We start from the raw sequence: 230,686 nt of genomic DNA, 5'->3' as shown, positions 1-230,686 counted from the left end.
TGCGCGTACAACGAAGTGAAAGCCAGATTATCCGCCACCAAACTCGGCGAATGCCGGCCGGCATTAAATCTCATCAAGTTCTTAAACCAACCCAAGCCAGACCTCAAACGGCTTATCTCTATCAAGACAAAACCGGGTCGACGATCAATCGATGCATCGGGGCTTTTGCTGCGACCTTACGCCACCCTAACCGGGCGGCCGCAGACCCCACTCCGTCCGTCAGCACGTAACGCCCTGTCTTCATTACGTTTTCCAGCTTCCCCGGCCGCACTCCAGACAGACGTTTTCAAATTATTTGTTGCTGTGCGAGCAATTATTTCGGCCCATCCCGCCATTTCGATCGACTAAAATTAATTCCGGCTGGTTGGGTTCGTTAAAATTAATCGACTATTTTAATTTACATAAATGAAGCCCGTACCGCACATTTTTATATTTTCTTGAATTTGCCATTAATAGCTTTGTTTTACTATCAAAAGGAGTTTAGCGTGAGCTCGAAATCATTCGCCGCGGAACCGTTTGCCCTGCCCTTCGATCCGCAGCGCACCGCGCTCGTCATGATCGACATGCAGCGCGACTTCGTCGAGCCGGGCGGCTTCGGCGAGGCGCTGGGCAACGACGTCTCGCTCGTGCGCGGCGCGATCGAGCCATGCAAGCGCGTGCTGGCCGCCGCGCGCGCCGCGGGGCTGCTTGTCGTGCATACCCGCGAAGGCCACCGTCCCGACCTCACGGACTGCCCGCCCGCCAAGCTGACCCGCGGCGGCGAGACCTTCATCGGCACACAAGGCCCGATGGGCCGCATCCTCGTGCGCGGCGAGCAAGGTCACGACATCATTCCCGAGCTTTACCCCGTCGCTGGCGAGCCCATCGTGGACAAGCCCGGCAAAGGCGCGTTCTATCAGACCGATCTTCATCTGATCCTGCAGAACCGCGATATCCGCACGCTGATCGTCTGCGGCGTCACGACCGAAGTCTGTGTGACCACGACCGTGCGCGAGGCGAACGACCGCGGCTTCGAATGCATCGTGCCGCAAGACTGCGTTGGGTCGTACTTCCCGGCGTTCCAGAAGGCCGCGCTCGAGATGGTCAAGGCGCAGGGCGCGATTTTCGGCTGGGTCAGCGACTCCGCCGCCATCGTCGAAGCCCTGCGGGCCTGAGCGCGGCGCCGAACGGGAGCCGACCATGCCAGCCACCACGACCTTGCAGGCAATTTCGGCCGGCTATCTGGTCGAGCGCGTCAACCCGGACACGGGCGACGCGCGGGTGCCTGTGACGATGCACGTGCACAGCCGGTTCCGGCGCGCGCTGAATCTGCACGCGCCCGACGGCGCTCTGCTCACGTTGCTCGGCGCTAACGCCGGCGACTTCCCGACCGGAGTCCGGACCGTGTTGCCGGCGCACTGGGACTGGCGCAGCCAGGCGTTCGACGGCATGCCCGTGGTCCTGCATGGCGGGTCGCTACGCTCACCCGGCTGGGAAATCGATCTGCACAACGCAACGATCTGGCAGCCGCGCGCACTGAGTGGGGTGCTCGACCTGGCCGCGCAATGGCGGCTAAGCGTCCTCCACGTGGGCGCGGCGCGCCGCCTGCGTGCGCATGCCGCGTCGCGGGCATGGTGCGGCCACCAGTTGGAATGGCTGCCGCAATGGCCGTGCGGCTCGCGCGCAGTGGCACTCGGGCCGCAACACGATGGCCCTGCGCTCGCGCACGAGGTCGGTGCGTTGATCGGCTATGGCGCCGGTCTCACGCCCGAGGGCGACGACTACCTGCTCGGCTATCTCGCGGCGCTGTGGCCCTGGCGCGGCGAGCGCGCCGTGCAGGCACATCGGCAAGCCGTCGCCGAGGCCGTGCAGCGCCGTCTGCACACGACTACGGACATCAGCCGGCATTACCTGCAACTCGCCGTTGCAGGCCATTTCTCCGAGCCCGTGGTCGCGCTGCTGAGCGCGTTTGCGGCAAACGCAGCGCACGTGTCCATACTCCCGCACGTGGACGCCGTGCTGCGCTTTGGCGCCACGTCGGGCGCCGACACGCTGGCCGGCATGCTGCACGGTATCCGCACGCTACGGGCCATCGCGCGCGACGCGAGCCCGGTGCTTGCCAGGGCAATCAACAGGAGCGCAGGCATCGGCGAGGTCTGCACGCCGCATCCAATGCGGCAGCCATAACCAGGGCAGGAAGGAATCATGACAGTCAAATTTGAAGTTTTTCGGAGCTTATATCAGGACTCCGTATCGTTAATGCAGATCGCCGCCTCCATCCGGAAGCAGGCGAACATCGAACAAGCCTCGGTCGTGATGGGCACCGCCACGAATCTTCAGCAGCTTGCGGACGCCAACCTCTCCGAGGGCGTCGAAGCCGGGCCGAACGATCTCGTCGTCGCGGTGCGCGGGAGCGACGAAGCCTGCGACGCCGCGCTCGCACTCGCGCGCGAGCGACTCACGGCCCGCCCCGCCGAGATGCCCGGCGAAGCAGTCCGCGAAGCGCCGCTCACGAGCCTTGCGATGGCGCGCGAGCGCACGCCGCAGGCGAACATGGCGCTGATCTCGGTGCCCGGCGAATACGCCGCCGCTGAGGCGCTCAAGGCGCTCGAACTCGGCATGCACGTCATGCTGTTCAGCGACAACGTAAGCCTCGCGCAAGAAAAGGCCGTCAAGACGCTCGCGCGCGAACGCGGCCTGATCGTGATGGGGCCCGATTGCGGGACGGCAATCGTCAACGGCATGCCGCTCGGCTTCGCCAACGTCGTGCGGCGCGGCGGCATCGGTATCGTGGCGGCGTCGGGCACCGGCTTGCAGGAAGTCAGCTGCCGGATCGACCAGTTGGGCTTCGGCATCTCCCAGGCGCTCGGCACGGGCGGCCACGATCTGCACGAGGAAATCGGGGGCATTTCGATGCTGTACGGCATCGACGCGCTTGCGCAAGACCCGGCCACGCGCGTGATTGTCCTCGTCTCCAAGCCGCCCGCGGCGGATGTGGCGCAGCGCGTGCTGGAGCGGGCCCAGGCCGCGCGCAAGCCGGTGGTCGTGAACTTTCTCGGCGCGGCGCCCGACTCGCTGCAAGCGCCCGGAATCCAGGTGGCCACGACACTCGCCGACGCGGCCGAATGCGCCGTGGCCCTGCTCGCCGGCACGCCCCTGCCGGACTCCGCCGCGCAGCTCGACGAGCACCACGCGGCCACGCTCGGCGCAATGGCGCGCGCGTTGCCGCCGGGCCGCCGCTTTCTGCGCGGCGTATTCGCCGGCGGCACGTTTTGCTACGAGACCCAGTTGCTGTGCCGCGACGGGGGGCTAACGGCGTCATCCAACACGCCGGTGGCAGGGAACGCGCGGCTCGCCGACATCTGGCACAGCGTCGGCCACACCGTGGTCGACATGGGCGACGACGATTTCACGCGCGGCCGCCCGCATCCGATGATCGACCCCACGCTGCGCGACGAGCGCATGCTCGCCGAGCTGCTCGACCCCGAAGTCGCGGTCGTGGTGTTCGATCTCGTGCTCGGCTATGGCGCCGCGGCCGATCCGGTGGCCGGCATCGTCGCCGCCATCGCCACTGCTCGCGCCGGCGAAAGCGCGTTACCCGTCATGATCGCCCACGTATGCGGGACCGAAAACGACCCGCAAGTGCGCAGCCGGCAGATTGAAGCGCTGCGCGAAGCCGGTGTGCTGGTGGCCGGCTGCAACGCCCAAGCCGCGCGCTCGGCGGCCCACGTCGCCAGCCTTCAGGCCACCCGGTAATGGAGCAGGACAATGACCCAACTCTTTGAACAAACGCTTTCTGTCTTGAACTGCGGTCTCGCCAGTTTCGCGGATAACCTCGAGCTCGCCAACGCGGAAGTGACACGCCTCGCCTGGCAGCCGCCGGCGCTCGGCGAGGTCGCGGCCGGCCTCGACCTCGCGTCGCTGATCGCCCACCCGCTCGTCGAACAGGCGAACCAGCGGGCCTTCGCGCAATATCTCGCGGCGCAGCCCATGCTCGTGGACGTGAAGCCCGCCTCCGAGGCCATCGCCGCGATGGCCGCGCGCAAGCTGATCCTGCACTCCGGCCCGCCCATCGCATGGGCGCAGATGTGCGGGCCCGTCAAGGGCGCGATCGTCGGCGCGATCCTGCTGGAGGGCTGGGCGGACAATCATGAGGATGCCGAACGTCTTGCGCGCGAAGGCGGCGTGAGCCTCGAACCCTGCCATCATCATGACGCCGTCGGCCCAATGGCCGGCGTCATCAGCCCGTCCATGCCGCTCTTCGTGGTACAGAACAGCGCGAACGGCCGCCATGCGTACAGCAATTTCAACGAAGGGCTTGGCAAGGTGCTGCGCTTCGGCGCAAACGGCCCGGACGTGCTCGCGCGCCTGCGCTGGATGAAACAGACGCTGGCACCGGCACTGAAGGCCGCGCTTGCGGCAAGCGGCCCGATCGAACTCAGGCCCTTGATGGCCCAGGCGCTGCAGATGGGCGACGAGGTCCACAACCGCAATGCGGCCGCCACGGGGCTCTTCATCAAGCGCATCGTGCCGGCGCTGCTCGATACCGGCTTGCCGCTCGAGCAGATACGCGCGGTGACCCAGGCGCTCGTCGAAAACGACCACTTCTTCCTGAACCTCTCGATGGCCGCCTGCAAATCCATGATGGACGCAGCAGCAGCCGTGCCGTTCAGTTCGATGGTGACCGTCATGGCGCGCAACGGCGTGAACTTCGGCATACGCCTCTCGGGCACCGGCGACACATGGTTCCAGGCGCCAGCCAATCCCGTGGAAGGGCTGTTCTTCCCCGGCTACGGCGTCGCGGACGCGGCGGCCGATCTCGGTGACAGTGCGATCACCGAGACCGCGGGCGTGGGCGGATTCGCCATGGCGTCCTCGCCCGCCATCGTGAAGTTCGTGGGCGGCACGCCCGCGGACGCCGTGAACCACAGCCGCCGCATGCAATCGATCACGCTCGGCAGCAATCCGGCTTTCACGCTGCCGGCGCTGAACTTCGCCCCCACGGCCGCCGGCATCGACGCACGCAAGGTCGCCGACCGCGGCATTCTCCCCGTGATCAACACGGGCATCGCGCACCGCCTCGCCGGGGTCGGGCAGATCGGCGCCGGTATCACGACGGCGCCCATGCCGTGTTTCGTCGATGCCATCCGCGCGCTCGCCGAGCAAGTCCGCGCGCATCTGCATGCGCATCCGCATGAACAGGAAACCAGAACATCATGAACGCAAAACCTCTCGCAGTCGTCGCAGTCGGCGGCAATGCACTGATACGCGACGATCACCACGTCAGCATTCCTGATCAATATGAAGCGGTCGTGGAGACATCGGGCCACCTCGCCGACATGATCGAAGCCGGCTGGAACCTCGTGCTCACGCACGGCAACGGTCCCCAGGTGGGCTTCATTCTGCGCCGCTCGGAACTCGCCGCGCAGGAAGTCTGCGGCGTGCCCATCGATTACGCCGTTGGCGACACCCAAGGCGCCATCGGCTACATGTTCCAGAAGGCGCTCAGCAACGAGCTCAAGCGCCGGGGCACGCCGCGCCGCGTGGCGTCGCTGGTCACGCAGACCTGCGTGAGTCCCGGCGACCCCGCGTTCGACCATCCGACCAAGCCCGTTGGCGCGTTCCTCGACGAAGCCACGGCGCGCCGCCGCGAAGCGGAACTGCGCTGGACGCTGATGGAAGACGCCGGCCGCGGCTGGCGCCGCACCGTGCCCTCGCCCAGGCCGCTCGAAATCGTGGAGAGCGACGTGATCGCGACCCTGCTTGCCCAGGGCGTCGTGGTCGTGGCATGCGGCGGCGGCGGTATTCCGGTCGTGCGCGATGAAGCCGGCCTGCTGCGCGGGGTCGAAGCCGTCATCGACAAGGATCTCGCTTCGGCGCTGCTGGCGAGTCAACTCGGCGCGGACCTGCTGATGATTCCCACGGGCGTCGAGCAGGTCGCCGTGAACTTCGGCACACCACAGCAGCGCTGGCTCGACCGGCTTACGCGCGCCGAGGCGCGGGCGCTGATTCGCGAAGGTCAGTTCGGCGCGGGCAGCATGCTGCCGAAGGTCGAGGCAATCCTGCAATTCGTGGACGCGAGCGGCCTGGACGGCCACGCGGGCAAAGGCCTCATCACGAGCCCCGCCGCGATCGGCCGCGCGCTCGAGCACCACACCGGCACGTGGATCACGCAGTAAGCGAACCACCTCAACACACCCTGAAGGGGAGTCACTCATGACGACCAACACCACGCTCATCGCCGTCAACGGCACATTGATGCGGGACCTCGAACTCAACCCGAACATGGTCGCGGTCAACGCGCAATTCGTGTGCGAAGGCCACACCGACGCCTGCTACCGCCTGTGGAGCATCGGCGAGCGCCATCCCGCGATGATTCGCGTAAAGACGGGCGGCGCGCAGGTGGCGCTCGAGCTGTGGCGTGTGCCGATGGAAGGGCTCGGCACGCTGCTGCTCGGCGAACCGGCCGGCCTGTCGATCGGCAAGGTGCGCCTCGCGGACGGCAGCGAAGTGCTCGGCGTGATCGGCGAGCCCTGGCTCGTCGAAGGACAGCCGGAAATCACCCGCTTCGGCGGCTGGCGCGCCTATATCGCGCAGCGTCAAGCGTCATAGGGCTTTACTCAGGAAGGACAAAGTCATGCGTAAAACCAACGAATCCGGGGATACCGCGCCCGCGCCCCGCGTAGCGCTCATTCTGCTCGGCATTGCCGTCACCCCGGTCCTGCTCTCTTCGTCGAGCCTCGGCAACCAGCTCTCGGGGCCGGCGCTCTACAAGGTAATCGCGATCGGCAGCCTGATCCTTGCGATACTGGCTTCCATCACCATCAGCATCGGCAATATCGCCCGCATGCCGACTTACGGCATCGTCAAGTTTGCATTCGGCGAGAAAGGTGCGCATGCGATCAACGTCCTGCTCGCGGTCAGCCTGTTCGGATGGATCGCCGTGACCGCGAACATGTTCGGGCATTCGGTGCACGATCTGCTCGCACAGCACGGCGTGCAGGTGCCCGCGCCGGTCCTCGTCGCGCTCGGCTGCGTGATCTTCGTCGCGTCCACGGCGTTCGGCTTCGCCGTGCTCGGCAAGATCGCGCAGTTCGCCGTGCCGGTGATCGCGCTCGTGCTCTGCTACGTGCTCAGCGTCGCGCTGAAGTCGAACGCACCCGTCGCGAGTGCGCTCGGCTCGATGAGCCCGGGAACCGCGGTATCAACGGTCGTCGGCACGATCATCGTGCTGGTCGCCACGCTGCCCGATTTCGGCAGCTTCACACACAACCGCAGGCACGCCATCGCCGCGGCGCTGCTCACGTTCCTCATCGCCTATCCTCTGTTGTACTGGGCCGGCGCCACGCCGAGCGCGCTCACCGGGCAGTCGTCGCTGCTCGGCGCCGCGGCCGTGTTCGGCGCCGCGCTGCCCGCGGCCCTGCTGCTGATCTTCGCAACGGTCACGGGCAACGCGGGCAATATGTTCCAGGGCACCCTCGTGGTGCACACGTTGTACAGCCGCCAGCCCAAGTGGCGCATCACGCTCGCATTGGGCGTTCTGGCGGCTGTCGTCGGCAGCATGGACATCATGTCGTGGTTCATTCCGTTCCTGCTGTTTCTCGGCATCGCCACGCCGCCGGTGGCCGGCATCTACATCGCCGACTACTTCCTGTACCGCCGCCAGGGCTACGACCACGCCGTGCTCCAGCGCGAGGCCAGGTTCAAGCTCTCGACCTTCGCGGCATGGCTTGCCGGGTCGCTGGTCGGGTTTGCGACAGTCAAAGGCGTTTTTAGTCTGACTTCTATTCCGTCGCTGGATTCGATTGCTGTAGCATGCCTGTGCTACATGCTCTTGAGCCGCCTCGCCACCGCGAAGCAGTCGGCGAGCGCGGCCTGACGCGCCCCGCACGGGCGGCGCCGATGGCCACCGCCCCGGGAGGCGCACGCCCGTACGAGACCGACGACGAATGTTTACCTCAGATGAAAATCTCCGCGTGGTGCAGATGGTCGCCCGCTACCAGAGCATCACCGCCGCAGCCGAGCGGCTCAACAAGGTGCCCTCGGCGATCAGCTATACCGTCAGGAAGCTGGAGGAAACGCTGGGCGTACAGCTATTCAAACGCAAGGGCTCCTATATCGAGCTCACGCATGCCGGCGAGTATTTCATCAACCAGAGCAAGACGATTCTCGAAGATCTGGAAGCGCTCAAGCGCAACGTTGCGCTGGTCGACAGCGGCGTAGAGCCCGAGTTCACGATTGCCGTGAACAACATCGTGCCGCAGGACACGCTCGTCGAGTTCATCTGCGATTTCGAGCAGGCCTTTCCTTCCTGTCAATTGACGATACACCGGGAGGTCTATAACGGCTGCTGGGATGCGCTGTATGCCAACCGCGCCTCGCTCGTAATCGGCGCGCCACACTCGGTCCCCCAGGCGGACGGCGTGGTGGGCGTGCCGCTCGGCACGCTCGCGTGGGTCTTCGTGGTCGGCGCCGGCCATCCGCTTGCGCGTATCGAGCGTCCGCTGCTCAATCGCGAGCTGCGCCGCTACAGCGCCGTGTGTATCCGCGATACCGCGGTGGATTTCCAGTCGATGCATGCCTGGCTGCTCGAAGGACAAAAGGCCATCTTCGTGCCGGACTTCGCCACCGCCATGGCGCTCATCCAGCGCAACGCCGCGATTGGCTGCGTGCCAGCCCATGTGGCGCAATCGCTGGCCGGCGCAGGAGTCGTCACACGCACCGTGCGCGACGAGAAGCACTCCACGCGCCTGTTTCTCGCCTACCGGCCCGAAGCCGCGGGCGACGTGTGCCGATGGTGCGTCGACTACCTGTCGCGCCCCGCGTTCAAGGCCAGGCTCTGCGGCGAGTCGCCGAATGCGCCGGCCGATCATTCGGTGAGCTGATTAAAGCGGAAACCGAAACCGGGGCAGTCCGTCGTCGAGCACAGGTTTGAACGCGGCGCGGCGATGGCCACCTGTGCCGTCACGGCTGGTTGCGCGGCCCCGGCATCGAGCCAGCACCGCGTCGCTTCGGCGACGAGCCCGCGCAGCCAGCGCACGCCCTCGATGCACGTCCCCGATTCATTCCATGTCATCCGGTACACGATGTCGGGCGGCTCGGCCGGCAGCGCGACGACGCCGAGCGGCAGCAGCTTCGCGTAATGCCTCGCAAGCCGGTACGTGGTGGTCAGGATCAGGTCGGAGCGCACGAGCGTATGCGCGGCGAGTTCGAAGTGCGGCAGCGTCACGACAATGCGCCGTTGCAGGCCGACGCGTTCGAGCTGCCGGTCGATCGCGCCCGACGCTTCGAGCCACGACGGCGTCGGGCAGAGCTGCGGCGCCTGCGCGAACTCGTCGGCCGTGATCGTGCCGCGCCGCGCGAGCGGATGCGTCGCGCGCATCAGGCACACCACGCGGTCGTCAAACAGGTCGTCCTGGCGGAACCGCGAGAGACGCGTGCCGCGGTTGTCGATCACGAGATCGAGCTCGCCGTCGGCGAGCGCGCGCTCGTCGTCGAAACCATCGCCGAGCGGATGGAACACGAGTTGCGCGTTCGGCGCGCGCTCGCGGAACAGCGCGACGAGCTTCGGCACGAACAGCACGTTCAGATAATCGGGGCAGCCGATCCGGTAAGTACGCACCGAGGTGCGCGCATCGAAGCTCGGCTGCTGGATGCGGATGAAGTCGATCACGCGCAGCGCGTTGCGTAGCGGACCGATGAGCCGCGCGCCGAATTCGGTCGGCACCATCCCGTAGCGGCTGCGCACGAGCAGCGGATCGCCGAGCAGCGTGCGCAGACGTTTGAGCGCGGCGCTCATCGCCGGCTGCGACATGTTCAGGCGCACGGCCGCGCGCGAGACGGTCCGCTCGCTGAGCAACACGAGCAGGATGCTCATGAGCCGCGCATCGAGCACGTCGAGCGCCGCCGTGGCGTCGAGCGCCGCGTCGGCCGGAAACGCGCGCGAGTTCAACGCGTCGCGCATGCCGACGCGCCTCCCGGCGAGGCGATGGCCGTGCACGCCATGTGCGTCTTGTGCACCCTGTGCGCGGCAGCAGCCGGCCGGCGGCGCATCATTGCGCGAACGCGCCCGGCCAGCCGACGATGCGCTTGGCGCGCGGCGGCGCGTAGGTACGCACCTTCGACGTTTTCAGCTTCAGGCGCACGAGCGATTCGGCCAGCGCGACCGCGGCCGACACGCCATCGACGACGGGCACGCCCGTGCATTCCTCGATCTGCCGGTCGAGGCCGGCCATCCCGCCGCAGCCGAGGCAGATCACCTCGGCGTGATCGTCCTTCACCGCGCGCTGCGCCTCGCCGACGATCGACTCGATCGCGCGGGCCGGATTGTGTTCGAGCTCGAGCACCGCGAGGCCGCTCGCGCGCACCGAGGCGCAGCGCGCGTCGAGCCCGGCGAGCTTCAGGCGGTCCTCGATCAGCGGCACCGTGCGGTCGAGCGTCGTGACGACCGAGTAGCGATGCCCGAGCAGCATCGCCACGCTCGCGGCCGCTTCGGTGATGTCGACGACGGGCACCGTGAGCAGCTCCTGCAGGCCTTCGCGGCCATGCTCGCCGTAGCCGGCCTGGATCACCGCATCATACGGTTCGTCGTAGCTCAACACGCGCTCCATCACGGCGACCGCCGCGAGGTAGCTCTCGAAGTTGCCTTCGATCGACTCGGCGCCAAAGCGCGGCGTCAGGCCGACGATCTCCGTGCCGGGCGACGCGGCGGCCTGCGCCTGCGCGGCGATCGCGTCGGTGATCGACTCGGTCGTGTTGACGTTGACTACCAGTATCCTCATCGGTGACTCCCTTTCCTTGCTTTCAGTGTTGAGCGCAGGCGAGCGCAATGTGCTCGCCCGAGCGCTCCTCGTATTGCCGTTTGCGATCGGCCAGCAGCCAGTAGACGCCGCCCGCGATGCCCGCGCCGAGCAGCCACGAGAACGGCGTCAGCGCGCTGAAGGCGGGCACGACGGCGAGCGTGATCGAGATCAGCGCGGACGGCACGAGCGCCGCGAGCGCCTTGCGGTTCACGCCGCGCGTGTAGAAGTAGGCGCCGGTGGGCGCTTCGGTATAGAGATCGGGCACGTTCACGCGGGCCTTGCGCACGAGCCAGTAGTCGACCGTGATGATCCCGTACAGCGGCCCGAGCAGCGCGCCGAGGCCGGACAGGAAATAGACGATCACGATCGGGCTGTTATAGAGGTTCCACGGCAGGATCAGCACGGCGAGCGTCGCGCTGATCAGGCCCGCGCGGCGGAACGTCAGGCGCTGCGGCGCGATGCTCGTGAGCACGAACGCGGGCGCGACGAAGTTTGCCATGATGTTCACGGCCACCGTCACGATCAGGAATGCCAGGCAACCGAGCACGAGAAAGAGCTTGTTCGGCACGGTGGCGATGATTTCCGTCGGGCTGTGGATGATGTGGCCGTTCAGCTTGAACTGCGCGCCGGCGAGCACGAAGCTGATGGTCGCGAACACGAGGATGTTCACGGGCAGGCCCCAGAAGTTGCCGACGCGCACCGTCTTCGCGCTGGGCGAGGAACGCGCGAAGTCGCAGAAGTTGAGCACCAGCGTGCCGTAGATCGCGAGCCAGAGCGCGCCGCCCGCGAAGATCTGGGTCCACATTTTCAGGCCCGTGAGCGGCGTGCCGATCGACATCGCGAGATGGCCGCCCGTGCGGCTGAACATCCAGGCCGCGAGCGAGAGCGTCGTCACGAGAATCATCGGGCCGGCCAGCGCCTCGTACTTGCGAACCATTTCCATGCCATAAGCCAGAATGCCGATCTGCACGAACCAGATCGCGCCGAACGTGATCCAGCCGAGCGACGAGAGGCCGAAAATCGCATTCTGGTCGAACGCGGCGAGGCCGGGCCAGATCGCGGTGAGCAGCACGCGCAGCACGATCGAGGCCAGATAGGTCTGGATGCCGAACCAGGCGATGGCGATCACGGCGCGGATCATCGCGGGCAGCAGCGCGCCGTAAATGCCGAAGCTCATCCGGCTGATCACCGGGAACGGCACGCCCGTTTTCTGGCCCATATAGCCCGTGAGATTCATGAAGCTGTACACCAGCACCGCGCCGATCGCGAGCGAGGCCAGCATCTGCCAGCCCGAGAGGCCCAGCGCGAAAAGTCCGATCGAGAACGAATAGTTCGCGATGTTGTGCACGTCGTTGGTCCACAACGCAAAGATGCTGTAGCGGCCCCACGTCCGGCCCTCGGCCCTGGTCGGCGCGAGGTCGGGATTGTGCAGCCTCGGGCTGAGCGCGGGATCGCGCGTAGCTGTATCGGTGCGATGCAATGCGTCGTCCGCGCCGAGCGCAATGCCCGGGCGGTAGGTGGATTCCAGTTGCACTCCGGTGTCTCCTTCCATGTGCAGGGGGCGTGAACCGGCCTCGTGCGCACGCAGCACCGGGCCGGCCACTGTGGACGTTATGTCCGCGATTTGTTCGCGAGTATGGAGGGACGCCGCGGCAACGGGAAATTAAATATTTGGCTAGGCGTTATTCGAAAATTGAATGGCTGTGGCCGGGCCGACCCGGCAGCGATGCGCGCTGCGGGGCGGAGATTCGGGGCAAATTCGGAACAGATCCGGGCGCGTGCGAGGCGCGCCCGGATTCGGGAGTCAGGCGGGACGCAGCGTATCGCCGAGCGGCAACGTGCGGATGGTCGTGCCCGTGGCCGCGGCGAGCGCATTCACGACGGCGGGCACGGCCGGCGGCACGCCGGGCTCGCCGATGCCGGTGGGCGGTTCGCTCGACGGCACGATATGCACGCTGACCACGGGCATGCCGCTCATGCGCAGCACGGGGTAGTCGTTGAAATTGCCCTGCGTGACGCGCCCCTTGTCGAACGTGATGCCCGTATGCAGGAACGCGAGCCCGAAGCCGATCCCGCCTTCCACCTGCGCGGCGACGATATCCGGATTGATCACCGTGCCGCAATCGACCGCGCAGACGATGCGATCGACCGTGAACGAGCCGTCCTGCTGCACCGTCACTTCGGCCACCTGCGCGACATAGGTGCCAAATGCGAGCTGCAGCGCGATGCCCCTGCCGCGCCGCGCGCCCTGCGGCCCCGCCGCCAGCGGCTGCGACCAGCCCGCCTGTTGCGCGGCCAGATCGAGCACGGCGCGATGCCGTGGCTGGCTCGCGAGCAATGCGCGGCGAAATACATAGGGATCCTTACCGGCTGCACGCGCCGCTTCGTCCATCATGGTTTCGCCGACGAATGCGGCATGGGTGTGCCCGACCGAGCGCAGCCACTGGGTCTGCACCGCGAGCACCGGCGCGTGCTGCGTGACCTTGAAGTTCGGAATGGCGTAGGGCATGTCGGCCGTGCCCTCGACGAGCACGGGATCGACCGAATCGGGCTTCGGCAACTGCATGAAGCTCTGCCCGACCACATCGTGATTCCACGATACGAGGTTGCCGCCCTGGTCGATGGCCACGCGGACCTTGTGCACCGTGAGCGGCCGGTAGTAGCCCGCGCGCATGTCGTCTTCGCGCATCCAGACGAGCTTGATGGGCGCGTCGACGCCTTGCGCGTGGGCCGCGCGCACGATGCGGCACGCTTCGCGCACATAGTCCGAATGAGGATTCGCGCGGCGGCCGAAGCTGCCGCCCGCATAGAGCTGATGAATGGTCACCTGCTCGGGCTTGAGCCCGAGTTCCTTCGCGGCCATGGCCTGGTCGCCCGTATGCCACTGCTCGCCGTTCCAGATCTCGCAGCGGCCGCCTTGCAAATGCACGAGGCAGTTGAGCGGCTCCATGGGCGCGTGCGATAGATAGGGCTGCTCATAAACGGCTTCGAGGTATTTGCCTCCAGCGGGCGCGGCGCCCAGCACCGTGCCGCGCTGCGCGGCGGTCACGCCGGGCTGGTCGGCGAGCGTGCGGAACTGCTTGTAGATGTCGTCGGAGCTCAGCGCGAACGCGTGGCTGTCGTCCCATGTGATCTGCAGCGCGTCGCGGCCCTGGCGCGCCACCCAGGTGTTGTGCGCGAGCACGGCCACGCCGCCCTGCACTTCTCCGTCGCCGGGCACCTCGACCACGGCGACCACGCCCTTGATCGCCTTCGCCTTGCTCGTATCCACGTGCTGGACCTTGCCGCCGATCCACGGCGGATGCGCGATCACGGCCACCAGCATGCCCGGCACCTTGATGTCCTGCGTATAGACCGCCGAGCCGTTGACCTTGGCCGGAACATCGACGCGGCGCGTGTTAGCACTGCCGATCAATCTGAAATCGGCGGGCTGCTTGAGCACCACCGTCGTCGGCACGCTCTCGCGCGCGGCCACGCTCACGAACTGGCCATAGCCCGCGCGGCGGCCCGATGCCGCGTGCACGATCGTGCCGTCTTCCACGTGCAGCGTGGCCGCGTCCACCTTCCAGGCCTTCGCGGCGGCGGCGACCAGCATCATCCTCGCGGCCGCGGCGGCCTCGCGCATCTGCTTCCAGGCGCCGGCCATCGCCGTGCTGCCGCCGGTGGCCTGCAGCGTCCAGCCAAACGACGCGAACATGGGGTTCGCGTACTTCTTGACGTCGGCCTGCGCGGCCACGACCTTGACCTGGGCGAGCGGCACGTCGAGCTCCTCGGCGGCCAGCGTGGCGAGCCCCGTGAAGGTGCCCTGGCCCATCTCCAGATACTCGGAGACCACGGTGACCGTGCCGTCCGCCTCTACGCGGATGAACGCATTGGGCTCGAACGGCAGCTTCGCGGCATCGAGCGACGCCGCGACCGCGAGCCCGCCGCGAAAGCCGACCGCGAGCGTCAACGCCGACATGCCGGCCAGAAACTGGCGCCGCGTGAGCGTCGCGCGCGTGCCGGCATCGGCGGCTTGTGCGAGCGATTGCGCGGGCGACTGAGCGGCGCTGCCGCCCTGTGCCGTGTCTTCGCGAAAGATCGGATCACGCATGCTTGAGCGCCTCCGATGCGTGATGGATCGCGGTGCGAATCCGCTGATAGGTCGCACAGCGGCAGATGTTGCCGCTCATTGCGTCGGTGATATCGGCGTCGGTGGGGCTAGGCTTGGTCGCGAGCAATGCCACCGCCGACATCACCTGCCCCGACTGGCAGTAGCCGCATTGCGGCGCCTGCGCCTCGACCCACGCGGCCTGCACGGCGGCCCCCACCTTCTGCTCGTGGATCGCCTCGATCGTGGTCACGCTGCGGCCTTCGAGCGAGGCCGCCGGCGTCACGCACGCGCGCGCGGGCTGGCCGTCGATATGCACCGTGCATGCGCCGCACAGTGCCATGCCGCAACCGAACTTCGTGCCCGTGAGCCCGAGTTCGTCGCGCAGATACCAGAGCAAAGGCATTTCCGGATCGCCATCGAATGAATGACGCTGACCGTTCACCACAATCTGTACCATGTTGTTCGACCTTTTCTGTGCTGTGGGGGTGGCGGCGTCCGTCCAGGGCGGACGGACGGATGATCCGGCGAGTGTAGACAGGATGCCCGCAACCGGCCATGCCGGATAATCTGCTTCTTTTGCCTGATCGTCTTGAATCTGCGCACGAATAAGTGCGCGAATCGGCGCGCCGGGAAAAATACGCCGTGGAAAATAGATAGCAGAATTGCTTCGTTGGCTGCCGCAAACGGGCTGACTACACTGCGATCCATCTTGTCATAACAAGTGGATCATGGCCGCAACGAATCTCATCGCGCTCGCACCGCAGCCGCTCTACGCGCAAATCAAGGACACGCTGCGTGCGCGTATTCTCGACGGCACCTATGCGCCGCACAGCCAGATGCCCTCCGAGCATGCGCTGTGCGCGATGTTCGAGGTGAGCCGCATCACCGTGCGCCAGGCGCTCGGCGACCTGCAGAAGGAAGGGCTCGTGTTCCGGCTGCACGGCAAAGGCACCTTCGTTGCCAAACCCAAGGCGTTTCAGAACGTGACCTCGCTACAGGGCTTTGCGGAAGCCATGTCGTCGATGGGCTATGAGATCGTCAACCGGCTGCTGGCTTTTCGCATCGTCAAGGCGAGCCGGCACGTCGCGCAGAAGCTCGGCCTTCCCGAAGGCGCGAACGTGGCCGAGATCCACCGCGTGCGCCTGCTCAATCGCGAGCCCGTCTCGCTCGAACTGACCTGGGTGCCCGAGCGGCTCGGCAAGCGCCTCGCCGGCGCCGATCTGGCCTCGCGCGACATCTTCCTGATTCTGGAGAACGACTGCGGCGTGCCGCTCGGCCACGCCGACGTGTCGATCGACGCCATGCTCGCCGACGACGAGATCGCGCACGCGCTGCGCGTGCAGGAAGGCAGCCCGGTGCTGCGCATCGAGCGCACCACGCACGACACGCACGGCGCGCCGATCGACTACGAATACCTCTATTTTCGCGGCGACGCGTTCCAGTACCGCCTGCGCGTCGATCGCGAGAAAGCCTCGAAGGCAGACGAAAAAACCGTGAGGAAAACGAAATGAACACCGAAATACTCGAATACGATGTCGTGGTGGTGGGCGGCGGCACGGCCGGGCCCATGGCGGCCATCAAGGCCAAGGAGCGCAATCCCGCTCTGAAGGTGCTGCTGCTCGAAAAGGCCCATGTCAAGCGCAGCGGCGCGATTTCGATGGGCATGGACGGCCTGAACAACGCCGTGATTCCGGGCCACGCCACGCCCGAGCAATACACGCGCGAAATCACCATCGCGAACGACGGCATCGTCGATCAGGAGGCCGTGTACGCCTATGCGCGGCACAGCTTCACGACCATCGAGCAGCTCGACCGCTGGGGCGTGAAGTTCGAAAAGGACGGCAACGGCGACTACGCGGTCAAGAAGGTCCATCACATGGGCGCCTATGTGCTGCCCATGCCCGAAGGCCACGACATCAAGAAAGTGCTCTACCGCCAGCTCAAGCGCGCGCGCATCGAGATCACCAACCGCGTCGTGACCACGCGCGTGCTCACCGATGCACAGGGCGCAGCGTGCGGCGTCATGGGCTTCGACTGCCGCACCGCGCAATGCGTGGTCGTGCGCGCGAAGGCCGTGATTCTGTGCTGCGGCGCGGCCGGGCGCCTGGGCCTGCCCGCCTCGGGCTATCTGATGGGCACCTACGAAAACCCCACCAACGCGGGCGATGGCTACGCGATGGCTTATCACGCGGGCGCCGCGCTCACGAATCTGGAGTGCTTCCAGATCAACCCGCTCATCAAGGACTATAACGGTCCCGCATGCGCCTACGTGACCGGCCCGCTCGGCGGCTTCACCGCGAACGGCAAAGGCGAGCGCTTCATCGAATGCGATTACTGGAGCGGCCAGATGATGTGGGAGTTCTATCGGGAGCTGCAAAGCGGCAACGGCCCCGTGTTCCTGAAGCTCGACCACCTGGCCGAGGAAACCATCCAGACCATCGAGCAGATTCTGCACACCAACGAGCGCCCGAGCCGCGGACGCTTCCACGCGGGACGCGGCACCGACTACCGCACGCAGATGGTCGAGATGCACATTTCCGAAATCGGCTTTTGCAGCGGGCACAGCGCGTCGGGCGTCCATGTGGATGCGCGCGCGCAAACCACGGTGCGCGGTCTCTATGCCGCGGGCGACATGGCCGCCGTGCCGCATAACTACATGCTCGGCGCGTTCACCTATGGGTGGTTCGCGGGGCACGAGGCCGCCGACTATGTGGCGGGCCGCGAACACGCGCCGCTCGACCCCGCGCAGATCGATGCCGAGCGCACGCGCATTCATGCGCCGCTCGAACGCGAGCACGGCCTCGCGCCCGCGCAGGTCGAATACAAGCTGCGGCGCATGGTGAACGATTACCTCCAGCCGCCCAAGGTCACGCGCAAGATGGAGATCGGCCTGCAGCGCTTCGACGAAATCGCTGAGGATATCGATGCAATCAAGGCCAACAATCCGCACGAACTCATGCGCGCGGCCGAAGTGCGCGCGATTCGCGATTGCGCGGAAATGGCCGCGCGCGCCTCGCTGTTTCGCACCGAGAGCCGCTGGGGGCTTTACCACCATCGCGTCGACTATCCGCAGCGCGACGACGCCAACTGGTTCTGCCACACGGATCTGCGCAAGGACGCCAGCGGCCGCATGGTCAGCGAGAAGCGCGCCGTCGCGCCTTACGTCGTGCCGGTGAGCGCGGCGGAACTGGGCGCCTACGACCGCATGCGCATCCCGCGCGAGCGCGCGCCTGAAAAGACCGAAGCGGCCGAAGCGCTGTGAGCCAAGCCCTGAGCGAGCCCCTTCTGAACGAACGCAACGAGGAAAACATCATGTCCATCCCGTCCTATACGCCCCACGACATCTTCCAGCGCAGCAGCGCCCCGGTCACCATCGACGAAGCGCGCTGCATCGCCGACAAGGGCTGCACGGTATGCGTCGACGTCTGCCCGCTGGACCTGCTCGCGATCGACGTGACGAAGGGCAAGGCCTATATGCAATTCGATGAATGCTGGTACTGCATGCCCTGCGAGCGCGACTGCCCTACGGGCGCGGTGAAGGTCGAGATTCCGTATCTGCTGCGCTAGCCGCCGCATGACGCGATCCTCGCGCCATCGCATTCCATCATTTCGGATTCCCTATCGATATCGAACCATGACCGATTCCGCTCATCTGAACGCGGCGCCCCCCGAAGCGGCACACGCGCTCGCCCGACTCGCCGACGCCGACGCCGCCGTGCGCCGCATTGCCGTGCTCGATCTCGCCGATCTCGAAGACGGCGCGCTCGTTGCCCCACTCGTCGCGGCGCTGCGCGACGACCGCGCGCCCGAGGTGCGCCGCGAGGCGGCGCTCGTGCTGGCAGCGTGGGAGCAGGAAGACGTGGTGGAAGCGCTGTGCGCGGCGCTGCTCGATGCCGACACCGGCGTGCGCGAAGCGGCGCAGCAGGCGCTTTCCGAACTCAAGGAGCCGGGCTCGGCAAGCGTGCTGCGGCGCTGGGCGGCGCGGCCCGAGCCGTTCGCGCGGCGCGCGGCGTTGCGCGGCCTGCGCGAATTGCGCGACGCGGCGGCCTTCGAGCCCGCACAGGCCGCGCTCGCCGACGCCGATGCCGAGGTGCGCCTCGAAGCCGTGGCCGTGCTCGGCTGGCTCAAGGACGGGCGCGCCGTGGCGCCATTGGCGGCGCTCGTCGCCGCGGACGCGCGTGGCGCGGTACGGCGCGCCGCCGCGGGCGCGCTCGGCTTTGCCGCCGCCGACGACGCGCATGCGGGCGCCGCGCTGCTCCACGCGCTCGCCGACGCCGACTGGCAAGTGCGCGAAGAAGCCGCGACCACGCTGGGCAAGTTGCGCGCGAGCGCCGCGCGCGACGCGCTCATCCACGCGCTCATCCACGCGCTCTCTGACGACTACTGGCAAGTGCGCCTGCGCGCGGCGCGCGCGCTAGGCCGGCTCGGCGACGCGCATGCCGCGGCGGCCGTGAGCACGCTGCTCGCGCATCCGATCAGCAATCTGCGCAAGGAAGCGGCGCTCGCGCTGGGCGAGCTCCCCTCGGCGGCGAGCCTCGCGCCGTTGCGCGCGGCGCTGGACGACCGCGACCCGGAAGTGCGCAAGGCCGTGCGCATCGCCTTGCAGCAACTCGGCGAGCGGCTCGCGGAAAGGATTGAAGACGCGCCATGAACGTGCCCACCGAAATTCACAGCGAGCCGGGCGCCCTCACGCTCGTATGGCCCGGCGGCCTGCGCCAGCGCCTCCCGCTCGCGAGCCTGCGGCGCGCGTGCCCGTGCGCGGGCTGCCGCCGCGCGCGTCTTGCGCGTCCCGATGGGCAAGTCAATGAGCACCTGAACGATTTGCCGGGCGACCCCGCCCAAGACGACCTCACGCTGACCACCGTGGTCCCGATGGGCTATGGCGTGCAGCTTGTCTTCAGCGACGGCCACGACCGCGGCATCTTCCCGTGGACATGGCTCGAACGCTTCGCGCCGCCCTCGGCACCCTGAACAAACGAAACGATTACGACGCCTTTACAGCGCGTCGACACACAACGACATCATGCGTTGAACCATGGTCGACGCCTCGTTGAGCTCCATCTCGTTCGTGAACAGGACCGAGACGCTGGAGAGCCGCACGGCAATGCCCGCACCAAGCAGGTCGCGGCTCGCGATCTTGAGCGCAAGCTGGCCGAGCCGGACGCGGTCGAGCCAATGCATCGTCAAGCCGCCCTTTTGCAGCCATTCGCGGCAGCACGAGACGACGTGATCGACGCGCCATTCCTGCGTCAGCGCGTACGACGACGCGGCAATGGCCACTAGATAGCAAAGCAGTTCCGGGCGGGCGCTGCTCGCTTCGACGAATTCCGTTTTCACTGGCTTGCTGTCCCTGTTTGCAGACATAGGTCCCGTAGTTATGGCCGGACCCGCTAAAAGCAAGCATTCTGCATCGAAACGGCTCGCACCGCCGCATCAATCTGCGCGCTTTTCACCACGCGAAAAAATGGCCTGGCGCCAGCGCCACAGACGGGCGAGCACGCGCAGGCAATCGGGCGTGCGCCCGGTGCTCCGATCAAAATAAAAAAGCAATAAAAAATCCCTCGCATGCGCAATGAATTAAATCCAGTTAATGAGCGTGGAAAATATAAAAGACTCGGCGCGAACGCTTGTCTGGTGGCAATGCCGGGCACGGCACGTTAATTGCTCAAGCGCTGCCGCACAGCTTAATGGAATGGAAAGCGAGACTCCAAACGACGATTTAAAACGAACCGCACAAAACTCAGGCAACTGACCCGCAACCGCTGATTTAGCGCTGATTTCAACGAGCACCATGCATCACGCATTACCCGACGTCCCGCGTCCCCTGCCTCGGCCCTCGACGCTACCCGGCCTCACCGCACCAGGAGTTTTTTCCATGAACAAGAAGCGCCTATGCGCCCTGCTGTCGACCGCGATTTTCGCCACGGCCTGCGCGGCGCTCTCGCCCGCCGCGCAGGCGCAGCAATACACCACCGACTGGCTCGCCAACACCTACGGCACGCTGGCGGCCCACGTAGGCAACGGCGCACGCTCGATGTGGGTCTCGCCCGAAGGCGTCATCTACACGGCCTCGTTCTGGGACGAAAACGAAGGCGGCATGGCCATCTATCAGAACGGCCAGAGCCTCGGCTCGATCGGCCTGCACAACGAATTCCAGGGTGGCGCCATCACCGGCAACCTCACCTCGGTCTTCGCGGCCATGCAGGCGGGCACCTCCTATGGCAGCGGCACGGTCGGGCGCTACAACCGCGCGAGCGGCCAGCGCGACCTCACCATCAACGTGAGCACATGGAACGCGATCAGCAAAGCCGATGCGATCACGGGCCTCGCCACGCAAAACTCGCTGCTCTATGCGAGCGACTTCTACGGCAACCGCGTGCGCGTGTTCACGACCGATGGCGCATGGCAGCGCGACATCGCCATCGCGACCCCTGGCGCGCTCGCGCTCGATAGCACCGGCAACGTCTGGGTCGCGCAAAAGAGCGCGGGCACGATCACGGGATTCAGCCCCACGGGCACGCAGTTGCAGACGATCCAGATGCCCGCGGGCTCGCAGCCCTCCGCGCTCTACTTCGATACATCGACAGGACTGCTGATGGTCGGCGACGAAGGCCCCGACATGAACATCAAGCTCTACAGCCTCGCGGGCACGCCCACGCTAACCGGCACCTTCGGCGTGCAAGGCGGCTATCTGGACAGCACGACCGGCACCAAAGGCCAGGTGGGCGCGAAGCGCTTCACGCGCATCACGGGCATCGGCAAGGACACGTCGGGCAATCTCTACGTGCTCAACAATCCGTGGGGCGGCGCCTGGGACCTGGGCCGCAACGGCGGCACCGACATTCACGCCTACGATCCCAACGGCAATCTGCTCTGGAAGCTCCAGGCGCTGAATTTCGAGGGCGTGGCCGCGCCCGACCCGGCCACCGACGCCTCGCTGTTCTATAGCGGCACCGACATCTTCACGGGCACGGCGGGCGGCACCTTCGTGGCCAACACGGTGGACCCGTTCACCTACCCGAACGACCCGCGCCTGAACATGAACGACACGCAGCGCGACGAGCACTTCGGCCAGCTCGTCTCCGTGGGCGGCAACCGCATCCTCGTGGCGTCGGGCCAGAATCCCGCCATCTTCTACTTCTTCCACTTCAATCCGGCGAGCGGCTATATCGCCATTCCCGACGGCGCGCTGCCCGGCCCGCTGTTCAACACCTCGACCTCGGTCACGGGCGGCTTCTGCATCGACAGCAAGGGCGACGTGTGGGCCGGCCTCGACCGCACCAACCACATCTATCACTATCCGCTCACCGGCTTCGACGGCAACGGCAAACCCTCGTGGGGCCCCGCCATCGCCATTTCGACGCCCGTTAGCGCGCGCCCGATCACGCGCATCGTCTACCAGCCGGAAAGCGACACGATGATCCTCGCGCAGGGGCTCGCCGGCAACTGGGACTGGACTGCCATGAACGGCCATATCGAGGTCTATCACGGCTGGGGGTCGGGCAACCGCACGCCGAATCCCGTCATCAACCTCACCAGCGCGAATCCGAAATCGATCACGGCAGCCGGCAATTATCTGTTCGTCGGCTACGTGCATACCGTGCCGAATATCGACGTATTCGATCTCACGACGGGCCAGCAGGTCACCACGCTGATCAATGCGAACCCGGGCAACGTGGACGTGGGCAACGACGTGGACTCGATGTATGGTCTGCGCGCGTATCAAACCTCGACCGGGCAGTACGTGATCACGAAAGACAACTACAACGGCACCAGCGTGATCGTGCAACGCTGGACGCCCTGAAAACAAGGGCGTTGAATTTTCGAGACGATCGGTCTAATATCGCGTTCATGGACGATCCGACCGTCAAGCCGCGCCGCGGCAGGCCCCCGAAAGACCCGCGCGCGCACGCCGATACGCGTGCCCTGCTGCTGCGCGCGGGCCTCGAAATGCTCACCGGGCAGAGCTTCGCCGCCACCGGGCTCGACGCCTTGCTCAAACGCGTGAGCATTCCGAAGGGCTCGTTCTATCACTACTTCGAGAGCAAGGAAGCCTTCGGCCGCGAGCTCATGACCGCGTATGACGCCTACTTCTGCGCGAAGCTCGACCGCTGGCTGCTCGACGAAACGCGTCCCCCGCTGGAGCGGCTAGGCGCATTCGTTGCGGACGCGAAGTCGGGCATGGCGCGCCACGGCTACACGCGCGGCTGTCTCGTGGGCAACCTGGGCGTGGAGGTCGACGTGCTGCCCGAAGACTTCCGCGAGCGCCTCGAAACCGTGCTGCAAGGCTGGCAGGCGCGCGTACTCGCCTGCCTGCGCGATGCGCAGCGCGAAGGCGCCGTCTCGAAGCAGGCCGATCTGAACGCGCTGGCCGCGTTCTTCTGGATCGGCTGGGAAGGCGCCGTGCTGCGCGCGCGGCTGGTGCGCGACGGCGAACCGCTCGACACGTTCTTCCGAGGTTTCATGGCCGGGCTGAATTCCATGCCGTAGCAAAAGCCCTCCGCCCGGCGCCCCTTTCCCTTTCGTTTCATCAACGAGGCATTCATGTTCAAAGCCATACTGGTTGATAAGGAATCCGGATCATATTCGGCGCGGCTTGCCGACCTCGACGAAGCGCGTCTGCCCGATGCGGACGTGCTCGTCGACGTCCAGTACAGCACGCTCAACTACAAGGACGGTCTCGCGATCACGGGCAAAGGGCCGGTCGTGCGCAGCTTTCCCATGGTGCCGGGCATCGATTTCGCCGGCACGGTCGCGCAAAGTGCGGACCCGCGCTATGCCGTGGGCGATGCGGTCGTGCTCAACGGCTGGGGCGTGGGCGAGCAGCATTGGGGCGGCCTCGCGCAAAAGGCCCGCGTAAAAGGCGACTGGCTGATTCCGCTGCCCAAGGGCTTGAACGCGCGACAGACCATGGCCGTCGGCACCGCGGGCTATACCGCGATGCTGTGCATACTCGCGCTCGAACGCTACGGCATCGGCCCCGGCCACGGCGACGTGCTCGTGACCGGCGCGAGCGGCGGCGTGGGCAGCTTCGCGATCACGCTGCTGGCGCGGCGCGGCTATCGCGTCGTGGCCTCGACAGGCAGGCGTGAGGAAGCGGCGTACCTGGAGCAGCTCGGCGCCGCCGAGGTCATCGACCGTGCAACGCTCAGCGAACCGGGCAAGCCGCTGCAAAAAGAGCGCTGGGCGGCGGCCATCGACTCGGTCGGCGGCCACACGCTCGCGAACGTCTGCGCGAGCCTGCGCGCCGATGGCGCCGTGGCGGCCTGCGGCCTCGCGCAAGGCATGGACTTGCCCGCCACGGTGGCGCCGTTCATCCTGCGCGGCGTGAGCCTCATCGGCGTCAACAGCGTCACGCGGCCCTTCGCCGAACGCCAGCAGGCGTGGCAAGCGCTCGCCGACACGCTCGATCTGAACGCGCTCGAAACGATCACGCGCGAGATCCCGCTTGCCGAAGCCATTGCGGCCGCGAGCGACCTGCTCGAAGGACGCGTGCGCGGCAGGCTCGTCGTGGATGTGAATGGCTAGACGTTCATCGCCCGTGGTTCATCGCCTGTTCGGCGATGGGACATCTATGGAGAAGCGGGGACCTCGTACACGCTCGCCTGTCCATTCTCCATCTTGTAATGAGTTTGCGTTCCGTCTTTCGCCGACCTGGGATTGGTCAACGCCCCCTTTTCGACCCAGACACGAACCACGACGTTCCCGTTCCGGTCCTTGCTAATGACCGCCTCCGCCGTGCCGACGGCCATTTTGCGCGGATCGGGCTCGTAGTAGTTGAAGCTTGTCATCTTGCTGCCAGCCGGTCCCGTCGCCCCCGCTGGCAGCACTTGTGCCTTACCGTTGTAGACGATGACCGAAAATGGATATTGCTCGGCAACCGAGACCAGATCGCTGCTTTGCCCGCCTGCCGTGCCGACGACCTGCTGCCCTGCGCCCATTACGTTATGCGCGCCGACAATTGCCGAAGCGCCATTGTTCGCCGTCGTCCATTGGGTGCCCGGCCGATCCGTGCCCGCGTGGTAGGCGTAAAAGCCCTGCTTGTTGGCGGTCATCATGAACGTGCATCCGCTTAGCGCCCCGCCCGTGACGACAACGCTCCCTCCGCGCGGAATATTCTCGAAAGGCACGGCTATCGCGCCGACGCCTTCGCGGCCGTTGTCGATCTTGATGATCTCCGTGTCCCCGTCAAGACCGCCCCCCTTCTTATCCCACTTGTTGCCGAAATAGGTCCGCGCTTTGCCATCGTACGAAGTTGCCTCTTTGGCGGCGCCGACCGTTAGCACCTCACGCCGCTGCGAGAAAGGCGTTTCGCTGGCCGGCAGTGCGGCGTTCATCTGAACGTCACGGTCGTTGCGGTAGTAATTGAACGGCACAGCGACCTTGCCGAGCGGCTGGTCAGGCGGCGTGCCACCGCCGGAAGCGCGCAGATTGAGCGGCCCCTTGCCTTTCAGCTTGCTGGCTTGCGCACGCCCCAGCCCGGCGAACTGTGAAGCGGGCGCGCCGACGCCGCTCGGCCCTGGCTGCGGTCCCTGCCCGTACCCGCCGGGCAGCTTTGGCGGATTCGTGGGCCCAAGCACATAGCCGAAGCGATTATCGGGCTGTCTCGTGGGTGGCTTGAAGTTCGCAGAACTACCCAATCCACTTTGGGGCGGCACATTCGGGTTGCCCGGAACAACCGTCTGCGTTGTCCTCATGTCGACTCTCATATTCAACAGGTCGAGCATTTCCCTCGACGTTTCACGGGTTAGAGGCTTGCCTTGCCACGAGTCATAAAGTCCGCCAAGCATGACGCCGGCACCACGCATGGCCCGGCCTGCCGGCGACAGCAGCTGGAACTGATCGGCTATACCGGCGTACCGCTCGATCGTATCGGCTTCTTCGGGCGTAAGCCCCTCTCCGCGATTGAGCTTGTTCGCCATATCCTGCGCGCTTTTCACGAACGCCGAAAATGGATTGCGCAACGCCTGCGAGGTCATTTCGGCAACCTCGGCCGGCGTATAGTCGGTCCTGACCTTGACACTGCCGAGGTAGCGAATTTCCGGCCCGTCGAGGGTGGAATCCTGTAATTCGACTTGCTTGCGCAATGTGGGATCGAAGCGCATGAGCGCGTGCATCACGACACCGTAGCGCACGAGCGCAGTCACGTCGTCCGTCGTCATGCTGCCGCCCGCATGCAACTTGTCCTGAATGGCGAGGACGCTATTGGCGAACTGGCCGAATCGCGATATGACCTGCCCGGAAATGACAACCGGATCCAGGCTGAGCCACGATCCGCCTTGAACGGACACGTACTGGGCGCCCGACACCTGCCTGGTAAAAACGTTCCGCCCCTGGTAGACAGGCGGTGTGGTGCGCGGCAGTTGTCCTCCGCCGTCCGGGGGAGTCGCCCCGTTTGCGCCCGTGGCGCCGCCAGCGCCTGGTGCCTGCGACTCCGAACCGCCGGTGCCCCGCGGCGGCGCCGGCGCCGGCGCCCATTGAACTCCCGACATCGTCGCCTGAGGCGTCAACGTTCCCCGCGATGCGGAACTCCCATGGTCGGCGCCAGTAGTGCTTCGCATGGGATCGGGCTGTTTTGCGTCATCCGTCGACATGGCGTCGCCGTGCGCATCGGAACCGGATATGCCGGGTTCGACGGTGACCGCCGAATCGCCACCGCTCCCGGCGCTGCGGCTATCGCCGTTTGACTCACGCACACGCTGATTCAATGGCGAACCCGCATTGGCCGGGCCCTCTTCGGGCAATTGACGATCGTCTCCCGTTTGGCTCGATGCCGCAGCCGAACCGCTTTCTCCCTCCGTGCTGCTATCGCCCGTTGCCCCGGATGCCAGCGAGTCTGGTGCCGAACTCGCATCGGCCGAACGCGGCTCGGCCTCCTGATTACCGTCCCTATCCGAAGTCAATGACGCGTACGAATTCAGACCGTCGATCCGCATGACACCTCCCTTTATCGTGAACCCGGCAATTGGCCATCCATTCACGGTCAACATAAGGGGGGAGCCACCGCGATGGGTCATATTGCAGTAGCACGCGAGGCTCGCGCTTTCAGTCTGGTTCTTCGATTCATGCGCCGCGTTCACGATGCCCGCCGTTGCGGCGAACGAGCGGCTGGAACGCACGCCGGACGCCGGTCGATTACATTGGCAATGCAACCCAACGTCTTCGATCCCTCTTAGATCCCATTACTGACGTGTACATCAGACTCATAAACGCGAAGCTGAACGCGAGCGATGGCCACCGGTCCGCTTTCCAGGACGTGGGACAATCGCGAATGCTCTTCGCACTCGGCAAGCCGCAAACGGCCCCCTTCACCCCACCGGAAAAGCCATGAAACAAGCGCTTCAAATCGATTTTGTCTCCGATATCGCGTGCCCCTGGTGCGCGATCGGCCTTTCCTCGCTGCTGCAGGCGCTAAAGAACCAGGGCGACGCCATCGACGCCACGATCGCCATTCACCCGTTCGAACTGAACCCCGACATGGGGCCGGGCGGCGAGACCATCGTCGATTATCTCGGCAAGAAATACGACCGCACGCCGGAACAGATCGCGCAGACGCAGGAAGCGATCCGCGAGCGCGGCGCAAGCGTGGGCTTCACGTTCGGGCCGCGCACGCGCATCTACAACACCTTCGACGCCCATCGCCTGCTCCATTGGGCGAGCCTCGAAGGCAAGCAACTGGCGCTCAAGCTCGCGCTGCTGCGCGCCTATCACGGCGAAGGCAAGGACACGAGCGACCACGAGATGCTGGTGCAAGCCGCGCAATCGGTGGGACTGGACGCCGATCAGGCGCGCACCGTGCTGCAAAGCGGCGCCTGGGCCGACGAAGTGCGCGCCGAAGAACAGCACGCGCAAGCGATGGGCATCCAGTCGGTGCCGGCCATCATCTTCAACCAGAAGTACCTCGTGAGCGGCGGCCAGCCCGTCGAGACGTTCGAGAACGCCATCAAGCAGATTCTCGCCGAGGGCTGAAGGCGCGCGCTTGTGTCGTTCGCTTGTGTCGTTCGCCTGCGCGCCTGACCGGGCCCTGACCCATACAGCGCAGGCGCCACGCGCGCGGCGAGGCCGGCCATTATGTTGGCCGCCCCCGCCGCTGCATCGCATCGATCCGGCCTCTCCCTGGAGCCACCATGACGGCAGTGTCGGCGTTCAAGCTCGTTCTGCTTTCGCTCATCGCCATCATCGCGCTGGAGCTGCTCGCCAAACGCCTGCGCCTGCCGCCCGCCGCCGCGCTGCTGGTGGGCGGCGCGGCCATGGCGTTCGCGCCGGGCCTGCCGCCCGTCGTCATCGACCCCGATCTCGTCCTGATCGTGTTCCTGCCGCCGCTCCTGATGGACGGCGCCTACTTCTTCGTCTGGGCCGACTTCAAGCGCCACATCACACCCATCCTGCTGTACGCGATTGGCGCGGTGGCGTTCACCACCTGGGCCGTGGGCCTCGTCGCGCACTGGGTGGCGCCCTCGCTGCCCTGGGCCGTGTGCTTCGCGCTGGGCGCCGTGGTCTCGCCACCCGACGCCGTGGCCGCGCGCGCCGTGCTCGAACGCCTCGCATTGCCGCGCCGCCTCATGGTGCTGCTCGAAGGAGAAAGCCTGCTCAACGACGCAGCGGGCCTCGTGCTGTTCCGCCTCGCCGTGGCCGCCGCGCTCACGGGCGCGTTCAGCAAGTCGGGCGCCTTGCTGAGCTTCTCGGGACTCGCGCTCGGCGGCATTGCCGTGGGCGGGTTCGTGGGCTACCTCACCGTCAACCTGCTACGCCTGCTCGACGACGATTACCTCATCATCACCACCGCTGTGAGCGCCGCGTGGTTCAGCTACATCGCCGGCGAAATGGCCGGCGTGTCGAGCGTGATCGCCACCGTCACCTGCGGCATGTATCTGGGCTGGCATCAGCACGAAGTCTTCTCCGCACGCGTGCGCATGCGCGGCACGGCGTTCTGGCAGGTGCTCGTATTCGTGCTCGAAGCGCTGGTGTTCGTGCTGATCGGACTTTCGCTGCGCGGCGTGATCCACCGGCTCGGCGGCGCGGGCGAAGCCATGGCGCAGCTCGGCCCCGCCGCGCTCGCCGTGGTGGCGGCGGTCGTGCTCTCGCGCTGCGTGTGGGCCTTCGGGCTCGAAACGATCCGCCTGATCGCGCATCGCTTCGCGCCGCGCAGCGTGCAGGCCGCCGACTTCCGCTCGGCGACCGTGGTGAGCTGGGCGGGCATGCGCGGCGTGGTCACGCTGGCGATCGCGCTCACGCTGCCCGCCGAGCTGCCCGGCCGTGACCTCATCCTGTTCGCGGCGTTCGCCGTGATCCTCTTCACGGTGCTGCTGCAAGGTCTCACGATCGGGCCGCTGATTCGACTCGTGAGGCCGCTGCAGGACGCCGAGGCGACAGCGGGCTACCTCAACGAGCCGCAGGTATGGACGCGCATTTTCGCGGTGCAGCTAGAAGCGATCCAGCCGCTCGTGCATGGGCAGGACGGCAGCGTGATCCACCCGCGCCTGCTGGAGCAGTACACCTATCGGGTCAATCTTTCGCGTTCGTTCGCGAATGCCGAGAGCCTGCCCAGCGACGTGCGTACGGCGCATTACGATGTGGTGCTCGCCGCCGTGCGCGCGGGCCGTGCGGAAATCTTGCGGCTGCATCGCGCGGGGTTGGTGAACGATGAGATGCTGCATGTGATCGAGCGGGATCTGGATCTTGAGGAGGTGGGGGCGCAGCATTCGCGGGGTTAGTGGCTTGGAGGACACTAGTATGTCCATTCAACGTCTATGTAATTGTAATTGGGGTCACCCAGACGTTCCCTGTAAACCGATTCGTAGTCCGTTCTGTTCTCCGTATAGATGCGCTTGACCCAACCGGATTGATGCTGGCGCCTTTTGATGTATTGCTCTACATACCTGGCGCGCTCGGCGTCGATATGCTTCTGCGCGGAGACATCGGTAGATTCGGCGACTATCGTATTGACCGAAATAACAATCACATAATTTCTGATATCGTCGTGCCCGCATGGAGACGTGCCATCTATTAACTCGTCAAGTACGCTCAACGAATATTCGGTCGGGGTTACGGACAGGGGAGGGAAAATCAGCCCTATCGGTCTCATGAAACATTCGCCCGGTGGTAGAGGTGGTGGCATGACCGGCCTCGCAGCGCTGCTCATGGGTCGACCGCCACAGGCTACGGCAACCGCTGTCACGACGAGTAAAAGCATATATGCCACGTATTTTCTTGATAGTTTCATGATGTGTAATTGGCGAATACCTGTCGGACGCACCTAGCCGCCTTTGTGGTAATCGTGATCACGAAAGCCCCCCGTCCGGCGCAGTTCAGCACATGAGTGGCCAGTCAAATTCCTGCAGGTAAGCCCAGTTATAAACTCCCCGCCATACCGTTCTTTATGCACCAGGCGAAGCCCGTTGCTCGCTTCGAGAACATAGTAAAAATCGGGGAAATCGCACACCTGGAATATTGACATGCCGTCAGGACCGGGTGGCAATGGTGACGAATAGGTGTAGTTCCACGTTTTGATCGTGGAGCCGACCGGAAAGTCGGCCTCTGGAACGCCGCGATAATATAACTTTCCGCGTAATCGAAAGTAGCCGTTCCCAAGGTAACGAAACGACCCATCAATGAATTCCGTCGCTCTTCCTTTTACATAAAGCATCCCGTAACGCAAGAAAAATACGTGATGCTCTTCGATGGGCTCCATTGCTTCGAATGTAATGGTCTTCGTTCGCTTGATATCGGCGTCAACCGCCACTTCAAATTCCCAATCACTTTGAAACAGTTTTTCATAGCCGAAATAGTAGGATACCGGTGAGAATGGCTTGCACGCCCATGCGCTGTGCAAACCTGCAAAGATCGTCGTGCATATGAGTGCGTGGAGGAAGCGCAGTGCAACCGAACCAAGGAAACGCACCACGCAATCACATCTTTCGCTCATGCCGCAAGTCTCTCTGAGCAAGGGATTGCCGTGGTTCTCTTTCCGGAGACAACACGGCGCACACAGCGCGATCCGCTCTTGGCACCTTTGGTTTGTGATGACGCAATCCCGAGGCGGCGCCGCAGGTTATTCGCAGACTTGATACAGACGCCAACCCGTTGCGCGACATTTGCATCGGACATGGTGCCGAGCAATGCAATTTCATCGTCGGTCCATGTGTGGTGCGCTCGTGCAATGCCAAGTTCATTGCGCTTCTTATGGACAGCGGTGTTCGACACCCCCAGGCGCCTCGCAATTTCGGCGTCGGGCATCGAGCCGAGCCAGGCGATCTGCTCATCCGTCCACGCGTGCCGCGCGCGCGTCGAGGGAATGCCAAGCACATGACGCTTGCGAGTAACGACATGCGGCTTCACGCCAAGGCGCTCCGCCACATCGGCATCGGGCATGGAGCCAAGCAGCGCGATATCTTCGTTCCGCCAGCCATCGTGCGGCTTTGCGGCCGGGATACGCAGGCTGCGGCGCTTCATGCAAACGGTGTGAGCGCTCAAGCCGATCCGCGCGCCCACTTCCTTGTCGGGCAAAGTACCAAGCAGGGCGATGTGTTCCGGCGTCCACCGATGACAACCCGCATTGCCCTGTTCACGCGCCGAAGGAACGCCGAGCTTGGTACGCTTCTGGTTGACGGCCCTCGTCGTGCGGCCGGTAAGCGCTGCGAGTTCGGCATCGGATACCACGCCAAGCATGGCGATCTGATCGAGTGTCCATGATGGGTGCGCAGGCGCCGCAGGGGCAATGCCCAGTCCCTGCCGTTTCTTCTGCACGGTGACGGGCGAAATGCCGCCGATTCGCCGCGCGACCTGTCCGTCCGTCATCGTCCCGAGTAGCGCAATTTCTCCTTCGGTCCATTGGCGGTTCTTGGTCAATTCGCGAATGCTCGGACCGTATCGTCTGGAACATAAGTTTGAATTCCTAACGATTGTTCCCGTTACTGGTTCTGCGATTTGTGCGACAACTTGAGCAAACGGGTTCGCTGGCGTCTCTCTCCCTACCTGCCCCGCTTTCCTTTGGCGCTTCCATGAAGGAATACCAAATCGATGCCGCCATTGCCATACCGTCCATGCCGTCACGCCAATTCGCCTTGCGAGCTCGCCGTCGGGCATCGTGCCGAGCAATCCGCGTTGTTCGTCCGTGCAGACACGTTGCAGATAGCCTTGCTTGAGCGCGGCACGGATACCATGCTTCTTGCGCGCATTGAATACAGTAATCAGGCAGACACCAAGACGCCTCGCGACTTCGGCGTCGGGCATCGTCCCGAGCAGCGCGATATGCTCCGGCGTCCAGTCGGGGCGATGGTGGGTGTCGCCGCGCATTGACGGTATCTGGAGACTGCGCCGCTTGGCGCTGACAATCGCCGAAATTACGCCAATACGTTGCGCGATTTCGCTATCGAAAGACTTGCCGAGCATGGCGATTTCTTCGTCGCGCCATTCGTGTATCGGGAGTTTACGCACTGATGGAATGCCAAGCTCGAGACGCTTGCGGTTGACGGTGGATGCGTTCGTCCCGATATGCCGCGCGAGTGCGGTGTCGGGCATCGTGCCGAGAAGAGCAATCTCCTGCGAGGTCCATGTATGGGCCGGGCGCCTCTCGTGTTGGTTGGCACTATCCGAGGTGCCGCGCCGTGAGCCCGCGCCTGACCTCGTGTCTGCGGCGCGCTGCGCCAGCTTCTCGCGGCTTGCAACCGACGAGGCGTGGTCGATCTGCGCGACCGTGTGTTCGAAGCGGTTCGTCATTTCGTTGCCCCCGGAGTGCTGTACAGTTCGCGCACGCGGTGCTCCTTTTCCTCACGTTTTTTCTTGCGCTGCTCAGGGGTGACATACGGATAGGCTCGCTCAATGCTGATTGAGTCTAGCTTTGAGATTCCTGAAGGATCGCTTTTAACCGGATCGAAGTAGATGAATTCAACGTTAACCGGGAATCGACCTTCTGCTACCGAGTTAGCGCGGTATCTGTATACGTGCATACGTTCGTGCGGAGGCATCGGATACAGACTATTTCCATCATATTTTTTACCGTCTTCGCCAACCCAATAATTAGCCAGATTTAGCCTCTCTTCCAATAAGATACGGTCCAATCCAGAAATAGATGGATCAAAGGTAATGCTGAAATATTTTGGGACGACCTTTACCTTTATTCGATCGTCTGAATAATTCATTGGATCGGATACCGTTGAGAATTGGACGTCAGCCGATGGAAGCGTAGCAAGCTTGAACGTGTATTGCACTCCAGGCGAACCGGGTTCACTATGTGTGTCCGCAACCTGCCCAAAGGCTGAACGTGAGGGATCGAATGGCACGTCATCCCGCAGAATCCTCATGGCTTCATCCAGGATTCGGAGTATTTCGCCATTTCTCGTATCGAAAATATCTTGACCAGTGGTTTCCTCGACTCGCATTTCTTGAATCCGATTGGTCATTTCCTTCGACTCAGATTTGTTTAATCCTGGCGGTGTATTCGGTTGCACACTCGCCAAGATCGCGCAAGAGCAAAGCGTCAGAACCACTCCTGCGTGAATCAGACATCGCTGCGTTTGCATATAACTCCTCACGTATCAGGCTGTAGCACGGTGAGTCAAATTTTCACCCTCTGCTTCGCAATTTTCGATGAAACATAGAAAATTTCACAATCTTCATTTTGACGGTTGATAAAATCCGAAACCGATGAGACATAATCGATCTACGCAACCGCATATTCGAAGCGGTTCGTCATTTCGTTGCCCCCGAATTTCTGTACAGGTCGTGCATGCGTTGCTCGTTCTCTTCGCGTTTCTGCTTGCGCATTTCAGGCGTAAGGTACGGGTAGGCACGACTCAGCGTGACGTGCAAAATAACCCGGGTATCGGTCGAGTCGGTCGGATCAGCGTCGCCGTAGAGCAATTCGACATCGACAGGAAACCTGCTATCAAGATGCTCCTTCGCACGATATCGGTATCTGTGTAAAAGCGGCGATAGTGGTGCACCTGAACCCAGGTCGTTCCCCTCGTACTTCTTCCCATCACCCGCGACCCAGTAGTCTGCAAGATCGAGCCGTTCCTTTATCAATGAAGGGAGAATGTCGATCCTCACTGGCGAAGATGCGAATTGCAAATCGAACCCACCAGGCACTATGGGAGTCTTGCCCCGATGATCCGAATAGTCGAGGGGATCAGCACCCGTTATAAATACGATATCGACACCCTTCAAAATTGAACTTCTGAAAATGTATCGCTCATCCATCGAATCGGTCGTTTTTTCGACGGACTGAACTACTCCAAATTCGGAGTCAACCGGATTAAATGGCTTGTTGTCGCGAAGTATCGACATAGCCTTTTCCATCATCGCCAGTATGGCTTCACGTTGATTTTTCACGACTTTGTCAGCCATTTCCCCTGACTCCAAACCTGTTGATTTTATCTGCGTATTTGTCTGTGCACGCATTAGGCTCGCGCAAGAACAGAGCATTAGAATCACTCCCGCATGAATCAGCCGTCTCTGCGGTTGCATAAACTTCCTCTTGTAGCTAGCTGTAGAATCACGAATCAAAATTCGTTCCCCCTCGGATTGCCATAGGTCGCGCACGCGTCGCTCTTTTTCTTCGCGTTTCTGCTTGCGCATCTCGGGCGTCAGATAGGGATAGGCACGACTCAGCGTGACTTGCAAGATGACTCGGGTATCGGTCGGGTCGGTGGGGCCGTCGTCACCATAGAGCAGATCGACATCGACGGAGAACCGACTGTCAGGACGCGCATTCGCACGATACCGATAGGTGTGCAGGCGTGGAGTTGGGGGCGAGCCCGCACCCAAGTCATTTCCCTCGTGTCTTGTCCCATCGCCCGCGACCCAGTAGTCTGCGAGATCGAGTCGTTTCTTTAACACTGCAGGGCTAATATCCAGCAACGACGACGAGGAGATAAATCGCAGATCGAACGTACGAGGCACTATGGAAACCTTGGTCCGGTCTTCCGAGTAATCGAGGGGGTCAGTTACCATTGAAAAATTGATGATGACGCCTGGTATAGTCGAATTCTTGAATATATATTGCGTATCCGTCAGGTCCGGGAATTTTTCCTTGGATCGGATTACTCCAAACACTGAATCGGCTGTATCAAAGGGCCTGTTGTCGCGGAGAATTGACATGGCCTTATCAATAACTTCAAGTATGGCCTCACGCCGATGATTCCTCTCACCCTCAAGCATTTCCTTGGGCTCCGAGTTTGGTAATGGTTTTGGTGTATTTGTCTGTGCATGCACCAGGCTCGCGCAAGAACAGAGCATCAGGATTACTCCAATACGAATCCACGGCTTCCTGTGTTGCATAAGCATCTTCTTCGTGTAACTGGCTGTAGTAGCCTGCATCAAAGTCTGCCATCTGCTTCGCGATTTCCGGCGTAACGTGACAGATATCGCAAACTGCCTGCTGAACATCCGCAAAGTCGGAGCGCAGATAACTATAGAATGGTTTGCTCTGCATCTCAGTAATCTGCCAGTAATAATGAAACATCAACATGGCATGAACGCCAAAGCGAACGCGTTCGTCATTGGGAAATTTGGTTTGAGCAGCCAGATCGTAGACGGCACGACTCAGTACGTCCCTGTAGTATTTCCCGATATTCTGATACCTCGCATAATCCTCAGGATAGGTATTAAATAAGGAAATCATCCAGAATGTCTGTTGACAATGCCGAGCTTCGTGATAGATCGTTTTGGCGAAATTCCCTTGGGTGACGGAAAGAAATGGCGCATCCTTTGCGATCGCGTATTGACAAATTGTAATGATCGATTGTTCGTATATTGCCATTAACCAGTCACCCGATATAAACGATGCTGTTACGTCGGGTCGCATATTGTATTTCTTTGCATCACCTTTATAGATAACCTTAGTGCTTGGCATTGCTCCTTTCTTTTGAAGGCTATCTGGTAAGCCGGTCGGCAAGCCAAACGGTCCTGACTGAAGTGCAGTCCACAACGGCTCTTGGACAGCGGGGGTGATAACTGCATTCAATTCATCCACGGGTTTTCCCGCCAATCCCATCCAATCTATCGCTGCTAATTTTTCCTTAATTGCAAGTGTGTACGCTCTGGTTACAGGATATTCAACGCTTGTGGAATACCCGATCGCTGCGCTTATAGTCGTTCGCTTCTTGCTCGCATAACGACTGCTACGCAGACCAAAATTCATCGGATCACATTTCAGGAATGCGGGTGGTTTGCCCTGTGTAGTCGCGCCTTCTGCGGGCGTGCTGGCCGTGTTTCCGCCTACCTGGGTAGTCCGCTTCACTGGATCCGCAACCTGTGCGGGAACGGGTGCGACTGCGTCCCGATAGACAGCCGTCCTGGCAACCGCGATCACATCCTCAGGCGCACTCTGCGACATCAACTCAACCACCCCAAACGACACCGCATTACTCGTCACTATCTGCAATTCACCAAGCTCGTTCGTCACCCCCTCAATAACCTGCCCATCGTCCAACGTGAGGCGATACGGCTGATTAGCGATAGCAAACCCGCCCCCCTCCTCAACCAGCACGTGATGAGCCGCCAGCCTGCCAGGGTTCTCCGCCGTAACAGGAAAATCGACCGGCTTGCTCACCGGGTCATCCGTCGCATGATCTGCTGCATGAACGAGAAAGCGTCCGCCCGTATAGCCAATAATTCCCTCGGACGAGATCCGCAACACCGAATCGCCGCCATGCAACTCGATACCCTTCGGCGACGCCAGCTTGATCCAGTCACCACGGCTGATGATCTCGACAACTTCCTGTGCGAGCAGTCGCATATCGGCCGTGCGCGATTCGACGCAAATCCGGCCCGGCGTGACAAGCGTGATCGCTTTCTGTGCGTAGAACGCGACCTTCTCACGCACCGAAGCAAAGAACGATTTCCCCGTCGCGATGGAGACATGTCCGCCCGATGTAATAGCGGTGTGCACCTGACTGGCGAAGTGCGCGTTGCGCCTTGCGTCGGTGACAATGTCGGCTTCGCTCGACAGTACGAGATGCGCCGCCTCAAACTCAGGAAACTCACCGCGCCCCGCCTCCGGCTTCCCACGCAATTCAGCATTAACGCGCCTCATATCCGCAGTCACATCCGACTGATCGCCAACCGCGTTCTGCGCCCCATGTCGCTGCGCCTGCTGCGCGAGCCCTTCGTGGATATCGCGCGCTGCCGTAAGCCGCGCAACCGTCTCCCCCATCTCCTTGACCTTGCCGCGCGCGCCAGGCCGCGCAACCGTCGTAATCAGCAAGCCGAGCGCCGCACGCAGCGCACCGTGCGCGTCGGTGCGAAGCTCGAACCCTTCGCCGCGCGCATCCTGCCGCCCCGCATTGCCCTCGATACGCGTGATATAGCCGAGGCTCAAACTGCTTTTCGCGTGATCGCTTGCAAGCTGCGCCTGCTGCCGGTTTTCCGTGTCGTCGAGCGCGAGATGATTGGTCGTGCTGCCCCGGCCGAGACTGCGCGTGACCATGCCTGATAGCGCCTGATTCTCGGGCAGCTTCCAGGGCGGCATGTTGTCCCGGTCCGGCACGAACGCCATCACGACCGGCCGGTCAGGATCGCTGTCGATATAGCCAACAAGCACCTGCTGCCCGCAGCGCCCATGCACGACCGTCCCCATCTGGTTGCCTTGCCACAGCAGCGCGACGCGCACCCATATCGACGACCTGCCGTCGAACTTGCCGTCCCGGTCCCACGCGTACTGAATCAGCACGCGGTTGTGCGCTTCGAGCCAGATTTCGGCGTCGTTCGGCCCGACGATTACGGCGTATTCGTAACCATCGATACGCGGGCGCGGTGTGACCTGGGGCATGCGGTAAGGCTCGCTCGCCGGATGCAGATCGAACGACGCATCGACCGAGTATTCCCGCAGCATGCTCGACATCACGCCGGCCTCGCGGATATCGAGCGTGCAGGCGAGCACGAGATAGTCGCGGTTGGCCTCCTCGTGCGGATGGTGGGTCAGCGTGAAGGTCTTGCCTGCCTCGATCCCGCGCAGATGGCCGCTGCCGTTCGCGCGCACCCGCATGCACGACACCGCTTCGAGTTTCACGCGCGCGAGGTGCTGCGCATCCTCCTGCCACGACTTGTCGTCCTGCAGGACGTCCGGGCGGGTCCGGGGCTGGGCGTATTCGGCGCGCGTATATGTCTCGTACTCCTGATGTTCGCTGTCGTACGGGACGGCCCATTCCTCGCGATAAGGCAGGCTGCTCCGGTTGAGGCGCGGCGACATATAGCTGTGGTCATGGACCGTCACCTTGCCGAGCGTGACGGCATTCCGGTACGCGAGTTGCGTAATGTGCTCTTCGTTTATGTGGCCGCCGCCCGCGTGATAGCGCAGCGTCTCATAGGCCGGGCTATGCCTGTGCCACGTGTGGGAGTTGTCGGCAATCACGAGCACATGCGTGCCATTGCGATGCTCCCACCATGCCAGGTAGCCGAACTCCTCGCACAAACGCATGCAGAAGTCCCAATCCGACTCCCACGCCTGGCGGATGAAATCGCGCCGGGGATCGGCCACGCCGTCGAGCCGCCATTCGATCTCGCCGCGATACGGGCTCAGGACCTCGTGCAGGATGTCGACGATCGCGCCGCTGAAGTGCCGCGAATTCGTGCCAAGCGAGGCAAACCAGCCCCACGGGCGCAGCACGAATTCGTAGACCGGCGTGTCGTCCTCGGTATCCACGATGGACACCTCGGTCACGTATCCGCTGATTTCGCGCGCGCCCGCACCTGTTGCAACCGTCGTGATGCTGCCGAAGCGCCCCGGCTGCGTCTGTCGAACGCTTTCCAGGTCGATCGTGACCGTGACTTCGGTCTCGCGAATGCGGGAGAGGTCGACTCGTTCGGCGTCCCACGTCATCGAGAGCGCCGCGGGGTTCATCACCGCTTCGACTCGATACTCGAACAGCCGCCCGATCCCCTCGTGGCCCGAGACACGCCGCGGGATCAACGTCGGCTCGCGCAACCGCAGGCCGCCCGGCCCGATGCGTACCCGCTCGGGAATGGCGCGGCCGCCGATCGCCAGCGTGGAGAACCGCAGGTTGCCTGCGGTCACGCCGACGCCTTTTGCAGCGTCGCGCCACACGTCGTCCTGTCACCGATGAACGCCACGCGCACGCCGCCGTGCGTGCGCGTGCCCGTCGCGACGATGGCGAAGTCGCCGCCGCATTTCGGGCAGCGCACCAGGTGGCCTTCGAGCGCGACGCGCACGCCCTTGTGCGTGAGATTCGGCGCGGCCTCGATGACCTCGCCGCCATGATCTGTCGTGTCGCCCAGACGGGCGACCTCGCGCCCCGTCACTGCGTCTTTCATATGCCGTTTCCTTTCGAAGAGAGACCTGCGGTGCCGCGGCGACGCATTCCGCCGTCCGCAGATTTATCCTGAAAGAGATAGACTTAGCTTGAAACACGAAAATTCTTAAATTTGGTCGGTTCGCGGCTTCGTGGCGCGCGAGATGGCCAAAAAAATCCATCTGGTTGACATTCCACAAACCAGGCGCCCTCCCGCGCGCATCGGCTAGAATTGCGCCACGCGCGATGCTCCCATCGCCGCCCGATCCATCCTCGCCGCGCCACGCCCCCGGGCGAAAGCCGCGCGGCACCCGCCCCCGGGGCGCGAGACCACGTATGACGAACACACCCACCGCCACGCCCTTCAGCGCGCTTGCGCTCGCGCCCGCCGCGCTCGAAAACCTCGCCCGTCTGGGCTATGTCGAGATGACGCCCATTCAGGCCGCGAGCCTGCCGATCGCGCTCGCGGGCCACGACCTCATCGCCCAGGCCAAGACGGGCAGCGGCAAGACCGCCGCCTTCTCGCTCGCGCTGCTCGCGAAGCTCGATGCGCGCCGCCTCGACGTGCAGGCGATGATCCTCTGCCCCACGCGCGAGCTGGCCGATCAGGTCGCGCAGGAGATCCGCCGCCTCGCGCGCGCCGAGGAGAACGTCAAGGTGCTCACGCTGTGCGGCGGCACGCCGATGAAGCCGCAGACGGCGAGTCTCGAGCACGGCGCGCATATCATCGTCGGCACGCCGGGCCGCATCATGGATCACCTCGAGCGCGGCAGTCTTTCGCTCGACGCGCTCAATACGCTCGTGCTGGACGAAGCGGACCGCATGCTCGACATGGGTTTCTTCGACGATATCGCCAAGGTCGCGCGTCAATGCCCCAAGGAGCGCCAGACACTGCTGTTCTCCGCCACCTACCCCGAGGGCATCGCGAAGCTGAGCCAGCAATTCCTGCGCAATCCTAAGGAAGTGAAGTTCGAAGAGCATCACGACGACAGCAAGATCCGCCAGCGCTTTTACGAGGTCGCCGACGACGAGCGCCTGCACGCGGTGGGCATGTTGCTGAACCATTACCGGCCCGTGAGCACGATCGCGTTCTGCAATACCAGGCAGCAATGCCGCGACTTGCTCGACGTGCTGCGCGCGCAGGGCTTTCATGCGCTCGCGCTCCATGGCGAGCTCGATCAGCGCGAGCGCGACCAGGTGCTGATCCAGTTCGCGAACCGCAGTTGCTCCGTGCTCGTGGCGACCGACGTGGCGGCGCGCGGTCTCGACATCGCGCAGCTCGAAGCCGTGATCAACGTGGACGTCACGCCCGATCCCGAGGTCTACGTGCACCGCATCGGCCGCACGGGGCGCGCGGATCAGGACGGCTGGGCGCTGAGTCTCGCGAGCATGGACGAGATGGGCCGCGTGGGCGGCATCGAGCAGGCGCTCAAGCGCGAGGTCGAATGGCAACCGCTCGCGGAGCTCAAGCCCGCCAGCGATGCGCCTTTGCTGCCGCCTATGGAAACCGTGCAGATTCTTGGCGGGCGCAAGGAAAAGATCCGTCCCGGCGACGTGCTGGGCGCGCTCACGGGCGAGGCGGGCTTCAGCGGCGCGCAGATCGGCAAGATCAACGTCACCGATTTTTCGACCTATGTGGCCGTGGAGCGCAGCGTCGCGCGCAAGGCGGTGAACAAGCTCAACGCCGGCAAGGTGAAGGGCAAGAAGGTACGCGCGCGCCTGATGGAAGAATAAGCGCGGAAATAAGCGCGCGGCGCCCGCGCAATGGTAGCGATGGGCGCCGCGGCTTCATGGCAAGGCGCGTAGCGGGCTCAGGCCGCGTTCGCGCCGTGATAGTCGTCCGGCCCCCAGTAAGCGCGCATGCTCGCGATCTTGCCTTGCGCGTCGAATTCCATCACGTCGGTCACGTCGATATGCGCGGGGCCGTCCGGACCCGCGATGTGCACCTTGAACGTGATGGTGGCCGCGTTCGCGTGCGAGCCGCGCGGCGGCGCGACGAGCTCGAGCCGCGCGCCCACCGTGGTGGCGTGGCCATAGAACGCGTCGATCTCGTCGCGTCCGCGCTTGAGCGGCGTGCCCACGGGATCTTCCACCGTGGCGTTGTCGGCGAACAGCGCGGCCACGCGCGCCGCGTCGTTCGCGTTGAACGCTTCGACATACTCGCGCAAGCGCGCCTTCATGTGTTCGGTGTTGTTTGTCATTCGGGCTCCTAGCGCGCGGTATAGCCGCCGTCGATAATGAGTTCGGTGCCCGTAACATAGCGGCCCGCAGGCGAGACCAGATAGAGGATGCCCGCCGCGATGTCCTGCGGATCGCCGATTTTCGCGAGCGGCACCATCTGCGCCATCTGCCCGAAGATCGGCTCGGGGTCGCCGTGCTTGCTGAGCGCCTCTTCGAGCATCGGCGTGCGGATGAAACCCGGGTGCACCGAGTTCGCACGAATGCCCTGCGCCGCGTAGAGCATCGCATCGGTCTTCGCCATCAGGCGCACGGCGCCCTTCGAAGCGTGATACGCGGGCACGTCCGGCCCGCCCACGATCCCGTACATCGACGAGACATTCACGATCGCGCCGCCGCCCGCCTGCTGCAGGGCGGGAATCGCGTACTTGGTGCAGAGGAACACGCCCGTCACGTTCACGTCCATCACCTGGCGCCACTGTTCGAGCGTGATCTCGTGCGTGGGCACGTTCGCGCCTTCGATGCCCGCATTGTTCACGAGCGCGTCGAGACGCCCGAAGCGCGCCACGATCTCGCCGAACACGCGCTGCACATCGGCTTCCTGCGTAACGTCGAGGCGCCAGAAATGCGCTTTGCCACCCGCCGCGACGATCTCGGCCGCGAGCGCCTCGCCCTGCGGCAGGACATCGAGCACCGCGACGGCGGCGCCGGCTGCCGCGAGCGTACGCGCTGTCTGCGCGCCGATGCCGCGCGCGGCGCCCGTGATCGCGGCCACCTTGCCGCTCATGCCGAACAGTTGTTGTGCGAGCGCTTGCGTCTGAACCTGCGTGCCGGTCATGCCGTCTCCTTGTCTTGTGTCTTGCTTGTGCGATCCGCATGGTCCGCTGCCTTATCCAGGTCGGCGAGAAAATCCACGCATTCGCGGTTGAAATATTCGCGGTGCTCCACCATCACCCAATGCCCGCAGCGGTTCATCAGCACGAAGCGCGCGTCCTCGCATTGCTCGAGAAAGTGCATCGCGCCGCTCACCGGGTTGAAGCGGTCCTGCGTGCCCCAGAAGCCCAGCACCGGGCAGCGCAGCTCCACGAGGCGCGCCGTGAGGTTGGGCACGCGCATGGTCGAAAGCACTTCGGGCGGCTGCGTTTCGCACACCTTCAGGCGCTCTTCCACGAGCGCATCGGTCACGAGCGCGCGATCGTGCACCAGCAACTCCAGCAGATACCGCATGGTCTGCCGGTTCATCTGCCGATTGGTGAAGAGCGAGACCATCTTCTGGATGCCTTCCATGCGGAAGTAGGTCTCGCGCTCCTCCACGCCACCGGGCGCCATCATGATAAGCGCCTTGACGTCCTGCGGATAATCCAGCGCGTACTTCAGCGCGATCGCGCCGCCCAGCGAATTGCCGAGCAGCGTGGCGCGGCCCACGCCCAGCGCGAGAAGCTGCGCGCGCAGGGCCTGAACGAAGAAGTCGAGCGTGTATTCGGCGTCGGCGGGCTTGGACGACGCGCCGTAGCCCGGCAGGTCGACCACGATCACGCGGTGCCCGGCCGCCGCGATGGGCGCGTAGTTATGGCGGAAATTGCTGATGCCGCTCGCGCCGGGGCCGCTGCCGTGGATGAACACCACGGGCTCGCCGCTGCCGGCTTCGAAATGATGCAGTCTCAGGCCGCCCGGCACATCGGTGAAAGATCCGATAGTGCCGGCGGGTAAAGCCGTGTTCGGTGCTGTCGTCATGGGCTTGTCTCCTGTCTTTACGCCGATGATCGGGGGCGCGAACGTGCGCCGCATCGTCTTTTCAGACTAAGAAACCACCCCGCATTTCCCCTACCATCGGCCTCGCCAGCGCGCGGTGCGCCGGGACCGGCATGTACCGGCGCGTTCACGCACACAGCCGCGCAAATCAGCGCGTATCAACGCACATCGGCGCATTCAGGAAGGAGACGAGACTCATGACACCCTTTGATTTCAGCGGCAAAACCGTGCTGGTGACGGGCGGCACGCGCGGCATCGGCGCGGCGATCGCCGGGGCGTTCCGGCTCGCGGGCGCAACCGTCTACGTCTGCGGGCGCAGCGTGACGCAGGACCCGCCCGACGCCGACGCCGCCCCCCACGCCAACGAGCCGCCTGCGCTGCGCCCGGTCGCCGCCGACGTGCGCGACATCGACGCCATCGACGCCCTCATCGCGCGCATCGAGGCCGAGACGGGCCGGCTCGACGTGGTCGTGAGCAACGCGGGTGGCGCGCCGTTCGCGCTCGCCGCACAGGCGTCGCCACGCTTTACCGAGTCGGTGATCCGGCTGAACCTGATCGCGCCGCTCTGGCTCGCCCAGCGCGCCAACGCGGTGATGCAGCGCCAGGCCGAAGGCGGCGTGCTGCTGTTCGTGGGCAGCGTGAGCGGCCTGCGGCCCTCGCCCGGCACCGCGGCCTATGGCGCCGCCAAAGCGGGCGTGATCAACGCGGTGCGCTCGCTCGCCGTCGAATGGGCGCCGAAGGTGCGCGTGGCCGCCGTGAGCCCGAGCCTCGTGCAGACCGATGCCGCCACGGCCGGCCACGTGGGCGAAGAGGCCTTGAGCGCGGCGGCGGCCACCGTGCCCGCGCGGCGTCTCGCCACGCCGGCGGACGTGGCCAACGCCTGCCTCTTTCTCGCTTCCTCGCATGCGTCGTATGCGTCCGGGGCGAATCTCGTGCTCGAAGGCGGCGGCGAAGTGCCCGCATTTCTCGCGGCCACCGAGGCGGGCCAGGCATTCGGGAGTGCATAGGCACAGATCGCCGATAAATGCGCGCGCGTATGCACACACCCAAAGCACACACCCACGCCGATTTGCAACGCCGCGCAAAAGATCGATCGCGACACTGAGGGGAACCAACTAGTCCGTATTGACGATTCTCGCTGCGCACAAGCGCCCTAACCTCTGTCCACAACAAAGCCCTGGTCCACGAGCCGAAACGGGCCGGGCCATCGAAGCGCCACGGCCAGGACACACGCAGAGCCATAGAAAGAGCCACCGCAAGAGCCAACAGAAAGCCATCAGAGGAGACACAATGAGAATCGAAACATCGCGTGCGTTACGACCGATCACCGCCGCCTGCCGGCTCGCGCTCGCAGCGGCGTGCGTAAGCGCCGCGACGAACGCGTGGGCCGGCGACGAAATCGACTTCGGCAACAACACCACGCTCGACTACAACTTCACGATCGGCTATGGGCTCGGCATGCGCACGCACGCGCCGAGCGGCAATCTGCTCAGTCCGGGCAACATCAACGGCGACGACGGGGACCGCAACTTCAAGGCCGGCAAGCTGATGCAGAACCAGGCCAACATCCTGGGCGAGGTCAACCTCAAGCACGACGACTGGGGTGTCTTCGTGCGCGCGGACGCGTTCTACGACCAGGTCTATCACCGCCCGAACTACAACGACGCGCCGGACACCGTGAACCATTCGGGCGTCTACAACCAGTTCACGGGCGACACGAGCTACTGGGCCGGCGCACGGCCCCAGCTGCTCGCGGCCTATGCGTACAACACGTTCCACATCGGCCAGACCAACCTCAACGTGAAGGTGGGCGACCAGGTGGTGGCCTGGGGCGAAAGCGTGTTCTTCCCGAACATCGCGGGCGCGCAAGGCCCTGCCGACGCCACCAAGTCCTATGTGGCCGGCGCCGAGGTCAAGGACATCCTGCTGCCGGTGCCGCAAATCTCGACGCAATGGCAGATCACGCCGCGCTTCAGCATGATGGCGTACTGGCAGTTCGCGTACGAAGCCAATCAGCTCACGGCGCCGGGCAGCTACTTCAGCTACTCCGACATCACGGGTCCGGGTTCGCAATTCCTGATCGGGCCGGGCGGCACGATCATCCCGCGCGGCAACGACATCCGGCCGAACAACGTCGACCAGTGGGGTGTGGGCGCGCGCTGGCGCGTATTCGGCGACACCGAGATCGGTGCGTACTACCTGCACTACAACGACATGAACCCAAGTGTCGTGTTCAGCTACTACCCGACGCTCCAGTATCAAGAGAAGTATTTCGATCACATCAAGCTGACCGGCCTGAGCTTTTCGACGGACATGGGCGGCGTGAACGTCGCCGGCGAAACCTCGTACCGCCAGGGCGCCGCCGTGCTCGTGAACGCCCCCACCGGTGCAACGGCCACGCGCGGCGACGTCTGGCAGTCGAATCTTTCGGCCATCTACACGATCGGGCCGACGTTCCTCGCGGCGTCGCAAACGCTCGTGGCCGAAGTCTCGTATGTGCACACCGGCAACGTCACGCCCGTCTATGGCTCGACCACGCTCGCGAACACGCGCAACGCGGCGGCCTTCGAAGTGGCCTGGACGCTCAGCTACAAGAACGTCTTCACCGGCTGGGACCTCGACGTGCCGCTCACCTACTCCGACGACTTCACGGGCACCTCGGCGCTTTCGGGCGGACTCGGCTCGCTCACCGGCGTGGGCGATCACCGCGTGACCGTGGGCGTGGACTTCACGCGCCTCTCGAACCTGAAGCTCTCGCTCGTCTACGCGAAGTTCCTGGGCACGCCGAACCCCACGTTGCGGCCGCTCGCCGACCGCGACTACGTGCTCGCCACTGCTACGTACTCCTTCTGAAGCCGCAGCGCCACGGCGATTGCTTTCGCCTGGCGCCGGCTTTCGAAGGCTTTGATCTGGCCGTATCTTTACCGCAAGAGGAATGGACATGAGTCGAACCTTTCACCACGCCATGCAAGTCTGCGCACTCGCGGCAGGCGTTGCGCTCGCCGCGGGCACATTCGCGAAGACGAGCGCCGCCGACATTGCGAAGCTCGACAGCACGCTCACGCCGATGGGCGCCGAGCGCGCCGGCAACGCGGACGGCACCATCCCGGCCTGGACCGGCAAGTGGGTGGGCGCGCCGTCGAACGTCAACTACAAGCCCGGCGAGCGCTACCCCGACCCGTACGCGAGCGACAAGCCGCTGTTCACGATCACCGCGCAAAACATGGATCAATACGCGGCGCGGCTGACCGACGGCGAGAAGGCGCTCTTCAAGAAGTACCCGGACACCTTCAAGATCACGGTCTATCCGAGCCATCGCGACTTCGCCTACCCCGACTCCGTGTACAAGGCGATCAAGGAGTACGCGCCCAATACCACGATGACGAAGGACCAGAACGGCCTGAAGGACTTCCCGCCCGTCGCGCCCTTCCCGGTCCCGAAGACCGGCGTGGAAGCGATGTGGGACTTGCGCTTCGCCTCGGCGGTCGAGTCGGAGAACGCGACCTACGACCAGGGCGTGGTCTACCCGGACGGCAACATCGCGTGGGGCAAGGTGCAGTATTCGATCTACGGCCCGCGCTCGGCGCTGCCCTTCGATCCGAACAGCAAGCTCAATGCGCGCAGCTTCTTCCGCCAGACCGTGGTGCTGCCGCTCTCGGACCGAGGCACGATTATTACGGGCTACGAAATGTGGGACCAGGACGGCTCGGACACGCGCCGCACGTGGACCTATAACCCCGGCACGCGGCGCGTGCGCCAGTCGCCGGAGTTCGGCTTCGACCAGCCCGAAGGCCCGGGCGGCTTTCGCACCGTGGACGACGACCGCCTCTTCAACGGCTCGGGCGAGCGCTACGACTGGAAGATCATCGGCAAGCGCGAAGTGTACGTGCCGTACGACAACTACAAGCTGATGGACCCGTCGATCAAGTACACGACACTGCTCACGAAGGGCCATGAGGACATGCAGTACATGCGCTTCGAGCTGCACCGCGTATGGGTGCTCCAGGCCACGCTGAAAGCGGGCTACCGGCACCAGTACGCCAAGCGCGTGCTCTATCTCGACGAGGACAGCTGGAACGCCGTGGCCGCCGACAACTACGACGCGCGCGGCACGCTGTGGCGCACCAACTTCGCGCCCACGCTCTATGCGTTCGACGCGAAGACGTTCTACTCGACCTCGGTGTTCTATCACGACCTGATCTCGGGCGCGTACTACGCGGACCGCCTGACCAACCAGGAGCCGATGCCCGTGCTCACGCCCACCACGCAGACGAACGAGGCCTACTACTCGCCCGACGCGATCCGCGGCGACGGCGTCTGAACCGTTCCTTTCGCGAGCTTGCCCGCAGGTCTCAAGCCCTTGCCTGAGCGCCTGCGGGCTTTTTTTCCTCTCCTGACGATGAACGCCCCCGACATGACCTCAGCCCAACACGCCGCGCTCGGCGACGCGCTCTATGCGGCCTGGCGCGAACGCGTGCCCATCGCGCCGCTCACCGCGCGCCTGCCCGAGCTGCCGCTCGCCGACGCCTACCGCATCCAGCAGCACTACATCGCGCGCCGCGTAGCAGCGGGCGAAACCGTGATCGGCAAGAAGATCGGCGTCACGAGCCAGGCCGTGCAGGACATGCTCGACGTGCGCCAGCCCGACTTCGGCATGCTGCTCTCGGACATGCAGTACGCAAGCGGCGCGGCCATTCCCGCCGACACATTGATCCAGCCGCGCGCCGAAGGCGAGATCGCGTTCTACCTGCGCCGCGACCTGCGTGGGCCCGGCGTGGACCGCGCCGCCGTGCTCGAGGCGACCGAAGCCGTGGGCGCATGCTTCGAGATCGTCGACTCGCGCATTCGCGACTGGGCGATCCGCATCGGCGACACCGTGGCCGACAACGCCTCCAGCGGCGTCTACGTGCTCGGCCCCGAACGCGTCGCGCCGCACGCCGTCGATCTTGCGGCGTGCCGCATGCGCATAGAGAAAAACGGCGTCAACGCGGGCGAAGGCGTGGGCGCAGCAGCGCTCGGCCACCCCGCCGATGCCGTGGCATGGCTCGCCAACACGCTCGGCGAGCTGGGCATGCCGCTGCTCGCGGGCGAAGTGGTGCTCTCGGGCGCGCTCGCCGCGCTGATTCCCGTGAGTGCCGGCGACCGGCTCTCGATGCGCATCGAAGGCATTGGGGGCTGCGAAGTCAGCTTCGTCTGAACGGTCTGCCAATCCTATGCATTCCGAACTAATCGCAGGCCAAGATCCCATCAACAAGGAAAGATCCATGAGCAAGATTCAATGCGCACTGATCGGCCCCGGCAACATCGGCACCGATCTGCTCTACAAGCTGCGCCGCAGCCCCGTGCTCGAACCCGTCTGGATGGTCGGCGTCGATCCGACCTCCGAAGGGCTTGCGCGCGCCCAGGCGCTGGGCCTGAAGACGACGGCCGAAGGCATCGACGGCCTGCTGCCGCATCTGGAAGCCGACCAGATCCGCATCGCCTTCGACGCGACCTCGGCCTATGTGCACCGCGAGCACTCCGACAAACTGACCGCGCGCGGCGTGCGCGTGATCGACCTCACGCCCGCCGCGATCGGGCCGTTCTGCGTGCCGCCCGTGAACCTGGGCGAGCATCTGGGCGAGACGCTCAACGTCAACATGGTCACCTGCGGCGGCCAGGCGACCATCCCCATCGTGCACGCCGTCGCACGCGTGCAGCCCGTGGCCTATGGCGAGATCGTCGCGACGGTGTCCTCGCGCTCGGTCGGCCCCGGCACGCGCAAGAACATCGACGAATTCACGCGCACCACGGCGCGCGCCATCGAAAGCGTGGGCGGCGCGAAACGCGGCAAGGCCATCATCGTGATCAACCCGGCGGAGCCGCCGCTCATCATGCGCGACACGATTCACTGCCTCACCGAGGACGAACCGGACGTCGCGGCCATCACGGCCTCGGTCCACCAGATGGTGGAGGAAGTGCGCCGCTATGTGCCCGGCTACACGCTCAAGAACGGGCCGGTGTTCGACGGCAAGCGCGTCTCCGTGTTCATGGAAGTGGCGGGTCTGGGCGACTACCTGCCGCGCTACGCGGGCAACCTCGACATCATGACGGCCGCCGCCGCCCGCACCGGCGAAGTGTTCGCCGAGCAGATGCTGGCCGCCACGGCCGCCTGAAACCGACACGACGGGAGTCACGATGCAAACCACTATTCCAGAAACGAACGCAGCCTCCACGCATCCGCTCGCGGGCACCCGCATCACCGTGCACGACATGACGCTGCGCGACGGCATGCACCCCAAGCGCCACCAGATCTCGCTGGACCAGATGCGCAGCATCGCGCGCGGACTCGACGCCGCCGGCGTGCCGCTCATCGAAGTCACGCACGGCGACGGCCTGGGCGGCGCCTCGGTCAACTACGGCTTTCCCGCGCATAGCGACGAAGCCTACCTCGAAGCCGTGATCGGCGAGCTCAAGCAGGCCAAGGTCTCGGCACTGCTGCTGCCCGGCATCGGCACCGTCGACCATCTGCGCATGGCGCATGCGCTCGGCGTGAACACGATCCGCGTGGCGACGCATTGCACGGAAGCCGACGTCTCGGGCCAGCACATCGGCCTCGCGCGCGAGCTTGGCATGGATACCGTAGGATTCCTGATGATGGCGCACATGGCGCCGCCCGAGCTGCTGGTCGAGCAAGCGTTGCTCATGGAGTCGTATGGCGCGAACTGCATCTATATCACCGATTCGGCGGGCTACATGCTGCCCCACGACGTGACCGCGCGCCTGACGCCCGTGCGCGAGGCGCTGCGCCCCGAGACCGAGCTGGGCTTTCACGGCCACCACAACCTGGCCATGGGCATTGCGAACTCGCTCGCGGCCATCGAGGCGGGTGCGCGCCGCATCGACGCCGCGGCGGCCGGGCTCGGCGCGGGCGCGGGCAACACGCCCATGGAAGTGTTCGTGGCCGTGTGCGAGCGCATGGGCATCGAGACGGGCGTGGACGTGTTCGCGATCTCGGACGTGGCCGAAGACCGCGTGCTGCCGATTATGGACGCGCCCATCCGCATCGACCGCGACGCGCTCACGCTCGGCTATGCGGGCGTCTACTCGTCGTTCCTGCTGTTCGCGAAGCGCGCCGAAGCGAAATACGGCGTGCCCGCGCGCGACATCCTCGTGGAACTGGGCCGCCAGCGCCTCGTGGGCGGCCAGGAAGACATGATCGAAGACACGGCGATCAACTTCGCACGCGCACGCGGGCTGAGCGTGGCGGCGTGAGCGCTGCCGGTTGAGCGGCGCGTTGCTTTCGCCGGGCGCGCAGGGTGGCTGGCGCGCGCCTGTTTGCGCTTTTCCGTGCTGGTTCGCGTTTGCTCGCGTTTGCTCGCGTTTGCTCGACAACGCGCGCCGTCTGACGATGGCGCCTGTTTCGCATTTGCTGCTACGCTCTCGTCTTTTCCGCTACTGCACCTTGACCATGCAACAACCTCCCCGCCTTCCCCGCCACCGCGTCGCGCTACGCTGCGCGGCGCGCATCGCCGCCGCATCGTTCGCCACGAGCGTGATCGCTCATGCCGCGAGCGCCCAAACCTCGACACCCGTGCAAAGCGAATCCGCACCCATCATCGACGCCCCCGCCGCGCCCCAGCCCGACGCCGACCGCCTGATCCCCATGGACCACGTGCAGAACCTGCGCGACCTGGGCGGCATCATGGGCGCCGATGACCGGCGCATAGCACCGCATCGGCTCTATCGCAGCGGCAATCCCGCGCTGGGCACGCCGGCCGACTTCACGCGGCTCGCGGCCCTGCATCTGGACGACGTCGTGGACTTTCGCGCCGCCAGCGAAAAAACGCCCGCCGAAGCCGCGTTCGGCGCGCAATTCCCCTGGTTGGCCGATCCGGTGCTCGCGGGCGACCTCTCGCCCGCGGCCATCGTGCCGATGCTCAAGCGCTCGACACCCGAGCAGATGCATCGCTTCATGGTCGACCTCTACCGGCAGTTTCCTCAGGATTACCAGGCACAGTTCGCCCGCTTCCTGAAGCTCGCCGAAGCGGACAAGACGCTGCTCTACCACTGCACCGCTGGCAAGGACCGCACCGGCTTTGCGACGGTGCTGCTGCTTTCGGCGCTGGGCGTGGACCGCGCGACGGTCATCGCGAACTATCTGGAATCGAATCGCTATAACGCGGCGGGCAATGCGCGGGCGCTGGTGCAGTTACAGAGGATTGGTGTGGCGCCTGAGGTCGCACAGCCGCTGCTCGATGTCGATCCCGACTATATCGGCGCGGCGATGGCGGTGATCGATGAAAGATATGGCGGGATGCAGCACTATCTGGTCGACGTTCTGCATGTAGATGTGGAGAAGATTCGGCGCAATTATCTTGTGGGTGGTGTGGGATAAGGGAGAGTGCGACGAGCCGGTTGCGGAAGACGCAACCGGCCGCCGGCCCGGGCCCCACCTCACCCAAACCGGCGCGCTGACACTCACTCCCGCGCCATCCCCACAATGTCACGCTCGCTAATCGTGCGGATGACCTTCTCCTCAGCAGCCAGATCGAGCGACCGGCTCAACACATAATAAGTCGCGCCCGAGACGATCAAGCCCACGAGCCACGCCAGGTCGATGCCACTCATCAGGTGAGCAAAGTAACCAACGAAGATCTCCTTGCCCGACTCGTTGTCCACGATGGAGAAGAACGGGATCATCGCCGCGAAGCCGATCAGATACGCAGCAATCCCGCGTGCCTGCCACGCGCCGTAGATCCCATCCGGCGTGAAGAAGTGCGTGATCGCATAACGCCCCTTGCGCACGAAGAAATAATCGACCAGGTTCACAGCGGTCCAGGGAACCAGGAAGTACAGCATCAGCACGAGGAACGTGTTGAGCAGCGCCACGCCATTACCCGGGATCGAGAGCGTGCATCCGAGCACGATCGCGCTGATCGCCAGCACCGCGCCAATCCGCGCGCGGCGCGTCGGCTGGATCTTGTGGAACGAGTCCACGCCGGTCAGCAGCGTGAGCATCGCGCTATAGGTATTCAGCGCGATGATCGGCAGGAACCCAGCCACCGACACCACCACGAGAATGGCGCCGCAGCCCGGGAACAGTTTCGCGCCCACCTGGTTGAGCGCAACGAGCGCGTCCGTGGCCTGCAGTTGCTGCGCGAGCCATGCGCCCAGGCCGATCATCCACGCGCCCGAAAGCGACGCGCCAAGGAAAATCGCCGAGATCAGTTTCGCGCGGCTCGTGTGCCTCGGCAGATAGCGCGAGTAGTCGGACACATAGGGTGCATAGGAGATGTTGTAGCTCGCGCCGATGGCGAACTGCGTGATGAACGCGACCCAGTTGAAGCCGGGATGCGTGCTCGCAGCGCTCACGGCACTCGCCGCGCCAGCCACGCTCGCGCCGCCCTTGCCCGCGCCGAAGATCAGCGCGAGCGTGACGAGCGCATAGAGCGGCAGCGTTGCGATCAGCGCCCACTTGAACGCCTTGTGCATGAGATCGTGTCCGAAGACTGCCAGCAGGCCGCCCGCGACCGCCGCCACGACCGCCACCAGCGCCGGGCTCAGGCCGAACACGTTTTTCAGGCCGCTCATGATGAGCGAGACGTTCACGACGTTGAAGCCCACGAACACGAACAGCGTCGCGAGCAGCGCGAGCGCCACGCCGCGATAGCCGAACTGCGCGCGCGACTGGATCATCTGCGGCAGGCCCATTTCCGGCCCTTGCGAGCCGTGGAATGCCATGAAGATCGTGCCGAACATGATGCCGAGCGCGCCGCCGAGCGTCGTCCATCCGGCCGACAAACCCATGCTCGGGCCCACGAAGCCAATCGAGATCGTGAAGAAATGAAAATTACCGAGGAACCAGAACGGGCCCTGGCTGCTGAGCTTCGCGTGACGCTCGCTTTCGGGAATGTAGTCGATCGAATGGTTTTCGATCTCGAGGCCCGCGTCCCCGGCCGTCGCGAGGCCGGCATGCTCTTGTGCTGTCATACGACAAGTCTCCTGATGGTCCTTCTTTTATGGCTCTCTTGCTGCTTTGCGCTGCTTGTACTGCTTTGCGCTGCTTTGGCGTCACTCGGCGCAGGCAGCGGCACGGGTCATGATGCCCGGGCGCGCCGCCTGCGCGTGTCCTGCGCCGCCTTCGCGTTTCGCTCAGTCGCGGCGCTTCACGCCCGGCAGCACGCAAAGCATCTCGAACGCGAGGTTCGCGCCCAGCAGCGCCGTGGTGCCGAACGGGTCGTACGGCGGCGCCACTTCCACGAGATCGGCGCCGACGATATCGACGCCCCAGGTGCCGCGGATGATTTCGAGCGCCTGCGGCACGGTCAGGCCCGCAATTTCGGGCGTGCCGGTGCCGGGTGCGTAGGCCGGGTCGATCCCGTCGATGTCGAAGCTCAGATACACCGGGCCGCCCTGCACGCGCGCGCGCACTTCTTCCATCAGCGGTTCGAGCGAGCGGTTCCAGCATTCCTCGGCCTGCACGACCTTGAAGCCCTGCTGGCGGCACCAGTCGAAGTCCTCGGCCTCGTAGCCCGTGCCGCGCAGACCGATCTGCACGACGCGGTTGCAATCGAGCAGCCCTTCTTCAACGGCGCGGCGAAACGGCGTGCCATGAGCGATTTTCTCGCCGAACATCGTGTCGTTGACGTCGGCGTGCGCGTCCACGTGGATCAGGCCCACGGGGCCGTGCTTGCGGTGGATCGCGCGCAGGATCGGCAGCGTGACCGTATGGTCGCCGCCCAGCGAAATGGGGCGGCAACCGTGTTCGAGGATCGCGTCGTAGGCGTGCTCGATGCGCGTGATCGAGTCGGCGAGATTGTAGGGGTTGGTCGCCACGTCGCCGATATCGGCCACGCGCAGCGAGTCGAACGGCGCTGCGCGCGTCGCCATGTTATAGGGACGCAGCAGCACGGATTCGCTGCGGATCTGGCGCGGGCCGAAGCGCGCGCCGGTGCGGTTCGAGGTGCCCAGATCGAACGGCACGCCCACGAAGCAGGCGTCGAGGCCCTGCGTGGTCTCGACCTGCGGCAGGCGCATCATCGTCGCGATACCGCCGCAGCGCGGCATGACGTTGCCGCCCAGCGGCTGGAAATTCGGTTGAAAATTCGGCTGAAAATCACTGTCTGACATAACGCTTCCTACGTTCTCATTCACTCTGCCGTATCATGCGAATCGGCTACAGGCGCAGTTTTATGCATCCGTCAAGCAAAGGTAAATAACGATTCCGCACTGTTTACATTGATATAGTGCTATGTATCGATGAATCCCCCGGGAGAACCCCATGCTTGGCAGCCTGACCGACCTCGACCTGCGCCTGTTGCGCGTCTTCGTGGCCGTGGTGGAGGCCGGCGGCGTGAGCGTCGCGCAAACGACGCTGAACGTGAGCCAGCCCACCATCAGCGCGCAGCTTTCGACGCTGGAGACGCGGCTCGGCTACCGGCTATGCGAGCGCGGCCGCAGCGGTTTTCGTCTGACCGAAAAGGGCGAGCGCATGTACGAGCTCGCCACGACGCTGCTCGCGGCCGCCGAGGAGTTCGCGCTCAAGGCGCGGCACCTGGACCGCAAGCTTGTGGGCACATTGGGAATCGGCCTGATCGGCCACGCGCCGGTCGGCCAGAACGCGCGCATCAGCGAGGCCATCGCGTCGTTCAAGAAGCGCGACGAGGCGGTGCGCTTCTCGATTTCGGTGAAGTCGCCCGGCGAGCTGGAGGAGCAATTGCTCAACGGCGACATTCAGATCGCCGTGGGCTATTTCTGGCATCGCGTGCCGACGCTCGAATACACGCCGCTCTTTGTCGAGCGGCAGATCGCCTATTGCGGGCGCGGGCATCCGCTATTCGAGCGCGCGGGCAAGCTCGCCCCGGCCGAAGTCGCTGATCACGAGTGGGTGTGGCGCACGTACCCGACGCCCGAGGCACAGCATTCGACCACGGCGAACAAGGTGAGCGCGCAGGCCGACAACATGGAGGCCGTCTCGCTGCTGATCCTCTCGGGCCATCATCTGGGCTACTTGCCGCAGCAGTTCGCGGCGCCACACGTGCGGCGGGGGATGCTGGCCGCGCTCAATCCCAAGGCGCTGACCTACGAGGTGACGTTTCACATGGTCACGCAAAAGCGCAGCAGCCACGATCCGATCGTGCAGGCGTTTCTGGAAGATTTGCGCAACGCGCATCCGCAGGAAGCGGCCGACGAATGATTCAAACTCGTTGCGCCAGCAACTTTATCGTCAGACGAAAACGATCGCCTTCAAAGGCCCGCGCGGGAAGCACGGCTCGCACCGCGCCTCCCGGCAACTTCCCATTATCGCTCAGCCTTCGAACACGTGATGCAGCGGCGGCACCGTGCCGCCCTCTTCCACCGTGATCTCGAACACCTTGCGCGAGCGGCTCGAAGGCCGCACGTCGGCGGCATCCACGTAGAACTGGCCGTACCAGTCGCGCATCTGATAGAGCGGGCCATCGCCTTCGCAGAGCAGCGGGTTGTCGATGCGCGTCTTGCTGTCCCAGATCACCACGTCCTCGTAGAACGCCGCCTGCGCCTGGGCCACATAGGCGCGCGCGATCTCCATGTTCTGCTCCTCGGAGACGCCCGGAATCTTCTTCACCATCACGCCGTAGCGCAACTCGAAGCTGTTCATGTCGATGGGCACATGGCAGTTCAGCAGGATCGAGTGAATCGGATGGCCGCCGCTTTGCCCCGTCATCTCCGTGATGTGATACGCCGGGCCGAAATAGGTGGAGAGCGCGATCAGCTCGTCGCCGCCGAGCCGCGCGCTGCGGCCCACGAGCAGTTGCGTGGCCTTGTGGTCCTCGAAGAGATTCGCGAAATAGTCCACAGGCGCGCCGTGCACGGTCGCAAAGTGCGCCATGTCCGAGATGTTGTCCACGAGCTCGCGGCAGTTCGTGCCGATCACCATCTTGTCGACGACCCAGTCCGACCACTCGTCCGACTCGCAGGCCGCGATGGGCGGAATCGCCACGCTCTCGGGCGGCTCGCCGCCTTCGGGGTCGTGCCAGACGAACAGCAGCTTGTTCTGCACGCAGGTGCGCCACGCGCCGATCTTCGCCTTGGGCGGAATGCGCTTGCAATAGGGAATGGACTGGCAATGGCCTTCGCCGTCCCATTGCCAGCCGTGGAAGGGGCACACGAGCCGGTCGCCTTCCACGCGGCCCGTCGAGAGGTCGGCGCCCATGTGCGGGCAATAGCCGTCCACCACGTGAATCTGCCCCGCCGAATCGGCGAACGCGGCGAGACGCCGGCCGAACACGTTGAGCGTATGCGGCTTGCCGTCCTGATAGTCGCTCGCGAGTCCGAGGCAATGCCAGCCCCGGGCATAGCGCTGCACGAGCGGCTGCGCTTCGATCTTGTACGGACGTGCGGACATAGGTTCTCTCCTTCGTGATTTGGACGCCGCACGGGCATGCCGTGCGGCGCGTGCTTTATCTAGTCAGGTTTGCTGATTAACCGGCGTGGCGACTCATTCAGCTCAGGGCCGCGCATGCGCGGGCTCCTCCACGCTCGCGTGGCGCACGCCGCTTGCCGCGCCCTGCGCGCCCTCCACGCTGCGGCTGCGCTCGCCCACGCGCCGCTCCGCGCGCTCCACGCCGAGCCAGGCGGCCAGCGCGGGCAGCAGGAACACCGCGCCAAACAGGTTCACGAGGAACATGAACGCGAGCAGCACGCCCATGTCCACCTGGAACTTCAGTGCGGAACCGGCCCACGTGCCCACGCCGATGAACATCGTTGCCGCCGTGAAGAGCGCCGCCGTGCCGCGCTGGCGCATCGCCTCGCCGAATGCTTCGGGCAGGCTCGCGCCCGCGCGCACTTCGTGTTGCAGGCGCTCGTAGAGGTAGATGCCGTAATCCACGCCCACGCCCACGCCGAGCGTGATGACCGGCAGCGTCGCCACCTTCAGGCCGATGCCGAGCTTCGCCATCACCGCGTTGCAGAGGATCGAGACGATCGTGAGCGGCACGATCACGCACAGCACCGCGCGCCACGAGCGGAACGTCACGAGGCACAGCAGCGCGATGGCGCCGAAGATGGAGAGCAGCATGGCGATCTCGGCGTCGGCCACGGCTTCGTTGGTGGCTGCCATCACGCCCACGTTGCCGCCCGCGAGGCGGAAGGCCACGCCCTGGGTCTCGTCCTCGGCCGAGAAGCGCTTGATCTCGTCGACGATGTGCGCGATCGTGCGGCCCTCGTGGTTATCCGTGTAGATCAGCACCTGGATGGCCTGACAGTTCTCGGTGTTCATGCCGTTGTCGGGATCGAACGCGCTCGCGCCCTGCGTGAGGCCATCGGCGGAGCGCGGCAGCGCGGCCCAGCGCGGATTGCCCTCGTTGAACGCGGCAATCGAGACCTTCGCGAGCGAAGGCACGCTCACCACCGACTGCACGCCGGAGACGCCGCGCATCTGCATCTCGAAGCGCTCGATCGCGCTCATCACCGGGTAGTGGAGGCAGGCGTCGTCGTAGCCCTGCGTTTCCACGATCACGGCGAGCGCGTCCACGCCGATGTTGTACTGGCTCGTGATGCGCGCGTTATCCACGTTGTAGCGCGAGTTCGCGCGCAGCTCGGGCGCACCCGTGCCGATGTCGCCGATCTGGAGGCCGCGCGAGGCCTCGGCGCCGAACGCGAGCAGCGCGAGCGCCACGGCGAACACCCCGAGTGCGGGCAGCGGCTGCGCGAACACGCCGAAGCGCGCCCAGCCGCCCTGCTTCCGGCGCACAGCGCTGCGCTGGGCACGCGCGAGCGCGCCGCGTTCGAGCCGCGTATAGGAGAGCAGGATCGGCAGGAACACCTTGTTCGTGACGATCATCAGCAGCACGCCCAGGCACGCGGTCACGCCCAGTTCACGCACGATGTCGATGCGGATGCGCATGATGACCATGAAGCCCAGCGCATTCGTCAGGAGTGCCACCGTTCCCGGCACGAAGAGCTTGCGGAACGCATCGCGCGCGGCGTCCACCGAGGAAAGGCCCGTGGCCAGCGCCTGCTTCCACGCGTTGGTCATCTGCACCGCGTGCGAGACGCCAATCGAGAAGATAAGGAACGGCACGAGAATCGACATCGGATCGATGCCGAGGCCGAGCATGGGCAGCGCGCCCAGCAGCCACACCACGGGCAGCAGCGCGACGGCGAGCGCAAGCGCCGTGGTCTTCAGCGAGCGCGTATAGGCGAGCAGCAGCGCGGCCGTGATGGCGAACGCAATGCCGAAGAACACCATCACGCCCGCGATGCCGGCCTCCACGTCGCCCACGAGTTTAGCGAAGCCGATGATGTCCACTTCCACGTTCTGGTTCGCGTAGCGCGCGCGAATCTGTTCGAGCTGCCTGGCCACCGCGCCGTAGTCGAGGTGCTTGCCCGTGGTGGGGTCGGTCTCGCGCAGCTCCGCGCGGATCAGCGCGGCCTTCAGGTCGTTGCTCACGAGCCGGCCGATCTGCCCCGAGCGCGCCACGTTGCGGCTCACCTTCGCGAGATCGGCGGGATTGGCGCTGCTGAACTGGCCCGGCACGACCACATCGCCGCGAAAGCCCGCTTCGGTCACTTCCGTGTAGCGCACGTTCGGCGTGAAGAGCGAGAACACGCGCGAGCGGTTCACGCCAGGGATGAAGAAGACGTCGTCGGTGGCGTGGCGCAGTTCGTCCATGAACTGCTCGTTGTAGATGTCGCCCTGGCCTTTCCAGCGCAGGCTCACGAGGACCGTGTTCGCACCGGGGAACGCGCTGGCGTAGCGGTTGAACACCTGCATATAGGGGTGTTCCATCGGGATCATCTTGTTGAAGCCCGGGTCGAGCCGCAGCCGCGTGGCCGAGTAGCCGAACGCGGCGGTTAGCGCCACGCAGATGGCGAGCAGCACGAGGCGGTGGCGCATGATGGCGCCGGCGCAGCGGTCGACGAAGCGCGCGAGCGCGGTGGAGCGGGTAGAGGCGGTCATGGTGCGTCTCACAACGGATTGGCGCAACGGGTTGGCGCAATGGTTTGCACTGCGATCTAACGCGGCGAGGAGGACTCGGGGTTCCTTGGCCTCAGGACGGTGCGTTCGATGGTGCGTTCGACGAAGCGTTTGCGTTGGCATTGGAACCCGCGAGCTTCGCGGCATTCGCGAGGTCGCGCGGCGCGGGCACGGTCTGCGCGGGCATGGTCCAGCGCGCCACGCCTGCCTCGCCGGCCACCAGCAAGCGGCCTTGCCCTTCGTCGAGCACGGCGGCCAGGCTCTGCACGCCGCCCGCCTTGCGCACGGCATAGTGCTCGCCCGCGTCGTCGGAGGTGACGATGGCGCCGCCCTGCCCGACCAGCACGAGGCGCCCGCCCTTCAACTGCGTCGCGCCGAAGTACGAGACGCCCACGCCGCTGTCGACGTGGGTCCACGTCTGCCCGCCGTCCGCCGAGCGCAGCACGTTGCCGCGCATGCCGTAGGCGAGCCATTCGCCGTCGGCGAGCGGCAGCACGCCGAAGAGCGACCCCGCATACGGCGACGCACGCTTGTCCCAGGTCGCGCCGTCGTCGTTGGAGACGAGCAGCGTGCCCGTCTCGCCCGCGATCACGATGCGCCCCTTGCCGTCGCCCGCAATCGCGTTGAGATGGCGGTCGCCCGTCGGGGTCTTTTCGGCGCTCCACGTCGCGCCCTCGTCGTGCGAAACGAAGAGTTGTCCGAAGCTGCCGGCTACGAAGATCGGCCCGTTCGCCTGCCCCCAGATCGCGAGCAGCGGGTCGGAGTGGCGGCGGTCGAAGTGGGTTTCCTGCCAGTGCTCGCCGCCGTCCACGGTGCGCAGGATCCAGCCGTCGTGCCCCACGGCAATGCCGATGCGCGGCGAAACGAAGAACACCTGCGTGAGCGTGGAGGCCTCGTCGGGCGCGACCGTGGCGCGGCGCCAGCTTGCGCCCGCGTCGTCGCTGAGCAGGATCACGCCGCGCTCGCCCACGGCAACCGTGCGCGAGCCCGCTTGCGCGAGGCCGTTGATCTGCAGATGATTGGCCGCGATGGTACTGGCGGGAAAGGCGGGCAACGGACGCGGCGAGAACGCGAACAGCGCCGCGCCCAGCACCGCCGCCGACATCAGCAGGCCGGGAAGCGTATTTTTCACGGAGTGTCTCCTCCAGGTGGTACGTATTGCTGTTGTGCTTTTTTTGCTGCGGCCGCCGCTGCATCGCTGCCATGCGTGCGCGGCGGGTACTGCGTGTACGGCTTGGGTATGACTTGTCTCGCGGTCTACGCCGCGACTTCGAACAGCGCGGCCGCGCCCATGCCGCCGCCGATGCACATCGTCACCACGGCGAGCCGCACGCCGCGCCGCTTTGCCTCGATGAGCGCGTGCATCGTCATGCGCGCACCGGACATGCCGAACGGATGGCCCAGCGCAATCGCGCCGCCGTTCACGTTCAGGCGCTCCATCGGAATGCCGAGCTGGTCGCGGCAGTAGATCGCCTGGCACGCAAACGCCTCGTTGAGCTCCCAGAGGCCGATGTCGTTGACCGTGAGCTTGTGGCGCTCGAGCAAACGCGGCACCGCGAAGACGGGCCCGATACCCATCTCGTCGGCTTCGCAGCCCGCCACCGCGAGGCCGCGGAACGTGCCCAGCGGCGCGAGGCCGCGCGCGCGGGCGCTTTGCGCGCTCATCACCACGACGGCGGCCGCGCCGTCCGAAAGCTGCGAGGCATTGCCCGCCGTGATGAATTCGCCCTGTGCGACGGCTTCGCCGCCGCTCCAGACGGGCTTGAGCGCGGCGAGGCTCGCGGCGCTCGTCTCGGCGCGGTTGCATTCGTCGCGTTCGGCGCGCACCGCTTCATGGCCCGTGACGTTGCCTTCTTTGTCGAACAGCGCGCGGCGCACGTCGAGCGGCACGATCTCGGCGTCGAAGCGCCCCGCGGCCTGCGCCGCGGCCGTGCGCTGCTGGCTCACAAGTGAATAGGCATCCTGATCGATCCGGCTGATGCCATAGCGGCGCGACACCACTTCGGCCGTCTCGATCATCCCCATATAGGCGGCGCTCTGCTGCGCGAGCACGCTCTCGGCACGCGCGCGATAGCTGTTCTTGTGGCGGTTCTGTGTGAGCGTGATCGACTCCACGCCGCCCGCCACGACGATGTCCGCGTCGCCACAGGCGATGCTGCGCGCGGCCACCGCGATCGACATGAGCCCCGACGAGCACATGCGGTCGAGTGCCATGCCGGGCACGCTCGCGGGCAGCCCAGCGGCAATCGCCGAAAGACGCCCGATGTTGTAGCCCTGGGTGCCCTGCTGCGCGGCGCAGCCCATGATGACGTCGTCGACCTCGCGGCCTTCGAGACCCGCGCGCGCCACGGCCTCGCGCACCACGTGGCCGCCCAGCGCGGGCGCCTCCGTATCGTTGAAAGCACCCCGGTAGGCCTTGCCGATGGGCGTACGCGCCACCGAGACAATCACGGCTTCGTTCATCGAATGTATTCCCGTTTTTTCCGTATCACGGATGAAATCAATCTGGACTCAGAAGTAGTAGCGGCTGATGGTGTCGGCCACGCAGCCCGGCTTGGGCTCGCCCTCTATCTCGACGCTCACGCGTATCCACGCCTGCACGCCGCCTTCGAGCGCCTCGGCGCGCAGCAGCTCGGCCACGCCGCGCACGCGTGCGCCCACGCGCACCGGCGCCGGAAAACGCACGCGCTCGCAGCCGTAGTTCACGCCCATGCGCGCGCCGTCGATGCGCACGATCTGCGGCAGGAAGTAGTTGACGAGCGAAAGCGAGAGATAGCCGTGCGCGATGCAGCCGCCGAACGGGCCGCTGCGCGCGAGCTCGGGGTCCACATGGACCCATTGATGATCGAGCGTGGCGTCGGCAAACAGGTCGATGCGCGCCTGGTCGATGGCGAACCACGGGCTCGCGCCAAGGCGCTCGCCCACCGCTTCGAGCAGTTCGGCCGGTTGCGCGAACACGCGCACGGGCGTGGCCTCGGGAGTCGCGTCGAGCGTGCTCATCATGCGTGCTGGCTGCTCACGGAGAGCACTTCGCCGGTGAGATACGACGCGTAGTCGCTTGCGAGGAACACCATCACGTTTGCCACCTCCCAGACTTCGGCGGCGCGCCCAAAAGCTTCGCGCGCGGCCAGTTGTTCGAGCAGTTCGGCCGGAGCCGACTTCTTCAGAAAATCGTGCAGCGCAATGCTGGGCGCCACCGCGTTGATGCGCACGCCATGCGGCGCGGCCTCCAGCGCCGTGCAGCGCGTGAGCGCCATGACGCCGGCCTTGGCGGCCGCGTAGTGCGCCTGCTCCGCCTGCGCGCGCCAGCCCAGCACAGAAGCGTTGTTGACGATCGTCCCGCGCCCGCGCGCCTGCATGTGGGGCAGCATCGCGCGCATCATGCGGAACGTGCCGGTAAGGCTAATGTCGATCACGCGCGACCATTGCGCATCGTCCATATCGACTAGGCGGCACGATCCGCCCAGGCCCGCGTTGTTGACGAGCACGTCCACGCCGCCGGTTTTTTCCTCCGCCTCGGCCACCAGCGCCCGCACCTGTTCTTCGTTGGAGACGTCGCACAGGCGGCCGTGGATGGCGTCCAGGCCGGTTTCGTCGCGCAGCCTCGCGACGGCTTCGGTCAGGCGCTTCTCGTGGATATCGGAGATGAACAGCGCGCGACAGCCCTCCTCCGCGCTGCGCCGCGCCGCCGCGAAGCCGATGCCCGCGCCCGCAGCGGCGGTGATGAGCACCGACTTGCCCGCGAGCAGTTGATGACCGGCCACATAGGGCGGCGCAATGGCGAGACCTTGGGATGCATTCATGCTTGACCTCTGGGTTCTTTCGGCATGCCGAGCCCGCGCTCGGCCATGATGTTGAGCTGGATTTCGTTGGTGCCGGCGTAGAGGGTGTCGGCGCGCGAGAACAGGAACACGCCCTGCAGGCGGCTGCGCTTCTGGTCGTTCGCATCGACGAGATTCGCGCGCTCGCCGAGCACGTCCATCGCGAGCTGGCCCAGATCGCGGTGCCAGTTCGACCAGTAGTACTTATAAATAAGCGATGATTTATCGGGCGCTGCCGATGCGTTATTACCCGCGCCCGCAAGCATGCGCAGCGCGTTGTAGCGCATCGTGCGCAGCCCGGCCCATGCCTTCGCGATACGCGCGCGGATGGCGGGATCGTCGGCCACGCCCGCCTCCCGCGCCGCCTCGATCACCCAGTCGAGCTCGCGGATGAACTGCATCTGCTGGCCGAGCGTGGAGATGCCGCGCTCGAAGCCGAGCAGCGTCATCGCGATGCGCCAGCCGTTGCCGGGCTCGCCCACGAGATCGGCGGCTTCGGCGCGCGCGCCGTCGAAGAAGACTTCGTTGAACTCCGCGCCGCCGTTCATCTGGCGGATCGGGCGGATCTCCACGCCGGGCTGGTCGAGCGGCACGAGCAGGAACGAGAGGCCCTTGTTGCCGCGCGATTGCGGGTCGCTGCGCGCGAGCACGAAGATCCATTCGGAGTCGTGCGCGAGCGAGGTCCAGACCTTCTGGCCGTCTATGCGCCATGCGCCGTCGGGCTGGCGTTCAGCGCGCGTGCGCACGTTCGCGAGGTCCGAGCCCGCGCCGGGCTCCGAATAGCCCTGGCACCAGAACTGCGTGCCTGCGAGGATGCCGGGCAGAAAGCGCGCGCGCTGGTCCGCGTTGCCGCAGGCGATCAGCGTGGGGCCGAGCAGGCCCTCGCCGATGTGGCCCATGCGGCCGGGGCCGCCCGCGCGCGCATATTCCTCGTGGAAGATCACCTGGTCGGCGATGCTCCAGCCGCGCCCGCCCGCCTCCACGGGCCAGCCGAGGCCAGTCCAGCCGCCCGCCGCCAGCTCGCGCTCCCACGCCTTGCGCAGCGCGGGAAACGCGTCCTCGTCGCCGGGGCCGCCGCGGTAGCGCAGGCAGGCGAATTCGCCGGTAAGGTGCGCGGCCATCCACGCGGCCACCTCGGCGCGCAGCCGTGCTTCGTGGCTGGCGCTTTTATCGCTGAAATCAGGATCGATGCGTGCGTTCATGCGTGGGCTCCTGCAAGTACCCCTGTGGAGACGGGGTCGACGGCATCGCAGCGCGCGCCGTCGATCACATGTCGCGCGAGCCAGCCCAACAGCCGCGAGGTCGAGCCGAACAGCGCGCCCGACGCCTGCGCACGCTTGAAATAAAGCTGTGGATCGTACTCCCAGGTAAATCCCACTCCGCCGTGCAACTGAATGGCTTCCTGCGCGCAGAAGCGGAACGTGTCGTTCGCGCTGGCCTTGGCCACGGCGATATCGGCGTATTGCGCAGCGGTGGGCGCGCCCTGCGCCGCGTCCCACGCTGCTGCCGCGCCCATCACTGCCGAGCGCGCCGCCTCCACCGCCACGAGCATTTCCGCGCAGCGATGCTTGACCGCCTGGAACGAGGCGATGGCGCGCCCGAACTGCACGCGCTCCGCCGTGTAGGCGAGCGTGAGGTCGAGGCATTGCTGCGCGCCGCCCAGTTGCTCGGCCGCGAGCGCGAGCGCCGCGAGCCATGCCGTTTCCGCAAGCGCCTGCTGCACCGCCGCGCCGCGCGCGAGGCATGCGGCTCGCGCCACACGGACGTCGTTCAGCGCGATGGCCGCGCATGGGCGCGTGGCGTCGAGCGTCGCGAGCGGCGTGCGCGTCACACCCGCGTGCGCCGTTTCGACGGCGAAGAGCGCGATCTCGTCAGGGCCGCCATCGGCGAGGCGCGCGGGCACGAGCAGCAGGTCGGCCATCACGCCGTCCAGCACGGCGGCGAGTGCGCCGGTCAGGCGGAAGCCGTCCAGTGTTTCACTGGCTTCGACGGTCAATGCCAGCGCCGCCAGACTCGATAATTCGTTGGCCTCAAACGGCGCCGCATGATCGATCGACAGCGCGGCGCGCGTCTCGCCCGCCGCGATGCGCGCGAGCCAGCGCACGGCTTCCTCGCTGCCCGCGTCCGCTTCGCTCGCGTGAGTTTCGTCCTCCGTGCAGCGGGCCAGCGCCTGCGCGGCCAGCACCGCCGTGCCGAAGTACGGCACGCACGCGAGCCGCTGCCCAAGCTGCTCCATCAGCAGAACTAATTCGGTGGCGCCCAGCCCCGCGCCACCCGCGCGCTCCGGCACGCTCAAGCCGCACCAGCCCAGCTCCGCCGCCACGGTCTGCCAGAGCGCCGCGTCGTAGCCCGCGTGGCCCTCGATCGCGCGGCGCACGTCGGCCGATGCGCTCTGCTGCGCGAGCACTTCGGCCGCGCTCTCGCGGATCATGACCTGCTCTTCGCTCAGTACGAGGTCCATGGCGTCAGCTTCCATAGACGCGCTGCGCCGGGCGCGCCTGCGCGACGAGCGCCGTCACCGCCGCGCCCACTTCGCTCGCGGGCCAGCGCGCGCCCCGGTCCACGCTCGGCCCCGTGCGCCAGCCTTCGGCCACCGCGATCACGCCACCCGAGACTTCGAACACCTGCCCCGTCACCGCGCCCGATGCCTCGCTCGCGAGCCACACGACGAGCGGCGCGACGTTGGCCGGATCGAACGCGTCGAAGCCGCCGTCCTCGGGCTTCTTCATCACCTCGGCGAACACGGTCTCGGTCATCGCCGTGCGCGCCGCGGGCGCGAGCGCGTTCACGCATACGCCATAGCGCTGGAGTTCGGCGGCCTGCATCAGCGTGAGCGCCGCGATGCCGGCCTTGGCCGCGCCATAGTTCGATTGCCCAATCGAGCCTTGCAGCCCCGCGCCCGAGCTCGTGTTGACGATGCGCCCCGCCACCGGCGCGCCGGCCTTCGCGGCGTCGCGCCAGCCGCGCGCAAGGATGTGCGCGAGACAGAAGTGGCCGCGCAGATGCACGCGCATCACGGCGTCCCAGTCGTCTTCGGTCATGCTCGTGAACATGCGGTCGCGGCAGATGCCCGCGTTGTTCACGAGCGCATGAACGGTGCCGAACGCGTCCTGCGCGGCATCGACGATGCGCTGCGCCGTGTCCATGCGCGTGATGTCGTCGGCGTTCGCGATCGCGCGGCCGCCCGCCAGCGCGATCTCCTCGCTCACGGCGCGCGCCGCGTCTTCGCGCACATCGTTGACCACGACCGCCGCGCCCTGCTCCGCCAGCGCAAGCGCATAGGCGCGCCCCAGCCCGCCGCCCGCGCCCGTGACGATCACCGTCCGTTCCTTGCAGATTCCCATGCCTGACCTCTCGTTGTATTGCTCTTGCCGTGGCTCGTGCGGATCGAGCCGCACGAGCCATGTGCGCGCTATTTGCACGCCATTGCCGATGCGGGCTTCAAAGCCGCTCGACGATCGTCACGTTCGCGAGGCCGCCGCCTTCGCACATCGTCTGGAGTCCGTAACGACCGCCGGTGCGTTCGAGCTCGTGCAGCAGCGTCGTCATGAGACGCGCGCCCGTTGCGCCCAGCGGATGCCCCAGCGCGATCGCGCCGCCGTTCGGATTCGTGCGCGCCGGGTCGTAGCCGGTCTCCGCGAGCCACGCGAGCGCGACCGACGCGAACGCCTCGTTGATCTCCACCGCGTCGATGTCGTTCATCGCGAGCCCCGCCTTCTTCAGCGCGTGGCGCGTGGCGGGAATCGGCGCGGTCAGCATCCAGAGCGGGTCGTCGCCGAGCACGCTCAGGTGATGGATGCGCGCGCGCGGCGTGAGGTTGTAGCGGCGCAGCGCCTCCTCCGAGACGATCAGCAGCGCCGCCGCCGCGTCGCAGGTCTGACTCGACACGGCCGCCGTGAGCGAGCCGCCCGGCATCAGCGCTTCGAGCGACGCCATCTTTTCGAGCGAGGTGTCGGGGCGCGGAGTCTCGTCGCGCGCGAGGCCGAAGCACGGCACGATCTCGCGCTCGAAACGCTTTTCCTCGATGGCGGCCACCGCTCGCTGGTGGCTCTGCAGCGCATAGCGCTCCATCGCTTCGCGCGAAAGGCTCCAGTGGTCGGCGATGCGCTGCGCCGCGCCGAATTGCGAAACCGGCGCGTCGCCAAAGCGCGCGCGCCAGCCCGCGCTGCCCGAGAACGGGTCGGAAAAGCCGAGCGGCAGCGCGGCCGTCATCGCCGACGAGATGGGGATTTGCGTCATCGTCTGCACGCCGCCCGCGATCACCACGTCCTGCGTGCCGCTCATCACCGCCTGCGCCGCGAAGTGCACGGCCTGCTGCGAGGAGCCGCACTGGCGGTCCACGGTCACGCCCGGCACCGTGAGCGGCAGGCCGCCCGCGAGCCAGCAGGTGCGCGCGATATTGCCCGCGAGCGGGCCGATGGTGTCCACGCAGCCGAACACGACGTCGTCGTAATCCTCGGCGGGAATCGCGTTGCGCTTGACGATCTCCTGCAGCACGAAGCCGCCCAGGTCGGCGGCGTGCACCGGCGCGAGCGTGCCCTTGCGGCGGCCCGTGGGCGTGCGCAGCGCATCGACGATATAGGCTTGTTTCATGGTCACTCCCGTCACTCCAGTTCGAAGGTGCGCGCGGGGCCGATGGGCATCCGTGCGTCGATGAGCGTGCTGGCCACGCGCTCGCGATGAAACGTGGCGTCGCCCCAACTGCCCGCGAGCGCCCAGATGCGCTTGACGAAGATCTGCAGGTCGAGCTCCCACGTGTAGCCCATCGCGCCGTGCACCTGAATCGCATTGCGCGCGGCCAGTTGCGCGGCCGAGAGCGCGGCGAGCTTCGCGTGCGAGACGTAGAGCGCGCGCTGCGGGTCGTCGGTGGCGAGCGCGCAGGCCGCGCGATAGACCACGGGGCGCGCGAACTCGTAGCGGATCGCGACGTCGGCGAGCAGATGCTTCACGGCCTGATACGCGCCGATGGGCTTGCCGAACTGCTTGCGCTCCGAGGTATAGTCGATGGCCGCGTCGAGCACGCGCTGCGTGAGGCCGAGCAACTGCGCGGCCACCGCGAAGGCGCCGTGATCGAGCATCGCGGCGATGAGCGGCGTGGCTTCGTCCGCATCGGCGATACGCGTGGAGGCATTGGGCGTCCATTGCAGCTCGAAGAGACGCCGCGACGGGTCCACGCTTTCGACTGCCTTGCGCGTGCATGCGGTGGGCGCCACGCGATGCAGCTCGCCGTCGCGCTCGCAGAGCAATACGTGCGCGACATGTGCATCGGCGACATAGGGATTCACGGAATGCCCGAGCGCCACGCGCGCGTTGCCGGCCGCGATCTGCGCGAGCAGCGTGTCGCGCCAGTCGCTCGCGGGCAGCCGTGCGAGCAGTGCCACGGTCACGAGCGAAGTGTCCATCAGCGTATCGGGTCCGCCGAAATAGCCCCACGTTTGCGCGAGCAGCGCCCATTCGGCCGCCGACATGCCCAGGCCGCCCAGCGCCTCGGGCACCGAAACCGCGGTCATGCCCTGCGCCGCCAGTTGCGCCCAGCCCGCTTCCGAGCGCCCGGTCCCGGTCTCCCAGAGCTCGCGGATCAGCTCCGGCGTGAGCTCGGTCATCAGGTAGCGCCGTACGGTATCGGCCAGCGCTTCCTGGTCTTCGTTGAATGAAAAGTCCATATGTCTCCCTGTTGCCGCGCCGCGCCCATTCGATATCGTCAGCATTCCGAATCGAATGGCCGGCGGCGGCGAGCCGCTTGTTCGATGTCTGCCCTACCCGCGCGGCATGCCCAGCATGCGTTCGGCGACGATGTTGCGCTGGATCTCGTTGGTGCCCGCATAGATCGGCCCGGCCTGCGCGAACAGGAAGCCGTCGAGCCAGTTGCCGAGGCGCGCATGCGCCGCGCTGCCGTGCGGCACCACCTCCGCCTGTGCGCCCAGAATGTCGAGCGCCGTCTGATGGAGCCGCAAATCCAGCTCCGACCAGAACACCTTGTTGGTGCTCGATTCCGCGCCGATATGCCCGCCCTTCTGCAAGCGGCTCGCCGTCATGTAGGTGGAGAGCGCATAGGCCTGCGCATCCATCCACGCGGCGGCCACGCGCTCGCGCAGCGACGGGTCGCGCCGCGCCGCCTCGGGATGCGCGAGCAGCAACTCGCGCAGCGCCTCGGCCGTGCGCTGGAAACGCGCGGGAGAACGCAGCATCAGGCCGCGCTCGAAGCCCGCCGTCGCCATCGCCACGTGCCAGCCCATGCCTTCGCCCGCGATGCGGTTGGCGGCCGGCACGCGCACGTCGTCGAAGAAGATCTCGGCGAAGCCCGTCTGCCCGTTCAACTGGCGGATGGGCCGCACCGTCACGCCCGGCGCGTTCAACGGCACCATCAGGAATGTGAGGCCGTGGTGGCGCGTGGACTGCGGGTCGCTGCGAAAGAGGCCGAACAGCCAGTCGGCCCAGACCGCGCGCGTCGACCAGATCTTCTGCCCGTTGATCACGTAGTCGTCGCCGTCACGAAACGCGCTCGTGCGGATCGCGGCCATGTCCGAGCCCGCGTTCGGCTCGGACCAGCCCTGCGCCCACACGTGCTCGCCCGAGGCCATCGCGGGCAGGAAGCACGCCTTCTGCTCGTCGGTGCCGAAGTCCATCAGCGTGGGGCCGAGCAGGAAGATGCCGTTCTGGTTCACGCGCATGGGGGCGTCGGCGCGCCAGTATTCCTCCTCGAAGATCAGCCACTCGATCAGATCGCAGCCGCGCCCGCCCAGCTCGCGCGGCCACGTGACCATGCTCCAGCGGCCCGAGTGCAGCGTGCGCTCCCATTCTCGATGCGCGGCAAAGCCCGCTTCGGTATCAAAGCTCGGCAACGGCGCGCGCGGCACGTGCTCTCCAAGCCACGCGCGGATTTCCTCGCGAAACGCGCGTTGTTGCGGTGTGTAGTCGAGCTTCATGCGCGGCCCTCGCCCGATTGCGTCGCGTCGAAGCGCGCCTCGCGCTTTTCCACGAACGCGCTGCGCGCTTCGGTCGAATCGTTCGACATATAGGCCTGCAGCGTGAAGCCCTGTTCCCAGCGGTATTTGTCTTCGAGGTCGCCGTCTTCCACGCCGTTGAGCGCTTCCTTCGCGAGCGCGAGCATCGTGCCGCTCTTTTCGGCGATGCGCTGCGCGAGTTCGAGCGCCGCGTCGCGCAACTGCTCGCGCGGCACGACGCGCTCCACGGCGCCCAGCCGCCATGCTTCATCGGCGTGCACCATATCGCCCGTGAAGTACATCGCGCGAACCTTCTGCACACCGAACATTCTTTGCAGATGCGCGCCGCCGCCCATCGCGCCGCGGTCGATCTCGGGCACGCCAAAGCGCGCGCACTGTGAGGCGATCACGATATCGGCCGCGCCGCAAATGCCGATGCCGCCGCCCAGCACGAAGCCGTGCACCGCGACGATCACGGGCTTCGGGCTGCGGTGCACGGCGCGAAACGTCGCGTAGTTGCCCGCGTTCACCGCCACGATGCGCTCGGGATGCGCCGAGAGCTCCTTGATGTCGACGCCCGCGCAAAAGCCGCGCCCCACGCCGCGCAGCACGATCACGCGCACGCCGTCGTCGCGGCCGAGCGCGTCGATGGCCGCCGCGAGCGCGTACCAGTCCTCGCTGTCGAGCGCGTTGACGGGCGGGCGATCGAGCGTGAGCTCGGCCACCGCGCCATCGTTACCCACGCGCGCGATCGAGAAGGCCGTCTGCCTTCCGGCCCGTGCGGCGTCGGCCACGTTCGTCCCATTCGTTGTTCCGTTATGACTTGCTTGTGTCATGTTCCCCGTCCCTCGTCTCGTGAATGGGTCAATGCCTGAATGCTTCGCTTCATGTTGCCGTTCATCTCGTCAGCGCATCTTGCTCACTACGCACGCGCCGTATCGGCTTGCGCGTGCAGGCTCTCGCCGCGCAGCGCGGCCAGCGCGTCGAGCCGCTCGCAGGCCTCGCGCACGATGCTCAGAATCACCGTCTCGCACGGCTCGATCGCGCCGATCATCGCCGCCGCCTGGCCGCCCGGCAGCACGCCCTCGTCCGGCTGCCCTTCGACGATTGCGCGCTGGATCAGGTACGGCGCGTTAGCGGCCATGAGCGTCTGACTCGCGGTATAGCCGTGCTCGCGCAGCGCCTTCATGCCGATGGCCGCCATCTGCGCGAGCGAGAGGCCGTTCTGGCGGCGCCATGCCTGCGCGGTGCGCAGCGCAAAGAGCGTGCGGCGCAGCGGCCCGAGCGATTCCAGATGCAGCAGATACGGGTTGTCGATCATGCGTTGCGGCAGGCCGTCGAGCGCCGCCGAAACGCGGATCTGCGCCGGGTCCTTCACGGCCACGTAGCGCGAGAGCGTCTCGCGCGGCACGGGCGACTCCTCGGTCATGAGAAAGCGCGTGCCCATCGCGATGCCCGCCGCGCCGTAGCCGAGCGCGGCGGCAAGACCGCGTCCGTCAAAGAAGCCGCCCGCCGCGATCACGGGCACCTGCACGGCGTCGAGCACGCGCGGCAGCAGCAGCGTAGTGGGCACCGAGCCAGTGTGGCCGCCGCCTTCGGCGCCCTGCACGGTCACCGCATCGGCGCCGAGCTCGACGGCCTTGGCCGCATGCTTGGGCGCGCCCACCGTGGGAATGCAGAGCACGCCCGCGTCCTTGAAGCGGCGGATCGTCTTCGCGTCGGGGCCGCGTCCGTAGCTCACCGCGCGCAGCCGGTGGCGGATCGCGAGATCGACGACCTGCGCCGCGTTGGGCTGGAACATATGGAAGTTGATGCCGAAGGGCCGGTCCGTGAGCGATTTCACGCGCAGGATCTCGGCCTCCACGCGCTCGGGCTCGAGCGTCGCGCCCGCGAGAAAACCGAAGCCGCCTGCGTTGCAGGTGGCCGCGACGAGGCGCGCGTCGGCCACCCAGCCCATGGCCGTCTGCACGACCGGATAGCGGCAGCCGAGCAGGTCCGTGAGCGGCGTGCGCAATCCGGCGGGCACTTCAACGGCGCTCGCGTTCATGACCTGCCCTCCGGCGCGGCTTCCTTCGCGCTCGCGCCCGGCGTGCGCTGCGATTGCGCCATCTTGCGCGCGTCGTAGCCGCCCAGGCGGTCGCCGCTCACGAGCTCGTTGTGCGCGTGCGCGAAGTGATGCCACGCGAACGCGGCGTCCATCGCCGCGCGCTTGCCCTGCAGCTCTTCCACGTGGTTGATCGCCTGCTTGGTGAGCGTAAGGCCGAGGCGCGGCATCGCCGCGATCTTCGTGGCCATCTCGTAGACGCTCTCGCGCAACGCCTCGCGCGGCACGACGCGGTTGAGCATGCCCATCTGCTGGGCGCGCTGTGCGTTCATGCGCTCGCCAAGAAATAAGAACTCCTTGGCAATGCGCGGATTCAGCTCATAGGCATGCGCGAAATACTCCACGCCGGGAATGCCCATCCGCACGACCGGGTCCGCAAAAAAAGCGTCCTCCGATGCGACGATCAGATCGCAGACCCACGCGAGCATCAAGCCGCCCGCCACGCAGGCGCCCTGCACCATCGCGATGGTCGGCTTGGGCAGATCGCGCCAGCGGCGGCACATGCCCAGATAGACTTCCTGCTCGCGCGCGTATAGGAATTCGCCGCCCTCCTTGTTCACATGGTCGTACCAGAGCGACTGGCGCTCGAACGAAGTGTCGATGTCACGGCCCGGCGTGCCGATGTCGTGGCCCGCCGAAAAATGCTTGCCCGCGCCGGCGAGCACGATGACCTTCACGGCGTCGTCGTGGGCCGCGCGCTGGAACGCCGCGTCGAGCGCATAAGTCATCTTCGAGTTCTGCGCGTTGTGGTACTCGGGGCGGTTCATCGTGATGGTGGCGATGCCGTCCGCCACCTCGTAAAGCACCACTTCTTCGTTATGCGAAAGACTTTCCTGCATGATGGCCTCGCTCGCTTTACACGCGCCGCGGCGCGGGATTGTCGCGCAGGATCGCTGCGCGCAGATTGTGCGGATCGAGCGCGCGCACGATGCGCAAGTCCTCGGCACCGGGCGGCGCCGTCGTGCCGATATCGTCGGCGGCGGCGAGCGCGAAGCCGGTGGCCGCCTGCACTTCGTCGAAGCTCACGCCCGGATGCAGCGAGCGCACGCGCACCGCGTGATCGGGGCCACCGAAGTCCATCACGCAGAGGTCGGTGACGATGGCGCGCAGATCCGTGAACGCGCGCATGCCCTCGATCTCGCGCGCCGGGTTGTAGCCCACGCTGCACACCATGTCGACTTCGCCGGCCACGAAGGTGCGCGTGCCATGGCCCGCCACGAAGAACGAATTCGCATGATTGATGCTGTTGCCGGGGAAGCCGCGCGCGCCCAGCAGTTGCGTCTTCGGCTTCGCGTAGTCGCTGCCGAGGCACGAGATGTTGGCCTGGCCGAAGCGGTCGATCTGCGTGGGCATCACGAGTGCGTGGCGGCGGCCGTGCCACACGCAGTCGAACACGCGCTCATAGGTCATCCAGCCGCTCGCCGCCACGCGATAGGCGGCGTCGCGCGGACCCAGCGGCACCGGTGTTTCGACGAGATACGCCTCGCCGTCGGTGAGCATGAGGCCGGGGTTGTACGCGAGGCGCGCGAGGCCCGCCGCGAGGCGCGGCCCCGTGCCGATGCCGGTGGCCAGCACCTCGCCGTCGTCGCGCCAGAGTCTCGCGGAGGCGACGATCATCAGCTCGGCGAGGGAATAGTCGATTGCGTCGTTCACGCTCGCTCCTTTCACAGAATCGGCAGCGGCAGCGCCGCGATATGGGAGGGGCCGCCCGCGCCCGCGAGCCAGGCGGATTCGTCGGGGCCCACGACGTCGCGCAGATACGCGGCGGTTTGCTCCGGGCTCGCCGCAGCGGCGCTGTACGCCTTCAGATGCGGCAGATCCCAGCCGTAGGCCGGCGCGCACGAGGTGGGATGCGCGCCGCACGGCGCGTGCACCACGCCCGTCACGAGCGAGCGCTCGAACGGGTTGCGGCGCGCCGCTTCGAGATCGGCGCTCGCGAGCGATTCCGCGAGCGTCTCGCAGCTCACGAAGGTGCGCTTCGCGGCGCGCGCGAACCATGCGTCGAAGAACGGATCGGGGCCGTCGATGCGGGTGTTGCCCATCGCGTCGGCGGCGTTCACGTGCAGCAGCGCGGCGTCGAGATCGATCGCCGGCATCGCGAGCAATGTTTCGTCATCCTCATAAGGCGAGCGAACCGTGCGCAGATGCGGCGCGTGGCGCAGCAAGTCGGTGCCGAGGCCCACGCGCGTGGGCAGGAACGGCAGGCGTGCCGCCGCGGCGCGCAGGCCCAGTTGCAGCAGGCCCTCGTCGAGTTCCCAGACGTCGATCGCGCCCGTTTCGCGCGCGCGGCGGAAATGCGCCTCCAGCGCAATCACGTCGAGCGAGACGAAGCCGAACACCACCTTCCTGACCTTGCCCGCGGCGCACAGCAGGCCCACGTCCGGGCCGCCGTAGGCGACCACGGTGAGATCGCGCAGCGGCGAGCGCACAATCTCGCGCACCAGCGCCATGGGCTTGCGGCGCGGGCCCCAGCCGCCAATGCCGATGGTCATGCCGTCTTCGAGCTGCGCGACCGCATCGCGCGCGCTCAGGCGTTTATCGAGCGTTTTCATCAGGGTTCCTCAAAATCCGATGCTGAAGTCGTGGCCCCAGAGGCTCACGCGCGTGGCTTCGTAGACGCTGTGTTCGCGCCAGTCCACCTGCAGGCCGCCATGGCCGTATTCGAGGTCGAAGCCGCCCGGCGTCTTCATGTAGAACGACGTCATCTGGTCGTTGCAATGGCGCCCGAGCGTGGCCGAGAGCTTCACGCCATGCGCGTTCATGCGGTCGAGCCCGCGGCCCACTTCGTCCATCGAGGAGACTTCGGCCATCACGTGGATGCAGCCCGAGGGCACGGCGAGGTCCATGATCGCGAGGCTGTGGTGCCGCGCGTTGCCGCAGTGCAGGAAGTGGATGCGCTTTTCGGGCTCTGCGGGGTCGGCGGAGAAGCGCACGCGGTAGATGTCGGAGAGGGCGAAGCCCAGCACATCGCGCAGGAAAGCGTCGGTGGCGTCGAAGGCCGGTGCGGGAAGCACCGTGTGGCCCAGACCCATGGCGCCGGTCACGAAGCCGGGCACGCCCACGGGCGAGACGAAGCGGCGGAAGTCCGAGCGCACGCCCCAGAAGAACTCATGGCGGTTGCCCGAAGGGTCGAGGCACCAGACCATCGCCTGGACGCGGCGCAGCGCCGTTTCTTCGGCGCTCGCGCGGCGCGGCTCGACACCCGCTTGTTCGAGCCGCGCGACGAGCGAGGCGAGCGCCGCTTCGTCGGCCAGTTCCCAGCCCGAGGCGAAGTAGCGGTCTTCGTCGCCGGGCACGATCAGGTAGCGGAAATCGCGCTCGTCCATCTTGAGGTACAGCGCGCCGTTCGTACCCTGCTTTGCCTCACACGCCTCCATGCCGAGCACGTTCTGCGCATAGTCGCGCCACTGCTCCACCTGTGCCGACTGCACGACGACGTAGCCCAACGCTCGCACATCGCTCATCTTCGCCCCTCCAGAAAACCCGTTGTAGTGAGGTCTATTCTGGCCGCCGGGGGCGGTCCCAACATCGTCTGTTGGGACTATGGGTCAAGGCCCGTCCATCAAGCGGGAGCGCCCTCCCTGGCCCCTTCGCGCAGGCGGTACTTGAGCACCTTGCCCGCCGCGCTCACGGGCAGCGCCTCGACGATCTCGATGCGGCGCGGCACCTTGTAGTTCGCCATGTTGCGGCGCGCCCACTCGGTGAGCGAGGCGGCATCGGCCTGGGCGCCCGCGCGCAGCACCACGTAGGCGTGCCCCACCTCGCCCAGGCGCGCGTCGGGCATGCCCACCACCGCGACCTGCGCGACGGCCTCGTGGGCCGCGAACAGGCGCTCGATTTCGGCCGGATAGCAGTTGAAGCCGCCCACGATGAACATGTCCTTGATGCGGTCCGTCACGCGCAGGTAGCCGCGCTCGTCCAGCGTGCCGAGGTCGCCGGTATGGAGCCAGCCATCGGCATCCACGGCCTGCGCCGTGGCCGCCGCGTCGTTCAGATAGCCGCGCATGACGTTGTAGCCGCGCACCCAGACTTCGCCGGTCTCGCCCGGCGCGACCGGCGCGCCGTCCGGCCCGGCGATGCGAACCTCCATGCCCGGCATCGCGCGGCCCGAGGTCTGCGCGACGGTGACGGCATCGTCGCCGTGGCGGCACAGCGTGGCGAATCCGCAGGACTCCGTAAGACCGTAGCCCGTGAGCACGATCTCGAAGTTCAGCTCCGCGCGCATGCGCTCGACGAGACTCGGCGCGATGGCGGCCGCGCCCGTGACCGCCACGCGCAGCGACGACAGATCGAGGCCCGCGAGCCCTGGCGTTTCGAGCAACGCGTGATAGAGCGTGGGCGGCCCCGGCAGCACGGAAACGCGCTCGCGCACCACGCGCTCGAGCACCGCTCGCGGGTCGAACACGAGATGCGGCAGCACCGTCGCGCCGCTCGTGAGCGCGGCGAGCCAGCCTGCCTTGTAGCCGAATGCGTGAAAGAACGGGCTGACGATCAGGTAGCGGTCGCCCTCGCGCAGCATCGCGATCCCGGCCCAGCCATGCGCCGCGCGCACGTTCTGGCCGTGCGCGGTCATCACGCCCTTCGGGCGGCCTGTGGTGCCCGAGGTGAACATCACGTCCATCAGCGTGTCCGGGCCCACTTGCGCTTCGCGCGCGCGAAATGCTTCGAGCGGCGTTTCCGAGGCGCGCGCGAGGAACTGCTGCCAGCTTTCGTCGTGGCCATTGTGACCATCGACATGGTCTGCGCCGAACACGATCACACGCTCCAGCGTGGCGGGCCGATGCGGCGCGAGCATCGCCGGATAATCCTCGCCAAGGAACGCGCCGCAACTGAACAGCACGCGCGCGCCGCTATCCGCGAGGATCGCGCCCGCTTCGAGTCCTTTCATGCGCGTGTTCACCGGAACGAGCGCCGCGCCCACACTCTGGATCGCGAGCGCGGCGACGATCCATTCGGCCAGATTGGGCGCCCAGATGGCGACGCGCTCGCCGGCGGCAACGCCGCAGGCCATCAGCGCGCGCGCCGCTTCGATGCGCGCGGCGTCGAGCTCGGCGTAGCTCAGGCTGCCCTCGGGCGTTTCGATCGCAATGCGCGCGCCGTAGCGCGCCGCGCCGCGTGCGATCAGCGCGGGCGTCGTCAGGGTTTCGTGGATGGACTCGTTGGGCGTCTGGTTGGGCGTCATCTTGGGACTCCGGAAATACATGCGCCGCCGCCGCGCGCGTCCGGGACGGCGCGCGAAGCGGCGGCGCTCAGGGCGAGGAACAACGCACGCACGATGTGCATGCGCCGCCCCTAATCGGGAAAGACGATACGCAGCTCGGCGCTCGCCGGCGTTGCGCTGCAGGCGAGCGTCCAGCCGGCGGCGCGCTCTTCTTCGTCGAGCACGCCGTTCCCGGCCAGCGTCACGCTGCCCGCCTCCACGCGGCACATGCATGCGCCGCACAGGCCGCTGCGGCACGAACTGGGCGGCGAGAGCCCTGCGCGTTCCATCGCGTCGAGCAGCGTCTCATTGGGCTCGCAGATGAATTGCGCGCTCGCGCCGTCGAGCTGTGTTTCGACATGCGCGGCTTGCGGCGCAGTTTGCTGGGCGGGTTGCGAGGCCGATTCGGCCGCGTCCCTGGCGGGCTCGCGCTCAGCGGGCGGCGCGGCCGCCGTCTGCGCCGGGGACTTAGCCTGGGCAGGCCGGTCGGGCAGCGAAGCGAAGCGCTCGACATGAATCTTCGCGCGCGGCAGCCCGAGCGCGAGCATCGCGGCCAGCGCGCTCTCCATGAAGAGCGCCGGGCCGCAAATGAAGCACTCCTGACGGCTCCACGGGCGCGCGAGCTCTTCGAGGTGACGCTGCTTCGGCACGCCCTGCACGCTGTCGAGCCAGTGAATCACGCGCAGCCTGCCCGGGTGCCGCTGGGCGAGATCGCGCAGCGCCGCGCCGAAGATCACTGACGACTCGTCGCGGTTCGCGTAGATCAGCGTGAGCATGCCGCGCCCGCCCACCAGCGCGGCCTTCAGGATCGAGAGCACCGGCGTGATGCCGCTGCCGCCCGCGAACAGCAGCAGGTCGTCGTCGAGCGAGCGCGGCGTGAAGACGCCCGCGGGCGCCATCACGTCGAGCTCGTCGCCGGGGCGCACGCTATCGCAGAGCCAGTTGGACGCGCGGCCCTCGCGCACGCGCTTGACCGTGATCTTCGGGGCCGCGTCCACGCCGGGCGCGCTCGAAAGCGAGTAGCAGCGCTGCAGCGCTGCGCCAATACCAGACGCGCCTGGTGCTTCTGGCGCGCCCGGCAGGCGTAGCGTGAGAAACTGCCCCGGCCGGTAGGAGAACGAATCAGCGAGCGCCGCGGGCAGCTCGAACACGAACGAGCGCGCATCGGCGCTTTCGGCTATCACGTCGGCCACTCGCAGCCGATGAAAACGCGCTTCGGTCATGGCGAGTCTCAGGCAACGCCCATGATCATCTGCGCGTTGTCGATGCGGTACTCGCTGCCGTTGATGAAGCGCGCTTCATCGGAGGCGAGGAACAGCACGAGCTGGGCGATGTCTTCGGGCAGGCACATGCGCGCGCGTGGATCGACCGATTCCGTGAGCTGCGCGCGGCCCGCTTCGGCCGAGCCGAAGAACGGCTCGGTCATGGGCGTGAGGATGCCGTCGGGGTGAATGGTGTTGGCGCGGATCTTGTAGCCCTGTTGCTTGCAGTAAGCGGCGATCGAGCGCGTCAGGGCCGTCACCGCGCCCTTGCTCGCCGAGTACGCGCAGAACATGCCGAGGCCGCCCAGCGCCGCCACCGACGACATGTTGACGATCGAGCCGCCCTTCTCCTTCATCGCGCGCACGGCCGCCTGGCAGCCGAGAAAGTAGCCTTCGGCGTTGATGCGCAGCACGCGCTGCCAGAGCTCCGGGGACGTGTCCTCGATGCTGCCGAGCTGCAGGATGGCCGCGTTGTTGACCAGCACGTCGGGCGTGCCGAACTGCTTTTGCGCCGCGCCGAACACGTCGTTCCAGCCCGCTTCCGAGGCGATGTCATGGCGCACGAACAGCGCCGCGTCGCCGATCTGCGCGGCCACGGCGCGGCCCGCTTCCTCATTCACGTCGGTGAGCACGACGCGCGCGCCCTCGGTGGCGAACAGCAGCGCGTCGGCTTTGCCCACACCGCTCGCGGCGCCCGTGATGATGGCGATCTTGCCCTTGAGTCTGTCTCCCATCTTCGTTCTCTCTCTTCGTCAGTGTGTCAGTGGATAAAGCGGTATGACCCTCGCGCCGGTTCGTCCCGGCGCACCGGCTGTGCCATGCACAGGTGCAGTAATTTCGGCATCCTGATCGTTGTGCGAACGCTCGCGCGCGGCCAGCACGTCGCGCGCCGCCGCACGGCCCGCCTGGCGGCCCGACCAGATGCAGTCCGCGAGCGAAAGACCGCTCACGTAGTGATTCGAGGCGAGGCCGCGCGCGGCGCGCCCCACCGCATAGAGGCCCGCGACGGCGCCGCCTTCGGCGCGCAGCACCGCGTTGCTGGACTCGTCCACGCGCAGGCCGCCCAGCGTGATCGCGGGGCACGGAAAGGTGCGGCTCGCCGCCGAGATATCGAGCGCGTAGAACGGCGCCTGCGCGAGCGGCGCGAGCATCGCGGCGGACTTGCCGAAGATCTCGTCGCGCCCCGTGCGCGCGGCGGTCCGGTACGCGGCCAGCGAGCGTTCGAGCGTGACGGCATCGGCGCCTATACGCGCTGCGAGTTCCGCGACGGTGGCCGCGCGCTTGCGCCCCGCCAGCATGAGCATCAGAGCGGGCACGCTCTGGAACGCCCAGAGGCGGCCCCGCACGCATTCGCGCAAGGCTTCGCGCACGAGCGCGGCATCGAGGATCAGCCACGCGCGTCCGTCGTGCGTCTCGCACATCGCATGGCCCAGCGTGGCGCCGTAGACCTCTTCGTTGCAGAAGCGCTCGCCGCGTGCATCCACCACGCAGCCGCGCGCCCATGCGAACGGCGGATTGATGAAGCGCCATGCGGAAACGCGCTCCATGCCGTCCGCAACGCCGCCCGCCGAGAGGCCGAGGCGGATGCCCGAGCCGTCGCAGCCCGTCGTGCCGAGGCGCCAGTTCGCGAGGTAGCGCGGCGCGTGCTGCGCGAGCATCTCGCGGTTGAAGATGAAGCCGCCGGTGGCGAGCACGACCGCATCGGCGCGAATGTCGAGCGGACGGCTCGCGCGCAGCTCCAGGCGAAGGAGCGCCGCACGCAGGCGGTCGGCGAGCGCGGGCAGACCGTTGTGGAGCTTGTCGGCCCAGCGCGCGAGGCGTGCATGATGGCGCTGCGCGCGGCCCGGCTCGACGCGCCAGATCTGCGCGCCGATCACGCGTCCGGTCGCGTCGACGATGAGCCGGCGCACGCCCGCGTGGCGCACGATTTCGACATTGGGCTCGGCCTGAACGGCGCGGCGCAGCGTGTCGAACAGCACGCGCCCCGACATGCCGCGCCCTTTCGTGCGATGACCGCGCGGCGCGGGCGGCACGGCGGGCGCATCGCCCACGGCCTCGTTGCCCGAGTAGTAGAGAAAGGCTCGCTCGGGCGGATAGGACGTCTTGCGCACGGGCATCGTCGCGCCGAAACGCACGCCATGGCGTTCGAGCCACGCGAGCTGCGCGACGCTGCCGCTGCAAAAGCGTTCGAGCGCGGCCTGCGAGACCGCATCGCCGACTTCGCCTTGCAAATAGGCCGCCATTGCCTCGGGCGTGTCCGCGTAGCCCGCTTCGCGCTGGTACGGCGTGCCGCCGCCCGCGTAGACCACGCCACCGCTTTTCGCGCTCGCGCCGCCGCCCTCGAAGCGCTCGACGATGCGCACGCGCGCGCCCGCCTGCGCCGCTTCGAGCGCGGCGCACGCGCCCGCCGCGCCGAAGCCCGCGATCAGCACGCCGCAGACGTCGTCCCAGCGGTGCGCCCCGGCGTCGGCCACGACGAGCGGCGGCTCGACGGGCGTCGCGCTCGCGTGTTCCCGTGTGCGTGCATATGCACCCATGCTTGCCTCTGCGTTCGCGGCGTTCAGGGTCCGGGCGGCGCGCGAGTTCATGCGGCTGCGCAGCGCGAGAGCGCGGCGGAAGCCGCCGCCGTAGCCGATCCGGTGGCCGTCGTATAGACGCCATCGACATAGACGAGCGGATCGATTTCGCCGCTCAGCTTCACTTCGAGCAGCCGGCCGATGAACACCGCATGCGTGCCGTAATCGAAGCGCCCGTCCTGGCGGCACACGAGATTGGCCTGCGCGCCGTGCAGATAGGGCACGCCATCTTCCGAGCGCTGCCAGTCGCCGGTGGAGAAGCGGTCTTCGCCCTTCAGGCGCCCGCTGCAATCGATGGCGATGTCCTGCTGCTGCGCCGCGAGCAGGTTCACGCAGAAGTCCGCGCCCGCCGCGAGCGGCGGATAGATCGACGAAGACCGGTTGATGCAGATGAGCAGCGAGGGCGGCTCGGTCGACAGCGAATCCACGGCGGTGGCCGACATCGAATAGCGGCGCTCGCCGTCGCAGCAGCTGATGACCGTGACCGAGCGCGCGAGGCGGCGCATCGCTTGCAGCATGTCGGCGCGCAGCGGTTCGGGGGAAAGTTCGCTCATTGTGTGACTCCACGAAGCTCGCGGGCCGGGTCCTGGTCTTCGCGAGCATTTGATACGGATGCCGAATCTTCTGCCTCGGCGGAAACGGCAAGGGCGAGCGCATTGGCGGCGCGATAGCCGAACGTCATCGCGGGCCCGAGCGTCGAGCCCGCGCCGGGATAGCTCGCGCCCATCATCGAGGCGCTCGTGTTGCCGATGGCGTAGAGGCCCGCGATGGCGCTGCCGTCGGCGCGCAGCACGCGCGCGTTCTCGTCGGTGAGAAGGCCGCCCTTCGTGCCGATGTCGCCCGCGTCGATACGCACCGCGTAGAACGGCGCCTCGCCGATGGGCGCGAGGCACGGATTGGGCTGCACCGAAGGGTCGCCATAGTAGGTGTCGAACACGTTGCCGCCCTTGCCGAATTCCTCGTCCACGCCGCTCGCCGCGTAGCGGTTCATGCGCTCGACGGTCTCGCGCAGGCCCGCTGCGTTCACGCCGATCTGCGCCGCGAGCGCGTCGAGCGAATCGGCGCGATGCAGCAGCGCGCGGAACGCCGCGGGAATGCGCGAGTCGGGCATCATCGAAGCGGGCATGATCGGGCCGCACGGGTAGCGCTTGCGAAAGCGCGCGTCGAAGATCATCCACGCGGGCACGCTCGCGCCCGTTGCCGCGTGGTCGCGGTACATCGCGGGCACGAACTCCGAGTACGGCGCGGCCTCGTTGACGAAGCGCCGCCCGAGCCCGTTGACGATCGCGCAGCCGGGCAGGTTGCGCTCCACGAACAACGCGCGCTGCTTTTCCTCGCCCTCCACGCGCACCGTAGGCGCGCCCCAGACGTGCTCCATGAGCGCGAGCGCGCCGCCCGCCTCTTCGCCGGCCACGATGGCGTCGCCGGTGTTGTTGGGCGGCGTCGCGCTCCATTGCGCGGCGGTGGGCTGCGGCAGATAGCGCTCACGCAGCGCCTGATTGCGCTCGAAGCCGCCCGCCGCGAGAATCACGCCGCGCCGCGCGAGCACGCGGATCCGCTTGCCCTCGCGCTCGGCCACGACACCCGCAATGCGGCTGTTCTCTTCGATCAATTCGCGCATCGGCGTAGCAAGCCAGAGCGGCACCTTGCGTTCGAGCAGCGCGTAACGCAGACCGCCCACGAGCGCATTGCCGAGCGTGAGCCTTCTGTCGCGCCGCGAACGCAGCCGCGCGCCGATATCGAACCAGTAGCGCCCGAATTCGCGCAGCGCGAGCGCGATGAAGCCGCGCTCTTTCGCGAGCAGCGTATGCGCCTCCTTCGAGGTGACGGCCACGCGGCCGCCGATCAGCGTGCCCGGCGAAGGATCGCGCAGCCGCGCGAACTCGGCGCCCAGACGCGCGCCGTCGAACGGCAGCGGATCGAGCGCGCGGTAACCGGGCATCGCGCCGGGCTGCTCCTGGAAGTAGTCGGCATAGCGCGGCAGCGACTGGTAGCGCACCGGCGTGCGCGCCTCCAGATAGCGCAGCATCTCGGGCGCGCTGTCGAGATAGGCGTCGAGCCGCGCCGGCGTGGCCGCGCCTTGCGTGCAGGCTTCGATATAGGTGCGCGCGGCCTCGCGCGTGTCGGCGCCGCCCGCTTCGGCGATATGGTGATTGCACGGCACCCAGATGCCGCCGCCCGAGACCGCCGAGGTGCCACCATACTGCGCACTCTTTTCGATCACGAGCACCGAGAGGCCGAGATCGGCGGCGCGGCACGCGGCGAGCAGACCGCCCGCGCCCGATCCGACGATCAGTACATCGAACGTTTCTGTTTCCATGGCCCGATCGTTCATGAATCCCGCCTCAGATGAAGAAGTCGGTGTTGGCGCGACCGAGCATCACGGCGCCGAGATTCTGGCCGAAGCGGTCGACGTTGTTCGCGTAGTGCGCGCGCGCCGCGTGCAGATCGAGAAAACGCCGCACGAGCGGATTGCGCCGGTAGATGCCGTTGCCGCCCGCGTAGCGCAGCAGCGCGTTGGCCGCCTGGGCACAGCGCTCGGCCACCTGCGCGGACTGGTAGCGGAAATGCACGCGCCGCTCGATCGACACCTCGGGGCCGCCTTGCGCCGCCGCGAGCAGCTCCGCGAAGTTGCGGCGCAACAGCACCTGCATTTCGTCGATGGCGACCGCGGCGTTCGCACAGGCGCTCTGCGCGCCGGTATCGTCGCTGGTCTTCGCGCCGCTGTTGGCGCTCACGCGGTTCTTCGCGTAGCCCTGGAAGTCGTCCACGGCCCCTTGCAGCGCGCCGATGCATGCCGTGCAAACCGCGCGCACGAAGATCTGCGCGAACGGCAGGCGAAACAGCGGCGCATCGTTCACGGCGAGGCCGGGACTCGTGCCCATCATGCCGTCCACGGCCTTGTGCGTGCGGTACTCGGGCACGAACACGTCGTTCACGACGATGTCGTGGCTGCCCGTCGCGCGCAGGCCGAGCACGTCCCAGTCTTGCTCGATCGCGTAGTCGGATTTCGGCAGCAGGAAGGTGCGGTACTCGGGCGGCTCGCCCGCGCGCGCCGGCGGCACGAGTGCGCCGAGGAACACCCACTCGCAAAGCTCGCTGCCGCTCGAAAATTTCCAGTGGCCCGAGAGCCGGAAGCCGCCTTCCACGGGAGTGACCTTGCCCACCGGCATATAGGTGGAGGCGATGAGCGTGGCCGGGTCCTTGCCCCAGACCTCCTGCTGCGCGCGCTCGTCGAAGAGTGCGAGCTGCCAGTTGTGCACGCCGATCACGCCGTACACCCACGCCGTGGACATGCAGCCGCGCGCGAGCGCCATCTGGATCTCGAAGAACGCTTGCGGCTCCAGTTCATAGCCGCCGTAGCGCCTCGGCTGGAGCACCTTGAAGAAGCCGGCCGCCTGCATGTCGGCGATGGTCTCGGCCGGGATGCGCCCGGCGGCTTCGGCCGCGTCCCCGCGCTCGGCCAGCACGGGCGCGAGCGCCTGCGCGCGTGCGATCAGTTCGGCTGCAAGGGCATTCGATTCGTGGTCTCGGTGCACCGCTGTCTCCTATGTCGTCTTCTTCGGTGGCGCCGCGCGCCACGGTGGTTCGTCGTCGGTTCGATCTGCTGGCGCGCCCGCACCCGGCTCACGGTCCTCGCGACCGGCGCCGGGCGCGGCGCACGAACGGCCTGGCGCCGCTCAGGCCACAGCGCGCGCCTTGACGCGGTTGAAGTACGGAATCACGTGCTCGCCGATATTGCGGATCGATTCGAGCGCCGCCTCGTGCGGCACCGTGCCCATCTGGACGAGGAACAGCACTTCGTCCACGCCCGCTTCCATCAGGCGTCCTACGTAACCGATGCAGTCGTCCACCGTGCCGTAGGCGTGGTTGGGGTTCATCATCGAGAGTGCCGGATCGCTGAAGTCCACCACCACCTCTTCCGAAGCGAAGCGCGAGCGGATCACCATCTGGCCGCTATCGGCCTGCACGAGGTCGTCGCCCCAGCTCGACGGATCGGGGCGCTCGCCGCCCGTGTACCAGTACGCGAGCGACTCCATGAAGTAGCGCTGACCGCGAATGCCGATCTTGCGGGCTTGCTGGCCGTCGCCCATCACGATGGCCGGGCACAGCGCGGCAAGATGCTCGGTCGGGCGGAAGCCCACCTGGTCCTCGGCCTTGCGCGTGCGCCATGCCTCGCGGTAGAGCGCGTTCTTCTTCGCGACTTCGTCCGGGCCGCCAAAGCCGAGCACGAGCGCGCCAAGACCGCGCTGGCCCGCGCGCGTGAGCGCGTCGCTGTTGGTGCAGGCCATGTACATCGGCGGATGCGGGTCCTGATACGGCTTCGGGTGAATCGGACGCTTAGGAATCTTGATGTATTTGCCGTCGTGCTCGATCTCGTCCTGAACGAACATTTTCGGCACCAGATACATCGACTCGTCGATCATCGGCTGCAGTTCGTTGAGGTCGTAACCGAAGGCGCCTGCCTCCTGCTGGCTGCCGCCCTTGCCCACGCCGAAATGCACACGGCCTTCCGAGAGGATGTCGAGCAGCGCGACGCGCTCGGCCACCTTGATCGGGTGATTCATGGCGGGCGGCAGGCAGACGACGCCATGACCGAGACCGATGCGCGTGGTGCGGCCCGCGAGGTACGCGAGGAACGTTTCCGGCGCGCTCATGTGCGCGTAGTTGGTGAGCGAGGTGTGCTCGACGCACCAGACGGTGTCGAAGCCCATCTGCTCGGCGAGCAGCGCCTGCTCGACGGTCTCCTTGAAGACACGGTGGTCGCCTTCGCGGGAGGCATCGGTCGTCTGTGCTTCGTAGATCAAAGAAAACTTCATCGCGGGTGTCTCCTTGTTTGTCGGACGGGGGCGGCGGGTGCCGCGCGGCCACTGCCGGTTTGATTCGTGACGGTCCACTAGATGAAGTTTCTGTTCGGTGGGCAAGTGGTGCATCGTCTGTTTGGATTAACGGTTTGGGCTTTTGGTGGTTTTTGCGGTTTCTTGTTTTCGCGTTTCTCTTTTCGCGTTTCCTTGTGTTCGTGGCGGTCTGCCAGGGTTGCCCCTGTGCGGGGCGGCACCTACTTTCTTTGCGGCGGCAAAGAAAGTAGGCAAAGAAAGCCGCTCACACCGCCAGTGTGACGCAGTCCACAACCAGCCGTTTAAGGGGAACGGTATAGGCGCGTCCGCCATCTCGCACCATTCCACCCAGTGACAAAGGACTCATTCATCCCGCCGGTTTTCGGTTATGCCCCACGGCGCGCGCAGCGCCGCCGGATGTGCGGGTGCCTTGTCACTTCGTCTGGTGGTGCGAAGCGACAGACGCTCCTATACCTTTCCCCCTGAACGGCTGTTTGCGGACTTCGTCACACTGGCGGTGTGAGCGGCTTTCTTTGCCTACTTTCTTTGCCGCCGCAAAGAAAGTAGGTGCCGCCCCGCACAGGGGCAACGCTGGCAGACCGACACGAACACAAGGAAACGCACGAGCCCTAGTCCAATCGGACATGGCGCGTGGCCACGCGCGCGCTAGCATCGGTCATGTGGAATAACCACACAAGACAACTCAAAAGGAAGATGCAATGAAGGCTTCGATGATGCTGTACCCGGTGGAGACGATCGACACGTCGCTGCCGTTCTTCGTAGACGGGCTGGGGCTCACGGTGAAAATGCGCGACGGCGAGCGCTACTGCGCGCTGGAGGGCGGTCCGCTCACGATCGCGCTGGTAGCCGGCGACGAGCGGATCGTCGAGCGTCCCGCGCTAACGTTTCGCATTGCTGAGGATGACGACCTCTATGCGGCCATGGAGCGCGTAGTGGCCACGGGCGCCAGCGTGCGCGTGCCGGTTCAGCAGGGGCCGCACGAGCTACGCGCGGTGCTCGAGGACCGCAACGGCGCACTGCTCGTGCTCACGCAAAAACGGCCGATATGAAACACGAAAGGCGGCCACATGGGGCCGCCTTTCTCCAAACATAACGAACGATGACCAACATCCGCAAACGCGCAGAAGTAACGCGCTAAAGCGCCCCGCGCCTCAACCCAACGGCACAACGCTACCAAGCAGGATCCGCACAAGCGTAGCCTGACGCGTCACACCCGTCTTCGAGAAGATCGAGCGCAGATGCGCACGCGCCGTATTCTTGCTGATGCCCAGCTCCTCGGCAGCCTCTTCGAGCGTAAGGCCGTTAGTGAGCAGCAGAGCAAGCGAAGTCTCGGCAGGCGTGAGATCAAACAGCTTCCTCACAATCTCCTGCGAGCGCTGCGATTTGCGGTCCGGATCGCGCAGGAACAGCACCGTCGCCGGGCGTCGGCGATTATCCTCCGACCAGTCCGAGAGCGGCACGGTGCGCACGAGCACGCCGAGCTTCGGCCGGTCGCCGCTGCGCGTCACGGGCATGGCCTCCACGAGCGGGCCAGCCGTGCCGAAGTGGCCCATCATCGCGTGGCGGATGAGCCGTTGCAGCGTGCGGTTCTCCTGGTTGTCCATGGCCTCGACGGCGCCGTGCGCGATGCGCAGACCGTCGCTCTCCGCGAGGATTTCGTCGGCCACGCTATTGGTGCTCATGATCGCGCCGCTCTCGTCGAGCGTGACCATGCCCACCAGCATGCGGTCGATGGCGCTCGCGTAGAGCGTGCGCTCCGACTCCACCACGTCGAGGCGCGAATGCAGTTCCACCGCGCGGCGCAAATGCGGCAGCAGGAGCGCGCAAAACGCCTTGTCGCGCGCATTGAAATGCACGGCGCCGTGCTTGCGGCACACCCGGAAGCGGCACTCCACGCCCGACTCGGTGCGCAGGTCGGCGCCCATGATGTAGCGCACGTCGGCGGGCTGCAGGAACTGCTTGTAGAGCTCGCTCGAGAGCCAGCCGGTCTCGCCGAACACCTCGTCCACGGTCACCACGCGGTCCGCCGGCAGGCCGACGAACGGGTCGAGCGAGTAGTAATAGTCGTTATACGAAGCCTCATCGGGCTTGTCGCCGCCCGATGCGCTCACCATCAGCCCGCGCCGGTCGCTCGCCGGCGAGCGCAGGATCAGCGTCGCGTAGTTTGCGTCCAGGTGCTGCCGCACCAGTTCGAGCGCCCCCGACCATGGCACTTCTTCCAGCGGCCCCTGGTACACGCGCGCCAGCAGCGCGCTGAACTGCGCAATATCGACGCCAGCCATGACACCGGCGTCCTGGCCCTCTTCCGGGGCCCATCTTGTCTCCATCAACACGGTCTCCGTCCTCCATGCCGCCCAAAGCGACGGCCAACTTTACGGGGCTGTCTCGCCGCCGGCATCGGGACATTCCCCTGGCCGGCGCGTGCGCCCTTGCTTTCGTGTCAGAGCTTTCGTGACAGACATTACGCCGTTCGCGGCCCGCGCCCCTCGTCTGATCGGACGATGCAGACGGCCCGCGCAAGCGCTCCAATGCGCTGAACGGCGCCGGCTAAGGCGCTTCGACGATGTTTTCCAACTTTGCATGGGACCGGGGTACGGGCTGCGCGCCCGCTCCGGCCGACAAGGAGACCCCCGCATGGCGCTAGACCCACAGGCCGCCGCATTGCTCGCCGCGCTCGCCGGCATGCCCGCCCCCGATTACAGCCGGCTCGACGCCGCCAGCTACCGCGCGGCGCTCGCGGCGGGCGGCGGCGTGGCCAGCGCGATCGGCCCCGGCGACGCCGTGGGCGCCGAGGAAGACCTGACGCTGCCCGGTGCGGCCGGCCCGCTCGCCGCGCGTCTCTATCGTCCGATCAATTCAGCCGGTGCGGGCGACGCCAAGGGCCAGGCGCTGCCGCTGCTCGTGTTCTTCCACGGCGGCGGCTTCGTCGCCTGCGGACTCGACACGCACGCCAACCTCTGCCGCACGCTCGCGGCGCGCGCGCGAACGCTCGTGCTTTCCGTGGACTATCGGCTCGCGCCCGAGGCGCGCTTCCCGGCCGCCGCGCACGATGCGCTCGCGGCCGTGCGCTGGGCCGCGGCCCACGCCGCCGAGTTGGGCGCCGTGCCGGGCGCGCTCGCCGTGGCCGGCGACAGCGCGGGCGGCAATCTCGCCGCCGTCTGCGCGCAGCAGTTGCGCGGCGAAGTGGCGATCGCGCATCAATTGCTGCTCTACCCGGTCCTCGACAACGCGCACGAGCATCCCTCATACGAAACGTATGGAAGCGGCCATCTGCTCGACGCCGATCTCATGCGCTGGTTCCGCGACCAGTACTTCGAGCCGCAAGCCGACCGCGCATCGCCGCTCGCGAGCCCGCTCGGCATGGAGCGTCTCGAACAGGTTGCGCCCGCAACCATCGTGAGCGCCGAATGCGACCCCCTGCGCGACGAAGCCGAGCACTACGCGGCGCGTCTCGCGCAGGCGGGCGTACCCGTGACGCTGGTGCGCTGGCCGGGCCAGATGCACGGCTTCGCCAGCATGCTCGGCGTGCTCGACGCCGCGAGCGCCGCGCTCGACCTGGGCGCCCGCGCGCTGCGCGCGGCACTGCACCCCTGACCGCCCTGCGCCATCCAGGCACCACGCACGCACCACGCACGCCAACGTCCCATGACCGACACGATACTCGCCACGCACGCCAACGGCGTCGTCACGCTCACCTTCAACCGGCCCGACGCGCTCAATGCGCTCAATGAAGCCATGGCCGTCGAATTGTGCGCGCGGCTCGAGCGCCTCACGCAGGAAAGCGCCGTGCGCGCCATCGTGCTGACCGGCGCGGGCCGCGCCTTCATGGCCGGCGGCGACGTGCGCGCGATGCGCGCCGCGCTCGATCTCTCCGCCGCACGACGCGAGCGCAGCATCGGCAAGCTCGTGCGCCACGCGCAGCGCGCGGTCGAACTGATCGCGCGCTCGCCCAAGCCCGTGATGGCGAGCGTGAACGGCGCGGCGGCGGGCTTCGGCCTCGCGCTCGTGGCCGCCTGCGACGTGGCCATCGCCGCCGACGACGCCACCTTCACCTCGGCGTACAACCGCCTCGGCACCTCGCCGGACGGCGGCGCGACCTTCACGCTGCCGCGCCTGATGGGTGTGCGCACGGCCACCGAGTGGCTCTATTTCGACGAGCGCTATAGCGCCGCCGACGCGCTGCGCGCCGGCCTCGTGAACTGGGTCGTGCCCGCCGCCGAGCTGGCCGTGGCCACCGGCGAGCGCGCCGCGCGCCTCGCCGCGCTCTCGCCCGTCGCGTTCTCGCACACCAAACATTTGATCGCCGATGCGCCGCGCCACACGCTCGGCGCGCAACTCGTGGCCGAGCAGCGCGCCTTTCTCGCCTGCACGGCGCGCGACGACTTCCGCGAGGGCGCCAATGCGTTCGCGGAGCGCCGCGCGCCCGTCTTCGGCGTCGATACTGTCCGCACCCATTGCACCGCTAGCGCCACCCCTGAGGAGCACACCGCATGAAACTGGCCGATACCCCGACCATTGTCGAAGAACTGCGCGCGGGCCGCATGGTGATCCTCGTCGACGAGGAGGACCGAGAGAACGAAGGCGATCTCGTGATTGCCGCCGACTGCGTCACGCCCGAGGCGATCAATTTCATGGCGCGCCACGCGCGCGGCCTCGTCTGCCTCACGCTCACGGCCGGTCACGCCGCGCACCTGCAACTGAGCCCGATGAGCGCGCACAACGGCACGCAGTACGGCACGGCCTTCACGGTGAGCATCGAGGCCGCGCACGGCGTGACCACGGGCATCAGCGCGGCCGACCGCGCCCACACGATCCGCACCGCCATCGCGCCGGGCGCGGCCGCCGGGCATCTCGTGCAGCCGGGCCACGTCTTTCCGATCGTCGCGCGCGAGGGCGGCGTGCTGGTGCGCGCGGGCCATACCGAGGCTGGTTGTGATCTCACGGCGCTCGCGGGCATGACGCCCGCCGCCGTGATCTGCGAAGTCATGAACGACGACGGCACCATGGCGCGCCTGCCCGAGCTCATGGTCTTCGCACGCGAGCACGGCCTGAAGATCGGCACCATTGCCGACCTGATCCGCTACCGCAGCGAGCGCGAGACGCTGGTCGAGCGCGTGGCCTCGCGCACGCTCGCGACCGCGTGGGGGCCGTTCGAGGCGATCGAGTATCGCGACCGCGTGCGCGGCGCAAGCCATCTCGCGCTCGTGCGCGGCCAGCCCAGCGCCGACGTGCCCACGCTCGTACGCGTGCAGGAGCGCGCCTCGCTGCTCGACCTGTTCGACGAGCAACCCGACGCGCACGGTCTCGCGCTGCACGGCGCGCTCGCGCGCATCGGTCAGGCCGGCTGCGGCGTGGCCGTGCTGCTCGACTGCGCGCTGCGCACCGGCAGACGCGCAGCGGCCCATTCGCACGATGGCCACGGCGAGCAGCCCGGCAACCGCCATTACGGCATTGGCTCGCAGATCTTGCGCGATCTGGGTCTTTCGAGGCTCAACGTGCTCGCCACCCCGCTCAAGCTGCCCGCGCTCTCGGGGCACGGGCTCGAGATCAGCGCGTTCATTCCGCTCGGCGACTGGCTCGATACGCCGCCTGCGGCCGACCCCGTCGACGCGATCCGCGCCGCGGCATTCGCGGCCTGCGATGCGCGCAAGCTGATCGAGGCATAACCGCTTAAATAGTTGCTAACGCAACATCATCCCGCCACGTTGCGTGGCGGCCATCGAGTTGACCGTATGGAGCATTCACGCATGGGCCCATCGCCCCATCCCTATGTTGCACTCGTTACCGGCGCCTCGCGCGGCGCGGGCAAAGGCATTGCGCTCGCGCTGGGCGCGGCCGGTGCCACCGTCTACGTGACGGGCCGCTCGCAGAAGGAAGGCGACGCGCCCCTGCCCGGCACCATCCACGCGACCGCCGCCGAAATCACGCGCCTCGGCGGCCGCGGCATCGCGCTCGCCTGCGACCATGCCGACGATGCCCAGGTCGCCGCCGCCTTCGCGCGCATCGGCGAGGAGCAAGGACGGCTCGACGTGCTCGTGAACAACGCAACGGTCCTGCACGACGAATTGATCCGCCCCGCGCCGTTCTGGGAAAAACCGCTGGAGATGGTGGACATCCTCAACGTGGGTCTGCGCTCGGCCTACGTCGCGAGCTGGCACGCGGCACGCATGATGGCCGCGCAACGCGACGGCCTGATCGCGTTCACCTCGTCGTTCGGCGCGAGCTGCTATATGCACGGCGCGGCCTACGGCGCGCAGAAAGCGGGCGTGGACAAGTTCGCGAAGGACATGGCCGTGGACCTGCGCCCGGTCGGCGTTGCGGCGGTGTCGATCTGGATGGGCATGCTCCAGACCGAGCGCACCGCGCGCGTGATCGCCGCGCATCCCGAGCAGTATGCGGGATTCAGCGAACTCGCGGAAAGCCCGCAATTCACGGGGCGGCTCGTCGACGCGCTCTATCGCGATCCGCAACGCGCGCAGAAGTCAGGGCTCGTGCTCGTGGGCGCCGAGCTCGCGCGCGAATACGGCATTACCGATATCGACGGACGCCAGCCGCCCTCGCATCGCGAGCAACTGGGCGGGCCGGTGCAGGCGCATCCGGCCATTGTGGCTTGAGGCGGGCGGGCCTCGCCTCTCTTGACTATCGCAACAGGGGTGCCCGCTTCGCGTCCGCACACCAGGTTTCCCAGATCTGCCGATAAGCCGCTTCGACGTTGCGCGCGAAGCGTGCGCCGTCCATGAGCGGCGAAGCCTCCATGCGCGCGCGCAGGCCCGCGCGCAGCGCGGCAAGCCGCGACAAGTCGCGCGCGAGCGCCATCACGATGGCGACGTAGTCCGCATCGTTGTCGGCCGCCAGATCCTGCAGGCCCAGATTCGCAAGCAGGCAAAGCCCGGCGCGGCTCACCGCGGAGCGGCCAAAGCGCGTGGGCACCGGCACGCCCATCCAGAAGGCGTCGAGGCTCGTGGTGTGGCCGTTGGCCGGAAACGTTTCGAGCGCGATATCGATCCGGTGATAGGTCCGAAGATAGTCGGCGCGCGACTGAAAGCCCACGAAGCTCACGCGGTCCCGATCGACGCCGTGCGCGGCCAGACGCGCTGCAATCTGCTGGCGGGCGCCGCCGGGCGGCGTCATGAGGACGAGCCGCGCATCGGGCAACTCCGCGAATACGCCGGACCAGAGCGACAGCGTGGTGTCGGTGAGCTTGCAAGGATTATTCAGGCATCCGAACGTAATATGCCCGGCAGAATGCACCGGCAACACGTTCGCATCCACACCCTGCGTAAGCGGGTCATAGCACCAGAACGCATCGGGCAAACGCAGCGACCGTTCGGTGTACTGGTCATCTACATGCGGCACATCGGGCGGGTCGATCCACGGGTCGGTCAAACGCCAGCCGATCGACGGGCTGCCCGTCGTGCCCGGATACGCAAGCCACGCCACCTGAACCGGCGCGGGCCGCCGCGCGAACAACAGGCGCCGCGCGCCGTCCATGTGCATCGTGAGATCGACCAGGATGTCGATGCCGTCGTCGTGAATCTGCTGGGCAAGGCGTCCATCGTCGAATTCGGACACGTCGCGCCAAAGATCCGCGCATTTCTGGAGGCGCACGGTTGCATCGTCGCGCTGCGCGCTCAGCGCATAGCAGACGATCTCGAAAGCGGCGTGATCGTGATGGCTGAAAAGCGGCGTCGTGAACAGCGACTGGCAATGATTGCGAAAATCCGGCGAAACATAGCCGATGCGCAGCCGCCGCGCGGCTTCCGGCGTATTTGCATAACGCGCTCCCGCGCTCGCGGCAAGGAACGCCGCCTCGTGCCGCGCGGCGAACCGCTCGGCCTCGGCACGGATCGCATGAGCGTCGTCGAGAGCGAACATCAGCGAGAACAGCAGGTTGCTGTGCGCGCCGGAATGGGCGGGATCGCAGGCCATCGCGCGGCGATAACACGCGATGGCCTCGTCGATACGGCCGGCCTTGCTGCATGCGTTGCCGAGATTGATATGCGCATCGGCAAAGTCCGGCTTCAGTTCGACGGCGCGGGCCAGCGCGGCGCGCGCCTCGTCGTGCCGCGCGAGCTTGAGCAGCACGCTGCCGAGATTGCTCCACGCGGAGGCCCGGTGCGCATCGAGCTCGAGCGCGCGTTCGAGCACCGTTCGGGCTTCCTCGATGCGCGCGCCGCCGCTCAGGATCGCGCCGATATTCGTAAGGATTTCTACCGAATCCGGCGCGAGCGCGCGCGCGTGCTCGAGCACGGCCAGCGCCTGCGTGACACGTTTTTCGGCGAGCATCACCTTGGCGAGATTGTTCCAGGCGTCCGCGTGATTCGGTGCGATGGCGACCGTGCGACGCAACACGGCTTCCGCGCGTGCCAGCTCGTTGGCCTTCAACAGCATGGTCCCGTAGTTGAAATGGATGGCCGCGTGATTCGGCGCCAGCGCAAGCGCCCGTTCGAACAGCGCCGAGGCCCGCGCGGCATCGCCCGCCTCGCCGTACAGGTGGCCCAGGTTGTTGAGCGCGATGGGCGAGTTCGGCCGCAACTCGATTGCGCGATTCAACGCGTGGATGGCCATGTCCCGCTCGGCCGGGCCAACGCAGGTCATGGCGAAGTTCACGAGAAACATGGGGTCCTCGCGCACCGAGAGCGCGCGGCCGATCAGCGCCCTCGCGGCCTCGCGGTCGCGCCCGATTTCGAGGAGGCCGGCTAGATGCAGCGCATCGGCGTCTTGCGGATCGGCGTCAACGAGGCGCCCGCACATGGCGCGCGCGGCTTCGGCCTCGCCGCGTTGCCAGGCGGCTTCGGCAGCGGCAAACGTATCGCCTGCGCGCAATGCGCCGGCTTCGGGAGATCGGGGCTGGGACATGGTGGGGGTGCCTTCCATCGGGGCCGTGAAAAGCCGTCGCGCGTCGTCGTCGTACTCAGCGGCGATGGCTTGCGGTTGCGACTGCGGGTCGCCGATGTTAAGCAAACTGCGATCTCAAAGAGGCTGGAATGGGTTTGATCGGTGAGGGGCGGCTCGAAATTTGGGCTGTGTTTGCGGGGGGGCAAATTTTGTGAGGGTGTGGAAGGGACGATGTGCGCGCTGCGTTGCTGCGACCGCCAGGCAGCCCCTCCACCCAGCAACCACCCCACCAATGTTACGATCAGCGCCACCTCCCCGCATTCGATCCCCTCATGGCGCGCGACAATCTCAGCGATCTTCAGGCCTTTCTCGCCGTCGCCCGCGAGCGCAGCTTCACGCGCGCCGCGGCCCAGCTCGGCGTTTCCCAATCCGCGCTGAGCCACACCCTGCGCGCGCTCGAAGCGCGCCTCGGGCTGCGCCTGCTCACGCGCACCACGCGCAGCGTCTCCACTACCGAAGCGGGCGAGCGCCTGTTTCAGGCCGTCTCGCCGCGCTTCGAGCAGATCGACGCCGAACTCGCCGCGCTCGCGGACCTGCGCGACAAGCCCGCGGGCACGATCCGCATCACCGCGATCGACCATACCGTCAATACCGTGATCTGGCCGAGACTCAAAACGCTGCTGCCCGCGTATCCGGACATCAAGGTCGAAATCACCGTGGATTACGGGCTGCGCGATATCGTGGCCGACCGCTACGACATCGGCGTGCGTCTCGGCGACCAGGTGGCGAAGGACATGATCGCGGTGCGCATCAGCCCCGATCTGAAGATGGCCATCGTGGCCTCTCCCGCTTACCTTGCGAAGCACAAGGCGCCTAAGGCGCCGCAGGATCTGCTGGCGCACAACTGCATCACGCTGCGCCTCACGGGCTCGGGCGGGCTCTACGCGTGGGAGCTCAAGAAAGACGATCACGCGTTGCAGGTGCGCGTGGATGGCCAGCTCACGTTCAACGCGGTCCCGCAAATGCTCGATGCCGCGCTCGACGGCTTCGGCCTCGCCTTCCTGCCCGAAGACGTGGCGCTGCCTCATCTGCGCGCGGGCCGGTTGAAGAGCGTGCTCAAGGACTGGTGCCCGGTCTTCCCCGGCTATCACGCGTTCTACCCGAGCCGGCGACAGTCGTCGCGCGCGCTCGGGCTCGTGATCGATGCATTGCGCTATCGCGACCCGCGCGCCGGGACGACGCGCGGCAAGCGCCCATAGTTAGTTATCCTTGAGTTGTTTTCCGCAGGCTCGCTCAGCGGGCCTTGCGTCCCTCGACCGGATAGCCTGGGTCGGTATAGCCCGGCGTCGATGCGTGGCCCGGCGGCACGAGGCTGTCGATGAACGCCTCGTCTTCGGGACCCAGACGAAGCTCCAGCGCTTCGACGTAGCTGTCCCAATGCGCTTCCGTGCGCGGCCCCGCGATCGTCGAGCTCACGAGACGATTGTTGAGCACCCACGCGAGCGCGAACGCAATCGAGGTCGTGCCGCGCTCGGCCGCGTGCGCCGCAATCCGCTGCGCGATACGCAGCGATTCCGGGCGCCATTCCGTCTGCTGGATGCGCCGGTCGCCGCGCCCCGCGCGGCTGTCCGCGGGCGGCGGCGCGTCCACCGCATACTTGCCGGTCAGCACGCCGCGCGCGAGCGGGCTGTACGGGACCACGCCCAGGCCGTAATGCGCGGCGGCCGGCAGTTGCTCGACTTCGGCGCTGCGGTCCACGATGTTGTAAAGCGGCTCGCTCGCGACGGGCCGCTCGATGCCTAGCTGGTCCGCGAGACGCACCACTTCGGCAATGCGCCAGCCGCGAAAATTGGAAAGCCCGAAATAGCGCACCTTGCCCTGGCGGATCAGATCGCCCACCGCGCGCACGCCCTCTTCGAGCGGCAGATCGGGCAACGCGCGATGGAAATAGAGCACGTCGATATAGTCGGTGTTCAAACGCTTGAGGCTCGCCTCGACCGACTGGAAGATCCATTTGCGCGACTGCCCCTGCTGGTTCGGGCCCTGCGTGGGGCCCGCAGGGTAGCCGAACTTCGTCGCCACGACCCAGTCGTCGCGACGCGCTGCGATGGCGCGGCCCACGATCTCCTCGGAGCGGCCCGCATGGTAAACATCAGCGGTATCGACGAAATTCACGCCCTGATCGAAGGCCTTGTCGATGATGCGCTTCGACGTCGATTCATCGGTTTCCCCGCCGAACATCATGGCGCCGAGGCACAAAGGTGAAACTTTGAGGCCGCTGCCGCCCAGATAGCGATAATCCATAACCCAAACTCCGAAGTGGCTGCGCGTCGGATCGACGGCAAGAGCCGTCTATTAGAAACGAGTTCGCCTACCGGATAAAGGTGGATAAACCGCATGATTTCATGAATGCTACTCATCAATCTCCGGCCCGAGCCGCACGCGGTTTCACGCCCGACACCGGCCTCAGCGCGCCACGCCCACCGCCCCTTCGGCTTCGAGCGCGCGAATCTGCGCATCGTCGTAGCCATATTCGCGCAGCACTTCAACAGTGTGCTCGCCGTACAGCGGCGCAGGGCGCTCACACGTCGCTGTACTTTCCGAAAAATGAACCGGCAGGCCGATGCCCGTGACGCGCCCGCTCACCGGATGCTCGGTCTGCATGATCATCCCGCGCGCGATGGCCTGCTCGTGCGAGGCCGCCTCGGGCACGCCGAGCACAGGGCCGCACGGCAAGCCGATCTCGTCGAAGGCCGCAAGCCACTGCGCCGTGGTGCGCTCGCGCAGGCGCGCGCCCAGAATTTCCACGAGCGCCGCGCGATGCTCGAGGCGCCCCGCGTTGGTCGCGAAGCGCGCGTCGTCCGCGAGCCCCGGAATCGCGAGCACGGCAACGAGCCGCTCGTAATTGCTCTGATTCGCCGCGCCCACGTTGATCCAGCCGTCGCGCGTTTCGAACGCCTGATAGGGCGCACTCGTGGGATTGGCCGAACCGGCTTTTTCGAGCACGGTGCCATCGGCGAAATAGTTGGCGAAGGCCCAATACATCTGCTGCAAACCTGCTTCGAACAACGAAGTATCGACCATCTGCCCGCGGCCCGTGCGTTGCCGGCCCGCATAGGCCGCACAAATGCCGAGCGCCGCCAGAATGCCCGCGTTGATGTCCGTGACCGGCGAGCCCGCCTTGATCGGCGCCTGCCCGGGCTCGCCGGTCATGCTCATCAGGCCGCTCATGCCTTGCGCGATGAGGTCGAAGCCGCCTTTGTCCGCATAGGGCCCGCTGCGTCCATAGCCCGAGATCGCACAGTAGATCAGGCCCGGGTTCCCGGCCTTGAGCGTCTCGTAGCCCATGCCGAGCTTCTCCATCGTGCCGCGCCGGTAGTTCTCGGTCACGACGTCGGCGCTCGCGAGCAGGCGGCGCAGCACCGCGCGGCCGCCCTCGGTCTTCAGGTCGAGCGCCATGCCGCGCTTGCCGCGATTGACCATCATGAACGAGGCGGATTCGCCGCTCGCGAGGATCGGCGCGAACCGGCGGCAGTCGTCGCCGCCCGGCATCTTCTCCACCTTGATGACCTCCGCGCCCATGTCGGCGAGCATCATGCCGCAGACCGGTCCCGACATGATGTGCGCAAGCTCGATCACCGTCATGCCCGCGAGCGGGCCCGTGCGCGATGCGCCGTGTCGCGTGTCTTCCATCTCAACGTCCCTTGAATTGCGGCGTTTCCTTCGCGAGAAACGCCTGATAGCCGATGCGGAAATCCTCGGTGCCGAAGCACGTGAAGCCCTCGTCGCGCTCGGCCTGCGTGAGCGGCGCGGGGTTGCGCGCGCGGCGCACGAACTGCTTGTGCCAGCGCGCGACGAGCGGCGCGCCCGCGGCAATGCGCTGCGCGGCGGCCAGCGCCTCCGCACTCACCTCGGAGTCGGGCACCACGCGCGTGACGAGCCCTTTGGCCAGCGCCTCGCGCGCGTCGAAAATGCGGCCTTCGAGCAGGATCTCCAGCGCCACGGCCTCGCCCGCGAGGCGCAGCAGCGCCTCGAGTTCGGCATGCGCCATCACGAGCCCGAGATTCTTGATGGGCGCACCGAAGCGGCTCGACTCGCCGCAGATGCGCAGATCGCAGAGCGCCGCCAGTTCCAGCCCGCCGCCCACGCAGATGCCGTGAATCATCGCGACCACGGGAACCGGGCACGCATCGATCAATCCGAGCGTGCGGTGCATGAGCGCGCCATACTCGCGCGCCTGCTCGACGTTCGAGCGGTCCGTGGCGAATTCGCCGATGTCGTTGCCGGGCGAGAACGCTTTTTCGGCCGCGCCGCGCAGCACGATGCAGCGCAGGCGCTCATCGGCGGACAGCGTCTCGAAGGTGTCGCCGAGCGCGCGCCAGAGCGTGCGCGTGAGCGCATTGAGCTTCGCGGGACGGTCTATCGTCACGATGGTGATCGCACCGTCGTGCCCCGCGCGCTCGGTGCGAATGGCGCCGTGGATGGCGGTATCGTCGTTCATACGTATTCCTCATAATCCGGTCGTTTCGTGGAGCGGTGTGCCCGCCTTTGCGCACCGCGTTGCACTATCGCCCCTACCTGCTCAGGCCGTTGTATGTGCATGTGCACCGTCGACCGAGCCCGCTGCGCTGTCGAGTGTGCGGTCCGGGCGCATCGCGAACGAGAGCACGATGCCCAGCGCCATGATGGCCATCGACACCGTGAACGGCAGGTTCCAGTTGCCCGTGCGGTCGATCAGCCAGCCGCCCACCACGGGGCTCACGATGGCCGCCGCGGCCGAGCCCGTGTTCATGATCCCGCTCGCGGTGCCCGCATGCCTCGGCGCGATGTCCATGGGCACGGCCCACATCGGCCCGATGGTCATTTCGTTGAAGAAGAAGCCCGCGCTCAGGCACAGCGCGGCGAGCGTCACCGTCACGTTCTGCGCGAGCAGGATCGGTGCGAGCGAGAGCAGCGTCAGCAGCATGCACACGCCCACCATCACGTTGCGCGCGAGGCGCAGGTTGCGGCTCCTCTTGAGGATGCGGTCGGTGACCGAACCGCCGAGCCAGTCGCCCAGCACGCCCGCGAAGAACACGCCGGAGGCGAACAGCGCCGACTTGGCCAGATGCATGTGATAGTTGTGCAGGAAGTACTGCGGAATCCAGCCGAGGAATAGCCACAGTACCCAGCCATAGCAGAAGTACACGGCCGTGACCGGCGACATGCGCGCGACGAGCCGCCGCCACGGCACCGGCGCGCGCTCCTTCGCGCCGGAAAAGCGCTCGAGCCCTTCGCATTCGGCTTCGGTGATGCGCGGATGCGCGCGCGGATCGTCGCGGAAGTACCAGATCCACAGCACGGCCCAGATGAAGCTCGCGATACCGGTGACGATGAACGCGCCGCGCCAGCCCGACATCAGCATGAGCCAGACGATGAGCGGCGGCGCGATGGCATTGCCGATGCGCGAGGCGGCGTGCGTCGTGCCCTGCGCGAAGCCGCGGCGGCTCGCGGGCATCCAGTTCGACATCGCGCGCGTGGCGGTGGGGAAGGTCGCGCCTTCGCCCAGGCCGAGCAGCAGACGCGCCACGATCAGCGAGGCAAAGCCGCTCGCGAGACCGGTGAGCACGGTGGCGCCGGCCCAGATCACGGCGCATACGGCGAGCGTGCGGCGCGGGCCGAAGCGGTCGCCGACCCATCCGCCGATGATCTGGAACAGCAGATACGGATAGGCGAAGGCGGAAAACACGATGCCTACTTCGGTATGCGAAAGATGGAGCTCGGCCGCGAACTGGCTGGCGGCCGTGCTCACGTTGACGCGATCGACGTAGGTGATGAGGTACATCGCGCACAGCAGTAGCAGCACGCGTGTGGTGGCTCGGCGCAACATCATCGTCTCCTTGTTGGAAGTGTACGGCGCGAGAGACGTGCGCTCGCGACTCGTTTCGCCTCTCGGCGGATACTTCAGGACTCCGGATGTTCAGACTGCTTTATAACGGCCATGCAATGCTGCTCCCATGAATTCAGCGCGGTGGACTGAGCGCGCGCTCCAGGACCTGGGCGACGTGCAACGCGTGCACGCTCGCGCCGTCCGCGATCTGGTGGCGGCAACTCGTGCCGTCGGCGACCACGAGTGCGTCACCCGCGGCCTGCGCGGCACGCACGGCGGGCAGGAGCGCGAGTTCCGCCATCGCGAGCGAGGTGGCGTAATGCTCGCTCTCGTAGCCGAAGCTGCCCGCCATGCCGCAGCAAGACGATTCGACGGGCGCGATCGCGAGCCCCGGGACCCAGCCAAGCACCGTCTGCACCGGCGTGAAAGCGCCGAATGCCTTCTGGTGACAGTGTCCGTGCACGACGGCGCGCGCCTCGGGCAGCGCTTGAAGCTTCAGTTCGAGACGCCCCGCCGTGCGCTCGCGCACGAGAAATTCCTCGAAGAGCAGCGCGTGGCGCGCCAGCTTCGCGGCGGCCTCGCCGAAGCCGTAAGCCGTCCATTCGTCACGCAGTGTGAGCAGGCACGAAGGCTCCAGACCCACGATGGGCACACCGCGCTCGACATAGGGCATCAGCGCATCGAGCGAGCGGCGCGCCTCCGCCTTCGCCTGATCGACGAGACCCGCCGCGAGGAACGTGCGTCCGCAGCACAGCGGGCGCTCGCCTGTCCTCGTGTTCAGGCGCACCGTGTAACCCGCCGCCTCCAGCACGTGCCTGGCGGCGCGCGCCACGTCGGGCTCGATATAGTTGCTGAACGTATCGACGAACAGCAGCACCTCGCGCGCCGCCGAAGCCGGCGCAGCGTCGTTCGCGCTTGCCCCGGCGGTCGCGGTGAACGGGCGCACGATGCGCGGGAACGCACGCGTCTGCGCGAAGCCGATGCGCCGCTTGAGCCACGCCGCCACGCGCGGCAAGCGCTCGATCGCAGGCAGCGCGCCGGGCACGCGGCTCGCGAGCGGCGCGTAGCGCGGCAGCCAGGCAACGAGCCGCTCGCGCAGAGTCACACCGTGCGCGTGCTGCCATGCCGCGCGCGCTTCGATCTTCAGGCGCGCCATATCCACGCCGGTCGGGCAATCGCGCTTGCAGCCCTTGCACGATACGCACAGGTCGAGCACATCCTTCACGGCGCGGCTCGCGAGACCGCCCTCCGTCGCGGAGCCATCAGCACTCCCGATGGATTCCAGCTGCCCCGACAAGGCGAGCCGCAGCGTATTCGCGCGCCCACGCGTGACATGCTGCTCGTCGCGCGTGACGCGATAGCTCGGACACATGGTGCCCGCGTCGAACTTGCGGCAATGGCCATTGTTGTTGCACATCTCGACCGCTTTCGCGAGGCCCGCGCTCGCGTCGCTGCCCGAACCCGGCGCGCCCTCGGCGCCCGTGAGCGGATCGCGCGTGACGTTCCATGCCGACCAGTCGAGCGCGGGCTTCCAGGCGCGCTCGCGGTAGCCCGGCGCAAAGCGGAAGTTCGCGGCATCGTCCATTTTCGGCGGATTGACGATGCGGTCCGGGCTCATGCGGTTCGCGGGATCGAACAGCGCCTTGATTTCCGCAAATGCCGCATTGATTTTTGGTCCGTACTGCCAGGCAACCCATTCTCCGCGGCACAGGCCGTCGCCGTGCTCGCCCGAGAACGCGCCCTTGTACTCGCGCACCATCGCGGCGGCCTCCTCGGCAATCGCGCGCATCTTCTGTGCGCCGTCGCGGCGCATGTCGAGAATCGGCCGCACGTGCAGCGTCCCCACGCTCGCATGCGCGTACCACGTGCCTTCCGTGCCGTGGCGATGAAACACCTCGGTCAGGCGGCTCGTGTAGTCGGCGAGATGTTCGAGCGGCACCGCGCAGTCCTCTATGAACGAGACCGGCTTGCCGTCGCCCTTCATGCTCATCATGATGTTCAGGCCCGCTTTGCGCACCTCCCAGAGCGCCTTCTGCTCCGCCGCATCGGGCATCTCGACCACGCTGCCCGGCAAGCCCAGATCGCCCATCAGCTCCACGAGCTGCGCGAGGCGCGCAAGCTGGACGTCGCGTTCGTCGCCGGCGAATTCCACCAGCAGCACCGCCTGCGGCGCGCCCACGAGCGCGCGCTCGATCACGGGCCGGTAGGCCGGATTGTCGAGCGCAAGATCGATCATCGTGCGATCGACCAGCTCGACCGCGCTCGGCCCGAGCTTGACGATGTGCCGCGTGAGATCCATCGCGCCGTAGAAGGTAGGGAAGTTCACCACGCCCAGCACCTTGTGGCGCGGCAACGGCGCGAGGCGCAGCGTCAACTGGCGGCTGAACGCCAGCGTGCCTTCGGAGCCCACCAGCAGGTTCGCGAGATTCGGCTCGCCGTCGCGCTCGAAAGCGAGCGGGTTCTGGCAATCGAACAAGTCGAGGTTGTAGCCGGCCACGCGGCGCAGTACCTTCGGCACGCGCTCGCGCAATGCATCGCGCTCGCGTTCGGCAATCGCGCGCACGCCCTCGACGAGCGCCTGCGTGTGCCCATCGCGTGACATTTCGGATAGCTTGGCAAAGCAGGTTTCGTGGCCGTCGGCGAGCACTGCGTCGATGGAGGCCACGTTGTGCACCATGATGCCGTACTCGATCGAGCGCGAGCCGCACGAGTTGTTGCCGGCCATGCCGCCTATCGTGCATTGCGCGCCCGTGGAGACGTCCACCGGAAACCACAAACCGTGCGGCTTGAGCCACGCGTTGAGGTGGTCGAGCACGATACCGGGCTCGACCGTCACGATGCGCGCCTGCGCGTCGAAGGACACGACACGGTTGAGCCACTTGCTCGTGTCGATCACGAGCGCCTCGCCCACGGTCTGCCCGCACTGGCTCGTGCCCGCGCCGCGCGCCAGCACCGGCGCGCCCGTATCGCGCGCAATGTCGAGCGCGACGCGCAAATCGTCCTCGTCGCGCGGCACCGCCACGCCGATCGGCATGATCTGATAGATCGATGCGTCTGTGGCGTAGCGGCCGCGCGAGGCGCGGTCGAACAATACGTCGCCGCGTAATTCGCGCGCGAGCCGCGCGGCGAGCGGCGTGAGCGCCGCGCGCGCGGAGGCCGGCATGAGCCGGATGGGTTGAACGAGCGGTTTGGGTGTGGACGTGAGCATCGGGCAGTCAGTCGAAACGTCGGGCGTTCAAACGTTGGGCATCGGGTGCATCGGAAATCGCGTGCATGGGCACATTCGCGAGGCAGGCGCTCACGCCACCGCCTTCAGGCGAGGCGCGCTCTCATGCTGCGCCAGATACTCCATCGCCGCGCCCACGCCCGTCGCGCGCAACGGTACGCCGGAAAGCTTGAGCCCCATCTCGCAGCCCGCGAGCGCCGCCATCAGCGCGAGGTCGTTGCAGTCGCCGAGGTGCCCGATGCGGAACATGCGCCCTTTCACCTTGCCCAACCCCGTGCCCAGCGAAAGATCGAAGCGTTCGTAGATGAGCTTGCGCACCGCGTCGGCGTCCACGCCCTCGGGCATCACCACGCCGGTGAGCACAGGCGAATACACGGCGGGATCCACGCATTGAATCTCAAGCCCCCACGCTTCGACCGCGGCACGGCACGCGGCCGCCAGCCGCCTGTGACGCGCGAACACCTGGTCGAGCCCCTCGCCCAGAATCATGTCGAGCGCTTCGGAAAGGCCATAAAGCAGGTTCGTATTGGGCGTATAGGGCCAGTAGCCCTGCTGGTTCATTTCGACGATTTCGGTCCAGCTCCAGAATGCGCGCGGCAGCTTCGCTGTGCGGCTCGCCTCGAGCGCCTTCTGCGAGACCGCGTTGAAGCTGATGCCGGGCGGCAGCATCAGGCCTTTCTGCGAGCCCGAGACCGTCACGTCCACGCCCCATTCGTCGTGGCGATAGTCGGCGCATGCGAGACCCGAGATCGTGTCGACCATGAAGAGCGCCGGGTGCCCCGCCGCGTCGATGGCTCGGCGCACGGCGGCGATATCGGAGGTCACGCCCGTCGATGTTTCGTTGTGCACAACACAAACGGCCTTGATCGCATGGCCCGTATCCGCGCGCAGACGCGCCTCGATCATGTCCGCCTGCACGCCGCGCCGCCAGCCCTCAACGCCTGGTAGTCCCAGGAATTCGGGCTTCAGGCCCAGGCTCTCGGCCATCTTCTTCCATAGCGTCGCGAAGTGGCCGGTCTCGTACATCAGCACCGTGTCGCCGGGCGAGAGCGTGTTGGTGAGCGCCGCCTCCCATGCGCCGGTGCCCGAAGCGGGATAGATCACCACGGGCTGCGTGGTCTTGAAGATCTTCTTGATGCCATCGAGCAGCGCAAGCCCCAGCGCGCCGAACTCGGGCCCGCGATGGTCGATGGTCGGATAGCTCATCGCGCGCAGGATGCGATCGGGCACGGGGCTCGGGCCGGGAATCTGCAGGAAATGGCGGCCGGCGGGATGGAAGTCGAGTTTCAGCATGAAGAGGTCCCATGTTCGATGAAAGTCGGAAGAGCTTCAGTCGATGCCACCCGATCCAGCAGAAATGGCATTTTGCATGCAAAATACTCTAGTGCACGCTCAAGCAGATGCAAGGTGAAATTGACGGAAAGCCGCCCAGGGGAAACCCGGCAGCACGCCATAACGGGCTCTGGAGGCGGCCAGGCTAGAATGGGGGCAAGTCGGACGAGAGAGGTCTCGTATGCAAAATGCAGACATTCCGGACGCGCAGCTCGCGTCCGCCCAACCAGACGCGTCGGCGCTCGCGCTGCCGAAGCTTGCTCGCCAGCGCCTGCACGACACGGTGGTCGACCATCTGCGCGAATTTATCGTCGAGGGACAGCTCGCGCCCGGCGTGAAGCTCAACGAGCGCAAGCTCTGCGAAGTGCTCGGCATTTCGCGCACGCCGCTGCGCGAAGCGCTCAAGGTGCTGGCCGCCGAGGGGCTCATCGAGATCTCGCCGAACCGCGGCGCCACGGTCGCGCAACTGAGCGAAGCCGAGATACGCGACATGTTCGAGCTCATGAGCGGCCTGGAGGCATTCGCGGGCGAGCTCGCCTGCGAGCGCATCAGCGAAACGGAGCTTGCGCAAATCAAGGCGCTGCACGCCGCCATGTTGCTGTGCCGCGCGCAGAACGACCTGTCCGGCTATTACGCGCGCAATCACGCGATTCACGACCTCATCAACATCGCGGCACGCAACGCGGCGCTGCGTCAGACTTACGTGACCCTGAACCGGCGCCTGCAGGCGCTGCGCTTTCGCTCCAACTTCCAGACCGCGAAGTGGGACAGCGCGATACGCGACCACGAAGGCATGATCAGCGCGCTCGAAGCGCGCAACGGGCCCGCGCTCGCGAAGATCCTGCGCGGCCACCTGCTCGCCAAACGCGACGCCGTGCTAGCCGAGCGCACGCTCACCGTTGCGGGAATGGGGCGCGAAAAGTAGCGCGGTCGCGCAGGACCGCGCTTGCCTTGCCGCGCACGTGTCAATCACGCGTCCACAAATAAAGCGCTAAAAAAAGGGGTTAAAAGCTATCGGGAAATGATACCTGCAAGATTTATTTCGGCATCCAGATTATTTTCCCGATATGACACGTTGACCTCCGTTTGCAGCGATCGCTCGATCGGACCTGAATCATATCGATCGCTCCCCATGGTAGACGCGATCAATCGATTGGCCTATACTGGCCTTTCCATCATCACAAAAAGCATGATCTTGTGCGGAACGTGACGTAAAGTCGGTGATGCCAGCGCCCATTTCGTTGCGCGCGCATCTGTTTCGCCACATCAAGGGGGCCACCGGCCCCAGCGGTTTGGGCCCGTGCCCACCGCATCCATGCCGTCCTCGCAGGACGGTGCCCTGCCTCAGCGCGCTCGATGTCATTGCGTCGCTGGGCTGAACATGACAATCAGACGAACGCACGAGTGCGTTCATTCGACTGCCCGCCGCCTGTCGTTGCGGCCGGCAAGGACTGTTTCCGTCAGTTCAAATCGCGGCCATGCCGGGATCACGAACTTCCATCGCGGCGCCATCTGGCGTCCTCGCGGCGTGCGCCATCGTGCGCAATTCTGTGCCATGGCGCGCGCCGCACCGAGATTGAGGAGGCGTATCTTCATGAATCGACGCACTGTCCAACTGCTGGGCAGCCTGATAGCGATAGCCGTCATCGCATGGGCGCTCGCCCGCGGAATCGGCGCAGAAACGTTCCGCAGCCATGCGGACGATCTCGCCTATTACGCGGGGCGGCACATGCTGCTGGTGGTCTACTCCATGGCGCTCGCCATCCTCGTGGGCGTGCCCGCGGGCGTGATGCTCAGCCGGCCGCGTTTTCAGCGCCAGGCCGAGCGCTTCATGCAGGTCTTCAACATCGGCAACACGATTCCGTCGCTCGCCGTGCTCGCCATCGCGCTCGGTATTTTCGGCATCGGCGACCTGCCCGCCATCGTCGCGCTGTTCCTCGCCTCGCTGCTGCCCATCACGCGCAACACCTACGAGGGCGTGAAGAACGTGCCCGCCGCGCTGCGCGAGGCCGCCAAGGGCATCGGCATGACTGGCTGGCAATCGCTCATCCGCGTGGAGCTGCCCAACGCGCTGCCCATCATCGTGGGCGGCGTGCGCACGGCGCTCGCGATCAACGTGGGCACGGCGCCGCTCGCCTATCTGATCGGCGCCGACAGTCTGGGCTCGCTGATCTTCCCCGGCATCTATCTCGACAACCAGCCGCTGTTGCTGCTGGGCGCCTCGCTCACCGCGATACTCGCGCTCGTGCTGGACGGCATCGTCGCAGCCAGCAGCCGTCAATGGCTCGTGCGCCGCGGAGGTGCAGCATGAGCGTCGCTCTTATGTTTCGCAGTACGATTCGATCGATCGCGCGCCTGTGCGTCGTGGGGACGCTGTGCGTGGCCGCCAGCTCCTCGGCATTCGCCGCCAGGCTCGTACTGGGCGCGAAGAACTTCACCGAGCAATACGTGCTCGCGGAAGTGACGGCGCAGTATCTGCGTTCGCGCGGCTACGACGTGGAAGTCCGCTCCGGCCTCGGCAGCACGCTCATGCGCAGCGCGTTGGAAAACGGGCAGTTCGACCTCGTGTGGGATTACACGGGCACGGCGGCGCTCGTCTACGACAAGCTCACGGACAAGCTCTCGCCCGAAGCCATGTACCAGCGCGTGAAGGCGCTCGACGAGCCGCGCGGGCTCGTCTGGCTCGATGCCTCGCCGCTCAACGACACCTATGCGATCGGGCTGCCGAGCCAGTTCGCCCAGGCCTCCGGCATCAAGACGGTCTCGCAGCTCGCCGGCTATCTGAAGACGAACCCCGACGCGAAGCACATCGTGTTCGGCATGGACGCGGAATTCGCGAATCGCCCCGACGGCCTGAAGCCGCTGCTCGAAACCTACGACATGCATTTCAGGCGCTCGCAGATGAAGCAGATGGACCCGGGGCTCGTCTACACGGCGCTGCACAACAACCAGTTGAAGATCGGCCTCGTCTACACGACCGATGGCCGCGTGAAAGGCTTCGGCATCGTGCCGCTCGAAGACGACAAGCACTTCTTCCCGCCTTACAACGCCACGCCCGTGGTGCGCAAGGAAGCGCTCGAGCACAATCCGAAGCTCGCGGCGCAGCTCAACGCGCTTTCGGCGGCGCTCAACAACGACGTGATGCAGGACATGAACAAGGCAGTGGACCTCGACGGCAAGTCGCCGCGCGAGGTGGCCAATGCCTTCCTGCGCACGCATCAGTTGCCCTGAAGGAGGCTGCATGAGCGTATTCGACTATCTCGCTTCGAGCTGGCCCGAGCTGCTGCAGCTCACCTTGCAGCACATCTGGCTCGTCGGCATCGCCGTGGGCTGCGCGATCGTGACCGGCGTTCCACTAGGAATCCTGATCAATCGCCAGCAATGGCTCGCGGGTCCGCTGCTCGGCCTTGCCACCATCGTGCTCACGCTGCCCTCCATCGCGCTGTTCGGCCTCATGATCCCGTTCTTCTCGCGCTTCGGCCAGGGCATCGGCGCCGTGCCCGCGATCACGGCGGTGTTTCTCTACTCGCTGCTGCCGATCATGCGCAATACCTGGCTCGCGCTCTCCAGCGTGGACGCCGGCATCCAGGAGGCCGGCACCGGCATCGGCATGACCTCGTGGCAGCGCCTGCGCCTCGTGGACTTGCCGCTTGCAGTGCCCGTGATTCTCGCAGGCGTGCGCACCGCGGTCGTCATGAACATTGGCGTGATGACGATTGCCGCCGTGATCGGCGCGGGTGGCCTCGGCTCGCTGATCATCCGCGCCATCGGCCAGAGCAGCATGATGAAGCTGCTGGTGGGCGCGGTGCTCGTGAGCGTGCTCGCGATCGTCGCCGACCTGCTGCTGCAGATGCTGCAGCGCGCATTGACACCGAAAGGAGTACAGAAGACATGATCGAACTCGACAAACTGACCAAGACCTTCACGCAGAAGGACGGCCAGCCGGTGCGCGCCGTCGACTCCGTGAGCCTTTCAGTGGCCGAAGGCGAAATCTGCGTGTTCCTCGGCCCCTCGGGCTGCGGCAAGACCACCACGCTCAAGATGATCAACCGGCTCATCGAGCCCACCTCGGGCCGCGTGCTCATCAACGGCGAGGATACGTCCGGGCTCAACGAGGTCGACTTGCGCCGCCATATCGGCTACGTGATCCAGCAGATCGGCCTGTTCCCGAACATGACCATCGAAGAGAACATCACGGTGGTGCCGCGCCTGCTCGGCTGGGACAAGAAGCGCTGTGCGGAGCGCGCGCAAGAGCTCATGTCGATGGTCGCGCTGGATCCGAAGCAGTATCTGAAGCGCTATCCGCGCGAGCTCTCGGGCGGCCAGCAACAGCGTGTGGGCGTGATTCGCGCGCTCGCCGCCGACCCGCCCGTGCTGCTGATGGACGAGCCGTTCGGCGCGGTCGATCCGATCAATCGCGAGTCCATTCAGAACGAGTTCTTCCAGATGCAGCGGCAACTGAAGAAGACCGTGATCATGGTGAGCCACGACATCGACGAGGCCATCAAGCTCGGCGACCGCATCGCCGTGTTCCGGCGCGGGCAGCTTGTGCAATACGATCACCCCGACACCCTGCTCGCCCGCCCGCGCGACGAATTCGTCGCGCAGTTCGTGGGCCAGGACAGCACGCTCAAGCGTCTGTTGCTCGTGAAGGCCGGCGACGCCGCCACGCAGCCCGAAACGGCGCGCGTGAATACGCCGCTCGCGCATGCCTTCGCGGTAATGGACGAAGCGGACTGCCGCTATCTGACCGTGCTCGACGAAGCGGGCCACGCGCTCGGCTATGTGACGCGTCGTGCGGCGCGCGCCGGTGACGGTGTGTGCGGCGAGCGCGTGACGCCGTTCGCCGCCAGTGTCTCGGTGGACGACAACCTGCGCATCGTGCTCTCGAAGATGTATCAGTTCAGCGCGTCGTGGATGCCGGTGCTCGATGGCGACGGCGCCTGGATCGGCGAGATCACGCAGGACTCGATCGCGGCCTATCTGAGCTCGGGCCGTTCGCGCCAGCAGACGGGCCAGCCGCCCGGCGGCCCGATCACCATCGCACAGGCCACGGCGGCCTGATCGCCGCGTTCCCGCAAAAACACGGCGCGCGCATCGTGCGCGCGCCGCTTTCTTAAGTGTTTCCTAACGCTGATGGGCGGCTACAGCGTGGGCAGCAGCATCGTCGACAAACTCGTCGACGGCGGCGAATTGATTGCCGGCGAGATCGTGAGCGGCACGATTTGATTTTGCATTCGCGAATTGATTCGGATACCTGATCGAATCGCGATTCACCATGGCGAATGCGTCTTGATGGCATCGAGCGCGGCGCGCCGTTCGATCCAGCGCACCACGAGCACCGTTGCCGATACGATCCCGATCACGCCCAGGCGAAAGCCCAGCGTCGTGAACGCGTGTTCGGGCACACGCAACACCGCAATCGCAATGAAAACGACAGCTTGAATAAACATCGTCGTAAGGGCGATGACAAGCAGGTCTGCACGCAACTGAGTAAAAAGCGGTGCAAAGAGCGGCGGCTTCATGGCGGAGCTCACTCCAGGGCGCGAAGACGATCGATGCGCATTCGCCGTCGCGGCCCGGGGCCGATGCTGCGGCGATACGAAACGATGCGGGGAATGAACCGGGGCGAGCATGGCTCGCCACCGAGGCAGCCCATCTTAACGAAGCCTGGCTGAAGAGAAGCTTAAGCGCCTTGCACGCGAAAGCACGCGAACGGCCTATGCCCTGCCGCCATGAAAGCCGTCCGTTAGCACAACGTTTTCATCCCGCAAGAAAGCGCTGCGCGAGCCGCACCCATGCCGCCGCGCCGAGCGGCAGCACCTGGTCGTTGAAGTCGTAGCCGGGGTTGTGCACCATGCAGCCGCCGAACTCGCCTTCGCCATTGCCGAGCAGCAAATAGCAGCCCGGAACGGCCTTGAGCATCCACGCAAAATCCTCGCTGCCGTTCAGGCCCTTCGGCGCCTGCACGGCCACGTTCTGCGCGCCCACCAGCTCCGTGCAAACCTGTTGCGCGAGCAACGTTTCCGCAGGCGTGTTGACCATCGGCGGCGTGAGCTGCCGGTAGTCGATCTGCGCCTGAACGCCATGGGCCTGCGCCGTGGACGCGACGATCTCGCGCACGCGCTGCTCCACGAGCTCGCGCGTCTCGGGTTGCGCCGCGCGAATGTTGATGCCCAGTGTCACCGTCTCCGGAATCACGTTGTGCGTGGCGCCGCCCTTGATGAAGCCCACCGAGACCACGGCGGGGTCGTCGGGCGCCACGTTGCGCGAGACTATCGTCTGCAACGCGGTGACGAGTGCAGCCGCCGCCACGATCGGGTCCTTCACGCGGTGCGGCATTGCCCCGTGACCGCCCACGCCCTTGAGCGTGACGTCGGCCACGTCGGACGACAGGCTCACCGGCCCCGCGAGCACGCGGAACGTACCCGCCTGCACACCGGGCATGTTGTGCAGCGCGTAGACGGCGTCGCAGGGGAAGCGCTCGAACAGGCCGTCGTCGATCATCGCCTTCGCGCCGCACAGGTTTTCTTCGTCGGGCTGGAAGATCAGGTTGAGCGTGCCGTCGAAGTCGCGCCGCTCCGCAAGCGTCTTGGCCGCCGCGAGCAGGATCGCCGTGTGGCCGTCGTGGCCGCATGCGTGCATCTTGCCCGCGTGCTGGCTCGCGTATGGCAGGCCCGTGTTCTCGACGATGGGCAGCGCATCCATGTCGGCGCGTATGCCGAGGCGCCGCTTGCCCGTGCCCACCTTCAACTGCCCCACTACGCCGCTGCGCCCGATGCCGGTGTGCACTTCGTAGCCCCACTTCTCGAGCAGCATCGCCACGAGCTTCGCGGTGGCGCCCACCTCGAAACCCAGTTCGGGCTGCGAATGAATCTGCCGGCGGATGCCGATGAAGGTTTCGGCGTCGATTTCGATTTCGGGCAGCAGCGTGGGCAGCAGTTGAAACGGCGTGAGCGTGGATTCGCGCTTCATATCGATCGGAGTCCTTGTGGAATGGGAGGGATTCAATGACGTCTGCCGCGCACTCAATCGACGCGACGCTCGTGGATGCTCCAGACCGCGAACAGGGTGACGAACCCGCACGCGACCATGTAGAGCGCCGGCGAAAGCGGGTTGCCAGTCTTCGCGATGAGCCAGGTGACGATGAACTGCGAACTGCCGCCGAACACCGTCACGCCCACGCTGTAGATCACCGAGAGACCGCTCGCGCGCACCGCGGCCGGCAGCATTTCCATGAGCACGAGCAGCATGGGCGTCGAGCCGAGATTCGACGACGCCGTCAGCAGCACGGAAAGCGCGAGCACGAGCGGTACGCTGGGAAAGCGCGTCATGAGCCAGAACGCGGGCACCACCGCAATGAGGTTGAAGACGAGCGCGGCTATCACAAGCGGCTTGCGGCGTGCGAGACGGTCGGCGAGCCGCCCCGAAACGAGCGAAGCGATGAGCATCGTGACGCCCGTGGCGCACCCCGAGAGCAGCGAAAGCGAAGGCGGCATTTTCAGCACGCGAATCATGTAGGTGGGCATGAAGAAGACCACGAGATACATGCCGACCGTGCCCGCCGTGACCGAGAGGATGCCCTTGAGCACCTTGCCGCCGTGCTCGCGCATGAGCGTGCCGAGCGGGCTGGGCGCATCGGGCGCGGCCTCGTGCGTCTCGTCGAGCTTCGCGCGGATATAGAGGCCCACTGGCGCGATCGCGAGACCGCCAAGGAACGGCAGGCGCCACCCCCCGCTTTCGAGCGCGTGCGGCGTAAGCGTGGCGTAAAGCACGGCGCCCGTGAGCGCGCCGATCAGCGCGGAGATGCCCTGACTACCCAGTTGCCAGCTCACGCGAAAGCCGCGCTGCCCCACCGTGCCCGCCTCCATCAGCATCGACGTGGCCGCGCCAATCTCGCCGCCGAGAGAAAAGCCCTGCAGCAAGCGGCCCGCGAGCAGCACGAGCGAGCCGTACACGCCGGCCTGCGCATAAGTGGGCGCCAGCGAGATGCACAGCGTGCCCCCCACCATCAGCGCGATGGTGAGCGTCATCGCCGCCTTGCGGCCGCGCCGGTCGGCATAGCTACCGATCACGAGGCCGCCGAGCGGCCGCATCACGAAACCGATGCCGAAGGTGGCCACCGCGAGCAGCAGCGAACCAAACGGACTGTCCGAGGGAAAGAAGAGGCGGCCAATCAGGAGAGCGAAGAAACTGTAGACCGTGAAGTCGTACATTTCGAGCGCATTGCCGATCGAGCATGCGGCGATCAGGCGGAACTGGCTCTGACGTGCCGGCGCGTGACCGGAGGCGGCGGCGCGCGCAATGGCGCCCGTATCGTCGGCGGCGCTGAGCGTAGCGTCATTCATGGCGGATCTCCGCAGGCAGGGTTGAACGTCGCGTTTCGGGGCATTCGTGGCATTCGTCGTGCGCTTTCGGCACGAATCGATAATCAGGCAAGGTTCACTTTTGAAAGAAGTGAGAAATTTTCATCGTGATAACCAGATAGAATCACCTTCATAACCGTCGGGCGGCGGCCATCGGTAGAAGTACCGACGCCCGGTGGCCCGCGCGCCCACGCGACGCCCCTCAGGCGAGGCTCAGGAGGAAATCATCGGATGAAACTGCACCAGTTGCGCGTCCTGCTCGCGCTCGCGCAGCACGGCAGCATGCATGAGGCGTCGCGCAGCCTGCACGTCTCGCAGCCCGCGCTTTCGAAGGCCGTCGCCGAGCTCGAGCGCGAACTGGGCGTGACGCTCATCTCGCGCTCGGTGCGCGGCGTGAGCCTCACGAACTACGGACGCGCACTCGTCAAGCGTGCGAGCGTGGTCGAGCACGAACTGCGTCACGCGCTGGAAGACATCGAATCCATGCGCGGGCACGCCGAGGCGCAGCTCAATATCGGCTTCTCGGCGGTTGCATCGAGCGGACCGTTGCCGGAAGCCATCGCCGCATTTCGCGCGCGCTTTCCCGCCGTGGCGATTCGCGCCTACGAGATGCGCCCGCAGCAGATCCTCGAAGGTCTGCGCGAAGGCCACCTCGATCTGGCGCTCATCTCCACGAATAGCGGCCCCGGCACCAGCGCATTTCAGTGGGAGCCGCTCTTTTCGGTGGGCATGCATGTGGCCGCGCGCCCCGGCCACCCGCTCGCGCGCACGACGCGCATCCGCTCGCTCGTCGATGCGGAATGGCTCACGCTCGATCCGCTCGACGACCCGGGCAGCCCGCTCGCGAGCCTGATGCGCCTGCACCGGCTGGAGATGCCGCGCAATGTCGTGCAGAGCAGCTCGAATCTACTCGGGCTGCAACTCGCCACCTGCACGGATCTCATCAGCGTGTGGTCCGATTTCGTGTTCTATGGGCGCACCGGCCCGCTCGCGCTGGATCCCGATGCGCTCCGGCCGCTGCCGATCCGCGACGAACTACCGGACTATCACGTCTTCATGGTGTACCGCTCGCCCGATCTGATGACGCAGACCTGCCTCGAATTCAGCAAGGAGATTCGCCATCGTGGGCGCAAGATGGTGTCGCCGCGCCAGGCGGCGCAGGCGGCGTCGCGCGGGCGTAGAAGCGCAACCGCGGCGAAATGAATGGCGCTCATTGATGCGGCCGGTCGCTTGCCGCAAGCGTGCTGGCACGGTTATCCGCGCTCAACAGCAGCGGCGATTCCGGGGCCAGGGATATCGCATCGTGCATTTAAAAAGCCCCGATATGCGTGAGGCACATCGGGGCTCGTTACCAGCAACAACGCGGCGATTCAGACTTTAATAGACCTCAGGCACATACCGATACGGATACGCGGGCGCCACATAGCCTTTGTTCTTTTGCCGCGCGGGAAGACTGACTTCATCTCGCTTGACTTCCTTGTAGGGAATCAGGCTCAGCAGATGGCGAATGACGTTGAGCCGCGCGCGCTTCTTGTCGTCGGCGTGCACGACGTACCACGGCGAATGCTCGGTATCGGTTGCGGCGATCATCTCGTCGCGCGCCCGTGAATAGTCGTACCAGCGCCGATACGATTCGATGTCCATCGGCGAGAGCTTCCAGACCTTGCGCCCGTCCTCGATGCGCGATTCGAGCCGCCGGGTCTGCTCGTCGGGGCTGATTTCGAGCCAGTATTTCACGAGTATCACGCCGGAACCCTGAATGGCCTGCTCGAAGAGCGGAGCGTCATGCAGGAACTGCACGGCCTGCTCCTCGGTGCAGAAGCCCATCACGCGCTCGACGCCCGCGCGGTTGTACCAGCTGCGATCGAACAGCATGATCTCGCCGCCGGCGGGCAAATGCGGCACGTAGCGCTGCATGTACATCTGCGATTTCTCGCGCTCGGTGGGCGCCGGCAACGCCACCACGCGAAAGACGCGAGAATTCACGCGCTCCATGATGGCCTTGATCGTGCCGTCCTTGCCCGCGCCGTCGCGCCCCTCGAACAGCACGCAGATCTTGGCGCCGGTCGCCACGGCCCACTCCTGCAGCTTGACGAGCTCGATGCTGAGTTCTTCGAGCTCCTTCCGGTAGGCCTTCTCGCTCAGGCGCGCTTTCGCCACGCCCACGGCCTTGTCTGCCTTGCCTGCTTTCCCGCTCTTCTCCGCCTTATTGGCCTTGTCGGCCCTGGAATCTTTTGCCATCGATGCATCCTCCACAATAGGTGCTTCCGGAATTAAAAAGCACTTCGCACTATCTGGTGGCACTGAAAAGACGTCAATGATTTCGGTCAAGCACCTTGCCGGGCTACGAGATCAGGGTCTTGCGCGCGGGACTCGCGCCAGCAACGCGGGCACGGCGATGAACCGCATCATGCGTCCTCCACCACCGACAAGCTTGCGCCATCGTTCAGACCGGCTTCCAGTGCATAGGGGTCCACACCGTCGAGGCAGCCCAGATTCACGCGCCACAGCGCGGGGTCCTTGCGCGTCTGATGAAACGGGTAGATGCCGCAATGCTTGCAGAAGTAATGCTTCGCCACGCGCGTGTTGAATTGATAGAGCGTGAGATCGTCCTTGCCGCTCACGATGGTCAACTCGGCGGCCGCGAACAGCGGCGACATGAGCGCGCCCTTGCGGCGGCACAGGCTGCAATTGCAGCGCGAAGCGGGCGTGAGCGCGGTGCGGACTTCGAAGCGCACGGCCCCGCAGTGACACGACCCGTGCAGCGTTTCGGCGTTCATGGGGCGTTCTCCTCGATGCGTCGATAACGACGGATGCTTGATGTTTTATGGCGCAGCGCACTTGCCTTACCGGGCGGCCGCCCGATACGGCGCCATGGCGAACGGAATCAATGCGAGCACGGCGCTGCAAAACACCACCTGCGCCACGTAGAACGATGCGAGCCACTGCCCATGCGACGCCACGTAGTACGTATTATGAAGCACGTCGCTCACGCTGATCGCGACGGGGCATCCCCTCGGGTTGGGTTTGCGTCGAACGACAGGTCGCAACGAACGCACGGTATCAGAATCGCCCGACTTGCACGCCCAGGGTGGCATCGTCGAAAATGTGCGCCTCTTCCCACTCATTGCCATGCCATGAAAATCGCCGCGCTCTCGGACATCCACGGCAATCTCGCCGCGCTGGACGCCGTCCTGCGCCATGTCCGCTCGCAGGGCGCGGACCTGATCGTCAATCTCGGCGACATCGTTTCAGGGTCGCTCCAGCCGCGCGAGACCGCAGACCGGCTGATGGCGCTCGATCTGCCCACCGTGCGCGGCAATCACGAACGGCAGGTGCTGGCGAGCGAACTCGCGGACATGCGAGAGTCCGACCGCTTCGCGCGCGCCGCGCTGCGCGCCGATCAGCTCGACTGGATCGCACGGCTGCCGGCAACGCTGCGCATCGCCGACGACGTGCTCATGGTCCACGGCACGCCCGAAAGCGATCTCGACTATTTTCTCGAAACGGTTACCGAAGCGGGATGCCGCGCGGCCACCCAGGCGGAAGTCGAGCGCCGCGCAGGCAGCGGCCCCGAGCGGCTGATTCTTTGCGGCCATACGCACGTGCCGCGCAGCGCGATGCTCGGCGCTGGGCGTCTCGTCGTCAATCCGGGCAGCGTGGGGCTGCAGGCCTATGAGGATAGCCATCCGTGGCCGCATCGCATCGAAACGGGGTCGCCGCATGCGCGCTATGCAACGCTCACGCGCACGAAGTCGGGTTGGGATGCTGAGTTTCATGCGGTCGAGTACGACTGGGACGCGGCGGCGGATCTGGCGCGCGCCAATGGGCGGGAGGATTGGGTAATGGCGTTGCGTGAGGGGTGTTGTTGAGGCGGGGGCTGCGCCCTCGCATTACCGTCCAGTCCAGAGCGCGTCGGGCGCGCCTCAGGTAGCCCTTCATTTCATCGAGCAGATCGGGAGACATAAGCCGCATTGACCCGCTGAAACGCCGCGATCCAGTCGGCATATCGGTCTCCTTGCTCGCGGTCGAACACCACCTCCTCGCAAACGGGACAGAAGTCACCGGTCACCGACGAAATGCTGGTCGTTTCGCCCTTATATGTGTACGACAAATCACGTGTATCGCGAATCAACTCTGCGCCACCGCAGTTCGGACATTTCATGGTCAACGCTCCATAGCCGCCCACCTACCCCTCCCGCCTCCCCAACGCCCGAACCGCCACCACCGCCGCGGCAACCCCAGACGCCGCGCCCACCACGAGCGCCCAGCGCGGCCCCCAGTGGTCGGCCACCCAGCCGACGAGCGGCGCGCCGATGGGCGTGCCGCCCAGCACCACGGCCAGGCGTAACGCCATCACGCGCCCGCGCATCGAAGGCTCGGTGGACAGTTGCATCAGGCTATTGGTCTCCGTGGTCAAGGTGAGCGCCGCCATGCCGATCAGCACCAGCGCCGCGCCGAACCAGCCGTAGCTCGGCGCGAGCGCGGCAAGCCCGCAGCCAACGCCGAACACGGCCGACGCGATCACCAGCGAGCCAAAGCGCGGGTTGCTCCGATGCGCCCCGAACAAGGCGCCCGTGACCGTCCCCACCGCCATCAGCGAGGAAAGCAGGCCGTAGCCGCCCGCATCGGCATGAAAGACGCGCACGGCCATGGTGGAGATGAAGATCGGGAAATTGAGCCCGAAGGTGCCGATCAGAAACAGCATCACCAGGATCGCCTTGAGGTCCGGGCGCGCCCACACGTAGTGAAAGCCCGCCACGAGGCTGCCCTTCGCGGGCGCCGCTCGCGCCCGCCCGCGCAGTTCCTGGGTGCGCAACCGCGTGAGCGACACCAGCACCGCGACGAACGACAGGCCATTGAGCACGAAGGCCCATCCCACGCCCACCGAGGCGATCACCGCGCCCGCGACCGCCGGCCCGATCATGCGCGCGGCGTTGAACGACGTCGAATTGAGCGCGACCGCGTTGGCCAGATCGGCGTCGCCGACCAGTTCGGAAACAAAGGTTTGGCGCACCGGCGAATCGAACGCCGTCGTGCTGCCAAACAGGAACGCGAAGACATACACGTGCCAGAGCTGCACCACGCCAGTAATCGTGAGCAGGCCGAGCGCCAGCGCGAGCACGCCGAGCGTGGCCTGCGTGAACATCAGGAGGCGCCGCTGGTCCATGTGATCGGCGGCATAGCCCGACCATGGCAGAAAGAGCAACTGCGGCCCGAACTGCAGGCCCATGACGATGCCCACCGCCGCCGCGCTGTGGTGCGTGAGGCCGGTCAGCACGAGCCAGTCCTGCGCGGTGCGCTGCATCCACGTGCCGACGTTGGAGACCAGCGCGCCCGCCGCCCACACCCGGTAATTGAAGCTGCGCAGCGAGCGGAACATGCCCGATTCGGAGCGCGCATTGGTGTGTCGTTGGGTCATGAACGCATTCTACGGAATATGAAGTCGACCTGAAAAGATCGGCTTCATCTCGCGTTGCGCCATGTCCCTGCAACGTCCCCTGCACAACGGTGCCGCGCCTGGCGACAGGCGCGAAAGCCGATGCGTCAGCTATTTGCAAGCGGCGCGCGCTCCGGGCGCCCGGCAAAGCGCACGACCGGCGACGCCTCGGCGTAACTCCCGACGAGCGTGGAGGTCACGACGCAACGCGTCGCGGCAATCTTCCACTTGCCGTCGATCTTGCGATACTCGTCTTCGTAATACGCGCCGAGCTGCGTGAAAGCGCGCTCGCGCGTGTCGAGTCTCTGATAGTGCAGCCCCCAGGTGCCGCGCGCGTGCCTGTCGTCGAGCACGTCGATTTGCGGATTGACGCCGTGGTGCATCTCCACGATATGGGAATGGCAGCCCAGCCGCTCGAAGACGGCGACCAGCGCGTCACGATCGTCGAATACGCCGATCGCGCCGTAGTCGATGCGCACCAAACCGGCGGCGAAGCATTCGCGCATGCCTTGCGGATCCTTCATGTCGCAACACGCGAGATAGCGCGCCTTCAGGCTTCGAATCGCATCGGCATCTTCGAGCGCGCGCAAGCGCACTTGCAGCGCTTCCAGCGAATCCAGCGGGTTCATACGATCTCCTCCATTCCTGATGCCCGATCCCGACGGTACTCGCGCGCGTGCCTCATGCGCATCGTCCAGGCGGACGATGCGTCGCAAAAGCCGGCGACGCTTAATGCGGAAAGCGATACGACATCGCCCCTACCCGTCGATCTGCTTCATCGAGCGCAGGCAATCTCTTGCAAGTTCCTGATAAAGCCGCGTGCCCGCCGCCTTGCCGGCGATCTCCGCTTCGTCCAGCGGCCGCACGACGCGCCCCGGCACGCCCGCCACCAGCACGGCGGCGGGCACGTCCCAGCCGGCCTTGACGAATGCGCATGCCGCGACGATGGTTTGCCTGCCGATGGTTGCGCCGTCCATGATGACGGCATTCATGCCGATCATCACATCAGGCGCGAGATGAGCGCCGTGGACGACCGCGCCGTGCCCGATATGGCTATTGACGCCCAGCCAGCAAGTCTCGCGCACGCCGACGTGCAGCGTGCAGCTGTCTTGCACGTTGCTGCCCGCTTCGATCACGATCGCACCGAAGTCGCCGCGCAGGCTTGCATGCGGACCGATATAGCAATGCGCACCGATGGTCACGTCCCCCGTCACGACCGCGGAAGGATGCACATACGCGGAGGCATCGACGCGCGGACGCATGCCGTTGAATTCGAAAAGCGCCATAAGAGGCTCCGTTGCAGTTGAGTGCATCACCTTATCGAAGCCATCGATCAAATTCCACCAGGGTTAATAGATGGATGCGCGCAAGCCTGCTGAGCGGCGGGCGGCGATGCACCGCGCTGCCGCTAATCACCAGTAAAGACGAGCTTTAATTCCCGTCGCCGCGAATGGCATCGGGAGAAAAGAACGCTTCGGTCATGTTCGAGGTGGGCGAAAGAATCGGCATTTCGCCCTGATTCGTGAGCCGGTCAGCGTAATACGCACCGGAGGACAGGTCGTGGTAGAAGGTGGTCGTCGGATAGAAAATCTTCGCATCGTAAGCGTAGACGGACGGCGCGAGATTGGTGCGCCATAACATGCCGCGCCCGTCGTAGTTGTCGGCGGCAAGCGCTGCCCAACTGTCTTCGTCGAGGTAAATCACGCGCTTGGCATACTGGTGACGAAAGCCGGACTTGAGCGTCGCCTCGAGCACCCACACGCGATGCAGTTCGAAGCGCACGTACTGCATATTCTCGTGTCCCTTCGTGAGGAGGTCACTATATTTAATCGACGGATCCATCAGCTTGTAATTGTCGTATGGCACGTAAATTTCGCGCTTACCGAGGATTTTCCAGTCGTAGCGCTCGCCCGAACCGTTGAAGAGACGATCGTCGTCGACGGTGCGAAAGCCGCCCGGTCCGAGCGGCTGGTCGAAGCCGAACTCCGGCGACTGCCGCACGCGGCGCGTTCCCGGGTTATACGTCCAGGTGCGGCGCGTATCCGAGCCTTGCTGGTCCCACATGTCGTAGCTCACGATGATCGTGCCGCGGTCCGAGAGCGGCAACACGGTCTGCACGCGCGAGAACGTCTTGTCCACGAGCGGATTGTTCGGCTCATAGGGGTGCGCCCCACGCGGACCGTAAATATAGTATTTGACCTTGCCCCACGCGATATTGCCGTCGGGATAGACCACGGCCTGGTCATAGGTGGCCGATTCACATTCGAGGTTTGAGGCAAGGCGCAGATTCCACATTGCCTCCACGCCGTTTTTCGGCACGGGAAATGGCGCGACGGGAGGAAAGTCCTTCAGGCCATTTTCATCGGCCGTCATTGTCGTCTTCGGCGCATAGGTGCGGATGGCCTTATACGTGTCCTCCGGATATCGGAAGTCGCGATGGCTCGGATACACGATCATTTTGAAAGTGTCCGGATACTTCTTTAAAAGCGCTTTCTCGCCATCGGTTAAACGCGCCGCATACTGCTGCATGTTTTGCGCCGTGATCGTGAAAAGCGGCTTTTCATTGGCGTAGGGGTCGGGGTATCGGTCGCCCGCTTTGTAATCGATGCCGGGCGGCACCCCAAGCCATTTTCCGGTCCATGCGGGGATCGTACCGTCGGCGTTGCCTGCGCGTTCCGCACCTATTGGCGTGAGCGGACCATCGAGCCTGGCGATATCTTCGGCACTGGTTTTGGCGTATGCCATTGTCACAATCGCGGCGCTGACCGCAAGCGCACAAAGCTGCGCACCGTTTTGAATAAATCGACGCATCACTTTTCCTGTTGAGATAGAAACGAATCCGTTGAAGTCGTTACCGTGTCGCACGAATTGAGATCAGTCGCCGACGTCCGCAACGTGCAAGACAATTTTTGTCTTTGCCTTTCCGGACTGGACGAGATCCAGTGCGCGTGCGGCCTCGTCAAGCCGCATGGTTTCGATTCTGGACGCTCGCAAGCGGCCGTTCGCGACGAGTTCGGCAATCCTGGCGAGCCGCTCGCCGCTCGGCATGCGGCTGTAGGTCAGCGCGGTCCGCAGGTTCCTTTTTTCGGCTTCCTTCGCAATAACCGACAAGCGTTCGGCGTCGCCAGCATCTAGCGTCATGATGCTGACGAGTATTCCGCCGGACGCCAGCATGTCGAGCGCGTTCGGCAGCGTTTGTGCGCCGACTGCGTCGATCACCACATCGACGCCCTCTGGCGCCCACGCCCTCACGGCATCCGGGATATTCGCGGTCTGGTAGTCCACCGCGCAATCGGCGCCCAGCATCTCGACGTATTCCTGGTTCTGCCCGGCGCACGTTACGCAAACTTTGGCCCCTGCTTGCTTTGCCAATTGAATGGCAAAGGCCCCCACCGCACCGGCGCCGCCATGAATCAGAACGTTTTGACCGGGCTGGAGATTCGCGTCGTCGAATAGTGCGGTCCATGCCGCGAGTGCGGGCGTGGGCGTCGCTGCTGCCTCCGCGAAACTCATATCGTCAGGTATGCGAACGATTGAATCGTGACGGACAGCGACAAATTCCGCATAGGATCCCCATTTTCCGGCGCCCACGTCCGTCTGTGCGAATACGCGAGTGCCTGGAGGAAAGCGGTTATCGTCTCCCCCCGTTGAAACGACTACGCCCGCGACGTCGAATCCGATCACGAACGGAAACGTATAGCGAAGGAACGCGCCAAGGCGCCCTTCCCGACATTTCCAGTCCGCGGGATTCACGCCCGCACAGGCAACCCGAATGAGCACATCGCCGGGTCCTGGCTCGGGAATGGGCAAGTCCGCCAGCTTCATTTCGCGGGAATCGCCTGTCCGCTCGATCTGGATAGCACGCATTGATGACGTCTCCTTGTATTTATTGAATGCTGCAGGCTTACGGCGCGCCGGCCGTAAGCAGACTCGATGAAATGGGGCAAGCCGCGTGCGAAATCGCTTCGACGATCCATTCGGGATGCTCCGCGTCGAAGAACCGGTCGACCCACGCCCAGTGAAACGGATGCATGAGGTATTCGCCTCTAAGGTCGTCGACACTGGCGAACTCCTGCTGCCAGACGTGCGTCCATGTATTCGGTGTGGTGACGCGGCCGAGTCGCCAGTTTCGAATGCCGGCCATGAAGCTCGGCATCTGCAGCAATTCCTGTTCGAGCCTGGCGACGCGGGACTCATCAGAGCCCGCACGAACCTTGAACATCAGCGTGCGCCAGATGCCATCACTGAGACCCGGCTGCCGTGCTCCGCCGCCGATGCTTTCATAGGAAACGTGATCGACACGCGCGATACCCGCGATACGCGCAACATCAGCGAATACGGTTTCCGCGTGCGAACCACTACCGCTCGACAGCAGATCGAGCGTGTAATCGCCTGCTCCCCAGCAGTCCTCAATATTTCTGGAAAAATGAATACGCGTGAATTGGGCACGCACGGCGCTTTCTATTTCACTTGTGTCAGCGCCTTCGCCGACATATACCTGAGCCGTTTCAAGCTGCATGATCGGCCTTCAGCGGAACGGGCAATACAGCGTCGGCGTCAACCATCACGTGGCGCCGCCGGCTCTCACAGAGCGCGTCGATACGCGCCCAGCATTCAACCGCCTCGGGGGTCGTCGTCGCACGCATGCGGTACCACGCTGGCGCATCGTCGACTTGCCACGACAGCCACAGCACGTTGGACTTGCCGGGCATCGCAACCGGTGGGCAAACCCACTCTCCCACGAGCGTTAGTCCACGCGCGGAATGACTGGGCAGGTGGTATTCGCGCAGTAATTTCAGCACTTCCGGAATGCGCTCCGGCGGCAAGGTAATTTCATCCAGAATATGGATCATCGGTGTTTTAATCCTGTGCGTCTCAAGGTCCCCAACGCCGCCGTTCGCCCCGCTCGTTTGACGGAACGAAGCCGGCCGGCACGTGTGTATACTAGGTTGCCCGCCGAGGCCTCACCCCTATCGTCCCGATCACCCAACGGCACCGCGCCGATCAAAACGGATCAGCATGAAAGTCCCTTCCCAGCACAAGTCGAGGCGAGTTCTTCCGGGGCTGGATATCCGCTTGCGGGACGAGCTGAACCGGAGCAACGGCCACACCCAGGCGGCGCCGGTGGCCGGCATCGCCGATCTGCCTGCGGACAGTGCCACCGCGCTATATCGCTACGTGATCGAACGTCTCGAAGCGCAAGTGGCACACAGCGATGGCCACCCTCCGATGCGCAAGGAAGAGGTCGACATGATGTGCCGGTGCCTCGTGACCTGCCGGACACTCGATGAAGCGATCCGCTGCGCCGCCTCGTTTTGCCGGATGCTCCATCCGCGGGCCGGCGCGCTGCGGCTCTCGGTAAGCGAACGCGAGGCAGTCTTCGAAATGGACACGTTGCGCCGGACCCGCAGCACCGGTGCGAGTCTTGTCGACGTAACGGGTCTGCTTTGCTATTTGCAGCTATTCAACTGGCTGATCGCCCAGCCCTTGCGCCTGACTCAGGTTTGGCTCGCGCACCCGAAACGCAGTGACGTCATGCCTTTGCTGGGCTTGTTCGATGCGCCGGTCACGATGGATGCCAGGACCTATGGCTTCGCGTTCGAGACCGCGTTGCTCTCGCGTCCGGTCGTGCGGCAGCCCGTGGAGCTCGACGGCTTCCTCGCACAGTTTCCGTATCAGATTGTCGATGCGGCGCCCACGGTTGTCACGTGGGCACAGAAAGCACGAGGGATTCTCGATGGCGCGCTCGAACGCGGACATGCGCTGCCCTCGTTGCAGGATCTGGCGGGATGGTTCGGCGTGAGCGAACCCACGTTGCGCCGCCGGCTTGCTGCCGAGGGCGTGAGCTACCTCGCGCTGCGCGAGCGTTCGCTACGCGAGGCCGCCGAACGATGCTTGCGGGACACCGACTGGCCGGTCTCCCGGATCGCCAGTCATCTTGGCTTCGGTGGCGAAGAAGCGTTCAGGCGGGCCTTCGTGCGTTGGACTGGACGCGCGCCGAGTCACTATCGGTCGCAGATACGCGCGCAGGCGTGATGCGGATGGGGGAAGTCGCTGGGCAACCAGCCCGGTGACCCTCACCTGAAATAGATATCCAGTCCTGCCGAGATAAAACAATCCCCAAGATTCGGCGCGCCGCCCGTGCTGCCATGCCATTGATAACGGGCATCCATCCGGAAATCGATGTACTTGTTCAGACTCGTCGTAAAGCCCACCCCGCCTCTGAGCAGCAGATCCTGATTCCTGCCGTCATTCGGCAGCGGCCCCTCGTGCACGCCGCCGATACCCATGGTGATGTACGGAGAGAATCGCTCGTTTCGCTTGAGAAAATACAGTGCGTCGAGAACGATGCTGGCCTGATTGTCTTGCGCCCCAAAGTCGACATACTGTCCGGCCAGTTCGACATTCCAGTTTTCGTTCAACACCTTGCCCAGTGCCACCCCGCCCGCTACGCCGGTGCTCTTCGCGCGGTCACCATCGTTGACGGTCAGGCTGACCGTGGGCGCGACATACCAGCTCTTGTCGACGTGATCCTGCGCAAAAGCGGCGTGCGCCGTCACGCCCCACAGGAAACTCGCCATGGCTAAACGCATGAATTTCAAAAGCCGCCTCCAGAATATGGTGTACCGCGTAATCATGTCCGCCGACCGCCGTGCCTGAACGTTGCGGCAGCAACCTGTTACGCGACCGGTCGGCCTATCATGCGATGATTACGATTCCCCTTCTGTTGGCTGGGCCACTTAAAGCGAACGAGGACGCGCTACGCGTTCAGCCGCGCGAGCGCCAGCGTCACGAAGAAGCGCACGCCAAGCGGCAGCACTTCGTCGTTGAAGTCGAACTCGGGATGGTGGCAATAGACGCCGCCCTGGCCGAGCAGCGCGTAAGCGCCGGGGCGGCGCAACAGGAATTCGGAGAAGTCTTCGGAGCCGTTGAGCGGCGCGAACTCGCGCAGGACGTTCTGCGGTCCGAATACTTCGACCGCGGCCGCTGCGGCGGCCTCGGCCTGCTCACGATGGTTGATCGTCGCTGGCGAGCTGCCGTAGAAGCGCACCGCGATTTCGCATTCGGTCGCCAGCGCGACGCCCGCGCAGATCGCCTCGATGCGGGCTTTCATGCGCGAACGCACGCTCTCGTCGAAGGTACGCACGGTGCCCGTCATTTTGGCCTGCGAAGGAATGACGTTCGACGCGCTACCCGCATGAATGCTGCCGACGCTGAGCACGGCGGCCGCCGCCGGATCGATCGTGCGGCTCACGACTGTCTGCAGGGCGCAGATCAGTTGCGCGGAGGCCGCGACCGGGTCCTTCGTTTTTTCCGGCGAGGCCCCGTGGCCCCCGACGCCGGTGACGTCGATCTCGAACTCGTCGCACGACGCGAGCATGGCCCCATCGCGTACGCCGAACGTCCCCGGTGCGAAATGCGGCGCGTTATGCATGGCGTAGATTTCGTCGTAGGCAAAGCGCGTCTCCAGGCCATCGTCGAGCATCGCGAGCGCACCGCCGCCGGTTTCCTCGGCGGGCTGGAAAATCAGCACCAGCGTTCCGGCAAAATCGCGATGTTGGCTGAAATAACGCGCCGCGCCGAGCAGCATAGCCGTGTGGCCATCGTGACCGCAGCCGTGAAAAACGCCTTGCCGCAACGAGCGATGCAACGGACGCCCTTCCTCGTTCATGGGCAGCGCATCCATGTCGGCGCGCAGCGCGATCGTGCGGGCACCCGCCGGTGCGCCACGCGTGCCGCGAATGACGCCCACCACGCCCGTCTTGCCCACGCCCGTGCAGGTTTCGATATCCCAGGCACGCAGTTTCGCCGCGACAAGCTCGCTCGTGCGCATCTCGTCGAACGCGGTCTCCGGGTGGGCGTGTATGTCCCGCCGCAACGCGACGAGCTCGTCGATGTCGGCATCGATCAAGTCCAGTTCCACCTTTCCTCCTTCGGTCCATTCCGCAAATTCGGTGCATTTCGTGCATCTGGCCGCGCCTTTGCGCGGGCCACGAAGTGGCTATACTAGCCAGCGCCGCGACTGGTCAATTTCCAGTTTCTTATGTACATAGCCAACGCTTATGGGCCACGATGCGATGAAAACCACCCAATTGCGCACCCTCGTGGCCATCGCCGAGCACGGCACGCTGATGGCGGCCGCCCATGCGCTGTGCCTGTCCCAGCCTGCCGTGACCAAGAGCATCAAGGAGCTGGAGGCGCGTCTCGGCGTCCAGCTGCTCGTGCGCAGCGGCTCGGGCATTCGCCTCACGCCCTATGGCGAAGCGCTGCTGCGGCGCGCGCGGACCGTCGTCGGCGAGATCGAGCGCGCGGAGCAGGAACTGGAGGAGATGAAGACGTCGTCGGTGCTGACGATCCGGATCGGCGTCTCGCTGCTGGCCGCGACGATTGTCGTACCAGACGCCATCCACGCGTTTCGCGGGCGCTTCCCCAATGTGCCGCTCGACGTGCTCGAGTATCAGACGACGCGGCTCATCGACGGTTTGCGCGACGGCTCGTTCGACATGTGCATCGGCTTTACGGCCCCCGGGGACGCGGACACCGAGTTCCGCATCGTCCCGCTGCGCAGCGTGGCGCAGTCGCTCGCGCTCCGGCGCGGCGACCCGCTGAGCGGCGAGACGCGGCTCGAACGCCTGCGCGAGGCGCATTGGCTCTACAACTACACGCGCAAGAGCATGCCGGCGTTCTGGGCCTCGCTGACCGCGCGGGCCGGCGCCGGCGCGAATCTCGCGCTGCCGTCGCGCGTCACCGTCTGCACCGCCCGGCGGCTTTATACGGAACTCGCGAGCGAGGCCGGCGTGGTGAGCGTGTGGCCCGACTTCCAGCTCGACGAGGAAATCGCACGCGGGACGCTCGCGCGCATTGCGCTCGATTGGCCGCTGCCCCGGCTCGAACTCGGCGTCATTTATCGCAAGGACCTCGTCCTGAGCGCCGAGGCGGAATATTTCATCGAATGTCTGAAAAGCAAGGCGCTGCCCGCTTGAGCAGCGCCTCACTTTTCATTAGCACATCGAAGTTGATGGAATCACATCTCGACAATGACACCGGCCGCGATGATTGCCAGAACCAGCGCCGCAATCAGCGTGTAGAGGTAATCGCGCTCGCGCAGGAAGATGGTCAGCATCAGCGCCACGCGGGCGACGGGCAGGAAAATGAACACTGCCACACCGGCCTTCATCGCGTCATAGCCGGTCAACGGGAGCGCGAGTGAAGCGGGTAACGGCCCGAGAGCGGTCAAGAATACGCCCGCCGCAATCAGCGCGGAAGCGAGCCACGTTCCGTACCAAAGCAGCCTGGCAATGACCAGGTCGCGCCGCTCGGAGCAAACTGCCTCAGGTTTCATGCCGGTCCTCCGGGAAAGTGAACGCCGAGCGCGCTCAGGAGCATCTGAACCGCCAGCAGCGCGAGAACGACCACGAAGAAGACGCGCAATTTGTCGGCCGGCAGCCCCATCAGCAAGCGCGCACCGACGATTGCGCCCACGACCGAGCCCAGCGCGATGGGGCCGGCAATTCCAATGTCGATGTCTTTGCGCACGAAGTAGGCCCCCGCGCTGGCCGCGGCCGTCACGCCGATCATGAAATTCGACGTGGCGGACGAGACCTTGATCGGCAGCCGCAAGGCGCTATCCATCGCCGGGATTTTCAGCACGCCGGAGCCGATGCCGAGCAGCGCCGAAATCAGGCCCGCGCCGTACATGAGCAACATGCCAACGGGGACGCGGCCGACCTGATAAGGCACCTCGCGCCCCGACACCTGATCGGGAAAGCTCGAATGCAGGCGCAGCATCGTCGCCCAGCTCTTCTCGTGCGGGGCGCTCGCGTCGACCACCTCGCGTCGGCGTGCAAGCATCTGCTTCGCGGAGAGCGCCAGAATGACCGCAAACAGCCCATACAAGACCGATGTCGAGACAATGCCGATCAGCACGACGCCGGTCAGCGCACCGAGCGTGGTGGCCGTTTCGAGCACGATGGCCAGGCGGATATTGGTCAGCCGGCCCTTCAGGAACGGCGCCGCGCTGCCGCACGAGCAGGCGATCACCGAAACGATGCTCGCGCCAATTGCGACATGAATGTCAACGCCAAAGAGCACGGTGAGCATCGGCACGATGAAGATGCCGCTGGCCATGCCCAGCACTCCGCCGAGCGCGCTTGCGCCGAAAGCGGCCACGAATAGCCACAAGGTTTCCATTGTTGCGCCCCCGTCAGGAACGTTCGCGCGGACGCCGGCCCAGGCGTGTGACGAAGCTGATCAGGTCGCCGCGATAGTGAAGTTTTTCGTAGTCGACAGGCCGATGGCCCGCCGCATAGGAAGTGCGCTCGATCAGGAAAACCGCGCCGCCGGGCTCGATGGCGAGAGCCTGCGCGACCTCCGGCGCCGCCGTTATGGCTTCGAGCCGATACTCCGCCTCGGTGAGCGGCAGATCGTATTTGTCTTCGAGCAGCGAAAAGATGGGCTCGGCATCGAGGTCGTGCGTGACCACCTTTTCGCCGATCTCTCGCGGCAGGTAGGTTTCATCGAAGGACATGGCAACGCCATCGGCAAGACGGACACGCTGGATTCGCATGACGAGGCTGCCCAGCGGCACGGCGAGCTGCCGGGCAACGTCGGCATCGGCGGGCACCACTTGCCGGTCCAGCAGCCGGGCCGTCGGCGTGCGGCCGAGTGCGCGCATGTCCTCGACAAAGCCGGTCAGCTCGGTCAATTCCTGGGTGACCTTCGGCTGCGCGACGAAGGTGCCCTTGCCGCGCCGGATCTCGACAAGGCCCCGTGCCACGAGGTTTTCCACCGCTTTGCGCACGGTCGTGCGGCTGACGCCGAAGCGCTCGATCAAACGGTCTTCGGGCGGGAGCTGGCTGTCTGGAGCGAGGATCCGGGCTGAAATGTCGGCCGCCAAAGCGGCTTCGACCTTCGCGTAGAGCGGGTTGCGGTCGTGTTCGTTCGTCATGCACTCATAGTGACATCATGATGTCCGGATGTCAACGAAACCATACATTCCCTCGCAATTCCGACCCCACGCCGCGCCTGATGGCTAATGGTTCGCGTTGCCCGCCCAATCCGATCTGAAAGCTAGGGATTCGGGTGTAACGGCCGCCCGGGGGGTTGTGCGCGCACGCGGGCGGCAATCATAGTCCTGTCAATGCAACGCAACACCACGCAACACGATACGAATCGTGGATCAATCCATATGGAGACGAGGAGCAACAAGATGGAGTCAACCGCACCGGCGGCGTATGTCGCCGAGCAGCGCCAGGCATCGCGATGGGTCGTACTGGGCGCATCGCTGGGGACCGTATTCGAGTGGTACGACTTTTTCCTTTATGGGAGTCTCGCCACCTATTTCGGCATCTGGTTCTTTCCGCCGGGCAATCAGACCGCCGGCCTGCTGGCGAGCCTGGCCACGTTCGGAGCGGGATTTGCGGTACGCCCGCTGGGTTCGCTCGTCTTCGGCAGACTGGGCGACCTGGCAGGGCGCAAGAACACGTTTCTGCTCACGATCGTTTTAATGGGGGTCTCCACGGCAGCGGTGGGCGTGCTGCCGACCTTCGATCACATCGGCTGGACCGCGCCCGTGCTGCTGGTCGCCTTGCGGCTGATCCAGGGGCTCGCGGTAGGCGGCGAATTCGGCGGCGCAACGGTGTATATCGCCGAGCATTGCCAGCCGCGCGTACGCGGCTACAAAACGAGCTGGATTCAGATCACGGGTTCCGCGGGATTCCTGCTCGCCACGCTGGTGATTTTCACCACGCGCGCGCTGCTCGGCTCGCAGGCGTTTGCGCAGTGGGGCTGGCGCGTGCCGTTCGGATTTTCTTTGCTGCTGCTGGCCGTGTCGATCTGGATTCGCTTCAAGCTCGATGAGTCGCCGGTCTACCTGAAAATGAAGGCCGCCGGCCAGGTGTCGAAGGCGCCGCTCACCGAGGCGTTTGCCGAGCCGCGCAACCTCAAGGCCATGCTCATCGCGCTGCTTGGCGCCACCATGCCGCTCGGCGTGACCTCCATGGCCGCATCGGTTGCGCCGCTGATCCTGCTGTCGGGTCCGCTTCACGTCGATGCGCTGCAGGCATACGGCATGATGGCCGTCGCCCTGATCGTCACGTTGCCGCTATACGTGGTGTTCGGCAGTCTGTCCGACCGGATCGGGCGGCGCAAGGTGATGCTCTGCGGTTGCCTGCTGGCCCTGGTGACCTGCTATCCGGTGTTCTCGTCGCTGGGCCGTTATGCGAATCCGGATTTGATGGCATTCGAACAGCGCGTGCCCATTACGATCGCCGCGCGCGACTGTCACGTGCATTTCTTCGTCACGCCGAATACGCGCCTCTCGGCGTGCGACCAGGCGAGGCAGTTCCTCTCGCGCGCGGGCGTGAACTACACCAGCCTGTCCGCCGAGGGCGCCGACGATGTCGTCACACACATCGGCACGACTGCCTTGACGGGGTTCGACGAAGCGCGCTATCGGGCGACGCTGGCGGCCGCGGGCTGGACACCGACGGCCCATCCCGCGCGCGTCAACAAGGTTGCCGTGACCTTGTTGCTGATGGTCTTGCTGGCCTGCACCGCGATGATCAGCGGTCCGATGGCCGCTTATCTGAGCGAGCTCTTTCCAGCGCGGATTCGCTATACCGCGGTGTCTTTTCCGTTCCATATCGGCAACGGCTGGTTCGGCGGCTTCCTGCCGCTCGTGATGAGCGCGCTCGCGGCCAGTACCGGCAACATGATCGCGGGCGTGGCCTACCCGATCGTGACGCTGGCCGTGGCCTTCGTGATCGGGCTGCGCTATATGCACGACGCGCCAGCCGGCCAAATGTAGCGAGTCGATGGCCACGTAGTCAGTCAAGCAGGCAGCCCGATCGGGCTGCTTTTTTTATGCGCAGGACAGCCAGGTAAATCCTTCGACAACAAAAAAGCCAGAATCGCAGATGCGATTCTGGCTTTCACGTTTTCAGCACAGCCTGAGCCGTGCCGAAATCCACCACATCAATCCGCGGTTTCCGCGAGTTTGTCGAGGCCCGCAATCTCTCCTTCGTTCGCGAGCAGCGCACGCTTGCGCACATAGCGCATGATGCTCGTCGCGCCGTAGCGCGAGCCGCCCATCCCCGATTGCTTGAACGCCGTCTTTTCGCCGTCGAACATCATCACGCGCGGCAGTTCGGTATCGTTGATGCTGACGCCGCCCGCCTCCATCTTCGTCGCGAAGTCACCGGCGGTGTGCGTATCGGAACCGAACACGGCGCCGCTCAGTCCGTAGATCGAATCGTTCATCAACTGCTCGGCCTGCGCATCGCTGGAAAAACGCATCACCGGCACGATCGGGCCGAACGTTTCTTCCGTCATCAGCTTCATGCGGTGATCGACGTTGGCGACAATGGTCGGATCGATCCACACAGCGCCGTCCACCGGTTCGCTCTTGCCGCCGAGCACGATCGACGCGCCCTTGTCGAGCGCGTCCTGCAGTTGCGCGTCGATGATCGCGGCTTGCCGCTCGAAGATCATCGGACCGTAGTGGCCGCGATCGCCGGCCACGTAGCTGCGCCGCAAGCTCGCTGCTTGTGTGCAGAGCTCGTCGACGAGCGCGTCGTAGAGCGACTCGTGCGCATAGACGCGCTCGATCGCATAGCAGACCTGCCCCGAATTGTAGAGCGCGCTGCGCAAAATGCCGGTGGCCGCGCGCTTCACGTCGGCGCCCGCGAGCACCACGGCTGCGTCCTTGCCGCCGAGCTCGAGGAACGCCGGAATGAACGCCTGCGCCGCCGCGCTCGCGATCTTGCGGCCGGTCGGCACGCTGCCCGTGAACACGATCGCGTCCGACTGCGCGACGAGCGCCGCCCCGGTCTCCGCCCCGCCGGTCACGAGCGTGATCACGCCGCGCAATGCGGGCACGGCTTCGATCGAGCGGCGCAGCGGCTCGATGAAGCGCGGCGTGACTTCGCTCGGCTTGATCACGACCGCCGCGCCCGCCACGAGCGCCGGAATCGCGTCGATGAACGACAGCACCAGCGGAAAATTCCACGGGCTGATCACGCCCACGACCGGATATGCGGGATACGTCACCTTGAACACGACATCGGGATGCGCGTCGAGCTTGCGAAACGGTGTCGCCAGCACGTTCGGAGCGTGCTCGCAAAAGCCGTGGATGAAATGCACCACCGCGCCGAGCTCCTCGACGGAGATGCGATGGCGCGCGGTATCGATCGACAGCGCAGTGACAATGTCGTCGCCATGCGCTTCGAGCTGCGCGGCCCATTCGAGCAGCGCCGCGGTGCGATGCGCTAATCCGCCCGCTTCCCACGCGCGCTGCGCGTCGCGCGCCGCGGCAACAACCGCGCCAATCTGCGCGGCATCCATGTTCTCGATTTCGTAGTCGAACGCGCCGGTTCGAGGGTTGCGTACAGCAATAGAGGTCATCGTGTTTTCCTTCCGTTGCGAAGAGATCACCCGCCCGCACGCTCAACGGCGCGGGTCTCGCGGTGTCGATTCATGCTAGCAACGGAAGCACGCGGGGAATACGCGCGCCGCGGCAATACAGCCGTTTTCCTATATCAAAGTGCGCGACGCAAACGCCTGGGCGGCGCTCACCGCGACGCGGAAGGCGTGCGCTTCGCGGCGTCCTTGCGCGGCACGTCGTCATCGCCCGGCGACGCCTTGTCGGCCGACGCGCGACGCGCGATCTCGCGCACGGCCGCGCCGCCATCGGCGGGCGGCAGCGCCGCATGGGACGACGCCAGCGCAATCGGACTCGCGAGGCGGCGCGCGTCCTTGGGCGCGAAGCCGAAGTAATCGCGAAACGCCGCCGTGAAGCTGGTCTGATGCTGATAGCCGACCGCCAGCGCGACCTGCCCCACCGGCTGACGTTCGCCGACGAGCAGGCGCAGCGCATGATTCATGCGGCAGCGATGCCCGTATTCGAAGATCGTCATGCCGTAGAGGAACTTGAACCCGCGCTTGAGCTTCGACGCATTGGTCCCCACCGCGCGCGCGAGTTCGGGAATCGTGGGCGCGAGACGCATGTCGCCGACGATCATCTCGCGCGCCTGCTCGATCAGCCGCAGATCGCGCGCCGATAGCGTTTCGCCGGGGTTGTCGGCGTGCGCATGCGCGAGCCACATTTCGATGCACGCGCAAAGAATTTCGGTGCACTTACCTTCCAGATAGAGCATCTGCCGCGCGCCCCGATACGGCGACGCAAGCAGTTGCCCGGCGATCTGCAGCGCCTCGACGCTGAACGGCATCTGGCGGTTGTAGATCTGGTCGAAGGCGACCGCCGCGAGCTCGGCGTGAATGCGGTCGGCCTCGCTGCCGAGCGCGCGCAGCAAGCGGTCGAAATAGCGCTGCGTGACGTAGAGCCCGACCGATTGCCAGGGGCCCGGCCCGCAGGTCACCTGGTAGCGCACGTCGGCGCCCTGGCGGCAGACGAGCAGATTCGGCGCGTTGACCTGCAGCGTGCCCGTATCGGAGAAGTCGACGCTCGCCGGTCCGGACAGCGAAAAATGGAACTCGACGAACGACTCGGGCAGCACGCTCTCCGAGCGGCTGTGCGCGTAATTGCAATCGGAAATGACGAGGAATATCTCGTCGCGAATGCTGGCCATGCGCCACACGCCCTCTTCCGCGTCGCCCGGCACCGGCACCACGGCGCCGTAGAGGCCGAACTCGGGCACGCTGATGCAATCGGGCCGCGTGCGCAGGTTGTCGAACGCCTCGGTCAGGCGGGACTCGGGTCCGGCGAGCGAAGTACGAAACAGACCAGATGACGACGTCGGCATAACGGGCTCCGTTTGAAGGGCGGCACAGCCAACCGGTATTATCCCGTTCGCCGGAACCGCGCGCAACGCGCGAGCCGCCGCCCGCGCTCAGATAAAAACCGCATTTCCTAGTTCGGCGCCCCGATCGACGATATGGCGCCGCGACGCCGCAGGTATAAGTCGAAGATCGGCCCCCGCACGCCGTGACGCGACGCGCGCCTGCCATCGCGCCCCAAGCCGTGCGCTGCCGCTGCATTCCCCTCCCTCTTTGAACGGAAGTCGCGACACGATGAGACATTACCTTTCCCGCCTGCGCGCGCGCGGCGAGCTGCTGACCGTCAAGCGCGAAGTCGATCCGCGCCACGAAATCGCCGCGGTCGCCCGCCGGCTCCAGCAGGAAACGACGAGACCGGTGCTGTTCGAGAACGTGCGGGGCAGCCGCCTGCCCGTGCTGATGAATCTGTACACCGACCATCAGCGGCTGCGCGAAATCATCCGCTGCGAAGGCGACGAGACGTTCTGCGCGCGGCTCGATCGCGAGATCTCGCTCGCCGCGACGCTGGAGGCGCCGACCGAACGCGTCGCCGCGCCCGCCGACTGGGTCACGGGCACGCTCTCCGACCTGCCCGTCCCCACCTATCACGAACGCGACGGCGCGCCGTACATCACGGCCGGCGTGTTTCTCGCCAAAGACCCCGGCAGCGGCCGCGCGAATCTCTCGTTTCATCGCTCGATGATCGTTTCGGATGACGAACTGCGCATCCGGCTCGGCAGCACCCACGATCTCGCGCGTTTCCAGCAGCAGGCCGAAGCACGCGGCGAAGCGCTCGAAGCCGCCATCCTGATCGGTGCGGACCCCGAAATATTCATGAGCGCCTGCGTGTCCTTGCCGCCGGACGGCGACGAGCTCGCGCTCGCCGCCGCCATGCGCGGCGGCCCGATTGCGATGCGCCCGGCCTGCACCGTCGATCTCGACGTGCCGGTCTCGGCCGAGATCGTCATCGAAGGCCGCATCCTGCCCCATGTGCGCCGGCCCGAAGGTCCGTTCGGCGAATTCATGGGCTATTACGTCGAAGTCGGCGACAACCATGTGTTCGAAGTCACCCACGTCGGCTGGCGCGAAGGCGCCGTCTTTCAAGGCCTGATCTGCGGCTCGCACGAAGATCTGCGCCCGCTCGAAGCCGCCACCGCCGCGCGCATCTACAAGGCCATTTCGAGCCAGGTGCGCGGCGTGCTCGACGTGAGCTGCCGCCCCACCGTGATGAACACCGTCATCAAGCTCGACAAGCAATACGAAGGCCACGCGCAGCACGCGCTGCTGGCTGCGCTCGGCTCGCATCTCGACTACAACAAGCTTGTCATCGTGGTGGACAAGGACGTCGACATCTACGACATGGAAGACGTGATCTGGGCGTTTCTCACGCGCGGGCGCGCCGACACGCGCACGATGGTGATCCACGACGTGCCCGGCTTCTATCGCGACGCGCACAAGGATCATTGGGGGCGTCTCGCGATCGACGCCACGCGGCCGTGGGGACGCGAGGCCGAGTTCGAGCGCAAGACCATTCCCGGCTATGCCCAGATCGTGCTCGACGACTACCTGCCGCATTTTTCGGTCAAGGCGGCAACATGAGCGGCGCCGCGCAAAAGCGCGTGGTCGTCGCGATCACGGGCGCGACGGGCGCCGTCTACGGCGTGCGGCTGCTCGAAATGCTGCGCGGCTGCGGCGTCCTCACGCATCTCGTGGTGTCGCGCGCGGGCTGGATGACGCTGCTCGACGAAACCGGCCTCGAACGCAACGCGCTGCGCGACGCGGCGAGCGTCTGGCACGACCAGAACGAGGTGGGCGCGAGCATCGCGAGCGGGTCGTTCCAGCACGACGGCATGGTGATCGCGCCGTGCTCGATGAAGACGCTCGCGGCCGTCGCGCACGGCTTCGACGACAACCTCATCGCGCGGGCCGCGAGCGTCACGCTCAAGGAGCGCCGCAAGCTCGTGCTGCTCGCGCGCGAGACTCCGCTCACGCTCGCGCACCTGCGCAACATGACGCTGGCGGCCGAGATGGGCGCGACGGTGATGCCGCCGCTGCCCGCGTTCTACGCGAAGCCCGACAGCCTCGAAGCGATGGTCGACTATACGGTCATGCGCGTGCTCGATCAGTTGCACATCGAGCCACCGGTGACCATGCTGCGCTGGCAGGGACTTTCCGCACCGCGCTAATTAGTCGGGACAACAAAAAACCCGGTGTTGCGCGTCCTTCGCGCAACACCGGGCTCGGTGAATCCAGCGCGACCGGGGCCGCGCTCTTGTCATCCTCTCATCAACCGGCCTGCATCTTCGCCACGGCCGACTTCCGTCGATTCGCCCCGCGCTTCTTGCGTTGCGCCATCGAGAGCAGCGTGACGAGAACGAACAGCGACGTGACGAGCTTGAGGTCGGAAGGCTGGAAGCCAATCACGAGCACCACGGAAATGAGCTGGAAATAGACGACCGAGCCGAGCACGGGCGCGAGCACCTGGCGCACCATCGACCGGTTGCCGACGATGGCCTCGCCGAGCAGCAGCGCCGCGAGCCCATTGACCAGCACGCCGAAACCCATGTTCACGTCGGCAAAGCCCTGGTTCTGCGCGAGCAGTGCGCCGCCGAGCGCCGCGAACAGATTCGCGAGACCGAGCCCCACCAGCGTATAAACCTTCACGTTGATGCCCTGGGCCTTGGCCATGGACGGACTCGAACCGATCGCACGCATGGCCAGCCCATGCTGCGTCCCGAGGAACCAGAGCACGCCCGCGCCGAGCACCGTGTCGATCGCGCCGAGCATCACGATGCGCGGCAGATAGCCCCCGCCCGCGTCCGGCAGCCACGAGAACACGCTCGCATAGGCAAACAGCGCCGAGTTCGGCTGCCCCATCACGCGGATGTTGACCGAGTAGAGCATCGAGAGCACGAGAATGCCGCACAGCAGCGTATTGATCTTCGCTTTCTCGTGGATGGCGGCGGTGAGCAGCCCCGCGATGAAACCGGCGAGCGCGCCGCCGAGCAGCCCGATCACGGGATCGAAGCCCAGCATCAGCAGCTTCGCGCAGACGCACGCGCCGAACGGGAACGAGCCCTCGGCCGTCATGTCCGAAAAGCTGAGAATGCGAAACGGGATCATGATGGCGAGCGCAATCAGCGCGTAGGTCAGGCCCTGCATCATCCCGACGGGAAAAAGGCCGATAAATCCACCGATCAGATTCATGCGTTCACCGTTCGTGTCATGGGGGGCTCTTCGTTGAAGGTCGCCATCAGGCGCTCCATCGTCATCGCGCGTTTCGCTTCGCCGGTCAGGTCGCCGACGATGCGGCCGTCGCGCATCATCACGAGACGATTGCCGAAGTCGAGCGCGTGCTGCATGTTGTGCGTCACCATCAGCGTCGTGAGTTTCGCCTCGCGCACCACCTGCTCGGTCACGCGCATCACGATCGCGGCGGTGCGCGGATCGAGCGCGGCCGTGTGCTCGTCGAGCAACAGCAGCAGCGGCCGCTGCAGCACGGCCATCAGCAGCGAGAGCGCCTGCCGCTGACCGCCCGACAATAGCGACGCCTGCGCCTTCATGCGCTTTTCGAGGCCGAGGTCGAAAGACGCGATCCGCTCGCGGAACGCCTCGGCCTGAGCGCGCGTGAGGCCGCGCCCGAAGCTGCGTGCGAGACCGCGCTGGTTCGCGACGGCGAGATTTTCTTCGAGGCTCAGCGCGGCGGCCGTGCCGATCGAAGGGTCCTGGAACACCCGCGCGATGTACTTCGCCCGCCGGTGCGTCGGCAGCGTGGTGATCTCGCGGCCGTCGATCGAGATCGCGCCTTCGTCGGGTATCACTTCGCCCGCGAGCAGGTTCAGGAAGGTCGATTTGCCCGCGCCGTTGCCGCCCACCACCACCGCGAAATCGCCGGGCAGCAGCTTCAGCGACACGTCGGTCAATGCCACGCGTTCGTCGACCGTGCCCGCATGGAACGTCTTGCCGACGCGCTCGACCGACAGGAGCGGCGTATCCTTTTCATGCATCGTCATCACCGTCGCGCAACGCCGCGTTTTCAGTTGATCAGGCATCCGCAATCCTCGAAAGATTTGGGAATGGTCAGGCCCAGCCGGGCGAACTGGCCGCGGCTGATCGACACCACGTAGTCCGACTTCGCCGGCTTCATGACGGGCAGCGCCGAGGTGGCCTCGCCCTTCAAGGCACGCACCGCGACGCGCGCCGCGTTCGCGCCCACCGACTGGAGCGACACGGCATACGACGCGTCGGCCATGCCCTTCTTGATCGCCTCCGTCTCCGAGCTGATCACGGGGACCTTCATCCTTTGCATGGCCGCGGCCACGGCGGGAATGGCCGACTGCACGAGATTCGAGCCCGTGATATAGACGAAGCCCACGCCATTCAGGAGCTGCGCGCGCTGCGTGATGTCGTTCACGCTGTCCACGCTGACCGGCCGGAACTCGAGCCCGGCGCGCGCGGCGGCGGCCTGCAGCGCATGGGTCGTGACCACGTCGTTGGCCTCGCCCGAGTCGTAAAGGACACCGAATGATTTCACGCCCGGCAAGAGCTTTTTGGCGAATGCAAGCACGGCATCGAAGTCCTGCAGATCGGAGGCGCCGGTAAAGCGGTCGCTGCCGTGCGCCCAGCCCGGCGTGAGACCGGCCGCGACCGGGTCCGTGACCTCCGCGAAAATCAGCGGAATATGGTGATCGCCCACCGCCGACAACGCGACCTGCGATACCGAGGTCGTCAGCGTGAGGATCAGCGCGGGCTGCTTCGAGAGGATCTGCGAGAACATTTGCGGCATCAGCGCCTGCGTGAAATTCGCATCGCTGTAGACGTAGTTGACGTTCTTGCCATCGACATAGCCCTCACGCGCCATCTCGTCCTTGAACCCCTGGATGGTCTTCGCGAGCGAGGGGTGCGGCCCGAGATTCGCAATGCCAACCGTCACCGGCTGGCTGCTTTGCGCGCTCGCCGACGCGGGCGCGGCCAGCCATCCGGCGAGTGCGGTCACGGCCGCAATGGCCCCAATGAGCGCCGTCCGCCATGCCGGGCGCGCTACGGGCGTGTGAAGTGCTCTGGTAGTCGATTCGTTCATTGCGTGTATCCCGCGGGTGGATTGGGTGGGGAATTTGTAGCATCGATACCGCGAGCGAATTTATTCGACAGGCGGCTTCTACCGTTTCGCTAAGAATTCGTTCGCTTTGCCTGACTTTGCGCGCGTTCGAGCACGATCCTCGCGGCGCGCTCGCCGCTCGCGCAGGCGCCCGTGAGCAGCGCCTGCGAAGTCCAGTCGCCGCAATAGACGACGGGCCGCTCGCTCGCGCGCGCCGCGTCTTCCTGCCAGCGCCAGAACGCGCGCAGGCGCTCGCCATAGCCGGGCGCGAACACCGGCAGCTTGCGCGGTATCCACTGATTGGCGACGGCCACGACGTGCCGGTCGAAATCGGGCACGCGCACGCGCAGTTCGTCGCGCACGAGCGCATCGAGGTCGTCGGTGCAGCCGAGACGCTGCGCTTCTTCGACGGCCTCGGGCGTCAACTGGCAATAGATCTGCGCGAGCGGTCGGCCATTCGCGGGCGCCGCCGGCATTTGCTGGAACGTCGAGATGCGGCTCGCGACATCGCGCGACGCGAACTGCATCAACGCGGGCAGCGGCTGCGCAAAGCCATAGTGAACGACACCGAGCGCGTTGTATCGCACCTCGGCAAGCATCTCGCGCTCCGCCGCCTGCGGCGTGCGGACGAGCGCGCTCGCGAGCGAGCCCTCCACCGCACAGACCACGTGATCGGCCTCGAACGTCTCGCCGCCCGCGAGCGTCACCGCCACGCACAACGCGTCGGCCTCGCGCCGGTGTTCGACCGAAGCGACGCGTGCGCCGGTTCGCACGTCCAGTTGCCGCGCAAGCGTCTCGCAGACGAGTCCCATGCCGCCGCGCAACGTGTGGACCGTGTCCTCGCCCACGAGATGCGGCACCGTGGTGCGATAGAACAGCGACGACAGCGTCTCGGGATTGAAGCTGCGCGTCGCGCGAAACACGGGCTCGACGAGGCTCGCCAGCGCATGCGGGCCGATTTCGCCGCGGATGTAATCGGCGAGCGTCTGCCGGTCGGCGCCAGGATCGACGTCGAGCGCGCTGATCGCCCAGTCGGGGTCGACGCGGCCGCGCTGCCCGCGCATCCGCATCGCGTGCGCGATCAACGCGATGCGCTCGCCGATCGGCAACCCCGGTGTCAGCAACGAACGCAGCGTCGGCATCAATTCGATCAGATGATCGCCGCGCGGCGTCACGCAACGCGCGGTCAGATTGCGCAGCGGAATCAGCGCGTCGCCGAGCGCGAGATCGCCAATCAAGCGGTTGAATGCGCGCCCGAACGGATAGACGAGCCGCGCGCCGCTGTTGTACGCGATCTCGCCCGCGCGCCGGTCGCCCATGCGGCCGCCGACCGTATCGGCGGCCTCCAGCACCGTCACGCGCAGGCCCGCCTGCTGGAGCCGCCAGGCCGCCGTGAGCCCGGCAATGCCGGCGCCGATCACGATAGCCCGCGCGCCGGTGCCGGAGCGGCTAGCGGCGGCGACCCCGCCGCCCGCTGTGGACGGATCGCGCGAGTGCGCGTCCGCCGGATGGAATGGTTCAGTCATCGATACACGAAACCTCGTTCAAGACTCAGGCGAGCGGCTTGCCGACCGAGCGCGGCACGCGCAGCTCGATCAGCTTGACGCCGGGCCGCGCGAGCGCGTCGGCGAGCGCCGGTGCGAATGCCGCCGTCTCCTCCACCACCGAGCCCGTGGCGCCGAACGCGCGGGCCAGCGCCGCGAAATCGATCAGGCCGAGCTCGGTGCCGACGCTGCGGCCGAACATGCGCCGCTGCGCACCGTCGATCGCCCCGTACGCGCAGTTGTTGATCACCAGCACGAGCAGCGATACGCCGAGGCGCACCGCGGTCTCTAGCTCCTCCACGTGCATCGTCAGGCAGCCATCACCGGCAATCGCCACGATCTGGCGCGTCGGTGCTGAGACGAGCGCCGCGCCGATAGCGGCCGCGAGGCCGTAGCCCATCGCGCCGCTCTTGGGCCCGAGCTGGGTCCCATAGCGGCGATGCTTCAGGTAGCGCTGCGGCCAGATCGCGTAGGCCCCCGCGCCGGACGTGACGATCGCGTCGTCGTCGAGCGCGTCGTCGAGCGTCGCATAGACGTCGCGCAGATCGACGGGGCCTTCGCAGCGTCCGCCCGCCACGAACGCGAGCCGCGCCGCGCGCGCGTCGGCAAGCCAGCGCCCGCGTTCGTCGAGCCGTTCGGGCGCGATCCAGCGATCGGCCTGCGCCACGCTCTCGTCATGCCAGGCATCGACAGCCGCATTCGGGTCCGCCACGAGCGCGAGATCGGCTTGATAGACCACGTTCAGCTCGCTCGCATCGGCATGCACATGCACGAGACGCTGCGGCCGGCGGTCCGGGTCCGGCTCGATCAGCGCGAAGCCCTTGAAGCCTTCGCCTAGCGTATTGAGCTCGCCGAGCCGCCCGTTCAGCACGATCAGCAGATCCGCGTCGGCGACGCGCGCCGCCAGCGCAGGATCGATGCCGATGCCGATTTCGCCGACGAACGCGTCGTCGTCGTGATCGATCAGATCGCGGCGCCGATACGTGGTCGCGACCGGTATCGCGTGCCGGTGCGCGAGCTCGGTGAGCCGCGCCAGCGAACCCGGCTGCCAGCCGGTCCCGCCCGCGATCAGCAAGGGCCGGCTCGCCTGCCGCAGCAGATCGCGCAGCGCAGCCAGGTCGGCCTGCCCGACCGAAGGCCGCGGCACCGCAGGCAAGCGCGCAACCGGCTCGCGCGCCGGCACACGCACACGCGCCTGCGCCACGTCTTCCGGCAGCACCAGCGCCACCGGTCCGCGCCGCCCGCTCATCGCGATGCTCCAGGCGCGTGCGAACATTTCGCCGATGCGCTCCGGCGCGTCGATCGTGCCGACCCATTTGGTCAGGGGTCCGAACGTACGTGGAAAATCGTCGAGCCCGAGCATCGCCTCGCGGCCCGAAATCGCACGGCTCGCCTGACCGATGATCAGGATCATCGGGGCGCTGTCGGTAAAGGCCGTGTGCACCGCGAGCGCCGTATTCAACGCACCCGGCGCGCGCGCGACGACGCAGATGCCGGGCTGGCCGCTCAATTGCCCGATCGCTTGCGCCGCGTAGGCACAGCCGGCTTCGTGACGGAAGCTCGCGAGCGCGATCTGCGGGGCGTGGGTCGCGAGCGCGTCGACGACCTCCAGCACGCCCTCGCCCGGAATGTACGTGAGCGCGGGCACGCCGAACGCCGCCAGCGTATGGGCGACGATCTGGGCACCGCTTTGCGTCTCGTCGTGGGCAACGTGATCGGTCGCCCGAGTCTGCGCCTTCTGCTCGCCTGTCATATGAAATCCTGTTGCTCCTCTTGCTTCGCAAGGCGGCAGGCCTGACGTTGCCGTCACGGCCCTCGACACGCCGTTAGAAGCGGTGATAGATACCGGCGGTGATCGCCACCTGACGCTTCGACGTGGATGCGCCGCCGCTGCCGCTCGCATACTCGATATTGGCGTGCTGCGCGTCGCCCGCGGCCAGCTGGAAAATGCCGGTGAGATACAGCGCGGTACGCTTCGAGAGGAAATAATTGTTGATCAAAGAGAACTGATGATATTGCGGGCGAAAGTCCGTGGGCTGCACGTCGCCGAGGGTATACACATAGTCGAAATTGACCTGAAAGGCAGGCGTAAAGAAGTGACTGAGGTTCGCCTCGACGTTGGTATAGCTCGCGCGCCCGTTCTGCAGGCCAAGCTGCGCGACGCCGAGATTATCGTAGCGGCTATGCGTGACGACGAGTCCCGCGAAGGTGTTTTGCGTGAATGCGTACTGGCCGCCCGCGCCGTAAATTTCCATGCTCGTGGGCGCGATCGCATAGGCATAGGTCGGCGAAGCGGCCGAAATCGACGCGAACTGCGAGGTGTTCCAGAGCCCCTCGCTGGCCGCCGCAGCCGGATGGTTCATGCGCATGTACGCAGCCGAGAGCTTGATGTTGCCCTGCGCGTAGTTCACGCCGAAACCGAGCGCGCTCTGGTTGCCGAAGCTGCCCGCCACGCCGCCGAAGCTGTACATCGCGCCCACCTGGAGGCCCCGGTACGTCGGCGACACGTATTTGACGGCATTGTTCGTACGGAACTGGTAATTGAAATTGTTGTTGTCGCCCACGGTCGCCGTATAGCCGTTCCACATGAGCGGCGACGAATATTGCGCGAGCCAGTCCTGGGTGAGATCGTACTGGCGCCCGAAAGTGAGCGTGCCAAAGCGGTCGTCCTGCAGGCCCACATAGGCCTGGCGGCCGAATTCACGGCCGCCCTGCCCCAGCGTACCCGTGTTGGGATTGAAGCCGCCCTCGAGCACGAACACGCTGCGCGTGCCGCCACCGAGGTCTTCGACACCGCGAAAGCCCCAGCGGCTCGGGCCGTTTGCCGTCCCCAGCGAGGCGCCTTTGAGCGAGTTGTTCGAATAGATGAGGCCTTCCATGATCACCCCGTAGAGGGTGACGCTGGAACCCGTCGTACTGCTCTGCGCGTGAGCGGCACAAGCCACCGAAAGCAAGAAGGCCGTGGTACAGATACGTTTCATCTGAATAGTCCGGTGATAGGGCGGTGAGGAACGGAAACTGCATGGGTCGGGTCGTACACGGCGCGTTCGTGCATGAACGTATGAACGCATTCGCAGGAGCAAAGACTAGAAAGCGGGGCCATTCATGACAATCGCATCAAAATAGTTAGAACCGTTTTCCTTCATCTGAGGTTCGCTTCACTAGAGTGGCGCGTTGGCCCATCGCCACAAGCGGTCGCGGCGAACGCTTGCTGCACGGGGCGGCACACCGCACCGGATTCCTGTGCGTTCCGCTTCAAGAGTTAGTCGATCGGAACTGTTTGTGCGCGTGCAGGGGATGGCGCGCACGCGACGGGCGACAATGCGTTAAAGGGAACGCTGCCGCGATTTAGACGATCAGGCGAACGAGCGGGCACGCCGCCCGATCTTTACGGAGGAGAATGGGAGACCAGCGGCGACACCACTGGTCCGGGCAAATTAGCCGCTGCGACGGCACCGGATACCGCCGCCGTCCATCGCACTACTTCACGCTGACACCGTCGAAGCGCACGTAGCCGAGCGGCTCGATCCGCATGTCGACGACGTTCGTGCGCACGGGCTGATAGACGGTCGAGTTCGCGATCGGCGAAAACGGCAGTTGCTCGGCGAAGATCTGTTGGGCCTGCACATAGATCTTCGTGCGCGCGTCCTGACCCAGCGTCGTGCGCCCCTTCTGGATCAGATCGTCGTATGGCTTGTAGCACCAGCGCGAATCGTTGTCGCCCTTCGCCGCCTCGCAGCCGAGCAGCGTGCCGAGCCAGTTGTCGGGATCGCCGTTGTTGCCGGTCCAGCCGATCAGCATGGCGTCGTGCTCGCCCGCGTGCGCGCGCTTCAGATACTCGCCCCACTCGTAGGTGACGATCTTCGCCCTCACGCCGATCTTCGCCCAGTCGGACTGGATCATCTCGGCCATCAGTCGCGCGTTCGGGTTGTAGGGACGCTGCACCGGCATCGCCCACAACGTGATGTCGAAGCCGTTGGGCAAGCCCGCCTTCGCGAGCAGCGCCTTCGCCTTCGCGGGGTCGTACGGCGCGGCCTTGAGGTTCTTGTCGTACGACCACTGCGCGGGCGCCATCGGCGCGAACGCGGCCTGCCCCGCGCCCTGGTAGACCGACGAGATGATCGCCTGCTTGTCGATCGACATGTCGAGCGCCCGGCGCACGTCGACGTTGCCGAGCGGCTTGTGTTCGACGTTATAGGCGAGGTAGCCGAGATTGAAGCCCGGCTGCGACGGCATCGCGATGTCCGGGTCCGCCTTCAGCGTCGCGATATCGGCCGGGCGCGGATAGCTCATCACCTGACACTCGTTCTGCTTCAGCTTCTGCACGCGCACGGCGGCATCCGGCGTGATCGAGAAGATCAGCTTCGAGATCTTCACGTCGCCCTTCTTCCAGTAATCGGGGTTGCCGTCGTAACGGATCGTCGCGTCCTTCATGTAGCTGTGGAACACGAACGGCCCGGTGCCCACCGGCTTCTGGTTGATATCGGCCGCGCGTCCGGCCTTGAGCAGTTGCCCGGCATACTCGGCCGAGAGGATCGACGCATACGCCATCGCCATGTTCTGGATGAACGGCGCATTCGGCGCCGATAGCATAAAGCGCACCGTGTAAGGATCGACCTTCTCCACCTTCACGATCAGCTTGTTTAGCCCCATGTCGACGAAGCGCGGGAACGGCACCGGATAGGCCTTGCGAAACGGCTGATCCGGATCGAGCATGCGCTCGAACGTGAACACGACGTCGTCGGCGTCGAAGTCGCGAGTCGGCTTGAAATAGGCCGTCGTATGGAACTTCACGCCGTGGCGCAGATGAAACGTGTAGACCTTGCCGTCGGGCGATACGTCCCATTTCTCCGCGAGACCAGGCTCGACCGTCGTGCCGCCGCGCACGAATTCGACGAGCCGGTCGTAGACCGGAAGCGCGGACGCGCTGTAATCGACGCTCGTCGTGAACTGCGCGGAATCGAAGCCCGCCGGGCTACCCTCCGAGCAATAGACGAGTGTCTTGTTTGGGATCGGCTCGGCGAGTGCGGAGCTCGCAAAGCCCACGGATGCCGCTGCAACGCCCGCGATGACTGTAACGCGCAGATCGTGCAACAGATGGTGATATGCCATGTTTCCCTCAGGTTCTTTGTTTGGTTCGGCTTGATCGCCTGACGTCAATTTACCGACGACACCCGAACTTCGTCGAGTGCTTTCTGGCCAACGACCCCGATTCGCTTTTTAAAGACCTTATCGGAACAAACAGGGATTTATTTATCGGTCCGCATAACGTGGACCGCGCAACGTTCTTCAGCGCCTGCGTTCCGGAGGACTGCTGCGGCCGCGTTGCCACGCAGGTACCCCCCATTTTGCAAAACTGAATTCTCTGCGTGGGTGTTCCGTTTCAATTCGCCATCCCCTATCGTCAGACCGTTGCCTTGAAAGCCAATGTCGATAACTCAAGTCGGCGATAGAAGGAGTTGCGACATGAAGAAAGAGAACGCCAACGCTTCGCGCCGGGGGTTCATCAAGGGTTCGCTGGTCGCGGCCTCGTCGGCCGTGGTGCTCAAGACCACGCGCACCCTGCCGCTCGCCGATGCCGCCGCGGCCGAAACTCCGGACAGTGCGGCCTACGATCCCCACTATTTCACCGCCGCCGAATGGGCTTTCATTCAGGCAGCGGTGGACCGCCTGATCCCCTCGAACGAAGATGGCCCCGGCGCGCTCGATCTGCACGTGCCCGAGTTTATCGACCGGCAGATGGACACCGACTACGGACACGGCGCGCGCTGGTATCTGCAAGGCCCCTTTCGTCCCGATTCGGCTTTCTCGCTCGGCTACCAGATGAAATACTCGCCGCGCGATATGTACCGCGTAGCGATTGCGGGCATTGACGCGTGGTGCAGCCGCGAGCACGGCCAGCACTTCGCGAAGCTCGACGCCGCCACGCAGGACCAAGTGCTGGGCCAACTCGAGAAAGGTGAGATCGCGCTGCCCGATATGAAAACGAACGAGTTCTTCATTCAACTACTCGCGAACACGAAAGAAGGCTATTTCGCCGATCCGATGTATGGCGGCAATCGCGGCATGGGGGCGTGGAAGATGATCGGCTTTCCGGGTGCGCGCGCCGATTTCATGGACTGGGTCACGCAATACGACAAGGTGTACCCGTTGCCGCCGGTATCGATCCTGGGCGAGAAGGGTTGAAAACAAGGGCTTAAAAGCAGAGCTGGAAAACAGAACCTGAGAGCAAAGGCCAAGAAATACCGCATGACAAAATCGATGAAACCCGCAGACGTCGTCGTGATCGGGCTCGGTTGGACCGGGTCGATCCTCGCCATGGAGCTGGCCAGCGAGGGCCTCGATGTAGTGGCGCTCGAACGCGGGCACAATCGCGATACCTCGCCCGACTACACGTATCCGAAGGCCGTCGACGAGCTGAAATACGGTATCCGCGGCGAGCTGTTCCGCCGGCTCTCGCTCGAAACCGTGACGGTGCGCCACGCGGCCGGCGACACCGCCGTCCCCTACCGTCAATACAATGCGTTCCTGCTGCCCGACAACGTGGGCGGCGCCGGCGTGCACTGGAACGGCCAGCTTTACCGGCCGTCGCCCGAGGACATGAAGTTCCGCTCGCACAACATCGAGCGCTATGGCGCGCGGTTCCTGCCCGCGGACATGACGATCCAGGACTACGACGTCACCTGGAACGAGCTGGAGCCGTATTTCGATCGCTTCGAATATCTGAACGGCACCTCGGGCCAGGCCGGCAACCTGCAAGGCCGGATCATGCCCGGCGGCAACCCGTTCGAAGGGCCGCGCTCGCGCCCTTACCCGACGCCGCCCGTCGCCGATCAGTACGCGGCCAGGCTGTTCGCCAACGCCGCGCGCGAGCTGGGCTACCATCCGTTCCCGCAGCCGAGCGCGAACTGCTCAGAGCCCTACACGAACTTCTATGGCGTGCGCCTCGGCCCATGCAACCTGTGCGGCTTCTGCGAGCGCTTTGGCTGCTTTCTCTATTCGAAGGGGTCTCCGCAAACCACGATCCTCCCGGCACTCATGCGCAAGCCGAACTTCGAGCTGCGCACGCAGAGCCATGTCGTGAAGATCAATATGGATTCGAGCGGCAAGCGCGCTACCGGCGTCACCTATATCGACGGCGCCGGCAACGAGGTATTCCAGCCGGCCGAACTCGTGATCCTCTCGTCGTTTCAGCTCAACAACGTGCGGCTGATGCTGCTCTCAGGCATCGGCAAGCCCTACGACCCGGCGACCGGCAAGGGCGTGATCGGCAAGAACTTCGCCTATCAGATGATGAGCTCGACGTCGGTCTTCTACGACAAGGACGTGCCGATCAATCCGTTCATGGCCGCGGGCGCGGGCGGCTCGCAGATCGTCGACGAATTCAACTCGGACCACTTCGACCACGGTCCGCACGGCTTCCTCGGCGGCGCGTACATCATCGGCGGACAAACGGGCGGCCGGCCAATCCAGCAACTCGCCGTGCCGCCCGGCACGCCGGCGTGGGGCGCGCAATGGAAGCGCGCGGCAAAGGACCATTATCTCCACACGACAAACGTCGTCGCGCACGGCTCGGTCATGTCGTACCGCGACGCGTATCTCGACCTCGATCCGACTTATCGCGACTCGCTGGGCATGCCGCTCCTGCGCATGACCTTCGACTGGCACGACAACGAATACCGGATGACCCGCTTCGTCACGGACCGCGCGCTCGAGATCGTGGCGAAGATGAATCCGAAATCGCATTCGACGCGCATCCGCGCGCCCGGCGAACATTTCAACGTGCGCGAATACCAGACGACACACACGGCCGGCGGCGTCATCACGGGCGCCGACCCGCAATCGAGCGCGCTGAACCGCTACCTGCAGAGCTGGGACGTGCCGAACCTCTTCGTGATGGGCGCCTCGGCGTTTCCGCAGGGCATCGGCTACAACCCGACCGGCCTGGTGGGCGCGCTGGCCTACTTCGCCGCCGACGCGATACGGACACAGTATCTCAAGCGTCCCGGCGCGCTCGTGCAGGCGTGAGGAGCGTAGCCATGAAGACTACGCTCCGGCCGGGGACCATCATCGCCGGTCTCGTCGCGCTCGCCGTGATGATCGTTGCGTGCGCATGGATCGTCGCGGCGCTATTCGGCGGCCACGGTGGTGACGATCGGGCATTCGAACAAGCGGCGGCCGATACCGTCGCCGACACCGCGCTCATCCGGCGCGGCGCTTATCTGGCCGTACTCGGCGATTGCGCAGCGTGCCATAGCGTGAAGGACGGCAAGCCGTTCGCGGGCGGCCTTTCGATCGCGACGCCCATCGGCGCCGTCTACACCACCAACATCACGCCCGACGCCGAGACCGGTATCGGACGCTATACGCTTCGCGACTTCGAACGCGCGCTGCGCCGCGGTATCCGTGCCGATGGCAGCCCGCTGTACCCCGCGATGCCCTATCCGTCGTACGCCCACGTGAGCGACGACGACGTGCGGGCGCTCTACGCGTACTTCATGCACGGCGTCACGCCCGTTCACGCGCCGGACCGCAAGCCCGATATTCCCTGGCCGCTCTCGATGCGCTGGCCGCTTACTTACTGGCGCTGGGCTTTCGCGCCGAAAGTACTGCCGCTCGCACAGCCAGACATCGGCGGTGCAGCGGATGCCGGGGCCGCGCATGACGCAGCGCTGCTCGAACGTGGGCGCTATCTCGTCGAAGGACTCATGCATTGCGGCAGTTGTCATACGCCGCGTGGCGTCGGCCTCCAGGAGAAAGCCCTCGGCGACGCGGACGGCCCCGACTACCTCGCCGGTGGCGTCATCGACCATTACGTCGCGAACAATTTGCGCGGCGACGACCTGACCGGACTCGGCCAGTGGAGCAAGACCGATATCGTCGAGTTTCTGCGCACGGGGCGCAACGCGCAAACGGCTGCGTTCGGTGGCATGCGCGACGTCGTCGAGCACAGTTCGCAGTACCTGGGCGACACCGATCTGCTCGCAGTCGCCACCTACCTGAAGTCGCTGCCCGCCCATCCATCGGCGGAGCACTACGCGTATGCAAGCACTGCCGGCGCCGCGCTCGCGAAGGGCGACGTGAGCGCGCGCGGTGCGATCGATTACCTGAATAGCTGCGCGGCCTGTCACCTCTCGTCGGGCAAGGGCTATCGGGACACCTTTCCCGCCCTCGCCGGCAATCCGGTCGTCAACGCAAAGGACCCGACCTCGCTGATCAACATCGTGCTCAACGGCAATACCGAGGTCGGTACTACGCGCGTTCCCACGCAGTTCACGATGCCACCTTTCGGTGAACGTCTCAGCGACGCCGAGGTCTCAGACGTCGTCACGTTTATCCGGTCGAGCTGGGGCAATCACGCGCCACCCGTCGACGCCAACGCGGTCGCCAAGGTTCGTGCGCAGACGCATGGTCCTGCCCTCGCGCGCCGCCAATGAGAGTCAACCGCCTCGCACAATGGGCGCATCGGGTCGGCCGGCGGACGCAGGACACCCCGCAGGACACCCAATAGCTGCCCCGGAAAGTCTGTTTATGGATTACTTCGCCGCCGTGCGCGCGTTCCTGTATGCCGCGGATCTTGGAAGCTTCAACAAGGCCGCGGACCAACTCAACGTCAAGACCTCAACCGTTTCGCGTCATATCGCCGAACTGGAGCGCGATCTCGGCATCGCGCTCTTTAACCGCTCCACGCGCGGACTCGCCCTGACCGAAGGCGGCCGCGTGTTCCGTGAGCAAGGCGCGGCCGCCGTGCGGATGCTCGACGAAGCGTGCGCGGCAACGTCGTCGCTCAATGCTTCGCCGCAGGGCTTGCTGCGCGTGACGATGCCGACCGCGTTCGGCCGCCGCCATGTCGTCGCTCATCTGGCGGAATTCACGAAACGGTATCCGCATATCGACGTGGACGTCATCATCACCGACGAGATCGTGAATTTCGTCGCCACAGGCATCGACGTCGCGATCCGCGTGGGCGTGCTGCCCAACTCGCAACTGATGGCGCGTCGCCTCGCGAGCCATCCATGCGTGGTTTGTGCGAGCCCCGATCACGTGCGCCGTTACGGGATGCCTGCGCGGCCGGCCGATCTTCAAGCGCATCCGGCCATACGCTTTGCGATCGCCGGCGACGACTCATGGCTCCTCGCCCCCCAATCCGGGGCCGACGAGCAGGAAGATGCCGTCGAAGTCAAGCTGCACGGCCGCCTGCGCGCGAACAACATGGAGGCGATCCTCGATCTCGCGATCACCGGCTGCGGCGCCGCGCTGCTGCCGCTATGGGCGATCGGCGAGCCGCTGCGCGCCGGACGACTGGTGCGCCTGCTGCCGGACTGGGAAGGTCAGGCGACGAATTCGAGCCCCGCCATATGGGGCGTCTATCCACGCAAGAAAACGGTCTCGTCCAAGGTGCGTGCGTTCCTCGATTTTTATACCGATCTGTTCAGGCAGGATCATTACTGGGAAATGTAATGCGCGGGCAAGTGCGAATCAGCGCAATCCATAGGACTCCGGTGTAAATCGCCTGGGCCGCAAGCCCGCATGAAGCCATTCGATCATCGTAACGATATCGAATACCGGCACACCGAAACGCTCGCTGACGAGCGCCGAATAAGGCGCGAAATTAGTGCACTCGCTGACGATCGCCCCGACGTCCGGATGAGCGGTGAGCAACCGCTCGGCGCACTCGAGCACATCGCTGGCCTGTTCGTCGAAATCGACGCTCGGCGCGTTATTCATGCTGTTGCTGAGGAAGCGGCTGTCCTCGCGAAGGCCGGCAACGGGCAGATCGGCCGGCGCATGAGCGGCCAGCAGATGCTGCGCCGTCAACGCGGATTTGCGCACGGTAAGGATGCCGACGCGCTGGCGTGCGGGCAGCAACGCGGATACGGCCGGAATCTGCAACAGCGCCGAGGTCGCGACAGGCACGGCGCAGCGCTCCGCCAGCGCCTGCTGAAAAGCGACGAGAAATCCGCAACTGGTCGTGATGCCCTCCACGCCGAGCGCGACGAGCTGCGCGGCGGCAGCGGCGAAGCGTTCAATCAGGGCTTCGGCGGCTTGCGCGTCGCCGCCGGTCGCGGCCATGACGTCGGGGGCCGTGACACCGCTCACGAGGCCGTACTGCACGGGGAAGCGCCACGTCGCGCCGTGCCCGATATCGCCGGGCAGGCGCTGGAAGCCGGTGTCGAGCATCAGGATGCCGATGGTGACGCCGTGGATCGTGCGGGAGCGGGCAGGAATACGATGCATGGTTGGTTCACGAGATAGTCGCAGCGGGCGGCGTAGAGCGCCATAAGGGCCGCGAGCGGCCGTATGAGCCGATTCTCATCGATGCCGCGCCACACGCGACGCCCGCCCGCTCGGACAGTTCCGATCGCCTAACTCTTGCTTCCGCTTTCTCTTGCCGCACGCCTGCAGGAATCCGGCACAGCATGAAAGCGCCGAACGCCGCACATCAGGGCTTTTCGTTGATCTCCTGCCGGAAGATCTCCATCCAGCGCGCCTGATCGCGCTCCTTGATCATCTGGACGTGCCACTTTGGATCGTCGATGTCCTTGACGGTCACGAAGAAGCCGCTCGCTGCATCGGCCTTCGCTTTCGCCAGCATCGCGTTGCCCGTGTTCTGCAGCGCCCCGCTGACGCCGCCGAACGCCGTCATGTGCGGTTGGCCCGCATCGACCTTGCTCGCTGCCCAGCTACGGATGTCACTGAACGGATAATGCTTGACTCGCCATTTCGACGCGACAACGACGGTCCTGGTCAGCGGATTGAGCGCGATGCCACTTTGCCCGTAAAAGAATGCGTAACCTTGGCCATCGGCGAGACCGGCGGCCTGCAACACCTGTTGTTTCAGGTCGCGCTTCCGGAATACCGTCCACACCGGAAGAACGACGAACGCGCAAAAGAAGATCAGTGCAAGGAGCGTACCCATTTGATTCCTTCGAATTGTCTCAGTACCACATGCCGATGTAATTTCCGTCCGCCGTTCCGCGTTCCACAATGACGTACTTCAGCGTATTCGTCGCCGTGATGAAGCGGTATACCGTCCAGAGCGTACTGCCCGCTTGCGTGTCGGTATAAGGCGTGCCATTCATTGCACTCTGAAACGATGCGGCCGAAACCTGAACCGGCGTTAGCGGTCCGGAATTGGTCGATCCGGTATAGAGACTGAAATTCGCATTGCCGGCCGAATCGAAGGTCAATGTTTGCGGGCCGGCCTGATTGACTGGATCGCAGTACTGATTGAATACGAAGCTTTTTCCGGCCAGTTCGCTCACGGCCAGGATCTGGGTGGCGCTGCCGGTAATCAGAACGTCGGTGGCCGCGTAGCCGTTATCGCTGATGCTGCCCGCAGACGCCGCGCCGCAGATCTCGAACGCGCCGTCGAGATTCGGTTCGGTGTTGGTGCCCAGCGGCGTGCCCGTTGCCCCATAGGGATCGAATAAACGCGGTGAAGCGCTGCCCGCCACGCTGATCGGGCTCGTGTTCGCGAGCGCTGTGTTGTTGACCTGAATGGTGCTCGTGGTTCCCGGCGCCCCATAGGTGATCTGGCCGGTCCAGCCGCTTTGGGTCAACGTCTGGGTACTGGTTTTCGTCGGCATGTTGTCGATGAACGATGCCCCATTCCAGGGGGTTCCCGAGACCCCGGCGCTGGCGTTGTAATCGGTATAGGCAACGGAATAAGGCTGCAATGCGCCCGTCCCGGCACCGCCGCTGCCATTGTCGTTGCCGTCTCCCCCACCGCCACATGCCGCAAGCGCCGCGCAAACACTCAAGACTGCTGGAAGCGACTTCTTCATTCCCCGTTCCCGTTGGTTGAATTCGATGTTTCGGCCTGACAAGCCGTTGCCTGTGGATGGCGGTTGCGCAAGACGTGTAAGCGGATCGCCGGCGCACCACGCGGCCGCCGGGCGATCACACACTGATTGCGCACGTCGGGATGTTAGGACGATCGGAACGTTGGGGACATCGCCCCCGGAGTTGATTTGCACTCAACCCGGGAGTGATAGGCGGCGGCGCGCCAATCTGCTAATCGGCGGCGTCCGATGGTGGTGCAGAGAGGATCGCGGCCGAGAGGCCGGGCATGTTCAGCGTCGCGAAGCGGATCAACTCGGCATTCGACTGCAGTTCCAGCTTGCGCTTGATGTTGGACCGGTGGGTTTCGACCGTGTTCGGGCTGCGTCCGATGCGCTCGCCGATCTGCTGCTTGGTCATGCCCTGACCGATCAGATGCAGCACCTCGACCTCGCGAGGCGACAGCGCCGCGAGCGGCGAATGTCCGCTTCGCAAGCCTCTCGCTCGCCGCAGCAGATTGAGCTGGACCTCGGGCGGGAAATGGGGCTTGCCGTTCAGAATGGAAGCGATCACGTCGAGGATGGTGCGTCCCACCTGGGCCTTGTTGATATAGCCCAACGCCCCCGCCAGCGCGACCGGCTCCGCATACGCCGCATCGGAGTGCATCGACATGCAGATCACGCGCGTTTCCGCGTATTCAGCGGCAATCCGCTCGATCAGTTTCAACGCGAACGTGTCGCCGAGCACCAGATCGACGATCACGACATCGGGGCGGAATTCGCGCACTAGATTGAAGCCGTCGTGCTCGTTGCTCGCCGTGCCGAGCACGCGATAGTCCGGTACCGACTTGAGCAGGTTGCTCAAACCTTCGAGCACGATCGGATGATCGTCGATCAATACGATGGATCTGGCGATGGATTGGGTCATCCGCTCAGCTTACCTCAACGGTCGTCCCGCCTTCCGGGCGGCGATGGATGCGCGCGTGCATGCCGAGCAGTCGAGCCCGCGAGCGGATGTTGCGCAGGCCGAGGCCCGAGGCGGCGGGTGCGTCGCTGTCGTAGCCGGCGGGCAGTCCGACGCCGTTGTCGCGGACGCTCAGCGATACGCGGCCCTCGTTGTCGCTCAAGCTCACGTCGATGCGAGTCGCATGACCGTGACGCAGCGCGTTGGCCATCGATTCCTGCACGATCCGGTAAAGATGTGTCGACTCGTCCTGACTCAGCAGCTCGGTGTCGAAGCCGTTGTGGAGATGACAACCATCGGGCAGGAGCGGATCGATCTCGGCACACAGTTCACGCAACGCCGCGCCCAGATCGTGCGGCGATCCGTCGAACGGCGCGAGGCCGCGAGACATCGAGCGGATCGTGTCGATGCTGTCGACGACGATAGCCGAGATCTTTTCGATTGCATGCCGGGTATCGTCGCGCGCGCCGTTCTGCGAGTCATGTGCGAGCTTGCCGAGCAGGAGCGATGCGCCGGTCAGCCTCTGGCCGAGATCGTCGTGCAGCTCGCGGCCGATCTGCTGCCTCTGACGTTCGCCCTGGCGGGCGATCTCTTGCTCCGCCTGCAGGCGCTCCTGCAACAGGCGCTCGACGCGATGCTCGCTATGGGCGAGCGATTGGGACTGGTGCGTGACGGTTGTCGTCAGCTGCTTATGGGAGGCCAGAAATTGATAGAGCATCAGCGCGAACGCGATGCTCACCGCGATTCCCGCCACGTTGCCGATCAACTCGATATGGCTGCCGATCGGATCGTCGAAATACGCCGCGGGAACCGAAAAGTCCAGCACGAAGCGGCGCTGCGCGACCGTGAAGGTGCGCTGCGCGGAGATCGCGTCATGCGCGTTCCCGCTCGCCGGGACAAAGGAAAATAGCTGACGCCGGAGCGGTTCCGCAGGCTCTCCCGCGTTCGGCAGCGTGTGCAGTGTCAGCGCCAGAAACTGCCACTCCTGAGCCGGGACGGCTTCGTTGATCAGGGTGGTCACGTCGACGAAAAGACCGCCTGAGCCGATGAAGCGCGCTTCGCGGTCGGATGAGGATGGGGTCCGCCCTCCCTGAAAAAAGGCGAGGCGAATGCCGAGGCCCGCACCTTTTCGTCCGTCGAGTTGCTTGATCGCCTCTCCCGACGTGAACGGCGCACTCGACGTGTACGTCGGCGTCGCGACGTCGTAGCGGAAGTTACCTTCGATATCGCGCCCTCTGTAGATCCCGTTATCGGGATCGTCGCGACGCACGACTAATCGGTGATCGTGCGCGGTCCACGAGGGGAATACGTGAAAGTGCGGATCGCTATCCTCCTTTCGCACGCGAGCCTCGTAGGCCGCGGTATCCGATTTCTCGATGTAGTCGCAGAAATTGACCTGGATGAGAGAGGGAAAACGCTCGCGTACATTCAGCGATTTCGCATAATCGTGAAACACCGCGCGCGACGGCGTACCCGATATATTCCATAGGCCTCGCAGGCCCGGCAATATATCGACGTAGCGCACCAGTTGCGTCTGGATTTTGCTCGTTGTCGCCGTGGCGAAGTGGTCGAACCGGTCACGCGTGGCCATCGTCGCTCGTAATTGCAACTGCGCGACGATCAAATGCGTGAGCCCGAGCAGCACACACAGCGCAATCAAGGCGGCAACGCGTGGGAAATCGAAGAAACGTTTGGCCACGGGCAAATCGATTATCTGCGGATGGTCTGAATGGAGAAGTCGGGAATAGCGGCACGGGTATAAAACAAGCCGGCGCCATTCTACAACCTTCATACATAAATAAGAGCAGGCACATCGCCGACGCAACCGGTTCCGCCTGCACGCCCCACCACAGGATCGCATTCACGCGCCCCGCCAGGCGATGACGGTCCGCGTCTGCCCGGGCGCCGCTTTATTTTGGCGCAGCCGGCGTGAACTGGGCACTCCACTGTCTCGGCGCATTGCCCCAGTATTTCTTTCATTTCCATTGCATATGATAATAATTCTCATTACAATCCGAGACTCGTCAGCGCCGCATGTATTGGTCCATGCCAGGCGCGCGCCAGCCAGGCACCGTGTTCGCCCAGCCAGCTTTCCGATTCAAACTCGTGACTGGGAGAACCTTTCTTGCACCCGCTTCATTCGACACCGCGTCGTTTCTCCGCGGCATTCTTTGGCGTCTTCAGCATCCACGCCGCTGCCGGACAGGCGGCCGGTATAGCCGCACCCACCGCCGCCTCCGAGGCCGCACCGTTCACGGCGCCCACGGCATCCGCGCAGCCGGCGCCGGCTACCCTGCTCGTCGCCGCGCGCGGTGGCAACGATCAACTCGACCCCGTCACGGTCACGGCCACGCGCATCGCCACACCGGCCAGCCGCACGGCCGCAAGCGTGTCGGTCATCACGAGCGAGGACATCGAGGAACAGCAGGCCAACGACATCAAGGACGCCCTGCGCTACGAGCCAGGCGTAACCGTGTCGCGCGCGCCGTATCGCCCGTCGTCGGCGGCGCAGGGCGGCGGCCGCGACAACGATTCAAGCATCAATATCCGCGGCCTCGAAGGCAACCGCATCCTGCTGATGGAAGACGGCATCCGCCTGCCGAGCGCCTTTTCGTTCGGCCCGCTCGAAGCGGGCCGCGGCGACTATGCCGATGTCGACACGCTCAAACGCATCGAGATTCTGCGCGGCCCCGCTTCGGCGCTTTACGGTAGCGACGGCCTCACAGGCGCGGTGAATTTCATCACCAGGGATCCGCGCGACCTGCTCGACATCTATGGCAAGAAGACCTATTTTTCGCTGCGTCCCAGCTATGCCTCCGCGGACCGCAGCGTTGGCGGCACGGTGTCCGCCGCGGCCGGCAACGATCTCGTGCAGGGCATGATCATTGCCGACGGGCGCCGCGGCCACGAGACCGATACGATGGGCTCGAACAACTCGGGCAGCACGCTGCGCACGACGGCCAATCCTCAGGATACCTACACGGAGTCGCTGCTCGGAAAACTCGTCGTGACGCCCACTGCGCACGACACGCTCAAGTTCACCGCGGAAACGGTGCAACAGCGCATCGACACGAACGTGCTGTCGGCCATCAATCCGCCGACGACGCTCGGGCTCACCGACAACAACAAGCTCGAACGCAACCGGTACAGCTTCGACTACGACTTCGCGGACCGTAGCCATCGCTACCTCCAGGCCGCACATTTTCAGCTTTACTATCAGGATTCCTATCAAGATCAGTTCTCGAACGAGACGCGCGGCAGCTCGCCGTCCCGTACCCGCTACAACACGTATTCGGAGAACGTGTTCGGCGGCTCGGCCTTTGCCGAAAGTGCGTTCACGACCGGGCCGCTCGGGCACAAGCTCGTCTACGGCGCCGACGGCAGCCTCGACCGCGTCAAGAACCTGCGCAACGGCACGGTGCCCGGCGCCGGCGAAGCGCCGTTCCCGAACAAGGCGTTTCCCGACACCGACTACACGCTGCTGGGCGCGTTCGTGCAGGACGAAATCGGCTATGGCAAGCTCACGGTCACGCCGGGGTTGCGCTTCGACTCGTATCGTCTGAGCCCTCGCACCGGCGATCCGCTCTACGCGGGCACGCCAGTCTCGACGAGCGATCACGCGCTTTCGCCGCGGCTTGCGGTGCTGTACCAGATATCGCCTGCGCTGATACCGTATGCGCAGTACGCGCACGGCTTTCGCACGCCCACGCCGGACCAGGTCAATAACAGTTTCGCCAATCCGATTTACGGCTATACATCGATTGGCAATCCTGATCTTAAGCCTGAAACCAGCGACACGATCGAAGCGGGCCTGCGCGGCAAGCTCGGCACCGGCTATGGGACGCTCCGCTACAGCACGGCTGCCTTCGGTGGCAACTACCACGACTTCATTACCCAGCGCACCATCGGCGGCGCGGGAACGCCGTCGAATCCGCTCGTCTACCAGTACGTGAACTTTGCGAAGGCGCGTATCTACGGGCTCGAAGGCCGCGCCGAGTGGGTCATGCCCAACGGCGTCACGCTCAAGACGGCCATGGCCTATACGAAGGGCACGATGCAGAACGAAGGCGAGCCGAGCCAGCCGCTCAACACGGTGAACCCCTTCTCCGCGGTGCTGGGCGTGCGCTTCGAGCCCAGCGAGCGCTGGTTCGTCCAGACCGACCTGTTGTTCCAGCTCGCGAAGAGCCAGAGCGACATCGCGTCCGGCACCTGCCTCAATGCCCGGCGCCAATCGATTCCATGCTTCACGCCGCCCTCCTCGTTCGTCGTCGACCTGCGTGGCGGCTATCGCTTCACCAAGCACGTGGTCGCGTATCTGGGCGTGTTCAATCTGTTCGACCGCAAGTACTGGAACTGGTCCGATGTACGTGGCATCGCGCAATCGTCGCCCGTACTCGACGCCTATACGGCGCCGGGCCGCAATGTCTCGGTCAGCATGAAGATGGACTTCTGAAACCCGCACCCCGTGCCTGTCCGCTACGCCAGTTCTTTATCGAGCCTGCAAAGAAAGGAAATTGCCATGTTGAATTCACTCACTCCCGCCGCCAACCGCACCACGCCCCTCGCACCGCAGCTGCTGCGCGAAGATTTCCTGCGCATCAAGAGCGAAAGAAAGCTTCGCAACCGCGAAGCCGCGCAGGCGCTCGGTGTCAGCGAAGGCGAAGCGCTGGCCGCGTTCGTCGGCGAACATGTCGTGCGGCTCGAACCGCGCTTCGTCGAGCTGTTCGAAGAGATGCCGGCGCTCGGCGCCGTGATGGCGCTCACGCGCAACGAGGCCGCCGTGCACGAAAAGGATGGCCCGTTCGAGGAGATGAGCCACGACGGTCCGGTTGGCCTCGCGCTGGGCCAGGCGATCGATCTGCGCATCTTCTATAACAACTGGTCGTCGGGCTTCGCGGTGCGCGAGGCCACGGCGCACGGCACGATGAAGAGCCTGCAATTCTTCGATGCACAGGGCCACGCCGTGCACAAGGTATTCCTGCGCGACCAGAGCGACCACGCCGCCTTCGATGCGCTGGTGGACCGCTGGCGCATGCGCGATCAGGTGGCGGGTCTGGAGGTCGCCGCCGCCCCCGCGCCGGCCGCGGCACTCCCCGACACCGCGATCGACGTCGCGGGTTTCCGCAACGCCTGGTCGGCGATGACGGATACGCATCAGTTCTTCGGCATGCTGCGCAAATTCGGACTCCTGCGCACCCAGGCGCTGCGTCTTGCCGCGCGCGATTTCGCCTACCCGGTCGCGACCGATGCGCTCAAACGCGTCCTCGAAGGCGCAGCGGCCACGCAGTTGCCGATCATGGTGTTCGTCGGCAATCGCGGGATGATCCAGATCCATACCGGGCCGGTGCAGACGATACGTTCGATGGGCCCATGGCTCAACGTGCTCGATCCGGGCTTCAACCTCCACGTGCGCGAAGACCTGATCGTTGAAGCCTGGATCGTGAGAAAGCCGACGAGCGACGGGATCGTCACGTCGCTCGAACTGTTCGACGCACAGGGCGAGAACGTGGCGATGCTGTTCGGCGCCCGCAAGCCCGGCGCGGCCGAACTCGAGGGCTGGCGCGAGCTGACTGCGAGCCTGCCTGCGCTCGACTGCGGGGAGACGCTGGCGTGAGCGCCGCCTCGGTGAATCGCGCACGGCGCGCGTTCGTGGGACGCCTCGGCGCGGCGACGCTTTGCGCGAGCGGCCTCGCCAGCTTGACCGGCGCGAGCCTCGCAAATGCGGCCTCGCCGCAGGGCGCCAACGCCCGGCGTAGCGACGCCCGACGTAGCGACGCGCGTCGCGTAGTCGTGATCGGCGGCGCGCTCGCCGAGATCGTCTACGCGCTGCATGCCAACGCCCGGCTCGTAGGCGCCGATACGACCTGCACCTTTCCCGAAGCCGCGCGCCAGTTGCCGAAAGTCGGCTATCAGCGCGCGCTCTCCGCGGAAGGGCTGCTTTCGTTGCGCCCCGACCTCGTGCTGGCCTCCGCCGAGGCCGGCCCGCCCGTCGTGCTCTCGCAGATCAAGGAGGCCGGCGTGGCCGTGCAAACGTTCGCCGAGGGCCACAATGTCGATACGGTGCGCACGAAGATCGCCGGCATCGCGACGGCGCTCGACACCGCGGACGCGGGCGCCGCGCTGCGCGCCCGCTTCGACCGCGACTGGCAGGCGACATGCGACATGGTCGCTGCATCGCCGCTCGCGCAAACGGCGCGCACCGCCAAACCGCCGCGCGTGCTGTTCGTCCTGAACCACACGGGCAATCAGGCGCTCGTCGCCGGACAGCGCACCGCCGCCGACGCGATGCTGACCTATGCCGGCGCCAGCAATGCGATGCAGGGCTTCAATGGCTACCGACCGTTGACGGCCGAGGCACTCGTCGCGGCGGCCCCCGATATCGTGCTGACCACCAACGAGGGCCTCGCCGCAACGGGCTCGCCGAAAGCGCTGCTCGGCGCGCCCGGCTTCGCGGATACACCGGCCGGCCGGGCGCAACGTATCGTGTCGCTCGACGCGCTCTTTTTGCTCGGCTTCGGCCCACGCCTGCCGCAGGCGGTCATGGAGCTGCACCGGAAACTGGCCAGCGCATGAGCACGATCCGGTCCGCGAGCCGACTCGCACCCGCAACCGCCACGGAACGCGCGGCGCGACGCCGCCGCACCGCATGGGTCCCGCTCGCGACGCTAAGCCTTCTCCTCATCGTCTCGATGCTTGCCGCCGTCTGCACCGGCGCTTACCGCGTCACGCCGCTGCAGGTGTTCCAGGCGCTCTGGCCCGCTCCCGCATTTGCACATGACGCCGCGATCGAGCAAATTCGTTCCGTTATCCTGACTATCAGGCTGCCACGCGTCGTGCTCGCGGTGCTCGTCGGAGTCGGCTTCGGTACGGCGGGCAGCGCGTTGCAGGCGCTCATGCGCAACCCGCTCGCCGATCCGGGTCTGATCGGCGTGTCGAGCGGCGCGGCGCTCGGCGCCTCGGCGTTGATCGTGCTCGGCCCGCTCGTCGTGCCCGGCGCCGTCGCGCTCGGATGGCTTCCCGTCGCGGCATTCGCGGGCGCGCTCGCGGTCGCGGCGCTCGTGTACCGGCTCGCCGCATCGCGCGGACGGCTCGCACTTTCGTTGCTGCTGCTCGCGGGCATCGCCATCAACGCGCTCGCCGGCGCAGGTATCGGACTCCTGACTTATGTGGCCGACGATGCGCAACTGCGCTCGCTCACGTTCTGGAGCCTCGGCAGCCTCGGCGGCGCGCATTGGGGCATGGTTGGTGCGGTGCTGCCATTGACCGTGCTCGGCGCAGGCTGGCTCGCCCGCCAGCGCCATGCGCTCAATGCCCTTCAACTCGGCGAAACCGAAGCGCTCCACCTCGGCGTGCCGGTGCATGCGGTCAAGCAGCGAGTGCTCGTTGCATCGGCCATGTGCGTCGGCGCGCTGGTGTCCTGCACGGGGATGATCGGGTTCATCGGCTTGGTCGCACCGCATTGCGTGCGGCTCGCCTGCGGTCCCGATCAACGCGTCGTGATGCCGGGCGCCATGCTGCTCGGCGCCACGCTGACCGTACTGGCCGACCTCGCCGCACGCACGCTCGCCGCGCCCGCCGAAGTCCCGCTCGGCATTTTGACGGCCCTGCTCGGCGCGCCGTTCTTCCTCGTCCTGCTGGGCAAGAGCCGTGGCCGCCGGGGGCTATGAGCCGGCTGGCGTAACCCCTACCGATCTCATGAATGAAGAGGAGTCGAACCCGCCATGCTGATGGTCGATGGACTCAGCGTGTCGTACAGCGACACAGCGATCCTGCGAAACCTGTCGATGCGCGTCGAGCCCGGCGCGCTATCGGTCCTGCTCGGTCGCAACGGCGCAGGCAAGAGCACGCTGTTGAAAGCGTTGGCCGGCGAATTCGCGGGACGTGCGCATGCACGGGCCACGCGCGTCTCCGGCATGCTCACCCTCAACGGTGAACGGCTCGACTCGATCGGCGCGCAGCGGCTCGCGCGCCTGCGCGCGGTGCTACCGCAGGCCTTCCATCCCGCCTTTCCATTCAGCGCCGAAGAAATCGTGCTGCTGGGCCGCTATCCGCATCTGCGCCGTGCCGGTGCGCTGTCCACGGCCGACTACGAGATCGCGGGACAGGCACTCGATCTCGCCGGTGCATCGGCGCTTTCCCGGCGTAACGTCACCACGCTCTCGGGTGGCGAGCTGGCCCGTGTGCAGTTCGCGCGCGTGCTCGCCCAGCTCTGGCCCTCCGAAGACGAAGCGCGAGACCTGGGCGGTGGCGTGACGCCCCGCTATCTGCTGCTCGATGAACCGACCGCCGCGCTCGATCTCGCCCACCAGCATCACCTGCTCGCGACGGTCCGACGGCTCGCGCGTGAATGGCAGATGGGCGCACTCGCGATCGTCCACGACCCTAACCTGGCCGCGCGCCACGCGGACCGGATCGCGTTTCTCGTCGACGGCACGATCCTCGCGCAAGGCGCGCCGCGCGACACGATGCGTGCGGACCTGGTCGAACGGTGCTTTGGATTCCCCGTACGCATGGTCGATGCCGGCGCGGACGCGCCGCCGGTGATCGTGCCTTGCTGAGCGGCCGCCGCATCTCGAACGCCGCTGCGTTGAACGTGCACGGCCACGGTGCGGCGACCATCGCCGCAAGCACAGGTAAGCGCCGATGAGCACGTAAGCGGTGGGAGTATTTCCCCCAGGATGACACTTTCCGCACGACCGTACAAAAATAATCCCGATCTGAGAGAGACCCCGGACGCCCTGGCCATTCCCTCTGGTTCGTGGAGAGACAATCGGTGAACGAACACCCGCATCAACCCGCCATCCGAAACCGTCTCGCGGCGCGCCGCCGTACCCGCGCGCGCCTTGGCCACTTCGCCAGCACGGCATCCTTTTCCGTTTTACTGCTGCAATCCCCGTAACGACGTCCGCGTGACGCGTCGAAGCAGACCTCGCGCTGCCACGCCAGGTCTGCAAGCCGTACGGATGGCGCCCCGGCGCCACGTCCGCGCGCGCTGACGCGCACGCAAAAGGACGCGAACCCGGTTGAACCCCGTTGTTTCCCTCCCACGTCATTTAATCAGGATTCCATAATGCCAAAACGCAAGATGCTCCGTAAGACACTGCTCGCCGCCGGGGTTGCCGCAATGGGGACGATGGGCATTTCGGGCGCCGCCTGCGCGCAAAGCAGCGTGACGCTCTACGGCATCGTCGACGGCTCGGTGCTCTACACCAGCCACACCCTGAACCCGCAGACCGGCCAGAACGCCGGGCATCAGTTCTCGTTCACCGATAGCGGCATGACCGGTTCGAGCTTCGGCCTGCGCGGCGCGGAAGACCTGGGCGGCAACATGCGCGCCGTCTTCATGCTCGAAAGCGGCATCAGCGTGGCGAACGGCCAGTTCGGCAATTCGAACGGCAATCTTTTCGGCCGCCAGGCATGGGTGGGTCTCGACAGCGCTTATGGCTCGCTCAAGGCCGGCGTCCAGTACTCGCCGTTCTTCCTCTCGCTTTACGACACCGATCCGCGCGGCATGTCGTACTTCGGCAGCGGACTCGTGAGCTACGTGAACAACGTCTATGTCACGGGCCTCTTCAACAGCAATGCGATCACCTATACGTCGCCGGAAATCGGCGGCCTCCAGGCATCAGGCATGTTCGCGTTCGGCGGCACGGCGGGCGACTTCCAGGCGGGCCGCCAGTACTCGGCGAGCCTGCGCTATCACCTGGGCGGCCTCACGCTCAGCGCCGCGCTCTACGACGGCAATGCGGGCGGCAGCGCGGCCAGCACGCCCGTACCGAGCACGGTGGAGTTCGTGGGCCGCACCATCGGCGCGAGCTATCGCTTCGAAAACAGCCTCACGGTTTCGGCTTCGTATGCGCTCTACAAGGTCGCGGGTTCGTTCGACAACAGCGTCTATTCGGGCGGCCTCGGCTATTTCATCACGCCCTTCCTCAATGTGAACGCGGGCGTCTATTACACACGCGACGGCAACGAAGGCGCGAATCACTCGATCCTCGCTTCGAGCGGCGTGCAGTTCTTCCTCTCGAAGCGCACGACGCTCTATGGCCAGGTCGGCTACGTGAACAACCACGGACGCATGGACACGGGCCTCTCGATCAACAACGCGCTGTTCGAAGTGTCGGGCTCGACCGTGGGCGCGAGCATCGGCATTCGCCATATGTTCTGAGCGCGGTGCGCAACGCACGGCAGCCGGCCGCGTGCGTTTAGCGCCCGGATTTCATGACCGGAAATTGAACCACAAGAACCGGATAGCCGTTCCCCCTTCCCGTCCATAGACTCGGTTCCAGCACTCAGGCGGCATCATTCGCGCCATTCGGCAGACCGGCTTCGAACGCACCATTGCGAAGCACTACCAGGTAAATCTGCCCAACCTCGGGAACCGGGTCATGGACCATTCGCAAACGCACACCGTCGTCAGCCGTCTCTCGCACGCGAGCCTCGCCGCGCAGTTCAGCGAGCAAATGACCATCGCCGTCATTCCGATCGCCGCCGTCGTCGCGTTCGGCGCGACGGCGCAGCAAACCGCTGCGCTGCAGGCCGTCAACACGCTGCCGTTCCTGCTGCTCTCGCTGCCCGCCGGTCTGTTCGCCGACCGCGTGCGCCGCAAGAACCTCATGATCGCCACGGAGCTCCTGCGCGCCGCCGCGCTCTTCGTGCTGTTCATGCTCTTCTGGCGCCACGCGCTCACACTCGTGACGCTCGGCGCACTGGGATTCTCCATCGCCACCGGCACGGTGGTGTTCAGCGTGGCCGCGCCTTCGCTCGTTGCCGCGCTCGTCGAATCAGGCGACCTGCTCGCCGCCAACCGGCGCCTCGAGATCGCGCGCAGCATCGCCTATACCGCGGGGCCGTCGGTGGGCGGCATCCTGGCCGGCTGGGGCTCGGGCCGGGTGGCCTTCCTCGCCGCGTTCGTGCTCTCGCTCGCGAGCGCGTGCTTCATGGGGCGCCTGCCTCGCGAAGCGCGCCGCGCGCGCTCGGGCCGGCACCTCGCGCAGGAGCTCGCGGACGGCCTGCGTTTCATCGGCGGCAATCCGTGGTTGCGCCCCATCGTCGCGACTGCCTTCGTGTTCAATACGTCGTGGTTCCTGCTGCTGTCCGTGTTCGCGTGGTACGCGATCCACCGGCTCGCCTTCGACGCGTCGGAAGTGGGCTTCGCGCTCGGCGTCTACGGGTCCGGCATGGTCGCGGGCGCGTTCCTCTACAAAGGCCTGGCGAGGCGGCTCGCGTTCGGCCGGCAAATCCTGTTCGGCCCGTCGTGCGCCGCCGTCGCGGCCGTACTCATGGCGAGCAGCGCCCTCGCGCATGCGAAAACGCCCGTATTCGCGGCGTTCTTTCTGTTCGGCTTCGGGCCCATCGTCTGGACCATTTCCACCACGTCGCTACGCCAGATCGTCACGCCCGGCCATCTCATCGCGCGCGTTTCCTCGGTCATCATGATGGCGACGTTCGGCGCGCGGCCGCTGGGCGCCCTGCTCGGCGCGTGGCTGAGCACGCGCTTTGGCATCGGCAGTTGCCTCGTGGGAGTGCTGATCGGCTTCGGCGCGCAGCTCGCGATCATCTCGTTTTCGCGGCCGGTGCGGTTGCGCTCGATCGCGACGCTGAGCGAGACGGCCGCTACGGCCACGGCCTGAGGATTTCGCGACGGTCTCTTCTCCAGGCTATTGGCGAAAATTGGCAAATTTGCAATAAATCTCCACGTGGAGATTTTTATGGGGCAAGATCAACCCGCGCAATCGCACAACTACCGCGGCGTCGTGCGCAGCGAAGACGGCCCGCCCTTGATCTCGATCCGCTTGCCCGTATCGCGCAAATGGCCGCCGTTCACCGCGTAAAGCGCCAACTGGTGCTCCACGTTGAATTGCACGATCAAATATTTGCTGTCCGCCGTGAACACGATCCCCTGCGCGGCCTCGCCGCCCGGCGCCTCGGCCACCTTGTGCGCCTCGCCGTTGCGGATCGCGAACAGCACGACCTTGCCGCGCGCGTGGCGGCCCGGATTGTCGGGTGTGAGGTTCGAGCCGTCCATGGCCTGCACGCCGATCCAGCGGCCATCGGGCGAGATCGCCACGCCCTCGGGCAACGACGGCACCGTGATGTGCTGAACCGCGCGGAACGGCTCGTGCGAGACGTCGATGAGCGTGACCGCGTCCGCATCGCCCGCGAGCTTGCCCTTGTAATTGGGCAGGCCCGCGAGCCCCACGTCGCTCACGACGGCCCACTTTCCGTCGCTCGACACGTCGATCGTGTACGGCGCCACGCCGGCCGAGAGACGCACGCCGCTGTCGCTCACGTGGCCGCCGTTCACGTCGAGCACGGCCACGCCCTGCTCGTCGCGCAGCGAGACGAGCGCATGGCGTCCGTCGTGCGTGAAGCTCACGCCGGCAAGGCGCTTGTCGCCGAGCTTGATCCAGTCGTCGATCTTCGCCGTGTTGCCCTCGATGCCGACCACGGCCACGCGGCCGTCCACGCCCGTCACGAGCGCGAGACGCCCGCTACGGTCGATCGCGATGCCCTGCGGATGCGTGCCGAGCTCGATGCGCGTAACCGTGGGCGGCGTGGCGTGCAGATCGACGACTTGCAGGAAGGTGTCCATGACGAGCTTCTTCGCGGCCTCGTCGTAGCGCGTGGGCGCGGCCACGAGCGCGAGTGCGCCATCGGGCGTCACGGCTACGGCCTGCGGCGGGCCCTGGATGCCGTTCTCCACTTCCACGGTGGCCTTCACCTGCGGCGGGAACTGGCTCGCGTCGAGCAAGGTGAGCGTATCGGGCGGCGGATCCGGCAGATACGTATCGCGCCCTTCCACGCGCTGATACTTGCCGTCGTTGCCCGAGACGACCCAGTCGGCGGCATGCGCCGTGGAATGGGCGAGCACGAGCGCGGACGCGAGCGTCATGGCCGCGATCATGCGCAATGAAAACGTTGCTCTCGCAACGATATTGTCAGGTTGGGTGGCTTTCATTGTCTGGTTCGATCCTTGATTGCGTTGCCCCAGGCGCGGCGCTCACACCACGCTCGTGAGGCCGCCGTCCACGAAGAGCGTCTGCCCGTTCACGAAGCTCGACGCATCCGATGCGAGGAACACGGCGGCGCCGCAGAGTTCTTCCACGCGGCCCCAGCGGCCCGCCGGCGTGCGCTTGCACAGCCAGGCGCTGAACTCGGGGTCGTCCACGAGCGCGCGGTTGAGGTCGGTCGCGAAGTAGCCCGGCGCGAGCGCGTTGACCTGAATGCCGTGCGGCGCCCAGTCGGCGCACATGCCTTGCGTGAGCATGCGCAGCGCGCCTTTCGAGGCCGCATAGGGCGCGATCGTGGGCCGCGCGAGCGCGCTTTGCACCGAGCTGATGTTGATGATCTTGCCGCGCCCGCGCGGCAGCATGTGCCGCGCGACGGCCTGGGAGACATGGAACACGCCGTCCAGATTCACGCGCATCAGTTCATTCCAGTCGCTCGCGGCGAACTGGTCGAGCGGCGCGCGGCGCTGAACGCCCGCGTTGTTCACGAGAATGTCGACGGGGCCGACGCGCGCTTCGATAGCGTCGATGGCACGCGTGACGGCTTCAGCGTCGGCGACGTCGAAGACCGCGACATCGGCTTCGAAACCTTCATCGCGCAGCCGCGCGGCCACGGCCTTGGCCTGCGCTTCATTGCGTCCGTTGATGACCAGCCTCGCGCCCGCCCGCGCAAGACCGCCCGCGAGCGCGAGGCCGATGCCGCGTCCGGCGCCCGTGATCAAAGCGCGGCGCCCGTGCAGGCCGAACAGCCGCTCTGTCTCGCTGCTTGATAGTGCCTTGTAGTGTGTCTCTTCCATTGTCGTATCGGGTGTCATGTTGCTTCCTCGTGAGTTCACCGTAAGCGGTCCGCGCACGCCAATAGTCTTTCGTGACCTTGTTATCATGAACCTTGATAACCACGATCCGAATCTTGGGTAATCAAGCACCAGACAAACCGGGCTATACCAGGCTATAGCGGGCCACAAAGGAGCGATATGGAATTGAAGCACTTGCGCGCCTTCGTTGCGCTGGCGGAGGAACTGCATTTCGGGCGCGCGGCCGAGCGCCTGTGCATCGTGCAACCCGCGCTGAGCATGCAGATCAAGGCGCTCGAAGAGGAACTGGGCGTGCGCCTGTTCGAGCGCAACCGCCACCGCGTGGCGCTGAGCGAGACCGGCGCAATTTTTCTGCCCGAGGCGCGCGCCACGCTGCATCAGGCGGCGCGCGCGGAGCAGACGGCGCGACGCTCGGCGCGCGGGGAAGTCGGCACGCTGCGCGTGGCCTTTGTTTCCTCGGTGCTGCCGCGCCTGCTGCCTGCGCTGATACGCGCCATGCACGCGCGCTATCCGATGATCGCGCTCGAATTGAAGGACATGTCCACGCCCGAGCAGATTGCGGCGCTGCAAGGCGGCAAGCTCGATTTCGGGCTGATCCGGCTGCCGGTGAGCGGCACGGGCCTGGACATTCGCGAGGTCATGCAAGAGCCGTTCGTGGTGGCCGTGCCCGAAGATCACGCGCTCGCGCACAAGACGCCGATCCGCCCCGCCGATCTGCGTGGCCGCCCCGCGTTCGTGCTCGCGCGCCGCTACGCGCCCGGGCTCTACGACGAGATGCTGCTGGCGTTTCGCCAGCAGCGCGTCTCGCTGCAAATTGCGGCGGAATTGGGCGAATACACGACCATGCTCGCGCTGATCTCGGCGGGCCTCGGGATCGGCGTGATTCCCACGCATGCCGCCATGGCGCTGCCGCCCAAAGTGGTCGCGAGACCGCTGGACCTGCGCGATCATCGCACCGGAATCGGACTCGCGTGGCGCGATCTCGATAGCCCCGTCAAACGTATTTTCGTCGACGTCATGGAGCAATGCGCGCAAGAGGCATGAGCGGCCGCGCCGCGTGGCGTACCATGAACGGTCGTGGCGCCTCGCGCCGCGCTCAATGGAGACAGACTTGCAGAATCCGACGCTTGAACTCTATACCGATGCGCACTACGCGAGCCCCTATGCGATGTCGGTTTTCGTGGCGCTCCACGAGAAGGGGCTGCCCTTCGAACTACGCCGCGTCGATCTTGAGCAGCAGGCCCAGCAGGCGCCGGGCTATGCCGCGACCTCGCTCACGCAGCGCGTGCCCACGCTGATCCATAACGGCTTCGCGCTTTCGGAATCGACGGCGATCATCGAGTATCTCGACGAGGTCTTTCCCGAGCCGCCCGTCTATCCCGGGGACCGGCACCATCGCGCACGCGCGCGCCAGATTCAGGCGTGGTTGCGCAGCGACCTCCTGCAGTTGCGCACGGAACGCCCGACCGAGGTGCTGTTTCGTCACCCGTTCGATACGCCGCTTTCCGAGGTCGCCAAGGCCGGCGCGCGCAAGCTCTTCGCGGCCTGCGAGACGCTGCTCGGCCAGGGACAGCCCAATCTGTTCGGCGCCTGGTGCATCGCCGATACCGATCTCGCGCTGATGCTCAACCGGCTGGTGCTGAATGGCGACCCGGTCCCGCCGCTGCTCGCGGACTATGCGAAGTACCAGTGGCAGCGGCCCTCCGTGCAGCGCTGGGTAGCGCTGAAGCGGCCGGCGCTTTGATGGGGCAGCCGCTTGCGGGCCGCGATGGCGCCGGCGGCGGCCGAGCCATCAATCGCTCACTCGAACAAGCACATCACATCGTCATAGAGCGCTTGCGGAATACGCACCCCATCGCGCTCGCTCCGCTCGCGCGCATCGAACCGCCGTTGCGAAGGCAAGCGCGCGCCCTGCCCGACCACGGCCTCGAACATCCGCTCGGCCCGTTCCTGCCCCGCCTGGTAATCCGCGCCCAGGAACCGCCTCGGATCGAACGCGATCACCAGTTCGCCGTGGCAAGGGCTCGCGCCCGCGCCATCGTCGAAGGCCTGCGATTCCATGCTCGTGAGATCGCCGATCAGCGCGCCCGCGAGCAGTTCCACCATGGCCGCCAGCGCCGAGCCCTTGTGGCCGCCGAAGGTCTGCATCGCGCCTTCGAGCGCGGCGCGCGCATCGGTGGTCGGCTGGCCTTCGCGGTCGATCGCCCAATGCGCAGGAATCGGCTTGCCTTCGCGCGCGTGCAGTTCGATGTCGCCGCGCGCAATCGCGCTGGTCGCGAAGTCGAAGACGAACGGATGGCCGTGCTCGCGCGGCCACGCGAACGCGATCGGGTTGGTGCCGAACACGCCGCGCGTGCCGCCCGCCGGCGCGACCCAGCTATGGCTCGGGTTCATCGCGAGGCCGACGAGGCCCTGCGCCGCAATCGCCTCCACCTCGGGCCATAGCGCCGAAAAGTGAAAGCAGCGGTTGATCGCCATGGCGGCCAGCCCTTGCGTGCGGGCCTTTTCCGCCAGCACCGGCAAGCCCGTCTCGAAGGCCAGCAACGAGAAGCCATAATGCGCGTCCACGGCGAGCACGCCCGGCGACACGTCGCGCAAGGTGGGCTCCGCGCAGGGATCGACCTTGCCGCTACGCACCGAGCGCACGCAGCCGAGCAGACGATAGATGCCGTGCGAATGGCATTCGTCGCGCTGGCCCTGAGTGATGACGCGCGCAATGGCATCCGCATGCGCGCTCGACATGCCGTGATGCATGAGCGCCTTACGTGCGAGCGCAAAGAGTTCGTCGAGCGAGAGCACGACGCCCGCTGATTGATTAGTCATCCCGATCACCTTGATATTCGATCACGCCGTGCACGCGCCGCGCGAGACCGAGCGGATTGCCTTCGCGCAGCGCCACCGGCAGCAACGCGTCCGGCAAGTCCTGATACGAGACCGGGCGCAGGAAGCGTTCGATGGCGCGGCTGCCCACCGAGGTCGTGCGCGCGTCCGAGGTCGCGGGAAAGGGCCCGCCATGCACCATCGCGTGCGCCACTTCCACGCCGGTGCCGAAGCCGTTCGCGAGGACGCGGCCCGCCTTGCGTTCGAGCGTCGGCAGGAGCGTGCGGCAGGCCCCGTGGTCGGCGTCGTCCAGGTGCACGGCCACCGTCAACTGGCCTTCGAGCGCCTTCAGCACGTCATGCAGCTCGTGCAGATCCTTGCAACGCACGATCAGCGACGCCGGGCCGAATACCTCGTCGCGCAATGCCGGCTGCGCGAGGAACGCTTCGGCCGTGGTCGCGAAGAGCGCCGCCTGGGCGTCGAAGCGGCCGCCCGCTGCACCGCTGGCGAGCCGTTCCACGCTCGGGTTCGCGGCGAGACGCTCGACGCCCTTGCAGTAGTTCGCGTGAATGCCGGGCGTGAGCATCGTCGCTGCATTCGCGTTGGCGAGCGCGACGCTCGCGGCCTGCTCGAATGCGCGCAAGGACTCGCCTTGCACGGCCAGCACGAGACCCGGATTCGTGCAGAACTGTCCCGCGCCCAGCGTGAGCGACGCGGCGAACTGCTGTGCAATCGCCGCGCCGCGCGCGTCCAGCGCACCCGGCAGCAGCACGACGGGATTAATCGAACTCATCTCCGCATAGACCGGCACCGGCTCCGCGCGCGCATTCGCGATCTTCATGAGCGCCACGCCCGCGGCGCGCGAGCCCGTGAAGCCCACCGCCTTGATACGGTGATCGGCCACGAGCGCCTGGCCGATGGCGAGCCCGCTGTCGAACAGCATCGAGAATACGCCTTCGGGCAAGCCGCAGATCTGCACCGCGCGCTGGATCGCGCGCCCCACGAGTTCGGAAGTGCCGGGGTGCGCGCTATGCGCCTTCACGATGACGGCGCAGCCGGCCGCCAGCGCCGATGCCGTATCGCCGCCCGCCACCGAAAACGCCAGCGGGAAATTCGATGCGCCGAACACGGCCACCGGCCCCAGCGCGATGTTGCGCAGACGCAGGTCCACACGCGGCATGGGCTTGCGTTCGGGCTGCGCGGGATCGATGCGCGCGTCGACGAAATCGCCGTTGCGCAGCACCGCCGCAAAGAGCTTGAGCTGCCCGACCGTGCGCGCGCGTTCGCCCTCGATACGCGCGCGCGGCAAGCCGGTTTCGGCCATGCAGCGCTCGATCAGCGCATCGCCGATCGCATTGATCTGCTCTCCTATGGTTTCGAGGAAAGCGGCGCGCGTTTCCAGATCCGTCTCGCGGTACGCATCGAAGGCGCTCTCCGCGAGCGCGCAGGCGCGCTCGAGGTCATGCTGCGTCGCGCCGCCGAATGCGGGTTCGAGCGCCTCGCCCGTGCGAGCGTCCACGCCATGAAATGCGCCGTTCGTGCCTGGCACGCTTGCCGCGCCGATCAGCGACTGGCCGGTTAAGGTCATATTGCCCCCTAAAAAAACACCAGGCCTGCGAGGCCCGGCTTGAAACGAATCGGAATCCGGCGGCGTCAAGGCGTATGGCCAGCCGCCGCCGGAACAAGGACGGCGGCGTTACTGATCGTCGTCGTCGAGTTGCAGCTTGTGGGCCGGCACGCCGGTACTGGCGCCCCAGTAATAGATGCCGAGGCTCGCGAGCGCGACCACCACCGTGTCGTAGGGATGCGCGAGCGTCCCCGTGCCGCCGAAACTGCCCTGCCACGAGAGCACGATCATCAGCGCATAGAACGCGATGAGCCACATCGACGAACGCACCTGCTCCGCCAGGCTCAACTGGCGCGTCGGCACGAAGCGGCCTGCCGCGAGATAGATCACGAACATCACGATCTGCAGACCGAGCAGCCACGAAACGGTGCCCCAGCCCGACCAGTAGACGATCAGCGCGGCAATCACGAACGACACCGGCCCGACGATGCCGAAGCGCCCGACGCGAAACGGACGCGCCATATCGGGCGCATTGCGGCGCAGCGCGGCGACGGAAATGGGCGCAACCGCATAGCTGAGCACGAGCGCCGCCGACACCACGTTGATGAGCGCTTCCCACGAAGGAAACGGCAACGTCCAGAACACCGCGAGCGCGAACGTGAGCCACAGGCCCGGACGCGGAATGCCCGAGGCCTCGTCCACGCGCGTGAACACGCGGAAGAACGTGCCCGTCTTCGCCCATGCGTAGACCACGCGCGGCGTGGCGTTCATATAGATGTTGCCGCAACCGCTCGGCGAAATCGCCGCGTCGGCCACCACCATATAGGCGAGCCAGCCCACGCCCAGCGCGAGCGCGATGTCGCGGTACGGCAGCGAGAACGCCTTGCTCACGCCTTCCCAGCCGTGCTTGAGCGTATCGGTCGGAATGCCGCCGATGAACGCGAGTTGCAGCAGCACGTAGATCAGCGTGGAAAGCAGCACCGAGAGGATCAGCGCGATGGGGATCGTGCGCTGCGGATTGCGCACTTCGCTCGCCACCGAGATGATCGGCGTGAGGCCGAGGTAGGCGAAGATGATGCCGCCCGCCGAGACCGCCATTTCGATGCCCGACATGCCGAACGGCGCGAAGCCGTGCACCGTGAGATTGGCCGGCTTGAAGAAGGTGAACAGCACGCCGATCACGGAGAGCGGCACGATGAACTTGAAGATGCTGATGAGGTTGTTCGCGCGCGCGAAGGTCTTCACGCTCGAATAGTTGAGCCAGAAGAACAGGCACAGGAGTGCGAACTGAACGAGCCAGCCCACCGTCGTGGGATTGCCCGAACCGGGCTTGCTCAGCATGGGGAACCATGCGGCGGCGTACTGGCGCGCGGCCACCACTTCAATGGCGATCAGGCTCGAGAATGCGATGAGCGTGACGAAGCCCATCAGATAGCCGAGCAGCGGGCCATGCGAGTACACGGGATAGCGCACCACGCCGCCCGCGCGCGGCAGCGCCGCCCCGAGCTCGCAATAGACGATGCCGAGCAGCAGCACCGCAAAGCCGCCGATCAGCCAGGAAACAATGCCGGCCGGCCCCGCGATGGCCGAGACGTGGCTGGAGGCGAACAGCCACCCCGAGCCGAAGATGGCGCCAAGGCCGATGAAGGTGAGGTCGGTGAGCGAGAGTTGCTTCTTGAAGCGGCCGGCGCCGCCCTGGTCGCCGGCGGTGTTGTCCGCCGTATTGTTTAGAGGTACAGAACGATGCAGATTGCCTTGCGTGGACATATAGCCGTGTCTCCTCGTATAGGAATGAGGCCGCGGGCGTTACGTAGCCGTGCCGCGACCGAGGGCCTGTTCCCGCTAATAACAGGCTCGCGAACGCGCCTTTCCGGTCGCAGTGCAAGGAGTAAGGAGCGCCGTTTGGCCGAGCCAAACAAGCGACGCGCGACGCCGCAATGCGGCCGGAAAGACACGTTCCCCAAATCAATAATTTCAATCCAGGGGCTGGCTGCCAGAAGGGCCGATCGCCGCGTCATACTCCTCACGAATACGTCGAGTATTCGCTTCGTCGCAATCCTCGCGCTCGGCCCTTCTGGCGGCCAGCGCGAGCCTGTTATTAGCGGGAACAGGCCCTGAGTCCGGCAGGCACGGCTACGCAAATTGCGCCGCGCGGCGTGCGAGGGCGTCAGGCTTTACAGACCCACGTCGGGCAGTTGCGGGCGCGTCGCAAGCGCCTTCTCCACCACCGCCTTCACGTGCGCGAGCGCTTCGCCTTCGAGCGCGAGGCGCGGCGGACGCGTGAGCGCGCTGCCACGGCCCACGAGCTCTTCGCACAGCTTGATGCACTGCACGAGGTCCGGACGCGCGTCCAGGTGCAGCAGCGGCATGAACCAGTGATAGAGCGCGAGCGCTTCCTCGAAACGCTTTTGCCTGGCGAGGCGGAACAGCGTCTCGCCTTCTTTCGGGAACACGTTCGACATGCCCGAGACCCAGCCCTGCGCGCCCACGGCAATGCTCTCGACCACCACGTCGTCGAGGCCCGCGAACAGCACGAAGCGGTCGCCCACGGCGTTGCGCAGGTCGATGAAGCGGCGCGTGTCGCCCGAGGAGTCCTTGAAGCAGACGATGTTTTCGCAATCCTGAATGGCGATCAGCACGTCGGGCGTGACGTCGTTCTTGTAGATCGGCGGATTGTTGTAGACCATCACGGGCAGGTCGGTGCTCGACGCCACCGCGCGAAAGTGCGCGGCCGTCTCGTGCGGCTTGGCCGAGTACACGAGCGCCGGCATCACCATCACGCCGTCCACGCCCACGCGCTGCGCTTCGCGCACGGTCTGACGCGCGAACTCGGTGGTGAACTCGGCCACGCCCGCGATCACCGGCACCTTGCCGCCCGCCGCGTCGCGCGCCGCTTCGATCACGGCCAGCTTCTCGTTCGTGTTGAGCGAGGTGTTCTCGCCCACGGTGCCGCAGACGACGAGGCCCGAGACGCCGTCCTTGACGAGGTTGCTCACCACGCGGTGAGTCGCATCGATATCGACCGAGAAGTCCGGCTTGAACTGGGTGCTGACGGCGGGAAACACCCCGCTCCATTGGATAGCGTTACGGCTCACAGTGACAATCTCCTTCGTTGAATGAATCGCGCCAACACGGTGTGGCGATGTGAAGAAGTATCGCTATCCGGGCCGCGTAATGCTTGGGGGCTTTCGCGACTCAAAAAGACGAAATCGGCACAATCGGGCAAGCGCGCAGCGCCTATGCGGGCACTATCCGGGACAACCCCTGGAAATTCGCGCGCGAAACTTGCTTATTTGTGGCTTGGATAGAGCGCAGCGGCGTGCCAGCTCAATCCGCGTCGCCCGATTGCGGATGCAGCAGCGAGCGATATTGGCTCGGCGTCAGGCCCACCGTGGCCTTGAATTGCCGCGTAAACGCGCTGTGATCGTTATAGCCGCAGCGCGTGGCAATGTCGGTGATGCTGAGGTCGCCCGCGAGCAGTTCGGAGGCTGCATCGAGCCGCGTTTTCAGCAGCATCTGGCGCGGCGTGAGATGGTAGATCTTGTGGAAGTAGCGCTCGATCTGCGCCACCGACATGTTGATGAGCGTGGCGAGATGCGAGAGCTTGAGCGGCTGCGCGTAGTTGTCCTGGATGTACTTCGCGGCAATGGCGAGGCGTTGATACGCGGGGTGCGTGCCCTCGGCCGCCTGCAGGTCGCGCGAGATGCCGGCCACGCCCAGCACACGGCCTTGCGCATCGTGCAGCGGCACTTTCGAGGTCAGGCACCAGCCCGGCTGGCGCCCCGGATACAGATGCAGTTCGAGCTGGTCGATGAGCCGGCTGTTCTGGCGCACGACGGCCTCGTCCTGCTCCGTATAGATGCGGCCGAAACGCATCGGGAACACTTCTTCGGCCCGCTTGCCGAGCAGCGCGCGCTTGTCCTTGAAGCCGCAGCGCGCCGCGAGCGTGACGTTGGCGATCACGTAGCGCGCCTCGTGGTCCTTCACGAAGAAGACCACATCGGGCATCGCGTCGAAGAGCGGTTCGAGCAGCGAGAAATGCGCCACCATCTGCGGCAGCGTCGTGTGTTCGTGGGCGGTGGGCAGAACCAGTTCGGGCATTACGAAGTGTGGCGAGTCGGGATCCGCTCGATTATGCCCTTGCCATGCGTGCTTGCGCATCCGCGAAAGAAAATCGGGCGGCGCAATGTTCGCGCCGCCCGATGATGACTGTGCAGATGCACAGGCCCAGCGTCATGCCTCGCTCTGCACTTCGAGCAAGGTGCCGATGCGTGCCGGTGAAAACGGCGGCCGCTGGCCGGCCTGTCCATTGCGCGGCCAGCCGAAGCAGAACGCCGCCGCCTCGCCGCAGATCTTGCCCTGGCAGGGGCCCATGCCGCAGCGCGTCTGAAGCTTCGCGTCACGCCATGAGGAGTATTGCGCGGCGTCGCCGAAGCGCACGTCCTCGCAACGGCACAGCACGGTATCGGGCGCGGCGAGCGTGCGCAATTGCGGATCGAGCGCGAAGGCTTCGTGCAGGCGCGCGGCAAAGCGCCGGTAGCGCTCGCGTTGCGCGAATAGTCCGCGCGCCTGCGCGTCCTCGCCCAGGGCCGCATACGCCGCGATGCGGCCTTCCACGGCGGCGAGCTCCATGCCGCCCACGCCCGTGCATTCGCCCGCTGCGTAGACATCGGGCATCGAGGTGGCTTGCAAGGCATCGGCAACAATCGCCGCCACGCCCTGCGATTCATCGATCCGGCAACCGAGCGCCGCGCCCACGAGCGTATTCGGCACGAGTCCATAGGCGCACGCGAGGCGATCGCAATCGATGCTCATGTCGCCGTTTGCGGTGCGAACGCGCACGTGCGTGAGTTGCGTCTCGCCGCCCGCCGCCGCCACGTGCGCGCCGCAGAGGTAGGGCGTCGCGCGCAGATCGAAGCGCATGCGCAGCGCCTGCACGAGCTTCGCGGGCGTCGCCACGAGGCCAGCCGCGAACTGGCGCACCGCATGCGGCGGCGCCTGCTCGACGATGGCCGCCACCCGCGCGCCATGCTCGCGCGCCGTGACGGCGGCGGCCCACAGGAGCGGCCCCGTCCCCGCGATCACGATACGTTCGCCGCGCACTGGCATGCCGCCTTTCACGAGCGCCTGGAGGCCGCCCGCGCCCGTGACGCCCGGCAGCGTCCAGCCCGGATAGGGCAGGAAACGTTCGCGCGCGCCCGTCGCCACGATGAGCTTGCCGTAATCGACCGTATAGCCGCGCGCGGCGTCTTCGACCAACAGTTGCCGCGCGCCGCTCGCCTGCACGACGCGCGTGCCGCTCAGGCGCCTGACGTTGGGCAGTTTCTCGATCGACTCGATGGCCTCGCGCGCGTGGCCCGCAGGCGGATGCTGCGGACCCTGGCGCCAGATCTGACCGCCCGGCAAGGCATTGTCGTCGACGATGCCGACCTGTGCGCCCGCATGCGCCGCCACGCGCGCCGCGTTGAGTCCCGCGGGGCCCGCGCCGATAATCAGGATATCGAACTTCATTCGGCGGCTCTCCCCGTGACCACCTGCATGCCGTCCGCGCAAAGCGTCTGGCAGGCGAGCCGATGCCGCACGCCGTCGATCGTCACGCGGCATTCCTGGCACACGCCCATGCCGCACAGCGGTCCGCGCAAGGCGCCGCTCACGGAACGGCGCGTGACCACGCCCACATGATTCGTTGCGAGCGCAACGGCTGCCACGACCGAACTGCCGCGCGCGACGCTGACGCTGCGGCCATCCACCTGGAGCGTAATCGTCTCAGACATGCGTGGCTCCCGTGTGCGCGACATGCGTCGCGGCATCGGCCGCAAAGCGCGCCGGCAAATACGGCGCGGCGTCGATCCGCAACGCGTCCGACGCGCCCAGCATCTGCGCGGCGATCAGCTTGCCCGTGGCCAGCGCCGTCGTCACGCCCAGACCCTCGTGCCCCGTGGCGAGCCACGTCGAGCGATGGCACGCGTCGCCGGCAAATTGCGCGGCGGGGCCGATCAGCGGCAGGCCATCGCGGGTCGCGGGCCGGAAGCCCGTCCATGCTCGAATCGCATTGAGCGAGGGCAGCTCCGGCAGATACTCGGCTGCGCGGCGCAGCATGCGCGCGAGGATCGCGGGCTCCACGGCGGGATCGAGGCTGTCGAACTGGCGCGACGAACCGATCAGCAATTGCCCCGTAGGGCGCGGCTGCACGTTGAACGCCACCGAGGTGCCCGTCGTGTTGTGCGCGCTCTTGATATAGCCGAGCTCGAGCACCTGATGGCGCACCGTGCCCGGGTAGCGGTCCGTGATCAGCAGATGCCCTTTTTTTGCCTGCATCGGCAGGCCGGGCAGCAACTCGGCGGCTTGCAGGCCGTTGGCGAGCAGCACCGCGCCTGCGGCCAGCGTCTCGCCATCCGCCAGCATCACGCCCGCGCGGTCCACGCGCGCCACGCGCGTCTGCAGCCTGCACGTCATGCGCCCTTTCACCGGCTGCGCGAGCAGCCATGCGGCGACAGCGGGCGCATAGACCACGGCGTCGTCGGGAATCACCATGCCGCCTCGCAAGTCCTGGCGCAAGGCGGGCTCCGCCTCGCGCACCTGTTGCGCATCGAGCATCGCGCACGCCACGCCCTGGCTTTCGAGCGCCTGCTGGCGCGTTTGCGCGAGTGCGTATTCCTCGTCGTCGGTGGCCACCCAGAGCGTGCCGCAGCGCACGAACGCCTCGCGCGCGGAAAGGCGCGGCGCGAGATCGAGCCAGAGCTCGCGCGACCATGCCGAAAGCGCGAACTCCGCGGGCGAATCGTCCATCACCACGAGGTGCCCCATGCCCGCCGCGCTCACGCCGGCGCCCACGCCCGCGCGTTCGAGCACGAGCACGTCGGCGCCCTGCTGCGCGAGCTCACAGGCGCACGCCGCCCCCACGATGCCCGCGCCCACCACGATCACGTCGGGACAGGAACCCATCGCCTTCATCACGCGCGAATGCCCCAGGCGAAGGGGTCGTCGTCGCCGAAGATCAGCCGGGCTTCGGCGCTCACGTGCGCCGTGCCGCGAATGCTCGGGCGCACGTAGCCGGGCGCGAGGTCCGCGCCGCGTTCGTACTGCGCCTCGAACACGCTGCCCACGATGCTCTCCTGGCGCCACGTCGCGCCCGGTGCGAGCGCGTCGTCGGCGGCGAGGCACGCGATCTTCGCGCTCGTGCCCGTGCCGCACGGCGAGCGGTCGTAGGCCTTGCCGGGGCACAGCACGAAATTACGGCTGTCGATGCCCGGTTTGCCGGAATGGGCGAACAGCTCGATATGGTCGATCAGCGCGCCGCCCTCGCCCGTGATGCCGTTGGCTTCGAGCGCCTGGCGGATGGCCCACGAGGTTTCCGTGAGCGATTCCACGTTGGCGAATTCGAGTGACTGGCCGTGATCGGAGACGAGGAAGAACCAGTTGCCGCCCCAGGCGATGTCGCCGTGGATGCGCCCGAGGCCGGGCACGTCGAGCGGCACGCCCTGGCGGTAGCGGTAGGCGGGCACGTTGCGCACCGTCACGCTGCGGTCCGCGTGCAGCTCGGCCTCGACCACGCCCACCGGCGTTTCGATCCGGTGCACGCCCGGCGCGATGCGCCCCAGATGCGCGAGCGAAACGATCAAGCCGATCGTGCCGTGCCCGCACATGCCGAGAAAGCCCACGTTGTTGAAGAAGATCACGCCCGCCGAGCACGCGGGGTCATGCGGCTCGCAGAGCAGCGCGCCGACCATCACGTCCGAGCCGCGCGGCTCGTTGACGACGCCGGCGCGCACGCTGTCGAAGTCGCGGCGGAAGATTTCGAGCCGCTCGCTGAGCGGGCCGCGGCCCAGCTCGGGGCCGCCTTCGGTCACGAGCCGCGTGGGCTCGCCGCCGGTATGGGAGTCGATTACGGTGAGGGTTTTCATGCCGACAATCGTAGGTCTCGCCCGTCGGGCCGTCTTGTTCGAACGGCCCTTCGGCAATGACGATTTCGGCATAGCGCGCGCCGCGCACGAACATCACGCGCGCATTCGTATGAGTGTTTGGGCGGGGAGGCCTCAGGCTACGCGCGGGCGGCCCGCGGTTGCATCGCTCAAACGCCCGCCCCACCCTCGGCGCGCGGGCCTCGCACGAACAGCTGGCGCAGCCATGCCTGGCCGTTCACGATCAGCAGCCCCACGAGCACGAGCGCCGACCCCGCGAGAAACGCCGCATCGACATGTTCGTGCAGCAGCAGCACGCCCATCGCCACGCCAAAGAGCGGCGTCATGAACGAGAGCACGCCGAGGCGCGCCGCAAAATAGCGGCGCAGCAGCCAGAACCAGACGAGGTAGCTCACGAAGGCCACCGCGACGGTCTGGAACGCGAGGCTCGCGAGCGCGAGCGGCGCGCCGTGAAAGCGGCTCTGGCCGGTGGCGAACGCGAACGGCAGCAGCAGGACGAAGGCGCACGCGAGCTGGTAGAAGAGCGTCTGCGTGGGCGGCGCCTCGCTCAGGCGCGTGGTGCGCACGACCACCGTGGTCATGCCCCATGCCGCGCCGCCGCACAGCGCCATGAAGTCGCCGAACAGCCAGTTGGCGCTCGCCGCGTGGCCGCCGCCCACGAGCGTCGGGCCAAGAAACGCGACGGCGATCCCCACGAACGCAAGGCCGATGCCCGCCCACTGGAGGCGCGCGAGGCGCTCGTCGGGCAGCTTCAAATGGAGGCCGATGGCCGCGAACATGGGCGCGGTATAGAGCAGCACGGCCACGTGCGAGGCATTGGTCCGGCGCAGCGCCTCGGCAATGAACAGGAATTCGAGCGCGAACAGCACGCCCACCACGAGCCCCGAGCGCAGCGCGATGCCGGGCAGCCAGCGCTCGCGCGCGACGAACCGGTTGAACAGCCAGACGAGCACGGCCGCGCCGCCCGAGCGCACGCTCACCTGCATCATGGGCGCGATATCGCCGGCCACCGATTTGATCGCCACCTGCTGAACGCCCCAGATCAGGCACAGCGTCACCATGATGGCGATAGCTGCGCCGTCCACATGCTTTCTCATTCCCGGCCCGCCGAGTTATTCCTGACGGCGTAGTATTCACGCGTCAGGTTCAAGTCATATAGCGCAAAACTGACAACCGATAGCGATAGACCGCCAGGGGCACACCTACCCGCCACGTAGTGCCGATCGCTTCACACACCATTCGGGGTTTGTACGGGCCTGCACAGATTCGGATAGCAAGTCGCAATTGACTGACTAGAATGAGTGAGTGCAAGTGCAGCGGCAAAGGCGGTCTGTTCGGACACAACATTCGATAGCGTGACGTTTCCATTCCTCTGGAGGCATGTCCATGGCGTGCCTGAACGAAAGGATTGTCGGCGCAGTATGTCTCCTGCTGAGCGGGTACGCGCTCGCGGACGGCCCGATCGCGGACGCCCCTCTTGCGAACATGCCCGAGGAGATGACGGTCGCGAGTATCGCGCCGATGCCCGTGGAGGTCGTCCCTCCCATTCCCGCGCCGCAAAGCTATCTGCATCGCTATGAATTCCAGTATCAGGCAGAGCAGCACGCGCCCTTCGACGCGCAACTGCCGGACTTCTATAGCGCGCAGATCGCGCATGCCTACCGGTTCGGCGGCGGCAAGCTGGGACCGCCGCCGGAGCCGGGGCAGCAGACGTCCGGCGCGCTGCATCTGGGCATACCGGCAACGTCGCCGCTTGCGATCACCCAGTTGCCGGACGCCACCCTGGCGATCGGGGCGCAACCTCAGCGGCGGCTCTCGCTGACCGTCGACGACTGGGTGTTCTCCGCCACGGCGCGCGTCGCGATTCTGCATTCGCATAGCACGGGCGCGACGCTTTCGGTGCGGCGTGGTTTTTGAACACGCGTTAAAAATCGATCTTCGCGTTCAGGCTGATCGTGCGCGGATCGCCCGGCGCGATGTAGCTGTCGTACTGGAACATCCAGTAGCGGCGGTTCGTGAGATTGTCGATGGCGGCGCGCAGCGTCACGTCGTGGCCGCCGATGCGCGTCATGTAGTTCGCACCCACGTTCACGAGCATGTAGCCACCCGTCTCCAGATCGCCGGCCGGACGCACCTCAGTGTTGCCCGTGTACTTCGCGTCGGCGCCCACCTGCAGGCCCGGCACGAACGGCACGTCGTAGCTCACGCGCGCCGCCGCGACGAACTGCGGTGCGCCGGCCACGCGCTTGCCGTTGTACTGCTGGCCCTTCGCGTACCACGTGTCGAGCAGCATGACGTCGCCCGAGACCTGCCAGCTACGGCCAAGGCGCACGCTGCCGCCCGCCTCCAGACCTTCGTAGATCGAATCGCCGTCCTGCATCAGCACGTTCTGGCTGTTCGCATACGAGGCGCCACGCTCGATGCGGAACAGCGCCGCGTTCGCGCTCCAGCGCGCGTGCTCGCTCTTGATGCCGATTTCATACTGGCGCGAGCGCAGCGGATTGAGCACCGATCCGCCATTTGAATAGTTGTCCGCAACAACCTGGCCCGGCTCCAGCGACTCCACATAGCTCGCATAGAGCGTGGTTTGCGGCTCGAGCTTGTACATGAGCGCGAAGGTCGGCGTGACGACGCCGTTCTGCCCATAGGCCGCCGTCGTCGCGCCCGATACCGCAAAGCTTTCCTGATCGTAGTTCGTGTAGCGCAGGCCCGCGAGCACCGACCAGCGGCTCGTGATCTCGACGGTATCGCTCAGGAACAGCGCCTTCTGGTTGATTTCGCTCGAGCGATAGCTCTGCAGGCCGCTGCCCGAGTAGTAGCGCAACAGGTTGGGCTCGTACAGATTGCCATCGCCGAGCAGGCCCGAGCCCGGAGCCGTCGCCGCCGGATAGTCGTTGGTCTGATGCTGGATCGCCGCGCCGAACACCAGTTGATGCGTGAGCGGCCCGGTCTTCACCTTGCCCTCGAAGCTACCCTGCCAGTAGATGTCCTGATTGCTTTCGTCGCCGTTCCAGCGGCTGTCCTGATAGTCGCCAGCCTGATTGAGCAGGGTGAGCGTGCTCTCGTTGCGGTCGCGCGTCGACTTCGTATAGCTCGCCGAGGTGTTGAAGGTCCAGTCGGGCGCGATCTGGTATTTGACGCCCGCCGTGTAGAGCTGCAGGTTGGTGTTCAGGTGCTGGTCGGTGCCGCCGAGCCAGTTGGTGCCGCCGCTGATCGTCGCCGGCAGGCTCGTGCCGACGTAGCCCGGCGAGACATAGATCGCCGGCGTCTGACCGCTCGAACGGCTTTGCTGGTAGATCGCGTTGAAATAGACGTCGAGGTCGCGCGTGAGCTGCCCGTCGAGCGCGAGCGCCACCGAGTTGCGGTTGATGTCGCCCGCGTTATAGGTCTTGCCCGCCTCGTGCGTGTAATTGATGCGCGCGCCGAACATGCCGTCGGGGCCGAAGCGGCGGCTCAGGTCGACGTGCTGGGTCAGCACGCCGTCCATGTGGTAGCCGAGGTCGAAGCTCGTGACCGGGTCCGGGCCCGGCTTCTTCGTGACGTAATTGACCACGCCGCCCGGCTGCGCGAAGCCGTACATGAAGCCGCCGAGCCCCTTGAGCAGCTCGACGCGCTCGAGGTTCTCGTAGGGCATCGTGATGCCGTAGGAGATGAACGGATTGCCGTCGATGCGAAAGCCGTTCTGCCAGTCGATCGGCAGGCCGCGAATCGTGATGTAGGTGGCCCACGCGCTATAGGCGTTGCTGTTGTCGGTGACCGAGGCGTCGCCGGCGAACACGTCGCCGAGCTTGTTCGCCTGGCGGTCGGCGAGATCGTCGCCCGTGACCACGGTGGTCGAGAACGGCGTGTCGAGCTGCGAGCGCGTGCCGAGCGCGCCGCTCGACACCGGCGTCTCCAGGTGCAGCGGCGAGTCGGACACGGCGGCGGCGTTCACCTTCACGGCAGGCAGCGACTGCTCGGGGGCGGATTGGGCAAAAGCGGACTGCGCCGCCGCGGCAAACGTAAGCCAGGCGGCAACCCGCACTGGATGGAGGAGTCCGCGCCCCGTACGGCGTGTGGTTCGTTGATTGTTCATATCGGCCAGAGTTGGGGGCGCCTCTCGCCCCTGAACATAAATACGACTCATTCGCATTACATATCGGGCGGCATGTTATCAAAACCTTTCGTCTTTTGAAAGCATCTTCGTGGAAATACCGGCGCGCGGCCGGGGGCCCGGGTTTTAATGCTGGCTTAAGGCGGCGCTCGCATAGTTCCCGGTGACTCCCTCCGGGAGTTGCATGAGGCTTTCGTTTTGATTCGAGCCGTATCGATCGAAGGAGATACGAAAATGCGATTACGTTCGTGGTTGGCACTCGGAGCGCTGGCGCTCGTTCCGGTGCTGGCGCTTGCGGGTGAAGCGGGCGCCCAGATGGGCACACAGCGGGGTGCACAACAAGATGCGCAGCCGATGTTCGTCAACGTCAATGGACAGGCCGTGCCGGTGAAGGCCGAAACGCACGTCGTTCAGACGGCGGCCGGCCCGATGAAGGTCAGCAGCTGGAGCTGGCACAGCCCGCATGGCGGCGCGAGCTTCGAGATGCAGACGAGCACGGGCGGCGCGCCGCCTGCGTTCACGCTGCGGCAGATGCAGGCCGCCCAGGCGCAAATGGCCGCGATGCAACAGCAGATGATGGCCGTGCAACAGCAGATGATGGCGCTCCAGCATGCCGCGTTTGTTGATGGATTCGCCGGTGGATTCGCCGTGCCGGCGCAGCAGCATGTGGTCTTCGCGGTGCCGCTGTGGGCGATGCCGGACCCTGTTGTGATCGTGGAGCCGGTGCAGCGTGCTCCGGTTCCGGCAGTGGCGCCGGCCAATGCGCCGGCTCGTTCGCCGGGGATCAAGGCGTAGGGGGGGTTCAGCCGTTGGTCTGATTTTTTTGTGAAGCCGCCGGCGTTTGCCGGCGGCTTTGTTTTTGATAACCCTACAACCGGCACCGCTCCACTCGACGCCTGCATCCCCCTCACGAATTCGCCCCACCCTCCTCCCCGCGGCACGGCCACCCGCGCGCGCGTGCGGCCACCGCCTCTGCCTCGCTCGCCACTTCGCGCCACCAGCGCTCGCCGCGATGCGGCGCCGCCAGGTCGAGCCGTTCGCCCATGCGCGGCGTCGCGAGCGCCACGCCCCGCGCGAGGGACAGTCCCGTCACACGCTCGAACGGCTCCTGCCAGCGATGCATCGCGAGGTCGAAGGTGCCGTTGTGGATCGGCACGAGCCAGCGGCCGCGCAGGTCGACGTGCGCCTGCACCGTCTCTTCGGGCTGCATATGCACATAAGGCCACTGCGGGTCGTAGGCGCCGGTCTCGATCAGCGTGACGTCGAACGGCCCAAGGCGCTCGCCAATCTCGCGGAACCCGTCGAAATAACCCGTATCGCCGCTGAAGAACACACGCAGATCGTCGTCGGCGAGAACCCACGAGGCCCACAGCGTGCTGTTGCCGTCGAACAGACTCCGCCCCGAGAAGTGCTGCGCCGGCGTGGCCGTAAACGTGATGCCCTCCACGTTCGCGCTCTGCCACCAGTCGAGCTGGCGCACCTTCGCCGCGTCGATGCCCCATTCGATCAGCCGGTCGCCCACGCCCAGCGGCGTGAGAAACACGCCCGTGGTGGCGGCGAGCGCAAGCACGGTCTCGCGGTCGAGATGGTCGTAGTGATCGTGCGAGAGGATCACGCCGCGCAGCGGCGGCAGGTCGGCGAGCGCGATGGGCGGCGCGTGAAAGCGCTTCGGCCCCATGCGCTTGAACGGCGAGGCGCGCTCGCCGAACACCGGGTCGGTGAGCCAGTATTCGCCGCGCAGCTTCAGGAGCAGCGTCGAGTGACCGAGCCGGTAGAGGCTGCGGTCGGGCGCGGCTTCCAGCGCGGCGCGGCTCAGCGCGTGGACCGGCAGCGTGCCCGCCGGCACCGTGCCCCGCGGCTTCCTGAACAACATGTTCCAGATGATGCCGAGGCTCTTCGCGAGCCCTTCCGCCGGGCGCGGACGCACGTTGCGAAAGCGCGTGCCGTCGTGCTGCGGCGAGCCGTCCGACATGACGCGCGAGCGGCGCGCGGCGGCGAATCCGAGCCTGCGGTCGAGAAAATCGGGGATCGATGCCATGAAGCCTCCCGGCTAAAGGTAGACTCCGTAGTGTAGTTTATTCGCGATAAAAGTAAACTCTCCGGTGTAAAATTGCCGTATGGATCCGATCGCCTCCCCTCAGCGCCTGACCGACCGAAAGCGCGCCGCCATTCTCGAGGCGGCCGTCGAGGAATTTCTCGCCGCCGGCTACGACGCCACCAGCATGGACCGCATCGCCGCCCGCGCGAGCGTTTCGAAGCGCACGGTCTACAACCACTTCCCGAGCAAGGAGGCGCTGTTCGCGGCCATCCTGCATCGGCTCTGGGACGCCAGCCAGGGCGGCACGCCGCCCGCGTATCGCGCCACGGAGCCGCTGCGCGAGCAATTGCTGGCGCTCTTGCTGCGCAAGCTGCGCCTCATGACCGACGAGTCGTTTCTCGCGCTGGCGCGCGTGGCGATCGGCGCGGGCATCCACTCGCCCGAGCGCGCGCGGGACATGGTGGCGCGCCTCGGTCAGCGCGAAGAAGACGTGACCGTCTGGATCCGCGCCGCAGCTGCCGATGGCCGGTTGCGCGTCGACGATCCGCTCTTCGCCGCGCAGCAGTTGCATGGGCTCGTGAAGGCGTTTGCATTCTGGCCGCAGGTGACGATGGGCCAGCCGCCGCTCGGCGAAGCCGAGCAGCAGCAAGTCGCGCAAGCCGCCGCCGACATGTTTCTCGCGCGCTATGCGTAACCCCCGTAACCGCCGCGGCTACACATAGCGAATGCGCGCACTTCTCTCTTGCGCGGGCTCCTGCGTGGGCGTGCGCCAGAACAGCAACGCAAGCAGCCCCGCCAGCGCCTGCGCGCCGATCACGAACGCCACACAGCCTCCCCAGCCCCAGAGCCGCCACGCGGGCACCGGCAGCACCGAGCCCAGACTCCCGCCAAGGTAGTAGAACGAGAGATAGACGCCGATGGCGGTCGAGCGCGCCGCGCCCGCGGTCTGCGAAATGAACGCGTTCGCCGCGGCCTGCTCGACGAACACGGCCGTCGAGCCGAGCGCGAGACCGCACAGTATCGGCAGCAGACCATGCGCGAGCGTCAGCAGGGCGCCCACGAGCGCGAGCAGCGCGGCGCAAACCGCCAGATCGCGCGGCGAGCGATGCCGCGCGACGCGCCCCGCGAGCGGCGTGACCACGACCGCGAGCAGGAAGACGGCGTAGATCGAGCCGATCTGCATCGTATCGAAGCCATAGGGCGGCTGCGCGAGCCGCAGGCCCGCGAACGTGAAGGTCGCGACCTGCGAAGCGAGCACACAGGCGCCGAAGGCGAACGCGGCCAGCAGCGGGCGCCGCGCGAGCAGCGCGAGGCGCGAAGGCGCGGCATCCGCACGCGGCTCGCGCTCTATGTTCACCTCGCGCGGCGAACCCGGCAGACACGCATAGATGGCCACGCCGACCAGCAGCGTCAGCATGGCCACGACGTCGAGCGCGTGCCGCCAGCCGATCGCGGCAACGCATGCGTTGGTGACGAAGCGCCCCGCGAAGCCGCCGAGCGTGGTCCCCGCAACGAACAGCGCGCTCACTTGCGCCGCTTCTTCGCGCGCGAAGCGCTCGCCGATGAACGCCACGGAAATCGCGAAGACGAACGGCATCAGCATGCCCACCGCGAAGCGCGCCGCGAGGAACGCCGCGAAACTGCCCGCGTGCGCGGCCAAGAGCGCGGGCAGCGCAGAGCCCATCGCCGCGAGCGCGATGACCGTGCGGCGCGCGAACGGCGCGGCGAGCGCGCCCACGAATGGCGCGATAATGGCGACGGCGAGCGTGGTGGCGCTCACGCCCTGCCCCGCGCGCTCGGCGCTCACGCCGAAGGCGGCCGCGAGTTCGCGCAGGATGCCCTGGGTCGCATAGAGATTGAGAAACGCCGCACAGCCGCAGAGAAAGAACGCCGTGCGCCAGGGCTTGCCAGTCATGAAGGATGGTCCGCGAAGGTGCCGTAACGAGACATCCAGTCTGACAAGCGCGTGCGCCGCGCACCAATACCGTTTTTGTCGCCATTGATACCCGGACCGATCCGCATGCTCGACCTGCGCCGCCTGCGCTACTTCGTGACCGTCGCCGACGAACTGCACTTCGGCCGCGCCGCGCAACGCCTGCACATCGCCCAGCCGCCGCTCACGCGCCATATCTCCTCGCTCGAAGCCGAGCTCGGCATTCGCCTGTTCGAGCGCTCCACGCGCGCCGTCACGCTCACGCCCGAAGGCGCGCAGTTTCTCGAGCACGCGCGCCATGTGCTCGACGCCGCGGGCAGCGCGGAATCGTCGGCGCGACAGCTCGCGGGCGGCACCGCGGGGCGCCTCGCGATCGGCTACACGAGCTCGATTCCGATGTCGCGCGTGTTCAGCGAGATCGTGCGCGCGTTCGGCCGCCAGTCGCCCGAAGTCGAGCTCGGCTTTCGTGAAGTGGCGAGCGCGGGGCAGTATCGAGAGATCGAGGCCGGCGTGCTGGACATCGCGTTCGGCTGGGCCGCGTCCGAACCCGCGCCGCGCGGCATCGCGCAAATCAGCGTGGCGCGCGAGCCGCTCGTCGCCGCGGTGCCCTCGGGCAGCCGCCATGCCACGCGTGACGCGCTCGCCTTCGCCGAACTCGCGCACGAAGCCTTTATCGTCTATCCGCCGGGTCAGGGCTCCGCGCTCAACGCCGCGCTGTACCAGCTATGCGCGGACGCGGGGCTCACGCCGCGCCTCGGACCCACGGCCACGCAAGTGACCACGCTTGTGGCACTGGTCGCCGCCGAGCGCGGCGTGGCGATCGTGCCGGCCTCCGTGACGGCCCTGCAGATGGCGGGCGTGCAATACGTGCCGCTCCAGGGCGCGCACGCACTCGAGCAGACGCTGATCTGGCGCGCGCAAAACGCCTCGCGCTGTGCGCTGCGCTTCGCCGAATTCGCCCGCGCCGCGACGCAACGGCCCGATAGCGCGTAACGCGTTGCTTTAGCGCGCGCCGCTGCTGCGCCGAGTCCAATACATCATGCAAGGCAACGCATCACCTCGCCCATAAACCTTCTGTACTCCGAAATCATGGGCCCACATGCAAGACGACTGGATTCGCGGGCAGCGTCGTTTCAATGCGCGACGATGGCGAGAACGTTCTATGCATCGCCATCGTCAATCGGATTTCATCCCACGATCTGTACGTAAAAAACGGATGCGGCCGCATTTTTTATGCGGAATCGCGCCGTTATCAAGCGCGCATCGAATGTCCCTTGACGCGCCTTCATGAGCAAACGAGACTTTGTGCGCTGTACTGGGTTGACTTTGGAGAAGACATGCAAGTATCAAAAGACACGAAATTAAGCAGCGGTCTCAAGCAGCGCCACGTGACGATGATGTCGATCGGCGGCGTGATCGGCGCAGGGTTGTTCGTGGGTTCGGGTCACGCCATCGCCGAAGCCGGCCCGGCGGCGCTGATCGCTTATATCTGCACGGGTCTGCTCGTCGTGCTCGTCATGCGCATGCTCGGTGAAATGGCCACGGCGCAGCCCGATAGCGGCTCGTTCTCCACCTATGCCGACCACGCGATCGGCCATTGGGCGGGCTTCACGATCGGCTGGCTCTACTGGTGGTTCTGGGTGCTCGTGATCCCGATCGAAGCCACGGCCGCCGCCACCATTCTCAACGCGTGGTTCCCGTCCATTGCGACCTGGGTCTACGCCCTCGGGATCACGTTCATCCTGACCGTCACGAATCTCCTCTCGGTCAAGAACTATGGCGAGTTCGAGTTCTGGTTCGCGCTCATCAAGGTGGTCGCGATCATCGTGTTTCTTTGTGTGGGCGGCGCCGCCATCCTCGGCATTCTGCCGAACTCCGGCGTGTCGGGGGCTTCGCGGCTCGTGGCGTATGGCGGCTTCATGCCGAACGGCATCGGCGCCGTGCTGGCCGCCATGCTCACCACGATGTTCTCTTTCATGGGCACCGAGATCGTCACCATCGCCGCCGCGGAATCGAATAACCCGCGCCAGCAGATCGTGCGCGCCACGCGCTCGGTTATCTGGCGCATTTCGCTGTTCTATTTCGGTTCGATCTTCGTGGTGACGGCGCTCGTGCCGTGGACCGATCCCGGCCTGACGTCGCAAGGCTCGTATCAGCGCGCCATGGAATTGATCGGCGTGCCGAATGCGAAGGCGATCATCGATGTCGTCGTACTGCTCTCGGTCGCGAGCTGCCTGAACTCGGCGCTTTATACGGCCTCGCGCATGATCTATTCGCTGTCCGTGCGCCACGATGCGCCCGCCATGCTGCGCAAGACCGACAAGGCCGGCACGCCGCGTGCGGCCGTGCTCGCATCCACCGCGTTCGGCTTTCTCACCGTGATTGCGAACTACCTCGTGCCCGAGCGCGTGTTCAGCTTCCTGCTGGCCACGTCGGGCGCCATTGCGCTGCTCGTGTATCTCGTCATCGCGGTCTCGCAGCTTCGCATGCGCGCGAGACTCGACCTCGCGAAGGATGGCCTCCAGTTGAAGATGTGGTGCTTTCCGTGGCTCACGTGGGCGGTCATTGCGTTCATCTGCGTCGTGCTGGTCGTGATGTTGCTGGGCGAGCAGCACAGGACCGAGGTCGGGGCAACGGCGGCGCTTGCCATCTGCGTCGTCATGGCGTCGTGGTTGAACCGGCGCTATCAGCAGAAGCAAACGCAGGCGGCGCAACCTTCCGCGCGCGTCCAATAAACCGGCTCCCGAGGTAGCGAGCCCTGCCGGCGTATTGCGTATTGCATATTGGCAGGGCTGGAGGCAGGGCTGGACAGCCGCGCCGCAAGCCGGGAAACTGCATGCAGGCGGACAAGCCAACGATGCGCCACTTCGAACCCCGCGCGGCACGAGACAGGAGACGAGACGATGAACGAGTTCCCCGCGATATTTCACGATCCCGACGTCGAAAAGCGGCGCGCGGATCTCGCGCTGGCCCTGCGCGCCGCTGCGCATTTTGGCCTCGGCGAAGGGGTCTGCAATCACTTCAGCGTCGCGCTTCCCGACGAGGACGGGCTGTTCCTGCTGAACCCGCGCGGCCTGATGTGGAGCGAAGTCGAGGGCGACGATATCGTGATCGTCGATGCGGCCGGCGCCGTGGTGGCGGGCAGGCATCCGGTGGAACCCACGGCCATGTTCATCCACGCCGCGATCCATCGCATTGCCAAGAAGACCTGCGTTCTGCACACCCATATGCCTTACGCCACGGCGCTCACGCTCACCGAGGACTGCGGGCTCGACACGACGCTCTCGCAGAACGCCATGCGCTACCACGGCCGCGTCGCGCTCGACCGCGACTATAACGGCCTCGCGCTCGGCCCCGAGGAAGGCGAGCGCATCGCGCATGCGCTGAACGGCAAGGACATCGGCTTTCTCGGCAATCATGGCGTCGTGGTGTGCGGCGAGCGCATCGACTACGCATTCGACGATCTCTATTACCTCGAGCGCGCCTGCGCCTCGCAAGTGCTCGCAGGCTCGACGGGGCGCGCGCTGCGGCCCGTGGCCGCCGATCTCGCGCAACGGGTCGCGGACCAGGTCCAGAGCGAGCGATTGCAATCGGAACTGTTCTTCGAAGCCCTGAGAAGAACCCTCATCTACGCCTGACCGAAGCGGGCACCGCGCTTCGCGTCCCCGCTTTGCGTCCCGCTTATTACCGCTTGTAGCGCCGTACCTTCACGCACGCTCTCCGCGCAGAATCGCACGCGTTCACGCCATGCAGAAACCCCGCCCGCCGGCCGCCGGCTCCACGCGCAACGTGCTGCAGCACGTGAGTCCGCCGCCGTTCGCCGGCACGCTGCCCGTGCCCGTGTATTTCCGCACCGAGCACCTGCCGTCGCACGCGCGCTATCCGACGATGCGGCATCCGTGGGGCGAGTTCGTCTATTCGTTCAGCGGCATCACGGAGGTCACGGCCGGCGACGAATACTTTCTCGCACCGCCGCATATGGGCCTGTGGATTGCGCCCGGCACCGAGCATATCGGCTTCAATCATGCGGAGACCGTGCACTGCTCGGTCTATATCAGCCGCGAGCTCTGCACCGCGATGCCCGCGCAAACCTGCGCGGTGATGGTCTCGCCGCTCGTGCGCGCGATGCTCGAGCATCTGCGCGCGCTGCCGCCCGCGGGGCACGACGGCAGCGAGTCGCCTGCGCGTGCGCGTCTGCTGCGCGTGCTCGTGGACCTGCTCTCGACCTGCGCCTCCACGGGCAGCTACCTCCCCCACGCCGACAACCCCGAGTTGAACGCCGTGCTCCAGGTCTTCCACAAAAATCCCGCCGACAATCGCCCGCTCGCCGAGCTGGCCGCCGCGTTCGCCATGAGCGAGCGCACGCTGATGCGCCACGCGCAGCGCGAGCTGGGCATGTCGCTGACCGAGTGGCGCGCGCGGCTGCGTCTCGTGAGCGCGTTGCCGCTCTTGCAGGCCGGGCGCAGCGTGGAGTCCGTGGCGCTCGATCTGGGCTATGCGACGTCGTCGGCGTTCATCGCGATGTTCCGGCGCCTCACCGGCACGAGTCCCGGGAAGTTCGTGGCACGCCCGGCCAATCATCAGGTATCCGAATGAATTTGCGCGTGGGCCACGCGCAACGCTCAAGCGGCGCGCAGCGCCTCCGAAGGCCGCATGCCGAACATGCGCCGATAATCGGTCGCGAACTGGCTCAAATGCCAGAAGCCCCAGGCGGCGGCCACGTCCTGCACCGAACCGGCCGCGCGCCCGCACAGGTCGCGGCGCGCGCCGTTCAGGCGCAGCGCGCGCAGATAGGTCGCGGGCGCCATGCCGAGCACGTCCTGGAAGCAGTATTGCAGCGTGCGGCGGCTCACGAGCAACTGCTCGCAAAGCTCGGGCACCCCGACGGGCCGCGAGCGATGCGCGAGCACGTAGTCGCGCGCCTGCGCGACGATCCAGCGCCGCCGCGAAGCCTGATCAACGCCCCCGATAGCGGATTCGGCCGCCTCGGTTCCCTCCGCCGTGCAGGCGTCGAACAGCGCCGCCAGCAATTCGGCCTGCAGATCGTTGCGCGCGAAGTCGGAGAGCGGCGCACCGGCATCGCGCGTACCATGTGTGCCGTCCACATCGCCCAGGCGCCGCGCGAGCAGTCCGCATAGATGCGCGAGACGCCCCGCGCCGGCCTGCACGATGGGCGTATCGGGCAACCGTGCGTCGAGCGGCACGCGTTCGACGGTCTGGGCGTAATGGCGCAGCACCTCGCCGCGCACCACTACGCCATAGATCGAGAACTGCGCGGGCGTGAGCAGCTCGAATTCCACGTTGCCGGGCCGCACGGCGAACGCCTGCGCGCCGAACGGCTGCGCGTCGATGCGCGCCTGCTGGTCGCGCGCGGCGGGAATGCCGAACCAGTACGCGTCGCCGCGCACCTCGCACGCCTGGCGCAGCGTGTGGCTCGTGGTCTCGCAGAAGACCTTCATGGTGTCGAGCGGAATCTCGGTGAGCCTGCCGACGAAGCGGCCCGCCGCGAGCTGGTCGTAGGTCTGCCGCCAGCCGACGAGATTGCGTGCCTGCTCGTCGGCGTCGTGCGCGACGCTCACCACCGCGCGCCCCGTCGGCGCATGCGCACCCTGCGCGCTCAGGCGCGTGTCCTCGGCCGTCTGCTCGAGCGGCGTCGCCGTGTGATCCATGGGGTGCCTCCTTGCGCAACCTGTCTGTCGAAACGATCCGCGCAGGAGATGCAAAATCCGCGCCAGATCGTGCGGCCATGCGGGACGGCTCGCGGCGCGCGCGGCGGCGCATGGCGCGCTCCGCGTCGGGCGGCGGGTGCGCAATGGCGGCGCACTGCGCTCGCTTCGATGTTCAACAAATGCGCATTATCGACGCAGCGCCATGTGCTGACCAATGCGGTGCAACCATAGGTCGGTGCACGACGGTGGCGCGAATGAGGGGCACGAGCGTGCGTGCGCGAGGCGCGGTGCGGCGCGCGATGGGGACGGAATCGCGAAGGGGTCGAGCCTAGGCAGACTCGATCCGCTCCGTCTCCTGCGCTTCGGGCAGGAGCGCGTCGCTATCGTCCTTGAGGCCCACGCCGGTCAGCCCGAGCCGCCGCGCGTGCGTGAGCAGATAGTGCAGCTTGTGCGCGGCGCCCTCGTAGGGCAGGCCCTCGGGCCGCACGTTCGAGATGCAATTGCGCATCGCGTCGTGGCACCCTACCTTCGGCGCCCAGGTGAGGTAGACGCCCAGGCTGTCGGGCGAGCTCAGGCCCGGCCGCTCGCCAATCAGCATCGCCACGAGCTTCGCGCCCAGCAACTCGCCGATCTCGTCGCCGAGCGCGACGCGCGCCTGGCGCGCCACCACCACGGGGCCGATGCGCCAGCCGCGGCCCGCCGCGGCATCGGCGTTCAGGCGCTCGCGCATGGCCTGCAGCAGCGGCAAGGCCTGCTTCGCGGCGGCAAACGCAGAGAGGCCGTCGCCGATCACGAACACGATATCGGGGCTATCTTCGCTTTCGTTGCCCTCGCGACGCTCGCGGCCCGCCTCGGCCAGCGCCGCGCGGCTCTCGTCCGAAAGCCTGCGCCCGAGGTCGGGGCGCCGCAGATAATGCTCGCGGTCGGGCGCGGCGGTTGCCGCCCCGAGCGTGGCGAAGCCCGCGTCCTCCAGCGCGCGCCGCAGCGCCTCGGCGTCGAGCGGTTGATGCACGGCGTCGCGCGCCTGCGCATGCGAGAGATTGAACGCGAGCAGCGGCGCGGTCGGCAGGCCATTGCCCGCGCGGCCCAGCGCGATGCGCGCATTCGTGAACGCCTTGAGGCCGGCCCACGGATTCTTTTCGACGGCGTCGCTCATGCGCTCGCTCCCAAGCCAGTGCCCATCCACTCATGCGCGCCCGCGAGCAGCGGCACGCGCGCCGAGGTGGGCAAGAGCGCGCCTTTCGCGTCGGCGATCTCCATCGTCTCCAGCCATTCCTCGAACTCGGGCGCGCGCCGCAGGCCGAGCAGATCGCGCACATAGAGCGCGTCGTGAAACGAGGTGCTCTGGTAGTTGAGCATCACGTCGTCGGCGCCCGGAATGCCCATGATGAAGTTGATGCCCGCCGCGCCCAGCAGCGTGAGCAGCGTGTCCATGTCGTCGGAATCGGCTTCGGCGTGGTTCGTATAGCAGATATCGCAACCCATCGGTACGCCTAACAATTTGCCGCAGAAGTGGTCTTCGAGCCCCGCGCGAATGATCTGCTTGCCGTCGTAGAGATATTCCGGGCCGATGAAGCCCACCACCGTATTCACGAGGAACGGCTCGAAGCGCCGCGCGACCGCATAGGCGCGCACCTCGCAGGTCTGCTGATCGACGCCGTAATGCGCGTTCGCCGAAAGCGCGCTGCCCTGCCCCGTCTCGAAGTACATGAGGTTGTTGCCCACGGTGCCGCGCTTGAGCGAGAGCGCGGCCTCGCGCGCCTCGCCGAGCAGCGCGAGCGAAATGCCGAAGCTCGCGTTGGCCTTCTCCGTGCCCGCGATCGACTGGAACACGAGGTCCACGGGCGCGCCCTTCTCCACGGCCGCGATCGTGTTGGTGACGTGCGTGAGCACGCACGACTGCGTCGGCACGCGGTAGCGCTCGCGAAAGCCGTCGATCATCGCGAGCAGCTTGACGATGGCGGACAGGCTGTCCGTGGCCGGATTAATGCCGATCATCGCGTCGCCGCAGCCGTACATGAGGCCGTCGAGCATCGAGGCGGCGATGCCCTTCACGTCGTCGGTGGGATGGTTCGGCTGCAGGCGCACCGACATGCGCCCCGGCAGCCCCACCGTGTTGCGAAAGCGCGTGACCACGGGGCGCTTTTTCGCCACCGCGATCAGATCCTGGTTGCGCATGAGCTTGGATACCGCCGCCGCCATCTCGGGCGTGATGCCGGGCCCCACGCGTTCGAGCGTCGCGCTGTCCGCCTCGGGCGAAAGCAGCCAGTTGCGAAAATCGCCCACGGTGAGATGCGAGATGGGCGCGAACGCCGCCTTGTCGTGCGTATCAACGATCAGGCGCGAAACTTCGTCCTCCTCATAAGGCACGAGGGCCTCGTTCAGGAAGGTCTTGAGCGGCACGTTGGCGAGCGCCATCTTCGCGGCCACGCGCTCCTCCTCGCTCGCCGCCGCCACGCCCGCGAGCTGGTCGCCGCTGCGCAGCGGGCTCGCCTTGGCGAGCAAGGTCTTGAGGTCCGCAAACCGGTACGTGCGCGGACCGATCGTCTCCGTATATGACACTGAGGACATCGCTTCAACTCCTGTTTTGCGCCTGGCGCGCGCTCATTCTTCGAGCAGCACGCCCGCCGATTCGATGGGCGCATCGGCCCCGAGCTCCGGCTGCGCGCTCGCCGCCGCGTCGCGCTGCGCGCGGGTCGCCAGGAAATAAGCATAGCCCAGCGCGAGAAACACCACGAAGATCAGGGCCACGAGCGCGTTGTAATAGACCATGGTGGCGAGGCACACGAGCGCGGCAGCCAGCGCGAAGGCCGGAAACAGCGGATAAAGCGGCGCGCGGAACGGCCGTTCCATCTCGGGCCGCGTGCGGCGCAGCTTGAAGAGCGCAGCCATGCTGATGATGTACATGACGATGGCGCCGAACACCGACATCGTCACGATGTTCGCGGTGAGCGTCTGGCCGCCGAACTGGATCAGCTCGTCGCTATAGATGGCCGCGATGCCGACCACGCCGCCCGCGAGAATCGCTCGATACGGCGTCTTGAAGCGCGGATGCACGCGGGCAAGCCACGCGGGCAGATAGCCTTCGCGGGCGAGCGCGAAAATCTGGCGCGAGTAGCCGAGGATGATGCCGTGAAACGACGCGACGAGGCCGAACAGCCCGAGCCACACGAGCATGTGCATCCAGCCGCTATGCTCGCCCACGATGTACTTCATGGCCTGCGGCAGCGGATCGTTGATGTTGGCGAGCCGCGACCAGTCGCCCGCGCCGCCCGCGAACACCATCACGCCCACCGCGAGCACGACCAGCGTGAGAATGCCGGTCACGTAGGCAATGGGGATCGAGCGCTTCGGGTTCTTCGCTTCTTCCGCGGCCATGGCCACGCCCTCGATGGCGAGGAAGAACCAGATCGCGAACGGAATGGCCGCGAACATGCCGTGGAAAGCACCCAGCGAGAAATGATCGCTGCCCGACCAGCCGCCCTTCAGGAAGTGGGCCCAGGCAAAGCCCGGCGACACCACGCCCATGAACACGAGCAGTTCGAAGATCGCGAATAGCGTGACCACGAGCTCGAAGGTCGCGGCAATCTGCACGCCCACGATATTGAGCGCCATGAACACGAGATACGCGCCCATGGCCGCGTGCTTCGGTTCAAGGCCGGGAAACTGCACATGCAGATAGGCGCCGATCGCCAGCGCAATGGCGGGCGGCGCGAACACGAATTCCACGAGCGTGGCCGCGCCCGCGAGATAGCCGCCGGCCGGGCCGAACGCGCGGCGCGCATAGGCAAAGGGGCCGCCCGCATGCGGAATCGAGGTGGTGAGCTCGGTGAAGCTGAAAATAAAGGTGGTGTACATCGCCGCCACGAACAGCGCCGTGATGACGAAGCCGAGCGTGCCCGCCGTGGCCCAGCCGTAGCTCCAGCCGAAGTATTCGCCGGAAATCACGAGCCCGACCGCGATGCCCCACAACTGCCACGTACCCAGCGTCTGCTTGAGCGCTGGCGCGGCGCCATGGCCTTTCGACTCTGCCTGCATGGTGTTTTCTCCTCCGGGATGGCCCGCGCGGCGGGAGCCGCGATGGGGCGCAGTGGGTGTTGGAGACCATGCTAGAGAGTCATTAATCGACGTGTTATCGAAAATCGGCAATCCGGTTTTCCTTTCGATTTTCCGACAATTAACACTACGATGCCCCGTATCGTCCCCCCGGGTTAAGGCTTGCGTAAGCATCGCCGCCGCAGAATGCCTCGCACGGGCCCCGGGCGCTAGACGGCCCGGTACGCAAACCCGGAACCCTGAAGCGCGACGAAGGCGATGCCATGCGCACGACTGAGCGACAATTGCAGACAGAAGAAGCGACCTGGAGCACCCTGATGCGTCTCTTGCTCGTCGAAGACGACGAAATGATTGCCGAGCCCGTGCTCGGCGCGCTGCGCCGCGAAGGCTATGCCGTCGACTGGGCCAAGGACGGCCGCGAGGCCGAGCTTTCGCTCGCCAACGACGTCTACGACCTCGTGCTGCTCGACCTCGGCCTGCCGAAGAAGGACGGCGTGAGCGTGCTGGCCGCCTACCGGCGGCGCGGCGGCGAAGCGCCGATCCTGATCCTCACCGCGCGCGACAGCGTGACCGACCGCGTGAGCGGGCTCGACGCCGGCGCCGACGACTACCTCGTCAAGCCCTTCGATCTCGACGAACTCGCCGCGCGCGCCCGCGCGCTGCTGCGGCGGCGCACCGGCCGCAAGCAGCCCGTCTATGCGCACGGCGATCTCGCGCTCGATCCGGCCGGCCACGAAGTGACCCAGGGCGGCGAGCCGGTCTCGCTCGTGCCGCGCGAATTCGCGCTGCTGCACGTGCTGATCGAGGAGCCCGCGCGCGTGTTCACCAAGGCCGAGCTCGAAGAGCGGCTTTACGGCTGGGGCGAGGAAGTGGGCAGCAACACGATCGAAGTGCATGTGCACAGCTTGCGCCGCAAGATCGGCGCGGAGCAGATCGTCACGGTGCGTGGCGTGGGCTACCGGCTCAAGAGGGGCGAATGAGATCGATCCGCCGCCGGCTGCTGGGCTGGCTGATCTGCGGCTTCGCAGCGGGGTCGGTAGTGGCCGGCTTCGGCATCTTTCACACCGCGCACAACGAGGCGAACGAGCTGTTCGACTACGAGCTGCGCGCCGTCGCGCTCTCGCTGCCCTCGAACCTCAAGGAAGGCCACACGGAGCACGCCGCGCCCGACATGCAAGGTATCGCCGACGACCGCATCCTCATCGAGATCTGGGACGCGGGCGGCACGCCGATCTACCACACCTCGCACGACGCGCCGCTACCGCGCAATCCTGAAGGATTCCATACGATCGAGCGCGCGGAAACGCACTGGCGCACCTTCGGCGTGCAGCAGCCCGAGCGCTTCGTGCAGGTGGCCCAGCCCATCTCCGTGCGCGAGGCGCTGGCGCTGCGGCTCGCGCTGCATACGGTGTGGCCGCTCGCGCTGTTCGTGCCGGTGGCCATCGTGCTCGTGCTGCTCGTGGTGGCGCGCGGGCTTGCGCCCGTCGGCGCGCTTTCCGGCCTGCTCGCCGCGCGCTCGTACAACGCGCTGGAGCCGGTCAGGCTGGACGGCGCGCCCATCGAGCTGCGTCCGCTGGTGGAGGCGCTCAACGGTCTGCTGCAGCGCCTGAACGTCGCTTCGCAGGCGCAGCGCACCTTCATCGCCGATGCCGCGCACGAATTGCGCTCGCCGCTCGCGGCGCTCAAGCTGCAATGGCAGGCCGCGCTGCGCGACGGCACGCTCTCGGGCGAGCCGCAAACGACCGAGCGCATCGAAACCCGCCTGAACCGCCTGATCCGGCTCGTGCAGCAGTTGCTCACGCTCGCGCGCGAGGACGCGCAGCCCACGCTGGCCGTCGCTGTCGTGAGCCTGCGGCGTCTGTGCGAGCAGGCCATCGGCGATCTTTCGCTGCTCGCGGAGGACAAGGACATCGACCTCGGTCTCGAAGTGCGCGCGCCCGCGACCGAAGACGACGCCTATGAGGTGAGCGCCGATCCGCACGGGCTCGCCACGCTGCTCAACAATCTGATCGACAACGCGATCCGCTACACGCCGCGCGGCGGCAAGATCGATCTCGTGCTCACGCGCGCGGGCGAGCAAGCGGGCTTCGAAGTCGTGGACAACGGGCCCGGCATTCCCGAAGCGGATCTCGGCCGCGTGCTCGACCGCTTCTATCGATCGAGCCACGTGCAGGGCACCGGCAGCGGCCTCGGCCTCTCGATTGCGATGCGCATCGCCCAGCGCCATGGGCTGCAGCTCGTGCTGCACAACAACCCCGGCGGGCGCGGGCTCACCGCCTCGGTCAGCGGCTTGCGGCCGCGCGTGGAAGCCGAGGCGCACGCGCAGGCGTGAGCCGCTCAGCGCCGCCGATCGCGCGTTAGCGCGCCATTCGTGCGCCATTCATACGCAATCGGCACACAAAAATCGTCGCGGCGGGAACGCGTCTTGCTGAAGCCCTCCGGCACCGGGCGCTCCTATAATCGGAGACCGCCACACAACCAACAAGGAAGGGCCGCATGTACATCGCCATGAACCGCTTCAAGGTCGCGCCGGGTTCGGAAGCCGCGTTCGAAGACGTCTGGAAGAACCGCGACACGCACCTGAAAGAAGTGCCGGGCTTTGTCGAGTTTCATCTGCTCAAAGGCCCGCAGCGCGAGGATCACGTGCTCTATGCGAGCCACACGATTTGGGCGAACCACGCCGCGTTCGAAGCCTGGACGCGCTCCGACGCGTTTCGCGCCGCCCACCGTAACGCGGGCAATGCCGGTAACGCGGACCAGAACCGCCCGATGTATCTGAGCCATCCCGAGTTCGAAGGCTTCGAGGTGGTGCAGACCGTCAAATGACGCCCTGCCGGGCGCGCGAGGGCTCATGAGGAAGAAGACCGCCAGCCGCATTGCCGAAGGCCAGCCGTTCCCGTTCGGCGCCACCTGGACCGGGAACGGCGTGAATTTCGCGCTGTTCTCCGCGAACGCGACCCGGGTCGAATTGTGTCTCTTCGACCCGACCACCGGCCTGCGCGAGATCGAGCGCATCGTGCTGCCCGAATTCACCGACGAGGTCTGGCACGTCTTCCTGCCCGACCTCGCGCCGGGCGCGATCTACGGCTACCGCGTGCACGGGCCCTACGAGCCGCAGGCGGGGCATCGCTTCAATCCGCACAAGCTGCTGCTCGACCCCTATGCGAAGGCGCACGTGGGCGCGCTCAAGTGGCATCCCTCGGTGTTCGGCTATACGCTAGGCAGCCCCGAGGCCGACCTCTCCTTCGACACGCGTGACAGCGCGCGCTATGTGCCGCGCTGCCGCGTGGTCGACCAGACCTTCAGCTGGCACCACCCGTTGCGCGAGCGCGTGCCGCGCGAACGCGCGATCGTCTACGAAACGCACGTGCGCGGCTACACCATCCGCCATCCCGAGGTGCCCGAGGAAGAACGCGGCACCTTCGCGGGCATGGCGCATCCGAAGGTGCTCGACTACATTCGCAGCCTGGGCGTCACCTCGGTCGAGCTGATGCCCGTGCATACCTTCCTCAACGACGCGCATCTGCTCGAGCGCGGCCTGACCAACTACTGGGGCTACAACACCATCGGCTTCTTCGCGCCCGACCCGCGCTATTCGGTGGGCGCGCAGGGCTCGATCGACGAATTCAAGAACATGGTGGACCGCTTCCATCAGGCCGGTCTCGAAGTGATTCTCGACGTGGTCTACAACCACACGGCCGAAGGCAGCGAGCTTGGCGCCACGCTCTCGTTTCGCGGCATCGACAACGCCTCGTACTACCGGCTCGTGGCCGACAACCCGCGCTATCACATCAACGACACGGGCACGGGCAACACGCTCAATCTCTCGCATCCGCGCGTGCTGCAGATGGTCACCGACAGCCTGCGCTACTGGGTGCTCGAAATGGGCGTGGACGGCTTTCGCTTCGACCTCGCGACGATCCTCGGGCGCGAGCCCTATGGCTTCGACGAAGGCGGCGGCTTTCTCGACAGCTGCCGCCAGGACCCCATACTCGCGAGCGTCAAGCTGATTGCCGAGCCGTGGGACTGCGGCCCCGGCGGCTACCAGGTGGGCGGCTTTCCGCCGGGCTGGGCCGAATGGAACGACCGCTTTCGCGACACCGTGCGCGGCTGGTGGAAGGGCGACGAGGCCAAAGCCGCCGATCTCGCCACGCGCCTGTGCGCCTCGGGCGACCGCTTCAACCGGCGCGGGCGCAAGCCGTGGTCGAGCGTGAACTTCGTAACCGCGCACGACGGCTTCACGCTGCACGACCTGGTCTCGTACAACGAGCGCCACAACGAGGCCAACGGCGAGGACAACCGCGACGGCCACGCCGACAATCTCTCGTGGAACTGCGGCGCCGAAGGCCCGACCGACGACGCGCAGATCCGCGCGCTGCGCGAGCGCCAGAAGCGCAATTTTCTCGCGACGCTGCTGCTCTCGCAGGGCACGCCCATGCTGCTCGCCGGCGACGAATTCGGCCGCACGCAGCACGGCAACAACAACGCCTATTGTCAGGATAACGAAATCAGCTGGGTGGACTGGGAAGGCATCGACGACGACGGCCGCGCGCTCGCCGAGTTCGTGCGCAAGCTCACGGCGCTGCGCCACGCGCTGCCGGTGCTGCGGCGCAACCGCTTTCTGGCCGGCGAGCACAACGCCGCGCTGGACGTGACCGACGTCGAATGGCTCACGCCCGCGGGGGTGCCGCTCACCGTCGAGCAATGGGACGACGCGCAGATGCGATGCTTCGGCATGCTGATCGATGGGCGCTCGCAAACGAGCGGCATCATGCGCCTCGCTTCCGACGCGACCTTGCTCATCGTCCTCAACGCGTACCACGACGTGGTGGACTTCACGCTGCCTTCGGTGCCGGGCAACGACCAGTGGAGCTGCCTCATCGACACGAACCAGCCGGTGCGCGACGAGCTCGAGAACTTCGAGGCCGGCGACGTCTACCAGGTCACGGGCCGCTCGCTGCTGCTGTTCGCGCTCCATGCGCGCGGCGCGACGCAGCGCGTATTCGAGCGGCTCGAGCAGAATCTCACGAGCTGAGCGCGGCGCTGCCCGTCAAAGCTCGCTGTGCTTTTTCGCGTTGCCCTTCGCCTTCTCGACCGGGTAGCGCGTCTCGTTGACCCGCACCTTGTCCGCCGCCGCCTTCACGAGATCGAAGCCGGCCGTATGCGCCACGAGCAGCAGATAGATGAACACGTCGGCGCATTCCTGTTCGAGGTGCGCGCGGCCGTACGGGTCGGCCACGAGCGCCGCAATCTGGGCGTCGTCCTTCCACTGGATCGTTTCGAGCAGTTCGCCGGCCTCCACGCTCGTCGAGACGATCAGATTGCGCAGCGTATGGAACTGCTGCCAGTCCCGCGCGTCGCGGAACGCGAGGACTTGCTCCATGAGACGGTCGAGCGGCGTGGGCGCAGGCGTGGCTTGGGACGATTGGGTCATTGCGGTGCGTGCTGTGCGGGAAAGGCGGGACGTCAAGTCCGAATTGTATCGCCGTGCCGCCATCCGCCCATCCGTGTGGGCGCCGTCCGCGCCGTCCGCGCCGAACGACGCGCGGCGCGCGGCGCACGACGCATTTACCCGGCCAGCAACTCGCGCGCGGCATGGCGCGCGACGCGCCAGGTGTTGCGCCCGGCGCGCTTGGCCTCGTACATCGCGGCGTCGGCCAGACGGAGCGGATCCGGCACGCGCGCGCCACGCACCGCATCGCCCGCGCCTTGCAGCACCACCCCCACGCTCGCGCTGGCCTCCACGACCTGGCCGCCCGCCACGAACGGCCGCGCGAGCGCATGACAAATCGCCTGCGCGATGCGCTCGGCCCCGCCCGCGTCGGCCACGCCCCGGCTCACCACCACGAATTCGTCGCCGCCCAGCCGGCTCACCATGTCGCCCGCGCGCACCGTTGCGCAAAGCCGGCGCGCAACCTCGCGCAGCAGCGCGTCGCCCGTGTCGTGGCCGAAGCGGTCGTTGATGCCCTTGAAGCCGTCCAGGTCGATGAAGAACAGCGCAAAGGCGCCCGCGTGCGCCAGCGTGGCACCCAGCTCCTCCTGGAGCGCCCGCCGGTTCGCGAGCCCCGTGAGCGGGTCGATCAGCGCGTTCTCGCGCAGGCGCTGCTCGGTGCGGCGCTGCTCGGTGATGTCGTGCGACATCACGTAGAAGCCCGTCACCTTGCCTTCGCGCTCGGCCGGGATATAGGTCGTGCACCAGACGCGCTCCTCGTCGGCGCGATAGCGCACCTCGTTGCAGGTCACGCGCTCGCCCGCGAGCGTGCGCGCGAAGAGCGGCCTCAGCCGCTCGAACACCTCGGGGCGCAGCGTCTCCTGGATGCTCGCGCCGCGCAGTGCCGCCGACGGCATGCCGAACACGCGCTTGAACGCCTCGTTGTTGAACTGGTAGCGCAGGTCGCGATCGACCACGGCGATCAGCGCGGGCAAATTGTCGGTGATGGTCTGCAAGGCGTCGCGGCTGCGGCGCAGCTCGGCCGTGCGCTCGCGCACGCGCTCTTCCAGCTCCGCGTGATAGTTGCGCAGCGCCTCCTCGCTCTTCTTGCGGCTGTCGATGTCCTGCACGGCGGCGATGAAATGGAGCGGCACGCCGGCCCCGTCGCGCACGAGCGTGACGGCCAGATTAACCCAGATGGCCGTGCCGTCGGGGCGCACGTAGCGCTTTTCCATCACGTAGGTGGCCTGCTTGCCCGCGAGCAGTTCGGCGACGAGCGCGAGGTCCGCGCCGAGATCGTCGGGATGCGTGACCTCGGCGAACGTGAGCGTGCGCAGGCTGTCCTCGCCATAGCCGACGATCGCCGAGAAGGCCTGGTTGACGTCGAGAAAGCGGCCGTCGAGATCGACGAGCGCATTGCCGACGGGCGTTTCCTTGAACACCGTGGTGAAGCGCGCCTCGCTGATCGCGAGCGAGCGCCGGTCGCGCTCATGCGCCGTTTGCGAGCGGATCAGCTGCGCGCGCACTTCCAGCTCGCGCTCGACGAGCTGCGCGTAGCCGGCGAGCGCCTCGGCGTCGCGCGGCTCGAAGCTGCGCGGCACGGTGTCGATCAGGCAGAGCGTGCCCACCACCTGGCCATCGGCGAGCCGCAGCGGCGCACCGGCATAGAAGCGGATGTGCGGCGCACCCAGCACGAGCGGATTGTCGAGGAAGCGCTCGTCGTCGAGCGCGTCTTCGACCACGAGCAGGCGCTTGCTGAGCACCGCATGCGCGCAGAACGACACGCTACGCGGCGTTTCGCAGGCCGCGAGGCCGTAGCGCGCCTTGAACCACTGGCGATCTTCGTCGACGAGCGAAACCAGCACGATGGGCACCTTGAACGCCCAGGCCGCAAGGCGCGCGATGCGGTCGAACGCCGCCTCCGGCTCGGAGTCGAGTATCTCCAGGCGCTTGAGCGAGCGCAGGCGGAGGTCCTCATCGAGCGGGAGTGGAGCGGTAATCATCGGTAAATCTTGCCTGGACGGAAGCGGCGCGCCGCCGGGGTCTCGCGAAACGGTCTAGCCGGTTGATACGGTTAACGGCAGCGGCGCGGCAAACCTGAGCAGTGCGGCGCTTTCGCAACACCTTGGCCGATGCTTCGGTAACGCCTTTACACTAGTTCGGAGACCCAGGTTAATTGAAGCGGCTCGCTGATCGAACCCCGCAAAAATGGCCTCTGGACGGCTACAGCCAGGCGCGGCCCTGCCGTAAAGATGACCAGGAACCCGGTAAGCGCGACCGGGCTTTGCAGCAGGAGAAGGGACAGAACGGCGGGGTCCTGGGGGCTCGGGGCAGTGCGCGGCACCCGTTTCGCGGGCGGCGACCGGGCACTGCAGTTGCGGTGCAACATGGCAGGTGAAACACCCGATTGCAGGGCTCCCGCCATGCGGCGCCGGAGATGAACAAGAGAACTGAGCGGTTAACCTCGCTTTGCTCGCGAATTCGTCCCACCAATGGCAACCGTAGACTAGTCTTGCATTCAAACGAACGTTGGGGAACGCAATGAACGTAACAAACTGGATTGTGGTGCTCGACTGCGCCTATATGGAGTATTCGAGCTGGCGCGGCAGAAATGTCTATCGCCGCACGGTCGCGTACGACCGCGTGGTGTGGTGCTGAACGGTGTGCGCGTCACCTTCGGCTACTGACTCCCGCCATGGCGGGTTCCAGACGAATGCACGGAAATATCCATCGGGATCCTGACTATCGCCTGAACACCCTCCGCCGCCAGGCGCACGCTCAGGGCGCCACGCTTAGGGCGCCACGAAGTCCTTCTGCGCTTTCGGTTCGGCGCGTTTGAACGCGGGATGCGCGGCGGCGTGTTCATAGACGGCCATACTGCGCGAATAAGCGCCGAGATCGCAGCCCATGCGCAACGCGTTGGCGATCTGCGGCACGAGGCAGCAATCGGCGAGCGTCGGTTGATCGCCGAAACACCACGGCCCGCCGCCGTGCTTCGCGAGCAGACGCTCGACACCGCTCATTCCCTCCTCGATCCAATGGTTGTACCACGCGCTTTTCTGCTCGGGCGCGACCTGCAGCGTCGCGTCGAGATACTTGAGCACGCGAAGATTGTTGAGCGGATGAATATCGCACGCGATCAGACACGACAATTCGAGCACGCGCGCACGCTGCTCCGGTTGCGCGGGAATGAGCCGGGGCTCCGGGTGACGCGCATCGAGCCAGTCGACGATCGCCAGCGACTGGCCCAGCGCGAATCCGTCCTCGCTCACGGCGGGAACGGCCGCCGAGGGATTCACGGCGTCCACATAATCGGCCGCACGATGTTCGCCGCTGCGGATGTTCACCGGAACGTAATCGAACGGCACGCCCTTGAGCGCCAGCGCAATGCGCACGCGATACGCGGTCGAGCTGTTGAAGAAACTGTAGAGCTGCATCCCCGCGCCTCCCGTTAGACGATGCGAACGTGGAGTTCGCCGAGCTTTTCCACGCCGACGGTGAGCGCGTCGCCGGCCTTCACCGCGCCCACGCCTTCCGGGGTGCCCGTATAGATCACGTCGCCGGGCTCCAGACGGAAGAACTTCGAGAGATCGGCAACGGTTTCCGCCACCGACCAGATCAGATGCGAGACGTCGCTCTGCTGCTTCGTTTCGCCGTTCACGGTGAGCCAGAGACCGCCGCGCTCGAAGTGCCCGACCTCGCTCGCGCGATGAATGGGCCCGATCGGCGCCGAGCGGTCGAACGCCTTGCCGATCTCCCACGGCCGGCCCATTTCGCGCATTTTCATCTGCAAATCGCGGCGCGTCATGTCGAGCCCGACCGCATAGCCCCACACGTGCTCGAGCGCATCGGCCACGGCGATGTCGGCGCCGCCCTTGCCGATCACGGCCACCAGCTCCGCCTCGTAGTGGTAGTTCTGCGTTTGCGCCGGGTACGCGAGTTCGAGCGTTTCGCCCTCGTTGACGGGCACCACCGCATCCGCGGGCTTGCAGAAGAAGAACGGCGGCTCGCGATCGGGATCGAAGCCCATCTCGCGCGCATGGGCCGCGTAGTTGCGGCCGACGCAATAGACGCGGCGGACCGCGAAGTGCGCCTCGCTGCCCGCCACGGGGACGGCAACGGGGGCTTCCGGCTGAAAGACAAATTCCATGTAAAACGACTCCTGAATATGAACGGAGAGAATCGGCAGCACGCGAGCGCAAGAGGCGCCCGGTGTTCGTGCAATGGGTGCAGTGGGTGCGATGGGTGCTATTCGCGTTGTTCGCGCAGCAGATTCAGCGCCGCAAGAATGGGCCGGTCCGAATAGCTGAACAACACGCAATCGTCCTGCGCCTTCAGGCTCACGGGCTGCCACGACGGCACGACGAAAACGTCGTGCGGCGCGAACTCGAACGTTGCGTCGCCTATCCGCGCGCTCCCCTGCCCCTCGACGACGCAAAAGATCGTCGCGTCCGTCGTGCGGTACGTCTTGCCCGTGAAGCCCGCGGGCAGGTACTGCATGAACGTCGCCATAGTAGGCATCGGCCAGCCGCCGGTGACGGGGTTGACGTACCGGAGCTTCACGCCGTCCCACTCGTCGAGATCGCCATTCCGGTAGAGCGTATCGAGCGCCTCGCGGCTACGCTCATAGGGATAACTAAAGATTGGCGAGGTCGGGTTGCTCGCGACGTGGCGAACCGGCGCCATGTTGTGGCCGAAACGCGCGAAGCTGTGGCCTTCGGGGCGCGTCACCGGCTGTGTGGGCTCAGGATAGCTTTGCGCGAACCCCGCGTCGAGTGCGCCGACGATGGGAATGTCGAGTCCGTCGAGCCACACCACCGGCTCGCCGCCTTCCGCGCTCACCGGGTTGCCGTGGTCGTGCCACGTCCACGAAGGCGTGATGATGAAGTCGCCGGGCCGCATGGTGGTGCGCTCGCCGTCGACGGCCGTCCACGCGCCGCGCCCCTCCACGATGAAGCGCAGCGCCGACTGCGTATGCCGATGGCTCGGCGCGACCTCGCCCGGCAAGATCAGTTGCAGCCCCGCATAGAGCGCGGGCGTGATGCTCGATTTGCCGGGCAAGCCCGGGTTTTCGAGCACGAGCACGCGCCGCACGGCCTCCTGCGCGCTGATCAATGTGCCCGCCTCCATGACGAGATCGCGAATCTGTGCGTACTTCCAGATGGCCGCCTGCGCTTGCGGCCGTGGCGCGCTGGGCACGAGGTTGTGCAAGGACTCCCACAGCGGTGCAAGCTGTTGCGCCGCAAGCTGCCGGTAATAGGCCGCGCGCTGCTCGTTGAGCGAATTTGCCGTCATGCGTGTCTCCGTGTTTCTTGGTGCGGCGCGGGTGCGAAGCGGCGCTCGTGCGCCGCCCGCTCACTCGCGCGCCCTGTGTTTGCGTCAGCCGATGCGAATGCCCAAGCGGACGCCAAAGCGAATGCAGCTCAGCCCACCGGCTGCTTCGCCTTCATGGCGTCCGGATGAAAACCGGCCACGGTCCGATACTGGTTCGCGATCTGGCTCAATTCGTCCACGCTCACCACGTCTTCGATGCGCTCGAAGCGCTGCCCCTGGGTGCGCTCGTAGACCACCTGCAGGATCTTGTCCGGCGGCGCCTTGCGGTTCATCAGCACCACGTCGCCGGTCGCCTTCACGCGCTCGCAGTCGTAGGCCTGCAGCGCCTCCGGGCATACGCCCAGCTCGCCGCAACGGTCGGCCAGCACGCGCGCGTCGACGATCGCCTGCCCGGCGCCGTTCGAGCCGCGCGGCACCATCGGGTGCGCGGCGTCGCCAAGCAGCGTGATTCGGCCGAATGTCCAGCGTGGTAAGGGATCCTGATCAACCATCGGATATTCGAGTATGGTCTCGGTCTGCTCGATCATCGCGGCCACGTCGAGCCAGTCGAACTTCCAGTCCGCGAACGCCGGGAAGAAGTCCTCCAGCCGGCCCTGGCCGTTCCAGTCGCGCCGCGCGGGCTTCGGCGCCTCGATCTCCGCGACCCAGTTGACGAGCTGGTTGCCCGCCGCATCCACGTTGTCGCGGATCGGGTAGATCACCATCTTGCCGTGCTTGAGCCAGCCCGCGCGCACCATGCTCGCGCCGCTCAGAAACGGCGGCGCCTTGATGGTCCCGCGCCACATGTTCACGCCCGAATAGCGCGGCGCGCCTTCGTCGGGATAGAACTGCTTGCGAATGGCCGAGTGAATGCCGTCGCACGCGACGATCGCACTGCCGCGCGCGGCGTGCCGCTCGCCTACCGCATCGACGAATTCGGCCGTTGCGCCCGCATCGTCCTGGCTCGCGCCCACGCAACGCCGGTCGGTGACCACGCCGTCGGCGCCAAGGCGCTCGCGCACCGCGTCCAGCAGGATCGTCTGCAAGTCGCCGCGATGAATCGAGAACTGCGGATACGGATAGCCCGCGAAACGGCCCGCGGGCTCACGGTAAATCAGTTGCCCGTGGCGATTGAAGAACGCGGACTCGCGCGTGGTCACGGCCACGGACGCCAGCGGCTCCAGCAAGCCCAACTGCGCGAGCTCGCGGGTCGCGTGCGGCAGCAGATTGATGCCGACCCCGAGCGGCTTGATCTCGGGCACGGCCTCGAATACGCGGCAGGCAATGCCCGCCCGATGCAAGGTCAACGCGAGCGTCAGCCCGCCGATGCCCGCGCCTACGATGAGTACCTCGCTGTCCTTCGTCATCACTTTCCTCTCTTCCGGTCTGCACATTCAATTTGATACGTAATCCTGATCGATTCGCCTGTATCGGTTCTGTGCTGCTTTCCATCCGTGCCGATATCCGGACGGCGCGCGCGCCTGCTCCTGACGCGCGCCGCCCTCGTGCCTTTACCTATTACTTCGCCGGCGCGGCGTCGAAACCGTATAGCTGCGAATCGATGCGCGGCACCACGTGGATGCCCGCACGCGCGGCAAATGTCGAGACCTGCAGATGCGTCGGGATGATGCCGACCTCGTCATGCAGGACCTGCGCGGTCTGCCGGTACAGCGCTTCGCGCTTCGCGTCGTCGACCGTTGCGAGCCCCGCGTTCAGCGGCTTCCAGAAGTTCGGCGAATCGTAGGTCTGGATGTTGATCTTGCGGAACGGATTGTTGGTCGGGTTCGAGAACAGCGATTCGAGCTGCACGCCCATGTCGCCGGCGTCAGCGCCCCAGCCGATCATGAAGAAGCCCAGTTGAAGCTGATTGACGCGCGAAATGAAGGTGCCCATCGGCTGCGTCTCGACGCTTGCATGGCAGCCGATGCGCGTGAGCATCTGCGCCACCGCCTGTGCAAGCTGCGAGTCGTTGACGTAGCGGTCGTTCGGCGCAAACAGCGTCAGCGAGAAGCAGGCCGGATAACCCGCTTCGGCCAGCAGCTTCTTCGCTTCGTCGGGCTGGTACGGATCGGGCGGCAAGGCCGGGTTGTAGCCGAACATCGTGCTCGGCACGCTGTTCTGCGTCGCCACGCCAAGGCCCTTGAGCACGCGGTCCACGAGCACCTGGCGGTTGATCGCGAGCGAGAACGCGCGGCGCACGCGCACGTCCTTGAACGGATTCTTGCCGAGCGGCTTGCCGTTGTTGTCGGTGACATACGGCGCGTTGTCGGCGAGCTGGTTCATGGCCCAGAAGACCATCAGCGTGCTCGGCTTCGTGTAGACCTGCAGATCCTTGTCGGCCTTCACGCGCGCCACGTCGGCGCTCGGCACGTCGATGACCGCGTCCACGTCGCCCGAGAGGATGGCCGCCACGCGCGCCGCCGCGTTGGGCAGAATGCGCACCGTCACCTTGTCATAGGCGGGCTTGGGCCCCCAGTAGCTGTCGTTGCGCACGAGCTCGACGCGGTCGCCGCGCACGAAGCGCGCGAACTTGTATGGCCCCGTGCCTACCAGCCCCTTGCCCGTGGCGAAGGCTTCGCTCGTGACGCCCTGCGTATCCTTCTTCGAGACCATGAAGATCATCGACAGATAGTTGGGCAGCACGGCGAGCGGCCGCGCCGTCGTGAGCTTCACCGTGTACGGATCGACGGCCTCGGCCTTGACGATGTCCTTCGTGAACACGCCGAACGTGGCCGGCGAATTGGTCAGCGTTTCAGGGCGCTGCAGCGAGTACACCGCGTCTTCGGCCGTGAACGGCGTGCCGTCCTGGAACTTGACGTCGTGGCGCAGATGGATCTCCCACGTCTTGTCGTCGAGCGGCTTCCACGAGAGCGCGAGCCCCGGCTGCAGTCGCCCATCGGGCGACAGGTCGATCAGCGGCTCGAATACATTGCGCGCGACATTGCGGTTGCCAGGCAGATTGGCGAACTGCGGGTCGAGCGACGTGACGTCCGCGCTCACGCCGTATTTGAACTCCGCCGCCCCGGCCGGCTGCTGCGCGAATGCGCCCAACGCGATCACACCGGCAGCCACTGCCAGCCTCCACTCCCGCCACCTTCTTGCCATCTTTCGTCTCCTGTGTTTGCGAAACCCGCAAGGGTAACGCTTTATTGAGCGAGCTACGACCCGCTCCCGCCAGCGCTCGTATCGAGACGCTTCCCCGATCGAGTGCAAAAAATATTTCTGTATAACTATATTATCGTTATACACTTTGAGCGAAGTCAAGCAGCGTGTGCAGCATCCGTGAGATGCGCGGCACCTGCACAAGGGGCGCTGCTCACGAGCGCGCAACGCCCGCAACCGTTGTGTGGCGCGGGACCATCAACACACAAGCGCGCCACAGAAAGCGCAGCAACTCGAGGCCGGACTGGCCCACACTATCCACAGAAGGAAGGAGACAATCGATGAAAAAGTACCTCGCGGCCCCATTCACGGTGGCGGCAGCCGCGGCGCTCTGCACCTTTGCCCCGGTCGCGCACGCGCAGAGCAGCGTGACGATCTACGGCATACTCGACGCGGGCATCAGCTACGTGAACAACACCGGCGGGGGCGCGTCGTGGCGCATGGACACCGGCGTGCAGCAGGGCAACCGGCTGGGCTTCATGGGCACCGAGGATCTGGGCGGCGGCATGAAGGCGCTCTTCAAGCTCGAAAACGGCTACGACCTGAACACCGGCAATCTCGGCCAGGGCGGCATCTTCGGGCGGCAGGCCTACGTGGGGCTTTCAAACAATATCGGCACGCTGACGATGGGCCATCAGTACGACTTCATGGGCGACGTGATCGGCAACTACTCGATCGCCTATGTCGCGGGCGTCTACGCGTTCCATCCGGGCGACTATGACCGCGTCTCGGGCGACCGGCTCGACAACACCATCAAGTTCGTGAGCAACAATTTCGGCGGTTTCACGGCCGGTGCGATGTATGGCTTCGGCAACCAGGCCGGCGACTTCCATCAGAAGAGCTCGATGAGCTTCGGCCTGACCTACGATCACGGGCCGCTGAGCCTCGGCGCCGCGTATACGGACGTCAACAACTTCCAGATCAACCCGGCCAGCGACCTGGGCGTGAGCTCGATCTTCGGGCAGCCCGTATCGGGCTCGTTCGTGGCGGACAGCCTGAAATCATGGGGTCTCGGCGGCAGCTACTCGTTCGGCAAGTTTGGCGTGATGGCGAACTACACGGGCACACGCATCTCGTACCAGGGTAGCGGCGCGACGCTCAGCACGCTCGAAGGCAGCCTGCTCTATCACTTCACGCCGGCGCTGGTGGCGGGCGCGGGTTATACGTGGACCAAGCTCGAAGATTCACACTGGGGCCAGGTGTCGGCCGGTGTCGATTATTTCCTGTCCAAGCGCACCGACGTGTATGTCGAAGCGAACTACGAGCAGGCGAGCGGCGACGATACGCACGCGGCAATTCTCACGCTCGCGCCGTCTAGCACGAACAAGCAGGTGGTGGCGCGCATTGGCATGAGACATAAGTTCTAAGCGGGAGGGAAGCGACGCCGGCGGAAGCCGGCGTTATGGCTGCCGCTTGATATACGCGCGCCGGTACACGATCGTCCAGACCGTGAGTCCGGCATAGGTCCCGTATCTGACCAGCATGGAAAGCCGGTCGACATCGTGACCGGCCACATAGCCGACTATATAGAGCCGGACAAGGTTCTCGCCCACGAGGCCGATTCCCCAGACAGCAGTCATGAGCCGGATCGATCTCGTGAGCGCCGGCCGGGTCCGCCACATCTCGTCGAATTCCCGTTCGCGTCCTTGACGCTCGCGCGCCAGCGTCGATCGCGCAAGATAGAACACCAGCGGGCGATTCACCATCAGCGACAAAAGAAAAAGCACGCCAATGAAGCCGCTGACCAAGGGTTCACGCGCTTCGCGCAACCCTCGACCGGCTGGAGAAACGAGCAGCAACAGCGACATCGCGAGGCCCGCCAGCACGATGGCGCTCAGCGCATCGAAGTGCCGGAAACGCGCGAAATCGAAAATTATCCACGCCAGCAACGGGACGCTCGATGCGATCAACGCGTCCAGCAACCCCCAATGGGCGAACGCCATCCGGTACACCAGCGCGGGCAAGGCCACGTTGATGAGCAACGCGACAACGTACCGGACGGAAGGAATCATCGTGAGCGCAGGGGGTTGAGACGCGATGCGGATCGCGCGGTCTGGTCAACATTATGCCGCCGCTTCGAGAAAGTCCGTGATCGAATCGCGGCTCGGCGTGATGCCTCTCAGTTGAAGCACGGCGCCGGCATTGCCCCGATGATAAGTGCCATGCAGGCAGACATGCAGAACGATCTCGCCCCTCAGCATGCGTGCCTTCTTTCCGCTTGTAAAGGCGAAATCGATGGGCTGCTTCAACGCCTCCTCGGTCAAGCTCGCCACATAAGCGGCGTACCAGTCGTCGACTTCCTCGATACCGGCTGCCAGCGCCTTGAAATCCGGCAGCGTTTCCGAGCGCGGCGCCTGGAATGTGTGTGGCAGTCCTTTCAAATGGTGCTGAAAGATGCGATCGACCACGTGGATATGGTCGAGGATGCGCAGCATGATCGCGGTATCCTCGGGGGACAGTTGATCGAAATGCTCGGCGATCACGTCGCAGAGACCGCGATCGGCCCATCGTTTGATGGCCATTAATTGCGAGTAAGGCTGATTGATCATAAAACCTCTCCTTCGACCGTCCAGGTGGCGATTCGCGTTTGACTACAAGGGTGTCTACAGCGATGCTTGAGTCGTCAGATGGATAATACGAGCGAGCGCTCGTATTTATCTACTCGCATTCCGGAGCCCGAAAAAATGGCCCGTGAATCGCTCACGAGCCGCCGAAAATATGTCTCTCTGGTCGAATTACGCGCGATGGGCGACGCGCTGGTCGAGGCAACCGCTCGCATTCCGGATTGAGCGCAAGGTGAACAAGCGCGCCTCCTTGTCTTGCTCAGCCGAAGTTATTGTCCAACCGGCGACTTGGTCGTCGGCGTCGCCAGCGTATTGTTGCTCTTGGGCGCACTGGTACCTGAGGTCGAGTTGTTCATGTTGTTTTGCTCGCTCGAATTCGGCAAGCCGGTACGCATGCCGCTGTCCGAATTATTGGAACCAGGCATGCCGTAGCCGCTCGTCGAGTCGTTGGTCTGGTTCGTGGCCGGGCTGGCCGTGCTGCCATGGCTCGAACCGCTCGAACCACCGGCACCGCCGCCCCCATCTCCACCCGCCTGTGCATAGGCACCGCCCGAAAGCGCGAGTGCGGCGACGGCTGCGATTAAGGTGCTGATTGCCTTGCTCATGATCCGTTCCTCCGTGGCTGGACTGGAATATCGATGCCCGCGATAGCCGCGTGCTCAATCATGAATCGCGCAATTAGCATGCCGTATGCACTTGTCTGCCACGGAGTTGCGTGCGTCGCAACGAAAAGGGCCGCTGCCCATGAGGGCAGCGGCCCAATGAAAACCGCGATAAAAGCGGCGCCTTACGCAACTACAGCGCTTATTCGGCTTGCGCTCATCCGCGTCCGGTAGTCGTCCTTAATTGCGCTTATTGGCCGCCGGCCGGCGATTTCGTGGACGGGGTCGCGAGCGTGTTGTTGACCCCGTAAGCGCCCGCGCCAGGCGTCGCGCTATTGTTCATGCTGCCCCCCTGCATATTCATGTTCGTCGAGCCGGCGCCCATGCCACTGTCCGAGCTGGTGGTGGCAGGCATGCCGTAGCCGCTCGTTGTTGCAGGAGCGGCGGCCGGCGACCTGGTGGTCGGGGTCGCGAGCGTGTTGTTCTGTGCGTAAACACCGCTCGAAAACGCGAGTGCGGCGAGCGCCGCGGTTAATGTGATTGCCTTGTTCATGATTCGTTCCTCAATGACTGGGCTGGAATATCGACGCAGCCGATCGCCATTTGCTCGATGGCGAATTGAGCCATCACCGTGACCGGTGATCCTGGCCGCACTGAAACGATGCGCGTCGCAGAGAACGCTTCGTTTGCGCCTGGCACATTCCGCTGTTCCGCTCAGCCGCGCCTGCCGCGAAATCGCGATTAACCGGCGGCTGCGCGAACATGAATGCTCGATACCAGGGGCAATGGAAAATATCTAACGACCCGATTTCCTGAAGCGCTCACATTAGTATAGGTCAAGCAGAAAATACGCGCGTCGGCACTCCGCATGGCAAACGATCGGCATGCTTTCCCCATCGACTGAAACTGGCAAAACTGCCAGTTTCAGTCGATCAGTCGATGAATCAATCGATTAAATGGCAGGCCGCGAGCTGGCCATCGCCCGTGCTGCGCAACTCGGGCACGCGCTCCTTGCAAAGCGCCACGGCCTTGGGGCAGCGCGGGTGAAACCGGCAGCCCGAGGGCGGATTCAGCGGCGAAGGAATCTCGCCCTCGATCGCGCAAAATGTTTTCTTGCGCTTGTCGAGCGCGGGCACTTCGGCGAGCAGCGCCTGCGTATAAGGATGCTTCGGCTCGCGATAGACCGCTTCGGTCGGCCCCGATTCGACGATCGTGCCCAGATACATCACGACGATGCGATCGGCGATATGGCGCACCACGCCCAGATCGTGGCTGATGAAGAGATAGGTGAGCCCGAGTTCCTCGCGCAGCCTGATGAACAGATTAAGCACCTGCGCCTGGATTGACACGTCGAGCGCGGCCACCGACTCGTCGCAGACGAGGAACTTCGGGTTCACCGCGAGCGCACGCGCGATGCCGATGCGCGCGCGCTGGCCGCCCGAGAACTGATGCGCAAAACGGTCCATCGTATCGGGCGAGAGCCCCACGCGCTCGAACAGCGCCGCCACGAACTCGCGCGCGTCGCGCTTGCGGATCAGGCCATGCACGTGCGCCCCTTCGGCAACGATGTCCACGGCGCGCATGCGCGGATTCAGCGATGCATAGGGATCCTGAAAGACCATCTGGATCGCGAGCTCCGTGCGATTGCGCTCGCGCCGCCCGAGCGTGGCGAGATCGACATCGCGCCATAGACGCTGGCCGCTCGTGGGCCAATAGGCGCCCGCCGCGAGCCGCCCGACCGTCGACTTGCCGCAGCCCGACTCGCCCACGAGCCCCACGACCTCGCCCGTGTCGATGCGCAGGCTCAGGTCCGTCACGGCCTGCACGCCCCTAGGCGCCTGCCTGCGAGTCAGCGTATTGACGAAGCGCCCGATCGCGTCCTGCCTGGGCGCAAACGTCTTCGTGACGTTGCGCAATTCGAGCAATGCGCTCATGCCATCTCCTCGTGTGCGTCGACAAACGGGCGGATGCAGCGGAACGTGTGCCCGGCATCGCCTGCGGTTTCGGGAATCTCGTGCGCGCATTCGGGCGCTGCGCGGCCGCAGCGCGTGCGAAATGCGCAGCCCTCGCCCGCGTTCAGCAGCGAAAGCGGCGCGCCCGGAATCTGACGCAGCATTTCGCCTTTCGGATTGCGGCTCGGGATCGAGTCCATCAGCCCGCGCGTATAGGGGTGATGCGGCGCGTCGAGCACCTGGTCCACGCTGCCCTGCTCGACGATGCGCCCGCCGTACATCACGCAGACGCGATCGACGAGCCCCGCCACCACCGAGAGATCGTGCGTAATCCAGATCAGCGCCGTGCCGCGGTTGCGGCAAAGTTGCTGGATCTCGCCCAGGATCTGCGCCTGGATCGTGACGTCGAGCGCCGTGGTGGGCTCGTCGGCGATCACCACGTCGGGCCGGTTGATGAGCGCGATCGCGATCGCCACGCGCTGGCGCATGCCGCCCGAGAACTGATGCGGATATGCGCGCAAACGCTCGTCGGGCGCCGGAATGCCCACTTGCACGAGCGCCGCGCGCGCCTCGTCGAGCGCCGCGCGCCGGCTCATCTTGCGGTGCGCGAGCACGGCCTCGACCATCTGCGTGTCGATGCGCAGCACCGGGTTGAGCGTCATCATCGGGTCCTGGAAGATCATCGCGATGCGGTTGCCGCGAATGCGCCGCCATTGCGCCTCGCTCAAGCCCCGCAGCTCCTCGCCCGCGAGCCGGATGCTGCCGCCCACGATCTTGCCCGGCGCGTCGATGAGCCCCATGATCGAGTAGCCCGTCTGCGACTTGCCCGATCCCGATTCGCCCACCACGCCCAGTATCTCGCCGCGGCCGACGCTGAAGCTCACGCCGTTCACGGCCCGCACGACGCCGCGCGGCGTCGCGAAGTGCGTGCAAAGATTGTCCACCTGCAATGCGGGCGCGTTCATTTCTTCAACCTCGGATTGAGCACGTCGCGCAGCCGGTCGGCCATGAGGTTCAGGCACAGCATCAAGACCAGCAGCGCAACGCCGGGAAACACGCTGATCCAGTACGAGCCGGACAGCAGATAGTTGTAGCCGTTGGAAATCAGGAGTCCGAGCGAAGGCTCGGTGATCGGCAGGCCAAGGCCGAGAAACGACAGCGTGGCTTCGAGCGAAATGGTGGTGGCCATCTGCACCGTGGCGACCACGAGCAGCGGCGGCACGCAGTTCGGCAGCACGTGGCGAAACAGGATGCGCGTATCGCTGAGCTTGAGGCAGCGCGCCGCCTCCACGTACTCCTTGCGCAATTCCACGAGCGCCGAGCCGCGCGCCGTGCGTGCATAGACGGCCCACTGCACGAGCACGAGCGCATAGATGATCTTGTCCACGCCCTTGCCGAACGCCGCGATGAACACGAGCGCGATCAGGATCGACGGAAACGAAAGCTGGATATCGGCAAGCCGCATGATGAACGCATCCACCGCGCGGCCATGGAACGCGCCGAACAGGCCCAGCGCCACGCCCACGATGATGGCGAGCACCGTACAGGCCACGCTCACGTAAAGGCTCGTGCGCATGCCGTAGAGGATCGCGGAGAGCATGTCGCGGCCCTGGTCGTCGGTGCCGAGCCAGTAGACGTGGTGGCTCATGGCCGCGTGAGCGAGCGGTGGCAGTTGCGAGTCGCCGATGTCGAGCTGCGCGAGATCGTAGGGATTCTGCGGCGCGACCCATGGCGCGAGCACCGCGAGAACGGCAATCGCGAGAAACAGCACGAGCCCCGCGACTGCGAGCTTGCTCTGGCTGAACTCGGCCCAGAACGCGGCGAACTGGCCGCGCGCCCGCGCGGGACGTTCCGCGCGTTCCGAACGTTCGGGGCGCGCCTGCGCGGCCGCGTCGGTGGACGGCTCCGCGATGGCCGTGCCTGTCGTGTGTGCCATGTCATTCCCCTTGTGCCGCGACTGAAATGCGCGGATCGAGCAGCGAATACAGAATGTCGACGACCAGGTTGATCAGCATGTAGATGGCCGCGACCGTCAACAGATAGGCGATCACCACGGGCCGGTCGAGCCCGTTGATCGAATCGATCAGCAGCTTGCCCATACCGGGCCACGCGAACACGGTTTCCGTCACGATCGAGAAAGCAATCAGGCCACCTAAGTTGATGCCGATGACCGTCACGAGCGGAATCATGATGTTCTTGAGGATGTGCACGCCCACGATGCGCGACGCGCTCAGCCCCTTCGCACGCGCGAATTTCACGTAGTCGGTGAGCGCTGCTTCGCGCGTGGACGAATAGGCGAGCCGGATGATGAGCGCGATGTTGAAGAGCGCGAGATTGAACGCGGGCAGGATCAGATGCTTCCAGCCGTCGAGCGTGAGAAAGCTCACCTGCACGCCGAGCAGCGAGCGCGTGGCGCCGCGACCGCCCGAGGGCAGCCAGCCGAGCAGCACCGAGCACACGAGGATCATGATCAGGCCGACCCAGAACGTCGGCAGGCTGAAGCCGATCGTCGAGGACGCGGTGATGAGCCGCGACGAAAGCTTCTCGGGGCGCAGCCCCGCATACATGCCGAGCGGAATGCCGATCACGATGGCCATCAGCATCGCGATCACGCTCAGTTCGAGCGTGGCCGGCATGCGCGCAAGGATCATCTGCGCGACGGGCGCGCCGGTCAGGAACGACGTGCCGAAGTCGCCATGCAGCGAATGCGTGAGGAAGTGCCAGTATTGCAGCCACGCGGGCTGATCGAGACCCAGCGACGCGATGATCTGCGTGCGCATTTCCGGGGTCGCGCTGTCGGGGACCATCAGGGCGATGGGGTCGCCCACCACGTACACGCCGGCAAAGACGAGCAGCGACATGGCCCAGAGCGCGAGAACGCTCTGCAACAGCCGCCGCAAAATGAATTCAAGCATGGAATGTCTCGCTCCATCGGGGGAATGCTTCGGGCGTGCGGGCCGAACCGCACCCGCCGCAACCGTCCGGCGCCTTGCAGATCGTAAGGTGGGCTGCCAGGCGCGTCCGGTATTTTGATATAACTATAATACAGTTTAACTTATGCGACTTGTGTTTCCTGCTCCTGTATTTCCTGCTCCATCTGCGCGGCGCGCTCGCCGTGACTCACCTCGTCCCTCACGCACTCACTGCGGTCAGCTCGCGCAGCGCGGCGAAGAAGCGCTCGTTCTCCTCGGGCAGACCCACGGTAATGCGCAGCCATTCGCCGAGCCCGTAGTCGGTGATCTTGCGCACGATGATCCCGCGTCGCAGCAGCGCATCGAACAGCTCGGCCGAGTTGCCCACGCGGATCATCACGAAGTTGCCCTGGCTCTCCACGTATTCGAGGCGCAGCTCGCCGCAGACTTCGTAAAAGCGCGCCATGCCTGCGCGATTCAGGCGCCACGACTCGTCGAGGTAATCGGCATCGCCGAGCGCCGCAATCGCGGCCGCCTGGGCGAGCGAGTTCACGTTGAAGGTCTGACGCACGCGGTTCAGCAGGTCGGTCACGTGCGGCTGCGCGATCGCAAAGCCCACGCGCAGGCCCGCGAGGCCGAACGCCTTGGAGAAGGTGCGCGAGACCACCAGGTTCGGATAGCGCCGCACGAGCGCCGCGCTGTCGTAGCGCAGCGCGGGCTCCAGATACTCGTTGTACGCCTCGTCGAGCAGCACGATCACATTGGCCGGAATGCGCTCGAGAAACGCGCACAGCGCCTCTTCCGTAAAGAACGTGCCGGTGGGGTTGTTCGGATTGGCCACGTAGACCACGCGCGTCGCCGCGGTCACGGCCTGCGCCATCGCGTCGAGGTCGTGGCCATAGTCCTTCGCGGGCACGGACACGAGGCGCGCGCCCGTCGCCTTCACCGCGTTCTGCCACGCCATGAACGCGTATTGCGAGGAGACCGCGTTGCAATCGTCGTCGTCGCGAGCCGGTTGCAGAAAGGCGCGCGCGACGAGTTCGAGAATGTCGCTAGAGCCGTTGCCGAGCGTGAGCCAGTTCTTCTCGACGCCGTAACTGCTTGCGAGCGCAACCTTCAGCGCATGACCGTTCGGGTCGGGATAGCGCGCACCGCCCTGGATGATGGCGTCGATGGCCGCGCGCGCCTTGGGCGGCATGCCGAGCGGGTTTTCGTTCGACGCGAGCTTGATGATGCTCGCCTCGGGCAAGCCGTATTCGCGCGCGGTTTCTTCGATGGGCTTGCCGGCCTGATACGGTTTGAGCGAGCCAATCCAGGCAGGCGCCGTGGGGCGCAGTTCGGTAGTCATATGAGGCACCTTTGCGGGGCTGCGTATTTCGCAGCAAACAATGTGGGGTGCGCGGCACGTGCCGCGCGCAAATAGTCAGCAGAAAGTCAGAGGAACTTCGTCGGCCAGATGATCGTGCGCCAGATGTGCGCCGAAGGGCTGTTGTCGAAGCCCAGACCCTCCTTCGGCTGGCGGAAGTGACGGCCGATGATGTCGACGAAATCGTCGAGGCTCACCTTCGCGTTCGGGTCGAACGAGTACACGTCATGCAGCGTGATCGAGCGGCTCGACATGTACCACTTGTGATTGCGCGCGTACTCGTAATCGCGCTTGATGTACGGCTCGGGCTCGTAGGCGTCGCCGAAATAGCGGATATAGGCCTCGGGGTAGCCGTAGCCCACGGATTCATCGGCGAAGAAGCGCAGCGCCTGGTGATACTTGATCGCCCAGCTCACTTCTTCGTCCACGTATGGCGCGATCATCTGCGCGCCCCAGTAGCCGTGGTCGCCGCGAATGAAGCCCGCCACGCTGATGTCGTGCAGCAGGCACGCGAGCACGACCTTCTCGCTCTGCCCCGCCTTGAGCGCGTGCGTCGCGCTTTGCAGCACGTGGTTCGCGGGCCCGAAGCGATATTTGAAAAAGTCGAGCAGCGTGGGCTTTTCCGGCATCTTCGCGAGACGCGGGTCGTCGCCCATCATGAAGTGGCCGCTGCCGGGCGGCGGCGGGACGGCCTGGGTGGGGTCGCGATCGCCCGACGTATAGATCACGGACTTCACCACGCGCCGGTCGAGCTCGGCGATCATCTGGTGCTCGAGCGCATCGGCCCGCTCGGAGAGCGTGGCGCCGTGTCCCGTTTCGATTTGACTCGTCATTGCATTGACTCCTCTGACTCCTCTAATGCCTCTAATGGCTCTGTTCCGTCTTGCGCGGCAAGCGCGCCCTAGCGGTTCCAGCCGTAAATGTCGAGCGTGGCCTCGCCCTGCGAAATGCGCTCGATGATGGCCGCTTCGTGCGCCTCGCGCTCGCGCGCCGAATCGAGCGTCGCGCCCAGCGACTCCTGCGCGATCACGACGACGCCATCGGCGTCGCCCGCCACCAGATCGCCGGGCCGCACGGGAACCTCGCCGATCCGCAGCGGGTGATTGATCCAGCCGCGCGCCGCGAAGTCCTTCGTGGTGCCGCGTATGCACAGGCCGCGCGCGAACACCGGAAAGCCGATCTCGGTGAGCAGATCCGCGTCGCGCACGCAGCCGTCGATCACGAGGCCCGCGATATTGCGCCGGCGCGCCGCCGTGGACATGACCTCGCCCCAGTAGCCGGCCTCGTGGAAATCGCTCGTGTAGACCACGAGCACGTCGCCGGGCTGGGCGAGCACGAGGGCGCGGTGCAACCAGAGGTTGTCGCCGGGCGGCGAATGCACGGTGAGCGCCGGCCCGCACACGCGGAACTTCGGGTTCACCGGCTTGATCTGCGAAGGCAGCGCGCCGCGCTTGCCGTTTGCTTCGAGCAGCGTGGCGGCCGGAAACGCGCGGGCCGCATGGACCAGCGCCGCGTCGGGCCGCTCGATCGACGTGCTCACGTAGGCCGAATCGATGAAAGGGTAAGTCATGCTCTCTCCTGCTGGATAGTCGGGCAATTGCCTGGCGAGGGGGTGCTCTGCCGGGTGCTACGCATCAGGCCCCCACTTTGGTCTGCAGCGCGTGATAGCGATGCGCCTCGCGCGCCTCGTCAAGCCGCATGCCCGCGCGCGCGGCCGCGCGAATCGCGTTCTCCGCGGCCTCGATTTCCTCGGCGGCCGCGAGCACGCGCTCTTCGTGCGCGCGCGGAATCACGATCACGCCGTCGGCGTCGCCCACGAGCAGATCGCCGGGCAGCACGCGCGCCTGGCCGATATTGACCGGCACCTGCATGCTCTCGACCTGCACGCGGTCCTTGCCCGTGCGCATCCAGTGGTTCTTGCTGAAGACCGGATAGCCGAGCGAGAGACACAGGCTCACGTCGCGGCAAATGCCGTCGATGACAGTGCCCGCGATCTTGCGGCGATGCGCGATCTCGGTGAGGATGTCGCCCCAGACCGTGCAGTCCTCGCGGCCCGCGTTGTCGAGCACCAGCACGCTGCCTTCGGGCACGTCGTCGATATAGTCGCCCACGGTGCCGGGCGGCGTGGTCGGCGGCCCGTAGAGAATGGTCCAGGCGCGGCCGCAGAGCCGGAAGCCGGGGTCGCGCGGCTTGATGCCCGCGCACTGCCCGACGATGCCGAGCCGGTCGAGCGCGTCGCTCAAGGTGGCGGTGTCGAGGCGGCTCGCGCGCGCGCGATTTTTGTCGCTCTGGTCGTGAATCTCGTTGATGTCGTTCATTTCAGCCCTCATCGCTGCAGCATGTTTTCGTAGTCGGCGCCCATCACCTCGGTGATCGGCAGGCCGCCCAGCAGGCGCCTGGCCATCGCGGCCTCGCGCGCGGCAATCTGCTCGGCGGCCGCCAGCACGCGTTCGATCTCGCGTGCCGCGATGAACACCACCGCGCTGTTATCGGCGATCACGTAGTCGCCGGGTTGCACGCTCACGTCGCCCACCGTGACCGGCACGTTGGTGCCCGCTTCGGCCACGCGCTGACGCGCCGTGAACGCCGTGAGCGCACGCGCGAACACCGGGAAGTCGAACTGGCGCGCTTCGTCGATATCGCGCACCGGGCCTTCGGCGATCACGCCTTCGATGCCGCGCACCGCGGCGCCCAGCGAGAGAATGCCGCCCCAGCTGCCCGCGTCGATACCGCTGCGCTGCTCGACCACGATCACGTCGCCGGGACCGGCCAGCTCCACCGCGGTCGTGCCGAGGTGGCGCGGCGCGCCATGCTGCGCGGCCTGTGCCGTCGACACCTCGTGCGCGGCCACGAGCTTCACGGTCACCGCGCGGCCCGCGATGCGCCGCGTCGTGGCGCGTTGCGCGAGGCCCGTGACCGTGCCCGCGAGTCCGAGCTTGTCGAGCGCGTCCGATACCGCGCAGCAATCGAGGCGCGCGAGACGTACTACGTAATCCTTACTTTCCTGCATTGTCATGTTCTCCTCATGTTTTCCGTCGCGTGGGCCCGGCGTTAGCGCTTGCGCGGCGCTTCCCAGCTCGCGAATGCCATGCCCGATCCGGTCCCCGCCTCCGAGCGGTAGCAGGCCACGTAGTCAACGAGCGTCATCTCAAGGCCCGCTTCCTGCGCGAGACCCGCGAGCGGCAGCCAGCTCTTGATCTCGGCTGTATTGCCGTTGAACCAGGACTCGGGGATCTCGCGCAGCGTGGTTTCGTCGCCCATGGCCAGCGCCTGCAACACCTGGCGGTCGAACGGCTCGTCCACCACGAAGTGGCTCATGCCGCCCGATGCGACCACGGCCACGCGCAAGCCCTCGGGCAACGCGCGGATCGCCGTGGCGAGCGCGCGCCCGAATGCGAGGCAGCGGGCGACGCGGGGCTGGTTGGGCGCCACGCCCACGTTGAGGAACACGGGAATCGACGGCGGCGGCGCGTCGCGCATCACGCGGCGGTAGACGAAGCCGAACGCGTGCGGGATGCCGTGCTGACGATCGTCGCCGCCGGGCAGTCGCGCGGAGACGGCAACGTCGAAGCTCTCGTCCACGAGCGTTTGCACGAGCTGGAGCGCGGCCTCCGGCGCGCCGGCGTAGGTCGCGCCCTCGGGCGGGCAATGCCCGTCCTCGGCCTCAGCCACGCCCGGCGGCAGGCGTTGCCGCTGCGCCTCGCCCAGCGGCACGTTCTCGATCTGCGCGCCCGTGAAAAGGGTGATGGCGGGCGTGAGGTCCTCCTTGAAGACCTCGCGCTGGTCGTTGCCGAGCACCACCACCAGATCGGGCCGCAGCGCCGCGAAGCGCTCCGCCAGCGCATCCAGCGCCCGCTGGCAAGCCGCGTACTGCGCCTGCTGCGCCTCGGGTTCAACGTCCGCCGCGAAGCCCGGCGCGCGCGCATCGAGCAACTGGCCGTAATCGTAGGCGCGGCCGCGATACCAGTGCGCGGGATTCTTGCGGTCGGCCCCGGCCCGCAGATGCCAGAGCGCGGGCGGCATCGAAAGCAGCGGGCCATGTGAAGTCGCGATCGCGCCGATCAGCGTTGCCATGCGTGCCCCTCGTGAAGAGATCCGTAGTGAACGTTCATGGCGTTTCAGCGGCTGGCCGCCGGCTCGCCGAGCCGGAACACCTTGCGCGCGTTGCCCTCGAAGATCTGCCGCTTCTCGGACTCGGTCAGCCATTCGAAGCCTTCGATCAGCGGACGCGTGTCGTCGAGCCAGCGGCCCGTCTGCGGGTCCTGCACGGTGCCCACGCCGGGACGCTCGGCGCCGAAGATGCAGCGGTCGGCGCCCACGGTCTTGATGAGCAGGCGCAGCGCCTCTTCCGAATAGAGCACGGTGTCGTAGTAAAGGCGGCGCAAGCTGTCGAGGAACGGCTCGCTCGCGCGCCCCGGGCGCAGCGAGGGCGCCTGGAAGCGGCCGAACTGGTAGGGCACCGCGCCGCCGCCGTGCGAAACGACGATCTTCAGCGTGGGGAAATCCTTGAACACGCGCGAGCGCGCGAGCGCCATCACCGCAATGGTTTCCTCATTGATGAAGTGCAGCGAGTAGTTGTGGCGCTCCGAGCGGCAGCCCGCCGAATGCAGGTAGGCGGGTATGTCGAGCTCCACGAGTTTTTCGTAGAGCGGATACCAGTATTCGCTGCCGAGATCGGGCACCTCGTTGGTCGCGAGCCCTTCGCTCGGGTCGCTGTTGAGCAGCATGCCGACCATGCCCAGCTCCTTCACGCAGCGTTCGAGCTCGGGCAGGCAGCGCGTGAGCGGCTCGCCCCACGCCTGCGGCAGGCCTCCGATGCCACGGAACGTCTGCGGCATCAGACGCGCCTGCTGCGCGATCATGTCGTTGGTTTCCTCGGTGAACCAGTGCACGATCTTCGCGGGCCGCTCGCTATGCATCATCTGGTACGGACGCGGCGAAATGAGCTGCAGGTCGGTGCCGATCTCGCGCAACTGCTCGACGTGCGAGAGCGTGCCGAACGTGGGCGCGTTGAGCACGGCGAGCATTTCGTCGTCGCTGACCTGGGCGCCGCCGCGGCCGTGCGCGCCGCGATGGGAAACGAGCCCGGCCTTCCAGACGTAGAGGGAATCGGGCGCGGTAACGTGCGCGTGGGCGTCGATGATCATGGTGTCTCCGTAGTGTGAGTAAATTCGGACCGCCGCCGTCCCCCAAGGGGACTGCCTTCGGGGCGCGTGACGTCGGCGCGAGAGCGGTGCAAGGCCGGCTCCGCGAGCCAGGCCGGAATGAAGCTCGCGCGCACGATGCGGATGCGCTCCTGCATCAGGCGGCGCGCCAGCGCGGCGTCGCCGCGACAGATGGCGTCGAAGAGCCGCGTGTGCGAAGCGACCACGCGCGCGGCCGTATCGGCGCTCGTATAGATCGCGAGCAGCGGCGTGAGCACGAAGCGCAACGCCTTGAATTGCGCGAGCAGCACGCGATTGCCCGAGGCCTCCACGAGCGCCTCGTGAAAATGCAGCGAAGCATCCGTGAAGCCCGTGAGCGCGCCGCGCGCGTCCTTCACGACTTGCAACGCGGCGGTGAGCGCGGCGCGATGCTCGGGCAGCAGGCGCTGGGCCGCTTTTTCCACGGCGAGCACTTCGATCGCCATCTGCGCGTCGAACACTTCCAGCGCGCTCGCGCCGATCAGGCTCAACTGGATCGAGAGCGCATCGGCGAAGCGCTCCGGATTCGCGCTGGCGATCCACGCGCCGCCCTTCGCGCCCATGCGGATCTCGACGATGCCGACCGCTTCGAGCGTGCGCAACGCGTCGCGCGCCGCCGTGCGGCTCACCTGGAACTGCTGGGCGAGCGACGCCTCGCTGCCGAGAAAATCGCCGGCCCGCACCTGATTCGAGAACAGCGCCGCACGCACCTGCGCCGCAATGCGCCACGAGAGTTTTTCCGTCTGCACGGACTCCCAGAGCGCCGGCGCGAGCCGGGCGTGTTCGCCAGATGCCTTGTCGTTGTTCATCAGGTATCCGAAATAATTTGCATGGTTCGCGTGCCGCCCGATGCAGCGGGACGGCGCGCTCAGGCGCCGTCCCGCCGCCGTCTCATCGCCCGATCAGGACACGGCCTGCTGCACGAACTTCGTGACGAGATAGGCCTGCAGCCCTTCCACGCCGTTCTCCGAGCCGATGCCGCTTTCCTTCACGCCGCCGAACGGCACTTCCGGTCCCGAGACCAGCATGCTGTTAATGCCGATCATGCCGGCCTCCAGCCCGTTCGAGAGCGCCAGCGCGCCCCGGTCGGAGCCCGTGAACGCGTAGGCCGCGAGGCCGTAGTTCAGGCGGTTGGCGCGCGCGAGCACTTCCTCGACGGTCTTGAACGCGCTGAACGGCACGACCGGCCCGAACGGCTCCTCGTTCATGATGCGCGCCGTTTCCGGCACGTCCACGAGCACCGTGGGCGCGTAGAAGTACCCCGGCCGCTCGAGCCGGTGGCCGCCGAGCGCGAGCCGCGCGCCATGCTCGAGCGCGTCCTTGACGAAGGCATCGGCGGCGGCGAGCCGGCGCGCATTGGCCATCGGGCTCGCATCCACGTCGGCCTCGAAGGCGGAGCCGAGGCGCAGGCCCGAGGCCACCTGCACGAAGCGCTCGACAAAGGCTTCGTACACGGCCTCCTGAACATAGAAGCGCGTGGGCGAGATGCAGGCCTGGCCGGCCTGGCGGAACTTGGCCTTCGCAAGCATCGTGGCGACGCGCTCGACATCCACGTCGTCGCAAACGATCACGGGCGCGTGGCCACCGAGCTCCATCACGAGCTTCTTGAGCCCGTTGGCCGCCGCGAGACCCGCGAGTTGCTTGCCCACGGGAATCGACCCTGTGAAGGCCACGGCCTTGATGACGTTCGAGGCGATCAGATGCTCCGAGACCTGCGCGGGCGCGCCGAAGACGAGATTGAGCACGCCCGGCGGCAAGCCCGCGTCCTGAAAGCAGCGCACCATGGCCGCCGTGCAGGCCGGGGTTTCCTCGGCTGCCTTCAGGACTACCGAGCAACCCGCCGCGAGCGCCGCCGCCACCGTGCGCGCCGGAATACGCACCGGGAAGTTCCAGGGCGTGAACGCGGCAACGGGACCGACCGGCACTTTCATGACGAGCTGGCGCGAATTGGGCAGCGGCCCCGGCACGATGCGGCCATAGGCGCGGCGCCCTTCCTCGGCGAACCACTTCACGATGTCGGCGGAGCTATGCGCCTCCTGCAAGCCGTCGGCCAGCAGCTTGCCGTGCTCGAAGCTCATGAGCGTGCCGATCTGCCCGGCGCGCTCGTGCATCAGCGCCGCGGCTTTTTCGATGATGGCGGCGCGCGCGGCCGCGCTCATGCCCGACCAGGTAACGAAGCCTGCCGCGGCGGCGGCGAGCGCGTCGTCGAGATCGGCCTCGGTGGCGAGCGGCACGTGGCCAATCACCTGCTCGGTCGCCGGATCGACCACCGGCTGGGTCTCGCGCCCGCCGTTGCGCCATTCGCCGTTGATGAACAGGCCCGTCGGGAAATCGTAGCTTCTCGGTTGCATCTGCGTCTCCAATCGTTCTGATCTAGCCGGCGCGGTCATTCGTGCCGCGCCGCAGGCCTCATTCTCCAATGCCCATCGCTTCGAGGAAAGCGCGGCGCACGCTCTCGGGCTGGCCGGCCTGGAAGCGGAAGTCCTGGAGATGGTGGCGCCATAGCGGGTGACGCGCGAATTCGGCGCGCGTCATGCCCTCGACAAAGGTCGCGCGCGCCGCGATCGGCAGCTCTACGCACTCGTTGACATGCGGATCGCGGATCGTACCCTTGGGATCGCCGCCGCTCGCGATCACGTCGAGCTCCTCGAAGAAGCGGCGCCGCAGCATGACGATGCCGCGGTCGCTCGCGCCCAGATTCTCCTTGGTGCGGTCGGCGATCACGCCCTGCCCCGCCCACGCCACGAAATCCTGGTTCATCACATGGCTCGTGATCCAGCGGCCCGTCTGCGGATCGGTGACGGGGCCGTGCCAGGTCGGAATGTGCTTCTGCACATAAGGCTCGCTTTCCCTAGGCACACGCGTGAACGCCCACGTCACGCTCAGCGTGCGGAAGTCGTCGACGGGCACGCGCCATTCGAAATGCTCGCCCAGAAAGAACGCGTTCGGCCACAGGCAGACGCGGCCCACCGACCACAGCGGGTCGTTCTCGTCGGCGTCGCCGCGCAGGCGCTTGTAGACGAACCCGTAATCGAATTCCTCGAAATCGAGCTGCCGGTGCGCCGCCGAATACGGTCCCGTCTCGCCGTTCAGACGCGTGGTCCAGTTGTTGTGCATCCATTCGAAGTGAATGGGATCGATCGAATTCTCCTGGCATTGCAGCCAGTTGCACGGCACCTCGGAAATCACGATCTGGACGAAGCCGTTCTTCCACGAGAACGGCTCCCAGTTCGGCACGAGCGGCGCGGGCTGCGGCCCGAGATAGGCCCACAGGATGCCGGCCT

Annotated in this window: 199 protein-coding genes and 1 pseudogene (1 of these 200 only partly in view); 71 read left to right on the top strand and 129 right to left on the bottom strand. The window is 66.0% G+C overall.

Annotation, left to right across the window (positions count from 1 at the left end; genetic code table 11):
- Positions 1–485: 485 nt before the first annotated feature.
- From U5775_RS01510 to U5775_RS01475, 8 genes are all read left to right on the top strand, one after another.
- Positions 486–1,154 (top strand): cysteine hydrolase, encoded by a 669-nt coding sequence (locus U5775_RS01510; protein ID WP_322056349.1) that lies wholly within the window; start codon positions 486–488, stop codon positions 1,152–1,154.
- A gap of 25 nt (positions 1,155–1,179) precedes the next feature.
- A complete protein-coding gene (locus U5775_RS01505; RefSeq protein ID WP_322056348.1) occupies positions 1,180–2,166 on the top strand; it encodes a DUF2877 domain-containing protein in 987 nt (328 codons plus the stop codon).
- Positions 2,167–2,184: 18 nt separating this feature from the next.
- Positions 2,185–3,735 (top strand): acyl-CoA synthetase FdrA, encoded by a 1,551-nt coding sequence (gene fdrA / locus U5775_RS01500; RefSeq protein WP_322056347.1) that lies wholly within the window; start codon positions 2,185–2,187, stop codon positions 3,733–3,735.
- A 12-nt stretch (positions 3,736–3,747) separates the two neighbouring features.
- Positions 3,748–5,199, top strand: coding sequence for a DUF1116 domain-containing protein (locus tag U5775_RS01495; RefSeq protein WP_322056346.1), 1,452 nt, complete (start codon positions 3,748–3,750; stop codon positions 5,197–5,199).
- Positions 5,196–6,158, top strand: coding sequence for a carbamate kinase (gene arcC / locus U5775_RS01490; protein ID WP_322056345.1), 963 nt, complete (start codon positions 5,196–5,198; stop codon positions 6,156–6,158). Before U5775_RS01495 ends, arcC begins: the two co-directional genes overlap by 4 nt.
- A 37-nt stretch (positions 6,159–6,195) precedes the next feature.
- Positions 6,196–6,591 carry a glutamyl-tRNA amidotransferase gene (locus U5775_RS01485; RefSeq protein ID WP_322056344.1) on the top strand — a complete coding sequence of 132 codons (396 nt, stop codon included), beginning with the start codon at positions 6,196–6,198 and terminating at the stop codon, positions 6,589–6,591.
- 25 nt (positions 6,592–6,616) lie between these two features.
- Complete coding sequence (locus tag U5775_RS01480) at positions 6,617–7,858, top strand: cytosine permease (protein ID WP_322056343.1); 1,242 nt, start codon at positions 6,617–6,619, stop codon at positions 7,856–7,858.
- A gap of 70 nt (positions 7,859–7,928) precedes the next feature.
- The gene (locus tag U5775_RS01475) at positions 7,929–8,864 is read left to right on the top strand and encodes a LysR substrate-binding domain-containing protein (RefSeq protein WP_322056342.1); all 936 of its coding nucleotides are present in this window, start codon (positions 7,929–7,931) and stop codon (positions 8,862–8,864) included.
- Positions 8,865–8,896: 32 nt separating this feature from the next.
- Here the strand turns inward: U5775_RS01475 and U5775_RS01470 are convergent.
- From U5775_RS01470 to U5775_RS01450, 5 genes and pseudogenes are all read right to left on the bottom strand, one after another.
- A pseudogene (locus U5775_RS01470) lies at positions 8,897–9,943 on the bottom strand (LysR family transcriptional regulator); the annotation flags it as partial.
- Positions 9,944–10,031: 88 nt separating this feature from the next.
- Positions 10,032–10,760 carry an aspartate/glutamate racemase family protein gene (locus U5775_RS01465; RefSeq protein ID WP_322056341.1) on the bottom strand — a complete coding sequence of 243 codons (729 nt, stop codon included), beginning with the start codon at positions 10,758–10,760 and terminating at the stop codon, positions 10,032–10,034.
- 22 nt (positions 10,761–10,782) lie between these two features.
- Entirely contained in the window at positions 10,783–12,333 is a 1,551-nt protein-coding gene (locus tag U5775_RS01460) for an NCS1 family nucleobase:cation symporter-1 (protein WP_322056340.1), read from the bottom strand.
- Positions 12,334–12,585: 252 nt separating this feature from the next.
- Positions 12,586–14,742, bottom strand: a complete 2,157-nt coding sequence (locus U5775_RS01455) for a xanthine dehydrogenase family protein molybdopterin-binding subunit (RefSeq protein WP_322056512.1) — start codon at positions 14,740–14,742, stop codon at positions 12,586–12,588.
- Positions 14,743–14,866: 124 nt separating this feature from the next.
- The gene (locus U5775_RS01450; protein WP_322056339.1) at positions 14,867–15,331 is read right to left on the bottom strand and encodes a (2Fe-2S)-binding protein; all 465 of its coding nucleotides are present in this window, start codon (positions 15,329–15,331) and stop codon (positions 14,867–14,869) included.
- 271 nt (positions 15,332–15,602) lie between these two features.
- Here U5775_RS01450 and U5775_RS01445 point away from each other — a divergent pair, with 271 nt between their 5' ends.
- From U5775_RS01445 to U5775_RS01425, 5 genes are all read left to right on the top strand, one after another.
- Positions 15,603–16,385: a GntR family transcriptional regulator gene (locus U5775_RS01445; RefSeq protein WP_322056338.1), complete on the top strand. Its 783-nt coding sequence runs from the start codon at positions 15,603–15,605 to the stop codon at positions 16,383–16,385.
- On the top strand, positions 16,382–18,136 hold the full coding sequence (locus U5775_RS01440; RefSeq protein ID WP_322056337.1) for a fumarate reductase/succinate dehydrogenase flavoprotein subunit: 1,755 nt from the start codon (positions 16,382–16,384) through the stop codon (positions 18,134–18,136). Before U5775_RS01445 ends, U5775_RS01440 begins: the two co-directional genes overlap by 4 nt.
- 50 nt (positions 18,137–18,186) lie before the next feature.
- The gene (locus tag U5775_RS01435) at positions 18,187–18,441 is read left to right on the top strand and encodes a ferredoxin family protein (RefSeq protein WP_322056336.1); all 255 of its coding nucleotides are present in this window, start codon (positions 18,187–18,189) and stop codon (positions 18,439–18,441) included.
- 67 nt (positions 18,442–18,508) lie between these two features.
- Positions 18,509–19,525: a HEAT repeat domain-containing protein gene (locus U5775_RS01430; protein WP_322056335.1), complete on the top strand. Its 1,017-nt coding sequence runs from the start codon at positions 18,509–18,511 to the stop codon at positions 19,523–19,525.
- Entirely contained in the window at positions 19,522–19,845 is a 324-nt protein-coding gene (locus U5775_RS01425) for a DUF971 domain-containing protein (protein ID WP_322056334.1), read from the top strand. The genes U5775_RS01430 and U5775_RS01425 overlap by 4 nt, the downstream gene beginning before the upstream one ends.
- A 24-nt stretch (positions 19,846–19,869) precedes the next feature.
- Here U5775_RS01425 and U5775_RS01420 read toward each other — a convergent pair whose 3' ends face one another.
- Positions 19,870–20,238, bottom strand: a complete 369-nt coding sequence (locus tag U5775_RS01420) for a hypothetical protein (protein WP_322056333.1) — start codon at positions 20,236–20,238, stop codon at positions 19,870–19,872.
- A 511-nt stretch (positions 20,239–20,749) separates the two neighbouring features.
- Between U5775_RS01420 and U5775_RS01415 the strand changes: the two genes are divergently transcribed.
- Genes U5775_RS01415 through U5775_RS01405 form a run of 3 tightly spaced genes read left to right on the top strand, consistent with a single transcriptional unit; the run spans position 20,750 to position 24,402 of the window.
- Positions 20,750–22,678 (top strand): SMP-30/gluconolactonase/LRE family protein, encoded by a 1,929-nt coding sequence (locus tag U5775_RS01415; protein WP_322056332.1) that lies wholly within the window; start codon positions 20,750–20,752, stop codon positions 22,676–22,678.
- 47 nt (positions 22,679–22,725) lie between these two features.
- The gene (locus tag U5775_RS01410; RefSeq protein ID WP_322056331.1) at positions 22,726–23,364 is read left to right on the top strand and encodes a TetR/AcrR family transcriptional regulator; all 639 of its coding nucleotides are present in this window, start codon (positions 22,726–22,728) and stop codon (positions 23,362–23,364) included.
- A gap of 54 nt (positions 23,365–23,418) precedes the next feature.
- Positions 23,419–24,402 carry an MDR family oxidoreductase gene (locus tag U5775_RS01405; protein WP_322056330.1) on the top strand — a complete coding sequence of 328 codons (984 nt, stop codon included), beginning with the start codon at positions 23,419–23,421 and terminating at the stop codon, positions 24,400–24,402.
- Positions 24,403–24,446: 44 nt separating this feature from the next.
- On the opposite strand, the gene U5775_RS01400 is transcribed toward U5775_RS01405, so the two are convergent.
- Positions 24,447–26,810 carry a cytotoxic necrotizing factor Rho-activating domain-containing protein gene (locus U5775_RS01400; RefSeq protein ID WP_322056329.1) on the bottom strand — a complete coding sequence of 788 codons (2,364 nt, stop codon included), beginning with the start codon at positions 26,808–26,810 and terminating at the stop codon, positions 24,447–24,449.
- Between the two features lie 391 nt (positions 26,811–27,201).
- On the opposite strand from U5775_RS01400, the gene U5775_RS01395 reads away from it, so the two are divergent.
- Together U5775_RS01395 and U5775_RS01390 are read left to right on the top strand one after the other, a co-directional pair.
- Entirely contained in the window at positions 27,202–27,843 is a 642-nt protein-coding gene (locus tag U5775_RS01395) for a DsbA family oxidoreductase (protein WP_322056328.1), read from the top strand.
- A 158-nt stretch (positions 27,844–28,001) separates the two neighbouring features.
- A complete protein-coding gene (locus U5775_RS01390) occupies positions 28,002–29,588 on the top strand; it encodes a Na+/H+ antiporter (protein ID WP_322056327.1) in 1,587 nt (528 codons plus the stop codon).
- A gap of 542 nt (positions 29,589–30,130) precedes the next feature.
- Here the strand turns inward: U5775_RS01390 and U5775_RS01385 are convergent.
- The 6 genes from U5775_RS01385 to U5775_RS01360 form a co-directional block, all read right to left on the bottom strand.
- Positions 30,131–30,799, bottom strand: coding sequence for a hypothetical protein (locus U5775_RS01385; protein ID WP_322056326.1), 669 nt, complete (start codon positions 30,797–30,799; stop codon positions 30,131–30,133).
- On the bottom strand, positions 30,796–32,592 hold the full coding sequence (locus U5775_RS01380; protein ID WP_322056325.1) for a hypothetical protein: 1,797 nt from the start codon (positions 32,590–32,592) through the stop codon (positions 30,796–30,798). The genes U5775_RS01385 and U5775_RS01380 overlap by 4 nt, the downstream gene beginning before the upstream one ends.
- Complete coding sequence (locus U5775_RS01375) at positions 32,589–33,275, bottom strand: hypothetical protein (protein WP_322056324.1); 687 nt, start codon at positions 33,273–33,275, stop codon at positions 32,589–32,591. The genes U5775_RS01380 and U5775_RS01375 overlap by 4 nt, the downstream gene beginning before the upstream one ends.
- A 289-nt stretch (positions 33,276–33,564) precedes the next feature.
- Positions 33,565–35,034, bottom strand: coding sequence for a hypothetical protein (locus tag U5775_RS01370; protein WP_322056323.1), 1,470 nt, complete (start codon positions 35,032–35,034; stop codon positions 33,565–33,567).
- Positions 35,027–38,890, bottom strand: coding sequence for a type VI secretion system Vgr family protein (locus U5775_RS01365; RefSeq protein WP_322056322.1), 3,864 nt, complete (start codon positions 38,888–38,890; stop codon positions 35,027–35,029). The genes U5775_RS01370 and U5775_RS01365 overlap by 8 nt, the downstream gene beginning before the upstream one ends.
- Positions 38,887–39,147, bottom strand: a complete 261-nt coding sequence (locus tag U5775_RS01360; protein ID WP_322056321.1) for a PAAR domain-containing protein — start codon at positions 39,145–39,147, stop codon at positions 38,887–38,889. Before U5775_RS01360 ends, U5775_RS01365 begins: the two co-directional genes overlap by 4 nt.
- A 314-nt stretch (positions 39,148–39,461) precedes the next feature.
- On the opposite strand from U5775_RS01360, the gene dbpA reads away from it, so the two are divergent.
- Entirely contained in the window at positions 39,462–40,859 is a 1,398-nt protein-coding gene (gene dbpA, locus U5775_RS01355; RefSeq protein ID WP_322056320.1) for an ATP-dependent RNA helicase DbpA, read from the top strand.
- Positions 40,860–40,936: 77 nt separating this feature from the next.
- On the opposite strand, the gene U5775_RS01350 is transcribed toward dbpA, so the two are convergent.
- The 3 genes from U5775_RS01350 to U5775_RS01340 are packed head-to-tail and all read right to left on the bottom strand — an operon-like array spanning position 40,937 to position 43,037.
- Positions 40,937–41,326: a nuclear transport factor 2 family protein gene (locus U5775_RS01350; RefSeq protein WP_322056319.1), complete on the bottom strand. Its 390-nt coding sequence runs from the start codon at positions 41,324–41,326 to the stop codon at positions 40,937–40,939.
- Between the two features lie 8 nt (positions 41,327–41,334).
- Positions 41,335–42,141, bottom strand: coding sequence for a glucose 1-dehydrogenase (locus U5775_RS01345; RefSeq protein WP_322056318.1), 807 nt, complete (start codon positions 42,139–42,141; stop codon positions 41,335–41,337).
- The gene (locus U5775_RS01340) at positions 42,138–43,037 is read right to left on the bottom strand and encodes an alpha/beta fold hydrolase (protein WP_322056317.1); all 900 of its coding nucleotides are present in this window, start codon (positions 43,035–43,037) and stop codon (positions 42,138–42,140) included. Before U5775_RS01340 ends, U5775_RS01345 begins: the two co-directional genes overlap by 4 nt.
- 215 nt (positions 43,038–43,252) lie before the next feature.
- On the opposite strand from U5775_RS01340, the gene U5775_RS01335 reads away from it, so the two are divergent.
- From U5775_RS01335 to U5775_RS01305, 7 genes are all read left to right on the top strand, one after another.
- Entirely contained in the window at positions 43,253–44,062 is an 810-nt protein-coding gene (locus U5775_RS01335) for an SDR family oxidoreductase (protein WP_322056316.1), read from the top strand.
- A 283-nt stretch (positions 44,063–44,345) separates the two neighbouring features.
- The gene (locus U5775_RS01330; RefSeq protein ID WP_322056315.1) at positions 44,346–45,908 is read left to right on the top strand and encodes a DUF1302 domain-containing protein; all 1,563 of its coding nucleotides are present in this window, start codon (positions 44,346–44,348) and stop codon (positions 45,906–45,908) included.
- Between the two features lie 88 nt (positions 45,909–45,996).
- The gene (locus tag U5775_RS01325) at positions 45,997–47,376 is read left to right on the top strand and encodes a DUF1329 domain-containing protein (protein ID WP_322056314.1); all 1,380 of its coding nucleotides are present in this window, start codon (positions 45,997–45,999) and stop codon (positions 47,374–47,376) included.
- Between the two features lie 93 nt (positions 47,377–47,469).
- Complete coding sequence (locus U5775_RS01320; protein ID WP_322056313.1) at positions 47,470–48,252, top strand: fumarylacetoacetate hydrolase family protein; 783 nt, start codon at positions 47,470–47,472, stop codon at positions 48,250–48,252.
- A 67-nt stretch (positions 48,253–48,319) separates the two neighbouring features.
- Complete coding sequence (locus tag U5775_RS01315) at positions 48,320–49,210, top strand: acetaldehyde dehydrogenase (acetylating) (RefSeq protein WP_322056312.1); 891 nt, start codon at positions 48,320–48,322, stop codon at positions 49,208–49,210.
- Between the two features lie 22 nt (positions 49,211–49,232).
- Positions 49,233–50,309 carry a 4-hydroxy-2-oxovalerate aldolase gene (gene dmpG / locus U5775_RS01310; RefSeq protein ID WP_322056311.1) on the top strand — a complete coding sequence of 359 codons (1,077 nt, stop codon included), beginning with the start codon at positions 49,233–49,235 and terminating at the stop codon, positions 50,307–50,309.
- A gap of 196 nt (positions 50,310–50,505) precedes the next feature.
- The gene (locus U5775_RS01305) at positions 50,506–51,432 is read left to right on the top strand and encodes a tyrosine-protein phosphatase (RefSeq protein ID WP_322056310.1); all 927 of its coding nucleotides are present in this window, start codon (positions 50,506–50,508) and stop codon (positions 51,430–51,432) included.
- Positions 51,433–51,515: 83 nt separating this feature from the next.
- Here U5775_RS01305 and U5775_RS01300 read toward each other — a convergent pair whose 3' ends face one another.
- Positions 51,516–53,027, bottom strand: a complete 1,512-nt coding sequence (locus U5775_RS01300) for a purine-cytosine permease family protein (RefSeq protein WP_322056309.1) — start codon at positions 53,025–53,027, stop codon at positions 51,516–51,518.
- 162 nt (positions 53,028–53,189) lie between these two features.
- Positions 53,190–54,167 (bottom strand): agmatinase, encoded by a 978-nt coding sequence (speB, locus tag U5775_RS01295; RefSeq protein WP_322056308.1) that lies wholly within the window; start codon positions 54,165–54,167, stop codon positions 53,190–53,192.
- A gap of 151 nt (positions 54,168–54,318) precedes the next feature.
- Here speB and U5775_RS01290 point away from each other — a divergent pair, with 151 nt between their 5' ends.
- A complete protein-coding gene (locus U5775_RS01290; protein ID WP_322056307.1) occupies positions 54,319–55,233 on the top strand; it encodes a LysR family transcriptional regulator in 915 nt (304 codons plus the stop codon).
- A 111-nt stretch (positions 55,234–55,344) separates the two neighbouring features.
- Here U5775_RS01290 and U5775_RS01285 read toward each other — a convergent pair whose 3' ends face one another.
- The 26 genes from U5775_RS01285 to U5775_RS01160 form a co-directional block, all read right to left on the bottom strand.
- Positions 55,345–56,421 (bottom strand): Rieske 2Fe-2S domain-containing protein, encoded by a 1,077-nt coding sequence (locus U5775_RS01285; protein ID WP_322056306.1) that lies wholly within the window; start codon positions 56,419–56,421, stop codon positions 55,345–55,347.
- Positions 56,422–56,523: 102 nt separating this feature from the next.
- The gene (locus U5775_RS01280) at positions 56,524–58,977 is read right to left on the bottom strand and encodes an efflux RND transporter permease subunit (protein WP_322056305.1); all 2,454 of its coding nucleotides are present in this window, start codon (positions 58,975–58,977) and stop codon (positions 56,524–56,526) included.
- Positions 58,978–59,068: 91 nt separating this feature from the next.
- On the bottom strand, positions 59,069–60,127 hold the full coding sequence (locus tag U5775_RS01275; RefSeq protein WP_322056304.1) for a WD40/YVTN/BNR-like repeat-containing protein: 1,059 nt from the start codon (positions 60,125–60,127) through the stop codon (positions 59,069–59,071).
- Between the two features lie 125 nt (positions 60,128–60,252).
- A complete protein-coding gene (locus U5775_RS01270) occupies positions 60,253–61,458 on the bottom strand; it encodes an acetyl-CoA C-acyltransferase (protein ID WP_322056303.1) in 1,206 nt (401 codons plus the stop codon).
- Positions 61,459–61,506: 48 nt separating this feature from the next.
- Entirely contained in the window at positions 61,507–61,998 is a 492-nt protein-coding gene (locus U5775_RS01265) for a MaoC family dehydratase (protein WP_322056302.1), read from the bottom strand.
- Positions 61,995–62,798, bottom strand: a complete 804-nt coding sequence (locus U5775_RS01260; RefSeq protein WP_322056301.1) for an SDR family oxidoreductase — start codon at positions 62,796–62,798, stop codon at positions 61,995–61,997. Before U5775_RS01260 ends, U5775_RS01265 begins: the two co-directional genes overlap by 4 nt.
- Positions 62,795–64,018, bottom strand: a complete 1,224-nt coding sequence (locus U5775_RS01255; RefSeq protein WP_322056300.1) for an acyl-CoA dehydrogenase family protein — start codon at positions 64,016–64,018, stop codon at positions 62,795–62,797. Before U5775_RS01255 ends, U5775_RS01260 begins: the two co-directional genes overlap by 4 nt.
- The gene (locus U5775_RS01250; protein ID WP_322056299.1) at positions 64,015–65,277 is read right to left on the bottom strand and encodes an acyl-CoA dehydrogenase family protein; all 1,263 of its coding nucleotides are present in this window, start codon (positions 65,275–65,277) and stop codon (positions 64,015–64,017) included. Before U5775_RS01250 ends, U5775_RS01255 begins: the two co-directional genes overlap by 4 nt.
- 4 nt (positions 65,278–65,281) lie before the next feature.
- Positions 65,282–66,160 carry an SDR family oxidoreductase gene (locus U5775_RS01245; protein WP_322056298.1) on the bottom strand — a complete coding sequence of 293 codons (879 nt, stop codon included), beginning with the start codon at positions 66,158–66,160 and terminating at the stop codon, positions 65,282–65,284.
- A gap of 97 nt (positions 66,161–66,257) precedes the next feature.
- Positions 66,258–67,409, bottom strand: coding sequence for an acetyl-CoA C-acetyltransferase (locus tag U5775_RS01240; protein WP_322056297.1), 1,152 nt, complete (start codon positions 67,407–67,409; stop codon positions 66,258–66,260).
- A gap of 11 nt (positions 67,410–67,420) precedes the next feature.
- Entirely contained in the window at positions 67,421–68,479 is a 1,059-nt protein-coding gene (locus tag U5775_RS01235; protein WP_322056296.1) for an acyl-CoA dehydrogenase family protein, read from the bottom strand.
- A 93-nt stretch (positions 68,480–68,572) separates the two neighbouring features.
- Positions 68,573–69,742: an acyl-CoA dehydrogenase family protein gene (locus U5775_RS01230; protein WP_322056295.1), complete on the bottom strand. Its 1,170-nt coding sequence runs from the start codon at positions 69,740–69,742 to the stop codon at positions 68,573–68,575.
- Positions 69,739–70,596, bottom strand: coding sequence for an enoyl-CoA hydratase family protein (locus tag U5775_RS01225; protein WP_322056294.1), 858 nt, complete (start codon positions 70,594–70,596; stop codon positions 69,739–69,741). Before U5775_RS01225 ends, U5775_RS01230 begins: the two co-directional genes overlap by 4 nt.
- Before the next feature lie 86 nt (positions 70,597–70,682).
- Positions 70,683–71,807 (bottom strand): nitronate monooxygenase, encoded by a 1,125-nt coding sequence (locus U5775_RS01220; protein ID WP_322056293.1) that lies wholly within the window; start codon positions 71,805–71,807, stop codon positions 70,683–70,685.
- On the bottom strand, positions 71,804–72,703 hold the full coding sequence (locus tag U5775_RS01215; protein WP_322056292.1) for an enoyl-CoA hydratase: 900 nt from the start codon (positions 72,701–72,703) through the stop codon (positions 71,804–71,806). Before U5775_RS01215 ends, U5775_RS01220 begins: the two co-directional genes overlap by 4 nt.
- Before the next feature lie 16 nt (positions 72,704–72,719).
- Positions 72,720–73,481, bottom strand: a complete 762-nt coding sequence (locus U5775_RS01210) for a CoA-transferase subunit beta (RefSeq protein WP_415913497.1) — start codon at positions 73,479–73,481, stop codon at positions 72,720–72,722.
- 47 nt (positions 73,482–73,528) lie between these two features.
- Positions 73,529–74,416, bottom strand: coding sequence for a CoA transferase subunit A (locus U5775_RS01205; RefSeq protein WP_322056290.1), 888 nt, complete (start codon positions 74,414–74,416; stop codon positions 73,529–73,531).
- A gap of 9 nt (positions 74,417–74,425) precedes the next feature.
- Positions 74,426–75,328 (bottom strand): VOC family protein, encoded by a 903-nt coding sequence (locus U5775_RS01200; protein ID WP_322056289.1) that lies wholly within the window; start codon positions 75,326–75,328, stop codon positions 74,426–74,428.
- 98 nt (positions 75,329–75,426) lie between these two features.
- Positions 75,427–77,046 carry a FadD3 family acyl-CoA ligase gene (locus tag U5775_RS01195; RefSeq protein ID WP_322056288.1) on the bottom strand — a complete coding sequence of 540 codons (1,620 nt, stop codon included), beginning with the start codon at positions 77,044–77,046 and terminating at the stop codon, positions 75,427–75,429.
- A 110-nt stretch (positions 77,047–77,156) separates the two neighbouring features.
- Positions 77,157–78,287 (bottom strand): ferredoxin--NADP reductase, encoded by a 1,131-nt coding sequence (locus tag U5775_RS01190; protein WP_322056287.1) that lies wholly within the window; start codon positions 78,285–78,287, stop codon positions 77,157–77,159.
- A gap of 8 nt (positions 78,288–78,295) precedes the next feature.
- Positions 78,296–79,060: an SDR family oxidoreductase gene (locus U5775_RS01185; RefSeq protein WP_322056286.1), complete on the bottom strand. Its 765-nt coding sequence runs from the start codon at positions 79,058–79,060 to the stop codon at positions 78,296–78,298.
- 18 nt (positions 79,061–79,078) lie between these two features.
- Positions 79,079–80,863, bottom strand: a complete 1,785-nt coding sequence (locus U5775_RS01180; protein ID WP_322056285.1) for an FAD-binding protein — start codon at positions 80,861–80,863, stop codon at positions 79,079–79,081.
- Between the two features lie 47 nt (positions 80,864–80,910).
- Entirely contained in the window at positions 80,911–81,456 is a 546-nt protein-coding gene (locus U5775_RS01175) for a flavin reductase family protein (protein ID WP_322056284.1), read from the bottom strand.
- On the bottom strand, positions 81,453–83,237 hold the full coding sequence (locus U5775_RS01170) for an FAD-dependent oxidoreductase (protein ID WP_415913490.1): 1,785 nt from the start codon (positions 83,235–83,237) through the stop codon (positions 81,453–81,455). Before U5775_RS01170 ends, U5775_RS01175 begins: the two co-directional genes overlap by 4 nt.
- A gap of 10 nt (positions 83,238–83,247) precedes the next feature.
- Positions 83,248–84,441 (bottom strand): acyl-CoA dehydrogenase family protein, encoded by a 1,194-nt coding sequence (locus U5775_RS01165; protein WP_322056282.1) that lies wholly within the window; start codon positions 84,439–84,441, stop codon positions 83,248–83,250.
- A gap of 141 nt (positions 84,442–84,582) precedes the next feature.
- Positions 84,583–85,722, bottom strand: coding sequence for an LLM class flavin-dependent oxidoreductase (locus U5775_RS01160; protein ID WP_322056281.1), 1,140 nt, complete (start codon positions 85,720–85,722; stop codon positions 84,583–84,585).
- A 737-nt stretch (positions 85,723–86,459) separates the two neighbouring features.
- Between U5775_RS01160 and U5775_RS01155 the strand changes: the two genes are divergently transcribed.
- A complete protein-coding gene (locus U5775_RS01155) occupies positions 86,460–86,810 on the top strand; it encodes a VOC family protein (protein ID WP_322056280.1) in 351 nt (116 codons plus the stop codon).
- Between the two features lie 102 nt (positions 86,811–86,912).
- Here the strand turns inward: U5775_RS01155 and U5775_RS01150 are convergent, their stop codons facing one another.
- Positions 86,913–88,088: a helix-turn-helix transcriptional regulator gene (locus tag U5775_RS01150; protein WP_322056279.1), complete on the bottom strand. Its 1,176-nt coding sequence runs from the start codon at positions 88,086–88,088 to the stop codon at positions 86,913–86,915.
- A gap of 307 nt (positions 88,089–88,395) precedes the next feature.
- On the opposite strand from U5775_RS01150, the gene U5775_RS01145 reads away from it, so the two are divergent.
- The 4 genes from U5775_RS01145 to U5775_RS01130 all read left to right on the top strand — a co-directional run bounded on the left by U5775_RS01145 (position 88,396) and on the right by U5775_RS01130 (position 92,375).
- The gene (locus U5775_RS01145) at positions 88,396–89,355 is read left to right on the top strand and encodes an alpha/beta hydrolase (protein ID WP_322056278.1); all 960 of its coding nucleotides are present in this window, start codon (positions 88,396–88,398) and stop codon (positions 89,353–89,355) included.
- Between the two features lie 51 nt (positions 89,356–89,406).
- Entirely contained in the window at positions 89,407–90,255 is an 849-nt protein-coding gene (locus U5775_RS01140) for an enoyl-CoA hydratase/isomerase family protein (RefSeq protein WP_322056277.1), read from the top strand.
- Positions 90,252–91,427, top strand: coding sequence for a bifunctional 3,4-dihydroxy-2-butanone-4-phosphate synthase/GTP cyclohydrolase II (ribBA, locus tag U5775_RS01135; RefSeq protein WP_322056276.1), 1,176 nt, complete (start codon positions 90,252–90,254; stop codon positions 91,425–91,427). Before U5775_RS01140 ends, ribBA begins: the two co-directional genes overlap by 4 nt.
- 81 nt (positions 91,428–91,508) lie before the next feature.
- Entirely contained in the window at positions 91,509–92,375 is an 867-nt protein-coding gene (locus tag U5775_RS01130; protein WP_322056275.1) for an SDR family NAD(P)-dependent oxidoreductase, read from the top strand.
- Positions 92,376–92,400: 25 nt separating this feature from the next.
- Here the strand turns inward: U5775_RS01130 and U5775_RS01125 are convergent, their stop codons facing one another.
- Positions 92,401–94,620, bottom strand: coding sequence for a tetratricopeptide repeat protein (locus U5775_RS01125; protein ID WP_322056274.1), 2,220 nt, complete (start codon positions 94,618–94,620; stop codon positions 92,401–92,403).
- Positions 94,621–94,931: 311 nt separating this feature from the next.
- On the opposite strand from U5775_RS01125, the gene U5775_RS01120 reads away from it, so the two are divergent.
- Positions 94,932–95,858: a LysR family transcriptional regulator gene (locus U5775_RS01120; protein ID WP_322056273.1), complete on the top strand. Its 927-nt coding sequence runs from the start codon at positions 94,932–94,934 to the stop codon at positions 95,856–95,858.
- A gap of 34 nt (positions 95,859–95,892) precedes the next feature.
- On the opposite strand, the gene U5775_RS01115 is transcribed toward U5775_RS01120, so the two are convergent.
- From U5775_RS01115 to U5775_RS01090, 6 genes are all read right to left on the bottom strand, one after another.
- Positions 95,893–96,903 (bottom strand): aldo/keto reductase, encoded by a 1,011-nt coding sequence (locus tag U5775_RS01115; RefSeq protein WP_322056272.1) that lies wholly within the window; start codon positions 96,901–96,903, stop codon positions 95,893–95,895.
- A gap of 162 nt (positions 96,904–97,065) precedes the next feature.
- Positions 97,066–98,292 carry a CoA transferase gene (locus U5775_RS01110; RefSeq protein ID WP_322056271.1) on the bottom strand — a complete coding sequence of 409 codons (1,227 nt, stop codon included), beginning with the start codon at positions 98,290–98,292 and terminating at the stop codon, positions 97,066–97,068.
- Position 98,293: 1 nt separating this feature from the next.
- Positions 98,294–99,100: an enoyl-CoA hydratase/isomerase family protein gene (locus U5775_RS01105; RefSeq protein ID WP_322056270.1), complete on the bottom strand. Its 807-nt coding sequence runs from the start codon at positions 99,098–99,100 to the stop codon at positions 98,294–98,296.
- Between the two features lie 81 nt (positions 99,101–99,181).
- On the bottom strand, positions 99,182–100,471 hold the full coding sequence (locus U5775_RS01100; RefSeq protein ID WP_322056269.1) for an MFS transporter: 1,290 nt from the start codon (positions 100,469–100,471) through the stop codon (positions 99,182–99,184).
- Positions 100,472–100,601: 130 nt separating this feature from the next.
- Positions 100,602–103,676: an FAD-binding and (Fe-S)-binding domain-containing protein gene (locus tag U5775_RS01095; protein WP_322056268.1), complete on the bottom strand. Its 3,075-nt coding sequence runs from the start codon at positions 103,674–103,676 to the stop codon at positions 100,602–100,604.
- A gap of 90 nt (positions 103,677–103,766) precedes the next feature.
- Complete coding sequence (locus tag U5775_RS01090; RefSeq protein ID WP_322056267.1) at positions 103,767–104,987, bottom strand: pyridoxal-phosphate-dependent aminotransferase family protein; 1,221 nt, start codon at positions 104,985–104,987, stop codon at positions 103,767–103,769.
- Positions 104,988–105,207: 220 nt separating this feature from the next.
- On the opposite strand from U5775_RS01090, the gene U5775_RS01085 reads away from it, so the two are divergent.
- From U5775_RS01085 to U5775_RS01065, 5 genes are all read left to right on the top strand, one after another.
- Complete coding sequence (locus tag U5775_RS01085) at positions 105,208–105,951, top strand: GntR family transcriptional regulator (protein WP_322056266.1); 744 nt, start codon at positions 105,208–105,210, stop codon at positions 105,949–105,951.
- A gap of 669 nt (positions 105,952–106,620) precedes the next feature.
- Positions 106,621–107,337: an ABC transporter permease gene (locus U5775_RS01080; protein WP_322056265.1), complete on the top strand. Its 717-nt coding sequence runs from the start codon at positions 106,621–106,623 to the stop codon at positions 107,335–107,337.
- Positions 107,334–108,257 (top strand): glycine betaine ABC transporter substrate-binding protein, encoded by a 924-nt coding sequence (locus U5775_RS01075; RefSeq protein ID WP_322056264.1) that lies wholly within the window; start codon positions 107,334–107,336, stop codon positions 108,255–108,257. Before U5775_RS01080 ends, U5775_RS01075 begins: the two co-directional genes overlap by 4 nt.
- A 10-nt stretch (positions 108,258–108,267) precedes the next feature.
- Complete coding sequence (locus U5775_RS01070; RefSeq protein WP_322056263.1) at positions 108,268–108,921, top strand: ABC transporter permease; 654 nt, start codon at positions 108,268–108,270, stop codon at positions 108,919–108,921.
- Complete coding sequence (locus U5775_RS01065) at positions 108,918–110,090, top strand: ABC transporter ATP-binding protein (protein WP_322056262.1); 1,173 nt, start codon at positions 108,918–108,920, stop codon at positions 110,088–110,090. The genes U5775_RS01070 and U5775_RS01065 overlap by 4 nt, the downstream gene beginning before the upstream one ends.
- Positions 110,091–110,299: 209 nt before the next feature.
- Here the strand turns inward: U5775_RS01065 and U5775_RS01060 are convergent, their stop codons facing one another.
- From U5775_RS01060 to U5775_RS01050, 3 genes are all read right to left on the bottom strand, one after another.
- Complete coding sequence (locus U5775_RS01060; RefSeq protein WP_322056261.1) at positions 110,300–110,551, bottom strand: hypothetical protein; 252 nt, start codon at positions 110,549–110,551, stop codon at positions 110,300–110,302.
- 238 nt (positions 110,552–110,789) lie between these two features.
- Positions 110,790–112,001, bottom strand: coding sequence for a M20 aminoacylase family protein (locus U5775_RS01055; RefSeq protein ID WP_322056260.1), 1,212 nt, complete (start codon positions 111,999–112,001; stop codon positions 110,790–110,792).
- A gap of 53 nt (positions 112,002–112,054) precedes the next feature.
- Positions 112,055–113,374: an MFS transporter gene (locus U5775_RS01050; protein WP_322056259.1), complete on the bottom strand. Its 1,320-nt coding sequence runs from the start codon at positions 113,372–113,374 to the stop codon at positions 112,055–112,057.
- Positions 113,375–113,623: 249 nt separating this feature from the next.
- On the opposite strand from U5775_RS01050, the gene U5775_RS01045 reads away from it, so the two are divergent.
- Positions 113,624–114,595 carry a LysR family transcriptional regulator gene (locus tag U5775_RS01045; protein WP_322056258.1) on the top strand — a complete coding sequence of 324 codons (972 nt, stop codon included), beginning with the start codon at positions 113,624–113,626 and terminating at the stop codon, positions 114,593–114,595.
- A gap of 174 nt (positions 114,596–114,769) precedes the next feature.
- Here U5775_RS01045 and ppk2 read toward each other — a convergent pair whose 3' ends face one another.
- The 3 genes from ppk2 to U5775_RS01030 all read right to left on the bottom strand — a co-directional run bounded on the left by ppk2 (position 114,770) and on the right by U5775_RS01030 (position 116,385).
- Positions 114,770–115,633, bottom strand: coding sequence for a polyphosphate kinase 2 (ppk2, locus tag U5775_RS01040; RefSeq protein ID WP_322056257.1), 864 nt, complete (start codon positions 115,631–115,633; stop codon positions 114,770–114,772).
- Between the two features lie 167 nt (positions 115,634–115,800).
- A complete protein-coding gene (locus U5775_RS01035; protein WP_322056256.1) occupies positions 115,801–116,172 on the bottom strand; it encodes a GFA family protein in 372 nt (123 codons plus the stop codon).
- Between the two features lie 66 nt (positions 116,173–116,238).
- Entirely contained in the window at positions 116,239–116,385 is a 147-nt protein-coding gene (locus tag U5775_RS01030) for a hypothetical protein (RefSeq protein ID WP_322056255.1), read from the bottom strand.
- Between the two features lie 144 nt (positions 116,386–116,529).
- Here U5775_RS01030 and U5775_RS01025 point away from each other — a divergent pair, with 144 nt between their 5' ends.
- Complete coding sequence (locus U5775_RS01025) at positions 116,530–117,264, top strand: metallophosphoesterase family protein (protein WP_322056254.1); 735 nt, start codon at positions 116,530–116,532, stop codon at positions 117,262–117,264.
- Positions 117,265–117,335: 71 nt separating this feature from the next.
- Here the strand turns inward: U5775_RS01025 and U5775_RS01020 are convergent, their stop codons facing one another.
- From U5775_RS01020 to U5775_RS00985, 8 genes are all read right to left on the bottom strand, one after another.
- Positions 117,336–117,557, bottom strand: a complete 222-nt coding sequence (locus tag U5775_RS01020) for a type II toxin-antitoxin system MqsA family antitoxin (protein ID WP_415913489.1) — start codon at positions 117,555–117,557, stop codon at positions 117,336–117,338.
- 24 nt (positions 117,558–117,581) lie between these two features.
- Positions 117,582–118,814, bottom strand: coding sequence for an MFS transporter (locus U5775_RS01015; protein ID WP_322056253.1), 1,233 nt, complete (start codon positions 118,812–118,814; stop codon positions 117,582–117,584).
- Positions 118,815–118,939: 125 nt separating this feature from the next.
- A complete protein-coding gene (locus U5775_RS01010; RefSeq protein WP_322056252.1) occupies positions 118,940–119,461 on the bottom strand; it encodes a nuclear transport factor 2 family protein in 522 nt (173 codons plus the stop codon).
- A gap of 129 nt (positions 119,462–119,590) precedes the next feature.
- Positions 119,591–120,118 carry a transferase hexapeptide repeat family protein gene (locus U5775_RS01005; protein ID WP_322056251.1) on the bottom strand — a complete coding sequence of 176 codons (528 nt, stop codon included), beginning with the start codon at positions 120,116–120,118 and terminating at the stop codon, positions 119,591–119,593.
- Positions 120,119–120,263: 145 nt separating this feature from the next.
- The gene (locus tag U5775_RS01000) at positions 120,264–121,643 is read right to left on the bottom strand and encodes a DUF1329 domain-containing protein (protein WP_322056511.1); all 1,380 of its coding nucleotides are present in this window, start codon (positions 121,641–121,643) and stop codon (positions 120,264–120,266) included.
- Positions 121,644–121,706: 63 nt separating this feature from the next.
- Positions 121,707–122,699 (bottom strand): NADP-dependent oxidoreductase, encoded by a 993-nt coding sequence (locus U5775_RS00995; protein WP_322056250.1) that lies wholly within the window; start codon positions 122,697–122,699, stop codon positions 121,707–121,709.
- A 37-nt stretch (positions 122,700–122,736) separates the two neighbouring features.
- A complete protein-coding gene (locus U5775_RS00990) occupies positions 122,737–123,351 on the bottom strand; it encodes a Dabb family protein (RefSeq protein ID WP_322056249.1) in 615 nt (204 codons plus the stop codon).
- The gene (locus tag U5775_RS00985; RefSeq protein WP_322056248.1) at positions 123,341–123,685 is read right to left on the bottom strand and encodes a hypothetical protein; all 345 of its coding nucleotides are present in this window, start codon (positions 123,683–123,685) and stop codon (positions 123,341–123,343) included. The genes U5775_RS00990 and U5775_RS00985 overlap by 11 nt, the downstream gene beginning before the upstream one ends.
- Positions 123,686–123,851: 166 nt before the next feature.
- Here U5775_RS00985 and U5775_RS00980 point away from each other — a divergent pair, with 166 nt between their 5' ends.
- Positions 123,852–124,868 (top strand): helix-turn-helix domain-containing protein, encoded by a 1,017-nt coding sequence (locus tag U5775_RS00980; protein ID WP_322056247.1) that lies wholly within the window; start codon positions 123,852–123,854, stop codon positions 124,866–124,868.
- 41 nt (positions 124,869–124,909) lie between these two features.
- Here U5775_RS00980 and U5775_RS00975 read toward each other — a convergent pair whose 3' ends face one another.
- Together U5775_RS00975 and U5775_RS00970 are read right to left on the bottom strand one after the other, a co-directional pair.
- The gene (locus U5775_RS00975) at positions 124,910–125,434 is read right to left on the bottom strand and encodes an outer membrane beta-barrel protein (RefSeq protein ID WP_415913488.1); all 525 of its coding nucleotides are present in this window, start codon (positions 125,432–125,434) and stop codon (positions 124,910–124,912) included.
- A 158-nt stretch (positions 125,435–125,592) separates the two neighbouring features.
- Positions 125,593–126,756: an amidohydrolase gene (locus U5775_RS00970; protein ID WP_322056246.1), complete on the bottom strand. Its 1,164-nt coding sequence runs from the start codon at positions 126,754–126,756 to the stop codon at positions 125,593–125,595.
- A 154-nt stretch (positions 126,757–126,910) separates the two neighbouring features.
- On the opposite strand from U5775_RS00970, the gene U5775_RS00965 reads away from it, so the two are divergent.
- Entirely contained in the window at positions 126,911–127,816 is a 906-nt protein-coding gene (locus tag U5775_RS00965) for a LysR family transcriptional regulator (protein ID WP_322056245.1), read from the top strand.
- Positions 127,817–127,857: 41 nt separating this feature from the next.
- Here the strand turns inward: U5775_RS00965 and U5775_RS00960 are convergent, their stop codons facing one another.
- Genes U5775_RS00960 through U5775_RS00950 form a run of 3 tightly spaced genes read right to left on the bottom strand, consistent with a single transcriptional unit; the run spans position 127,858 to position 129,780 of the window.
- Positions 127,858–128,175, bottom strand: a complete 318-nt coding sequence (locus U5775_RS00960; RefSeq protein WP_322056244.1) for a DUF1634 domain-containing protein — start codon at positions 128,173–128,175, stop codon at positions 127,858–127,860.
- Positions 128,172–129,023 carry a sulfite exporter TauE/SafE family protein gene (locus tag U5775_RS00955; protein WP_322056243.1) on the bottom strand — a complete coding sequence of 284 codons (852 nt, stop codon included), beginning with the start codon at positions 129,021–129,023 and terminating at the stop codon, positions 128,172–128,174. Before U5775_RS00955 ends, U5775_RS00960 begins: the two co-directional genes overlap by 4 nt.
- Positions 129,024–129,036: 13 nt before the next feature.
- The gene (locus U5775_RS00950) at positions 129,037–129,780 is read right to left on the bottom strand and encodes a GntR family transcriptional regulator (RefSeq protein ID WP_322056242.1); all 744 of its coding nucleotides are present in this window, start codon (positions 129,778–129,780) and stop codon (positions 129,037–129,039) included.
- A 261-nt stretch (positions 129,781–130,041) separates the two neighbouring features.
- On the opposite strand from U5775_RS00950, the gene U5775_RS00945 reads away from it, so the two are divergent.
- Positions 130,042–131,640, top strand: a complete 1,599-nt coding sequence (locus U5775_RS00945; protein WP_322056241.1) for an MFS transporter — start codon at positions 130,042–130,044, stop codon at positions 131,638–131,640.
- Between the two features lie 167 nt (positions 131,641–131,807).
- On the opposite strand, the gene U5775_RS00940 is transcribed toward U5775_RS00945, so the two are convergent.
- Positions 131,808–133,235, bottom strand: a complete 1,428-nt coding sequence (locus U5775_RS00940) for an aldehyde dehydrogenase family protein (RefSeq protein WP_322056240.1) — start codon at positions 133,233–133,235, stop codon at positions 131,808–131,810.
- A gap of 167 nt (positions 133,236–133,402) precedes the next feature.
- Positions 133,403–134,593: an AraC family transcriptional regulator gene (locus U5775_RS00935; protein ID WP_322056239.1), complete on the bottom strand. Its 1,191-nt coding sequence runs from the start codon at positions 134,591–134,593 to the stop codon at positions 133,403–133,405.
- A gap of 268 nt (positions 134,594–134,861) precedes the next feature.
- Here U5775_RS00935 and U5775_RS00930 point away from each other — a divergent pair, with 268 nt between their 5' ends.
- Together U5775_RS00930 and U5775_RS00925 are read left to right on the top strand one after the other, a co-directional pair.
- Entirely contained in the window at positions 134,862–136,205 is a 1,344-nt protein-coding gene (locus U5775_RS00930) for a UbiD family decarboxylase (RefSeq protein ID WP_322056238.1), read from the top strand.
- Complete coding sequence (locus U5775_RS00925) at positions 136,202–136,792, top strand: UbiX family flavin prenyltransferase (RefSeq protein ID WP_322056237.1); 591 nt, start codon at positions 136,202–136,204, stop codon at positions 136,790–136,792. The genes U5775_RS00930 and U5775_RS00925 overlap by 4 nt, the downstream gene beginning before the upstream one ends.
- A gap of 100 nt (positions 136,793–136,892) precedes the next feature.
- On the opposite strand, the gene U5775_RS00920 is transcribed toward U5775_RS00925, so the two are convergent.
- The 7 genes from U5775_RS00920 to U5775_RS00890 all read right to left on the bottom strand — a co-directional run bounded on the left by U5775_RS00920 (position 136,893) and on the right by U5775_RS00890 (position 146,360).
- Positions 136,893–137,813: an ABC transporter permease subunit gene (locus tag U5775_RS00920; RefSeq protein WP_322056236.1), complete on the bottom strand. Its 921-nt coding sequence runs from the start codon at positions 137,811–137,813 to the stop codon at positions 136,893–136,895.
- The gene (locus U5775_RS00915; RefSeq protein WP_415913496.1) at positions 137,810–138,613 is read right to left on the bottom strand and encodes an ABC transporter ATP-binding protein; all 804 of its coding nucleotides are present in this window, start codon (positions 138,611–138,613) and stop codon (positions 137,810–137,812) included. The genes U5775_RS00920 and U5775_RS00915 overlap by 4 nt, the downstream gene beginning before the upstream one ends.
- Positions 138,614–138,642: 29 nt before the next feature.
- Positions 138,643–139,686 (bottom strand): ABC transporter substrate-binding protein, encoded by a 1,044-nt coding sequence (locus U5775_RS00910; protein ID WP_322056234.1) that lies wholly within the window; start codon positions 139,684–139,686, stop codon positions 138,643–138,645.
- An 89-nt stretch (positions 139,687–139,775) separates the two neighbouring features.
- A complete protein-coding gene (locus U5775_RS00905) occupies positions 139,776–141,230 on the bottom strand; it encodes a protoporphyrinogen/coproporphyrinogen oxidase (protein ID WP_322056233.1) in 1,455 nt (484 codons plus the stop codon).
- 25 nt (positions 141,231–141,255) lie between these two features.
- Positions 141,256–143,001, bottom strand: a complete 1,746-nt coding sequence (locus U5775_RS00900; RefSeq protein WP_322056232.1) for a thiamine pyrophosphate-dependent enzyme — start codon at positions 142,999–143,001, stop codon at positions 141,256–141,258.
- 73 nt (positions 143,002–143,074) lie between these two features.
- A complete protein-coding gene (locus U5775_RS00895; RefSeq protein WP_322056231.1) occupies positions 143,075–144,229 on the bottom strand; it encodes a porin in 1,155 nt (384 codons plus the stop codon).
- Positions 144,230–144,728: 499 nt separating this feature from the next.
- Complete coding sequence (locus U5775_RS00890; protein WP_322056230.1) at positions 144,729–146,360, bottom strand: ABC transporter substrate-binding protein; 1,632 nt, start codon at positions 146,358–146,360, stop codon at positions 144,729–144,731.
- 354 nt (positions 146,361–146,714) lie between these two features.
- Between U5775_RS00890 and U5775_RS00885 the strand changes: the two genes are divergently transcribed.
- The 4 genes from U5775_RS00885 to U5775_RS00870 all read left to right on the top strand — a co-directional run bounded on the left by U5775_RS00885 (position 146,715) and on the right by U5775_RS00870 (position 151,709).
- Positions 146,715–147,434, top strand: a complete 720-nt coding sequence (locus U5775_RS00885) for a gluconate 2-dehydrogenase subunit 3 family protein (protein ID WP_322056229.1) — start codon at positions 146,715–146,717, stop codon at positions 147,432–147,434.
- A 63-nt stretch (positions 147,435–147,497) separates the two neighbouring features.
- Entirely contained in the window at positions 147,498–149,276 is a 1,779-nt protein-coding gene (locus U5775_RS00880) for a GMC family oxidoreductase (RefSeq protein ID WP_415913487.1), read from the top strand.
- Positions 149,277–149,287: 11 nt separating this feature from the next.
- Positions 149,288–150,685 carry a c-type cytochrome gene (locus U5775_RS00875; protein WP_322056227.1) on the top strand — a complete coding sequence of 466 codons (1,398 nt, stop codon included), beginning with the start codon at positions 149,288–149,290 and terminating at the stop codon, positions 150,683–150,685.
- Positions 150,686–150,779: 94 nt separating this feature from the next.
- Positions 150,780–151,709: a LysR family transcriptional regulator gene (locus U5775_RS00870; protein WP_322056226.1), complete on the top strand. Its 930-nt coding sequence runs from the start codon at positions 150,780–150,782 to the stop codon at positions 151,707–151,709.
- An 18-nt stretch (positions 151,710–151,727) separates the two neighbouring features.
- Here U5775_RS00870 and U5775_RS00865 read toward each other — a convergent pair whose 3' ends face one another.
- From U5775_RS00865 to U5775_RS00845, 5 genes are all read right to left on the bottom strand, one after another.
- Positions 151,728–152,486: an aspartate/glutamate racemase family protein gene (locus tag U5775_RS00865; protein ID WP_322056225.1), complete on the bottom strand. Its 759-nt coding sequence runs from the start codon at positions 152,484–152,486 to the stop codon at positions 151,728–151,730.
- A gap of 205 nt (positions 152,487–152,691) precedes the next feature.
- Positions 152,692–153,078, bottom strand: a complete 387-nt coding sequence (locus U5775_RS00860) for a DUF4755 domain-containing protein (protein ID WP_322056224.1) — start codon at positions 153,076–153,078, stop codon at positions 152,692–152,694.
- 109 nt (positions 153,079–153,187) lie between these two features.
- The gene (locus tag U5775_RS00855; RefSeq protein ID WP_322056223.1) at positions 153,188–154,036 is read right to left on the bottom strand and encodes a hypothetical protein; all 849 of its coding nucleotides are present in this window, start codon (positions 154,034–154,036) and stop codon (positions 153,188–153,190) included.
- Positions 154,037–154,265: 229 nt separating this feature from the next.
- Positions 154,266–154,958 carry a response regulator transcription factor gene (locus U5775_RS00850; protein WP_322056222.1) on the bottom strand — a complete coding sequence of 231 codons (693 nt, stop codon included), beginning with the start codon at positions 154,956–154,958 and terminating at the stop codon, positions 154,266–154,268.
- A 4-nt stretch (positions 154,959–154,962) separates the two neighbouring features.
- Positions 154,963–156,693, bottom strand: coding sequence for an ATP-binding protein (locus U5775_RS00845; RefSeq protein ID WP_322056221.1), 1,731 nt, complete (start codon positions 156,691–156,693; stop codon positions 154,963–154,965).
- 426 nt (positions 156,694–157,119) lie between these two features.
- Between U5775_RS00845 and U5775_RS00840 the strand changes: the two genes are divergently transcribed.
- The 7 genes from U5775_RS00840 (at position 157,120) to U5775_RS00810 (ending at position 166,627) form a co-directional block, all read left to right on the top strand.
- Positions 157,120–159,447, top strand: a complete 2,328-nt coding sequence (locus U5775_RS00840; protein WP_322056220.1) for a TonB-dependent hemoglobin/transferrin/lactoferrin family receptor — start codon at positions 157,120–157,122, stop codon at positions 159,445–159,447.
- Between the two features lie 66 nt (positions 159,448–159,513).
- The gene (locus tag U5775_RS00835; protein WP_322056219.1) at positions 159,514–160,608 is read left to right on the top strand and encodes a hemin-degrading factor; all 1,095 of its coding nucleotides are present in this window, start codon (positions 159,514–159,516) and stop codon (positions 160,606–160,608) included.
- A gap of 35 nt (positions 160,609–160,643) precedes the next feature.
- Positions 160,644–161,567: a heme/hemin ABC transporter substrate-binding protein gene (locus tag U5775_RS00830; RefSeq protein ID WP_415913495.1), complete on the top strand. Its 924-nt coding sequence runs from the start codon at positions 160,644–160,646 to the stop codon at positions 161,565–161,567.
- Positions 161,564–162,661 carry an iron ABC transporter permease gene (locus tag U5775_RS00825; protein WP_322056217.1) on the top strand — a complete coding sequence of 366 codons (1,098 nt, stop codon included), beginning with the start codon at positions 161,564–161,566 and terminating at the stop codon, positions 162,659–162,661. The genes U5775_RS00830 and U5775_RS00825 overlap by 4 nt, the downstream gene beginning before the upstream one ends.
- A 54-nt stretch (positions 162,662–162,715) precedes the next feature.
- Positions 162,716–163,552: a heme ABC transporter ATP-binding protein gene (locus tag U5775_RS00820; protein ID WP_322056216.1), complete on the top strand. Its 837-nt coding sequence runs from the start codon at positions 162,716–162,718 to the stop codon at positions 163,550–163,552.
- 512 nt (positions 163,553–164,064) lie between these two features.
- Positions 164,065–165,162 (top strand): porin, encoded by a 1,098-nt coding sequence (locus U5775_RS00815; RefSeq protein WP_415913486.1) that lies wholly within the window; start codon positions 164,065–164,067, stop codon positions 165,160–165,162.
- A gap of 220 nt (positions 165,163–165,382) precedes the next feature.
- Positions 165,383–166,627, top strand: a complete 1,245-nt coding sequence (locus U5775_RS00810; protein ID WP_322056215.1) for an MFS transporter — start codon at positions 165,383–165,385, stop codon at positions 166,625–166,627.
- Positions 166,628–166,737: 110 nt separating this feature from the next.
- On the opposite strand, the gene U5775_RS00805 is transcribed toward U5775_RS00810, so the two are convergent.
- Both U5775_RS00805 and U5775_RS00800 read right to left on the bottom strand, forming a co-directional pair.
- Positions 166,738–167,955 carry a YncE family protein gene (locus U5775_RS00805; protein WP_322056214.1) on the bottom strand — a complete coding sequence of 406 codons (1,218 nt, stop codon included), beginning with the start codon at positions 167,953–167,955 and terminating at the stop codon, positions 166,738–166,740.
- A gap of 42 nt (positions 167,956–167,997) precedes the next feature.
- Positions 167,998–168,801 carry a glucose 1-dehydrogenase gene (locus U5775_RS00800; protein ID WP_322056508.1) on the bottom strand — a complete coding sequence of 268 codons (804 nt, stop codon included), beginning with the start codon at positions 168,799–168,801 and terminating at the stop codon, positions 167,998–168,000.
- 177 nt (positions 168,802–168,978) lie between these two features.
- Between U5775_RS00800 and U5775_RS00795 the strand changes: the two genes are divergently transcribed.
- Both U5775_RS00795 and yfcF read left to right on the top strand, forming a co-directional pair.
- Positions 168,979–169,863, top strand: a complete 885-nt coding sequence (locus tag U5775_RS00795) for a LysR family transcriptional regulator (RefSeq protein WP_322056213.1) — start codon at positions 168,979–168,981, stop codon at positions 169,861–169,863.
- A gap of 55 nt (positions 169,864–169,918) precedes the next feature.
- Complete coding sequence (yfcF, locus tag U5775_RS00790) at positions 169,919–170,563, top strand: glutathione transferase (RefSeq protein WP_415913485.1); 645 nt, start codon at positions 169,919–169,921, stop codon at positions 170,561–170,563.
- Positions 170,564–170,619: 56 nt separating this feature from the next.
- Here the strand turns inward: yfcF and U5775_RS00785 are convergent, their stop codons facing one another.
- The 10 genes from U5775_RS00785 to U5775_RS00740 all read right to left on the bottom strand — a co-directional run bounded on the left by U5775_RS00785 (position 170,620) and on the right by U5775_RS00740 (position 182,225).
- Positions 170,620–171,642: an Ldh family oxidoreductase gene (locus U5775_RS00785; protein ID WP_322056211.1), complete on the bottom strand. Its 1,023-nt coding sequence runs from the start codon at positions 171,640–171,642 to the stop codon at positions 170,620–170,622.
- Positions 171,635–173,227, bottom strand: a complete 1,593-nt coding sequence (locus U5775_RS00780; protein ID WP_322056210.1) for an aldehyde dehydrogenase (NADP(+)) — start codon at positions 173,225–173,227, stop codon at positions 171,635–171,637. Before U5775_RS00780 ends, U5775_RS00785 begins: the two co-directional genes overlap by 8 nt.
- A 108-nt stretch (positions 173,228–173,335) precedes the next feature.
- On the bottom strand, positions 173,336–174,973 hold the full coding sequence (locus tag U5775_RS00775) for an APC family permease (protein WP_322056209.1): 1,638 nt from the start codon (positions 174,971–174,973) through the stop codon (positions 173,336–173,338).
- Between the two features lie 407 nt (positions 174,974–175,380).
- Positions 175,381–176,301 carry a dihydrodipicolinate synthase family protein gene (locus tag U5775_RS00770; protein ID WP_322056208.1) on the bottom strand — a complete coding sequence of 307 codons (921 nt, stop codon included), beginning with the start codon at positions 176,299–176,301 and terminating at the stop codon, positions 175,381–175,383.
- Between the two features lie 232 nt (positions 176,302–176,533).
- The gene (locus U5775_RS00765; RefSeq protein WP_322056207.1) at positions 176,534–177,307 is read right to left on the bottom strand and encodes an AraC family transcriptional regulator; all 774 of its coding nucleotides are present in this window, start codon (positions 177,305–177,307) and stop codon (positions 176,534–176,536) included.
- 132 nt (positions 177,308–177,439) lie between these two features.
- Positions 177,440–178,717 (bottom strand): FAD-dependent oxidoreductase, encoded by a 1,278-nt coding sequence (locus U5775_RS00760; protein ID WP_322056206.1) that lies wholly within the window; start codon positions 178,715–178,717, stop codon positions 177,440–177,442.
- The gene (locus U5775_RS00755) at positions 178,714–178,980 is read right to left on the bottom strand and encodes a (2Fe-2S)-binding protein (RefSeq protein ID WP_322056205.1); all 267 of its coding nucleotides are present in this window, start codon (positions 178,978–178,980) and stop codon (positions 178,714–178,716) included. Before U5775_RS00755 ends, U5775_RS00760 begins: the two co-directional genes overlap by 4 nt.
- Entirely contained in the window at positions 178,973–180,151 is a 1,179-nt protein-coding gene (locus U5775_RS00750; RefSeq protein ID WP_322056204.1) for an FAD-dependent oxidoreductase, read from the bottom strand. Before U5775_RS00750 ends, U5775_RS00755 begins: the two co-directional genes overlap by 8 nt.
- Positions 180,152–180,159: 8 nt before the next feature.
- Complete coding sequence (locus U5775_RS00745) at positions 180,160–181,119, bottom strand: 4-hydroxyproline epimerase (RefSeq protein ID WP_322056507.1); 960 nt, start codon at positions 181,117–181,119, stop codon at positions 180,160–180,162.
- 158 nt (positions 181,120–181,277) lie between these two features.
- Positions 181,278–182,225, bottom strand: a complete 948-nt coding sequence (locus tag U5775_RS00740) for a DMT family transporter (protein WP_322056203.1) — start codon at positions 182,223–182,225, stop codon at positions 181,278–181,280.
- 289 nt (positions 182,226–182,514) lie between these two features.
- Here U5775_RS00740 and U5775_RS00735 point away from each other — a divergent pair, with 289 nt between their 5' ends.
- Positions 182,515–183,045 (top strand): hypothetical protein, encoded by a 531-nt coding sequence (locus tag U5775_RS00735; RefSeq protein ID WP_322056202.1) that lies wholly within the window; start codon positions 182,515–182,517, stop codon positions 183,043–183,045.
- Positions 183,046–183,052: 7 nt separating this feature from the next.
- Here the strand turns inward: U5775_RS00735 and U5775_RS00730 are convergent, their stop codons facing one another.
- The gene (locus tag U5775_RS00730; RefSeq protein ID WP_415913484.1) at positions 183,053–185,203 is read right to left on the bottom strand and encodes a TonB-dependent siderophore receptor; all 2,151 of its coding nucleotides are present in this window, start codon (positions 185,201–185,203) and stop codon (positions 183,053–183,055) included.
- A 252-nt stretch (positions 185,204–185,455) separates the two neighbouring features.
- On the opposite strand from U5775_RS00730, the gene U5775_RS00725 reads away from it, so the two are divergent.
- Positions 185,456–186,016 carry a hypothetical protein gene (locus U5775_RS00725; protein WP_322056505.1) on the top strand — a complete coding sequence of 187 codons (561 nt, stop codon included), beginning with the start codon at positions 185,456–185,458 and terminating at the stop codon, positions 186,014–186,016.
- A 112-nt stretch (positions 186,017–186,128) separates the two neighbouring features.
- On the opposite strand, the gene U5775_RS00720 is transcribed toward U5775_RS00725, so the two are convergent.
- Positions 186,129–187,259, bottom strand: coding sequence for an MBL fold metallo-hydrolase (locus tag U5775_RS00720; RefSeq protein WP_322056201.1), 1,131 nt, complete (start codon positions 187,257–187,259; stop codon positions 186,129–186,131).
- Between the two features lie 79 nt (positions 187,260–187,338).
- Between U5775_RS00720 and U5775_RS00715 the strand changes: the two genes are divergently transcribed.
- Positions 187,339–187,953, top strand: a complete 615-nt coding sequence (locus U5775_RS00715; protein WP_322056200.1) for a TetR/AcrR family transcriptional regulator — start codon at positions 187,339–187,341, stop codon at positions 187,951–187,953.
- Between the two features lie 18 nt (positions 187,954–187,971).
- Here U5775_RS00715 and U5775_RS00710 read toward each other — a convergent pair whose 3' ends face one another.
- Positions 187,972–189,174, bottom strand: coding sequence for an MFS transporter (locus U5775_RS00710; protein ID WP_322056199.1), 1,203 nt, complete (start codon positions 189,172–189,174; stop codon positions 187,972–187,974).
- Between the two features lie 105 nt (positions 189,175–189,279).
- Here U5775_RS00710 and U5775_RS00705 point away from each other — a divergent pair, with 105 nt between their 5' ends.
- The 4 genes from U5775_RS00705 to U5775_RS00690 all read left to right on the top strand — a co-directional run bounded on the left by U5775_RS00705 (position 189,280) and on the right by U5775_RS00690 (position 193,788).
- Entirely contained in the window at positions 189,280–190,185 is a 906-nt protein-coding gene (locus U5775_RS00705; RefSeq protein ID WP_322056198.1) for a LysR substrate-binding domain-containing protein, read from the top strand.
- A gap of 344 nt (positions 190,186–190,529) precedes the next feature.
- On the top strand, positions 190,530–191,927 hold the full coding sequence (gene gabP, locus U5775_RS00700) for a GABA permease (protein ID WP_322056197.1): 1,398 nt from the start codon (positions 190,530–190,532) through the stop codon (positions 191,925–191,927).
- Between the two features lie 168 nt (positions 191,928–192,095).
- Positions 192,096–192,830, top strand: a complete 735-nt coding sequence (locus U5775_RS00695; RefSeq protein WP_322056196.1) for an aldolase — start codon at positions 192,096–192,098, stop codon at positions 192,828–192,830.
- 109 nt (positions 192,831–192,939) lie between these two features.
- Complete coding sequence (locus U5775_RS00690) at positions 192,940–193,788, top strand: helix-turn-helix transcriptional regulator (protein WP_322056195.1); 849 nt, start codon at positions 192,940–192,942, stop codon at positions 193,786–193,788.
- A gap of 26 nt (positions 193,789–193,814) precedes the next feature.
- Here the strand turns inward: U5775_RS00690 and U5775_RS00685 are convergent, their stop codons facing one another.
- The 4 genes from U5775_RS00685 to eat form a co-directional block, all read right to left on the bottom strand.
- Entirely contained in the window at positions 193,815–194,861 is a 1,047-nt protein-coding gene (locus U5775_RS00685; protein ID WP_322056194.1) for a helix-turn-helix domain-containing protein, read from the bottom strand.
- A gap of 328 nt (positions 194,862–195,189) precedes the next feature.
- A complete protein-coding gene (gene eutC / locus U5775_RS00680) occupies positions 195,190–196,017 on the bottom strand; it encodes an ethanolamine ammonia-lyase subunit EutC (protein ID WP_322056193.1) in 828 nt (275 codons plus the stop codon).
- Positions 196,014–197,423 carry an ethanolamine ammonia-lyase subunit EutB gene (locus U5775_RS00675; RefSeq protein WP_322056504.1) on the bottom strand — a complete coding sequence of 470 codons (1,410 nt, stop codon included), beginning with the start codon at positions 197,421–197,423 and terminating at the stop codon, positions 196,014–196,016. Before U5775_RS00675 ends, eutC begins: the two co-directional genes overlap by 4 nt.
- A gap of 42 nt (positions 197,424–197,465) precedes the next feature.
- Positions 197,466–198,899, bottom strand: coding sequence for an ethanolamine permease (eat, locus tag U5775_RS00670; RefSeq protein WP_322056192.1), 1,434 nt, complete (start codon positions 198,897–198,899; stop codon positions 197,466–197,468).
- Between the two features lie 335 nt (positions 198,900–199,234).
- On the opposite strand from eat, the gene U5775_RS00665 reads away from it, so the two are divergent.
- The 4 genes from U5775_RS00665 to glgX all read left to right on the top strand — a co-directional run bounded on the left by U5775_RS00665 (position 199,235) and on the right by glgX (position 203,952).
- A complete protein-coding gene (locus tag U5775_RS00665; RefSeq protein ID WP_322056191.1) occupies positions 199,235–199,897 on the top strand; it encodes a response regulator in 663 nt (220 codons plus the stop codon).
- Positions 199,894–201,249, top strand: a complete 1,356-nt coding sequence (locus U5775_RS00660) for an ATP-binding protein (protein WP_322056190.1) — start codon at positions 199,894–199,896, stop codon at positions 201,247–201,249. The genes U5775_RS00665 and U5775_RS00660 overlap by 4 nt, the downstream gene beginning before the upstream one ends.
- Positions 201,250–201,413: 164 nt before the next feature.
- Positions 201,414–201,743, top strand: a complete 330-nt coding sequence (locus U5775_RS00655) for an antibiotic biosynthesis monooxygenase (protein WP_322056189.1) — start codon at positions 201,414–201,416, stop codon at positions 201,741–201,743.
- A 25-nt stretch (positions 201,744–201,768) separates the two neighbouring features.
- Entirely contained in the window at positions 201,769–203,952 is a 2,184-nt protein-coding gene (gene glgX, locus U5775_RS00650; protein ID WP_322056188.1) for a glycogen debranching protein GlgX, read from the top strand.
- A 15-nt stretch (positions 203,953–203,967) separates the two neighbouring features.
- Here the strand turns inward: glgX and U5775_RS00645 are convergent, their stop codons facing one another.
- The 7 genes from U5775_RS00645 to U5775_RS00615 all read right to left on the bottom strand — a co-directional run bounded on the left by U5775_RS00645 (position 203,968) and on the right by U5775_RS00615 (position 212,733).
- The gene (locus tag U5775_RS00645) at positions 203,968–204,351 is read right to left on the bottom strand and encodes a nucleotide pyrophosphohydrolase (protein WP_322056187.1); all 384 of its coding nucleotides are present in this window, start codon (positions 204,349–204,351) and stop codon (positions 203,968–203,970) included.
- Positions 204,352–204,485: 134 nt separating this feature from the next.
- Positions 204,486–206,351, bottom strand: coding sequence for a PAS domain S-box protein (locus U5775_RS00640; RefSeq protein WP_322056186.1), 1,866 nt, complete (start codon positions 206,349–206,351; stop codon positions 204,486–204,488).
- Positions 206,352–207,140: 789 nt separating this feature from the next.
- Positions 207,141–207,785: a maleylacetoacetate isomerase gene (gene maiA / locus U5775_RS00635; RefSeq protein WP_322056185.1), complete on the bottom strand. Its 645-nt coding sequence runs from the start codon at positions 207,783–207,785 to the stop codon at positions 207,141–207,143.
- Between the two features lie 14 nt (positions 207,786–207,799).
- On the bottom strand, positions 207,800–208,498 hold the full coding sequence (locus tag U5775_RS00630; protein ID WP_322056184.1) for a fumarylacetoacetate hydrolase family protein: 699 nt from the start codon (positions 208,496–208,498) through the stop codon (positions 207,800–207,802).
- Between the two features lie 98 nt (positions 208,499–208,596).
- Positions 208,597–209,643 carry a gentisate 1,2-dioxygenase gene (gene gtdA / locus U5775_RS00625; RefSeq protein ID WP_322056183.1) on the bottom strand — a complete coding sequence of 349 codons (1,047 nt, stop codon included), beginning with the start codon at positions 209,641–209,643 and terminating at the stop codon, positions 208,597–208,599.
- A 128-nt stretch (positions 209,644–209,771) separates the two neighbouring features.
- Complete coding sequence (locus U5775_RS00620) at positions 209,772–211,028, bottom strand: flavin-dependent oxidoreductase (RefSeq protein ID WP_322056182.1); 1,257 nt, start codon at positions 211,026–211,028, stop codon at positions 209,772–209,774.
- A gap of 151 nt (positions 211,029–211,179) precedes the next feature.
- Positions 211,180–212,733, bottom strand: coding sequence for an ABC transporter substrate-binding protein (locus tag U5775_RS00615; RefSeq protein WP_322056181.1), 1,554 nt, complete (start codon positions 212,731–212,733; stop codon positions 211,180–211,182).
- Positions 212,734–213,104: 371 nt separating this feature from the next.
- Between U5775_RS00615 and U5775_RS00610 the strand changes: the two genes are divergently transcribed.
- Positions 213,105–214,190 carry a porin gene (locus U5775_RS00610; protein ID WP_322056180.1) on the top strand — a complete coding sequence of 362 codons (1,086 nt, stop codon included), beginning with the start codon at positions 213,105–213,107 and terminating at the stop codon, positions 214,188–214,190.
- A gap of 33 nt (positions 214,191–214,223) precedes the next feature.
- Here the strand turns inward: U5775_RS00610 and U5775_RS00605 are convergent, their stop codons facing one another.
- Complete coding sequence (locus U5775_RS00605) at positions 214,224–214,805, bottom strand: VC0807 family protein (RefSeq protein WP_322056179.1); 582 nt, start codon at positions 214,803–214,805, stop codon at positions 214,224–214,226.
- 81 nt (positions 214,806–214,886) lie between these two features.
- Entirely contained in the window at positions 214,887–215,372 is a 486-nt protein-coding gene (locus U5775_RS00600) for a DinB family protein (RefSeq protein WP_322056178.1), read from the bottom strand.
- Between the two features lie 78 nt (positions 215,373–215,450).
- On the opposite strand from U5775_RS00600, the gene U5775_RS00595 reads away from it, so the two are divergent.
- On the top strand, positions 215,451–215,612 hold the full coding sequence (locus tag U5775_RS00595; protein ID WP_322056177.1) for a hypothetical protein: 162 nt from the start codon (positions 215,451–215,453) through the stop codon (positions 215,610–215,612).
- Between the two features lie 44 nt (positions 215,613–215,656).
- On the opposite strand, the gene U5775_RS00590 is transcribed toward U5775_RS00595, so the two are convergent.
- The 16 genes from U5775_RS00590 to U5775_RS00515 form a co-directional block, all read right to left on the bottom strand.
- A complete protein-coding gene (locus U5775_RS00590; protein ID WP_322056176.1) occupies positions 215,657–215,992 on the bottom strand; it encodes a hypothetical protein in 336 nt (111 codons plus the stop codon).
- A 247-nt stretch (positions 215,993–216,239) separates the two neighbouring features.
- Complete coding sequence (locus tag U5775_RS00585) at positions 216,240–216,542, bottom strand: hypothetical protein (protein WP_322056175.1); 303 nt, start codon at positions 216,540–216,542, stop codon at positions 216,240–216,242.
- 391 nt (positions 216,543–216,933) lie between these two features.
- Positions 216,934–217,923 carry an ABC transporter ATP-binding protein gene (locus U5775_RS00580; RefSeq protein WP_322056174.1) on the bottom strand — a complete coding sequence of 330 codons (990 nt, stop codon included), beginning with the start codon at positions 217,921–217,923 and terminating at the stop codon, positions 216,934–216,936.
- On the bottom strand, positions 217,920–218,906 hold the full coding sequence (locus U5775_RS00575) for an ABC transporter ATP-binding protein (protein ID WP_322056173.1): 987 nt from the start codon (positions 218,904–218,906) through the stop codon (positions 217,920–217,922). Before U5775_RS00575 ends, U5775_RS00580 begins: the two co-directional genes overlap by 4 nt.
- Entirely contained in the window at positions 218,903–219,877 is a 975-nt protein-coding gene (locus U5775_RS00570) for an ABC transporter permease (protein ID WP_322056172.1), read from the bottom strand. The genes U5775_RS00575 and U5775_RS00570 overlap by 4 nt, the downstream gene beginning before the upstream one ends.
- A 1-nt stretch (position 219,878) precedes the next feature.
- Positions 219,879–220,856, bottom strand: coding sequence for an ABC transporter permease (locus tag U5775_RS00565; RefSeq protein WP_322056171.1), 978 nt, complete (start codon positions 220,854–220,856; stop codon positions 219,879–219,881).
- Positions 220,857–221,073: 217 nt separating this feature from the next.
- Positions 221,074–222,201 (bottom strand): histidinol-phosphate transaminase, encoded by a 1,128-nt coding sequence (gene hisC, locus U5775_RS00560; RefSeq protein ID WP_322056170.1) that lies wholly within the window; start codon positions 222,199–222,201, stop codon positions 221,074–221,076.
- 86 nt (positions 222,202–222,287) lie between these two features.
- Positions 222,288–223,052 carry an HD domain-containing protein gene (locus U5775_RS00555; protein ID WP_322056169.1) on the bottom strand — a complete coding sequence of 255 codons (765 nt, stop codon included), beginning with the start codon at positions 223,050–223,052 and terminating at the stop codon, positions 222,288–222,290.
- Positions 223,053–223,120: 68 nt separating this feature from the next.
- Positions 223,121–223,789 (bottom strand): 4-carboxy-4-hydroxy-2-oxoadipate aldolase/oxaloacetate decarboxylase, encoded by a 669-nt coding sequence (locus U5775_RS00550; RefSeq protein WP_322056168.1) that lies wholly within the window; start codon positions 223,787–223,789, stop codon positions 223,121–223,123.
- A gap of 64 nt (positions 223,790–223,853) precedes the next feature.
- A complete protein-coding gene (locus U5775_RS00545) occupies positions 223,854–224,537 on the bottom strand; it encodes an RraA family protein (protein ID WP_322056167.1) in 684 nt (227 codons plus the stop codon).
- Positions 224,538–224,545: 8 nt separating this feature from the next.
- Positions 224,546–225,229, bottom strand: coding sequence for an RraA family protein (locus U5775_RS00540; RefSeq protein WP_322056166.1), 684 nt, complete (start codon positions 225,227–225,229; stop codon positions 224,546–224,548).
- Positions 225,230–225,270: 41 nt separating this feature from the next.
- Positions 225,271–226,293: a protocatechuate 3,4-dioxygenase gene (locus U5775_RS00535; RefSeq protein ID WP_322056165.1), complete on the bottom strand. Its 1,023-nt coding sequence runs from the start codon at positions 226,291–226,293 to the stop codon at positions 225,271–225,273.
- Positions 226,294–226,337: 44 nt separating this feature from the next.
- Positions 226,338–227,366, bottom strand: coding sequence for an amidohydrolase family protein (locus tag U5775_RS00530; RefSeq protein ID WP_322056164.1), 1,029 nt, complete (start codon positions 227,364–227,366; stop codon positions 226,338–226,340).
- Positions 227,363–228,211, bottom strand: coding sequence for a FadR/GntR family transcriptional regulator (locus tag U5775_RS00525; RefSeq protein ID WP_322056163.1), 849 nt, complete (start codon positions 228,209–228,211; stop codon positions 227,363–227,365). The genes U5775_RS00530 and U5775_RS00525 overlap by 4 nt, the downstream gene beginning before the upstream one ends.
- Before the next feature lie 93 nt (positions 228,212–228,304).
- Complete coding sequence (locus tag U5775_RS00520; RefSeq protein ID WP_322056162.1) at positions 228,305–229,753, bottom strand: NAD-dependent succinate-semialdehyde dehydrogenase; 1,449 nt, start codon at positions 229,751–229,753, stop codon at positions 228,305–228,307.
- 58 nt (positions 229,754–229,811) lie between these two features.
- Positions 229,812–230,686, bottom strand: partial view of an aromatic ring-hydroxylating dioxygenase subunit alpha gene (locus U5775_RS00515; protein WP_322056161.1) — the 3' portion only. It continues 385 nt past the right edge of the window; 875 of the gene's 1,260 nt are visible here — the last part of the coding sequence; its start codon lies beyond the right edge, outside the window; the stop codon is at positions 229,812–229,814.

The sequence above is a fragment of the Paraburkholderia sp. J63 genome (assembly GCF_905220245.1).
Taxonomy (GTDB): Bacteria; Pseudomonadota; Gammaproteobacteria; order Burkholderiales; family Burkholderiaceae; genus Paraburkholderia.
This window is presented reverse-complemented; position numbering and strand designations above follow the sequence as displayed.

Coding starts and splice junctions, on each gene's coding strand:
- U5775_RS01340 (WP_322056317.1), bottom strand. CDS start 43,037: ATGACGACAGCACCGAACACGGCTTTACCCGCCGGCACTATCGGATCT.
- U5775_RS01420 (WP_322056333.1), bottom strand. CDS start 20,238: ATGTCTGCAAACAGGGACAGCAAGCCAGTGAAAACGGAATTCGTCGAA.
- U5775_RS01120 (WP_322056273.1), top strand. CDS start 94,932: ATGGCGCGCGACAATCTCAGCGATCTTCAGGCCTTTCTCGCCGTCGCC.
- U5775_RS00730 (WP_415913484.1), bottom strand. CDS start 185,203: ATGAACAATCAACGAACCACACGCCGTACGGGGCGCGGACTCCTCCAT.
- U5775_RS01375 (WP_322056324.1), bottom strand. CDS start 33,275: ATGACCAATCGGATTCAAGAAATGCGAGTCGAGGAAACCACTGGTCAA.
- maiA (WP_322056185.1), bottom strand. CDS start 207,785: ATGCAGCTCTACAGTTTCTTCAACAGCTCGACCGCGTATCGCGTGCGC.
- U5775_RS00735 (WP_322056202.1), top strand. CDS start 182,515: ATGGCGTGCCTGAACGAAAGGATTGTCGGCGCAGTATGTCTCCTGCTG.
- dbpA (WP_322056320.1), top strand. CDS start 39,462: ATGACGAACACACCCACCGCCACGCCCTTCAGCGCGCTTGCGCTCGCG.
- U5775_RS00545 (WP_322056167.1), bottom strand. CDS start 224,537: ATGAACGACATCAACGAGATTCACGACCAGAGCGACAAAAATCGCGCG.
- U5775_RS01270 (WP_322056303.1), bottom strand. CDS start 61,458: ATGAACGAAGCCGTGATTGTCTCGGTGGCGCGTACGCCCATCGGCAAG.
- U5775_RS00740 (WP_322056203.1), bottom strand. CDS start 182,225: ATGAGAAAGCATGTGGACGGCGCAGCTATCGCCATCATGGTGACGCTG.
- U5775_RS01385 (WP_322056326.1), bottom strand. CDS start 30,799: ATGAGCGAAAGATGTGATTGCGTGGTGCGTTTCCTTGGTTCGGTTGCA.
- U5775_RS00870 (WP_322056226.1), top strand. CDS start 150,780: ATGGATTACTTCGCCGCCGTGCGCGCGTTCCTGTATGCCGCGGATCTT.
- ppk2 (WP_322056257.1), bottom strand. CDS start 115,633: ATGGCAAAAGATTCCAGGGCCGACAAGGCCAATAAGGCGGAGAAGAGC.
- U5775_RS00715 (WP_322056200.1), top strand. CDS start 187,339: ATGGATCCGATCGCCTCCCCTCAGCGCCTGACCGACCGAAAGCGCGCC.
- eutC (WP_322056193.1), bottom strand. CDS start 196,017: ATGAGCGACGCCGTCGAAAAGAATCCGTGGGCCGGCCTCAAGGCGTTC.
- U5775_RS01060 (WP_322056261.1), bottom strand. CDS start 110,551: ATGAAGCCGCCGCTCTTTGCACCGCTTTTTACTCAGTTGCGTGCAGAC.
- U5775_RS00995 (WP_322056250.1), bottom strand. CDS start 122,699: ATGCGTGCTATCCAGATCGAGCGGACAGGCGATTCCCGCGAAATGAAG.
- U5775_RS00965 (WP_322056245.1), top strand. CDS start 126,911: ATGAAAACCACCCAATTGCGCACCCTCGTGGCCATCGCCGAGCACGGC.
- U5775_RS01435 (WP_322056336.1), top strand. CDS start 18,187: ATGTCCATCCCGTCCTATACGCCCCACGACATCTTCCAGCGCAGCAGC.
- U5775_RS00620 (WP_322056182.1), bottom strand. CDS start 211,028: ATGACGAAGGACAGCGAGGTACTCATCGTAGGCGCGGGCATCGGCGGG.
- U5775_RS01085 (WP_322056266.1), top strand. CDS start 105,208: ATGCAAAATGCAGACATTCCGGACGCGCAGCTCGCGTCCGCCCAACCA.
- U5775_RS01505 (WP_322056348.1), top strand. CDS start 1,180: ATGCCAGCCACCACGACCTTGCAGGCAATTTCGGCCGGCTATCTGGTC.
- U5775_RS00540 (WP_322056166.1), bottom strand. CDS start 225,229: ATGCAGGAAAGTAAGGATTACGTAGTACGTCTCGCGCGCCTCGATTGC.
- U5775_RS01350 (WP_322056319.1), bottom strand. CDS start 41,326: ATGACAAACAACACCGAACACATGAAGGCGCGCTTGCGCGAGTATGTC.
- U5775_RS00565 (WP_322056171.1), bottom strand. CDS start 220,856: ATGCTTGAATTCATTTTGCGGCGGCTGTTGCAGAGCGTTCTCGCGCTC.
- gtdA (WP_322056183.1), bottom strand. CDS start 209,643: ATGACGGCAAATTCGCTCAACGAGCAGCGCGCGGCCTATTACCGGCAG.
- U5775_RS00755 (WP_322056205.1), bottom strand. CDS start 178,980: ATGTCTGAGACGATTACGCTCCAGGTGGATGGCCGCAGCGTCAGCGTC.
- U5775_RS00980 (WP_322056247.1), top strand. CDS start 123,852: ATGAAAGTCCCTTCCCAGCACAAGTCGAGGCGAGTTCTTCCGGGGCTG.
- U5775_RS01445 (WP_322056338.1), top strand. CDS start 15,603: ATGGCCGCAACGAATCTCATCGCGCTCGCACCGCAGCCGCTCTACGCG.
- U5775_RS00805 (WP_322056214.1), bottom strand. CDS start 167,955: ATGAAAGCCACCCAACCTGACAATATCGTTGCGAGAGCAACGTTTTCA.
- U5775_RS01370 (WP_322056323.1), bottom strand. CDS start 35,034: ATGCTTGAGGGTGAGAGGAATCATCGGCGTGAGGCCATACTTGAAGTT.
- U5775_RS00655 (WP_322056189.1), top strand. CDS start 201,414: ATGTACATCGCCATGAACCGCTTCAAGGTCGCGCCGGGTTCGGAAGCC.
- U5775_RS01215 (WP_322056292.1), bottom strand. CDS start 72,703: ATGCAGGAAAGTCTTTCGCATAACGAAGAAGTGGTGCTTTACGAGGTG.
- U5775_RS01405 (WP_322056330.1), top strand. CDS start 23,419: ATGTTCAAAGCCATACTGGTTGATAAGGAATCCGGATCATATTCGGCG.
- arcC (WP_322056345.1), top strand. CDS start 5,196: ATGAACGCAAAACCTCTCGCAGTCGTCGCAGTCGGCGGCAATGCACTG.
- U5775_RS01145 (WP_322056278.1), top strand. CDS start 88,396: ATGGCGCTAGACCCACAGGCCGCCGCATTGCTCGCCGCGCTCGCCGGC.
- U5775_RS00885 (WP_322056229.1), top strand. CDS start 146,715: ATGAAGAAAGAGAACGCCAACGCTTCGCGCCGGGGGTTCATCAAGGGT.
- U5775_RS01025 (WP_322056254.1), top strand. CDS start 116,530: ATGAAAATCGCCGCGCTCTCGGACATCCACGGCAATCTCGCCGCGCTG.
- U5775_RS01075 (WP_322056264.1), top strand. CDS start 107,334: ATGAGCGTCGCTCTTATGTTTCGCAGTACGATTCGATCGATCGCGCGC.
- U5775_RS00990 (WP_322056249.1), bottom strand. CDS start 123,351: ATGCAGCTTGAAACGGCTCAGGTATATGTCGGCGAAGGCGCTGACACA.
- U5775_RS01380 (WP_322056325.1), bottom strand. CDS start 32,592: ATGACGAACCGCTTCGAACACACGGTCGCGCAGATCGACCACGCCTCG.
- U5775_RS00925 (WP_322056237.1), top strand. CDS start 136,202: ATGAGCGGCGCCGCGCAAAAGCGCGTGGTCGTCGCGATCACGGGCGCG.
- U5775_RS01125 (WP_322056274.1), bottom strand. CDS start 94,620: ATGTCCCAGCCCCGATCTCCCGAAGCCGGCGCATTGCGCGCAGGCGAT.
- U5775_RS01290 (WP_322056307.1), top strand. CDS start 54,319: ATGCTTGGCAGCCTGACCGACCTCGACCTGCGCCTGTTGCGCGTCTTC.
- U5775_RS00985 (WP_322056248.1), bottom strand. CDS start 123,685: ATGATCCATATTCTGGATGAAATTACCTTGCCGCCGGAGCGCATTCCG.
- U5775_RS01465 (WP_322056341.1), bottom strand. CDS start 10,760: ATGAGGATACTGGTAGTCAACGTCAACACGACCGAGTCGATCACCGAC.
- U5775_RS01130 (WP_322056275.1), top strand. CDS start 91,509: ATGGGCCCATCGCCCCATCCCTATGTTGCACTCGTTACCGGCGCCTCG.
- U5775_RS00610 (WP_322056180.1), top strand. CDS start 213,105: ATGAAAAAGTACCTCGCGGCCCCATTCACGGTGGCGGCAGCCGCGGCG.
- U5775_RS00865 (WP_322056225.1), bottom strand. CDS start 152,486: ATGCATCGTATTCCTGCCCGCTCCCGCACGATCCACGGCGTCACCATC.
- U5775_RS01395 (WP_322056328.1), top strand. CDS start 27,202: ATGAAACAAGCGCTTCAAATCGATTTTGTCTCCGATATCGCGTGCCCC.
- U5775_RS00775 (WP_322056209.1), bottom strand. CDS start 174,973: ATGTCCACGCAAGGCAATCTGCATCGTTCTGTACCTCTAAACAATACG.
- U5775_RS00590 (WP_322056176.1), bottom strand. CDS start 215,992: ATGAGCAAGGCAATCAGCACCTTAATCGCAGCCGTCGCCGCACTCGCG.
- U5775_RS00800 (WP_322056508.1), bottom strand. CDS start 168,801: ATGGAAGAGACACACTACAAGGCACTATCAAGCAGCGAGACAGAGCGG.
- U5775_RS00895 (WP_322056231.1), bottom strand. CDS start 144,229: ATGAAACGTATCTGTACCACGGCCTTCTTGCTTTCGGTGGCTTGTGCC.
- U5775_RS00915 (WP_415913496.1), bottom strand. CDS start 138,613: ATGCATGAAAAGGATACGCCGCTCCTGTCGGTCGAGCGCGTCGGCAAG.
- U5775_RS01430 (WP_322056335.1), top strand. CDS start 18,509: ATGACCGATTCCGCTCATCTGAACGCGGCGCCCCCCGAAGCGGCACAC.
- U5775_RS00645 (WP_322056187.1), bottom strand. CDS start 204,351: ATGACCCAATCGTCCCAAGCCACGCCTGCGCCCACGCCGCTCGACCGT.
- U5775_RS01170 (WP_415913490.1), bottom strand. CDS start 83,237: ATGAACGATCGGGCCATGGAAACAGAAACGTTCGATGTACTGATCGTC.
- U5775_RS01415 (WP_322056332.1), top strand. CDS start 20,750: ATGAACAAGAAGCGCCTATGCGCCCTGCTGTCGACCGCGATTTTCGCC.
- U5775_RS00825 (WP_322056217.1), top strand. CDS start 161,564: ATGAGCACGATCCGGTCCGCGAGCCGACTCGCACCCGCAACCGCCACG.
- U5775_RS00520 (WP_322056162.1), bottom strand. CDS start 229,753: ATGCAACCGAGAAGCTACGATTTCCCGACGGGCCTGTTCATCAACGGC.
- yfcF (WP_415913485.1), top strand. CDS start 169,919: ATGGAGACAGACTTGCAGAATCCGACGCTTGAACTCTATACCGATGCG.
- U5775_RS00585 (WP_322056175.1), bottom strand. CDS start 216,542: ATGAACAAGGCAATCACATTAACCGCGGCGCTCGCCGCACTCGCGTTT.
- U5775_RS00900 (WP_322056232.1), bottom strand. CDS start 143,001: ATGACAGGCGAGCAGAAGGCGCAGACTCGGGCGACCGATCACGTTGCC.
- glgX (WP_322056188.1), top strand. CDS start 201,769: ATGAGGAAGAAGACCGCCAGCCGCATTGCCGAAGGCCAGCCGTTCCCG.
- U5775_RS01460 (WP_322056340.1), bottom strand. CDS start 12,333: ATGGAAGGAGACACCGGAGTGCAACTGGAATCCACCTACCGCCCGGGC.
- U5775_RS00795 (WP_322056213.1), top strand. CDS start 168,979: ATGGAATTGAAGCACTTGCGCGCCTTCGTTGCGCTGGCGGAGGAACTG.
- U5775_RS00720 (WP_322056201.1), bottom strand. CDS start 187,259: ATGGCATCGATCCCCGATTTTCTCGACCGCAGGCTCGGATTCGCCGCC.
- U5775_RS00785 (WP_322056211.1), bottom strand. CDS start 171,642: ATGACTAATCAATCAGCGGGCGTCGTGCTCTCGCTCGACGAACTCTTT.
- U5775_RS00550 (WP_322056168.1), bottom strand. CDS start 223,789: ATGACTTACCCTTTCATCGATTCGGCCTACGTGAGCACGTCGATCGAG.
- U5775_RS00810 (WP_322056215.1), top strand. CDS start 165,383: ATGGACCATTCGCAAACGCACACCGTCGTCAGCCGTCTCTCGCACGCG.
- U5775_RS01335 (WP_322056316.1), top strand. CDS start 43,253: ATGACACCCTTTGATTTCAGCGGCAAAACCGTGCTGGTGACGGGCGGC.
- U5775_RS01005 (WP_322056251.1), bottom strand. CDS start 120,118: ATGGCGCTTTTCGAATTCAACGGCATGCGTCCGCGCGTCGATGCCTCC.
- dmpG (WP_322056311.1), top strand. CDS start 49,233: ATGCAAACCACTATTCCAGAAACGAACGCAGCCTCCACGCATCCGCTC.
- hisC (WP_322056170.1), bottom strand. CDS start 222,201: ATGACTACCGAACTGCGCCCCACGGCGCCTGCCTGGATTGGCTCGCTC.
- U5775_RS00820 (WP_322056216.1), top strand. CDS start 162,716: ATGCTGATGGTCGATGGACTCAGCGTGTCGTACAGCGACACAGCGATC.
- U5775_RS00660 (WP_322056190.1), top strand. CDS start 199,894: ATGAGATCGATCCGCCGCCGGCTGCTGGGCTGGCTGATCTGCGGCTTC.
- U5775_RS01300 (WP_322056309.1), bottom strand. CDS start 53,027: ATGACAGCACAAGAGCATGCCGGCCTCGCGACGGCCGGGGACGCGGGC.
- U5775_RS01045 (WP_322056258.1), top strand. CDS start 113,624: ATGAAACTGCACCAGTTGCGCGTCCTGCTCGCGCTCGCGCAGCACGGC.
- U5775_RS01245 (WP_322056298.1), bottom strand. CDS start 66,160: ATGGGAATCTGCAAGGAACGGACGGTGATCGTCACGGGCGCGGGCGGC.
- U5775_RS00570 (WP_322056172.1), bottom strand. CDS start 219,877: ATGGCACACACGACAGGCACGGCCATCGCGGAGCCGTCCACCGACGCG.
- U5775_RS00765 (WP_322056207.1), bottom strand. CDS start 177,307: ATGCCCGAACTGGTTCTGCCCACCGCCCACGAACACACGACGCTGCCG.
- U5775_RS01090 (WP_322056267.1), bottom strand. CDS start 104,987: ATGCTGAAACTCGACTTCCATCCCGCCGGCCGCCATTTCCTGCAGATT.
- U5775_RS01150 (WP_322056279.1), bottom strand. CDS start 88,088: ATGGAGACAAGATGGGCCCCGGAAGAGGGCCAGGACGCCGGTGTCATG.
- U5775_RS00690 (WP_322056195.1), top strand. CDS start 192,940: ATGCAGAAACCCCGCCCGCCGGCCGCCGGCTCCACGCGCAACGTGCTG.
- U5775_RS01055 (WP_322056260.1), bottom strand. CDS start 112,001: ATGAAGCGCGAATCCACGCTCACGCCGTTTCAACTGCTGCCCACGCTG.
- U5775_RS00955 (WP_322056243.1), bottom strand. CDS start 129,023: ATGGAAACCTTGTGGCTATTCGTGGCCGCTTTCGGCGCAAGCGCGCTC.
- U5775_RS01250 (WP_322056299.1), bottom strand. CDS start 65,277: ATGGACCTCGTACTGAGCGAAGAGCAGGTCATGATCCGCGAGAGCGCG.
- U5775_RS01175 (WP_322056284.1), bottom strand. CDS start 81,456: ATGAGCGAACTTTCCCCCGAACCGCTGCGCGCCGACATGCTGCAAGCG.
- U5775_RS01265 (WP_322056302.1), bottom strand. CDS start 61,998: ATGATGAGCACGCTCGACGCGACTCCCGAGGCCACGCCCGTGCGCGTG.
- U5775_RS01065 (WP_322056262.1), top strand. CDS start 108,918: ATGATCGAACTCGACAAACTGACCAAGACCTTCACGCAGAAGGACGGC.
- eat (WP_322056192.1), bottom strand. CDS start 198,899: ATGCAGGCAGAGTCGAAAGGCCATGGCGCCGCGCCAGCGCTCAAGCAG.
- U5775_RS01195 (WP_322056288.1), bottom strand. CDS start 77,046: ATGACGCCCAACCAGACGCCCAACGAGTCCATCCACGAAACCCTGACG.
- U5775_RS01100 (WP_322056269.1), bottom strand. CDS start 100,471: ATGATGTTGCGCCGAGCCACCACACGCGTGCTGCTACTGCTGTGCGCG.
- U5775_RS01480 (WP_322056343.1), top strand. CDS start 6,617: ATGCGTAAAACCAACGAATCCGGGGATACCGCGCCCGCGCCCCGCGTA.
- U5775_RS01050 (WP_322056259.1), bottom strand. CDS start 113,374: ATGAATGACGCTACGCTCAGCGCCGCCGACGATACGGGCGCCATTGCG.
- U5775_RS01360 (WP_322056321.1), bottom strand. CDS start 39,147: ATGAAAGACGCAGTGACGGGGCGCGAGGTCGCCCGTCTGGGCGACACG.
- U5775_RS00630 (WP_322056184.1), bottom strand. CDS start 208,498: ATGGAATTTGTCTTTCAGCCGGAAGCCCCCGTTGCCGTCCCCGTGGCG.
- U5775_RS01230 (WP_322056295.1), bottom strand. CDS start 69,742: ATGAAGCTCGACTACACACCGCAACAACGCGCGTTTCGCGAGGAAATC.
- U5775_RS01225 (WP_322056294.1), bottom strand. CDS start 70,596: ATGACACAAGCAAGTCATAACGGAACAACGAATGGGACGAACGTGGCC.
- U5775_RS01320 (WP_322056313.1), top strand. CDS start 47,470: ATGACCTCAGCCCAACACGCCGCGCTCGGCGACGCGCTCTATGCGGCC.
- U5775_RS00905 (WP_322056233.1), bottom strand. CDS start 141,230: ATGACTGAACCATTCCATCCGGCGGACGCGCACTCGCGCGATCCGTCC.
- U5775_RS00920 (WP_322056236.1), bottom strand. CDS start 137,813: ATGAATCTGATCGGTGGATTTATCGGCCTTTTTCCCGTCGGGATGATG.
- U5775_RS00940 (WP_322056240.1), bottom strand. CDS start 133,235: ATGACCTCTATTGCTGTACGCAACCCTCGAACCGGCGCGTTCGACTAC.
- fdrA (WP_322056347.1), top strand. CDS start 2,185: ATGACAGTCAAATTTGAAGTTTTTCGGAGCTTATATCAGGACTCCGTA.
- U5775_RS00725 (WP_322056505.1), top strand. CDS start 185,456: ATGCGATTACGTTCGTGGTTGGCACTCGGAGCGCTGGCGCTCGTTCCG.
- U5775_RS00525 (WP_322056163.1), bottom strand. CDS start 228,211: ATGAACAACGACAAGGCATCTGGCGAACACGCCCGGCTCGCGCCGGCG.
- U5775_RS00910 (WP_322056234.1), bottom strand. CDS start 139,686: ATGAACGAATCGACTACCAGAGCACTTCACACGCCCGTAGCGCGCCCG.
- U5775_RS01325 (WP_322056314.1), top strand. CDS start 45,997: ATGAGTCGAACCTTTCACCACGCCATGCAAGTCTGCGCACTCGCGGCA.
- U5775_RS01080 (WP_322056265.1), top strand. CDS start 106,621: ATGAATCGACGCACTGTCCAACTGCTGGGCAGCCTGATAGCGATAGCC.
- U5775_RS00555 (WP_322056169.1), bottom strand. CDS start 223,052: ATGACGAGTCAAATCGAAACGGGACACGGCGCCACGCTCTCCGAGCGG.
- U5775_RS00875 (WP_322056227.1), top strand. CDS start 149,288: ATGAAGACTACGCTCCGGCCGGGGACCATCATCGCCGGTCTCGTCGCG.
- U5775_RS00705 (WP_322056198.1), top strand. CDS start 189,280: ATGCTCGACCTGCGCCGCCTGCGCTACTTCGTGACCGTCGCCGACGAA.
- U5775_RS01485 (WP_322056344.1), top strand. CDS start 6,196: ATGACGACCAACACCACGCTCATCGCCGTCAACGGCACATTGATGCGG.
- U5775_RS01345 (WP_322056318.1), bottom strand. CDS start 42,141: ATGACCGGCACGCAGGTTCAGACGCAAGCGCTCGCACAACAACTGTTC.
- U5775_RS01110 (WP_322056271.1), bottom strand. CDS start 98,292: ATGGAAGACACGCGACACGGCGCATCGCGCACGGGCCCGCTCGCGGGC.
- U5775_RS00855 (WP_322056223.1), bottom strand. CDS start 154,036: ATGAAGAAGTCGCTTCCAGCAGTCTTGAGTGTTTGCGCGGCGCTTGCG.
- gabP (WP_322056197.1), top strand. CDS start 190,530: ATGCAAGTATCAAAAGACACGAAATTAAGCAGCGGTCTCAAGCAGCGC.
- speB (WP_322056308.1), bottom strand. CDS start 54,167: ATGTCAGACAGTGATTTTCAGCCGAATTTTCAACCGAATTTCCAGCCG.
- U5775_RS01000 (WP_322056511.1), bottom strand. CDS start 121,643: ATGCGTCGATTTATTCAAAACGGTGCGCAGCTTTGTGCGCTTGCGGTC.
- U5775_RS01070 (WP_322056263.1), top strand. CDS start 108,268: ATGAGCGTATTCGACTATCTCGCTTCGAGCTGGCCCGAGCTGCTGCAG.
- U5775_RS01185 (WP_322056286.1), bottom strand. CDS start 79,060: ATGGGAGACAGACTCAAGGGCAAGATCGCCATCATCACGGGCGCCGCG.
- U5775_RS00945 (WP_322056241.1), top strand. CDS start 130,042: ATGGAGTCAACCGCACCGGCGGCGTATGTCGCCGAGCAGCGCCAGGCA.
- U5775_RS00930 (WP_322056238.1), top strand. CDS start 134,862: ATGAGACATTACCTTTCCCGCCTGCGCGCGCGCGGCGAGCTGCTGACC.
- U5775_RS01400 (WP_322056329.1), bottom strand. CDS start 26,810: ATGCGGATCGACGGTCTGAATTCGTACGCGTCATTGACTTCGGATAGG.
- U5775_RS00685 (WP_322056194.1), bottom strand. CDS start 194,861: ATGGATCACACGGCGACGCCGCTCGAGCAGACGGCCGAGGACACGCGC.
- U5775_RS01020 (WP_415913489.1), bottom strand. CDS start 117,557: ATGAAATGTCCGAACTGCGGTGGCGCAGAGTTGATTCGCGATACACGT.
- U5775_RS01190 (WP_322056287.1), bottom strand. CDS start 78,287: ATGACCGAAGCGCGTTTTCATCGGCTGCGAGTGGCCGACGTGATAGCC.
- U5775_RS00950 (WP_322056242.1), bottom strand. CDS start 129,780: ATGACGAACGAACACGACCGCAACCCGCTCTACGCGAAGGTCGAAGCC.
- U5775_RS01035 (WP_322056256.1), bottom strand. CDS start 116,172: ATGAACGCCGAAACGCTGCACGGGTCGTGTCACTGCGGGGCCGTGCGC.
- U5775_RS00640 (WP_322056186.1), bottom strand. CDS start 206,351: ATGATTACCGCTCCACTCCCGCTCGATGAGGACCTCCGCCTGCGCTCG.
- U5775_RS01155 (WP_322056280.1), top strand. CDS start 86,460: ATGAAGGCTTCGATGATGCTGTACCCGGTGGAGACGATCGACACGTCG.
- U5775_RS01210 (WP_415913497.1), bottom strand. CDS start 73,481: ATGATCGTCGCCTCCGCGAGACTCTGGCGCGACGACGGCGAGGTGCTG.
- U5775_RS00835 (WP_322056219.1), top strand. CDS start 159,514: ATGTTGAATTCACTCACTCCCGCCGCCAACCGCACCACGCCCCTCGCA.
- U5775_RS01115 (WP_322056272.1), bottom strand. CDS start 96,903: ATGGATTATCGCTATCTGGGCGGCAGCGGCCTCAAAGTTTCACCTTTG.
- U5775_RS01440 (WP_322056337.1), top strand. CDS start 16,382: ATGAACACCGAAATACTCGAATACGATGTCGTGGTGGTGGGCGGCGGC.
- U5775_RS00890 (WP_322056230.1), bottom strand. CDS start 146,360: ATGGCATATCACCATCTGTTGCACGATCTGCGCGTTACAGTCATCGCG.
- U5775_RS01330 (WP_322056315.1), top strand. CDS start 44,346: ATGAGAATCGAAACATCGCGTGCGTTACGACCGATCACCGCCGCCTGC.
- U5775_RS00580 (WP_322056174.1), bottom strand. CDS start 217,923: ATGAGCGCATTGCTCGAATTGCGCAACGTCACGAAGACGTTTGCGCCC.
- U5775_RS01410 (WP_322056331.1), top strand. CDS start 22,726: ATGGACGATCCGACCGTCAAGCCGCGCCGCGGCAGGCCCCCGAAAGAC.
- U5775_RS01015 (WP_322056253.1), bottom strand. CDS start 118,814: ATGACCCAACGACACACCAATGCGCGCTCCGAATCGGGCATGTTCCGC.
- U5775_RS00880 (WP_415913487.1), top strand. CDS start 147,498: ATGACAAAATCGATGAAACCCGCAGACGTCGTCGTGATCGGGCTCGGT.
- U5775_RS00850 (WP_322056222.1), bottom strand. CDS start 154,958: ATGACCCAATCCATCGCCAGATCCATCGTATTGATCGACGATCATCCG.
- U5775_RS00695 (WP_322056196.1), top strand. CDS start 192,096: ATGAACGAGTTCCCCGCGATATTTCACGATCCCGACGTCGAAAAGCGG.
- U5775_RS01425 (WP_322056334.1), top strand. CDS start 19,522: ATGAACGTGCCCACCGAAATTCACAGCGAGCCGGGCGCCCTCACGCTC.
- U5775_RS00595 (WP_322056177.1), top strand. CDS start 215,451: ATGGATAATACGAGCGAGCGCTCGTATTTATCTACTCGCATTCCGGAG.
- U5775_RS01010 (WP_322056252.1), bottom strand. CDS start 119,461: ATGAACCCGCTGGATTCGCTGGAAGCGCTGCAAGTGCGCTTGCGCGCG.
- U5775_RS01240 (WP_322056297.1), bottom strand. CDS start 67,409: ATGAAACAAGCCTATATCGTCGATGCGCTGCGCACGCCCACGGGCCGC.
- U5775_RS01260 (WP_322056301.1), bottom strand. CDS start 62,798: ATGAATGCATCCCAAGGTCTCGCCATTGCGCCGCCCTATGTGGCCGGT.
- U5775_RS01255 (WP_322056300.1), bottom strand. CDS start 64,018: ATGAACGCACGCATCGATCCTGATTTCAGCGATAAAAGCGCCAGCCAC.
- U5775_RS00815 (WP_415913486.1), top strand. CDS start 164,065: ATGCCAAAACGCAAGATGCTCCGTAAGACACTGCTCGCCGCCGGGGTT.
- U5775_RS00750 (WP_322056204.1), bottom strand. CDS start 180,151: ATGGGTTCCTGTCCCGACGTGATCGTGGTGGGCGCGGGCATCGTGGGG.
- U5775_RS01390 (WP_322056327.1), top strand. CDS start 28,002: ATGACGGCAGTGTCGGCGTTCAAGCTCGTTCTGCTTTCGCTCATCGCC.
- U5775_RS01285 (WP_322056306.1), bottom strand. CDS start 56,421: ATGTCCGCACGTCCGTACAAGATCGAAGCGCAGCCGCTCGTGCAGCGC.
- U5775_RS01205 (WP_322056290.1), bottom strand. CDS start 74,416: ATGAAAACGCTCGATAAACGCCTGAGCGCGCGCGATGCGGTCGCGCAG.
- U5775_RS00600 (WP_322056178.1), bottom strand. CDS start 215,372: ATGATCAATCAGCCTTACTCGCAATTAATGGCCATCAAACGATGGGCC.
- U5775_RS01140 (WP_322056277.1), top strand. CDS start 89,407: ATGACCGACACGATACTCGCCACGCACGCCAACGGCGTCGTCACGCTC.
- U5775_RS01455 (WP_322056512.1), bottom strand. CDS start 14,742: ATGTCGGCGTTGACGCTCGCGGTCGGCTTTCGCGGCGGGCTCGCGGTC.
- U5775_RS01315 (WP_322056312.1), top strand. CDS start 48,320: ATGAGCAAGATTCAATGCGCACTGATCGGCCCCGGCAACATCGGCACC.
- U5775_RS01180 (WP_322056285.1), bottom strand. CDS start 80,863: ATGGGTGCATATGCACGCACACGGGAACACGCGAGCGCGACGCCCGTC.
- U5775_RS00530 (WP_322056164.1), bottom strand. CDS start 227,366: ATGATCATCGACGCCCACGCGCACGTTACCGCGCCCGATTCCCTCTAC.
- U5775_RS01280 (WP_322056305.1), bottom strand. CDS start 58,977: ATGACCGCCTCTACCCGCTCCACCGCGCTCGCGCGCTTCGTCGACCGC.
- U5775_RS00960 (WP_322056244.1), bottom strand. CDS start 128,175: ATGAAACCTGAGGCAGTTTGCTCCGAGCGGCGCGACCTGGTCATTGCC.
- U5775_RS01475 (WP_322056342.1), top strand. CDS start 7,929: ATGTTTACCTCAGATGAAAATCTCCGCGTGGTGCAGATGGTCGCCCGC.
- U5775_RS01235 (WP_322056296.1), bottom strand. CDS start 68,479: ATGGACTTTTCATTCAACGAAGACCAGGAAGCGCTGGCCGATACCGTA.
- U5775_RS00535 (WP_322056165.1), bottom strand. CDS start 226,293: ATGGCAACGCTGATCGGCGCGATCGCGACTTCACATGGCCCGCTGCTT.
- U5775_RS01105 (WP_322056270.1), bottom strand. CDS start 99,100: ATGAACGACGATACCGCCATCCACGGCGCCATTCGCACCGAGCGCGCG.
- U5775_RS01220 (WP_322056293.1), bottom strand. CDS start 71,807: ATGAACGCGAGCGCCGTTGAAGTGCCCGCCGGATTGCGCACGCCGCTC.
- ribBA (WP_322056276.1), top strand. CDS start 90,252: ATGAAACTGGCCGATACCCCGACCATTGTCGAAGAACTGCGCGCGGGC.
- U5775_RS01495 (WP_322056346.1), top strand. CDS start 3,748: ATGACCCAACTCTTTGAACAAACGCTTTCTGTCTTGAACTGCGGTCTC.
- U5775_RS01160 (WP_322056281.1), bottom strand. CDS start 85,722: ATGAAGTTTTCTTTGATCTACGAAGCACAGACGACCGATGCCTCCCGC.
- U5775_RS01450 (WP_322056339.1), bottom strand. CDS start 15,331: ATGGTACAGATTGTGGTGAACGGTCAGCGTCATTCATTCGATGGCGAT.
- U5775_RS00710 (WP_322056199.1), bottom strand. CDS start 189,174: ATGACTGGCAAGCCCTGGCGCACGGCGTTCTTTCTCTGCGGCTGTGCG.
- U5775_RS01200 (WP_322056289.1), bottom strand. CDS start 75,328: ATGAGCGATGTGCGAGCGTTGGGCTACGTCGTCGTGCAGTCGGCACAG.
- U5775_RS01095 (WP_322056268.1), bottom strand. CDS start 103,676: ATGCTCACGTCCACACCCAAACCGCTCGTTCAACCCATCCGGCTCATG.
- U5775_RS00665 (WP_322056191.1), top strand. CDS start 199,235: ATGCGTCTCTTGCTCGTCGAAGACGACGAAATGATTGCCGAGCCCGTG.
- U5775_RS00760 (WP_322056206.1), bottom strand. CDS start 178,717: ATGAAGTTCGATATCCTGATTATCGGCGCGGGCCCCGCGGGACTCAAC.
- U5775_RS00780 (WP_322056210.1), bottom strand. CDS start 173,227: ATGACCTTAACCGGCCAGTCGCTGATCGGCGCGGCAAGCGTGCCAGGC.
- U5775_RS00935 (WP_322056239.1), bottom strand. CDS start 134,593: ATGCCGACGTCGTCATCTGGTCTGTTTCGTACTTCGCTCGCCGGACCC.
- U5775_RS01305 (WP_322056310.1), top strand. CDS start 50,506: ATGCAACAACCTCCCCGCCTTCCCCGCCACCGCGTCGCGCTACGCTGC.
- U5775_RS00575 (WP_322056173.1), bottom strand. CDS start 218,906: ATGAACGCGCCCGCATTGCAGGTGGACAATCTTTGCACGCACTTCGCG.